Origin of the sequence: Staphylococcus sp. FSL W8-1270 (assembly GCF_038007165.1) — a bacterium.
Lineage (GTDB): Bacteria > Bacillota > Bacilli > Staphylococcales > Staphylococcaceae > Staphylococcus > Staphylococcus hominis.
The window spans coordinates 576,714-805,849 of record NZ_JBBOWQ010000001.1; the positions used below are offsets into that span (position 1 = coordinate 576,714).

General features: G+C 32.1%; 270 protein-coding genes, 6 tRNA genes, 3 rRNA genes and 4 pseudogenes (2 of these 283 cut by a window edge). 234 read left to right on the forward strand and 49 right to left on the reverse strand.

Going from position 1 to position 229,136, the window contains the following annotated elements:
• From NSU06_RS02595 to NSU06_RS02605, 3 genes are all read left to right on the forward strand, one after another.
• Positions 1-128, forward strand: the end of a protein-coding gene (locus NSU06_RS02595) for a MarR family winged helix-turn-helix transcriptional regulator (protein WP_049415279.1). Its footprint begins 334 nt before the window's first position; only the last 128 of its 462 coding nucleotides appear in the window; its start codon lies beyond the left edge, outside the window; it ends in the stop codon at positions 126-128.
• A gap of 99 nt (positions 129-227) precedes the next feature.
• A complete protein-coding gene (locus NSU06_RS02600; RefSeq protein ID WP_019834778.1) occupies positions 228-1,592 on the forward strand; it encodes a zinc ribbon domain-containing protein in 1,365 nt (454 codons plus the stop codon).
• A gap of 20 nt (positions 1,593-1,612) precedes the next feature.
• Positions 1,613-2,818 carry a multidrug effflux MFS transporter gene (locus tag NSU06_RS02605; RefSeq protein ID WP_017174923.1) on the forward strand — a complete coding sequence of 402 codons (1,206 nt, stop codon included), beginning with the start codon at positions 1,613-1,615 and terminating at the stop codon, positions 2,816-2,818.
• Between the two features lie 53 nt (positions 2,819-2,871).
• On the opposite strand, the gene NSU06_RS02610 is transcribed toward NSU06_RS02605, so the two are convergent.
• On the reverse strand, positions 2,872-3,423 hold the full coding sequence (locus NSU06_RS02610; protein WP_019834779.1) for a TetR/AcrR family transcriptional regulator C-terminal domain-containing protein: 552 nt from the start codon (positions 3,421-3,423) through the stop codon (positions 2,872-2,874).
• A 120-nt stretch (positions 3,424-3,543) separates the two neighbouring features.
• Here NSU06_RS02610 and NSU06_RS02615 point away from each other — a divergent pair, with 120 nt between their 5' ends.
• Complete coding sequence (locus tag NSU06_RS02615; protein ID WP_048682185.1) at positions 3,544-4,191, forward strand: HlyD family secretion protein; 648 nt, start codon at positions 3,544-3,546, stop codon at positions 4,189-4,191.
• A gap of 12 nt (positions 4,192-4,203) precedes the next feature.
• Positions 4,204-6,297 carry a DHA2 family efflux MFS transporter permease subunit gene (locus NSU06_RS02620; protein ID WP_049382596.1) on the forward strand — a complete coding sequence of 698 codons (2,094 nt, stop codon included), beginning with the start codon at positions 4,204-4,206 and terminating at the stop codon, positions 6,295-6,297.
• A 78-nt stretch (positions 6,298-6,375) separates the two neighbouring features.
• On the opposite strand, the gene NSU06_RS02625 is transcribed toward NSU06_RS02620, so the two are convergent.
• Positions 6,376-7,011 (reverse strand): hypothetical protein, encoded by a 636-nt coding sequence (locus NSU06_RS02625; protein ID WP_061544285.1) that lies wholly within the window; start codon positions 7,009-7,011, stop codon positions 6,376-6,378.
• Between the two features lie 194 nt (positions 7,012-7,205).
• Here NSU06_RS02625 and NSU06_RS02630 point away from each other — a divergent pair, with 194 nt between their 5' ends.
• Positions 7,206-8,105: an alpha/beta hydrolase fold domain-containing protein gene (locus NSU06_RS02630; RefSeq protein WP_048682300.1), complete on the forward strand. Its 900-nt coding sequence runs from the start codon at positions 7,206-7,208 to the stop codon at positions 8,103-8,105.
• 51 nt (positions 8,106-8,156) lie between these two features.
• Here the strand turns inward: NSU06_RS02630 and NSU06_RS02635 are convergent, their stop codons facing one another.
• Both NSU06_RS02635 and NSU06_RS02640 read right to left on the reverse strand, forming a co-directional pair.
• Positions 8,157-8,573, reverse strand: a complete 417-nt coding sequence (locus NSU06_RS02635; protein WP_017174917.1) for a hypothetical protein — start codon at positions 8,571-8,573, stop codon at positions 8,157-8,159.
• Positions 8,573-9,052, reverse strand: a complete 480-nt coding sequence (locus tag NSU06_RS02640) for a thioesterase family protein (RefSeq protein ID WP_017174916.1) — start codon at positions 9,050-9,052, stop codon at positions 8,573-8,575. The genes NSU06_RS02635 and NSU06_RS02640 overlap by 1 nt, the downstream gene beginning before the upstream one ends.
• Positions 9,053-9,173: 121 nt before the next feature.
• On the opposite strand from NSU06_RS02640, the gene corA reads away from it, so the two are divergent.
• Both corA and fni read left to right on the forward strand, forming a co-directional pair.
• Positions 9,174-10,121, forward strand: coding sequence for a magnesium/cobalt transporter CorA (gene corA / locus NSU06_RS02645; RefSeq protein ID WP_019834784.1), 948 nt, complete (start codon positions 9,174-9,176; stop codon positions 10,119-10,121).
• 34 nt (positions 10,122-10,155) lie between these two features.
• A complete protein-coding gene (fni, locus tag NSU06_RS02650; protein WP_019834785.1) occupies positions 10,156-11,205 on the forward strand; it encodes a type 2 isopentenyl-diphosphate Delta-isomerase in 1,050 nt (349 codons plus the stop codon).
• 61 nt (positions 11,206-11,266) lie between these two features.
• Here the strand turns inward: fni and NSU06_RS02655 are convergent, their stop codons facing one another.
• A complete protein-coding gene (locus NSU06_RS02655) occupies positions 11,267-11,875 on the reverse strand; it encodes a DNA-3-methyladenine glycosylase (RefSeq protein ID WP_017174913.1) in 609 nt (202 codons plus the stop codon).
• 294 nt (positions 11,876-12,169) lie between these two features.
• Here NSU06_RS02655 and NSU06_RS02660 point away from each other — a divergent pair, with 294 nt between their 5' ends.
• Both NSU06_RS02660 and NSU06_RS02665 read left to right on the forward strand, forming a co-directional pair.
• Positions 12,170-12,496 carry a YnfA family protein gene (locus NSU06_RS02660; RefSeq protein WP_017174912.1) on the forward strand — a complete coding sequence of 109 codons (327 nt, stop codon included), beginning with the start codon at positions 12,170-12,172 and terminating at the stop codon, positions 12,494-12,496.
• A gap of 29 nt (positions 12,497-12,525) precedes the next feature.
• Positions 12,526-13,536, forward strand: coding sequence for an aldose epimerase family protein (locus NSU06_RS02665; protein WP_017174911.1), 1,011 nt, complete (start codon positions 12,526-12,528; stop codon positions 13,534-13,536).
• Between the two features lie 55 nt (positions 13,537-13,591).
• On the opposite strand, the gene NSU06_RS02670 is transcribed toward NSU06_RS02665, so the two are convergent.
• Entirely contained in the window at positions 13,592-14,248 is a 657-nt protein-coding gene (locus NSU06_RS02670; RefSeq protein ID WP_017174910.1) for an MOSC domain-containing protein, read from the reverse strand.
• Between the two features lie 160 nt (positions 14,249-14,408).
• On the opposite strand from NSU06_RS02670, the gene NSU06_RS02675 reads away from it, so the two are divergent.
• On the forward strand, positions 14,409-15,098 hold the full coding sequence (locus tag NSU06_RS02675) for a ribose 5-phosphate isomerase A (RefSeq protein WP_048762126.1): 690 nt from the start codon (positions 14,409-14,411) through the stop codon (positions 15,096-15,098).
• A 271-nt stretch (positions 15,099-15,369) separates the two neighbouring features.
• Here NSU06_RS02675 and NSU06_RS02680 read toward each other — a convergent pair.
• Positions 15,370-16,198, reverse strand: a pseudogene (locus NSU06_RS02680) (lysostaphin resistance A-like protein); the annotation flags it as partial.
• Positions 16,199-16,454: 256 nt separating this feature from the next.
• Here NSU06_RS02680 and hutG point away from each other — a divergent pair.
• From hutG to NSU06_RS02710, 6 genes are all read left to right on the forward strand, one after another.
• Positions 16,455-17,390 (forward strand): formimidoylglutamase, encoded by a 936-nt coding sequence (hutG, locus tag NSU06_RS02685; RefSeq protein ID WP_019835632.1) that lies wholly within the window; start codon positions 16,455-16,457, stop codon positions 17,388-17,390.
• Between the two features lie 156 nt (positions 17,391-17,546).
• Positions 17,547-18,665: an amidohydrolase gene (locus NSU06_RS02690; RefSeq protein ID WP_019835631.1), complete on the forward strand. Its 1,119-nt coding sequence runs from the start codon at positions 17,547-17,549 to the stop codon at positions 18,663-18,665.
• A gap of 87 nt (positions 18,666-18,752) precedes the next feature.
• A complete protein-coding gene (locus NSU06_RS02695; protein ID WP_340779292.1) occupies positions 18,753-19,634 on the forward strand; it encodes an SDR family oxidoreductase in 882 nt (293 codons plus the stop codon).
• A 77-nt stretch (positions 19,635-19,711) separates the two neighbouring features.
• Positions 19,712-20,323, forward strand: coding sequence for a flavin reductase family protein (locus NSU06_RS02700; protein ID WP_017174904.1), 612 nt, complete (start codon positions 19,712-19,714; stop codon positions 20,321-20,323).
• Positions 20,324-20,419: 96 nt separating this feature from the next.
• Positions 20,420-21,712 carry a Na+/H+ antiporter NhaC family protein gene (locus NSU06_RS02705; protein ID WP_017174903.1) on the forward strand — a complete coding sequence of 431 codons (1,293 nt, stop codon included), beginning with the start codon at positions 20,420-20,422 and terminating at the stop codon, positions 21,710-21,712.
• A gap of 121 nt (positions 21,713-21,833) precedes the next feature.
• Entirely contained in the window at positions 21,834-22,352 is a 519-nt protein-coding gene (locus NSU06_RS02710; RefSeq protein ID WP_002448616.1) for an SRPBCC family protein, read from the forward strand.
• A gap of 57 nt (positions 22,353-22,409) precedes the next feature.
• On the opposite strand, the gene NSU06_RS02715 is transcribed toward NSU06_RS02710, so the two are convergent.
• The gene (locus NSU06_RS02715) at positions 22,410-23,171 is read right to left on the reverse strand and encodes a MurR/RpiR family transcriptional regulator (RefSeq protein WP_048679170.1); all 762 of its coding nucleotides are present in this window, start codon (positions 23,169-23,171) and stop codon (positions 22,410-22,412) included.
• 201 nt (positions 23,172-23,372) lie between these two features.
• On the opposite strand from NSU06_RS02715, the gene NSU06_RS02720 reads away from it, so the two are divergent.
• Positions 23,373-24,974, forward strand: coding sequence for an alpha-glucoside-specific PTS transporter subunit IIBC (locus NSU06_RS02720; RefSeq protein WP_017174901.1), 1,602 nt, complete (start codon positions 23,373-23,375; stop codon positions 24,972-24,974).
• A 45-nt stretch (positions 24,975-25,019) separates the two neighbouring features.
• Here the strand turns inward: NSU06_RS02720 and NSU06_RS02725 are convergent, their stop codons facing one another.
• Positions 25,020-25,550, reverse strand: a complete 531-nt coding sequence (locus NSU06_RS02725; protein WP_017174900.1) for a hypothetical protein — start codon at positions 25,548-25,550, stop codon at positions 25,020-25,022.
• A 284-nt stretch (positions 25,551-25,834) separates the two neighbouring features.
• Here NSU06_RS02725 and NSU06_RS02730 point away from each other — a divergent pair, with 284 nt between their 5' ends.
• The 3 genes from NSU06_RS02730 to NSU06_RS02740 are packed head-to-tail and all read left to right on the forward strand — an operon-like array spanning position 25,835 to position 27,640.
• Positions 25,835-26,749: a bile acid:sodium symporter family protein gene (locus NSU06_RS02730; protein WP_017174899.1), complete on the forward strand. Its 915-nt coding sequence runs from the start codon at positions 25,835-25,837 to the stop codon at positions 26,747-26,749.
• A 49-nt stretch (positions 26,750-26,798) separates the two neighbouring features.
• Positions 26,799-27,443, forward strand: coding sequence for an HAD-IA family hydrolase (locus NSU06_RS02735; protein ID WP_340779295.1), 645 nt, complete (start codon positions 26,799-26,801; stop codon positions 27,441-27,443).
• A gap of 5 nt (positions 27,444-27,448) precedes the next feature.
• Entirely contained in the window at positions 27,449-27,640 is a 192-nt protein-coding gene (locus NSU06_RS02740; RefSeq protein ID WP_079335366.1) for a hypothetical protein, read from the forward strand.
• A gap of 56 nt (positions 27,641-27,696) precedes the next feature.
• Here the strand turns inward: NSU06_RS02740 and NSU06_RS02745 are convergent, their stop codons facing one another.
• Positions 27,697-27,885 carry a hypothetical protein gene (locus NSU06_RS02745; protein WP_002448560.1) on the reverse strand — a complete coding sequence of 63 codons (189 nt, stop codon included), beginning with the start codon at positions 27,883-27,885 and terminating at the stop codon, positions 27,697-27,699.
• A gap of 6 nt (positions 27,886-27,891) precedes the next feature.
• Positions 27,892-28,236, reverse strand: coding sequence for a hypothetical protein (locus NSU06_RS02750; RefSeq protein ID WP_048762120.1), 345 nt, complete (start codon positions 28,234-28,236; stop codon positions 27,892-27,894).
• A gap of 326 nt (positions 28,237-28,562) precedes the next feature.
• Between NSU06_RS02750 and NSU06_RS02755 the strand changes: the two genes are divergently transcribed.
• Positions 28,563-29,951: an amino acid permease gene (locus NSU06_RS02755; protein ID WP_019835274.1), complete on the forward strand. Its 1,389-nt coding sequence runs from the start codon at positions 28,563-28,565 to the stop codon at positions 29,949-29,951.
• A 215-nt stretch (positions 29,952-30,166) separates the two neighbouring features.
• On the opposite strand, the gene NSU06_RS02760 is transcribed toward NSU06_RS02755, so the two are convergent.
• The 3 genes from NSU06_RS02760 to NSU06_RS02770 all read right to left on the reverse strand — a co-directional run bounded on the left by NSU06_RS02760 (position 30,167) and on the right by NSU06_RS02770 (position 32,517).
• Positions 30,167-31,039, reverse strand: a complete 873-nt coding sequence (locus tag NSU06_RS02760; RefSeq protein WP_017174895.1) for a MurR/RpiR family transcriptional regulator — start codon at positions 31,037-31,039, stop codon at positions 30,167-30,169.
• A gap of 323 nt (positions 31,040-31,362) precedes the next feature.
• Complete coding sequence (locus NSU06_RS02765; RefSeq protein WP_079335361.1) at positions 31,363-31,716, reverse strand: hypothetical protein; 354 nt, start codon at positions 31,714-31,716, stop codon at positions 31,363-31,365.
• A 105-nt stretch (positions 31,717-31,821) separates the two neighbouring features.
• Positions 31,822-32,517, reverse strand: coding sequence for a helix-turn-helix transcriptional regulator (locus tag NSU06_RS02770; protein WP_017174893.1), 696 nt, complete (start codon positions 32,515-32,517; stop codon positions 31,822-31,824).
• Between the two features lie 368 nt (positions 32,518-32,885).
• On the opposite strand from NSU06_RS02770, the gene NSU06_RS02775 reads away from it, so the two are divergent.
• The 7 genes from NSU06_RS02775 (at position 32,886) to NSU06_RS02805 (ending at position 40,750) form a co-directional block, all read left to right on the forward strand.
• A complete protein-coding gene (locus NSU06_RS02775; RefSeq protein WP_048762118.1) occupies positions 32,886-33,665 on the forward strand; it encodes an inositol monophosphatase family protein in 780 nt (259 codons plus the stop codon).
• 115 nt (positions 33,666-33,780) lie between these two features.
• Complete coding sequence (locus NSU06_RS02780) at positions 33,781-34,728, forward strand: LCP family protein (RefSeq protein WP_048762117.1); 948 nt, start codon at positions 33,781-33,783, stop codon at positions 34,726-34,728.
• Positions 34,729-34,982: 254 nt separating this feature from the next.
• Positions 34,983-37,934, forward strand: a complete 2,952-nt coding sequence (gene fdhF / locus NSU06_RS02785; RefSeq protein WP_048762116.1) for a formate dehydrogenase subunit alpha — start codon at positions 34,983-34,985, stop codon at positions 37,932-37,934.
• A 1-nt stretch (position 37,935) separates the two neighbouring features.
• A complete protein-coding gene (locus NSU06_RS02790; protein WP_048762114.1) occupies positions 37,936-38,403 on the forward strand; it encodes a DUF1641 domain-containing protein in 468 nt (155 codons plus the stop codon).
• 165 nt (positions 38,404-38,568) lie between these two features.
• Entirely contained in the window at positions 38,569-38,790 is a 222-nt protein-coding gene (locus NSU06_RS02795; RefSeq protein WP_017174888.1) for a hypothetical protein, read from the forward strand.
• Between the two features lie 23 nt (positions 38,791-38,813).
• Positions 38,814-39,605 carry an N-acetylglucosaminidase gene (locus tag NSU06_RS02800; protein ID WP_048762113.1) on the forward strand — a complete coding sequence of 264 codons (792 nt, stop codon included), beginning with the start codon at positions 38,814-38,816 and terminating at the stop codon, positions 39,603-39,605.
• A gap of 20 nt (positions 39,606-39,625) precedes the next feature.
• Positions 39,626-40,750 (forward strand): FAD-dependent monooxygenase, encoded by a 1,125-nt coding sequence (locus NSU06_RS02805; protein ID WP_017174886.1) that lies wholly within the window; start codon positions 39,626-39,628, stop codon positions 40,748-40,750.
• 56 nt (positions 40,751-40,806) lie between these two features.
• Here the strand turns inward: NSU06_RS02805 and NSU06_RS02810 are convergent, their stop codons facing one another.
• The 4 genes and pseudogenes from NSU06_RS02810 to NSU06_RS02825 all read right to left on the reverse strand — a co-directional run.
• Positions 40,807-41,766, reverse strand: coding sequence for a 2-hydroxyacid dehydrogenase family protein (locus NSU06_RS02810; protein ID WP_017174885.1), 960 nt, complete (start codon positions 41,764-41,766; stop codon positions 40,807-40,809).
• Positions 41,767-41,845: 79 nt separating this feature from the next.
• A complete protein-coding gene (locus tag NSU06_RS02815) occupies positions 41,846-42,160 on the reverse strand; it encodes a DMT family transporter (RefSeq protein WP_017174884.1) in 315 nt (104 codons plus the stop codon).
• Position 42,161: 1 nt separating this feature from the next.
• On the reverse strand, positions 42,162-42,491 hold the full coding sequence (locus NSU06_RS02820; RefSeq protein ID WP_048681895.1) for a DMT family transporter: 330 nt from the start codon (positions 42,489-42,491) through the stop codon (positions 42,162-42,164).
• Positions 42,492-42,695: 204 nt separating this feature from the next.
• Positions 42,696-42,851, reverse strand: a pseudogene (locus tag NSU06_RS02825) (CHAP domain-containing protein); the annotation flags it as partial.
• 541 nt (positions 42,852-43,392) lie between these two features.
• On the opposite strand from NSU06_RS02825, the gene NSU06_RS02830 reads away from it, so the two are divergent.
• Together NSU06_RS02830 and nhaC are read left to right on the forward strand one after the other, a co-directional pair.
• A complete protein-coding gene (locus NSU06_RS02830) occupies positions 43,393-44,463 on the forward strand; it encodes an NAD/NADP-dependent octopine/nopaline dehydrogenase family protein (protein WP_002448510.1) in 1,071 nt (356 codons plus the stop codon).
• 56 nt (positions 44,464-44,519) lie between these two features.
• The gene (nhaC, locus tag NSU06_RS02835; RefSeq protein WP_048680488.1) at positions 44,520-45,905 is read left to right on the forward strand and encodes a Na+/H+ antiporter NhaC; all 1,386 of its coding nucleotides are present in this window, start codon (positions 44,520-44,522) and stop codon (positions 45,903-45,905) included.
• A gap of 302 nt (positions 45,906-46,207) precedes the next feature.
• Here the strand turns inward: nhaC and NSU06_RS02840 are convergent, their stop codons facing one another.
• Positions 46,208-46,990 carry a CHAP domain-containing protein gene (locus NSU06_RS02840; RefSeq protein ID WP_049420000.1) on the reverse strand — a complete coding sequence of 261 codons (783 nt, stop codon included), beginning with the start codon at positions 46,988-46,990 and terminating at the stop codon, positions 46,208-46,210.
• Positions 46,991-47,608: 618 nt separating this feature from the next.
• Between NSU06_RS02840 and NSU06_RS02845 the strand changes: the two genes are divergently transcribed.
• From NSU06_RS02845 to NSU06_RS02875, 7 genes are all read left to right on the forward strand, one after another.
• Entirely contained in the window at positions 47,609-48,463 is an 855-nt protein-coding gene (locus NSU06_RS02845; protein ID WP_049379338.1) for a helix-turn-helix transcriptional regulator, read from the forward strand.
• Between the two features lie 177 nt (positions 48,464-48,640).
• Positions 48,641-49,369, forward strand: coding sequence for a transcriptional regulator, SarA/Rot family (locus tag NSU06_RS02850; RefSeq protein ID WP_017174878.1), 729 nt, complete (start codon positions 48,641-48,643; stop codon positions 49,367-49,369).
• 281 nt (positions 49,370-49,650) lie between these two features.
• Positions 49,651-49,995, forward strand: coding sequence for a transcriptional regulator, SarA/Rot family (locus NSU06_RS02855; RefSeq protein ID WP_017174877.1), 345 nt, complete (start codon positions 49,651-49,653; stop codon positions 49,993-49,995).
• A gap of 145 nt (positions 49,996-50,140) precedes the next feature.
• Positions 50,141-51,286: an acyl-CoA dehydrogenase family protein gene (locus NSU06_RS02860; RefSeq protein WP_145473226.1), complete on the forward strand. Its 1,146-nt coding sequence runs from the start codon at positions 50,141-50,143 to the stop codon at positions 51,284-51,286.
• Positions 51,287-51,376: 90 nt separating this feature from the next.
• Complete coding sequence (locus tag NSU06_RS02865) at positions 51,377-52,318, forward strand: nucleoside hydrolase (RefSeq protein WP_145423980.1); 942 nt, start codon at positions 51,377-51,379, stop codon at positions 52,316-52,318.
• A gap of 74 nt (positions 52,319-52,392) precedes the next feature.
• Entirely contained in the window at positions 52,393-52,938 is a 546-nt protein-coding gene (locus tag NSU06_RS02870; RefSeq protein WP_017174874.1) for a biotin transporter BioY, read from the forward strand.
• 35 nt (positions 52,939-52,973) lie between these two features.
• A complete protein-coding gene (locus NSU06_RS02875; RefSeq protein ID WP_017174873.1) occupies positions 52,974-53,738 on the forward strand; it encodes a GNAT family N-acetyltransferase in 765 nt (254 codons plus the stop codon).
• Positions 53,739-53,776: 38 nt separating this feature from the next.
• Here the strand turns inward: NSU06_RS02875 and fdhD are convergent, their stop codons facing one another.
• On the reverse strand, positions 53,777-54,571 hold the full coding sequence (gene fdhD / locus NSU06_RS02880; protein ID WP_017174872.1) for a formate dehydrogenase accessory sulfurtransferase FdhD: 795 nt from the start codon (positions 54,569-54,571) through the stop codon (positions 53,777-53,779).
• Positions 54,572-54,758: 187 nt separating this feature from the next.
• On the opposite strand from fdhD, the gene modA reads away from it, so the two are divergent.
• From modA to NSU06_RS02905, 5 genes are all read left to right on the forward strand, one after another.
• Positions 54,759-55,550, forward strand: a complete 792-nt coding sequence (gene modA / locus NSU06_RS02885; protein WP_167805738.1) for a molybdate ABC transporter substrate-binding protein — start codon at positions 54,759-54,761, stop codon at positions 55,548-55,550.
• An 11-nt stretch (positions 55,551-55,561) separates the two neighbouring features.
• Positions 55,562-56,233, forward strand: coding sequence for a molybdate ABC transporter permease subunit (modB, locus tag NSU06_RS02890; RefSeq protein ID WP_017174870.1), 672 nt, complete (start codon positions 55,562-55,564; stop codon positions 56,231-56,233).
• Complete coding sequence (locus NSU06_RS02895) at positions 56,234-56,839, forward strand: ATP-binding cassette domain-containing protein (protein WP_150885427.1); 606 nt, start codon at positions 56,234-56,236, stop codon at positions 56,837-56,839.
• A gap of 101 nt (positions 56,840-56,940) precedes the next feature.
• Positions 56,941-57,945, forward strand: a complete 1,005-nt coding sequence (locus NSU06_RS02900) for a ThiF family adenylyltransferase (protein ID WP_017174868.1) — start codon at positions 56,941-56,943, stop codon at positions 57,943-57,945.
• Positions 57,946-57,958: 13 nt separating this feature from the next.
• A complete protein-coding gene (locus NSU06_RS02905) occupies positions 57,959-58,465 on the forward strand; it encodes a MogA/MoaB family molybdenum cofactor biosynthesis protein (RefSeq protein WP_340779316.1) in 507 nt (168 codons plus the stop codon).
• Positions 58,466-58,552: 87 nt separating this feature from the next.
• On the opposite strand, the gene moaC is transcribed toward NSU06_RS02905, so the two are convergent.
• Entirely contained in the window at positions 58,553-59,047 is a 495-nt protein-coding gene (moaC, locus tag NSU06_RS02910) for a cyclic pyranopterin monophosphate synthase MoaC (RefSeq protein WP_017174866.1), read from the reverse strand.
• A gap of 142 nt (positions 59,048-59,189) precedes the next feature.
• On the opposite strand from moaC, the gene NSU06_RS02915 reads away from it, so the two are divergent.
• The 7 genes from NSU06_RS02915 to NSU06_RS02945 all read left to right on the forward strand — a co-directional run bounded on the left by NSU06_RS02915 (position 59,190) and on the right by NSU06_RS02945 (position 63,835).
• Positions 59,190-60,449: a molybdopterin molybdotransferase MoeA gene (locus NSU06_RS02915; protein ID WP_017174865.1), complete on the forward strand. Its 1,260-nt coding sequence runs from the start codon at positions 59,190-59,192 to the stop codon at positions 60,447-60,449.
• On the forward strand, positions 60,446-60,937 hold the full coding sequence (mobB, locus tag NSU06_RS02920; protein WP_017174864.1) for a molybdopterin-guanine dinucleotide biosynthesis protein B: 492 nt from the start codon (positions 60,446-60,448) through the stop codon (positions 60,935-60,937). Before NSU06_RS02915 ends, mobB begins: the two co-directional genes overlap by 4 nt.
• Positions 60,924-61,373: a molybdenum cofactor biosynthesis protein MoaE gene (locus tag NSU06_RS02925; protein ID WP_048762097.1), complete on the forward strand. Its 450-nt coding sequence runs from the start codon at positions 60,924-60,926 to the stop codon at positions 61,371-61,373. Before mobB ends, NSU06_RS02925 begins: the two co-directional genes overlap by 14 nt.
• Complete coding sequence (gene moaD / locus NSU06_RS02930) at positions 61,374-61,607, forward strand: molybdopterin converting factor subunit 1 (RefSeq protein ID WP_017174862.1); 234 nt, start codon at positions 61,374-61,376, stop codon at positions 61,605-61,607.
• A gap of 2 nt (positions 61,608-61,609) precedes the next feature.
• Positions 61,610-62,215 (forward strand): molybdenum cofactor guanylyltransferase MobA, encoded by a 606-nt coding sequence (gene mobA, locus NSU06_RS02935; protein ID WP_017174861.1) that lies wholly within the window; start codon positions 61,610-61,612, stop codon positions 62,213-62,215.
• A gap of 14 nt (positions 62,216-62,229) precedes the next feature.
• Positions 62,230-63,252, forward strand: coding sequence for a GTP 3',8-cyclase MoaA (gene moaA / locus NSU06_RS02940; protein ID WP_017174860.1), 1,023 nt, complete (start codon positions 62,230-62,232; stop codon positions 63,250-63,252).
• A 232-nt stretch (positions 63,253-63,484) separates the two neighbouring features.
• Positions 63,485-63,835, forward strand: a complete 351-nt coding sequence (locus NSU06_RS02945; protein WP_017174859.1) for a SarA family transcriptional regulator — start codon at positions 63,485-63,487, stop codon at positions 63,833-63,835.
• A gap of 74 nt (positions 63,836-63,909) precedes the next feature.
• On the opposite strand, the gene NSU06_RS02950 is transcribed toward NSU06_RS02945, so the two are convergent.
• Together NSU06_RS02950 and NSU06_RS02955 are read right to left on the reverse strand one after the other, a co-directional pair.
• Positions 63,910-65,115: an MFS transporter gene (locus NSU06_RS02950; RefSeq protein ID WP_048762095.1), complete on the reverse strand. Its 1,206-nt coding sequence runs from the start codon at positions 65,113-65,115 to the stop codon at positions 63,910-63,912.
• Positions 65,102-65,545 carry a MarR family winged helix-turn-helix transcriptional regulator gene (locus NSU06_RS02955; RefSeq protein WP_048682439.1) on the reverse strand — a complete coding sequence of 148 codons (444 nt, stop codon included), beginning with the start codon at positions 65,543-65,545 and terminating at the stop codon, positions 65,102-65,104. The genes NSU06_RS02950 and NSU06_RS02955 overlap by 14 nt, the downstream gene beginning before the upstream one ends.
• A gap of 170 nt (positions 65,546-65,715) precedes the next feature.
• On the opposite strand from NSU06_RS02955, the gene NSU06_RS02960 reads away from it, so the two are divergent.
• The 3 genes from NSU06_RS02960 (at position 65,716) to NSU06_RS02970 (ending at position 71,443) form a co-directional block, all read left to right on the forward strand.
• Entirely contained in the window at positions 65,716-66,486 is a 771-nt protein-coding gene (locus NSU06_RS02960; protein ID WP_019834797.1) for a VOC family protein, read from the forward strand.
• A 414-nt stretch (positions 66,487-66,900) separates the two neighbouring features.
• On the forward strand, positions 66,901-68,163 hold the full coding sequence (locus tag NSU06_RS02965) for a lipid II:glycine glycyltransferase FemX (RefSeq protein ID WP_049415605.1): 1,263 nt from the start codon (positions 66,901-66,903) through the stop codon (positions 68,161-68,163).
• Positions 68,164-68,269: 106 nt separating this feature from the next.
• Positions 68,270-71,443: an efflux RND transporter permease subunit gene (locus tag NSU06_RS02970; RefSeq protein WP_070436303.1), complete on the forward strand. Its 3,174-nt coding sequence runs from the start codon at positions 68,270-68,272 to the stop codon at positions 71,441-71,443.
• 67 nt (positions 71,444-71,510) lie between these two features.
• Here the strand turns inward: NSU06_RS02970 and mspA are convergent, their stop codons facing one another.
• Entirely contained in the window at positions 71,511-71,828 is a 318-nt protein-coding gene (gene mspA, locus NSU06_RS02975; protein WP_017174853.1) for a membrane stabilizing protein MspA, read from the reverse strand.
• A gap of 72 nt (positions 71,829-71,900) precedes the next feature.
• On the reverse strand, positions 71,901-72,068 hold the full coding sequence (locus NSU06_RS02980) for an SE1832 family protein (protein WP_017174852.1): 168 nt from the start codon (positions 72,066-72,068) through the stop codon (positions 71,901-71,903).
• Positions 72,069-72,200: 132 nt separating this feature from the next.
• On the opposite strand from NSU06_RS02980, the gene NSU06_RS02985 reads away from it, so the two are divergent.
• On the forward strand, positions 72,201-73,109 hold the full coding sequence (locus NSU06_RS02985; RefSeq protein WP_017174851.1) for an AEC family transporter: 909 nt from the start codon (positions 72,201-72,203) through the stop codon (positions 73,107-73,109).
• Between the two features lie 66 nt (positions 73,110-73,175).
• Here NSU06_RS02985 and NSU06_RS02990 read toward each other — a convergent pair whose 3' ends face one another.
• Positions 73,176-73,967: a glucose 1-dehydrogenase gene (locus NSU06_RS02990; protein WP_019834801.1), complete on the reverse strand. Its 792-nt coding sequence runs from the start codon at positions 73,965-73,967 to the stop codon at positions 73,176-73,178.
• 21 nt (positions 73,968-73,988) lie between these two features.
• Complete coding sequence (locus NSU06_RS02995) at positions 73,989-74,852, reverse strand: GRP family sugar transporter (protein WP_017174849.1); 864 nt, start codon at positions 74,850-74,852, stop codon at positions 73,989-73,991.
• A 286-nt stretch (positions 74,853-75,138) separates the two neighbouring features.
• On the opposite strand from NSU06_RS02995, the gene NSU06_RS03000 reads away from it, so the two are divergent.
• Positions 75,139-77,274 carry a DNA topoisomerase III gene (locus tag NSU06_RS03000; protein ID WP_150885425.1) on the forward strand — a complete coding sequence of 712 codons (2,136 nt, stop codon included), beginning with the start codon at positions 75,139-75,141 and terminating at the stop codon, positions 77,272-77,274.
• 112 nt (positions 77,275-77,386) lie between these two features.
• Positions 77,387-78,721, forward strand: coding sequence for an NCS2 family permease (locus NSU06_RS03005; RefSeq protein ID WP_002448576.1), 1,335 nt, complete (start codon positions 77,387-77,389; stop codon positions 78,719-78,721).
• A gap of 57 nt (positions 78,722-78,778) precedes the next feature.
• Here the strand turns inward: NSU06_RS03005 and NSU06_RS03010 are convergent, their stop codons facing one another.
• Positions 78,779-79,171, reverse strand: coding sequence for a hypothetical protein (locus NSU06_RS03010; protein WP_017174846.1), 393 nt, complete (start codon positions 79,169-79,171; stop codon positions 78,779-78,781).
• 385 nt (positions 79,172-79,556) lie between these two features.
• Between NSU06_RS03010 and rpsJ the strand changes: the two genes are divergently transcribed.
• The 35 genes from rpsJ to rpsI (NSU06_RS03185) all read left to right on the forward strand — a co-directional run bounded on the left by rpsJ (position 79,557) and on the right by rpsI (NSU06_RS03185) (position 98,192).
• Positions 79,557-79,865, forward strand: a complete 309-nt coding sequence (rpsJ, locus tag NSU06_RS03015; RefSeq protein WP_001118667.1) for a 30S ribosomal protein S10 — start codon at positions 79,557-79,559, stop codon at positions 79,863-79,865.
• Positions 79,866-79,892: 27 nt separating this feature from the next.
• Positions 79,893-80,555, forward strand: coding sequence for a 50S ribosomal protein L3 (rplC, locus tag NSU06_RS03020; RefSeq protein WP_002448523.1), 663 nt, complete (start codon positions 79,893-79,895; stop codon positions 80,553-80,555).
• 27 nt (positions 80,556-80,582) lie between these two features.
• Positions 80,583-81,206: a 50S ribosomal protein L4 gene (rplD, locus tag NSU06_RS03025; protein ID WP_002448327.1), complete on the forward strand. Its 624-nt coding sequence runs from the start codon at positions 80,583-80,585 to the stop codon at positions 81,204-81,206.
• A complete protein-coding gene (gene rplW / locus NSU06_RS03030; protein WP_002448403.1) occupies positions 81,206-81,481 on the forward strand; it encodes a 50S ribosomal protein L23 in 276 nt (91 codons plus the stop codon). Before rplD ends, rplW begins: the two co-directional genes overlap by 1 nt.
• 36 nt (positions 81,482-81,517) lie before the next feature.
• Positions 81,518-82,351 (forward strand): 50S ribosomal protein L2, encoded by an 834-nt coding sequence (gene rplB, locus NSU06_RS03035; protein ID WP_002448473.1) that lies wholly within the window; start codon positions 81,518-81,520, stop codon positions 82,349-82,351.
• Between the two features lie 64 nt (positions 82,352-82,415).
• Positions 82,416-82,694, forward strand: a complete 279-nt coding sequence (rpsS, locus tag NSU06_RS03040) for a 30S ribosomal protein S19 (protein ID WP_002448348.1) — start codon at positions 82,416-82,418, stop codon at positions 82,692-82,694.
• Positions 82,695-82,724: 30 nt separating this feature from the next.
• Positions 82,725-83,078, forward strand: coding sequence for a 50S ribosomal protein L22 (gene rplV, locus NSU06_RS03045; RefSeq protein WP_001829734.1), 354 nt, complete (start codon positions 82,725-82,727; stop codon positions 83,076-83,078).
• Between the two features lie 23 nt (positions 83,079-83,101).
• Positions 83,102-83,755 carry a 30S ribosomal protein S3 gene (gene rpsC, locus NSU06_RS03050; RefSeq protein ID WP_017174845.1) on the forward strand — a complete coding sequence of 218 codons (654 nt, stop codon included), beginning with the start codon at positions 83,102-83,104 and terminating at the stop codon, positions 83,753-83,755.
• Between the two features lie 2 nt (positions 83,756-83,757).
• Entirely contained in the window at positions 83,758-84,192 is a 435-nt protein-coding gene (gene rplP, locus NSU06_RS03055; RefSeq protein WP_002448374.1) for a 50S ribosomal protein L16, read from the forward strand.
• Entirely contained in the window at positions 84,182-84,391 is a 210-nt protein-coding gene (gene rpmC, locus NSU06_RS03060) for a 50S ribosomal protein L29 (RefSeq protein ID WP_000644737.1), read from the forward strand. Before rplP ends, rpmC begins: the two co-directional genes overlap by 11 nt.
• A 26-nt stretch (positions 84,392-84,417) precedes the next feature.
• A complete protein-coding gene (gene rpsQ / locus NSU06_RS03065; RefSeq protein WP_002448443.1) occupies positions 84,418-84,681 on the forward strand; it encodes a 30S ribosomal protein S17 in 264 nt (87 codons plus the stop codon).
• A 31-nt stretch (positions 84,682-84,712) separates the two neighbouring features.
• Entirely contained in the window at positions 84,713-85,081 is a 369-nt protein-coding gene (gene rplN / locus NSU06_RS03070) for a 50S ribosomal protein L14 (RefSeq protein ID WP_002432661.1), read from the forward strand.
• A gap of 35 nt (positions 85,082-85,116) precedes the next feature.
• Complete coding sequence (gene rplX / locus NSU06_RS03075) at positions 85,117-85,434, forward strand: 50S ribosomal protein L24 (RefSeq protein ID WP_002448459.1); 318 nt, start codon at positions 85,117-85,119, stop codon at positions 85,432-85,434.
• 25 nt (positions 85,435-85,459) lie between these two features.
• On the forward strand, positions 85,460-85,999 hold the full coding sequence (rplE, locus tag NSU06_RS03080; RefSeq protein ID WP_002448593.1) for a 50S ribosomal protein L5: 540 nt from the start codon (positions 85,460-85,462) through the stop codon (positions 85,997-85,999).
• Between the two features lie 22 nt (positions 86,000-86,021).
• Complete coding sequence (locus NSU06_RS03085; RefSeq protein ID WP_001140799.1) at positions 86,022-86,207, forward strand: type Z 30S ribosomal protein S14; 186 nt, start codon at positions 86,022-86,024, stop codon at positions 86,205-86,207.
• 31 nt (positions 86,208-86,238) lie between these two features.
• The gene (gene rpsH, locus NSU06_RS03090; protein ID WP_002448514.1) at positions 86,239-86,637 is read left to right on the forward strand and encodes a 30S ribosomal protein S8; all 399 of its coding nucleotides are present in this window, start codon (positions 86,239-86,241) and stop codon (positions 86,635-86,637) included.
• A gap of 24 nt (positions 86,638-86,661) precedes the next feature.
• On the forward strand, positions 86,662-87,198 hold the full coding sequence (gene rplF / locus NSU06_RS03095; RefSeq protein ID WP_002448579.1) for a 50S ribosomal protein L6: 537 nt from the start codon (positions 86,662-86,664) through the stop codon (positions 87,196-87,198).
• Positions 87,199-87,229: 31 nt separating this feature from the next.
• Complete coding sequence (gene rplR, locus NSU06_RS03100) at positions 87,230-87,592, forward strand: 50S ribosomal protein L18 (protein WP_017174843.1); 363 nt, start codon at positions 87,230-87,232, stop codon at positions 87,590-87,592.
• A gap of 20 nt (positions 87,593-87,612) precedes the next feature.
• Complete coding sequence (rpsE, locus tag NSU06_RS03105) at positions 87,613-88,113, forward strand: 30S ribosomal protein S5 (RefSeq protein WP_002448405.1); 501 nt, start codon at positions 87,613-87,615, stop codon at positions 88,111-88,113.
• A gap of 16 nt (positions 88,114-88,129) precedes the next feature.
• Entirely contained in the window at positions 88,130-88,309 is a 180-nt protein-coding gene (gene rpmD, locus NSU06_RS03110) for a 50S ribosomal protein L30 (RefSeq protein ID WP_001096576.1), read from the forward strand.
• A gap of 19 nt (positions 88,310-88,328) precedes the next feature.
• Positions 88,329-88,769, forward strand: a complete 441-nt coding sequence (rplO, locus tag NSU06_RS03115; RefSeq protein WP_017174842.1) for a 50S ribosomal protein L15 — start codon at positions 88,329-88,331, stop codon at positions 88,767-88,769.
• Positions 88,769-90,061: a preprotein translocase subunit SecY gene (gene secY / locus NSU06_RS03120; protein WP_017174841.1), complete on the forward strand. Its 1,293-nt coding sequence runs from the start codon at positions 88,769-88,771 to the stop codon at positions 90,059-90,061. The genes rplO and secY overlap by 1 nt, the downstream gene beginning before the upstream one ends.
• Positions 90,062-90,079: 18 nt before the next feature.
• Positions 90,080-90,730 (forward strand): adenylate kinase, encoded by a 651-nt coding sequence (locus NSU06_RS03125; protein ID WP_002448556.1) that lies wholly within the window; start codon positions 90,080-90,082, stop codon positions 90,728-90,730.
• 199 nt (positions 90,731-90,929) lie between these two features.
• Positions 90,930-91,148, forward strand: a complete 219-nt coding sequence (gene infA, locus NSU06_RS03130; RefSeq protein WP_001829792.1) for a translation initiation factor IF-1 — start codon at positions 90,930-90,932, stop codon at positions 91,146-91,148.
• A 31-nt stretch (positions 91,149-91,179) separates the two neighbouring features.
• Positions 91,180-91,293: a 50S ribosomal protein L36 gene (gene rpmJ / locus NSU06_RS03135; protein WP_001829709.1), complete on the forward strand. Its 114-nt coding sequence runs from the start codon at positions 91,180-91,182 to the stop codon at positions 91,291-91,293.
• Positions 91,294-91,315: 22 nt separating this feature from the next.
• Positions 91,316-91,681, forward strand: a complete 366-nt coding sequence (gene rpsM, locus NSU06_RS03140; RefSeq protein ID WP_002448629.1) for a 30S ribosomal protein S13 — start codon at positions 91,316-91,318, stop codon at positions 91,679-91,681.
• Positions 91,682-91,704: 23 nt separating this feature from the next.
• Positions 91,705-92,094 carry a 30S ribosomal protein S11 gene (gene rpsK / locus NSU06_RS03145; protein ID WP_000101625.1) on the forward strand — a complete coding sequence of 130 codons (390 nt, stop codon included), beginning with the start codon at positions 91,705-91,707 and terminating at the stop codon, positions 92,092-92,094.
• A gap of 82 nt (positions 92,095-92,176) precedes the next feature.
• Positions 92,177-93,121, forward strand: a complete 945-nt coding sequence (locus tag NSU06_RS03150) for a DNA-directed RNA polymerase subunit alpha (protein ID WP_002448356.1) — start codon at positions 92,177-92,179, stop codon at positions 93,119-93,121.
• A gap of 21 nt (positions 93,122-93,142) precedes the next feature.
• Positions 93,143-93,514, forward strand: a complete 372-nt coding sequence (gene rplQ / locus NSU06_RS03155; protein ID WP_002448491.1) for a 50S ribosomal protein L17 — start codon at positions 93,143-93,145, stop codon at positions 93,512-93,514.
• Positions 93,515-93,815: 301 nt separating this feature from the next.
• On the forward strand, positions 93,816-94,628 hold the full coding sequence (locus tag NSU06_RS03160) for an energy-coupling factor transporter ATPase (protein WP_049379213.1): 813 nt from the start codon (positions 93,816-93,818) through the stop codon (positions 94,626-94,628).
• Positions 94,625-95,488 (forward strand): energy-coupling factor transporter ATPase, encoded by an 864-nt coding sequence (locus tag NSU06_RS03165; protein ID WP_019835776.1) that lies wholly within the window; start codon positions 94,625-94,627, stop codon positions 95,486-95,488. Before NSU06_RS03160 ends, NSU06_RS03165 begins: the two co-directional genes overlap by 4 nt.
• The gene (locus NSU06_RS03170; RefSeq protein WP_017174837.1) at positions 95,478-96,284 is read left to right on the forward strand and encodes an energy-coupling factor transporter transmembrane component T family protein; all 807 of its coding nucleotides are present in this window, start codon (positions 95,478-95,480) and stop codon (positions 96,282-96,284) included. The genes NSU06_RS03165 and NSU06_RS03170 overlap by 11 nt, the downstream gene beginning before the upstream one ends.
• Positions 96,285-96,288: 4 nt before the next feature.
• Complete coding sequence (gene truA / locus NSU06_RS03175; RefSeq protein WP_070508210.1) at positions 96,289-97,092, forward strand: tRNA pseudouridine(38-40) synthase TruA; 804 nt, start codon at positions 96,289-96,291, stop codon at positions 97,090-97,092.
• Positions 97,093-97,342: 250 nt separating this feature from the next.
• Positions 97,343-97,780 (forward strand): 50S ribosomal protein L13, encoded by a 438-nt coding sequence (gene rplM / locus NSU06_RS03180; RefSeq protein ID WP_002448612.1) that lies wholly within the window; start codon positions 97,343-97,345, stop codon positions 97,778-97,780.
• A 19-nt stretch (positions 97,781-97,799) separates the two neighbouring features.
• Positions 97,800-98,192: a 30S ribosomal protein S9 gene (gene rpsI / locus NSU06_RS03185; protein ID WP_002448344.1), complete on the forward strand. Its 393-nt coding sequence runs from the start codon at positions 97,800-97,802 to the stop codon at positions 98,190-98,192.
• Between the two features lie 318 nt (positions 98,193-98,510).
• Here rpsI (NSU06_RS03185) and NSU06_RS03190 read toward each other — a convergent pair whose 3' ends face one another.
• Together NSU06_RS03190 and NSU06_RS03195 are read right to left on the reverse strand one after the other, a co-directional pair.
• On the reverse strand, positions 98,511-99,170 hold the full coding sequence (locus NSU06_RS03190; RefSeq protein ID WP_285332184.1) for a site-specific integrase: 660 nt from the start codon (positions 99,168-99,170) through the stop codon (positions 98,511-98,513).
• A gap of 18 nt (positions 99,171-99,188) precedes the next feature.
• Entirely contained in the window at positions 99,189-99,599 is a 411-nt protein-coding gene (locus tag NSU06_RS03195) for an N-terminal phage integrase SAM-like domain-containing protein (protein WP_150885578.1), read from the reverse strand.
• 188 nt (positions 99,600-99,787) lie between these two features.
• On the opposite strand from NSU06_RS03195, the gene NSU06_RS03200 reads away from it, so the two are divergent.
• The 9 genes from NSU06_RS03200 (at position 99,788) to rpsI (NSU06_RS11565) (ending at position 106,841) form a co-directional block, all read left to right on the forward strand.
• Complete coding sequence (locus tag NSU06_RS03200; RefSeq protein WP_150885580.1) at positions 99,788-100,009, forward strand: DUF7695 domain-containing protein; 222 nt, start codon at positions 99,788-99,790, stop codon at positions 100,007-100,009.
• A gap of 93 nt (positions 100,010-100,102) precedes the next feature.
• Positions 100,103-100,264 carry a hypothetical protein gene (locus tag NSU06_RS03205; RefSeq protein WP_191962578.1) on the forward strand — a complete coding sequence of 54 codons (162 nt, stop codon included), beginning with the start codon at positions 100,103-100,105 and terminating at the stop codon, positions 100,262-100,264.
• A gap of 45 nt (positions 100,265-100,309) precedes the next feature.
• Positions 100,310-100,693, forward strand: a complete 384-nt coding sequence (locus tag NSU06_RS03210; protein ID WP_048678881.1) for a hypothetical protein — start codon at positions 100,310-100,312, stop codon at positions 100,691-100,693.
• 113 nt (positions 100,694-100,806) lie between these two features.
• On the forward strand, positions 100,807-103,377 hold the full coding sequence (locus tag NSU06_RS03215; protein WP_048678878.1) for a hypothetical protein: 2,571 nt from the start codon (positions 100,807-100,809) through the stop codon (positions 103,375-103,377).
• A 47-nt stretch (positions 103,378-103,424) separates the two neighbouring features.
• Positions 103,425-104,465, forward strand: coding sequence for a hypothetical protein (locus NSU06_RS03220; RefSeq protein ID WP_150885582.1), 1,041 nt, complete (start codon positions 103,425-103,427; stop codon positions 104,463-104,465).
• Positions 104,455-105,900, forward strand: coding sequence for a hypothetical protein (locus tag NSU06_RS03225; protein WP_048683266.1), 1,446 nt, complete (start codon positions 104,455-104,457; stop codon positions 105,898-105,900). The genes NSU06_RS03220 and NSU06_RS03225 overlap by 11 nt, the downstream gene beginning before the upstream one ends.
• Before the next feature lie 14 nt (positions 105,901-105,914).
• Positions 105,915-106,106, forward strand: coding sequence for a hypothetical protein (locus NSU06_RS03230; protein WP_150885586.1), 192 nt, complete (start codon positions 105,915-105,917; stop codon positions 106,104-106,106).
• Positions 106,107-106,166: 60 nt separating this feature from the next.
• A complete protein-coding gene (locus NSU06_RS03235) occupies positions 106,167-106,619 on the forward strand; it encodes a hypothetical protein (protein ID WP_150885588.1) in 453 nt (150 codons plus the stop codon).
• A 138-nt stretch (positions 106,620-106,757) separates the two neighbouring features.
• Positions 106,758-106,841 (forward strand): 30S ribosomal protein S9, encoded by an 84-nt coding sequence (rpsI, locus tag NSU06_RS11565; protein WP_206170740.1) that lies wholly within the window; start codon positions 106,758-106,760, stop codon positions 106,839-106,841.
• A gap of 160 nt (positions 106,842-107,001) precedes the next feature.
• On the opposite strand, the gene NSU06_RS03240 is transcribed toward rpsI (NSU06_RS11565), so the two are convergent.
• Positions 107,002-107,736: an NAD-dependent protein deacylase gene (locus tag NSU06_RS03240; protein WP_340779342.1), complete on the reverse strand. Its 735-nt coding sequence runs from the start codon at positions 107,734-107,736 to the stop codon at positions 107,002-107,004.
• Positions 107,737-107,941: 205 nt separating this feature from the next.
• Between NSU06_RS03240 and NSU06_RS03245 the strand changes: the two genes are divergently transcribed.
• The 7 genes and pseudogenes from NSU06_RS03245 to NSU06_RS03275 form a co-directional block, all read left to right on the forward strand.
• Complete coding sequence (locus NSU06_RS03245; RefSeq protein WP_019835773.1) at positions 107,942-108,697, forward strand: DeoR/GlpR family DNA-binding transcription regulator; 756 nt, start codon at positions 107,942-107,944, stop codon at positions 108,695-108,697.
• Between the two features lie 232 nt (positions 108,698-108,929).
• Positions 108,930-109,358: a galactose-6-phosphate isomerase subunit LacA gene (lacA, locus tag NSU06_RS03250; RefSeq protein WP_002448540.1), complete on the forward strand. Its 429-nt coding sequence runs from the start codon at positions 108,930-108,932 to the stop codon at positions 109,356-109,358.
• A gap of 15 nt (positions 109,359-109,373) precedes the next feature.
• Positions 109,374-109,889: a galactose-6-phosphate isomerase subunit LacB gene (lacB, locus tag NSU06_RS03255; protein ID WP_002448324.1), complete on the forward strand. Its 516-nt coding sequence runs from the start codon at positions 109,374-109,376 to the stop codon at positions 109,887-109,889.
• Between the two features lie 12 nt (positions 109,890-109,901).
• Positions 109,902-110,834: a tagatose-6-phosphate kinase gene (locus tag NSU06_RS03260; protein ID WP_049420252.1), complete on the forward strand. Its 933-nt coding sequence runs from the start codon at positions 109,902-109,904 to the stop codon at positions 110,832-110,834.
• A 3-nt stretch (positions 110,835-110,837) separates the two neighbouring features.
• On the forward strand, positions 110,838-111,815 hold the full coding sequence (lacD, locus tag NSU06_RS03265) for a tagatose-bisphosphate aldolase (RefSeq protein ID WP_049420254.1): 978 nt from the start codon (positions 110,838-110,840) through the stop codon (positions 111,813-111,815).
• 19 nt (positions 111,816-111,834) lie between these two features.
• Positions 111,835-112,149, forward strand: coding sequence for a PTS lactose/cellobiose transporter subunit IIA (locus NSU06_RS03270; protein ID WP_002448512.1), 315 nt, complete (start codon positions 111,835-111,837; stop codon positions 112,147-112,149).
• 5 nt (positions 112,150-112,154) lie between these two features.
• Positions 112,155-113,051, forward strand: a pseudogene (locus tag NSU06_RS03275) (PTS transporter subunit EIIC); the annotation flags it as partial.
• 3 nt (positions 113,052-113,054) lie between these two features.
• On the opposite strand, the gene NSU06_RS03280 reads toward NSU06_RS03275, so the two are convergent.
• Genes NSU06_RS03280 through NSU06_RS03295 form a run of 4 tightly spaced genes read right to left on the reverse strand, consistent with a single transcriptional unit; the run spans position 113,055 to position 116,015 of the window.
• Complete coding sequence (locus NSU06_RS03280) at positions 113,055-114,452, reverse strand: recombinase family protein (protein ID WP_340779344.1); 1,398 nt, start codon at positions 114,450-114,452, stop codon at positions 113,055-113,057.
• A gap of 59 nt (positions 114,453-114,511) precedes the next feature.
• Entirely contained in the window at positions 114,512-115,195 is a 684-nt protein-coding gene (locus NSU06_RS03285) for a hypothetical protein (RefSeq protein ID WP_340779346.1), read from the reverse strand.
• 16 nt (positions 115,196-115,211) lie between these two features.
• Complete coding sequence (locus NSU06_RS03290; RefSeq protein ID WP_340779347.1) at positions 115,212-115,673, reverse strand: ImmA/IrrE family metallo-endopeptidase; 462 nt, start codon at positions 115,671-115,673, stop codon at positions 115,212-115,214.
• Positions 115,674-115,685: 12 nt separating this feature from the next.
• Positions 115,686-116,015: a helix-turn-helix transcriptional regulator gene (locus NSU06_RS03295; protein ID WP_070436622.1), complete on the reverse strand. Its 330-nt coding sequence runs from the start codon at positions 116,013-116,015 to the stop codon at positions 115,686-115,688.
• A gap of 156 nt (positions 116,016-116,171) precedes the next feature.
• Between NSU06_RS03295 and NSU06_RS03300 the strand changes: the two genes are divergently transcribed.
• Together NSU06_RS03300 and NSU06_RS03305 are read left to right on the forward strand one after the other, a co-directional pair.
• Positions 116,172-116,414: a helix-turn-helix transcriptional regulator gene (locus NSU06_RS03300; protein ID WP_070436623.1), complete on the forward strand. Its 243-nt coding sequence runs from the start codon at positions 116,172-116,174 to the stop codon at positions 116,412-116,414.
• Positions 116,411-116,569: a hypothetical protein gene (locus NSU06_RS03305; RefSeq protein ID WP_160312591.1), complete on the forward strand. Its 159-nt coding sequence runs from the start codon at positions 116,411-116,413 to the stop codon at positions 116,567-116,569. The genes NSU06_RS03300 and NSU06_RS03305 overlap by 4 nt, the downstream gene beginning before the upstream one ends.
• Here the strand turns inward: NSU06_RS03305 and NSU06_RS03310 are convergent.
• Positions 116,566-116,775 (reverse strand): hypothetical protein, encoded by a 210-nt coding sequence (locus NSU06_RS03310; RefSeq protein WP_061544610.1) that lies wholly within the window; start codon positions 116,773-116,775, stop codon positions 116,566-116,568. The genes NSU06_RS03305 and NSU06_RS03310 overlap by 4 nt on opposite strands.
• Before the next feature lie 47 nt (positions 116,776-116,822).
• Between NSU06_RS03310 and NSU06_RS03315 the strand changes: the two genes are divergently transcribed.
• The 3 genes from NSU06_RS03315 (at position 116,823) to NSU06_RS03325 (ending at position 118,058) form a co-directional block, all read left to right on the forward strand.
• On the forward strand, positions 116,823-117,539 hold the full coding sequence (locus NSU06_RS03315; protein WP_340779355.1) for a BRO-N domain-containing protein: 717 nt from the start codon (positions 116,823-116,825) through the stop codon (positions 117,537-117,539).
• 100 nt (positions 117,540-117,639) lie between these two features.
• Positions 117,640-117,858, forward strand: coding sequence for a type II toxin-antitoxin system antitoxin TscA (gene tscA / locus NSU06_RS03320; RefSeq protein WP_340779357.1), 219 nt, complete (start codon positions 117,640-117,642; stop codon positions 117,856-117,858).
• A 38-nt stretch (positions 117,859-117,896) separates the two neighbouring features.
• On the forward strand, positions 117,897-118,058 hold the full coding sequence (locus NSU06_RS03325) for a hypothetical protein (RefSeq protein WP_172457915.1): 162 nt from the start codon (positions 117,897-117,899) through the stop codon (positions 118,056-118,058).
• Here the strand turns inward: NSU06_RS03325 and NSU06_RS03330 are convergent.
• Positions 118,039-118,242, reverse strand: coding sequence for a hypothetical protein (locus NSU06_RS03330; protein ID WP_103288113.1), 204 nt, complete (start codon positions 118,240-118,242; stop codon positions 118,039-118,041). The two genes, NSU06_RS03325 and NSU06_RS03330, sit on opposite strands and share 20 nt — an antisense overlap.
• Before the next feature lie 56 nt (positions 118,243-118,298).
• Here NSU06_RS03330 and NSU06_RS03335 point away from each other — a divergent pair, with 56 nt between their 5' ends.
• A complete protein-coding gene (locus NSU06_RS03335; RefSeq protein ID WP_186330338.1) occupies positions 118,299-118,445 on the forward strand; it encodes a hypothetical protein in 147 nt (48 codons plus the stop codon).
• Positions 118,446-118,500: 55 nt separating this feature from the next.
• Positions 118,501-118,653 carry a hypothetical protein gene (locus NSU06_RS03340; protein ID WP_311052499.1) on the forward strand — a complete coding sequence of 51 codons (153 nt, stop codon included), beginning with the start codon at positions 118,501-118,503 and terminating at the stop codon, positions 118,651-118,653.
• On the opposite strand, the gene NSU06_RS03345 is transcribed toward NSU06_RS03340, so the two are convergent.
• Entirely contained in the window at positions 118,639-118,845 is a 207-nt protein-coding gene (locus NSU06_RS03345; protein ID WP_048680797.1) for a hypothetical protein, read from the reverse strand. The genes NSU06_RS03340 and NSU06_RS03345 overlap by 15 nt on opposite strands.
• Positions 118,846-118,973: 128 nt before the next feature.
• On the opposite strand from NSU06_RS03345, the gene NSU06_RS03350 reads away from it, so the two are divergent.
• The 58 genes and pseudogenes from NSU06_RS03350 to NSU06_RS11570 all read left to right on the forward strand — a co-directional run bounded on the left by NSU06_RS03350 (position 118,974) and on the right by NSU06_RS11570 (position 158,493).
• Complete coding sequence (locus tag NSU06_RS03350) at positions 118,974-119,159, forward strand: hypothetical protein (RefSeq protein WP_340779368.1); 186 nt, start codon at positions 118,974-118,976, stop codon at positions 119,157-119,159.
• 77 nt (positions 119,160-119,236) lie between these two features.
• Positions 119,237-119,491 (forward strand): hypothetical protein, encoded by a 255-nt coding sequence (locus NSU06_RS03355; RefSeq protein WP_340779369.1) that lies wholly within the window; start codon positions 119,237-119,239, stop codon positions 119,489-119,491.
• Positions 119,451-119,675: a DUF2483 family protein gene (locus NSU06_RS03360; RefSeq protein ID WP_340779371.1), complete on the forward strand. Its 225-nt coding sequence runs from the start codon at positions 119,451-119,453 to the stop codon at positions 119,673-119,675. Before NSU06_RS03355 ends, NSU06_RS03360 begins: the two co-directional genes overlap by 41 nt.
• Positions 119,668-120,456, forward strand: coding sequence for an ATP-binding protein (locus NSU06_RS03365; protein ID WP_186334849.1), 789 nt, complete (start codon positions 119,668-119,670; stop codon positions 120,454-120,456). The genes NSU06_RS03360 and NSU06_RS03365 overlap by 8 nt, the downstream gene beginning before the upstream one ends.
• Before the next feature lie 28 nt (positions 120,457-120,484).
• Positions 120,485-121,012 (forward strand): DUF669 domain-containing protein, encoded by a 528-nt coding sequence (locus tag NSU06_RS03370; protein WP_340779378.1) that lies wholly within the window; start codon positions 120,485-120,487, stop codon positions 121,010-121,012.
• A gap of 14 nt (positions 121,013-121,026) precedes the next feature.
• Positions 121,027-121,701 carry a putative HNHc nuclease gene (locus NSU06_RS03375; RefSeq protein ID WP_340779380.1) on the forward strand — a complete coding sequence of 225 codons (675 nt, stop codon included), beginning with the start codon at positions 121,027-121,029 and terminating at the stop codon, positions 121,699-121,701.
• Positions 121,694-122,464, forward strand: a complete 771-nt coding sequence (locus tag NSU06_RS03380) for an AP2 domain-containing protein (RefSeq protein ID WP_242279046.1) — start codon at positions 121,694-121,696, stop codon at positions 122,462-122,464. Before NSU06_RS03375 ends, NSU06_RS03380 begins: the two co-directional genes overlap by 8 nt.
• Positions 122,457-123,230, forward strand: coding sequence for a conserved phage C-terminal domain-containing protein (locus NSU06_RS03385; RefSeq protein WP_340780039.1), 774 nt, complete (start codon positions 122,457-122,459; stop codon positions 123,228-123,230). The genes NSU06_RS03380 and NSU06_RS03385 overlap by 8 nt, the downstream gene beginning before the upstream one ends.
• Before the next feature lie 12 nt (positions 123,231-123,242).
• Entirely contained in the window at positions 123,243-124,013 is a 771-nt protein-coding gene (locus NSU06_RS03390) for an ATP-binding protein (RefSeq protein ID WP_340779385.1), read from the forward strand.
• The gene (locus NSU06_RS03395) at positions 124,007-124,171 is read left to right on the forward strand and encodes a hypothetical protein (protein ID WP_340779387.1); all 165 of its coding nucleotides are present in this window, start codon (positions 124,007-124,009) and stop codon (positions 124,169-124,171) included. Before NSU06_RS03390 ends, NSU06_RS03395 begins: the two co-directional genes overlap by 7 nt.
• Complete coding sequence (locus NSU06_RS03400) at positions 124,161-124,403, forward strand: hypothetical protein (RefSeq protein WP_340779388.1); 243 nt, start codon at positions 124,161-124,163, stop codon at positions 124,401-124,403. The genes NSU06_RS03395 and NSU06_RS03400 overlap by 11 nt, the downstream gene beginning before the upstream one ends.
• A 10-nt stretch (positions 124,404-124,413) precedes the next feature.
• The gene (locus NSU06_RS03405; protein ID WP_100442486.1) at positions 124,414-124,830 is read left to right on the forward strand and encodes a DUF1064 domain-containing protein; all 417 of its coding nucleotides are present in this window, start codon (positions 124,414-124,416) and stop codon (positions 124,828-124,830) included.
• Positions 124,817-125,236, forward strand: coding sequence for a hypothetical protein (locus NSU06_RS03410; protein ID WP_340779391.1), 420 nt, complete (start codon positions 124,817-124,819; stop codon positions 125,234-125,236). The genes NSU06_RS03405 and NSU06_RS03410 overlap by 14 nt, the downstream gene beginning before the upstream one ends.
• The gene (locus NSU06_RS03415; RefSeq protein ID WP_340779394.1) at positions 125,236-125,409 is read left to right on the forward strand and encodes a hypothetical protein; all 174 of its coding nucleotides are present in this window, start codon (positions 125,236-125,238) and stop codon (positions 125,407-125,409) included. Before NSU06_RS03410 ends, NSU06_RS03415 begins: the two co-directional genes overlap by 1 nt.
• A 4-nt stretch (positions 125,410-125,413) precedes the next feature.
• The gene (locus tag NSU06_RS03420) at positions 125,414-125,605 is read left to right on the forward strand and encodes a hypothetical protein (protein ID WP_048680239.1); all 192 of its coding nucleotides are present in this window, start codon (positions 125,414-125,416) and stop codon (positions 125,603-125,605) included.
• Positions 125,598-125,834 (forward strand): hypothetical protein, encoded by a 237-nt coding sequence (locus NSU06_RS03425; protein WP_340779398.1) that lies wholly within the window; start codon positions 125,598-125,600, stop codon positions 125,832-125,834. The genes NSU06_RS03420 and NSU06_RS03425 overlap by 8 nt, the downstream gene beginning before the upstream one ends.
• Positions 125,835-125,838: 4 nt before the next feature.
• The gene (locus NSU06_RS03430; protein WP_053021993.1) at positions 125,839-126,033 is read left to right on the forward strand and encodes a hypothetical protein; all 195 of its coding nucleotides are present in this window, start codon (positions 125,839-125,841) and stop codon (positions 126,031-126,033) included.
• A 3-nt stretch (positions 126,034-126,036) separates the two neighbouring features.
• Positions 126,037-126,492: a DUF3310 domain-containing protein gene (locus NSU06_RS03435; RefSeq protein ID WP_048680236.1), complete on the forward strand. Its 456-nt coding sequence runs from the start codon at positions 126,037-126,039 to the stop codon at positions 126,490-126,492.
• Complete coding sequence (locus NSU06_RS03440) at positions 126,489-126,953, forward strand: nucleoside 2-deoxyribosyltransferase (protein ID WP_340779402.1); 465 nt, start codon at positions 126,489-126,491, stop codon at positions 126,951-126,953. Before NSU06_RS03435 ends, NSU06_RS03440 begins: the two co-directional genes overlap by 4 nt.
• Entirely contained in the window at positions 126,950-127,135 is a 186-nt protein-coding gene (locus NSU06_RS03445) for a hypothetical protein (RefSeq protein WP_340779404.1), read from the forward strand. The genes NSU06_RS03440 and NSU06_RS03445 overlap by 4 nt, the downstream gene beginning before the upstream one ends.
• Entirely contained in the window at positions 127,123-127,476 is a 354-nt protein-coding gene (locus NSU06_RS03450; RefSeq protein WP_340779406.1) for a thermonuclease family protein, read from the forward strand. Before NSU06_RS03445 ends, NSU06_RS03450 begins: the two co-directional genes overlap by 13 nt.
• A gap of 2 nt (positions 127,477-127,478) precedes the next feature.
• A complete protein-coding gene (locus NSU06_RS03455) occupies positions 127,479-127,763 on the forward strand; it encodes a hypothetical protein (RefSeq protein ID WP_340779408.1) in 285 nt (94 codons plus the stop codon).
• Positions 127,756-128,010 (forward strand): hypothetical protein, encoded by a 255-nt coding sequence (locus NSU06_RS03460; RefSeq protein ID WP_340779411.1) that lies wholly within the window; start codon positions 127,756-127,758, stop codon positions 128,008-128,010. The genes NSU06_RS03455 and NSU06_RS03460 overlap by 8 nt, the downstream gene beginning before the upstream one ends.
• Positions 127,991-128,413, forward strand: coding sequence for a dUTP diphosphatase (gene dut / locus NSU06_RS03465; protein WP_049379163.1), 423 nt, complete (start codon positions 127,991-127,993; stop codon positions 128,411-128,413). The genes NSU06_RS03460 and dut overlap by 20 nt, the downstream gene beginning before the upstream one ends.
• Positions 128,414-128,468: 55 nt before the next feature.
• Entirely contained in the window at positions 128,469-128,888 is a 420-nt protein-coding gene (locus NSU06_RS03470; protein ID WP_340779414.1) for a hypothetical protein, read from the forward strand.
• Between the two features lie 102 nt (positions 128,889-128,990).
• Positions 128,991-129,194: a hypothetical protein gene (locus NSU06_RS03475; protein ID WP_002500231.1), complete on the forward strand. Its 204-nt coding sequence runs from the start codon at positions 128,991-128,993 to the stop codon at positions 129,192-129,194.
• A gap of 12 nt (positions 129,195-129,206) precedes the next feature.
• Positions 129,207-129,389 carry a transcriptional activator RinB gene (gene rinB / locus NSU06_RS03480; protein WP_340779417.1) on the forward strand — a complete coding sequence of 61 codons (183 nt, stop codon included), beginning with the start codon at positions 129,207-129,209 and terminating at the stop codon, positions 129,387-129,389.
• A complete protein-coding gene (locus NSU06_RS03485; RefSeq protein WP_048680212.1) occupies positions 129,389-129,811 on the forward strand; it encodes a hypothetical protein in 423 nt (140 codons plus the stop codon). Before rinB ends, NSU06_RS03485 begins: the two co-directional genes overlap by 1 nt.
• Positions 129,812-129,815: 4 nt before the next feature.
• Complete coding sequence (locus NSU06_RS03490) at positions 129,816-130,004, forward strand: DUF1514 family protein (RefSeq protein WP_340779419.1); 189 nt, start codon at positions 129,816-129,818, stop codon at positions 130,002-130,004.
• Positions 130,005-130,017: 13 nt separating this feature from the next.
• On the forward strand, positions 130,018-130,239 hold the full coding sequence (locus NSU06_RS03495) for a helix-turn-helix domain-containing protein (RefSeq protein WP_048680209.1): 222 nt from the start codon (positions 130,018-130,020) through the stop codon (positions 130,237-130,239).
• A 13-nt stretch (positions 130,240-130,252) separates the two neighbouring features.
• Positions 130,253-130,687, forward strand: a complete 435-nt coding sequence (locus tag NSU06_RS03500; protein WP_053022129.1) for a hypothetical protein — start codon at positions 130,253-130,255, stop codon at positions 130,685-130,687.
• A gap of 123 nt (positions 130,688-130,810) precedes the next feature.
• Positions 130,811-131,137: an HNH endonuclease gene (locus tag NSU06_RS03505; RefSeq protein WP_053022130.1), complete on the forward strand. Its 327-nt coding sequence runs from the start codon at positions 130,811-130,813 to the stop codon at positions 131,135-131,137.
• Positions 131,138-131,361: 224 nt separating this feature from the next.
• Positions 131,362-131,643 (forward strand): hypothetical protein, encoded by a 282-nt coding sequence (locus tag NSU06_RS03510; RefSeq protein ID WP_316611136.1) that lies wholly within the window; start codon positions 131,362-131,364, stop codon positions 131,641-131,643.
• Positions 131,640-133,301 (forward strand): terminase TerL endonuclease subunit, encoded by a 1,662-nt coding sequence (locus tag NSU06_RS03515; RefSeq protein WP_340779428.1) that lies wholly within the window; start codon positions 131,640-131,642, stop codon positions 133,299-133,301. Before NSU06_RS03510 ends, NSU06_RS03515 begins: the two co-directional genes overlap by 4 nt.
• 19 nt (positions 133,302-133,320) lie before the next feature.
• Positions 133,321-134,466, forward strand: coding sequence for a phage portal protein (locus tag NSU06_RS03520; RefSeq protein ID WP_340779430.1), 1,146 nt, complete (start codon positions 133,321-133,323; stop codon positions 134,464-134,466).
• Positions 134,459-135,325, forward strand: coding sequence for a head maturation protease, ClpP-related (locus NSU06_RS03525; protein ID WP_340779432.1), 867 nt, complete (start codon positions 134,459-134,461; stop codon positions 135,323-135,325). The genes NSU06_RS03520 and NSU06_RS03525 overlap by 8 nt, the downstream gene beginning before the upstream one ends.
• Positions 135,326-135,386: 61 nt before the next feature.
• On the forward strand, positions 135,387-136,565 hold the full coding sequence (locus NSU06_RS03530) for a phage major capsid protein (RefSeq protein ID WP_049420324.1): 1,179 nt from the start codon (positions 135,387-135,389) through the stop codon (positions 136,563-136,565).
• 17 nt (positions 136,566-136,582) lie between these two features.
• Positions 136,583-136,879, forward strand: a complete 297-nt coding sequence (locus NSU06_RS03535) for a hypothetical protein (protein ID WP_049420323.1) — start codon at positions 136,583-136,585, stop codon at positions 136,877-136,879.
• Positions 136,869-137,240 (forward strand): head-tail adaptor protein, encoded by a 372-nt coding sequence (locus NSU06_RS03540; RefSeq protein ID WP_017175423.1) that lies wholly within the window; start codon positions 136,869-136,871, stop codon positions 137,238-137,240. The genes NSU06_RS03535 and NSU06_RS03540 overlap by 11 nt, the downstream gene beginning before the upstream one ends.
• Positions 137,230-137,652: an HK97 gp10 family phage protein gene (locus NSU06_RS03545; protein WP_049420322.1), complete on the forward strand. Its 423-nt coding sequence runs from the start codon at positions 137,230-137,232 to the stop codon at positions 137,650-137,652. The genes NSU06_RS03540 and NSU06_RS03545 overlap by 11 nt, the downstream gene beginning before the upstream one ends.
• Positions 137,649-138,065: a hypothetical protein gene (locus NSU06_RS03550; RefSeq protein ID WP_340779439.1), complete on the forward strand. Its 417-nt coding sequence runs from the start codon at positions 137,649-137,651 to the stop codon at positions 138,063-138,065. Before NSU06_RS03545 ends, NSU06_RS03550 begins: the two co-directional genes overlap by 4 nt.
• Entirely contained in the window at positions 138,058-138,672 is a 615-nt protein-coding gene (locus tag NSU06_RS03555; RefSeq protein WP_037540965.1) for a major tail protein, read from the forward strand. Before NSU06_RS03550 ends, NSU06_RS03555 begins: the two co-directional genes overlap by 8 nt.
• Before the next feature lie 13 nt (positions 138,673-138,685).
• Entirely contained in the window at positions 138,686-138,853 is a 168-nt protein-coding gene (locus NSU06_RS03560) for a hypothetical protein (RefSeq protein ID WP_017175427.1), read from the forward strand.
• Positions 138,854-138,916: 63 nt separating this feature from the next.
• Positions 138,917-139,279 carry a phage tail assembly chaperone G gene (gene gpG, locus NSU06_RS03565; protein ID WP_011276043.1) on the forward strand — a complete coding sequence of 121 codons (363 nt, stop codon included), beginning with the start codon at positions 138,917-138,919 and terminating at the stop codon, positions 139,277-139,279.
• A 47-nt stretch (positions 139,280-139,326) separates the two neighbouring features.
• Complete coding sequence (gpGT, locus tag NSU06_RS03570) at positions 139,327-139,482, forward strand: phage tail assembly chaperone GT (RefSeq protein ID WP_017175428.1); 156 nt, start codon at positions 139,327-139,329, stop codon at positions 139,480-139,482.
• 60 nt (positions 139,483-139,542) lie between these two features.
• The gene (locus NSU06_RS03575) at positions 139,543-141,621 is read left to right on the forward strand and encodes a phage tail tape measure protein (RefSeq protein ID WP_340779442.1); all 2,079 of its coding nucleotides are present in this window, start codon (positions 139,543-139,545) and stop codon (positions 141,619-141,621) included.
• A gap of 268 nt (positions 141,622-141,889) precedes the next feature.
• Positions 141,890-145,771 (forward strand): phage tail tape measure protein, encoded by a 3,882-nt coding sequence (locus NSU06_RS03580; RefSeq protein ID WP_340779444.1) that lies wholly within the window; start codon positions 141,890-141,892, stop codon positions 145,769-145,771.
• On the forward strand, positions 145,772-147,262 hold the full coding sequence (locus tag NSU06_RS03585; RefSeq protein ID WP_340779447.1) for a phage distal tail protein: 1,491 nt from the start codon (positions 145,772-145,774) through the stop codon (positions 147,260-147,262). It begins immediately after the preceding gene.
• Positions 147,263-147,277: 15 nt separating this feature from the next.
• Positions 147,278-151,942, forward strand: coding sequence for a phage tail spike protein (locus NSU06_RS03590; protein ID WP_340779450.1), 4,665 nt, complete (start codon positions 147,278-147,280; stop codon positions 151,940-151,942).
• Complete coding sequence (locus tag NSU06_RS03595) at positions 151,920-152,075, forward strand: hypothetical protein (protein ID WP_037540968.1); 156 nt, start codon at positions 151,920-151,922, stop codon at positions 152,073-152,075. The genes NSU06_RS03590 and NSU06_RS03595 overlap by 23 nt, the downstream gene beginning before the upstream one ends.
• Before the next feature lie 43 nt (positions 152,076-152,118).
• The gene (locus tag NSU06_RS03600; RefSeq protein ID WP_061815670.1) at positions 152,119-152,415 is read left to right on the forward strand and encodes a hypothetical protein; all 297 of its coding nucleotides are present in this window, start codon (positions 152,119-152,121) and stop codon (positions 152,413-152,415) included.
• Positions 152,416-152,426: 11 nt separating this feature from the next.
• Positions 152,427-152,846 carry a hypothetical protein gene (locus tag NSU06_RS03605; RefSeq protein ID WP_340779454.1) on the forward strand — a complete coding sequence of 140 codons (420 nt, stop codon included), beginning with the start codon at positions 152,427-152,429 and terminating at the stop codon, positions 152,844-152,846.
• Positions 152,830-153,228: a hypothetical protein gene (locus tag NSU06_RS03610; RefSeq protein WP_064617406.1), complete on the forward strand. Its 399-nt coding sequence runs from the start codon at positions 152,830-152,832 to the stop codon at positions 153,226-153,228. The genes NSU06_RS03605 and NSU06_RS03610 overlap by 17 nt, the downstream gene beginning before the upstream one ends.
• A 57-nt stretch (positions 153,229-153,285) precedes the next feature.
• Positions 153,286-153,585, forward strand: coding sequence for a hypothetical protein (locus NSU06_RS03615; RefSeq protein ID WP_048681864.1), 300 nt, complete (start codon positions 153,286-153,288; stop codon positions 153,583-153,585).
• Positions 153,585-155,297 (forward strand): peptidoglycan recognition protein family protein, encoded by a 1,713-nt coding sequence (locus NSU06_RS03620; RefSeq protein WP_340779457.1) that lies wholly within the window; start codon positions 153,585-153,587, stop codon positions 155,295-155,297. Before NSU06_RS03615 ends, NSU06_RS03620 begins: the two co-directional genes overlap by 1 nt.
• A gap of 591 nt (positions 155,298-155,888) precedes the next feature.
• Positions 155,889-156,773 (forward strand): annotated as a pseudogene (locus NSU06_RS03625) (PTS lactose transporter subunit IIBC); the annotation flags it as partial.
• A gap of 15 nt (positions 156,774-156,788) precedes the next feature.
• The gene (gene lacG, locus NSU06_RS03630; protein WP_131565995.1) at positions 156,789-158,201 is read left to right on the forward strand and encodes a 6-phospho-beta-galactosidase; all 1,413 of its coding nucleotides are present in this window, start codon (positions 156,789-156,791) and stop codon (positions 158,199-158,201) included.
• Positions 158,202-158,358: 157 nt separating this feature from the next.
• The gene (locus tag NSU06_RS11570) at positions 158,359-158,493 is read left to right on the forward strand and encodes an alpha/beta hydrolase (RefSeq protein ID WP_171991291.1); all 135 of its coding nucleotides are present in this window, start codon (positions 158,359-158,361) and stop codon (positions 158,491-158,493) included.
• 278 nt (positions 158,494-158,771) lie between these two features.
• On the opposite strand, the gene NSU06_RS03635 is transcribed toward NSU06_RS11570, so the two are convergent.
• Positions 158,772-159,773 carry an LLM class flavin-dependent oxidoreductase gene (locus tag NSU06_RS03635; RefSeq protein ID WP_048762040.1) on the reverse strand — a complete coding sequence of 334 codons (1,002 nt, stop codon included), beginning with the start codon at positions 159,771-159,773 and terminating at the stop codon, positions 158,772-158,774.
• A 139-nt stretch (positions 159,774-159,912) separates the two neighbouring features.
• On the opposite strand from NSU06_RS03635, the gene NSU06_RS03640 reads away from it, so the two are divergent.
• The 6 genes from NSU06_RS03640 to NSU06_RS03665 all read left to right on the forward strand — a co-directional run bounded on the left by NSU06_RS03640 (position 159,913) and on the right by NSU06_RS03665 (position 165,286).
• Entirely contained in the window at positions 159,913-160,920 is a 1,008-nt protein-coding gene (locus NSU06_RS03640; RefSeq protein ID WP_048762038.1) for an NADP-dependent oxidoreductase, read from the forward strand.
• Between the two features lie 32 nt (positions 160,921-160,952).
• Positions 160,953-161,966: a zinc-binding alcohol dehydrogenase family protein gene (locus tag NSU06_RS03645; RefSeq protein ID WP_017175378.1), complete on the forward strand. Its 1,014-nt coding sequence runs from the start codon at positions 160,953-160,955 to the stop codon at positions 161,964-161,966.
• Positions 161,967-162,129: 163 nt separating this feature from the next.
• On the forward strand, positions 162,130-163,692 hold the full coding sequence (locus tag NSU06_RS03650; protein WP_017175377.1) for a BCCT family transporter: 1,563 nt from the start codon (positions 162,130-162,132) through the stop codon (positions 163,690-163,692).
• A 181-nt stretch (positions 163,693-163,873) separates the two neighbouring features.
• Positions 163,874-164,410, forward strand: a complete 537-nt coding sequence (gene amaP / locus NSU06_RS03655) for an alkaline shock response membrane anchor protein AmaP (RefSeq protein WP_002448415.1) — start codon at positions 163,874-163,876, stop codon at positions 164,408-164,410.
• Between the two features lie 12 nt (positions 164,411-164,422).
• Positions 164,423-164,659, forward strand: coding sequence for a DUF2273 domain-containing protein (locus tag NSU06_RS03660; RefSeq protein ID WP_002448488.1), 237 nt, complete (start codon positions 164,423-164,425; stop codon positions 164,657-164,659).
• A gap of 78 nt (positions 164,660-164,737) precedes the next feature.
• The gene (locus tag NSU06_RS03665; RefSeq protein ID WP_002448598.1) at positions 164,738-165,286 is read left to right on the forward strand and encodes an Asp23/Gls24 family envelope stress response protein; all 549 of its coding nucleotides are present in this window, start codon (positions 164,738-164,740) and stop codon (positions 165,284-165,286) included.
• A 110-nt stretch (positions 165,287-165,396) separates the two neighbouring features.
• Here NSU06_RS03665 and NSU06_RS03670 read toward each other — a convergent pair whose 3' ends face one another.
• Positions 165,397-167,340: an IucA/IucC family protein gene (locus NSU06_RS03670; RefSeq protein WP_048762037.1), complete on the reverse strand. Its 1,944-nt coding sequence runs from the start codon at positions 167,338-167,340 to the stop codon at positions 165,397-165,399.
• 213 nt (positions 167,341-167,553) lie between these two features.
• Between NSU06_RS03670 and NSU06_RS03675 the strand changes: the two genes are divergently transcribed.
• From NSU06_RS03675 to NSU06_RS03700, 6 genes are all read left to right on the forward strand, one after another.
• Complete coding sequence (locus NSU06_RS03675; RefSeq protein ID WP_340779459.1) at positions 167,554-169,311, forward strand: IucA/IucC family protein; 1,758 nt, start codon at positions 167,554-167,556, stop codon at positions 169,309-169,311.
• Positions 169,312-170,373, forward strand: coding sequence for an alanine racemase (locus NSU06_RS03680; RefSeq protein WP_019835198.1), 1,062 nt, complete (start codon positions 169,312-169,314; stop codon positions 170,371-170,373).
• Positions 170,374-170,570: 197 nt separating this feature from the next.
• A complete protein-coding gene (locus NSU06_RS03685) occupies positions 170,571-171,569 on the forward strand; it encodes an ABC transporter substrate-binding protein (protein ID WP_017175373.1) in 999 nt (332 codons plus the stop codon).
• A 12-nt stretch (positions 171,570-171,581) separates the two neighbouring features.
• On the forward strand, positions 171,582-172,613 hold the full coding sequence (locus NSU06_RS03690; RefSeq protein ID WP_017175372.1) for a FecCD family ABC transporter permease: 1,032 nt from the start codon (positions 171,582-171,584) through the stop codon (positions 172,611-172,613).
• Entirely contained in the window at positions 172,610-173,575 is a 966-nt protein-coding gene (locus tag NSU06_RS03695) for a FecCD family ABC transporter permease (protein ID WP_017175371.1), read from the forward strand. Before NSU06_RS03690 ends, NSU06_RS03695 begins: the two co-directional genes overlap by 4 nt.
• A gap of 285 nt (positions 173,576-173,860) precedes the next feature.
• Positions 173,861-175,177, forward strand: coding sequence for a YjiH family protein (locus NSU06_RS03700; RefSeq protein WP_019835202.1), 1,317 nt, complete (start codon positions 173,861-173,863; stop codon positions 175,175-175,177).
• 57 nt (positions 175,178-175,234) lie between these two features.
• On the opposite strand, the gene NSU06_RS03705 is transcribed toward NSU06_RS03700, so the two are convergent.
• A complete protein-coding gene (locus tag NSU06_RS03705) occupies positions 175,235-175,549 on the reverse strand; it encodes a heme oxygenase (protein ID WP_048680627.1) in 315 nt (104 codons plus the stop codon).
• A 176-nt stretch (positions 175,550-175,725) separates the two neighbouring features.
• Between NSU06_RS03705 and NSU06_RS03710 the strand changes: the two genes are divergently transcribed.
• From NSU06_RS03710 to NSU06_RS03810, 21 genes are all read left to right on the forward strand, one after another.
• Positions 175,726-176,244: a metal-dependent hydrolase gene (locus tag NSU06_RS03710; protein ID WP_017175369.1), complete on the forward strand. Its 519-nt coding sequence runs from the start codon at positions 175,726-175,728 to the stop codon at positions 176,242-176,244.
• Between the two features lie 105 nt (positions 176,245-176,349).
• Positions 176,350-177,537 carry a UTP--glucose-1-phosphate uridylyltransferase gene (locus tag NSU06_RS03715; RefSeq protein WP_019835205.1) on the forward strand — a complete coding sequence of 396 codons (1,188 nt, stop codon included), beginning with the start codon at positions 176,350-176,352 and terminating at the stop codon, positions 177,535-177,537.
• A 16-nt stretch (positions 177,538-177,553) separates the two neighbouring features.
• Positions 177,554-178,237 carry a PAQR family membrane homeostasis protein TrhA gene (trhA, locus tag NSU06_RS03720; RefSeq protein ID WP_019835206.1) on the forward strand — a complete coding sequence of 228 codons (684 nt, stop codon included), beginning with the start codon at positions 177,554-177,556 and terminating at the stop codon, positions 178,235-178,237.
• 187 nt (positions 178,238-178,424) lie between these two features.
• Positions 178,425-179,765: a multidrug efflux MFS transporter SdrM gene (gene sdrM, locus NSU06_RS03725; protein WP_048762031.1), complete on the forward strand. Its 1,341-nt coding sequence runs from the start codon at positions 178,425-178,427 to the stop codon at positions 179,763-179,765.
• Positions 179,766-179,839: 74 nt separating this feature from the next.
• On the forward strand, positions 179,840-180,307 hold the full coding sequence (locus tag NSU06_RS03730) for a SepA family multidrug efflux transporter (protein ID WP_017175365.1): 468 nt from the start codon (positions 179,840-179,842) through the stop codon (positions 180,305-180,307).
• 91 nt (positions 180,308-180,398) lie between these two features.
• Positions 180,399-181,463: an Mrp/NBP35 family ATP-binding protein gene (locus NSU06_RS03735; RefSeq protein ID WP_048762029.1), complete on the forward strand. Its 1,065-nt coding sequence runs from the start codon at positions 180,399-180,401 to the stop codon at positions 181,461-181,463.
• 452 nt (positions 181,464-181,915) lie between these two features.
• Positions 181,916-183,466: ribosomal RNA gene (locus NSU06_RS03740) — 16S ribosomal RNA — on the forward strand.
• A 300-nt stretch (positions 183,467-183,766) separates the two neighbouring features.
• A 23S ribosomal RNA gene (locus NSU06_RS03745) occupies positions 183,767-186,688 on the forward strand.
• A 67-nt stretch (positions 186,689-186,755) separates the two neighbouring features.
• Positions 186,756-186,870: ribosomal RNA gene (rrf, locus tag NSU06_RS03750) — 5S ribosomal RNA — on the forward strand.
• Together the 16S, 23S and 5S rRNA genes with 6 tRNA genes alongside form the textbook arrangement of a ribosomal RNA operon.
• A gap of 11 nt (positions 186,871-186,881) precedes the next feature.
• Positions 186,882-186,956: transfer RNA gene (locus NSU06_RS03755), tRNA-Asn, on the forward strand.
• 1 nt (position 186,957) lies between these two features.
• A tRNA-Glu gene (locus NSU06_RS03760) sits at positions 186,958-187,029 on the forward strand.
• A gap of 7 nt (positions 187,030-187,036) precedes the next feature.
• Positions 187,037-187,112: transfer RNA gene (locus NSU06_RS03765), tRNA-Val, on the forward strand.
• 10 nt (positions 187,113-187,122) lie between these two features.
• A tRNA-Tyr gene (locus tag NSU06_RS03770) sits at positions 187,123-187,206 on the forward strand.
• A gap of 6 nt (positions 187,207-187,212) precedes the next feature.
• Positions 187,213-187,287, forward strand: a tRNA-Gln gene (locus NSU06_RS03775).
• A 3-nt stretch (positions 187,288-187,290) separates the two neighbouring features.
• A tRNA-Lys gene (locus tag NSU06_RS03780) sits at positions 187,291-187,363 on the forward strand.
• A 151-nt stretch (positions 187,364-187,514) separates the two neighbouring features.
• Positions 187,515-188,321 carry a diadenylate cyclase CdaA gene (cdaA, locus tag NSU06_RS03785; protein WP_017176078.1) on the forward strand — a complete coding sequence of 269 codons (807 nt, stop codon included), beginning with the start codon at positions 187,515-187,517 and terminating at the stop codon, positions 188,319-188,321.
• Between the two features lies 1 nt (position 188,322).
• Positions 188,323-189,255, forward strand: a complete 933-nt coding sequence (locus tag NSU06_RS03790; protein WP_017176079.1) for a CdaR family protein — start codon at positions 188,323-188,325, stop codon at positions 189,253-189,255.
• A 28-nt stretch (positions 189,256-189,283) separates the two neighbouring features.
• Complete coding sequence (gene glmM, locus NSU06_RS03795; protein ID WP_017176080.1) at positions 189,284-190,636, forward strand: phosphoglucosamine mutase; 1,353 nt, start codon at positions 189,284-189,286, stop codon at positions 190,634-190,636.
• A gap of 540 nt (positions 190,637-191,176) precedes the next feature.
• A complete protein-coding gene (glmS, locus tag NSU06_RS03800; RefSeq protein ID WP_017176081.1) occupies positions 191,177-192,982 on the forward strand; it encodes a glutamine--fructose-6-phosphate transaminase (isomerizing) in 1,806 nt (601 codons plus the stop codon).
• 20 nt (positions 192,983-193,002) lie between these two features.
• The gene (locus NSU06_RS03805) at positions 193,003-193,863 is read left to right on the forward strand and encodes an ABC transporter ATP-binding protein (protein ID WP_017176082.1); all 861 of its coding nucleotides are present in this window, start codon (positions 193,003-193,005) and stop codon (positions 193,861-193,863) included.
• 62 nt (positions 193,864-193,925) lie between these two features.
• On the forward strand, positions 193,926-194,786 hold the full coding sequence (locus NSU06_RS03810; protein WP_017176083.1) for a Cof-type HAD-IIB family hydrolase: 861 nt from the start codon (positions 193,926-193,928) through the stop codon (positions 194,784-194,786).
• Between the two features lie 57 nt (positions 194,787-194,843).
• Here the strand turns inward: NSU06_RS03810 and NSU06_RS03815 are convergent, their stop codons facing one another.
• A complete protein-coding gene (locus tag NSU06_RS03815) occupies positions 194,844-195,896 on the reverse strand; it encodes a lytic regulatory protein (protein WP_017176084.1) in 1,053 nt (350 codons plus the stop codon).
• Positions 195,897-196,024: 128 nt separating this feature from the next.
• Between NSU06_RS03815 and NSU06_RS03820 the strand changes: the two genes are divergently transcribed.
• Positions 196,025-196,759: a metallophosphoesterase family protein gene (locus tag NSU06_RS03820; RefSeq protein WP_002448650.1), complete on the forward strand. Its 735-nt coding sequence runs from the start codon at positions 196,025-196,027 to the stop codon at positions 196,757-196,759.
• Between the two features lie 84 nt (positions 196,760-196,843).
• Here the strand turns inward: NSU06_RS03820 and czrB are convergent, their stop codons facing one another.
• From czrB to NSU06_RS03835, 3 genes are read right to left on the reverse strand one after another with little or no spacing between them, the layout of a single operon-like run.
• Positions 196,844-197,797: a CDF family zinc efflux transporter CzrB gene (gene czrB / locus NSU06_RS03825; protein WP_017176085.1), complete on the reverse strand. Its 954-nt coding sequence runs from the start codon at positions 197,795-197,797 to the stop codon at positions 196,844-196,846.
• Positions 197,790-197,927, reverse strand: coding sequence for a hypothetical protein (locus NSU06_RS03830; RefSeq protein WP_017176086.1), 138 nt, complete (start codon positions 197,925-197,927; stop codon positions 197,790-197,792). Before NSU06_RS03830 ends, czrB begins: the two co-directional genes overlap by 8 nt.
• Positions 197,928-197,930: 3 nt before the next feature.
• Positions 197,931-198,257 carry an ArsR/SmtB family transcription factor gene (locus NSU06_RS03835; RefSeq protein WP_002448641.1) on the reverse strand — a complete coding sequence of 109 codons (327 nt, stop codon included), beginning with the start codon at positions 198,255-198,257 and terminating at the stop codon, positions 197,931-197,933.
• A gap of 155 nt (positions 198,258-198,412) precedes the next feature.
• Here NSU06_RS03835 and NSU06_RS03840 point away from each other — a divergent pair, with 155 nt between their 5' ends.
• The 5 genes from NSU06_RS03840 (at position 198,413) to NSU06_RS03860 (ending at position 203,312) form a co-directional block, all read left to right on the forward strand.
• Entirely contained in the window at positions 198,413-199,069 is a 657-nt protein-coding gene (locus NSU06_RS03840; protein WP_002448697.1) for an NAD(P)-binding oxidoreductase, read from the forward strand.
• Positions 199,070-199,410: 341 nt separating this feature from the next.
• On the forward strand, positions 199,411-200,343 hold the full coding sequence (locus NSU06_RS03845) for a type I phosphomannose isomerase catalytic subunit (protein ID WP_017176087.1): 933 nt from the start codon (positions 199,411-199,413) through the stop codon (positions 200,341-200,343).
• A gap of 398 nt (positions 200,344-200,741) precedes the next feature.
• Complete coding sequence (locus tag NSU06_RS03850) at positions 200,742-202,115, forward strand: EVE domain-containing protein (protein WP_049382646.1); 1,374 nt, start codon at positions 200,742-200,744, stop codon at positions 202,113-202,115.
• Positions 202,116-202,265: 150 nt separating this feature from the next.
• Complete coding sequence (locus NSU06_RS03855) at positions 202,266-202,661, forward strand: thiol-disulfide oxidoreductase DCC family protein (RefSeq protein WP_019835530.1); 396 nt, start codon at positions 202,266-202,268, stop codon at positions 202,659-202,661.
• 210 nt (positions 202,662-202,871) lie between these two features.
• Positions 202,872-203,312: a Dps family protein gene (locus NSU06_RS03860; RefSeq protein ID WP_017176090.1), complete on the forward strand. Its 441-nt coding sequence runs from the start codon at positions 202,872-202,874 to the stop codon at positions 203,310-203,312.
• A gap of 85 nt (positions 203,313-203,397) precedes the next feature.
• Here the strand turns inward: NSU06_RS03860 and deoD are convergent, their stop codons facing one another.
• Positions 203,398-204,108, reverse strand: coding sequence for a purine-nucleoside phosphorylase (gene deoD, locus NSU06_RS03865; protein WP_017176091.1), 711 nt, complete (start codon positions 204,106-204,108; stop codon positions 203,398-203,400).
• 146 nt (positions 204,109-204,254) lie between these two features.
• On the opposite strand from deoD, the gene deoC reads away from it, so the two are divergent.
• The 4 genes from deoC (at position 204,255) to NSU06_RS03885 (ending at position 207,829) form a co-directional block, all read left to right on the forward strand.
• Positions 204,255-204,917, forward strand: a complete 663-nt coding sequence (gene deoC / locus NSU06_RS03870; RefSeq protein WP_017176092.1) for a deoxyribose-phosphate aldolase — start codon at positions 204,255-204,257, stop codon at positions 204,915-204,917.
• 61 nt (positions 204,918-204,978) lie between these two features.
• Complete coding sequence (locus NSU06_RS03875; RefSeq protein ID WP_017176093.1) at positions 204,979-206,280, forward strand: pyrimidine-nucleoside phosphorylase; 1,302 nt, start codon at positions 204,979-204,981, stop codon at positions 206,278-206,280.
• 11 nt (positions 206,281-206,291) lie between these two features.
• Complete coding sequence (gene deoB / locus NSU06_RS03880; protein ID WP_019835529.1) at positions 206,292-207,476, forward strand: phosphopentomutase; 1,185 nt, start codon at positions 206,292-206,294, stop codon at positions 207,474-207,476.
• A 2-nt stretch (positions 207,477-207,478) separates the two neighbouring features.
• Positions 207,479-207,829 carry a DoxX family protein gene (locus NSU06_RS03885; protein ID WP_017176095.1) on the forward strand — a complete coding sequence of 117 codons (351 nt, stop codon included), beginning with the start codon at positions 207,479-207,481 and terminating at the stop codon, positions 207,827-207,829.
• Positions 207,830-207,895: 66 nt separating this feature from the next.
• Here the strand turns inward: NSU06_RS03885 and NSU06_RS03890 are convergent, their stop codons facing one another.
• Complete coding sequence (locus NSU06_RS03890) at positions 207,896-208,366, reverse strand: S-ribosylhomocysteine lyase (RefSeq protein WP_049419941.1); 471 nt, start codon at positions 208,364-208,366, stop codon at positions 207,896-207,898.
• A gap of 259 nt (positions 208,367-208,625) precedes the next feature.
• Here NSU06_RS03890 and NSU06_RS03895 point away from each other — a divergent pair, with 259 nt between their 5' ends.
• The 3 genes from NSU06_RS03895 to NSU06_RS03905 all read left to right on the forward strand — a co-directional run bounded on the left by NSU06_RS03895 (position 208,626) and on the right by NSU06_RS03905 (position 211,772).
• Positions 208,626-209,801 carry a M20 family metallopeptidase gene (locus NSU06_RS03895; protein WP_017175111.1) on the forward strand — a complete coding sequence of 392 codons (1,176 nt, stop codon included), beginning with the start codon at positions 208,626-208,628 and terminating at the stop codon, positions 209,799-209,801.
• A gap of 4 nt (positions 209,802-209,805) precedes the next feature.
• Positions 209,806-211,002 (forward strand): L-aspartate--L-methionine ligase LdmS, encoded by a 1,197-nt coding sequence (gene ldmS, locus NSU06_RS03900; protein WP_037541099.1) that lies wholly within the window; start codon positions 209,806-209,808, stop codon positions 211,000-211,002.
• A 104-nt stretch (positions 211,003-211,106) separates the two neighbouring features.
• The gene (locus NSU06_RS03905; protein ID WP_017175113.1) at positions 211,107-211,772 is read left to right on the forward strand and encodes a DUF2750 domain-containing protein; all 666 of its coding nucleotides are present in this window, start codon (positions 211,107-211,109) and stop codon (positions 211,770-211,772) included.
• A gap of 69 nt (positions 211,773-211,841) precedes the next feature.
• Here NSU06_RS03905 and coaW read toward each other — a convergent pair whose 3' ends face one another.
• Positions 211,842-212,642, reverse strand: coding sequence for a type II pantothenate kinase (coaW, locus tag NSU06_RS03910; RefSeq protein WP_017175114.1), 801 nt, complete (start codon positions 212,640-212,642; stop codon positions 211,842-211,844).
• A gap of 180 nt (positions 212,643-212,822) precedes the next feature.
• Between coaW and NSU06_RS03915 the strand changes: the two genes are divergently transcribed.
• The 3 genes from NSU06_RS03915 (at position 212,823) to NSU06_RS03925 (ending at position 216,128) form a co-directional block, all read left to right on the forward strand.
• Entirely contained in the window at positions 212,823-213,683 is an 861-nt protein-coding gene (locus NSU06_RS03915) for a GNAT family N-acetyltransferase (protein WP_049414157.1), read from the forward strand.
• Positions 213,684-213,792: 109 nt separating this feature from the next.
• Positions 213,793-214,323, forward strand: a complete 531-nt coding sequence (rpoE, locus tag NSU06_RS03920; RefSeq protein WP_049414159.1) for a DNA-directed RNA polymerase subunit delta — start codon at positions 213,793-213,795, stop codon at positions 214,321-214,323.
• A gap of 197 nt (positions 214,324-214,520) precedes the next feature.
• Positions 214,521-216,128 carry a CTP synthase gene (locus NSU06_RS03925; protein ID WP_019835603.1) on the forward strand — a complete coding sequence of 536 codons (1,608 nt, stop codon included), beginning with the start codon at positions 214,521-214,523 and terminating at the stop codon, positions 216,126-216,128.
• Between the two features lie 116 nt (positions 216,129-216,244).
• Here the strand turns inward: NSU06_RS03925 and NSU06_RS03930 are convergent, their stop codons facing one another.
• Positions 216,245-216,766, reverse strand: a complete 522-nt coding sequence (locus tag NSU06_RS03930; RefSeq protein WP_019835604.1) for a DUF2529 domain-containing protein — start codon at positions 216,764-216,766, stop codon at positions 216,245-216,247.
• A 161-nt stretch (positions 216,767-216,927) separates the two neighbouring features.
• Between NSU06_RS03930 and fdaB the strand changes: the two genes are divergently transcribed.
• From fdaB to glyA, 13 genes are all read left to right on the forward strand, one after another.
• Positions 216,928-217,785, forward strand: coding sequence for a class IIb fructose-bisphosphate aldolase FdaB (gene fdaB, locus NSU06_RS03935; protein WP_002448638.1), 858 nt, complete (start codon positions 216,928-216,930; stop codon positions 217,783-217,785).
• A gap of 392 nt (positions 217,786-218,177) precedes the next feature.
• Entirely contained in the window at positions 218,178-219,449 is a 1,272-nt protein-coding gene (locus tag NSU06_RS03940; protein WP_019835606.1) for a UDP-N-acetylglucosamine 1-carboxyvinyltransferase, read from the forward strand.
• A gap of 87 nt (positions 219,450-219,536) precedes the next feature.
• Positions 219,537-219,872: a winged helix-turn-helix transcriptional regulator gene (locus NSU06_RS03945; RefSeq protein ID WP_002488141.1), complete on the forward strand. Its 336-nt coding sequence runs from the start codon at positions 219,537-219,539 to the stop codon at positions 219,870-219,872.
• A gap of 109 nt (positions 219,873-219,981) precedes the next feature.
• Positions 219,982-221,409: an aldehyde dehydrogenase family protein gene (locus tag NSU06_RS03950; protein WP_017175119.1), complete on the forward strand. Its 1,428-nt coding sequence runs from the start codon at positions 219,982-219,984 to the stop codon at positions 221,407-221,409.
• Positions 221,410-221,648: 239 nt separating this feature from the next.
• Positions 221,649-222,965, forward strand: a complete 1,317-nt coding sequence (gene rho, locus NSU06_RS03955) for a transcription termination factor Rho (RefSeq protein WP_017175120.1) — start codon at positions 221,649-221,651, stop codon at positions 222,963-222,965.
• Positions 222,966-223,080: 115 nt separating this feature from the next.
• On the forward strand, positions 223,081-223,338 hold the full coding sequence (locus NSU06_RS03960) for a type B 50S ribosomal protein L31 (RefSeq protein WP_002448672.1): 258 nt from the start codon (positions 223,081-223,083) through the stop codon (positions 223,336-223,338).
• A 174-nt stretch (positions 223,339-223,512) separates the two neighbouring features.
• The gene (locus tag NSU06_RS03965) at positions 223,513-224,112 is read left to right on the forward strand and encodes a thymidine kinase (protein ID WP_017175121.1); all 600 of its coding nucleotides are present in this window, start codon (positions 223,513-223,515) and stop codon (positions 224,110-224,112) included.
• On the forward strand, positions 224,112-225,188 hold the full coding sequence (prfA, locus tag NSU06_RS03970) for a peptide chain release factor 1 (protein ID WP_019835608.1): 1,077 nt from the start codon (positions 224,112-224,114) through the stop codon (positions 225,186-225,188). The genes NSU06_RS03965 and prfA overlap by 1 nt, the downstream gene beginning before the upstream one ends.
• Positions 225,175-226,011, forward strand: a complete 837-nt coding sequence (gene prmC, locus NSU06_RS03975; RefSeq protein WP_017175123.1) for a peptide chain release factor N(5)-glutamine methyltransferase — start codon at positions 225,175-225,177, stop codon at positions 226,009-226,011. Before prfA ends, prmC begins: the two co-directional genes overlap by 14 nt.
• A gap of 84 nt (positions 226,012-226,095) precedes the next feature.
• Positions 226,096-227,136, forward strand: a complete 1,041-nt coding sequence (locus tag NSU06_RS03980; RefSeq protein ID WP_019835609.1) for an L-threonylcarbamoyladenylate synthase — start codon at positions 226,096-226,098, stop codon at positions 227,134-227,136.
• Entirely contained in the window at positions 227,133-227,549 is a 417-nt protein-coding gene (locus NSU06_RS03985) for a low molecular weight protein arginine phosphatase (RefSeq protein ID WP_150885397.1), read from the forward strand. Before NSU06_RS03980 ends, NSU06_RS03985 begins: the two co-directional genes overlap by 4 nt.
• A 109-nt stretch (positions 227,550-227,658) precedes the next feature.
• Positions 227,659-228,183, forward strand: a complete 525-nt coding sequence (locus NSU06_RS03990; RefSeq protein ID WP_019835610.1) for a TIGR01440 family protein — start codon at positions 227,659-227,661, stop codon at positions 228,181-228,183.
• 24 nt (positions 228,184-228,207) lie between these two features.
• Positions 228,208-229,136, forward strand: partial view of a serine hydroxymethyltransferase gene (gene glyA, locus NSU06_RS03995; RefSeq protein ID WP_017175127.1) — the 5' portion only. Its footprint extends 310 nt past the window's final position; the window shows 929 of its 1,239 coding nt (coding positions 1-929); its start codon is at positions 228,208-228,210; its stop codon lies beyond the right edge, outside the window.

Sequence of the window (229,136 nt, forward strand, 5' to 3'; positions counted from 1 at the left end):
ACGAAATTATAAGTCAAATTGTGAATGATATGGTTAAAGACTTATCTAGTAGTGATATAGAAAAAGCTCTGAGTGTGCTTTATATTATAGATGAACGTGTGAAGCAGTTTAATGCTAAGGTAAAATAAACGTTAATCGGAAGTTATCTCCACAAGAAAAAAGGGTTATAATATTTGTGTGAAAAATATAAATGACATTGCATCTTATGAGAGGAAGTTGATGAGAAAATGAAACAATGTCCTTATTGTGGACAAGAATTAAATAAAAGTGATAAGCAATGTTCTAATTGTGGAAATATGATACCAAAAGAAAAAAATAAAGCAACATCGTCCTCTCAATCAGAACAATCTAATTTAAAATTTAAAAAGTTTATTCCGTGGGTCATTATAGCTTTCATTGTTGTTTTAATTGGTATTGTTTTCATACTATTAAGAAATTTCAATTCCCCCGAAGCTCAAACTAAAATTCTTGTAAACGCGATTGATAACAATGACGCTCAAAAAGTAGCGACATTAATTAGTACTAAAGATGTTCCTGTAGATGATGAAGAAGCAAGTGTTTATATTCAATATATTAAAGATGAAGTTGGAATGATGAAATTTATTCACGATGTCAAACACACAACAGATAAATTAAATAAAAGTAATCATGATTCTGCCTATATACAAACAAAAACAGATAAAAATGTATTAAAAATTAGTAAAAATGGAACGCGTTTTTTAATCTTTAATAACATGAGTTATAGACCACCTACAAAAACGGTTATTGTTAAGCCGAAAATAGATACAAAATATAAATTTAAAGCTGGTGGAAAACGTAGAGTCATTCATGCAAAGGCGAATCAAGCAACTTCTATTGGCAAATACATTCCAGGTGTTTATGCTATCGATGCTGAAAAAGACACGGAATATGGTCATTTTACAGGTCAAATGAAATTTGATTTTAGATATGCTAAAGGAAATACTGTGGATGTTAATGAGAACTTTAACGAAGCTGCACTTAAAGTTAAATTAAAGGGTAAAAGTGACTTAGATAAAAACACATTAAAAGTAACTATTAATGATAAAGAAATGAAATATGATGCATCAAAAATATATGGTCCATATCCTCAAAATAAAGACATTAGTGTTTCAGCTACAGGTATGGTTAAAGACAAAACATTTACGTCTACAAGTAAAACAATAAAAGCAAAAGATTTAGGAAACATTAATAGTGCCATACTGGACTTTGATGAAGATAAAATTTCTGATTATGTTTCAAAGAAAACTGAAGAAGAAAGTATACTTAGAGTTACGTTAGAACCATTTTTTAATCAATATGCTTATGCTCTAAATAATGCTATTAATCAACAAAATTTTGATATAATAAGTCCATTTCTAAAAAATAAGTCTGATGCATATATAGATATAAAAAATCATTTAAGTGATTCAAAGCATTTTGAGTTCTCACAGTTGTTAAGTGCAACTCAAAGTGGAGATATTATTAAAGCTAAAGTACAACAAATTAATCAACGCGGAGAAATAGAATATGTCACTTATGAAATAGAAGAAAATAAAGATAATGGAATATTACAAATTATAAACATTAAATAGATACTAAGGAGAATATTTAAATGGAACAAAGACATAACCAAGATAAGCATTCCTTGTTATTTATTATTATTCTAGGTATGTTGACTGCTATAGGACCTTTAGCGATTGATATGTTCTTACCCGGTTTACCTGAATTGAAAAATGATTTCAACACTACGACAGCTCATGCTCAATTAACACTATCGTTTTTTATGATTGGTCTTGGAATTGGTAATTTATTTGTAGGACCGATTTCCGATAGTTTGGGGCGTAAAAAACCTTTAATTATCGTTATGACCATTTTTACTCTTGCAAGTCTCGGAATCATATTTGTTCATAACATATGGCTTATGATTATCTTAAGACTTTTACAAGGTATTACTGGGGGAGGCGCGGCAGTTATTTCAAGAGCCATTGCAAGTGATTTATATAAAGGTAATGAATTAACTAAATTCCTATCTTTATTAATGCTAGTTAATGGTGTTGCTCCGGTTATTGCGCCTGCGCTTGGAGGTATCATTTTAAGTGTAGCAGTTTGGAGAGTCATATTTGTTATATTAACTATCTTCGGTATATTAATGGTAATGGGGAGTCTAACAAAAATACCAGAATCGTTAAGTTTAGAGTATAGAGATAGCAGTGGTATCAAAGTGATATTTCAGAATTTTAAAAGCTTATTAGGTACACCACGATTTGTGCTACCCATGCTCATACAAGGTGTTTCATTTATTTTATTATTTAGTTATATTTCTGCTTCACCGTTTTTAGTTCAAAAAATTTATGGTGTCTCTCCACTGCATTTTAGTTGGATGTTTGCTGGAATAGGAATAACATTAATCGTCTCTAGTCAATTAACAGGAAAATTAGTAGATTATATTCATACGCAAACACTTTTAAGGTTATTGACATGTATCCAAATTATTGGTGTATGTATTGTTTCGTTAACGCTCATCCAACATGGATCATTCATTTTTTTAGTGATTGGTTTTATAACATTAGTAGCTCCAGTTACAGGTGTAGCTACTTTAGGGTTTTCTATTGCGATGGAGGAAAGTACCACTGGTAATGGTAGTGCTTCAAGTTTATTAGGACTTGTGCAATTTTTATTTGGAGGTATTGTTACACCTTTGGTAAATGTAAAAGGAGAATATAACAGTATGCCTTATCTAACAATCATTATTAGTGCAATTGTAATCCTTGTTATTTTACACCTTATTAATTTTAAAGTGTTTAAAACAAAAAGATAAATAAAAAGGAGCAAAACAGAGTTTAATTTGATTCTGTCTTGCTCCCTTCTTTATTATCTCTGTAACTTAATTGTATTGGATAATAAAGAATTTGCTACTTCTTTAGGACTTTCTTGGCAACCGCTTCTTAGCCAATAAAGAATTACTCCAATTTGACCGCTAATGGTATAAGAAATAAAAAGTCCTCTATTTTGAATTAAGGTTTCATTTTCAACTAAAATCTTATCGTAATATTTCTTTGTAATATCTAAGTAGTCCATAACTAAACTTCTATTTGGATTTGAGATAAAAATAGCGTGAAAAAAAGATTTCTTTCTATATATATATTTAAGAATAATATGAAAGAATTTAAATACTTTTTCAGGCTCTTTTTTTATATTGTGAAAATTATTAGAAAGTGCTTTTAATAATTTTTCATACTTATTTAGATGGTAACTTTGGATTGTAGACAATAAGTCATATTTATCCTGAAAATTATCATAAAATGTTGAACGATTAATTTTACTTTGTGCACATATCATTTTAATTGAAATTTGTTCGAAGGGATAATCTTCTAGCAAATCGATCATACTTATTATAATTTTATATTTCGCTTTTAATTTCATGCATGTCACCTAAATTTAAAAAATAACCGACAATTTTTTAAGTTTTGTTGGTGTTTTTTTTATTGATATGTCTTTATAATATATAAAGTGATTTTTAAAAGCAAATAGGAGGAAAGTTCAATGAAGAAAATGGTGTTAATCAATATCATTACTATCGTTGCTTTAGTTATTATCGGAGTAGTTGGATTTTATTTCTATCATAATGCAACTAGCTATGTAACAACTGATAATGCTAAAGTTGACGGTAATCAAATTAAAATTGCGAGTCCAGCATCTGGACAAATTAAATCTTTTGACGCAAAACAAGGCGATCAATTGAAAAAAGGTGACACAGTCGCAGAAGTAACTGCTCAAGGTCAAGATGGTCAAACTCAAGATCAAAAAATTAAAATGCCACAAGATGGTACAATTGCTAAAACTGATGGAATGGAAGGCTCTATCGCTCAAGCAGGTTCACCAATTGCTTATGCATATAATTTAGATGATTTATACATTACAGCTAATATCGATGAAAATGATTTAAGCAGCATTGAAAAAGGCGATAAAGTTGATGTAACAATCGATGGTCAAGATTCTAAAATCGATGGTAAAATTAAAGAAATCGGAAAAGCAACTGCAAATAGTTTCTCATTAATGCCATCATCAAACAGTGACGGTAACTATACTAAAGTTTCACAAGTGATTCCTGTGAAAATTTCTTTAGACTCACAACCATCTAAAAATGTTGTTCCTGGAATGAACGCTGAAGTTAAAATTCATAAAGACTAAGGGGGTCATAAAATGACAGTGACCTTCATTATTGGATATATCGTTGCAGCGGTCATTTTAGTTGGTTTAATTAATTTATTCGTGTTGAAATCACGTCATAAATCTAAATTAAATCAATCAAAGGGACAACAAGTAAATGAAGAATCTAAGAGTCAAAATAATCCATCTAAATTTAAAATGAGTGACTTAGAACAAAATAACGATGCAAAGAATGCATCCTCTCCTCAGATCAGTGAAGAGAAAAAGCGTTACTTTAATAATGACCAATCTCATTATAAGGAAGGTAACGATATCAATAATGATAAAAGAAAAAATCATTTTGAAGAAGAACAAGAGCAACAAGATTCATCTTCAGAACAAATTCATCCTGAGCAAAAACAAACGTCACATTCCTTACATTACTCAGACGATGAACAACGCAATACGCATTCTGAAGATACAGTAAATCATAATGATAGAGATGTTAATAATCAACATCTTTCCAAAGATTCTATTTATGAACCTATTAATCCTGATTCACAAGAAGGACGTGTGAACGAACGTATAAAAAATCAAAACCAAGATTTTGTCTTCGGTAAAGGGATTACAAGAGGCAAAATTTTAGCTGCTATGTTGTTTGGTATGTTTATCGCAATTTTAAACCAAACATTACTTAATGTAGCTTTACCTAGAATTAATACAGAATTCAATATTTCTGCTTCAACTGGACAATGGTTGATGACAGGATTCATGTTAGTAAACGGTATTTTAATACCAATAAGTGCGTTCTTATTTAATAAATATTCATATCGTAAGCTATTTTTAATAGCGCTTGTATTATTTACAATTGGCTCATTAGTTTGTGGTATTTCAACTAACTTCCCAATTATGATGGGAGGACGTGTTTTACAAGCGATTGGTGCAGGTATATTAATGCCATTAGGATCTAATGTAATTGTTACCATTTTCCCACCTGAAAAACGTGGTGTGGCAATGGGAACAATGGGTATCGCAATGATTCTTGCTCCAGCGATTGGGCCATCATTATCTGGTTACATCGTCCAAAATTATGATTGGAATATCATGTTCTATATGATGTTTATCTTAGGACTACTTGCTTTCTTATTTGGATTAGCATGGTTCAAAATTTATCAAAAAACAATCAATCCAAAAGCAGACTATCGTGGTATCGTATATAGTACAATTGGATTTGGTGCTTTATTATATGGTTTTAGTGAAGCTGGTAACAAAGGATGGGGTTCAACTGAAATCGTTATAATGTTTATCATTGGTGTTGTGTTCATCATCTTATTTGCTATTCGTGAATTAACAATGAAAGCACCAATGCTTAATTTAGAAGTGCTAAAATCACCAACATACACACTTACTACTATTATAAACATGGTAGTAATGATGAGTTTATTCGGAGGTATGATTTTATTACCATTATATCTTCAAAATTTACGTGGTTTCTCAGCATTAGATTCTGGTTTACTATTATTACCAGGTTCATTATTAATGGGGGTATTAGGACCTGTTGCTGGTAAATTACTTGATACAATTGGTCTTAAACCACTTGCTTTATTCGGTATTGCAGTGATGACTTACGGAACGTATGAATTAACAAAACTGAATATGGATACTTCTTATCTTCATATTATGAGTATTTATGTAATACGTTCAATAGGTATGGCATTTGTTATGATGCCGTTAATGACTGCAGCTATCAATGCTTTACCACCTCGTTTAATTTCTCATGGTAATGCGTTCTTAAATACGATGAGACAATTAGCTGGTTCAATTGGTACTGCGATTCTCGTTACTGTAATGACAACTCAATCTACAAATCATCTGAATGCATTTGCAACTGAATTAGATAAAACTAATCCAGTCATTCAAGATCATGTACGTGAAATGGCCGCACAATATGGGGGTCAACAAGGCGCATTACAAGTTATCTTGACTTATGTAAATAAATTAGCCTCAATCGAAGGGATCAATGATGCGTTTTGGATTGCTACAGCATTAAGTGTCTTAGCATTCGTTTTAAGTTTATTCTTAAAAGGTAAAAAAGGTGCTGAAGCTGAACATGACAGATTGATGAGTAAAGAAAGTAATAAATTTTAATAAATAAAAAAGGTATTGGACATATAAAACGTTCAATACCTTTTTTTATTTTATTAAATATAAAATGAGATGACATGTCTATTTGATTCTAGGATGACGATTTCTAAAGAAAAAGCTTATAAATAATAACGCTAAACTACTTGAAAGTAAGATCAGTGCATTGTGAATAGCATCTGCTTCAGTAATAATTTGATTTGGTGGTAAATCTAAGAAAAAGGAATGCAAGTTCTGAGAGATTTGCTTTCCTAACATTTGAATTGTATAACTAAAGGAAAAAGCAATCATTAACGCAACAGCGATAATGATGAAATTAATCACTTTTAAAATCGTTCTATTAAATACAATGGTTAAAATTGAAATAATCATGCTGCCAATACATAAAACGAAAAATATATTAAAAGCTAGAATAAATTTATCGATTACACCTTGTAAGTTAGCGACTTCACTAATATTAATATTGAGTGGTCCAATCTGAGTAGTTGTATTTTGAAAATTTTTAATCTCAGAGAAATCAATCGCTTGATTTGCAAGAACAAAATTTAGAATAGGCTGTTTATACATGCTATAACAAGTAATCCCTACAAGTATAAGAATGATGATATGTATAATTAAACTTATCCACGAATTTTTCTTTTTACCATAATAAGCTTGTTGGTTAACACGGACATATGGGGGGCGATTTGTTTGATATCTATTAGGATTTTGATTTTGCATTATTATTACTCCTTTGCCGTCATTCATTTGTTTTCTATAGTTGACTCATTTATACTGAATTTAATATGCAATAGGCAATTATATGAACTAGATTGCTCATTTTTAATCATATAAATAGTATTATATCGTTTTTTTAAGCTTTCTGTAATAAAGTTTGATTAATTTTATAAATTTATAAGGTAGGTAAAAATTTTATGAAAACACGCATGGTAAATAGAATTGTTAATAAATATTTACTACATAATCGCTCAATTCAGTTTAAGAGTGAAGACGAGTTTAACTCGTTTATGGAGCGTAGAAAAGATATTAATAGAGCGAAACATAAGCAACCTCCAACTTTAAATGTGAAAGCAAATCTTGATAAATTATCTTTAGGAGATATGCAAGTGTTTAGATTTAATTTTCGTCACGAAACTAAAAAGAAAATTTTGTATATTCATGGTGGGTATAACACGTTACAACCTTCTCCATTCCATTGGAGATTAATGGATAAACTTGCACTCAACACTTTATATGAGGTCGTTTTACCGATATATCCTAAAGCACCAGAGTTTCATCTTAAAGATACATTTAAAGCAATTAATAATGTATATGAATCGTTATTAAGTGAAGTTAATAATGAAAACATTGTTATTATGGGTGATGGAACTGGTGGAGCACTTGCACTTAGTTATGTACAACAATTAGTAGAAAATGACAAACCTTTACCATACAAAATATGTTTAATTTCTCCGATGCTTGATGCAACAATGACAAATCCTCAAATTACTGAATATTTGGTTGAAAAAGATCGCTTTGTTAATATTCAAGGGCTTCAAAACATAATGAATGTGTGGAGTGATAAAGAACCATTATCAAATTCTTTAATTTCGCCGATATATGGAATAAAACAAGGATTGCCACCAATTATAATGTTTGGTGGTGGTAAGGAAATTTATTATCCAGATATGCAACGTTTGGCATATGAATTGGAAACGCATCATCAATCTATACAATTTTTTGAGTATCCAAAAATGTTTCATGACTTTGCGTTATTCCCAATTCATGAATCTCATAAGGTGATTAAACAAATTAATAAGGCAATTCATGAATAATGATAAGGACTAAAGTAGAATCGAGTTAGATTTTACTTTAGTCCTATATTTTTATATTGAATATTTATTGACTTGCGATAATAATTCACTAATTATATCATGTTGGCCTTTACAATGATAATAAGTATCGAGAGATTGTGCCAATCTTAAGTTTTCTTTGGGTTCATAAGTTGTAGTATGTAACTCTATTACATTTAAAAGTTGTTTTTCAACGTCTTGCGAATATCTTTTTAGATTAGCTATTAAATCATTTTCATCCGTAGTCGTTTTAATTTCTCTATCTAATGCTTCTATCGCTTGTTTTTGTCCTTGGTAAAAACTAATATTAAATGTTCGTTGAATGAGCTCTCGACTAGGTCCATTCATAAATAGTGAACGGTTTTCATTTAATTCAATTAAATGTATTTTAAGTGTATCACTAAGGTCAAATAGTGTGTTTTCTAAGATTTCAGAAATAGTGTCTGTCATTATGCCTCTCCTTTCTTTGGAATGCCAATTTGATGTCCTAATGATTTAGGCCAGCGCTTATCATATTGAGAATCATAGTATATTTGGATATTAGATTTATAGTGTGCGGGGAAAGAAGCAGGTCGGCGTGTTGAACGATTAATACCCATCATCATTATTTCGCTTGTTGCAGCTAAAGTTTCATCATTTTTAAATAATTCTAAAAAGAAGTGAACACGTTTTTCATCATAATTATAAATACGAACACGAACTGAAAATGATTCTTCGAAGTGTAATTCCTTTAAATAGGTTGTATGTTCTTCGACTGTAAATGTTGTATAATTAAGCGCTTCTCTTTCTTTCAATGATAAACCATTATAATGATTAAATTCACTAATAACTTCACTGAAAACTGAATTATATTCTGCATCGTGCATATGTTGGTTAAAATCAACTTGAGAAGATACTACACTTTTATGAATAATAAATGGATAGTTCATAATATTTTATCCCTTCTTTAAAATTTTATAAAAATACTTTACTAACATAAAATAACACATACACAATATTTAATTCATGGTAGAATGATAACCGTATGGTTAAATAGGAGGAAACAGAAAGATGACCATGATAATTCGATATCAAACTAAGGACGAACCACTAACTCAAGTTGAACAAATCAGTTATGTACCTAATAATGCTACTATTGTGTGGTTGGATTTTGAAGATGCAACATCCAAAGAAAATGATTTTTTGATTGAAAACTATAATTTTAACTATTTAGAATTAGAAGATGCCATTAAAGGGGTACCACGAGTTAAATATAAATCTTATGATGATTACCAATACATGGTATTTCATAGTATGCATAAAGATAATTTTACTCCTATAGCATTGAACGTATTTCTAGACGGAAAAACATTAATTACTTATCATCAACATCATTTTGAATCATTAATGGAAGTTGTCAAGATGAATGCGCGTAAACATGATCCAGATTTAGATTGTGCTGATATCGTTATACATATCCTTGATATGATGGTAGATAAATATTTTGATTTTGTTTATACCATTGAAGATGAGGTATACAACTTTGAAGATGCACATGTAGATGATACACATAGTAAAAAAGTAATGGATAATGTCTTTCAATTACGTTCTAATCTTATAAAAATAAAACGTGTATTATTCCCAATGCAGGAACTTGTGAATACAATTAAGACTGAAGGTAACTTAATTGTAGATTATAAACATTCAATGTATATTCAACATATTGATGATCATATTATTAAACAAAATAATATTATTAGAACCTCTCAAGAAATGACAAATGAAATTCGAGAAAATTTTGAATCTTATTCTTCTTTTAGAATGAATAGTATTATGCAAGTATTGACACTCGTGTCAGTTATATTTTCTCCTTTAACATTTATAGTAGGCGTATATGGAATGAACTTTGAATATATGCCAGAGTTAAAATGGCATTATGGTTATTTTATTTGTTTAACTATAATGTTACTCATTTCAATTGCATTAATTCTCTTCTTTAAAAAGAAAAAGTGGTTTTAATATAGAACATAGTTTAAGGAAAGTAGGTTGTTACATGAGTGATATCCAAAGAGAGCAAAGAAAAAATGAACATGTAGAAATTGCAATGGCACAACAAGATGTCCCTCAATCAGATTTTGACCGTATGAGGTTTGTACATCATTCAATTCCAAATATCAATGTGAATCAAGTGGATTTAACGAGTCATACTTCAAATTTTGATATGACATTTCCCTTGTACATTAATGCAATGACAGGTGGAAGTGATTGGACTAAGACAATTAATGAAAAGTTAGCAGTCGTTGCTAGAGAAACAGGCTTAGCTATGGCTGTAGGATCTACACATGCAGCTTTAAGAAATCCTAAGATGGCTGAATCATTTAGTATTGTACGTAAAACAAACCCTGAGGGCATTATATTTAGTAATGTAGGCGCAGATGTACCAGTAGATAAAGCTGTTAAAGCAGTTGAATTATTAGACGCACAAGCTTTACAAGTACATGTGAACGCACCACAAGAATTAGTGATGCCAGAAGGGAATAGAGAGTTTTCGACATGGTTAGAAAATGTGGAAGCAATTGTTCAACGCGTGAGTGTACCTGTTATCATTAAAGAAGTAGGATTTGGCATGAGTAAAGAATTACTACAATCTTTAGTAAATATAGGCGTGACGTATGTAGATGTGAGTGGAAAGGGTGGCACTAATTTTGTCACGATAGAAAATGAGCGTCGTTCAAATAAAGACATGGATTACCTTTCAAATTGGGGCCAATCGACTGTAGAATCACTACTTGAAAGTATAAGTTATCAAGATAAACTAAATGTATTTGCAAGTGGTGGATTACGCACACCTTTAGATGCAATTAAAAGTTTAGCTTTAGGTGCAAAAGCTGTTGGCATGTCACGTCCATTTTTAAATCAAGTTGAACATGCTGGTATCACTAGTACCATTGAATATGTAGAATCATTTATAGACCATATGAAATCTATTATGACAATGTTAGATGCTAAAGATATTAATGATTTAAAACAAAGTAAAATTGTTTTTGATAGTAAGTTAATGTCTTGGATAGAACAAAGACATTTAAAAGTTGAACGTGGATAATATTAATCGCTTTTGAAGAAGGATGACCTTTTCAAAAGCGATTTTTTTATTGAATGAGGTGTTACTTCCATGTTTCTTCTGGTAATAGACAATCAGATTTTCTCATTCTAGAGACATATGGATTTCCTTTAACAGTATATCTTAAGTGTTTTTCTGTCCATTCACCTTTATTTGGGATACCTATACGTGCACTTTCTTCAATCTCTCTAGGAAATTTTCTATTCTTTACATCAATAGATAAACGACATTGATTAATTGTTGAACCATCTATTGCTCTAGGAATATTAAATGCTTTAGTCCACTTTCCTGGCCCATTTGTAAGTTCGAAACCAGATTTATTTCGGTTGATTTTCATAGTTTCGATACCATCTTCAGGTTCAACTGCACGTATTAAGACACCTTCTGGGATACCTTCTTCACGTGTTACTAAATTAATAAGTAAATGCGTATGCATAACATGGCCATATATGGTTCCACCACGTTGATATAAAGAAGTGACTTTAGGCGTTTGTTTCCCACCAAATCCATGTGCTGCTTTATCTTTAAAACCTAAATAAGCTTCTGTTTCGACAATATAGCCACTATAAGTTTGTGTTTGATCTTGATAACTAATTTTAACGCCTAATAAAGATTTAGCCGTTTCAATTGTTGGTTTATTTACAAAGTCCAATATAAATACCTCTTTCTTTAAATGAATCATTTGGATGCTTGTCTAAATTTTTTAATAATTTTATTATAGTGGAAAATGTTAGAGTTAGAAAATATTAAATGCATTGATAGAGAATGAAAAAACATTTAATAGATAGCGTTTACATTTTTAAATTTATATAAAACCTATGGAATATTAATTAAAAAAGTGTAACAATATGTATTGATGATAAAGTCAAAGTTTAAAAGTAATAGATGAAATTTAAAGCAGTTTGCTACAATGAAACTAACTTTTCAAAAGTTGGTGAATAAAGAAATGATATATTCAATATTTATTTTTGTATTATCAGGTCTCTGTGAAATTGGTGGAGGCTATCTAATTTGGTTGTGGTTAAGGGAAGGACAATCAAGTTGGTTAGGGTGGATTGGTGGACTAGTGCTTGTCTTATATGGTGTGATTGCTACATTTCAAGTGTTTCCAACCTTTGGACGTGTCTATGCGGCATATGGCGGAGTGTTTATTATAATGAGTATCATATGGTCATTTGTATTTGATAAACAAATTCCAGATAAGTATGATGTCTTAGGTGCTGTTGTATGCATTATTGGCGTATTAATAATGATTTTACCAAATAGAGCCTGATCAAACGTGTTGAGAGGGAGACGTAAGTAATGATAGTTGAAGTAGAGAAACAAAATCATGGTATAGATTTAATTAAAATAGATAATGACGATACGTATATTGTATTTACAAACTATGGAGCACGAATTGTGTGTTGGAAATATCATGATAATAATATTGTGTTAGGTAATAAAGTAGAAGCGGATGAATTTTACCCTGAAAATCCATATAAATTTGGAGCTACTATTGGACGATATGCAGGACGTATTGAAAATGCTTCTTTTAATTTGAACAATAAATATTATCAATTGGAAGAAAATGAAATGACTAATCAACTTCACGGCGGTAGTAATGGTTTAGACAGACGGTTGTTTGATTATGAAATACAAAATAATATAACAAATATTAAAGTTATATTTAAACTTCAGATACAATCAAAAGAGGATGGTTATCCTGGAGATATGATGATTAAGGTTATACATACATATGATGTTGAACATCGCTGGACGATTGAATATGAAGCAACATCAAATGAAGATACATTATTCAATCCTACAAATCATGTGTACTTTAATCTAAATAGAGATAATAATGTCATTGATAATCACTCTATAATAAGTGAACAATTAAAAATGTATCCTATTGATCAGAACCATCTTATTTCCAGTCAACAGCCTATTGATTTATTAGAACGATTTAATCATCGACCTATTCAATTTCAAGATATTTTTAATTCTGAAGATAAACAAATTAAAGAACAAATATATTTTAATAAAGGTCTCGATCACCCATTTGATATTGGTCATCATCGTCTTATCGTTGAAAATAACGAGTTTGCGTTAGATGTAGAAACAACAATGACTAATATAGTAATTTTTACTTTTAATGATACATCAGAATGGAAGAGTGATTTTAATATTTATAAACCTCATTCAGGTGTAGCGCTAGAAACACAATACTTACCTAATGATATTAATAATGAAGGCAATAAAGCTAAGTCAATTCTAAAAGCTAATGTTCCATTTTATGCGAAGACAATATATCATATTTCAGAAAAATAACTTTATTTTTATTCAGAAACATACCACTATGACATTAAGTGATAGTGGTATGTTTCTATTTATTCATTGCTTTTTCTTTTAATAATTTCAATTTTTCAATACGTTTAGGAGATAAGTAAGGATTATTAATAGCTTTATTTAAACGATCTATATTTTCACGGTCATTATAATAAATATCATTCAAATTTTGAACAGATAAGCGTGTAGGAGATTCAGCAGTTTTAAGGAGTAATAAATGATCTTGTTGCTGCACATAACCTTCTTTTAAAACACGCATATAAAATCCTGTTTTACCTGAGGAAGACATCCGCTTAACTAAATGTTTAATACCATACTTTCTTTGAATCTTCCAGCAAGGTTCACGTATTTCAGAAACTTCTACAATTGCCTCTCCTAATTGATATTGATTTCCAAAATACACATCATTTTCATCAAGGTCAACGAGAGTTAAATTTTCACCAAACATTGCATAATCAGGTAGTATATTAATATCATCTTTATACATTGCATAATTTTTCTTACTAAAACAACAAACAGCTTTGTGTGGACCACCATGGTCCTTATAAGCTTGTTCATCCTCACTGAACCCTGTATAAGATAACCACATTTTTCCAGAAAACATTGTTTTATTTAAAGCAGAATGCATTGGACGTTTTTGATCATAGTTTAAAGTTTCAATTTTACCAGTTGAAATAGCATATACGGGAATCATGTTATGGTCTCCTTTTTTATCATATCTGTTATTTTACTATATTTTTAAAAAGTATAAAAATATCTTTTGATAAATTAAATGAATGTAAAATAGACCTAGGTATTTTAAAAAGGCTAGTGTAAAATAATAAATGAGTATATGAAAAGGAGTTATAGTACCGATGAAGGATGCGAAAGAACTCAAATTAATGACGACAGATGATGCAGTAGCTCAAATCCAAGATAATATGATTCTTGGAATTGGAACAGGAAGTACAATTGAACTATTGATTCCTAAGATTGCAGAGCGTATTCAACAAGATAATTTAAATGTTACAGGTGTATGTACATCTAATAAAAGTGAATTTCTTGCTAAACAATATAATATTAATGTGGTTGATATTAATGATATTACTTATATAGATTTAGCTATTGATGGTGCAGATGAAATTGATTCAGATTTAAACCTTATTAAGGGAGGCGGTGGTGCCTTATTCAGAGAGAAAGTCATTGATGAAATGGCAAGACAATTTATAGTTTTAGCAGACGAAAGTAAAATAGTAAATTACTTAGGTGAAACTTTCAAATTACCTATTGAAGTTGATAAATTTAACTGGTTACTGATATCTAAAAAAATTGAAGCATATAATGATATCTCAGTCGAACGAAGAATGAATGAGGATATACCATTTATTACAGATAATGGGAATTATATTTTAGACTGTGAATTAAAAAGTAAGATAGATCCTTATCAATTACATGAATTTTTAATTCATCTCACAGGTGTGCTAGAAACAGGTTATTTTTTAGATATGACAACACAAGCGATTATTGGCACTCAAGAAGGAATTAAAGTAATTAATAAGAAGTAAAAAAGAGAGGAACATGTTTAAGTTCCTCTCTTTTCTTTTTATTTATTAGATTTATGGATATCATTGATTTCTTCTTTTACATTATCCACTACAGATGAGCGTCTATCTTCTGTATATTTAGAAGATGATTTTAAATGATGATCACCGTCTTGGACTTCAGATTCATTAGTCTGTGTATGAGTCACATTATTTTCTTGTAACGATTGATGTGACGTTTCTTTTTTATCCAATTCACTATTAGATATCTTATTTGAATCATCTGTGTCATCATTTACATGGTCTAAATAATTATTAGGTTCTACTTCATCTAATGATTGGTTTGTTGTTTTATATAAGATAAAGCGAATGACTAAACTTAAAAGAATGAAAATAATACCAACAATTGTAGTACTTAAAGCAATGACTTTCATAGAGAATAAGTCGCCAGTTTCTTCGCTAAATAAGAATACTTGAGCAAATGTCATTGCAGCATGGAATAACATTGCAATATAAATCGTACGACCTTTAGTTGCTCTAATTAATTCACCGACAATCATTGAAAACATAAATGTATATAAGAAGTGATAACCTGCATATTGCATTCCATATGTCGTGTTAATAGTCCAAATAGAATACATTAAACCTACAATGATTGAAGCAAAAAATGTATTGACTTTACTTTCAACAATATTTTGTAAATATGAACGGAATCCAAATTCAGCAAAGAAAGCCATGAAAATATGACCAATCATAATTGTAAATACAGATACTGATAAATCATTGGCTTGTAATAAAATAAAACTATCAGCAAATCTATTGAAACTCATCATTCCAATAATAAAAATAATGAGCGGCAAAATTAACGCAAGTATTATACGTTCAATAACTCTAATATCAATAGAGAAATTCAAACCAGCTAGTTGAGTACGCTTATTTTTAAATGCAATAATACAAATTATTGCAGCAATAAATGGCGCTAAATTATTAATACTAAACACAAAACGTTTAATACCAATAGATGCTTGAAAGTCTCGCAGGATTAAAGACAATGCCATTGTAACAACGAAAAATACAAAAATTGTTAAAGCCCATTGAAATCCTGAAATACGTTTCGTCTTCATGTATGTAACCTCCATTAGGGTAACCATATATATTCTTTTCTTAATATTATACATATTACAAGGGGATAAATAAATTGTCCATTTTAAATATCATTAAAATGTAATAGTATTGAATTATTTTTAAATTTTTGAAACTAATATTTAATGTCTGAATCATAAATTAAAGGGTAAATAATTTAATAAAAATGGGTATTGATTGTATAAAATATGTTATATGATTAAGATAACCTTAAATAATTAGGAGGCATCTAATATTATGTACAGTGAAAGCAATCCAAAACTATGGAAAGGAAGAGTAGATAGTCAAAATGATCCTAAGCAGTTTAAGCATTTTCAGACCGTCACATTTGCTAATTTAGAAAAAATAGAAAATCGTTTTGATAAAGTTGGTGTAGGTTTGTTAGGCTATGCCGTTGATAAAGGGATTGAACTGAATGAAGGAAGAATTGGTGCTAAAAAAGGACCAGACGAAATAAAAAAAGCGTTTGCCCAATTACCTGATTTAAGTGAATGTGAATCTCTTGTTGATTATGGAAATGTAGAATATACAAAAGGTTCTCTAAGTGAAGTTCAAGAAGAAATGGGACATTTGGCTGCTCGAGTTATTCAACAGCATCACCAATCTTTTTTTATTGGTGGAGGACATGATATCGCATACGCACAATACCTAGCAACGAGACACACTTATCCTGATGCTTCTATTGGCATTATTAATATCGATTCACATTTTGAGACGCGTGCTGATGTACAATCTAATTCTGGTACAATGTTCAGACAAATTTTAGAAAAAGATGATAATGTTGATTACTTAGTTTTAGGCTTATCTCAAGGTAGAAATACACGTTCTCTATATGAATATGCTGAAGAAAAAGGAATTATCTATGTATATGCAGATGAAATTTTAAATGATTTGTCTCCAACCATTAAAGATAAGATTGAACGTTTTATTCATCAGCATGAAACGATTATGTTTACAATTAGTATGGACGCCATCGATAGTGCATTTGCACCTGGAGTAAGTGAACCTACTGTCCTCGGATTGAATCCTCATTCTGTATTTAATATAGGTAAACGCGTTATATTAAGTGGAAAGACATCTTCTATTAGTATTGCTGAAGTCAATCCAAATTATGATATTGATCATCGTACTGCTCAACTTGCAGCGAATTTTATTCACCATTTTATAGAGTAGTTATTTTAAAAATTGAAATGAACTTTTAGATAAGAGTAGTCCACCATTCTAAGTAATGGATATCTACTCTTATTTAGTTATAAGAAAAGTTTGATAATTATGATACTATAGACTATACAACATTTTATTGGACTTAGAGAAAGGGAAGTGACATTGATGACAAGTTTTAACGACGTTGTAAAATGGAGACGCATGTTTCATCAATATCCTGAGTTATCAAAATACGAATATAAAACGACGCAACGTATAAAAGATATATTAACTTCATACAATATTAAAATGATTGACATTCCAATGGAAACGGGCCTAGTAGCAGAAATAGGACAAGGAGAAAAATGTATTGCTGTTCGTACTGATATTGATGCGTTACCTATTCAGGAGCAAGTTAGTCAAGACTTTACTTCTACTAATGATGGAGTGATGCATGCTTGTGGACATGATATTCACATGGCTAGTATCTTAGCTATTGCTACCAAGTTAAAAGAAGAAGAAGAACAATTAAATGGAAGAGTAAGGTTTTTATTTCAACCAGCTGAAGAGCTTGGGTATGGTGCTAAAGCCATGGCTAAAACCAATGCATTAGATGATGTACAAGCGATTGTTGGATTTCACAATTATCCAACATTAGATATTGGAGAATTTGCAATTAAATCTGGTCCTATTACGTCTGCTGTAGATCGTTTTGAATTTAAAATTCATGGCAAGGGAGCTCATGCTGCCAAGCCAGAGCAAGGCAATGACCCTGTAATGGCGTTAGGGCAATTAATTACAAGTTTGCAAACAATTATTAGTCGTAATTTATCTGCCTTTGATAGTGCTGTCATTACAATAGGAGAAGTGTCTTCAGGTAATACTTGGAATGTTATTGCAGATAATGCTTATGTTCAAGGCACGGTACGTTCATTCAAACCTGAAGTACAAGATTATATTGAACAACGTATGCATGATATTGCTAAAGGATTAGAACAATTATTTAATATAGAGATTGAATTAATTTATACACGTTTACCAGGCGCAGTTATTAATGACGTAGAGCTTACAAAACATGCTAAAGAAGCGGCAAAAAAAGTAGGATACACAGTAATTGATTTAGAACATCCATATACAATTGGAGAAGATTTTTCTGGTTTATTAGAGCATCATCCAGGTGTGTTTGCATTTATTGGATCGAATAGCGAATATGATTTACATCATCCAAAATACAATCCAGATGAACGTATTTTAGAAAAAACACCTGATTATTTTATAGAACTGATTTATCAATTATTAGCATAATATTTATTAGAAAATTTTAGAATTATGATTTAATTACTACTTAACGTGATAAACCAATGTTGAGTAATTAAATAGGAGATGATTTTAATGGGTGCACAAGATCCAAGAACTAAATTTAAAGATTCTGATTATAAAAAACAAGAACAAGAAACACCAGGTTATCAATATAAAATGTCACCTAAACCAGATTGTGGTGAAGAATCATATGAAGGTCATGGTCGTTTACAAGATTATAAAATGTTGGTAACTGGTGGCGATTCAGGTATTGGACGTGCAGCAGCAATTGCTTATGCTAAAGAAGGCGCTGATGTAGTTCTTAACTACTTACCAAGTGAAGAACAAGATGCACAAGAAGTTAAAGAAGTCATCGAAAAAACTGGAAGAAAAGCAGTACTTATCCCTGGAGATGTGAGAAATGAGCAGTTTAACTATGATTTAGTAGAACAAGCTTATAATGAATTAGGTGGCTTAGACAACATTACTCTTGTTGCGGGTCATCAACAGTATCATGATGATATTCATGGATTTACAACTGAACAATTTGCTGAAACATTTGAAACAAATGTGTATCCAATTTTTTGGACTGCTCAAGCAGCAACTAAATATTTAAAACCAGGTGCTTCAATTACAACGACATCTTCAGTACAAGGGTATAAACCAGCTGCAATTTTACATGATTATGCCGCTTCTCAAGCAGCAATTATTTCATTAACAAAAAGTCTTTCTGAAGAATTTGGAGATAAAGGTATTAGAGTGAATAGTGTAGCGCCAAGACCATTTTGGTCACCTTTACAAATCAGTGGTGGACAACCTCAATCAGCAATACCAGAATTTGGCCAAGCTACTCCACTAGGCCGTGCAGGTCAACCTGTTGAATGTGTGGGACCATATGTATTATTTGCTTCAGAAGATGGTAGTTATTTAACTGGTCAAGTTCATAGCGTTACTGGTGGTATTCAAATCGACTAATTTAGTTAAACGTTAAGTATACTGGCGAGAGATTTTTAGAAATCTCTCGCTTTTTATTTTATAAAGGAGAATTAAAAATGAAAGGGATTAATCCAAATCAATTATCAGATATTCAAAATTATAAATTATTAAGTGGTTCAGTTATACCTAGACCTATTGCGTTTGTAACATCGGAAGATGAAAAAGGTAATTTAAACGGTGCACCATTTAGCTTTTTCAATGTAGTGAATAATAAGCCACCTATGATAGCAATTGCAGCACAAAGAAGTAATGGTAAGCGTAAAGATACTGCTATAAATATTGAAAAAACAAAAGAATTTGTTGTGCATATTACAGATGAATTCAATATTGAAGATATCAATGAGACGGCTGCACCTTTAAAATACGAAGACAATGAATTAGAACGCACATCATTGACTCTTATCAGTTCATCTATTATACAGACGCCTGCTGTGAAAGAAGCTAATATTCGTTTTGAATGTAAATTAGATCAAATGATTCAATTAGGTACTAAAAATGATGGTGCGGATTTAATTATAGGAGAAGTTGTTATGTATCATATAAATGAAGATGTCTATTTTGAGGATAGTAAAATTGATTTTAATCAACTTAAACCCGTAGCACGTTTAGCGGGAAATAATTATTCTAAACTCGGAGACACATTTACAATTAAACGTCCAGAATCATAATAATATGAATTTTACATGTAATTGTATTGACGATGATATATGAATCTTGTACCTTTAAATATAAATTCAATTAGTATTAAGGAAAGTAGGTTAAATATGGAAGAAGGGAATAAAGGGCATGCATGGGCACTACTACCTCTTGTGCTATTTATTGCATTATTTTTAGGAATAGGAATCGCTACTGGAGATTTTAGTAATATGCCTTTAAATGTTGCGATAACGATTACTGTGATTGTAGCATTAATGATGAATAGAAAAGAAAAATTTTCAAAAAAGATTGAAATATTTACCCAAGGAGCAGGGCATTCAAATATTGTCCTAATGGTTTTCATCTTTATCTTAGCAGGTGCATTTTCAACTACTGCTGAAAAAATGGGTGGTGTTACGTCTACAGTTAATTTAGGACTATCACTCATACCACAAAATTTTATTATTGTAGGATTGTTTATAATTTGTATGTTTGTCTCTATCTCTATGGGAACCTCAGTTGGAACTATCGCAGCACTTGCACCTGTAGGATTTGGATTTTCTCAGGCAACTGATATTTCAGCTATGTTAGCGATGGGAACAGTAGTAGGCGGTGCGATGTTTGGTGATAATTTATCAATGATATCAGATACCACAATAGCAGCAGTACGTACTCAAAAAACAAAAATGAGCGATAAGTTTAAAGTTAATTTTTGGATTGTTTTACCAGGTGCAATTCTAACAATTATCATTTTATTTTTCTTAACAAATGGTGTACATATTGATCATTCTAAGCAATATGATTATAACTTAGTGAAAGTCATTCCTTATATTTTAGTGCTTGTTTTAGCCGTCATTGGTGTGAATGTTATCGTAGTTTTAATTAGTGGTACTATCCTTTCTGGAATCATTGGTCTTATTGATGGTTCTTTCAATTGGAAAGGTTTATTAACTGCTATATCAAAAGGAATTATTGGAATGGAAGATATTGCAATTATAGCTTTACTTATTGGTGGGCTTGTTGGTCTTATTCAACATAATGGCGGTGTAGAATGGTTGCTTAATTTTGTGAAATCGAAAGTGAAATCGAAACGTGGTGCTGAATTTGGTATCGCTAGTCTTGTGAGTGTAGCGGATATCGCTACAGCAAATAACACAATTTCAATTATTATGTCAGGACCATTGGCTAAAAATATTGCCGACGAGTATGAAGTAGATCCTCGTAAATCAGCAAGTCTTCTTGATATTTTTGCTGGATGTTTTCAAGGTCTGTTACCCTATAGCCCTCAACTTATTGCAGCAGCGGGTGTCGCTGGAATATCTCCTTTTAGTATGTTGCCATATTGTATTTATTCAATTTTATTAGGCATTTGTGGAATTCTAGCAATTGTATTTAGATTTCCACGTCTTAAGACGAAATAAATGATATATAACAAGTTAAAATCATCTAAATTTATATTTTTTTTAATTTCTGATAGTTGAAATTTTGGTAGTATTTATAAATGCGTTAAAATATAACTAAGAGTGAAAGTAGGTGAGATGAGTGGCAAAATATAATGTAGAAAATGAACAAGTTGAGATTCATATTGAGCGTTTATTTAAATATTCTCCAGAATTGGTTTATAGTGCTTGGACAGATATAAACTTATTAAAGCAATGGTTTATGACCTCCCAACGAACAAATAAATTATTTGATGCAGATATTCATGAAGGTGGACAATATCGAATAGTAGATGCTCGTAATGGTAAACAAAATGTAATTCAAGGTAAATATGAAGAATTAGTATCCGATGAATACATCAAAATGACTATTGGAATGCCAGAATTAAGCGATAGTCAAGATGTTATTGAAGTAGAATTTGAAGAGCGTGAATCAGGCGGTACGCAAATGTTCTTTTACTATCAATCTATAGTAGAAAAAGAACGTCGTTTAACGGCTTTAGAATATAAACATAAAAAGAAAGAATATCATGATTCTACTGCACATGGTTTAGAATTAATGTTTGATCGAATGAATGAAGTTTTAGATCAATATGTAGAGGACAATGATATGTTACTTTAATTAAAATGAAAAGACCTATTGAGTAAAAGTCAGTTATTACTTAATAGGTCTTTTTATTTATTGTAATTCACCGTTTTCTTTTCGCTCATTATATTTTCTTAGTAGCGTTTCAAAAAAGATATGATAATTAATAAAGCTAGAATAATCTATATCATTGTATAAATAAAATGTATGGCTAGAAACGTAAACATTATAATTTGCCTTTTGTGCTAATGTATTGTCTTTCATGGTTGTAACAGAAATAAAATAACGTTGGCGCAATTGAAGTAAATTAGTAATCTCAGTTAATTGGTGAGTTTCTCCAGATAAAGAAATCACAAAAAATAAGTCATCTTCATTAGAGTAGTTAAGTACCATTTTAATCTCATGTTCATCATGCAATACAATTACATTTTTATGCATAGTTAATAAGATACGTTGTGCTTCTTCAGCTACATTTTTCTGAGCTCGTCCAGTACCATATAAGTATACATTGGTAGCTTTATCAATTTTTTCAGTAATAAGGTTAAAATTTACCCTTTCTAGGTAAGTAAATGTTGTTTCAATTTCTTGTTTAAATTGTTTGATTGAATCGGTAGGAACTTCATGTAAAGATTGACTTTCAAATTTTAAATAAGATTTAAAATCACTATAGCCATCAAAGCCTAATTTACGTGTGAAACGATGAATAGTTGCGTTTGATGCATGTGTATATTGTGATAGTTCTTGTATTTTTAAAGTTTTACATTGTTCTATATGTGTATTAACAAAATGAGCTATATGAAGATCATTGTCATTTAATTTATCAAAGTTAGTATTAACTCTCTCATCTAATAACATATAAACACCTCAAGTTATAATATTGAAAATTTTTTCATCTATAGAAAATATAAACTGATTATACAAAAATATTTCAAAATGAGTCAATATCATTGTATATATGAAAGCGTTTACTATAATAGAATTAAGATATTAAGAAAGCGCTTAAAAAAGTGCAATATCATATGATTAACTATGATATTTAGATTTGGGGGTCAGCATATGAACGCAATAAAACGTTTTGGGAGCGCAATGATAGTTCCAGTATTAATGTTTGCATTCTTCGGGATTATATTGGGGTTTGCAACACTATTTAAAAACCCAACAATAATGGGTGGTTTGGCAGACAGTCACACATTTTGGTTTAAATTTTGGTCAGTCATTGAATCTGGTGGTTGGGTTATCTTTAATCACATGGAAATTGTATTTGTAGTAGGTTTACCAATTTCACTTGCTAAAAAAGCACCAGGTCACGCAGCATTAGCAGCTTTAATGGGTTACTTAATGTTTAATACATTTATCAATACCATTTTAACGCAATGGCCACATACGTTTGGTGCAAACTTACAAAAAGGTGTTGAAAATGTTACAGGTTTAAAAGCAATTGCAGGTATTCCAACATTAGATACTAATATTTTAGGTGGTATCATTATTTCAGCTATTGTAACTTGGATACATAATAGATATTACAGTAAGAAATTACCTGAAATGCTTGGTGTTTTCCAAGGTTTAACATTTGTAGTCACTATTTCATTCTTTGTTATGTTACCTGTAGCAGCCATTACATGTGTAGTGTGGCCAACGATTCAAAGCGGAATTGAATCATTACAACACTTCATTATTGCTTCTGGTTATATAGGCGTATGGTTATACCATTTCTTAGAACGTGTATTAATACCTACTGGACTTCACCATTTTGTTTATGCACCAATTGAAGTAGGTCCAGTTGTAGCAAAAGATGGTTTAAAAGCAGAATGGTTTAGACATTTAAATCAATTTGCCGAAAGTAGCAAACCATTAAAAGATCAATTCCATTATGGTTTCATGCTTCAAGGTAATGGTAAAGTATTTGGCGCAATTGGTATTGCTTTAGCAATGTATTCTACAACACCTAAAGAAAATCGTAAAAAAGTAGCTGCATTATTGATACCTGCTACATTAACTGCTGTTGTAGTTGGTATTACAGAACCATTAGAATTTACATTTTTATTTATTGCACCATTCTTATTTGTTATTCATGCATTATTAGCTGCAACAATGGATACAATCATGTATGGTTTTGGAGTAGTTGGTAATATGGGTGGAGGACTACTTGACTTTATTGCAACAAACTGGATTCCACTTGGACAAAATCACTGGATGACTTATGTAGCTCAAGTTATTATTGGTTTAATTTTCTCAGCAATTTACTTCTTTGTATTTAGATATCTTATTTTAAAATTTGATATTCCATTACCAGGACGTCGTGCTGAAGAAGAAGTGAAACTATTTTCTAAAAAAGATTATAAAGAGAAAAAAGGTGAAGATAGTACAGACACTTCAGGTTTTGAGCCTAGTAATGAATATGAAGAAAAAGCATATTATTATTTAGAAGGTTTAGGTGGAAAAGAAAATATTAAAGATGTGACAAATTGTACAACACGTTTACGCTTAACTGTTAATGACGAATCAAAAGTAGAAGATACTGCATATTTTACACATCAACAAATGTCACATGGACTTGTAAAAAGTGGTAAGAATGTACAAGTAGTTGTAGGGATGACCGTACCACAAGTACGAGAAGCATTTGAACACTTAGTATTTGATGAAAATGACAAAAAATAAGATACTAAAAGGGTCGAAACATTTTGTTTCGACCCTTTAACTATTCTAAGAAATACGTGCATTATGTAATGCGCGAGCTTTATATGTGGCTGATAAAATATCAATATTTCGACAAGCAATAAACTGAATGAGTTTCGAGAATATTTCTGGTTTACAACATACGCTAGCATAATTATTGTTTAATGTATAAGTTAAATCATATTGATTAGAGAAATATGTCATTATATCAATAACTTTATCTTTAATAAAAGCATCTTGTAATCCATCTATACATAAATTAAAGCGTTTAGAAGAAGAATAATATTGTCCAGAATCCAATAAGATGTGTGTATTTCTAGAAGAAAGAATTTGGTAAATAGAAATTTGGTAAAAACTTAAAAAACTAATGAAATAGGGTAATTGTTGTTTAGGCAAGCTGATTTCAAGGGCTGGAGTATTGTTATATTTAATAATGTTGTATTGAAATGATTCGCAAAATTGAACATTTCTGCAAATTTTCATTAATTGTCTTTTAGTCGATCTTGATTGCAAACCTACAATATTTAGAATGTAAGTTTCAAATTTATCTATCCACATGCAAGAACCTCCCAATTCTTAATAATATGTAGTCTTCATGTCATTATCATTCTTAAAATGAAACACGTCGTTCCCATATACAGTCTGATTGTATCACTCTTTATTATGATTATCACTACGACTTTTGAATGAATTTTAATTTAATATTTTTGTAATATATTCGTAACTCTATTTAAAAAAGAAAAAATAAAGACATACATATTTTAAATATTCTGAAAATTCATTGTTTTACTTTTTCTCCTGTGATACTCTTATTTCATTATTTAAAATAAGAGGGTGACATCATGTTAAGTAAAGTAAGTGAATTTGCAACTAAGACATTTTTATTATGGATGTTTATTGCTGCTATTATAGGTTTTATATTTCCAACTCAACTAGCGACGATGGGTCAATTCGTCCCATGGCTATTAGGAATTGTGATGTTAGGCATGGGAATGACAATTAAACCTAGTGACTTTAAATTAGTTTTTAAAGAGCCGAGGTCTGTTATTATCGGAGTGATCTTACAATTCACTATTATGCCTACCTTGGCCTATACTATTGCTAAAATATTTAATTTACCAGCTGAGTTAGCAATTGGAGTGATTTTAGTTGGATGTTGTCCTGGCGGAACATCAAGTAATGTCATGAGTTATCTAGCTAATGCTAATGTCGCGTTATCTGTAGCGATTACAAGTGTATCTACTTTATTAGCACCATTTGTAACACCGGCTTTAATTTATTTATTTGCTCATGAGTGGTTACATGTATCATTTTTAAGTATGTTATGGTCGGTCATTCAAGTTGTTTTATTACCAATAATCATAGGATTCCTTTTACAACTTGCTTCCAAAAAAGTAACTCGGGAAGCTACTAAAATTTTACCAATTATTTCTGTAGTAGCGATTTCATTGATTTTAGCGGCTGTTGTTGGAGGGAGTAAATCACAAATTCTTAAAACTGGATTCCTTATTTTTATTGTAGTCATTTTACATAATGTAGTGGGCTATTTATTAGGTTATGTTTTAGCGCATGTATTCAAACTTGATAGAAGAGACAAAAAGGCCGTTTCTATTGAAGTTGGAATGCAAAATTCAGGTTTAGCTGTGTCTTTGGCAACTGTACATTTTAGTCCACTAGCAGCAGTGCCAGGAGCTGTATTCAGTTTTGTTCATAATATTTCTGGACCTATTCTTGCCAAATATTGGTCTAAACGTTAATGTAATATGTTAAACTTACCTATAATATTAAGTTTAAAGGAGAAATATCATGTATAAAGCAATAGTATTCGATTTTGATGGTACAATTGTCGATACTGAACAACATTTATTTAATATTATTAATAAGCATTTAATTAGTCATAAAGCAACACCAATTACACTCGATTTTTACCGTGAAAATATTGGTGGAGAAGCAAAGGATTTACACGAATATTTGGAACAGACGATTGGAAAAGATAATAAAGAAATTATTTATAAAGAACACCATCAAACAAGTAATCTATTAGAAATTAATCCTACGATTAAACAATTAATGAAATACTTGAAGCAACGTCATATTCCTATGGCAATTGCGACAAGTAGTTATAAAAAGGATATTTTTCCAGTATTTAAGAGTTTAGGTTTAGATGAATATATAAATATTATTGTTGGGAGAGAAAGTGTAGAATATGTAAAACCAGATCCAGAACTTTATTTGACTGCGGTTCAGCAGCTTAATTATTCTCCAACTCATTGTTTAGCTATTGAAGACTCTGTAAATGGTGCTACAGCTGCTTTTCGCGCTGGATTAGATGTTATAGTAAATACAAATGATATGACTCAAAAACAAGATTTCTCAACTATTCCATATATTGGTAAAGATTTAAATGGCGAAGAAATTATAAATCGTTTTTTTGAAAAGGGTCATGTGTGAATGACATGTCGTGGCAATTAATCATCTTCTTTTTAGCTGGACCCATTATTATCGGAATAGGAAATCTTGTTTTAGGTCCAATATTTAATAAACGTATTCATTTTAGAGTTCGTATACGTTCATTCATGATAGGATCAATGATATATCTTATACTTGCTTTTATAGCGTATTTCTTTTTGTTACAAGGCAAATTATAAAGTGATTGACCAATATAAGAATAAAAAAGGAACCTTTTTCTAAGGTTCCTTTTTTATTAAATAATTATTTTTAGAATAATTGTAAAGACTAATAAAACAATTAAAATCGCATCAATACCTACCATTACGGTAAATCTAGTGCTTTTAGATCCTTGAGATTTAGCTTGTTTCATTGCATTATAATTTGGTATGAGACTTAAAAATAATAAAACAATAATTAATATTATACCAATAGTGACTGACATATATATTTATTCTCCTTTTCTTTTTTCAATCCATTCCCATATAAATCCCGCAATAATACCTACACAGATTCCTGTTAAAACACCGAACTTTGGAGAAGATAATAATGTTCCTATAATTAAAAAGATTATAACAGCGATAGATAAAGTAATACTAAATTTTATTTTACGTTGATCAGAATTAAAGATTGAAAATACAATTAAGTATAGTAAGAAAAATACTAAAGTTGCTAAAAGCGTTCGTAGTATAAGCAAACTTACCATGTGTTGTTGTTCACTAAAAAAGTTCAGTAAAAAGAACACAATAGCAAAAATAATAGATACCTTCATATCCTTTTTTAATACATGCTGCATAAGGTTAAACTCCTTTAAGTCTATATAAGCAGTATAGCATACTGCTAAAGTATCAATTAAATATATTAATTTAGTAATATGATTCTCAACTAAAAATAACCCAATAACACAAATATTAGATTATTCATTTTTGCAAAAAGTAAAAAAATTTAAGTAAATTGACGAAACCGCTTTCGACAGAATTTAAAAAATATATTTTATTTTCTGAAAATTATAGTATAATAACTTCAATAAGGTAAAGGATATGTCGACTAAGAAAACGTAATAAATATTTTCTAAAGGTTAAAAGTATCGCACCTTAGTCCAAATAGAGATGGGGTATTTTTATGGATAATAATGAATTACATAGGGGACTGAGTGCACGTCAAATTAGAATGATTGCGCTGGGTGGGACAATCGGTGTAGGTTTATTTATGGGGGCAACAAGTACAATTAAATGGACTGGACCATCAGTTATTTTTGCGTATTTAATCGCAGGGATATTCTTATTTTTAATAATGAGAGCAATGGGAGAAATGATTTATTTAAATCCAACAACAGGTTCATTTGCAACATTTGCTAGTGAATACATACATCCAGCTGCTGGCTATATGACAGCGTGGAGTAATATATTCCAATGGATTGTCGTTGGGATGAGTGAAGTCATTGCCGTAGGTGAGTATATGAATTATTGGTTCCCTCATTTACCACAATGGATACCAGGCGTGATTGCAGTAGTATTATTATTAATAGCAAACTTAGCTTCAGTTAAAGCGTTTGGAGAATTTGAGTTTTGGTTTGCAATGATAAAAGTGGTAACAATTGTATTAATGATTATTGCTGGATTAGGATTGATTTTCTTTGGAATTGGTAATGGAGGACACCCTATCGGTATTTCTAACTTATGGAAACATGGTGGATTTATGCCAAATGGATTAGTTGGTTTCTTCTTTGCACTTTCAATCGTTATTGGTTCTTATCAAGGGGTTGAGCTAATTGGTATTACTGCAGGTGAAACAAAGAATCCTCAAAAGAATATTAAAAGTGCTGTAAATGGTGTTATATGGCGTATATTAATTTTTTACATAGGTGCTATTTTTGTTATTGTTTCAATATACCCTTGGAATCAATTAGAAAGTATTGGTAGTCCTTTTGTAGCTACATTCTCTAAAATTGGTATTACATTTGCCGCAGGTTTAATCAACTTTGTTGTATTAACTGCTGCATTATCAGGATGTAACTCTGGTATTTTTAGTGCAAGTCGTATGATATATACACTTGCTCAAAAAGGGCAAATGCCTAAAATCTTTACACGTGTAATGAAAAATGGTGTGCCATTTTATCCTGTATTAACTATTGCAATTGGTATTTTAATTGGAGCATTATTAAATGTTATTTTACCTTTATTTATAAAAGGCGCTGATAGTATTTTCGTGTATGTTTATAGTGCATCTATTTTACCAGGTATGATTCCATGGTTTATGATTTTAATCAGTCATATTCGTTTCAGAAAATTACATCCAGAACAGGTTGAAAATCATCCATTTAAAATGCCAGGAGGCACAATTTCTAGTGTTATGACAATTATCTTTTTACTCATTGTTTTAATTGGTATGTTATTTAATAAAGACACAGTTATTTCAGTGGTTATAGGTATTATTGTCTTAGCAGGGGTTACAGTGTATTACTTTATTCGCGGTCATCACAAAAATGATGCTATAAAAAGAGTAAAATAACGATAAAAATATATAATAAAAAATCTGAGACGTGCATAAACGTCTCAGATTTTTTAACGTTTGGATAGTAAATCCCTAAATTAAACATAGACTAATATCAAGTTTTTTTAATTGTAGACCGAGACCCCAACATAAAGTCATTCAAAAAGAACGTCGACGCCCAACATAAGTTGGGAATGAAGTGGAACAATGAGTTTTATCCCACTCCTTTTTTATTAATGTTTAAATTCAATTTTTGATAAATACTTGTGGTAATTATCTAATGAAATCTTTGACTGTGTCATATAGTCTAAAGAAGCGTGATAATTACGTGCTATAAAGCGGTAAAATATAATATCAATCGTATATAATTGTGCAAATAATGCAGTTGTCGCACTCATACACAGTTCGTTTTTATAATCTTCATTATACGTTAAAACTAAATCAGAATCTTTTGCAATTGAATTATTGTTAGAACTTGTAATTGTAATCATTGAAAGGTTAAAATCTTTAACGACTTTTACCATTGCTTGTAGTTCGCTCTGTTCACCACTATGGGTAATAAAAACGACACAATCATTTTTATTATGTGTAGACAACATTGTAGTTAGTAAATGTGTATCTTGAACTAATTGAATATTGAGACCAATACGGGATAATTTCTGATAAAATTCAAGCGCACACACGTATGAACTCCCATAACCATATAGAAAAATGGTATGTGCCTGTTTAAATGTTTCGCAAATAGCGTCAATAGTTTGGTGATCTATAAAATGATTACTTTGTTTTAACGACGCTTTAGTTTGAAAATATAATTTTTGTTTTAAGCTTTCTACTGATTCATTTTCTACTAACTTGATATTATACGGTGTGACTTGTTTAGGAAACCATTGCTTAATTTCATCGCGTATAGCTTTAAAATTTTGATTAATTAATTTTTGACTATAACGATTCATAGTAGACACACTAATATTAAGCTCATCTGCAATCGCTTCATTAGACATTGAAACTAATTTATGTGGAGAATTTAATATGAAACGTGAAAGTTTCTGTTCACTTTTAGAAGACGAAGCGTAGACTTCATCTATCCTACTTAAAATATTTGTCATCCAATCACCTAATTTATTAAAAGTTTTTCTTTCATCATAAATAGATAGATGAAAATGAAAACATCTCTATCTAGGCATGTGAATACATCATATATTACATCTAAATTCCCACAAATATCGATAAATAACTGTAAAGTGATTAAGTTAAGTAAAGGTTTACGTAACAGGATTACCGAAATAATGTGATATTCTCCCACCAATATGACATTATTTCGTGAATTAAAAAACAGTATGCAGTTTTTACTTAATATTAATCAAGCATTATTATACATACTATAAATTACAATGACAATTTACCTACTAAACTTATCGAAAAAATAAGGTTATTGATAATTATTAATTTGATTATAAACTTTATAAATATGATTTTGACGTTCTTGCAAATCGACGATTAAATTTCCATTTTTAAAATTTTGAAGAGGGATTTGTTTTAAATGAGTCATCAATTCATTGTATTTTTCGAAGCAATACGTTTGTGAATCAGAACAATGAGATGAAATACTATTTATTTGATTATGTTTAAAATGCGCACGACAATGATTAATAAAATTATTGTAATCTTTAATTCCCAAAGATAAATGTGCTATGTCCATAAAATAATAATATTTAGCTTTTTCTAGTAAAATTAATAATTGAATTAAAATGTGTTGATCGTATATTAAGGTTTTATAATGCATGGTATACTCATCCTTTAAAAGAGGGTGTTAAGGATATTTGGTATGTAAGCATTTAGTATTTGAGAATGAAAGTGAGAATACACGAAAATTTCTTCAATACTCACTTTATTCATTGTTTTTAGGTTGTAGAAATTCCTTATAGTTATGAATAGTAATATCGTATGTTTGAATTTTTTTTTCAAATGAATAAGAAATATCAACAATATTCAATATTGATAATTCACGAGTTCTACCGAATCCAATTTCATAAACAATAGCAAACCATTGACCGTTACGGCACAGTAAGCCGATGAATATCACATTTTCTGCAGTAATTTCATTATTTTCTGAAAAGTCAACAAGCATAACATGTCTTTCGTTACTATAAATTAAAATATCTGAAAACAAATGTGGTAATGTTAGAGAATGTGTATCTTCTAATTTAATATTATTGGAGATATGTTTCAGTATTTTTAGCATTTGTGTATTAGGTGTTTTTAAACATTGGTTCATAATTGAATGAATGTCTTGAGTGTAAGGTAATGTAGAGTGAGATTGACTTTCTTGCAAAGTTAAAAATAGTGCAATAAGTTCGGATTCATTTAATTTAAGATGAAAATAATGATCAGTATTTTGAATTTCATATCCACCGCGTCTTCCTTTATGAGCGTATATATGAACTCCTTTAGATTCTAAATCATCAATATCTCTAGTAATTGTACGGGTAGAGACATTAAATTGTTTTGCTAAATCAGACGCATTGATTTTATGTCCTTGTTGAATTAATGAAATAATTTGATTTTGTCTTTCCATTTTATTCAATATACTCACCACCTATGAACATTACATATTACATTAATTATAACATAAGACTGAGATTCAAGACATTTTTAGTAATAAGTTGATTGGAAGTGTAATAATAAACTATTTTTATTTAGAAAACGCTTACAATCATTAGATAATTATGCTAATATAGTATTTGTAACAGGGTAGAACGATTTCAAACAAAGGGGTAGGGGCTGTATAACAGATAGCTCAAGGTGAATCGTTCGGGTTACATCGAAACATCTTCAATATTTATTACTTACTTTCCTTTCTATTTTGTCGGCTAGCAAATGACTAGCCGATTTTTTATTTAAAAAAAATAATATGTTATATGATAAGATGAATAAAAACGTTGAGGTGACATCATGCAAAAACAACAACTTCAATTTATAGATAAGCATATTACGGATTGGTTCCAACATTTAGATGGTATTATTCCTAATTTAATTAAAAACATGGTTACAGAAACAAAAGAAAATCGATTCGATTTAGTTACAAATGTAGATAAACAAATACAAAATGATTTCGAGGCCTATCTGGAAAAGTATTTTCCTACACATCAGTTATTAGCTGAAGAAAAAAATAATGAGGGTATTGAACCTTATCAGGGACACCTTTGGATTATGGACCCTATTGATGGAACAGCCAATTTAGTGAAACAACAAGAAGATTATTGTATTATTTTAGCTTACTTTGAAAATGGACAACCTAAATTATCTTATATTTATGACTACGCTCATAAAATAATATATAAAGCAATTGAAGGTAAGGGGGCCTTCATGAATAATGTCAAACTTGAGTCTCCAGAAGTATTATCGCTTAAAGATACTATTGTTTCATTTGGTTCAGAATACGTGAATGAAAAATTAAGTAAAGCTTTGTATCAATCGTCTTTTAGTGTGAGATATATAGGAGCTTGCGGATTAGATTCAGTGCGAGTGATAAAAGGACAATTTGGAGCACATTTTAATACTAATCCTAAACCTTGGGATATCGCAGCACAGTTTTTATTCGCCAGAGAATTAGGATTAGTGATGACACAGATGGATGGACAACATCTTGATTTCGCTAAAGGTGGCCCCTTTATTATTAGTAATAAAGGGTGCTACGAGGAGATATTAGCTATTATTAATGATAAACACTAATCCTTCTCTTCTTAGTTATTTAATATATTTCCTACTAAAGTTGTATAGTAAATTAAATCATTTAATATATAATAATGGAGATATATTTTAATATAAGTAGAATAGGAGGAGGAAGATGCAACGTCCTGATAGAAAAAAACGTTCCTCTAGTAAAATAATGAAATGGATTATTAGTATACTTGTTGTGTTAGCTGTCGTTACTGTAGCCGTTATCGCGACAACGATATTGATAACAGGTAATAAAATTCATAACCCGCTTCATCGTCAACAATCTGAATTGCGTTCTCATAATGTTAATTTAAAAAATGGAGATCCATTTACAATTGCCTTATTTGGTGTTGACTCTAATGCACAACGTAAAAGCACAAATGATGGTGAACGTAGTGATACAATAATGATTTTATCAGTGAATCCAAAGAAAAAAACGACTGAGCTTGTAAGTATTCCACGTGATACTCAAGCAGAAATCGTAGGAAGAGGTACAACTGAAAAAATTAATCATGCTTACGCTTATGGGGGGCCTACCATGGCTGTTAAATCATTAGAAAAACTAATGAATGTGCCAATAGACCACTACGCTACTATTGATATGGATGGATTACACGACATGATTGATTCGGTAGGCGGTGTTAACATAGTAAGTAATGATACATTTACAGTTCAAGGTACAACATTTACTAAAGGGCAATCTACTCATGTTGATGGAGATACAGCCATGGCATTTATTAGAAGTCGTAAAGAAACAGGTGCAGGTGGTGATTTTGGACGTCAAGAACGTCAACAACTAGTTTTACAAGCTATGGCAAATAAAATGGTTAGTTCTTCAGTGATTACACATTTGCCATCATTAATTACTCAAATTCAAAAGAACGTCACAACTGATTTAACATTAGGAGACTTAAATGAAATTAGAAGTCATTATAAAGAGGCTAATGATACAGTTAATCGTCATCAGCTAGAAGGGACAGGTAGTATTCAAAATGATGGATTATGGTATTTTATTCCTAATGAAAGTTCAAAAGTGCAAATGACAGAGGTATTAAATAATAATTTGAAAAAATAAAAAAAATATATAGCAATTAAAAAATCTGAGACTAATTTATAGGTCTCAGATTTTTTATTTAAAGATATAAAAATTTAAAAGTATATTCTTTATTTAAAAGAATAAAGAAAGGTCAATAGATATGATTGAAAGCCTTAACATTATATGATTTTAGTTATACAATAATATTAATTCTGTATTGAATATGGGGAAATAATACAGAATCTTAATGAAATTGGTTGTTTATGGAATATAAATATAAGGTGGGGAAAGCAATGCAAGAACATTTAGTTTTAACCCTAGATGATGTGGATTACCTTGTAGAACCTGGAACAAATTTACTTGAATTTATTAAATCTCGTGATACTTTCGTTCCTTCAATTTGCTATAACGAATCCATGGGTCCAATTCAAACCTGTGATACTTGCATGGTTGAAATTGATGGTAAAGTTGAACGAGCGTGTAGTACAGTAGTTGACCGTCCGATGTCAGTCAATACTCAAAATAAACGAGTGAAAGCTAGCCAAAAAGAAGCATTAGATAGAATTTTAGAAAAACATATGCTGTATTGTACAGTATGTGATTATAATAACGGTGATTGTGAGATTCACAATGCAATGGATGCATGGGGATTACAAGAACAATCATATGAATATAAAACAAAGCCTTATGAGAAAGATTATGGTCCTTTCTATCGTTATGACCCAGACCAATGTATCCTATGTGGTAGATGTGTAGAAGCATGTCAAGATGTGGAAGTTAACGAAACACTTTCTATAGATTGGGATCGTGAGCACCCACGTGTGATTTGGGATAATGATGTTCCAATAAATGAATCGTCTTGTGTATCATGTGGTCAATGTGCGACAGTGTGTCCATGTAATGCAATGATGGAAGTCAATATGGAGGGCAATGCGGGATATTTAACTGATACAGAACCGGGTTCATTAGCATCTATGATTGATTTAACTAAAAAAGCTGAACCAGGTGATGGATTGTTATTTGCTGTGTCGGATTCTGAAGCAGAGATGCGTAAAGAAAGAATTAACAAAACTAAAACAGTATGTACATATTGTGGTGTAGGATGTTCATTTGATGTATGGACAAAAGATAGAGAAATCTTAAAAGTTCAACCATCACACGACTCTCCAGCAAATAAAATCTCTACTTGTGTAAAAGGCAAATTCTCGTGGGGACACATTAATTCGGATCAACGTTTAACTAAACCTTTAGTACGTAAAAATGGTGAATTTCATGAGGTTGAATGGGAAGAAGCCCTCGATGTTATAGAAAAGAACTTTAAGCGCATTAAAAATGAATATGGTGGCGATCACCTAGCATTTATCGCCTCTTCAAAAGGTACAAACGAAGAGTCATACTTAATGCAAAAACTTTCTCGCCAAGTATTTGGTTCAAATAATATTGATAATTGTTCGAGATATTGTCAAGCACCTGCTACAAAAGGATTATTTAGAACGGTAGGACATGGCGGGGACTCAGGTTCTATTGATGACTTGGAAAAAGCAACTATGACGGTACTTATTGGTACAAATACAGCAGAAGCACATCCAGTTATTGCTTCAAGAATTAAACGTGCACAGAAATTGTTTGGACAAAGAATGCATGTCTTTGATATTCGTAAACATGAAATGGCTGAACGTGCAGATGAATTTTATCAACCTAAACCTGGTACAGACTTAGTATGGTTGAGCGCTGTGACAAAATATATTATCGATCATCATTTACATGATATTGAATTTATTAAAGAGTGGGTTGACAATTTTGATGAGTATTATGAATCATTAACTCCATTTTCATTAGAATATACTGAAGAGGTTACAGGAATTTCAAAAACGCGATTAATTAGTTTTGCGGAAGAATGCGCAAAAGCAGAATCTGTAGCTATTTGTTGGGCAATGGGTGTCACACAACAAGATATTGGTAGTGATACAAGTACAGCAATTTCAAATCTTCTTCTTGTAACAGGTAACTATAGAAGACCTGGCACAGGGGCTTATCCATTACGTGGCCACAATAATGTTCAAGGTGCAAGTGATATGGGAAGTATGCCGGACCAATTTCCAGGTTATCAAATGATACACAATGATGAAATTAGATCGAAATTTGAGAAAGAGTATGGTGTTACATTGAATCCAACGCCTGGTCGAGATAATCATCAAATGATGGATGGTATTCATGAAGGACAAATTCATTCACTATATTTGTATGGTGAAGATACTGGAATTGTAGATTCAAATATTAACTATGTACAATCTGCATTAGAAAAAGTTGAATTTTTGGTAGTTCAAGATGAATTTTTAACATTTACAGCAACGTATGCAGATGTTGTGTTACCAGCTAGTCCTTCATTAGAAAAAGATGGCACATATACAAATACAGAGCGTAGAATCCAACGTATTAATCAAGCACTATCACCTTTAGGTGACTCAAAACCTGACTGGGTAATTTTCCAATTGATTGCTAAAAGAATGGGCTTTGATTGGAATTATAGTCATCCTTCAGAAATCATGGACGAAATTGCACGCTTAACACCGTCTTATTCAGGTGTTAGCTATGAAAGATTAGAAGGTTTTAACAGTTTACAATGGCCTGTAGCACCAGATGGTACAGATCAACCTACATTATATCTTGATGGCTTTAATTTCGATAATAAACGTGCAAAATTATTTGAATTAACATTTGATAATTTCTTTAAAGAAGATGAAGTATATGATTTACATGTAAATAATGGTCGCGTACTAGAACATTTCCATGAAGGAAATATGACATATCAAACAGAAATGATTAAATATAAAATGCCTCACGCATTTGTAGAAATTTCACCTGAATTAGCCAAAGATCGCGATATCCATGAGGGTGCAGAAGTAAAACTTATTTCTGATACAGGAGAAGCTACTTTAGTTGCTACAATTACTGATAGAGTTAAAGGAAAAGAAATATATATTCCTTTAAATAATGATGCTATGAGTAATGGTGATATAGGTGCTATAAATAAATTAACTAATAGTGACGTGGATTATGCTACACACACACCATCTTATAAACGTACACATTGTCGTTTAGAGGTTATAACTAGAAAAGGTAAATCTCCTTTAAATCCAACGAATTTCCGTGTAGATAAACATCGTCATCCGCAATATAGTGTCCAAGTTCAGAAAAAATGGAAACGTAAGGATTATATTTTCCCAGGAAATGTGGTGGATTAATATGGCTGAAAGAATAACTAAAATTAATCGTCTTGAAAAATCAAAAGAACAACTTAAGTTGGAAAGTTTGAATGAAGTTACAAATGCAATTGTTGAAAATAAGGATAGTATTTTAAAAGCTATTCGTATTATTAAAAATTTAGATGATGCAAAACTCTTAGATGCTATTAACGGTGGTATTAAAGGTCGTCAAGTTATTATAAATAAATTCGCTACGGAATTAAATAAAGATATGTATACTGGACTCATTACAAATTTAGCTCCAATGGTATTTATGCTTGGGAATTTAGAAGTTAAAGAACTAAGTCAATTTTTAAATAAACTTAATAGTGGCTTACAAGTAGCTAATCAAGCAAGTCCAAATGCCAAAACGACAATACGAAGCTTAATGAGTGTATTAAAAGATGATGATATGAATCGTAGCTTAACGTACATGATAAATTTACTTAAAGGTATGTCTAGAGAATAAATTGAATATATACGACTCCTTAATATAAGAACGAAATGACTTATGTTGAGGAGTTTTTTTAGAAATGAATTTGTAAAATATAGTATACATCCATTATGATAAAGTAGAGTGTATAAATTAAAGTGTAAGGAGAGAGGACTTATTCATCCAAATATTATTAAAATAATGACTATTATTTCTAATATTTTTGTTGTATTAGGAATTATATTTTTAATTATGATGAAATTAATGTTAGCGATAGCAATGTTTGCCGTTTCATTGGCAATTAGTCTTGTTATTTTTAATGTATTATTTCGAGATCGTACGGGCATGAAAATTATTATTAATATTTCGTTTGCCATCGTCATTATTGCTATTATAGTTGCATACAGTATGTTATCTAAATAAGACAATTAGAGGAATTTCAATTTATGAAATATAGAAATAGTAATCAGTTACGTTTATCTATTATACTTTTTATTATTGTTCTCATCATATTGATTGTATTACTTTGTATCAATCATAAGGATATACTACGTAATGATCGAAGATACAGTTTTCAAGAGGCCCTTCAAAAGCAAACCCAATCGAACCAATTAAATACCATTGATAAAAATAATCAGTTTGTTCTAGCGAATAATAATGAAGTGAAAAGAGCAATGAGTATTTCTAAAAAAGACAATGATTTAAAATATATGGATCTATCTAAAACGGTTCCAATGAATGAAGATGAGGTAAAACATATACTTAAAAATAAAGGTATTTTAACAGATCAGGCTCAAACATTTTTAAAAGCCCAAGATAAGTATCAAGTGAATATTATATATTTAATGAATCATGCAATCATAGAAACAGCAAATGGTCAATCCGAACTGGCTAATGGTATTAAAGAGAATAATCATAAATACTATAATTTTTTTGGAATTGGTGCATTTGATCAAGATGCCATTGCTACTGGTCATAGTTATGCTAAAGAACATAATTGGACAACACCAAGTAAAGCAATTATGGGCGGTGCAGCTTTTATTCGTCATCAATATTTTGAAAACGAACAAATTACGCTTTATCAAATGAGATGGAATCCTAAAAATCCAGGGTCTCATCAATATGCGAGTGATATTGAGTGGGCAGATAAAATTGCAGATAATATGAAAAAAGATTATGAACGTTTGGGTATAAAAAAAGATAAGATACGTAGGAATTACTATATATCTAATAAATAGAGATATTGAGGTGTAATAGAATGAAAGTTGCAGTGATAGGTGCTGGTATCGGAGGTTTAACGGTTGCAGCACTTTTACAAGAACAAGGGCATGATGTCAAAGTCTTTGAGAGAAAGACTGATATTAAAGAAGTAGGTGCAGGTATTGGTATCGGTGATAACGTTTTAAAAAAACTCGGTAATCATGATTTAGCTAAAGGTATCAAAAATGCCGGACAAAATTTAAAATCATTAAATATCTATAGCGATAAAGGTGATTTGCTTACATCTGCTAAGTTGAAAGAGGGAACATTAAATGTGACATTATCTCGTCAGTCATTAATAGAGTTAATATCTTCATATGTAAAACCTAATACTGTATTTACTGATTATGAAGTGACTAAAGTGGATGTTCAATCTGAACTGCCAATGCTTCATTTCTCAAAACATGCAAGTCAGACGTTTGATTTATGTATTGGAGCGGATGGTATTCATTCAATCGTTAGAAAAGCATTATTCCCAGACTCTAAAGTGATTTATCAAGGTTATACATGCTTTAGAGGAATGATAGATGAAGCGGACATAATGAATCAATATACAGCAGATGAATATTGGGGAAGACGTGGACGCGTGGGCATTGTGCCTCTAATTAATAATCAAGCCTATTGGTTTATTACAATTAATGCAAATGAAAAAGATCCTAAATATGTATCATTTGAAAAACCACATTTGCAGGCTTATTTTAATCATTATCCTAATCAAGTGAGGGCATTGTTAGATAAACAAAGTGAAACAGGTATTATTAAAAACGATTTATATGATTTAAAACCTTTAACTTCATTTGTACATCGTCGTACAGTCTTATTAGGAGATGCTGCCCATGCAATGACGCCAAACATGGGTCAGGGCGCAGGACAAGCAATGGAAGATGCTATCGTTTTAGCTAATTGTATCGCTTCTTATGACTTAGAAAAAGCATTACAGCGATATAATAAATTACGTGTAAAACATACTAAAAAAGTAATAAAACGTTCTCGAAAAGTCGGAAATATCGCTCAAAAAGATAATAAACTAGTTGTTGCATTGCGCAATGCTATCATGAAACGTATGCCAAAACGATTTTTTAGTGGTCAAACTAAATTTTTATATAAAACAAAAGACAAATAAGGAGTTATCATAGAATTCACTATGGATTCTATGATAACTCCTTATTTTATTTAACCTTATTTTTTATTAACAACAAATTGCGGTTCTTCACCATTCAATTTTTTAATTGTATCATTAGCTACAATTTTAGACATCATTTCACGAGCTTCGAACGTAGCATTACCAATGTGTGGCGTAATGACTACGTTATCTAAAGATTTCAAGCCTTCAGTAATATCTGGCTCAAATTCATACACATCGAGAGCTGCACCTTCAATATCTTTATGCTTCAATGCATCAACAAGTGCTTGTTCATTAACGATTGGTCCACGCCCTGCATTGACTAAATAAGCAGTAGATTTCATTTTTTTAAATTGTTCTGAATCAATCATGTGGTGTATATCTGGATTGTAAGCAGCATTGATTGTAATAAAATCAGAGTGTTCTAATAATGTATCTAAATCAACGTATTTAGCACCAATTTCACGTTCTTTTTCCTTTTTTTGGTGAGGACCTGTATAAAGGATATCCATATCAAATCCTTTTGCACGTTTAGCTACTGCACTACCAATTTCTCCAAATCCGATAATACCAAGTGTTTTGCCTGAGACTTCACGGCCTCTAAAGAATAATGGCGCCCAACCATCAAATCCTTTTGTACGAGAAAGTTTGTCACCTTCAACAATACGACGAGCAATTGCTAATACTAAGCCGAATGTTAATTCAGCAGTTGCAGCTGTAGATGCTTTTGGTGTATTTGTAACATCAATGTTTTTTTCACGTGCATAATCTACATCTACATTATTAAATCCAGCGCCATAATTGGCAATAATTTTAAGATTTTCACCACTGTCAATTACTTCTTTATCTACATTAGTGGATAAAATACTAATTAAAGCAGAAGCATCTTTGACACCTTTTTTTAATGTTTCTTTATCGATGATACCTTCACCTTCATACATGTCTACTTCAAAATGTTCTTTGAGTAGATTTAAACCAGCTTCTGGAATTTTACCAGCTATATATACTTTTTCCATCCATCTCACTCCTTTGTATTCTTTCAAATTAAGTATAATGGAAGAAAGATAGGGACACAAAGAATTTATATGAATAAAGTTACTGTATTATTTTTAAAGCAATTACGGATATTAAGATTAAACCAATACAAAATATACGAATAAATTTTTTTGATTCATTATAGAAAATCATACCTACAATGGTACCTCCAGCAGTCCCGATCCCTGTCCATATTGCATAGGCAGTTCCCATCGAAATCGTCTGCATAGATAGTTTTAAAGTACTAAAACTAAATATAAAAGTAAGCGCACCTAGTAGAATATATATTTTTTTATGTGTACGATTCAGTTCATTTAAGAAAACAACACCTAAAATCTCAAAGCATCCTGCAACTAAAAGGTATAACCACGCCATTTTATAGACCTCCTTCAGATTGGTCATCAGTAGAAAGCTTTAATCCGATAATACCTATAATTAATAAAATAATAAATAATAATTTCATAAGTGAAATGACGTGATTAATAAATAACATATCAACGATAACTGTTCCTGCAGCGCCTATACCAACAAAGACAGCATAAACAGTACCTACTGGAAGTTGTTTTGTCGCAGAAAGCATTAAATAAAAACTTAAAGCAATAAATAATAAAGTGATGAGCCAAGTAAACGTATTATGAGCGTAATTTAAACACGTAACCCAAACAACTTCTATCAATCCAGATAAAATGACCTTTAACCATTGCATTATATCCATTACTCCTTATAATATTTTTGATAAGTAAAAATATTTTCTCAAACAATTATGAGTTATGCAATTTTAGAAAATAAAAAAGTGAGAAAGAATTCATTATGAATTCATTTTCTCACTTTTAAATTAATGAAAATATAATCTTAAAGGTTATCTTAAACGGTAATATATTTATATTCAAGTTATATCAATCTTAGATATTTACGATAAATGAATATAATTATAAGCACTTACTTCGCTTGCTGAAATTGTACGTGTATCAGTCACGTATGCGCCACCTGTGTAATTCATTTCTGAAATTGTAATTGATCCATCACTATTTACACTTTCTACATAAGCCACATGTCCTAAACTTCCTGCTGTCAGTGTTGATAATGTAATTCATTTTTTCATAAATAAAGTCCTCCCAAATACTATTCAACAATAGGATAATTTTAGCGATATGTTGAATATGTTTTAACATTAACTTGTCGCTATTAACGATAAGTCATACTTTATCAGATAAAAACATGTAGTAGGGCATTGTTACTTTACCGTAAATAAAATTCAAAATTCTTGCACAACTATGTAATAAAAATCTGTTTAATATTTCTTGCAAACTGCACGTTTGCTATACATTTTCTAATTTTTTGAAAATATTAATAGAATTTATATTACAGCACCTTGTAATAAACTTATTTTATATAAAGATATATACATAAAGGATAAGCGGTTACATTTATGGAGATTTATGTGATATCATACTACTAATAGTGTTTGTAAAAATTTAAATTAGGCTATAGAATAAAATAATACTATTTTGAAGATGCAGTATTTATATCTGCATCTTTATTTATTGATAATAATTTTTTTAGATGACTATTAAAAATTCTAAATAGAGAAATGAGGAATGATAACTATGAAAATTGCAATAGTAGGATCAGGAAATGGTGCGGTTACAGCTGCAGTAGATATGGTCAATCAAGGACATGAAGTCAAATTATATTGTCGAAATTCATCAATTCACAAATTTGATAGAGCGTTAGAAAAAGGTGGATTTGATTTTAATAATGAAGGTCATGAAACGTTTGTACCTTTTACAAATATTAGTGATGATATTGAATATGTATTAAAAGATGCAGAAGTGATACAAGTAGTGATTCCTTCATCTTACATTGAATATTATGCAAAAGTGATGTCTCATTATATAACGGCGGAACAAATTATTTTCTTTAATATCGCAGCAGCTATGGGATCAATTCGATTTATGAATGTATTAGAAGAACGTCATATTAATATTCAACCTAAATATGCAGAAGCTAATACCCTTACTTACGGAACACGTGTAGATTTTGAAGAGGCTCGAGTGGATTTATCTCTTAATGTAAGAAAAGTCTTTTTCTCAACGTACAATAAGAGAGAGTTAAATGAATGTTTTGATAAAGTGAGCCAATTGTATCCACAATTAGTAAAAGAAGAAAGTTTGTGGAAAACGAATCTAGAAAATGGAAATCCTGAAGTTCATCCAGCTCCTACACTATTAAATGTAGGTCGTATAGATTATGCAGATACATTTGCATTATATAAAGAAGGTATCACAAAACACACAGTGCGACTTTTACATGCTGTAGAATTAGAACGTCTAACTTTAGGGCGTAAATTAGGTTTTGAATTATTAACTGCTAAAGAAGCGCGTATTCAACGAGGTTATCTAGAACGTAAAGACGAGGATGAACCGCTAAATCGTTTATTTAATACAAGTCCTGTATTTTCACAAATTCCAGGACCGAACTCTGTAGAAAATCGTTATCTTACTGAAGATATCGCATATGGACTTGTATTATGGTCAAGTTTAGGACGTGAAATTGGTGTAGATACACCGAATATTGATGCGATAATTACGATTGCCTCGACTATTCTCGAACGTGATTTCTTTAATGAAGGGCTAACAGTAGAAGAACTTGGTTTAGATAAATTAGGATTAAAATAAGTATAATGTTTGGTATAGAAAAGAGGTCTTAAGAAAAAAGAAAAAGGAGCAGATATATGAAAAGAAAACCCACATTTCTAGAAGCAATATCTACAATTATTGTCATGGTAATAGTTGTTACAATTGGATTTATTAAATTCAATATCCCTATTCAAGTATTGTTACTTATCGCCTCAACCTACGCTGCTTTTATTGCTATGCGTGTTGGTTTAAAATGGAAGGATTTGGAAGAAGGAATTACACATCGATTGACAACAGCTATGCCTGCTATTTTCATTATTTTGGCTGTAGGTATTATTGTAGGTAGCTGGATGTACGCAGGTACTGTACCTGCATTAATCTACTATGGACTTAAGTTTTTGAATCCTAGTTATTTTCTAATTTCAGCATTTATCATTTCGGCTATATGTAGTTTAGCAACCGGAACAGCTTGGGGGTCTGCGTCTACAGCTGGGATTGCCTTAATATCTATTGGAAGTCAACTTGGTATAAATCAAGGAATGGCAGCAGGTGCAATTATTGCAGGTGCAGTATTTGGAGATAAAATGTCACCTTTATCAGATACAACCAATCTTGCTGCACTCGTAACAAAAGTAAACATTTTTTCTCATATTAGAGCAATGATGTGGACAACCATTCCAGCATCAATCATTGGACTTATCGTATGGTTTTTTGCAGGATTAAATTCCCAAGGTAATGTAAATACTAAGCAAATAAAAGTACTTTTAAATGAACTATCTAGTATTTATAATATTAATTTTTTTGTATGGATTCCTTTAATTGTGATTATCATTTGTTTAATATTTAAAATTTCAACTGTTCCATCTATGCTTGTTTCAGCGTTGAGTGCTATTTTGATAGGTAAGTTTAATAATGGATTTAAATTTGTAGATGGTTTTAAAGCAACGTTTGATGGTTTTACATCATCTATGACTGGGCATTCTCATGTTACCGAAAATGCAAAAACATTGATTGAACAAGGTGGAATGATGAGTATGACACAAATCATTGTGACCATTTTTTGTGGTTATGCATTTGCAGGTATTGTAGAGAAATCTGGTTGTTTAGATGTAATGTTACAAACTGTTGCAAAAGGTGTTAAATCTGTTGGTACCCTCGTTCTTATTACTGTGCTATCGTCCCTAATGTTGGTGTTTGCTGCTGGTGTGGCGTCAATTGTTATTATTATGGTTGGGGTACTTATGAAAGACATGTTTGAAGATATGAATTTAGATAGAAGTAATTTATCTCGTACATTAGAAGATTCCAGTACTATGGTTCTACCATTAATTCCTTGGGGAACATCTGGTATTTACTATGCGCAACAATTAGGAGTTTCAGTTGATCAATTCTTTATTTGGGCAGTACCATGTTATTTATGTTCTATATTAGCAATTATTTATGGATTTACTGGCATTGGAATACGTAAAAAAATAAATTAAATGATTAATTCGATGTTTAATTCCCTTACAATATGGAAATAACAAATTAGGATTAAAGTATTAATGAGAAACATAGTAGCGATGTTATTTAAAAAAATACATTCATTTTAGATATCCTAAAAAATGAATTAAAAGTGGATTTAATTTTTGTGGCGAGAATTCAATCCATAATAACGAATTTGATTAATATGATAACTTAAAGCGTTCTAAACACTAAAGTTTCGAACGCTTTTTGTATGTATGCATAAAAAAAGATTTAGAATTCATATTGAATTCTAAATCTTTTTTCTTTATCAATTTAATTAATGAATGAAATTATATGAAGCAGCTTCACTTGAAGAAAGTGTACGAGATGTTACTACACCTACACCATGTCCATAATTCATTTCAGATACTGTGATTGAACCATTACTATTTACACTTTCAACATATGCTACGTGACCGTAAGCACCAGCAGTAGATTGCATAATTGCACCTGCAGATGGACGGTTATTTACTGTGTAACCAGCAGATGCTGCAGCATTTGCCCAGTTATTTGCGTTACCCCAAGTTGAACCGATTTTACCACCTACACGGTCATATACATAATATGTACATTGGCCAGAAGTATAGTAGTTTCTACCTGAGCTAACAGAGTTAGAAATTGAAACACCTGTTGATGACGGTGCAGTTACAGTAGTTACTTTTACATTACTATTAGAAGTAGAAGCAGAAGCTGAACCTAAACCACCAGTTTGTTGATTATTTGTTGTGTAAGATTGTGTTGGATTACTAGCAACTTGATTTGAGTTATTAGTATGATAGTTGTTATAACTATATGTTGAATTTGTATTAGAATAATTATTATATGTATTGTAGTTATAATTATAATTATAGTTAGAATGATTTAAACGATCTGGGCTCCAGTTACCTTTCCAAGTGTAATGGTAGTTACCTTGTTGATCGATAGTGTAAGAGTAGCTATATGAAGTAGGATCGTTTGGATTATATCCTTGTTCAGCTGCATGAGCTTCGTGTCCTTGTCCGGCGATAGCAATTGCGGCAACTCCTGCAGTAGCGATTGTAGCTGTAGCGATTTTTTTCATTATAAATTTCCTCCTGAGAATTAAATTAATATTATTTTATATTTAATAGTCATTTGTTAACTTAGTCTTTAAATCATTTTACTTAACGACAAGAAATACTTTATCAAAAAAATTACAATTTGTGGGGAATGTTAATGATTTGTAATTTTTCGATAATATAAAAGCTTGTAAATTTAATTATTAGTAATATTTTTTAATATAAAAAAAGCTATTATGACAGTGTTTACAGAAGAATATGAAAAAAATACTCATTTTCTTGTAATCTTTTTGTAAAATAATAGAAAAATAATTTATAACAAAATAATTTAGCCTATTGAATGATTCCTTGATTAAACAAATACTAAAAAATCATTTTATATGTCCTCTTTATACATAAATAAAGTAAGTTTATATTGAAAAACAATAAAATCATACTATAAGATAATAAAGTGATAAAATAAGTCAAAATATTGCTACTGCTAATACCGAAATAAAACATAAAATTGTATATGAAGATAGATCTCCGATACGCATACACAAGTATCGAAGCGATAATTCAATAGAATTAAGTGGTGAATAAAGGGGAGAAATGTCATCGCTTATATCTAGTCTTTATATTACAAACGAGAGGAAAGACGTATGATAGATAATTTTTCGGTAAAGCTTTTAAAAAATACGAGAATAGTAAAACAAAAAGAATCCAATATCAAACTTATATATTGGTTAAAGGGTTCTGGAAAAATAAATTTAGACTTAGATACATATAATATGAAAAAAAGAGATCTCGTATTTATTATGTTAAATGATTTATATTCGATAGAAGGCGAAACGAACTCTGTTATTGCAATAATTGAAATTTCATTCACAGATTATTTAAGATTTGCAGACGATTATATCAGACAAAAAGGATATAAATTTTCTTCTATTGAACGAAAACAATTAGAATCATTTATTATTAATCTTCTTGAATTTGAAAGTCGAAAACCTCGACTTCCACACATAAGGGATAAATTAGTTAAACATTTATGTGTAGAATTAGGTTATATTCAAAGAAAACATCGTCAAAACTATAAACTAGACAATCCACTTGTAGATGAAGTTCATGAATATATTATTGAACATCATCATGAAAAGATTAATAAACAAGCATTAGCGAATTCACTTGATATGTCTAACAAAGAGTTAAGTCAAGTGATTAAATTTCATACACCTTATCATAATATTGCTCAATATATTAATGATATTCGTTTGAAATTATGTTTACTTGATATTTTAGATAGCAGTGAATTTATTCAAGATATTGCTTATAAACATGGATTTAATCATTTTCCGAGATTTATTGCATTATTTAGTAAGAAATATGGGATGACTCCAGGTCAAGCACGAAAAAAACAATTTGCTCCAATATATAAGACTACCGAAACGGTTGAAATATCTTTAGATTATGAAGCACAGTTACTTATAGCTGAGGCCAAAAGTAACTATCATACCTAAAATAGGATTAAGTCCAATAATAAGTAAAAAGATAAAGTATTTAGACCTTTACTCATACTTAATATGAAGTAAGTATATGTATGATATAGAGATAAACTTAAAACACTTTAAAATTGTATCGCAATACTAAAGTCTGTCTTCTAGAATTGTTGTATAAATTGCGAGGTGGCGACTATCATGACAAAAAATGATATGGATGTACTATTATTTTATCTTTTATTTTATAAAGCAGTCGATGAACTTTTAAAATATTCTAAAAACTTAAATATTGAACACTTAAATGTACTATATGCTATTATTGATTATCATAAAACGAGCCATCAAGGTATGGATATTGAAACACTAATGAAAAAAACGTATTTATCTAAACGAACTTTACTTTATCTTGTGAGCCATTTGTATCACGAAAATTGGATTTTTAAATCTTATGATGCAAATGATCAACGAAGATTAAGAATCTTGCCTGTAGAAATGTATGAAAGAAAAATGAATCATTTATTATTAGAAATTGGAGAATTACTTGAAAATAACTATCTTAAAACATCAATCAAGAATATGAATTATTGCAAGTTAACATATCTAATTACTATTTATAAAGTTTTAAGTAAGATTGAAAAAAATATTAAGCACTATCAGTTAAGTTTAAATGATTTGCTTGTTTTAGGCATTATTTGGTTGAATCAAAATGATATCTCGTTGAAATCGATAAACTATTTTTCGCGTTGTCAGTCTATAAATATAAATTTAGTAATTAAACGATTACAACAAAGTGGTTATATTTTGAAAAAAAGAGATGATCTAGATGAACGTAGAGTATGTATAAAGTTAAATATGTCAAAAAAGAAAGAAATTCATGATATCTTGAGTCATTGTAGTAAAATGATAAAAAAGGAATTAACATTATAATTTGTTTCAAAAAATAGAAATAACTAGTGATGTAAGAAAGGCTTATTCTCATACATTACTAGTTATTTTAGGTGTATAACGCATGAAATAATTATGTATAATTTAATTTGGCAAATGAGATTTTAATATATAATATCATTTTAATTTCATAAAAATATTGAAATATTATACTTAAATGTTATAAAATAATTTTTATAGCATAAGAAATGTTTAGTGTTGTAGTAGTTAGTATACATGAACCTTGTAGCAACTAGATGTACATCAGAGGAGTGGTTTAGAATATGGGACAAATTAAAGACATCAATGATTTAGTTAACGCAACATTTCAAGTGAAAAAGTTTTTTAAAGACACTAAGAAAAAATATAATCTGAATTATGAAGAAATTTATATTTTAAATTATATTGTTAAAAGTAAAAAAGATGAAATTACTTCAAAAGAAATTGCAACGTATTCAGAATTCAAACCTTATTACTTAACTAAAGCATTACAAAAATTAAAAGATTTACAATTATTATCAAAAAAACGTAGTATACAAGATGAAAGAACAGTTATTGTTTATGTAACAAAAGAGCAACGCGGGAGAATTAATGCTTTAATTGCTGAATTAGAGAAATATATACAATAGAATGATGATGGGGTAAATGAGTGAGACAGAATGTCTGTCCACTCTTTTTTAATTCTATTATACTATGTGAATGAGATGCTTTATATTATTAAAACCGAGTGTTAAACTATGATTAAATATATCAAATATCGAATAGGTGATAGTCATGTTAGATTCATTTTTAATAAGTAGTGATATTCAAAGAAAATGGATTGAAAAATTTAAAACAATTGAAGATACATTTAAACAAAGAGCAGCAAAAGAAGATATTGAGTCTAAATTCCCATTTGACAATATAAAATGGCTTGTAGAGGAAGGTTATAGTGTGTTAACTTTACCTAAATCATATGGTGGAGAAGGTGCAACCATAGAAGATATGGTCGTTTTACAATCGTATCTTGGAGCCATAGATGGCGCTACAGCACTATCTATAGGCTGGCATCTAAGCGTTGTAGGGCAATTATATCAACAGCATATGTGGAGTCAAACTATGCTTGATCAATTTGCAAAAGAAGTAAAAAATGGCGCACTTGTAAATAGAGCAGTAAGTGAAGCGGATACTGGTAGTCCTACTCGTGGTGGAAGACCTGCTACGCATGCAATAAAAACTAAAGACGGATATAAATTAAATGGTGTGAAAACATTTACTTCTATGAGTAAAGCATTGACACATTATATTGTTGCTGCATTTGTAGAAGATATTCAAGAAGTAGGCTTCTTTTTAATTCCTAGAGAGAGTAAAGGTTTAGAAATTGCAGATAATTGGAATATGTTAGGGATGCGTGCAACGGAAAGTCATGATTTAGTATTAAATGATGTTATAGTTCCATTTGAAAACTTTGTAGAAACGAAACATAAACCGCAACCCAATGGATGGATTTTACATATACCAAGTGTATATTTAGGTATTGCCCAAGCAGCGAGAGATTATGCTATTGAGTTTGCCAAAACGCATTCCCCTAATAGTATTGATGGAACAATTGCTACGCTACCTACTGTACAACAAAATGTTGGAAAAATGGAATCACTCTTATTATCTGCTCGTCATTTTTTATGGAGTACAGCTAGAGGTTACAATCAATATAATGAAACACTTAATATTTGGAATGAAACATCTGCAAGTAAAATTTTAGTCATGAATCAAGGATTAGAAGTAGTGGATCTTGCTATGCGAATAGTAGGGGCGAAAAGTTTAGAAATGGATCGTCCATTACAACGCTATTATCGTAATATGCGTGCGGGCCTACATAATCCTCCTATGGAAGATGCAGCATATATGAATATTGCAAAATCTATACTTGATTTAATGTAGAATGAATTTTTTATGTATAATATGTTTAAAGAAAGCTATGATTACGTATAATGTAGTCATAGCTTTTTTACATATTTTTGGAGGGATTTAATGACTAAAATATATTTTAATCATGATGGCGGCGTTGATGATTTAATATCACTATTCTTATTACTACAAATGGATAATGTTGAATTAGTAGGTGTAAGTACAATCGGTGCAGATTGTTATTTAGAACCTTCTCTAAGTGCTTCATGTAAAATTATAAATCGTTTTTCAAATTTATCTATTGATGTAGCTCCTTCATATGAAAGAGGAGTTAACCCTTTTCCGAAAGACTGGAGAATGCATGCCTTTTTTATGGATGCGCTTCCTATTTTAAATGAGAAATGGATTGATAAACGTTCTGTAACGAGTACATTTGAAGCTTATGAGGATATTATTAATGTATTAAATAATAGTAAAGAAAAGGTGACTTTATTGTTTACTGGTCCGTTAACCGATTTAGCCAAAGCAATCAAACATGATAAAGCAATAGTAAACAATATTGAAAAGTTAGTTTGGATGGGAGGAACATTTTTAGAAAAGGGAAATGTAGAAGAACCCGAACATGATGGCACAGCTGAATGGAATGCTTTTTGGGATCCTGAAGCTGTTAAAACAATATTTGATACGTCTATCAAGATAGAAATGGTAGCGTTAGAAAGCACTAATCAAGTACCATTGACGCCAGCTATTCGTCAAATGTGGGCAAATCAACGTCAGTTTATAGGAGTTGATTTTTTAGGAATCAGTTATGCAGCTGTACCTCCTCTTACTCATTTTGTCACAAACTCTACTTATTTTTTATGGGATGTATTGACGACTGCTCAAATTGGTAAAGAAAGCTTAACAGATTCTATAGAACTTAAAGTAGATGTATATACAAAAGGACCAAGTCAAGGACGTACATATAAGAGTGATGATGGACGTATAGTGCGTGTCGTTAATCATGTCAATCATGACGAATTCTTCAACTATATCACGTTTTTAGCTAAAAAAGTATCTCATTAACTTCAAATGTAAACTTTTTATATAAAACAGTTTACATAAGTGGTATAATTTTCTTCATAAAAGGAGGAAATCAAATGAGTACAAAAAATTTAGTATATACAGCTTTAATGACAGCGGTTATTTGTATTTTAGGCCTAGTACCCGGAATACCATTACCATTTATGCCTGTACCAATTGTATTACAAAATATAGGTATCTTTTTAGCAGGAGTTATATTAGGACGTAAATATGGCGCACTCAGTGTTATTATCTTCTTATTATTAGCAGCCACAGGTTTACCATTATTATCAGGTGGACGTGGCGGAATAGGTGTGTTTGCAGGTCCTTCAGCAGGATTTTTATTCTTATATCCAGTAGTGGCATATCTTATAGGTTTAGTAAGAGATCGTTTTAAAAATCATATTAATTTCTTTACATTATTTATTGGTATGCTTGTATTTGGTGTTTTATTATTAGATATTGTAGGAACAATCATTATGGGGTTCATTATACATATGCCTATAAGTAAAGCATTCTTATTGTCATTTACATTTGTTCCAGGAGATATCATTAAAGCGATTATTGCAAGCTTGATTGGTACAACATTACTTAACCATTCACGTTTTAAGAATTTGATATAATAGTACAAAATATACATAGTAAGGTGATGGTTGCTATGACACACATAACAATGAAGCAGATTAAAGAAAATGGAAAAATATACTTAGAAAATGAGTTGAATATTATATATTTAACACCTTCTGATCCAATTACATATCACATGAATAAGTGGCAGTACAAAACGTTACCTTCAATTAATCAGTGGTATGCAGATATGGAGAAACAACGAATTTTGCATAAAAAACAACATTCTTCTCATTTATCTTTTACATTTCCAGAAAACCAATTACTTCATTCTACATGGTTAGAAGCGATACGCAATGAAGGATTTCAATTAAAACTACTTGAATTGTATGCGATAGACAGTGCTACATTAAAACAATTTGAGAGCAATATTCAGGTAGATATTGAACCTGTAACTTCATTTAATATGGAAGATTATCTAAGTGTTTACAATGAATTTTCAAAACCGTATGGCGAAGCGTTTGTTAAAGAAAGTGAAGAACGAACGAGAGAAGCAATATTAAATCAAATAGATGACGTCACTCGTATAGTTGCATATTATCTTCATAAACCTGTGGGGATTTTGGATGTTATAGTTACAGATGAAACTGTTGAAATTGATGGGTTCGGCGTTTTAGAAGACTATCGTCATAAAGGAATAGGTACTACGATGCAGTCCTATGTAGGCCATTTAGCCGGTTCTCGACCAGTCATATTAGTGGCAGATGGCGATGATACAGCAAAAGACATGTATATAAAGCAAGGCTATATTTTTCAAAGCTTTCAATATCAGATAGTTAAAGAAGATGCGATATAAATAAAAGTAGGGAGTGAAAAATGAATTTATAATAAATTCTATTTCACTCCTTTTATACGTTCTGGATGACTATAAATGTTAAAAGAATCACCTCTAATAAAACCAATAGCAGTAATATTTAAGTCATGTGCCAGTGTTATTGCCAATGTGGTAGGTGCAGATTTCGATAATATAACACCGACACCGATTTTAGCTGCTTTTAGTAAAATTTCAGATGATATGCGTCCACTAAAAATAAGTACTTTATTTCTAACAGGAATTTGATGAGTAAGACAAAAACCGTAAAGTTTATCTAAGGCATTATGTCTACCTATATCTTGACGATGTTCAAAAAATGCCTCACCATCACTAATTGCTGCGTTATGCAAGCCACCTGTTTGTTTAAATAAGGTACTTGCACTTTGTAAACCTGTCATCATATTTAAAATTTGTCTTGGAGTGAGAATGATATTAGACATAGACGTTTTAGCAATTGCTGCATCATTTTGAAAATAAAATTCTCGACTTTTTCCACAACATGAAGCAACCATGCGCTTTGTAGAATACTCAAAACGGTCGCTTAATGACTTAGTTAATTCTACATGAGCAAACCCTTTACTATCATCAATTTGTAAATGTTTAATTTCTTCTTTTTTATAAATGGCTCCTTCAGATGCTAAAAATCCTATGACTAACTCTTCTAAATGTGTCGGACTGCAGATTACTGTAGCAAATTCTTTTCCATTTACCATAATCGTTAATGGAAATTCGGTTACATAGCTGTCTTCAGTTTCGATGAGTTGCTCATCTTCATACCTAATAATTGGTTGATTTTGAACGGCATCTTTATCCATGAATGTCTCCCCTTTGGTTATAACTACTTTATACTGTATCATTATATTCACAAAAAGTATTTCAATATTGAATGATTATATAAAACTTTATATTTTAAAATTTAGAAATAAATATAAAATACGGTAAAACTGTTCAAAAGATATAAAAAGCGTATAATATTTGATTGAATAGGGGGCATAAAAATAAATGACTGTAAAACGATTATTAGCGGTGTTAGGGACTTTCATTATCATTATAGCAGGTTGTTCAAATTCAAAAGATAATGACAATAGCAAGCAATCTTCAAAGTCAAATAATAGTGATAATCCTAAAACTGAATTGAAAGTTTCAGCAGCAGCAAGTTTAAGTGATGTAAGTAAAGCATTAAAGAAAGAGTTTGAAAAAACACATAAAAATGTAAATGTAACATTTAATTATGGTGGATCAGGGGCAGTAAGACAACAAATTGAAAAAGGTGCGCCAACTGATGTCTTTATGTCTGCAAATACGAAAGATGTAGATATGTTGAAAAAACATAATCAAGCTCATAATACATATAAATACGCACATAATCAGTTGGTATTGATTGGTGATAAAAACAGTGATCAAGCTTCAGTAAAAGATTTAAAAGACAACGAAAAATTAGCTATTGGTGAAGTGAAAACTGTACCAGCAGGTAAATATGCGAAACAATATTTAGATGATCAACATTTATATAGTGATGTAAAAGATAAAATTGTATATGCCAAAGACGTTAAACAAGTATTAAATTACGTTGAAAAAGGTAATGCTCAAATGGGATTTGTATATGAGACCGATTTATATACGAATAATGAAAGAACAGATAAAGTAAATGAGATTAAAAAAGCGGATTTGAAAAGACCTATCACTTATGAAGCGGGAGCAACATCAAATAACAAATTTGCTAAAGAATGGATAGAATTTTTAAAATCTAAAAAAGCGAAAGATATTTTAAAAGAATATCACTTTAAAGTATAGGGGGATGACATATGCCTGATTTAACACCTCTATGGATTTCTATTAAAGTAGGATTTATCAGTACGATAATTGTCTCTATATTAGGAATTTTTATTTGTAGAACGTTATATAAAAGAAAAGGGCATGCAACTCAATTTCTTGAAAGCTTAATATTATTACCTATTGTTTTACCACCGACAGTACTAGGGTTTATACTTATTATTGTTTTTTCACCTAGAACATTTGTGGGCCAATTCTTTCAAAATGTACTTCACTTACCCGTAGTATTTACAATGACAGGTGCAGTAATTGCATCTGTCATTGTTAGTTTTCCACTGATGTACCAACATACTATTCAAGGATTTCGAAGTATTAATCCTAAAATGTTAAATACTGCACGAACAATGGGAGCAAGTGAACGTAAAATCTTCTATCGTTTAATTCTACCATTATCTAAACGCTCAATTATTGCGGGTATTATGATGAGTTTTGCGAGAGCTATTGGAGAATTTGGTGCAACATTGATGGTTGCAGGATATATTCCAAATAAAACCAATACTCTGCCACTTGAAATCTATTTTTTAGTAGAACAAGGAAAAGAGAATCAGGCATGGTTATGGGTACTTGTACTCGTTGCATTTTCTATTACAGTCATTAGTATGTTGAATTTTGCGAATCGTGATAAAGTTCAGGAGGTAGACTAGATGTTACAAGTTAAATTACAACATCAGTTAAAGCAAACGTTGATTCATATTAACATTGAAGATACAAAAGCTAAAATATATGCAATACAAGGTCCCTCCGGTATTGGAAAAACGACAATATTAAATATCATTGCGGGATTAAGACAACCAGATGAGGCTTATATCAATATTGATAATCATCTATTAGTAGATACTGAAAACCATATTAATGTAAAGATTCAACAACGCCAAATTGGCTATTTATTTCAAGATTATCAACTTTTTCCTAACATGACGGTTCTTCAGAATATTACATTTATGACTAAACAGTCTAAACATATTGATGAGCTTATTCAACGTTTAAATATTAGCCATTTAATAAATCAATTTCCGCCGACACTGTCTGGTGGGGAAGCCCAACGTGTAGCACTCGCGCGAACTTTAAGCACGAAACCCAATTTAATTTTACTTGATGAACCTTTTTCAAGTTTAGATGATATTTCTAGAGATGAAGGCATCCATCTAGTTAAGCAAATTTATGAGGAATGGTGTATACCTATTATTTTTGTAACGCACTCTAATTATGAAGCAGAAGTATTAGCAGATGAAATTATTCAAATTAAATAAATAGGAGTAGGATATCGAAGTTTAGAACGTTTTAGATTTCTGTCCTACTCCTATTTCGTTATAATAAAAAGAAGAGAGAATGTTGAGAGAGGTTTCAAATAATGACTCAAGAACGTTATTCAAGACAAATTTTATTTAAAGATATTGGAGAACATGGACAACAAACCATTAATCAGAAACATGTATTGATTGTTGGAATGGGCGCTTTGGGTACCCATGTAGCTGAAGGACTTGTTCGTGCTGGTATTCAAGAGTTGACTATTGTGGATAGAGACTATATTGAATATAGTAATTTACAAAGACAGACATTGTTTACAGAAAGTGATGCAGATCGTATGTTGCCAAAAGTGGTTGCTGCACAAGATCACTTAAGACATATTCGTTCTGATATAAAAATGAATATTTATATTGAACATGTAGATGCTCAATTTTTAGAGCAATATGCAACGAGTGTAGATTTGATTATTGATGCAACGGATAATTTTGAAACAAGACAATTAATCAATGATTTTTCCTATAGATATCGCATTCCTTGGATTTATGGTGGAGTAGTTCAAAGTACCTATGTAGAAACTGCATTTATTCCAGGTCAAACCCCTTGCTTTAATTGTTTAATGCCTCAGTTACCAGTTATAAATCTGACATGTGATACTGTCGGTGTGATTCAGCCAGCCGTAACGATGACCACAAGTTTTCAATTACGGGATGCTTTAAAGATATTGATTGGTAAACAGATTCCCACAAAGCTGACATATGGAGATATTTGGGAGAATACACATTGTTCTTTTGGTTATAGTAAAATGCGTCGTGATGATTGCCCAACTTGTGGTAAGAATGCTAGCTTTCCATATTTATATGCTCATTCGACTTCATATGCAACTTTGTGTGGTAGAGATACAGTTCAATATGAAAATAAAGACATTACAAAAAAAGTATTAGTTGATTTTCTTACAGCACTCGATATTCGTTACCATGAAAACCAATATATGTTAGTATTTGAATTTAAAAAACATAGAATTGTATATTTTGAGGGTGGGCGAATGTTGATTCATGGTACAACTAAGAAATCTGAAGCAATACATTTAATCAATCAACTATTTGGATAAGGAGAGAATGATGATGCATCAGCATGATAACAAAGAAGTTAAAAAAATAATTCAATGTGCAGTGTTAACAATTTCTGATACACGAAATAAAGAAACAGATAAAGGCGGTCAATTAGTTCAAAAGTGTTTGAAAGAACTGAATATAGAAGTGACAGAAGAACACTATCATATCATTAAAGATGACAAGGAAGACATCCAATCTCAAATTGACGAATGGTTAGCATCAGATATTGATGTCATTATAACGACTGGAGGCACTGGTATAGCACAACGTGATGTGACTATAGAAGCTGTAAAACCACTTTTAGATAAAGAAATTGAAGGATTCGGCGAACTTTTTAGATATTTAAGTTATACGGAAGATGTAGGAACAAAAGCGCTTCTCTCAAGAGCATTAGCGGGAACAGTTATGAGTAAATTAATCTTTACGTTGCCGGGATCAACTGGGGCAGTAAAGTTAGCAATGACTAAACTCATTATTCCGGAATTAAATCATATGGTTTATGAACTCCATAAATAAAATAGTCATAAAAAGCATTGTAAATCATAGGTTTCCCTAATTGAAAATGCTGCTTATGACTATCATAATAGAAGAAAATCATAAAGATTAATCTAATTGACGGTGATAATCTCCAGATTTACCTCCAGATTTTGATTCAAGGTATGTGTCACCAATGATCATTCCTTTATCAGCTGCTTTTGTCATATCATATACTGTGAGAGCTGTAACTGAAGCAGCTGTTAAAGCTTCCATTTCAACACCAGTCTTACCTGTAGTAGAAACCGTAGCAGTAATGCTTAATTGATAGTGGCGTGGTGTGTTTGCTTGATTCCAAGAGAATTCAATATCTATTCCAGTTAAGGGCAATGGATGACACATAGGAATAATAGTCGATGTATTTTTAGCAGCCATTATACCTGCAATTTGAGCAGTATTAAGTACATTACCCTTTTTATTTGTATTGTCTATAATTTGACGGTAAATCGTCTCATTCACTGTGATGCTTGAATGCGCTTTAGCGATACGTTTTGTAATACTTTTATTAGAAACATCAACCATTTTTGCATTACCTTGATGATTGATATGTGTAAAATTTGACATAAATAGCCTCCTATAGAAATATCTAAAAAATCATAACATATAAATAAAGTTATAAACATTTATTTTTAATGAGTACATCATTATCTTACTGAGTTTATAAAATAGTATAGCATGAATTTATCGTGTAATTGGAGTTGATAAAATGGTAGTTGAAAAAAGAAAACCAATACCTATTAAAGAAGCAATTGAACGTATTGTAAAACAAGATATATATACTCAACAAAATAATATATCATTAGAGGACAGTTTAGGATATGTCTTAGCAGAAGACATTGTAGCAACTTATGATATACCACGTTTCAATAAATCGCCGTATGATGGTTTTGCTATAAGAAGTGAAGATTCGGCTGGTGCCTTTTCAAAAAATCGTAAAACGTTTAAAGTGATAGATCATATTGGTGCAGGCACAGTATCTCATAAAACAGTTGGAGAAAATGAAGCAGTTCGTATTATGACAGGCGCTCAAATTCCTGAGGGTGCAGATGCAGTAGTGATGTTTGAACAAACTGTGGAAAATGGAGATACATTTACGATTAGAAAACCTTTTGAAGAGAATGAAAATGTGTCGCTAAAAGGAGAAGAAACTAAAACAGGAGATATCGTTTTAAAAAAAGGACAAGTCATTAATCCTGGAGCTATTGCAGTACTAGCGACCTATGGTTATACAGAAGTGCCTGTATTTTTAAAACCAAGTATTGCAGTTATTGCTACTGGAAGCGAATTATTGAATGTAGACGAAGAATTACAACCAGGAAAAATTAGAAATTCTAATGGTCCGATGATACAAGCGTTAGCTGATAAAATGAGATTAACGATAGAGCCTTATAGTATACAACAAGATGACTTAGAAAGTAGTATTCAAGTCATCACTAAAGCAATGAAAGATCATGATATTGTCATTACTACTGGAGGCGTTTCGGTAGGAGATTATGACTTTTTACCAAAGATATACAAAGCAATTCAAGCAGAAGTGTTATTTAATAAAATTGCGATGCGTCCTGGAAGTGTGACAACTGTGGCAGTTGCAAATAAGACGTATTTATTTGGTTTATCAGGGAATCCATCGGCTTGTTTTACTGGTTTTGAATTATTTGTTAAACCAGCAGTGCAACATATGATGCAAGCCAAAGCAGTTTACCCTCAAGTTGTGAAAGCAACATTAATGGAAGATTTTGCGAAAGCCAATCCATTTACAAGATTTATTCGAGCAACTGCATCTTTTACTCATAATTGTGCGACTGTGGTTCCATCCGGATTTAATAAATCGGGTGCTGTGGTAGCAATAGCACATAGTAATGCAATGATTATGTTGCCAGGGGGTACAAGAGGATTTAAAGCCGGCCATACGGTAGATGTTATTTTAACTGAATCGAATGTTTTCGAAGAGGAACTATCATTATGATTTTACAAATAGTTGGTTTTAAAGATTCGGGTAAAACAACGTTGTTACAACAATCTATTACATTTTTAAAATCTCAAGGCTATCACATTGTGACGATTAAACATCACGGACATGAAAAAGATGATATTACACTTCAATCATCTAATGTGGATCATATGAAACATTTTGAAGCTGGTGCAGATCAGAGTATTGTTCAAGGATCTGCTTATCAACAAACAGTAACACGTAGAAATCAGCCGTCGCTTGAACAACTGATAAAAGAAAGTGTAACTATTAGTTATGACGTTATTTTAGTTGAAGGGTTTAAAAATGAGGATTATGACAAAATAGTGGTATATAAAACCCAAGAAGAATTAGAAGAACTGAGACTTCTTACACATGTTCAATATTTTTATAATTATAATAATGAGAATGCTTTAAAAAACTATGAGCAATGGTTACTAAAATGGATGAAACGAAAGGATGAACATAAAAATGAAACAATTTGAAATCGTGACGAATCCAATTGAGCCCGAACAATATAGAACATTTACTTTAAATGAACATCAAGGAGCTGTTGTTGTATTTACAGGTCATGTTCGCGAATGGACTAAAGGGGTGAAAACAGAATATCTTGAGTATGAAGCTTATGTTCCAATGGCTCAAAAAAAACTAAAACAAATTGGAGAAGAAATTACACAGCGTTGGCCAGGAACGATAACAACGATTGTACATCGTATTGGTCCCCTACAAATCTCTGATATTGCAGTATTGATTGCTGTCTCTTCGCCACATCGTAAAGATGCCTATCGTGCAAATGAGTATGCGATTGAAAGAATTAAAGAAGTTGTGCCAATTTGGAAAAAAGAAATTTGGGAAGACGGTGCAGAATGGCAAGGACATCAAAGAGGAGATTATAGTCAAGCAACTAAAGGAGAGGCTTAAATGAGAGTATTATATTTTGCAGAAATAAAAGAAATATTAGAAATGAATTCAGAAGACATTGATTTAATAGAAGATATTACAGTAGAAACGTTTAAAGAATTATTATTTGAACGTCACCCATCCATTCGTGATAAAAAATTTCAAGTAGCTGTAAATGAAGAATTTGTTCAACTTAATGATATTGTAAAGCAAGATGATGTTGTTGCGTTAATACCTCCAGTTAGTGGTGGTTAAATATGAAAGCAATTATTCTAGCTGGGGGACACTCTAAACGTTTTGGTAGTCCTAAAGCATTTGCTTGTATTCACGGGGAAATGTTCTATAAACGAATTATTAACACATTAACAGAAACGAATTTATTTGACGATATTATTATAAGTACAAACAAACAACTTAAGAATGAATTTGAGTATAAACATATTATGGTAGATGAAGAAACACATGCAGATAAAGGCCCGTTATCAGGAATCTACACAGTTATGAAACATTATAATAATGAAGAATTATTTTTTGTGGTCTCTGTAGATACTCCTATGATTACTAAAGAAGCAATAAGTCAACTATATCAATTTACAATTTCACAGCGTATGGAACATCAAGCCGATATTATAGCTTATTCAGACGATGATAAACCTATACCGACCATTGCTTTTTATAGTCGAGGAGTCATTTCGAATATTGAAAAAGCACTCAATTCTAATGATTATAGTTTACAGCATGTATATAAAAATGTGATAACATGTTTTCTAGATACTAAAGAGGTTCAGCCTTTAAAAAATTGGTCTAAAAATATTAATTATCAAGATGATTTGAATACTTTACTTCATCAGATTAATGATTAAAGGGGGACACGTTAATGACGATCCAAATTAAAGATAAATTAGGACGTCCTATAAGAGATCTACGAATTTCTGTAACAGATCGTTGTAATTTCAGATGTGATTATTGTATGCCAAAAGAAATATTTGGTGATGATTTTGTTTTTTTACCTAAAGAGGAATTACTTACATTTGATGAAATTACAACAATTGCCAAAGTTTATGCTGAATTAGGCGTGAAAAAATTAAGAATTACTGGTGGAGAACCTTTATTACGACGTGATTTATATAAATTAATTGAAAAACTTAATCATATTGAAGGTATTGAAGATATTGGTATGACCACTAATGGTTTACTTTTAAAAAAACATGGTCAAAAGTTGTATGATGCAGGATTGCGTAGAATTAATGTAAGTTTAGATGCAATTGATGATGAAGTATTTCAAGCAATCAATAACCGTAACATTAAAGCTTCTACCATCTTGCAACAAATTGATTATGCAATATCTATTGGATTTCATGTAAAAGTAAATGTAGTGATACAAAAAGGAATTAATGATGATCAAATCCTACCTATGATTGAATATTTTAAAGATAAACATATTCAAATAAGATTCATTGAATTTATGGATGTAGGTAATGATAATGGTTGGAATTTTAGTAAAGTTGTTACGAAAGAAGAAATGCTATCTACTATTGAAGAAGAGTTTGATATAGAACCTCTTCCACCTAAATATTTTGGTGAAGTTGCCACATATTATAGACATAAAGATAATGGTGCACAGTTTGGTCTAATCACAAGTGTTTCAGCTTCATTTTGTTCTACTTGTACAAGAGCAAGATTATCATCTGATGGGAAATTTTATGGATGTTTATTTAGTGTGATTGATGGTTTTGATATTAAATCATTATTGCGTAGTGGTGCTACACATCAAAAATTAAAAGACACGCTCATTTCATTATGGCAAGCACGTGATGATCGTTATTCAGATGAACGAACAGAACAAACAGTAAGAAATCGACAACGAAAGAAAATTAATATGAATTATATTGGTGGTTAATCTATACAGAAGCAAGTGATAATCATATGTGATATCACTTACTTCTGTATTTTAATTTGATAGTATTTTTAATTAATTTTAATAATTTCAAAGTAATTTATATTAATCACTAAACAGATATAAATTAATATTTGTAATAGATTAAATTGTGCATATGTTATATAATTAAATTAAGCAATTTTATTATATTATGTATTTATACAACTTAGAATCAACTTTGGAGGCATGTACTATGAATAATAAAGTGACTCGCTTTATTGAAGCGGAAAGAGAACTTAGTCAATTGAAGCATTGGTTGAAAATGACGTATAAAATTTCTATTGAGGAATTTGTTGTTTTATTTAAAGTGTATGAAGGTAAAAAAATTAGCGGAAAAGAGTTACGCGATACATTACATTTTGAAATGTTATGGGATACAAGTAAAATTGACGTCATCATCCGCAAAATTTACAAGAAAGAATTAATTTCTAAATTACGTTCTGAAACAGATGAACGACAAGTATTTTATTTCTTTAATGCGTCGCAACAAAAAGTATTAGATAAAATGAAAAATGAAATTGAAGCTATTAGTATTGCAAATTAATTAAATAAAAAGAGCACCTCTAATATTCTATAACGAATCATAGGGGTGCTTCTTTTTATATATTAAATGAAAGATTAATACGTATTACCATTCACTTTTCTACCATGAACAATTAAATAAAGTACCGTACATAAAGCGGCTACAATAGCCATAATGAAATAAACTTGAGTATACGTGATTGAACCTGTAAATAATCCAAGCAACGATGGACCAAAACCAATACCAATATCTAATCCAATAAAGTAAGTTGAAGTTGCAATTCCATATTTACTTGAAGGTGACACTTTAATTGCAATGGCTTGCATAGAAGAAGAGAGATTTCCATAGCCAATACCTAAGAACACGCCAGCAAGTAATAATACCCAACCATTATAGCTAAATACTAATAAAACAAATGTGATAATTAAGGCAAGAAATGCTGGATAAACCACAACATTTTCATTTTTTGCATCAATCATCCTACCAGCAATAGGTCGAGTGATTAATGAAGCGACCGCATAGAAAATAAAGAAATAACTAGATGCTTCTAACAAATGACGTTGCTCAGCAAAAGATTTTAAGAATGTTAGGATTGAAGCATAGTTCAACCCGATAATCATCATCACAATTGCTACTGGTACAGCTTCTTTAGCAATGAAATTATGAATGTTGAAACCAGAAGCTTGGGCTACTTTTCTATCAATTGCATTTTTAGTAGGATTAAAGTCAATTTTAATAAAGACTGAAACAATTAAACTTGCAATTCCTAGTATAAGACAGATAAGAAATAGTAAATTAATTGAGAATGATTTCAATAATAAAATTCCAAAGAAAGGACCAATGGCTGATCCAAGAACAAGACTTAGTGAAAATAAGCTAATGCCTTCACTTTTACGTTCTACAGGGGTAACATGTGCAGCAATTGTACCTGTAGCTGTCGTTGCGATAGCTGTAGCAATTCCATTTAGGAGTCGTACTAACATCAAGATGGTTATCGATCCTGGGATAAAATAAAGTAACTGAGTAATGATTAGAAAAATTAAACCAGCAATTAAAATCTTTTTAGGACCAAAACGATTGACATACTTTCCCGTTCCAAAACGTCCTATCAATGATCCGATAATAAATAGTCCTACAACAAGTCCAGATAAGCTGTCCGACACATGATAGGATGTTTTAGAATAATCAGCGATGATAACTAATAATAAGTACATACACAAATAAACAAAGAAGTTAATCATAAAATTGATCGTAAAACTTTTAGTAAAAATAGGTTGTTTAGTAGTACTAGTCTGATTCATGAGGATCCCCCTTCAATAATGTGTTATGTAATTTTTTCATAATTGCTATGACGTGATCCAAATCATCATTAGATATATTAGATTGATGGATTAAATCTTCTTGAATAGGTGTAATACAAGCATTAATGTTCTCAAATAATTGCTGTCCTTTTTCAGATAAACTTAATAGCTTTTCACGTTTGTCAGTACCTGGAGTAACCAAAAGTAAATCTTTTTCAAATAGTACTTTAATAATTTTACGCGCAGTTGGTTTTTCAATAAAACGACGTTTAGATATTTGAACTAAAGTCGTTTGGTCATATGTAGCAATATCTTTAAGCACTAACCACTGACCTGTATGTAGACCAAACTGATCTAATATAGATTGAGTACGTTTAATATAAGGACGATAAATACCAATAAAACTATTAAAAAATTCATTTGTGAGCATTTTGAATTATCTCCCTCAAAAATAGTTAGCAAGGCTAACTAATTGATGACGAAAAATATTATACGCCGATTTCATTCATTTTTCAACACTAAATATAAGTTATAGAGTAAAGTATAGTGAAATTTGTTAAAATACAATTAAGTTTAAATTAGTAAAGGGGATATTGATAAATGAAGTTGAAATTTGATCATATGATTCATTACGTCGATCAATTAAAAGGATTTAAATATCCAGGTGAGTTATTAAAAATTCATTCTGGAGGCAAGCATCATCAATATGGCACTTTCAATCGTTTAACTTATATAAATGGAAATTACATCGAACTCTTAGATGTTGAAGATGTCGAAAAGTTAAAGAAAGAAGCTAAAACTGAAGAGGGTAGAGTCGCTTTTGCAACGAAAATTGTTCAAGATGATTTTAAGCAAGGATTTAAAACAATGGCATTTAGAACGGAAGATATAGAGAGGGTAAAACAATCTTTAAACGAACGTCATATTGATACGATTGGTCCTATACATATGGACAGAGAAGATAAAAAGGGTGAAAAGATAAGATGGAAGTTACTCTATATCGCTGATCCCGACTATATGGTTAGGCCACCTTTTTTTATTGAGTGGAATAAAAATAAAGTCGATCATATGCAAAATTTAGACTCATTTTTTCAGAAACAATTTAAAATTGATAAAATTATTATAGATAGTTCTAAACGCTCTAAAACCTTAACTAAGTGGCAAAGCTGGTTTAATATGGACATTATAGAAGAAAATGAGAACTACACTGACTTAAAATTAGAGGGGGATACTATCGTTTATCGGATTCAAGATGCGGCTCAATCTGGATACAATACCATTGTTTTTAAAGATAATGAAACTACGACTCCTTATTCAATTATTATTAAAGGAGCCAAATATCGTTTCGAACCGAATGAAGGAACTAATTAAATAGATAGGTATAAGTACTATGTGCGATAAAAGCAATATGAATAAAAACTAGTACTAGAGAGATTAAGCTTAATATTAAAGAAAAACGATTTGTTTTTAATAATATAAATAAAATGGTAAGTACAAGTGATAAAGCGACAAACATCACTCTCAGACTAAAAAAATTTATAGTTAAAGGATGAGCCATTGTATAAATTATTGCAATAGCATTACATACAATAAATATAAGTAAAATTATATTTCTCAATTTTAAAAACCTCTTTAATAAAAAATAGTAGTGTTTTTCATTCATTAAGTATAACAAAAAGAATAGCTTTTTGAAGAAAATTCAACTTCTATTATGAGTTTGTCGACACTCTCAAATCTACAATGTATAATGATAAGTAATGCAAAGATAAAGGAGTTTTATATAGCATGGAAAAGATGAATATCACAAATCAGGAACATGACGAATTTGTAAAAACTCATCCGAATGGTGATTTATTGCAACTGACAAAGTGGGCAGAGACAAAGCGCTTAACTGGATGGTATTCAAAACGTGTGGCAGTAGGTGAAAATGGTGAAATTAAAGGTGTAGGACAGTTATTATTTAAAAAGATACCGAAGTTACCATTTACATTATGTTATGTATCACGTGGATTCGTAGCCGATTATAATAATAGAGATGTACTGAGAGCACTTTTAAATGAAACAAAAAAAATCGCTAAAGAAGAAAAAGCGTATGCGATTAAGATTGATCCAGATGTTGAAGTAGAACATGGCACAGAAGCACTTAAAAATTTAAGAATGCTTGGATTTAAACATAAAGGGTTTAAAGAAGGATTATCAAAAGACTATATTCAACCTCGTATGACAATGATTACACCTATTGATAAGACGGATGATGAAATTATTCAAAACTTTGAACGTCGTAATCGTTCTAAAGTTAGATTGGCGCTTAAACGAGGTACTAAAGTTGAACACTCAAATCGTGAAGGGCTTAAAACATTTGCGAAATTAATGCAAATTACGGGTGAACGTGATGGCTTCTTAACACGTGATATTAGCTATTTTGAGAATATTTATGACTCATTACATGAAGATGGGGATGCAGAATTATTCTTAGTGAAATTAGAGCCACAACAAGTGCTTGATGAAACGAATAAAGATCTAGAAGCTCAAGAAGCAGAAAAAGCTAAACTAGAAGCGAAGTCAGAAGCACGTCCAAATGATAAAAAAACAGCTAACAAATTAAATGATGTAAAAAATAAGATTTCTAAGACAACTGAATTAAAAGAAGATTTAGAAAGATTAAATCAAGAACATCCAGAAGGCGTATATTTATCAGGCGCATTACTTATGTTTGCAGGTAAAAAATCATATTACTTATATGGAGCTTCTTCAAATGATTATCGTGATTTCTTACCGAACCATCATATGCAATATGAAATGATGAAATACGCAAGAGATCATGGTGCAACAACGTATGACTTTGGTGGCACAGATAATAATCCATCAAAAGATTCTGAACACTATGGATTATGGGCTTTTAAACGTGTATGGGGCACTTATTTAAGTGAAAAAATTGGTGAGTTTGATTATGTCTTAAATCAACCGTTATATCAATTAATCGAACAAGTTAAACCAAGACTTACAAAAGCCAAAATTAAACTCTCTCGCAAATTAAAACGTAAATAATTAATTTACAGTATTGTAGATACAGTATTTAGTCTGAACGATTCTATGAAGAAACGTTCAGATTTTTTTACCAATATTAATAACTTATTATAGGAGAAATAACTAAATGATTAAAAAGATGCTTCAATTTTCATTAGGTAATAAGTTTGCTATTTTCTTAATGGTTCTTTTAGTTATTATAGGTGGCATATATTCAAGTGCTAAACTTAAATTAGAATTATTACCTGATGTTGAAAACCCAATTATTTCTGTCCAAACGACGATGCCAGGCGCTACACCTCAAACGACACAAGATGAAATTAGCTCGAAAATTGATAAACAAGTCAGATCACTCGCTTATGTAAAAAGTGTAGAAACACAATCGATATCTAATGCTTCAATTGTGAAAGTTGAATATAACAACGGAACTGACATGGATAAAGCTGAAGAAGTACTGAAAAAAGAAATAGACAAAATCGATTTTAAGGATGGAGTAAGTGAACCAGAATTAATACGTAATTCCATCGATGCTTTTCCTATTGTAGCTTACTCATTTACAAATGAAAGTAATGACTTAAGAACTACTACAAAGGAAATTAATGAACAATTAATACCTAAACTTCAAACTGTTGATGGTGTTCAAAGTGCACAACTGAATGGACAAACTACCCGTCAAGTTACTTTAAAATTTAAACAAAAGGAATTGGATAAAGTAAGGTTATCTGCGGAGGATGTTGAAAATTACATTAAGACAGCGACAAGAGAAACACCACTCGGTTTATTCCAATTTGAAAATAATGAAAAATCCCTTGTTGTGGATGGTCAATTTAAATCAGTCAGTGCATTAAAAGATTTAAAAATCCCGCTTTCTATAGCAGGCCAAGGACAATCAAGTGATTCTAACGATAATAGTATTAGTAGTACTGGCCAAGAGGGTAGTCAATCATCTAGTGCAAGTCAATCGCAAACGAATAGCTCTTTAAAAGGAACAAATGGTCAAATGCCAAGCGTGCCACTTAAAAATTTAGCTAACATCACTGTGGGCGATGAACGAGATTCTATTTCAAAAACAAATGGTAAAGACGCAGTAAACGTACAAGTAATGAAAGCACAAGATGCAAATACAGTTCAAGTGGCTAGAGCAACGCAAAAGAAAATAGACGAGTTTGTTAAGAATAATAGTGATATCAAAGCTACAAAAACAATGGACACAGCTAAACCAATTGAAGATTCATTATATACTATGATTGAAAAAGCGGCATTAGGTACCATCGTCGCAATTATTGTTATTTTATTATTCTTAAGAAATATTAAAACAACAGCGATATCTATCGTTTCAATTCCGTTATCTATTTTGATTGCACTTATTGCACTGAAATTAAGTAATGTATCACTTAATATTTTAACTTTAGGTGCATTGACGATTGCGATTGGTCGGGTCATAGATGATTCTATTGTTGTAGTAGAAAATATCTATCGACGATTATCAGATCCAAGTGAACAATTAAAAGGGAACAATTTAGTTATTAGTGCAACGAGAGAGGTATTTAAACCTATTTTATCTTCTACGATTGTTACAATTATAGTTTTCTTACCGCTAGCTTTTGTTTCCGGCTCAGTAGGTGAAATGTTCCGACCATTTGCGTTAGCTATCACATTTAGTTTACTGGCTTCGCTTCTTGTTTCTATTACTGTTGTGCCAGCCCTTGCCTCAACATTCTTTAAAAATGGAATAAACATAAAGGGCAATGTTAATGAAGAAAATAAATTAGGAGGGATTAGTAAGGGATATAAACGAGTACTTGGTTGGTCGCTTAATCATAAATGGCTTGTTCTTATTATTAGTATTGTTATATTAATTGCGAGTATAGGAATTGGTGCAGCTAAATTAGGAACAAGTTATATTTCTACAGGGGAAGATAAGTTTTTAGCGTTAACTTATACACCTAAACCAGGAGAAACTGAAGAAGCAGTACTTAAACATGCTGAAAAAGCTCAAAAATACCTTCAAAGTAAAGATAAAGTTAAAACAGTTCAATTTTCTGTAGGGGGACCTTCTCCAGCAGATCCAACGGGAAGTACGAATAGCATGGCTATTATGGTGGAATATGATTCGGATACGCCGCACTTTGAGGAAGAACCAGATAAAGTGGTTACACATCTTTCTAAAATGAAAAACCCAGGTAAATGGAAAAATCAAGACTTAGGTACAGGAGCTGGAAACAATTCAGTGGACGTAACTGTTAAAGGACCTTCTACTGATGCAATTAGAAGTACAGTAACTAAAGTTGAAAATAAAATGAAATCCATTAAAGGTGTAGCAGATGTCAATTCAGATTTATCACAAACCTATGATCAATATGAAATCAAAGTAGATCAAAATAAAGCAACAGATAAAGGTATTTCAGCTGCACAATTAGCATTGAATTTAAATGAGAACTTACCAGAAAAAACAATTACAACTGTTAAAGAAAATGGTAATAATATAGATGTAAAAGTAAAACAGAATAAACAAACAAATTGGTCTCAAAATAAACTAGAAAACATCGACTTACATGCACCAAGTGGAGAAACTGTTAAATTAAAAGATATTGCACGTCTAAACAAAACAACAACACCAAGTAAACTTGTTCAAGAAGATGGCGATTATGCTACAACAATTTCAGGTAAAATTACCGCTTCTGATGTTGGTGGAACTTCTAGTAAAGTGATGCGTGAAATCAATACAATTGATAAACCTAATAACGTTAAGTTTAATGTTGGTGGTGCAACAGATGATATTAATACAGCTATGAGCCAACTCGCTTTTGCAATGCTTATTGCTATTGTTATTGTGTATCTTGTGTTGGTTATCACATTCAAAGGTGGTTTAGCACCATTTACAATTCTATTCTCATTACCATTTACAGCTATTGGTATAGTATTTGCATTATTGATTACCGGAGAAACCATTTCAGTACCAAGTTTAATTGGTATGTTGATGTTAATTGGTATTGTTGTTACAAACGCAATTGTATTAATTGATAGAGTGATTTCAAATGAACAACAAGGTATGTTAATGAAAGAAGCTTTAATTGAAGCGGGTGGAACCCGAATTAGACCTATTTTGATGACTGCAGTTGCAACAATCGGTGCATTATTACCATTATTATTTGGGCAAAATAGTTCAATTCTAATTTCTAAAGGAATGGCCGCTACAGTCATAGGTGGATTAGTATCATCAACACTACTAACCTTAATCGTAGTGCCAGTTATCTATGAAATACTCTTTACTTTAAAAAACAAACTTACACGTAAATAAAGATAAATTTAGGATAAGTCAAAAAAAGCAATTGAGACGTATGCACATACGTTCAATTGCTTTTTTATTAATACATAGTAAAAGTTAAAATAATATATATTACAAAAATAATAATAGATATAATATTTAAAATTGAAACACCTTTATAATCGTTTTTAAGTGCTTTAAAAGCTGTAACTTCTACATTTCCTACAAGAAGAAGCAATACAACAAATACCCACCAATTTTCACTAGGAAATTGGATCGTAGTGATAGCTACTACAAATAATAATAATATTCCCATAATAATACGTAAAATATGTACGAACATTGATTTCATTTTAAAAATACTGATATAACTCACAATAAGATACAATATGGGTAATAAAATTAAGTATATTTTCACTTGATGACATCCTTTCTATTACGACTAATATCATAGCATTCATGAACTTTAATGCCTAGATATATTGAAAAATTATTTCTGACGTAATTTTGAACGTATATCTGAAATTTCTTTTTCAATTTCTTCTAATTGTTTTACTAAAGGATCAATCTGTTGATTTAGTGATTCTTTTTTCTCTAAATCATTTTGTAAACGAATATAATCGTATTTAAGCTCAGCTAATTGTGATTCTAAGTCCATGTCTAGTCGAACTCCTTATTTATTAATATGATTAGTAATGATTATAGCATGAAACAAGTAACTTCTAAAAATACTGTTAATTGTGTTAGAGTAATTAGTTGTAATGGAATATTAGGGAAGAAGGGATGAATTGTGACTGAGCAATTTATAATAATTATTTTGTTAATTGCATTAGGTTACTTACTTAAACGTATTAATTTTATTAAATCTGCAGATAGTCAAGTATTGTCTACGCTTGTATTGAATGTCACATTACCTTCTTTAGTTATTGTCAATTTAAATAGTGCGAATCTTGATTTATCATTTTCTATTTTACCAATTATGATGCTCATCTATGGCATATTAGCCAAAGTAATTATGGTTGCATTATTTAGAAAATATGATAATCATGTCAAGGGTTCAGTAGGTATGATGGCAGCGTCATTAAACATTGGTTTATTTGCTTATCCACTTGTAGAAACAATTTGGCCTAAAAATGGTATGATTTATTTTGGTATGGCCGATATCGGTGGGGCAATTATTATGTTTGGAGTCACTTACTTTGTAGGTAGTTATTACAGTGAAGGAAGCGATCAATTTAATTTCAAATTTTTAGGGAAAAAGTTAATTTCTTCAGTACCACTCGTTACTTATATTGTAATGTTTATACTTAATATGGCTAATATTCATTTACCAAAAGCTTCAATTGACTTTTTTACCATTATTTCTAAAGCAAACATGCCACTATCAATGATTTTACTTGGAATTATGTTGAGCTTCAGAATTGAAAAACAATTTTTACCAATTGCAGTGAAATATTTAATTGTCCATTACGGACTTGGATGTATTGCTGGTTTATTAGTCCACTTTTTCTTACCAACATCGGATGATATGATTAAAACAACGTTATTAATTACATGGTTACTTCCTGTGGGTGTGGCAATTATTCCATATTCAATTCAGTTTAAATATAAAACATTGCCATTAGTTGGAATGGTTACTAATATTTCTATTGTGATAAGTATTATTATTATATATATTTATCAAGCTATCTTTGTATAAAAACTATATATATGAAAAAAGCAAGCGATTTTTAATCATCGCTTGCTTTTTTACTTTATAGTATGATCACCCTTTTCCACCCATAAATGCAGGATAGTTCATCATACCACCATCAACATATAATGTTGTTCCATGAACATAACTAGCTAAATTAGAAGCTAAGAACAATGCACCGTTTGCTACATCTTTTGCATCACCGATTTCTCTAGCTGGAATCATTTCTAATGTTTCGGCACGTGTTTTTGGATCAGAGAATTTTTCTTTTGTATGCTCAGTCACAACGGCACCTGGAGAGATATTATTAATACGAATGCCATGTTGGGCATATTCCATTGACATTGTTTCCATCATTAACTTAAGACCGCCTTTACTTGCAGCATAGTTAACGTAATTTGGCCAAGGAATGGTATCATGCACGCTTGAAGTATTAATAATAATACCTTTCTTATCTTCTTTTAAAAATTGTTTTACCGCTTCACGTGAACCAATAAATGCACCAGTTAAGTTAATATCAAGAACTTTTTGCCATTCAGCCATAGACATTTCATGACTTGGAGTGGCTTTTTCAAAACCAGCATTATTAATCATGATATCAATTGTTCCAAATTCTTTAACAGCCGTTTCTACTAATCGTTTCACATCTTCTTCGACTGAAACATCGGCTTGCACCGTAATTGAGTCACCGCCAGATTTTTTGATTGTTTCTTGAAGGGCATCAAGTTCTTTCATATGACTTTCTGATCTATAATTTAAGACTACTTTCGCTTTTTCTTTACCAAAAACTTCCGCCATTGCTTTTCCTATGCCACTGCCAGAGCCAGTAATAACAACAACTTTATTTTCTAATTCAGAAAACATTGTATGACCTCCTCAATATACTTATTTTAAGTTTCCTAATATAATTGCTGCGATGATAATCAACGCAATACCTGACCAAATCCCAATCATTTGGCGTCGATCTTTTTTCTCACCTAATAAGAATATACCACCAAGAGTAGAAACTATAACTAATAATTGTGATAATGAGAAACTTGTTGCTACACCAACTTTAGGTTGAGAATAGAACATAAATAAGTTACCTATTCCCCAAACAATCCCTGGAATAATATTAAGTGTGGTAGATTTAATATTTGTTTCATGTCTCATTGAAAGTAAAAATCCACCAATAGCCATACCAACTGATTGGAAGAATAAGGCATCAGTACCATTTACGCCAAATATATTCCCGATTACTACATAACCTACATAACCTAATGTACCTACAACTAGAATCACCATTGCTTTACTAAAATTAGGATCTTTTGTAGAACGCTCATTTTTTCCTTTTAGTGATGTAAGGGCAATCCCTGTTACTAATAAAACCATTGCAATAAGTCCTAAAGTAACTTGTAATCCAGTACTCCATTCACCTAAAAAGATAGCACTAAATAAAGTTGTACCTACTAATTGTAAACCAGTAGAAATAGGCATTGTTTTAGATACGCCGACAAGGTTAACAGATTGTAATTGAGTTCCTTGACCGAATGCCCACATTGCACCAGAAATTAACCCTACAATGATGACAGTAGGGTTATCAAATTGTGCATGACCTGTAAGAAGTAAGATTAAACCAATAACCAATGTACCTAACGTTGTACCTCTAATTTGATTGTATGGACCTCCTCCTACAAATACATTGATTAATACGAGACTTCCCCAAAATAATGCAGGTAATAAGGCGATTAATATGTTAATAATCTGCATTTATTACTCACTCTCCTTTTCAAAAATAAGTGCTTTCCTTTCCATAACACTTGGTGAATATTTTATATTATTTGTGATTGATATAAAACGCAATTGCTCATTTTTTTATAAAATATAAAAGACTAATATTATAAAAATGTATAGCCTAAGTATTTTAGTAAGCTGAATTTAATATAGGGGTTTTACTTTAAATTAATAAGTTGAGATGGAAAGTAACACTATTGCTATACATGTTACAATATTAAACGTATGAAAATAAAAAGTAAGAATGCGAAAGGAAATTTGAATGAAATCATTAATTCTAGCGGAAAAACCCTCAGTAGCGAGAGATATTGCAGAAGCACTAAATATTAAAGAAAAACATAATGGATATATTGCAAATCATTGCTATATAGTGACATGGGCTTTAGGTCATTTAGTAACAAATGCGCAACCAGAACATTATGATAAAACATATAAAGAATGGAAATTAGAAGATTTACCTATATTACCTAAGCAAATGCATACTGTGGTCATAGGTAAGACAAGTAAACAATTTAAAATTGTAAAATCTTTAATATTAAATAAAGATGTGAAAGACATTATTATTGCTACAGATGCTGGACGTGAAGGAGAACTAGTAGCACGTCTCATCTTAGATAAAGTAAAAAATAAAAAGCCAATTAAACGTTTATGGATTAGTTCGGTGACTAAAAAAGCAATACAACAAGGCTTTAAACATTTAAAAGATGGACGTGAATATAATCACTTGTATCAAGCAGCTCTTGCACGAAGTGAAGCGGACTGGATAGTGGGTATTAATGCTACTAGAGCACTGACAACTAAATATGATGCTCAACTTTCATTAGGAAGAGTACAAACACCAACGATTCAACTGGTTTATCATCGACAACAAGAAATTAATCATTTTAAACCTCAAAAGTATTACACACTTTCTTTAAATGTAAATGACGCTATATTTGATATTCAAACGAATCAAAGATTTACTAATAAAGAAGAAATACAAAAATTATCTAAAAAAATAGAAGGACAATCAGGTCAGATTGAAGATGTTTCAATTAAGCAAAAAAAATCTTACGCAAAACCTTTATATAATTTAACTGATTTACAACAAGCATCATACCAGCGATTTAAAATGGGACCCAAAGAAACTTTAAATACCTTACAGAGTCTTTATGAACGTCATAAACTATTAACATATCCAAGAACAGATTCTAACTACTTGTCTAACGATATGACAGATACCATACAAGAACGTCTCCAAGCCTTATTAGCGACTGATTATAAATCACATGCTCGTCAGTTATTGACTAAGTCATTTACAACTAAGATGCATATTTTTAATAATCAAAAAGTGTCAGACCATCATGCGATTATCCCAACTGAAATTAGACCCAACTTTGATACATTAACTAACAGAGAAACAAAACTATATTTAATGGTTGCACAACGATTTTTAGAAACATTAATGGATCCTTATCAGTATGAAGCGACACAGGTTATTTTAAAAGTAGGAGAATATCAATTTAAACATGCCAAAAACGTCACACGTAAATTAGGATTTAAAGCACTTAGTAACAATGATTCAACTGCTAATAAGACTATCACTTTTAGCAAGGATGAGACCTATCATGTACAACAAGTCAAAGTAAGCGAACATGAAACAACACCTCCTGAATATTTCAATGAAGGTAGCTTACTTAAGGCGATGGAAAACCCACAAAATTATATTCAATTGAATGACAAAAAGTACGCTAATACCCTTCATAAGACGGGAGGAATTGGAACAGTAGCGACGCGTGCAGATATTATTGAAAAACTATTCAATATTAATGCAATAGAATCAAAAGATGGAAAATTAAAAGTGACATCTAAAGGAAAACAAATATTAGAGCTTTCTCCTAAAGCGCTGACTTCTCCTTTAATGACTGCAGAATGGGAAGAAAAATTACTTTCTATTGAGAAAGGTAAATATAACGCTAAACAATTTATTAATGAGATGAAAGATTTTACTAAAGAAATTGTTGGGCAAATCAAACATAGTGATCAAAAATATAAACATGATAATTTAACTTCTACTGAATGTCCCAATTGCGGTAAATTTATGATAAAAGTAAAAACTAAAAACGGTCAAATGCTAGTGTGTCAAGACCCTAGCTGTCACACTAAAAAGAATATTCAACGTAAAACGAATGCACGTTGTCCTAACTGTAAAAAGAAAATGACATTGTTTGGAAGAGGAAAAGAAGCGGTCTACCGATGTGTATGCGGTCATACTGAAACCCAAGCACAAATGGATCAACGATTGAAAAATAAAAATAATGGTAAAGTTTCTAAAAAAGATATGAAAAAATATATGAATAATCATGATGAATTGGATAATAATCCTTTTAAAGATGCATTAAAGAACTTAAAATTTTAACTAAAATCGAACTTATAATGAAATAAGTCGATAAAAGTTCGCTTTTAGTATTGTTTTTTTAAGTAAGTAATATTAAACTATTAAAGTATTTCAAAAAAAGGAGTTTAAAGCTGTGAAAAAATACTTCCAATTCGACGAGTATGGTACTAACTACAAAAGAGAAATCATCGGTGGTATCACAACTTTCTTATCAATGGCTTATATATTAGCCGTGAATCCTCAAGTCTTAAGTTTAGCAGGTGTTAAAGGTATATCTGGTGATATGAAAATGGATCAAGGTGCCATTTTTGTAGCGACAGCATTAGCAGCCTTTGTAGGATCTTTATTCATGGGACTGATTGCAAGATATCCGATTGCGCTTGCCCCAGGGATGGGGTTAAATGCGTTCTTTGCATTTACAGTTGTTTTAACAATGGGAATTCCTTGGCAAATCGGTTTAACAGGTGTGCTGTTTTCAGGTATATTCTTTGCGATATTAACAGCAACTGGATTGAGGGAAATAATTATTAATGCAATACCCTATGAAATGAAAATGGCGGTTTCGGCAGGTATAGGGCTATTTATTACTTTTGTAGGTTTACAAAGTGCAGGTATTATTGTAAAAAATGATTCAACGCTTGTAACATTAGGTCATTTAACTAAACCATCAGTACTTTTAGCTATATTTGGGATTGCTATAACAATCATTTTATATGCTAGAAAGGTTCCAGGTTCAATCTTTATTGGTATGATTATAACTGCAATTGTAGGGATGATTACGGGTCAAATTCATACACCATCAGGTATTGTAGGTAAAATTCCAAGTATTACACCTACATTTGGAGCAGCTTTTGAAGCATTTAAAGATCCAGGCCAATTATTTACAATCCAATTTCTTATTGTTATTTTAACGTTCTTCTTTATTGATTTCTTTGATACTGCAGGTACTTTAGTAGCAGTAGCAACCCAAGCAGGTATAATGAAAGACAATAAATTACCAAGGGCTGGAAGAGCATTATTTGCAGACTCGCTTGCTACAATTGTTGGAGCTATTTTTGGTACAACAACAACAACCTCTTATATTGAATCTACTTCTGGTGTTGCAGTAGGAGCACGTACAGGTTTTGCAAGTATCATAACTGGTTTTTGTTTCTTATTAGCATTATTCTTTAGTCCGCTAATCGAAGTCGTTACAAGTGCAGTAACAACACCAGCGTTAGTTGTAGTTGGTATTTTAATGGCGGCAAACTTTGCTGAAATTAATTGGAAAAAATTTGAAGTAGCAGTACCAGCATTCATTACAATCATTATGATGCCTTTATCATATTCAATTGCTACAGGTATTGCATGTGGGTTTATCTTCTATCCAATAACAATGTTAATTACTAAAAAACATAAAGAAGTTCATCCTATCATGTATGTATTAATGGTATTATTTATTTTATACTTCGTGTTTGTACACGGTTAGACATAAAAAGACACATTTAATTTTTGAATTAAATGTGTCTTTTTAATATTGAAATTATTAATTATTTTTATCATCTTTTTTGTATTGTGTATAAATAACTTTAGAATCTTTATTAGGAATGTAAGTTGGGGCGTTGAGTACAACAAATATAAAGAATACCATTAAGAAAAATAGTATCCAATGCGTAAACATACCAATAATAGGTAGAAAAGCAACAAATGATCCAATTAATCCAATAAATGGAATCATTGCCATTGGCTTAATTGTGTTTTGAGAATCTACTAATAGAATGATTCCTAAAATAAGATAAAGTAAAGCATTTAATAATAAAGGTTGCCAACCAAACCCAAGAATAACTGAGCCTCCTAAAAAAGGAATACCATAGAAAAATTCACTAGCTATTAAGAAGATACTAATAATTGCTAAAGTAAGTTTCACATTTCTTTTCATTTATATTATATTCACCTCCGATAAAGTTCATGAATTTTAAAATAAATTAGCATTAAAAATGTATAGCTATAATTTCAAAATTCATTACTCTCTATATCTATTATAAAGGTTTATAGAAAAAAGGGAAAAAATTTACTCAAAATGGTTGAACTACATAAAAATTTCCAGTACAATACTTAAGTATGTGTTAGACGTAAATAAAAAAAGTTAAAGAAAAACCTTGATTTATCAGTGTTTTTCTTGTAACATATTTAATGTTGGACTTGAAGAAAGCGATGAAGCGAAAGGTTACTGACACACCCGGCCGCTTTGCCATGGCGTTGTGTGAGATAGTTTTCGTGGAGAAGTCTATCACTTCAATGTAGACGAACAAGGAGGGAAAATTATGGCAAAACAAAAAATCAGAATCAGATTAAAAGCTTATGATCACCGTGTAATTGATCAATCAGCAGAAAAGATTGTTGAAACTGCTAAACGTTCTGGTGCAGATGTATCTGGACCAATTCCGTTACCAACAGAAAAATCTGTTTATACAATTATTCGTGCGGTGCACAAGTATAAAGATTCTCGTGAACAATTCGAACAACGTACACACAAACGTTTAATCGACATTGTTAACCCAACACCAAAAACAGTTGATGCTTTAATGGGCTTAAACTTACCATCTGGTGTAGACATCGAAATTAAATTATAATAGATCAATTTAGGAGGTGGACTTTCGATGACCAAAGGAATCTTAGGAAGAAAAATTGGGATGACACAAGTATTCGGAGAAAACGGTGAATTAATCCCTGTTACAGTAGTAGAAGCAAATCAAAACGTAGTATTACAAAAGAAAACTGAAGAAGTTGATGGCTACAATGCTATCCAAGTAGGTTTTGCAGACAAACAAGCATATAAAAAAGATGCTAAATCAAATAAATATGCAAATAAACCAGCTGAAGGTCACGCTAAAAAAGCTGGCGCAGCACCTAAGCGCTTCATTCGTGAATTCAGAAACGTTAATGTTGATGAATACGAAGTAGGTCAAGAAGTCACAGTAGATACTTTTGAAGCTGGAGACATTATTGATGTTACAGGAACTTCAAAAGGTAAAGGTTTCCAAGGTGCAATTAAACGTCATGGTCAAGGTCGTGGACCAATGGCTCACGGTTCTCATTTCCACAGAGCACCAGGTTCAGTAGGTATGGCTTCAGATGCTTCAAGAGTATTTAAAGGTCAAAAAATGCCTGGACGTATGGGCGGTAACACAGTTACAGTTCAAAACTTAGAAGTTGTTCAAGTTGATACTGATAACAATGTTATTTTAGTAAAAGGTAATGTACCTGGACCTAAAAAAGGTTTTGTAGAAATTAAATCTTCAATTAAAAAAGGTAATAAATAATAAGTAGCGAAAGGAGGAAAAAGCATAATGGCTAATTATGATGTATTAAAAGTAGACGGATCAAAATCTGGTTCAGTTGAATTAAGCGATTCAGTTTTCGCAATCGAACCAAACAACAGTGTTCTTTTCGAAGCAATCAATTTACAACGTGCTTCTTTACGTCAAGGTACACACGCAGTGAAAAATCGTTCAGCTGTTCGTGGTGGTGGACGTAAACCATGGAGACAAAAAGGTACAGGACGTGCACGTCAAGGTACAATCCGTGCTCCACAATGGCGTGGTGGTGGTATCGTTTTCGGACCAACTCCAAGAAGCTATTCATACAAAATGCCTAAGAAAATGCGTCGTTTAGCATTACGTTCTGCATTATCTTTCAAAGTTCAAGAAAACAACTTTACAATCGTTGATACTTTTGGTTTTGATGCACCAAAAACAAAAGAATTTAAAAATGTTTTAACTACACTTGAACAACCTAAAAAAGTGTTAGTAGTAACAGAAAACGAAGATGTAAATGTTGAATTATCTGCACGTAATATTCCTGGCGTACAAGTAAGTACTGCTCAAGGATTAAACGTATTAGATATCACTAGCGCTGACAGTGTAATCATTACTGAATCAGCTGCGAAAAAAGTTGAGGAGGTGCTCGGATAATGGAAGCTAGAGATGTTCTTAAGCGCCCCGTAATCACTGAAAAATCTTCTGAAGCAATGGCTGAAGATAAATATACTTTTGACGTAGATACTCGTGCTAACAAAACTCAAGTTAAAATTGCAGTTGAAGAAATTTTCGACGTTAAAGTTGAAAGTGTAAATATCATCAACTACAAACCAAAGAAAAAACGTATGGGCCGTTATCAAGGCTATACAAATAAAAGAAGAAAAGCGATTGTAAAACTTAAAGAAGGTTCAATCGACTTATTCAACTAAAATAAAATAATATTACCATTAAGGAGGTAAGCGACAATGGCTCTTAAAAAATATAAGCCAATTACAAATGGTCGTCGTAATATGACTACGTTAGACTTCGCTGAAATCACGAAGACTACACCTGAAAAGTCATTATTACAACCGCTACCGAAAAAAGCGGGTCGTAACAATCAAGGTAAATTAACAGTTCGTCACCATGGTGGAGGACATAAACGTCAATATCGTGTAATTGACTTCAAACGTAATAAAGACGGAATCACTGCTAAAGTTGATTCAATTCAATATGATCCAAACCGTTCAGCTAACATTGCTTTATTAGTATATGCTGATGGTGAAAAACGTTACATTATTGCACCAAAAGGATTACAAGTAGGCCAAACAGTTGAAAGTGGTGCTGAAGCAGATATCAAAGTTGGTAATGCTTTACCATTACAAAATATTCCAGTTGGTACTGTAATTCATAATATCGAATTAAAACCTGGTAAAGGTGGACAAATTGCTCGTTCAGCAGGTGCAAGTTCACAAGTACTTGGTAAAGAAGGTAAATATGTATTAATCAGATTACGTTCTGGTGAGGTACGTATGATTTTATCTACTTGCCGTGCTACAATCGGTCAAGTTGGTAACTTACAACATGAACTTGTTAACGCTGGTAAAGCTGGTCGTTCAAGATGGAAAGGTATCCGTCCAACAGTTCGTGGTTCTGTAATGAACCCTAACGATCACCCACACGGTGGTGGTGAAGGTCGTGCTCCTATCGGTAGACCATCTCCAATGTCACCATGGGGTAAACCAACGCTTGGTAAGAAAACACGTCGCGGTAAAAAATCATCTGATAAACTTATCGTTCGTGGACGTAAGAGAAAATAATAACAACTTATTTGAGTGTGCGGCTTAACAGCTGCACGCACACAATAAGAAGGGAGGCGCCCAAATGGCTCGTAGTATTAAAAAAGGACCTTTCGTTGATGATCATTTAATGAAAAAAGTAGAAGCTCAAGACGGAAGTGAAAAGAAACAAGTAATCAAAACATGGTCACGTCGTTCTACAATTTTCCCAAATTTCATCGGTCATACTTTTGCAGTATATGATGGTCGTAAACATGTACCTGTTTATGTAACTGAAGATATGGTTGGTCACAAATTAGGTGAATTTGCTCCAACTCGTACATTTAAAGGACATGCAGCTGACGATAAAAAAACTAGTAGATAATAATATATATAAGTAGAGGAGGATATCCTAATGGAAGCAAAAGCGGTTGCTAGAACAATCAGAATCGCACCTCGTAAAGTAAGATTAGTTCTTGACTTAATTAGAGGTAAAAATGCTGGAGAAGCTATTGCTATTTTAAAATTAACTAATAAAGCTTCATCACCAGTAATTGAAAAAGTATTAATGTCCGCTTTAGCAAATGCTGAACATAACTATGACATGAATACAGATGAATTAGTTGTTAAAGAAGCATATGCAAATGAAGGACCAACTTTAAAACGTTTCCGTCCACGTGCACAAGGTCGTGCAAGTGCAATCAACAAACGTACAAGCCACATTACAATCGTCGTAAGTGACGGTAAAGAAGAAGCTAAAGAAGCTTAATAACTATTTAAGGAGGGAATACTGTGGGTCAAAAAATTAATCCTATCGGACTTCGTGTTGGAGTTATCCGTGATTGGGAAGCTAAATGGTACGCTGAAAAAGATTTCGCTTCTTTATTACACGAAGATTTAAGAATCCGTAAATTCATTGATAACGAATTAAAAGAAGCGTCAGTTTCTCACGTTGACATTGAACGTGCTGCTAACCGTATTAACATCGCAATCCACACTGGTAAACCTGGTATGGTAATTGGTAAAGGCGGTTCAGAAATTGAAAAACTTCGTAATAAATTAAATAACTTAACTGATAAAAAAGTACACATCAACGTTGTGGAAATTAAAAAAGTTGATATGGATGCTCGTTTAGTAGCAGAAAATATCGCACGTCAATTAGAAAATCGTGCTTCATTCCGTCGTGTACAAAAACAAGCTATTACAAGAGCTATGAAACTTGGTGCAAAAGGTATCAAAACTCAAGTATCAGGTCGTTTAGGCGGAGCTGACATTGCTCGTGCTGAACAATATTCAGAAGGAACTGTTCCACTTCATACTTTACGTGCTGACATTGATTATGCACATGCTGAAGCAGACACTACTTATGGTAAATTAGGTGTTAAAGTATGGATTTATCGTGGTGAAGTTCTTCCTACTAAGAATACTAGTGAAGGAGGAAAATAATAATGTTACTACCAAAACGTGTTAAATATCGTCGTCAACATCGTCCAAAAACAACTGGTCGTTCTAAAGGCGGTAACTTTGTAACATTTGGTGAGTATGGTTTACAAGCTACAACAACTTCTTGGATCACATCTCGTCAAATCGAATCTGCTCGTATCGCTATGACACGTTACATGAAACGTGGCGGGAAAGTTTGGATTAAAATCTTCCCACATACGCCTTACACTAAAAAACCTTTAGAAGTACGTATGGGTGCTGGTAAAGGTGCTGTTGAAGGCTGGATCGCAGTTGTAAAACCAGGTCGTATTTTATTTGAAATCGCTGGTGTATCTGAAGATGTAGCTCGTGAAGCATTACGTTTAGCAAGTCACAAACTTCCAGTAAAAACTAAGTTTGTAAAACGTGAAGAATTGGGTGGTGAAACAAATGAAAGCTAAGGAAATTAGAGACTTAACCACTTCAGAAATCGAAGAACAAATCAAATCTTCAAAAGAAGAGCTTTTTAACCTACGCTTTCAGTTAGCTACAGGTCAATTAGAAGAAACTGCACGTATTCGTACAGTTAGAAAAACAATTGCACGTCTAAAAACTGTTGCTCGTGAAAGAGAAATTGAACAAAGTAAAGCTAATCAATAAAGTATAAGAAAGAGGAGGTTACAAAAGTGAGTGAAAGAAACGATCGTAAAGTTTATGTAGGTAAAGTTGTTTCTGATAAAATGGACAAAACAATTACTGTACTTGTTGAAACTTACAAAACACACAAATTATACGGTAAACGAGTAAAATACTCTAAAAAATATAAAACTCATGATGAAAACAATTCAGCTAAATTAGGAGATATTGTTAGAATTCAAGAAACTCGTCCTTTATCAGCATCAAAACGTTTCCGTTTAGTAGAAATTGTTGAAGAATCAGTAATTATTTAATACAAGATTAGAGATAAGGGAGGTTTAACTAATGATCCAACAAGAAACGCGTTTAAAAGTAGCAGACAACTCTGGTGCTCGTGAAGTACTTACAATCAAAGTATTAGGTGGATCTGGTCGCAAAACAGCGAACATTGGCGATATCATCGTATGTACTGTTAAAAATGCAACACCAGGTGGCGTTGTTAAAAAAGGCGACGTTGTGAAAGCTGTTGTTGTTAGAACTAAATCAGGCGTACGTCGTAACGATGGTTCTTATATCAAATTTGATGAAAATGCATGTGTCATTATTCGTGATGACAAAGGCCCACGTGGTACTCGTATCTTTGGTCCTGTTGCTCGTGAATTACGTGAAGGTAACTTCATGAAAATCGTATCATTAGCACCAGAAGTACTATAATTTATTAAAACCATAATATTTAAGGAGGTGCCCACATGCATATCAAAAAAGGTGACAACGTTAAAGTTATCGCAGGTAAAGATAAAGGTAAAGAAGGTAAAGTAATCGCTACTGAACCTAAAAAAGACCGCGTCGTTGTGGAAGGTGTTAACGTTATTAAAAAACACCAAAAACCAACTCAATTAAATCCTGAAGGTGGAATCTTAGAAACAGAGGCAGCAATCCATGTTTCTAACGTACAATTATTAGATCCTAAAACAAATGAACCAACTCGTGTTGGTTACAAATTTGTAGATGGTAAAAAAGTTCGTATCGCTAAAAAATCTGGCGAAGAAATCAAATCTAATAATTAATAACTAGTTGAAAGGAGGATCCACTTTGAACCGTTTAAAAGAAAGATATAATACTGAAGTTACTCAAAACTTAGTTAAAAAATTCAACTATAGTTCAGTAATGGAAGTACCAAAAATCGAAAAAATCGTTGTAAATATGGGTGTTGGTGATGCAGTTCAAAACTCTAAAGTGTTAGATAATGCTGTTGAAGAGTTAGAATTAATCACTGGACAAAAACCATTAATCACTAAAGCAAAAAAATCAGTTGCAACATTCCGTTTACGTGAAGGTATGCCAATCGGTGCAAAAGTAACACTTCGCGGAGAAAGAATGTATGAATTCTTAGATAAATTAATCGCAGTTTCATTACCTCGTGTACGTGACTTCCAAGGTGTTTCTAAAACAGCTTTCGATGGTCGTGGTAACTACACTTTAGGAATTAAAGAACAATTAATTTTCCCAGAAATCGATTATGATAAAGTAAGTAAAGTAAGAGGAATGGATATTGTTATCGTAACAACTGCTAACACTGACGAGGAAGCTCGTGAATTGTTAACAAACTTCGGTATGCCATTTCGTAAATAATCTCTAAAAGGAGGCTAATTAAGTGGCTAAAACTTCTATGGTTGCTAAGCAACAGAAAAAACAAAAATATGCAGTACGTGAATATACTCGTTGTGAACGCTGTGGTCGTCCACATTCTGTATATCGTAAATTTAAATTATGCCGTATTTGTTTCCGTGAATTAGCTTATAAAGGCCAAATTCCTGGCGTACGTAAAGCTAGCTGGTAAGATAAAAGAGTTTGAAAGGAGGCAACAATAAATGACTATGACAGATCCAATCGCAGATATGCTTACTCGTGTAAGAAACGCAAACATGGTGCGTCACGAGAAATTAGAATTACCTGCATCAAATATTAAAAAACAAATTGCTGAAATCTTAAAAAATGAAGGTTTCATTAAAAACGTAGAATACGTTGAAGATGATAAACAAGGTGTTATTCGTTTATTCTTAAAATATGGTCAAAATAATGAACGTGTTATCACAGGATTAAAACGTATCTCAAAACCAGGTTTACGTGTATATGCTAAAGCGAACGAAGTGCCTAAAGTATTAAATGGTTTAGGTATCGCATTAGTTTCAACTTCTGAAGGTGTTATCACTGATAAAGAAGCTAGAAAACGTAACGTTGGTGGAGAAATCATCGCATACGTTTGGTAATAATAAATAAGGAGGTGCCATAACATGAGTCGTGTTGGTAAGAAAATTATTGACATCCCTAGTGACGTTACAGTAACTTTTGACGGACAAACAGCTACTGTAAAAGGTCCTAAAGGTGAATTAACTAGAACTTTTGATGAAAGAATGACTTTTAAACAAGATGAAAACACTCTAGAAGTTGTAAGACCTACTGATTCTAAAGAAGATAGAACAGTTCACGGTACAACTCGTGCGTTATTAAATAATATGGTACAAGGTGTTTCTCAAGGTTTTGTTAAAACTCTTGAACTTGTTGGTGTAGGTTACCGTGCTCAAATGCAAGGTAATGACTTAGTATTAAACGTTGGTTACTCTCATCCTGTTGAAATTAAAGCTGAAGATGGCATTACTTTCGCAGTAGAGAAAAATACAACTGTTACAGTATCTGGTGTATCTAAAGAACAAGTTGGAGCTATCGCTTCTAATATTCGTTCAGTAAGACCTCCAGAACCTTATAAAGGAAAAGGTATCCGTTACCAAGGTGAATATGTTCGCCGTAAAGAAGGTAAAACTGGTAAATAATAGATAACTCTCTAAAGAAAGGAGTAATACAATGATCAGTAAAATTGATAAAAACAAAGTGCGTTTGAAAAGACATGCTCGTGTGCGTACTAAATTATCAGGTACAGCTGAAAAACCACGTTTAAATGTATACCGTTCAAACAAACATATTTATGCACAAATTATTGATGATGTTAAAGGTGAAACTTTAGTACAAGCTTCATCTCAAGATAAAGATATCGCTAGTGATTCTACTTCTAAAGTTGATTTATCAACTAAAGTTGGTGAAGTAATCGCTAAAAAAGCTTCAGATAAAGGTATCAAAGAAATCGTATTTGATCGTGGTGGCTATTTATATCATGGTCGCGTTAAAGCGTTAGCTGAAGCTGCGAGAGAAAACGGATTAGAATTTTAATTTAAAGGAGGGACAAATACATGGCTCGTAGAGAAGAAGAAACGAAAGAATTTGAAGAACGCGTTGTTACAATTAATCGTGTTGCTAAAGTTGTTAAAGGTGGACGTCGTTTCCGTTTCACTGCATTAGTAGTAGTAGGAGATAAAAATGGTCGTGTAGGTTTCGGTACTGGTAAAGCTCAAGAGGTACCAGAAGCTATTAAAAAAGCTGTAGAAGCAGCTAAAAAAGATTTAGTAGTAGTTCCACGTGTAGAAGGAACAACTCCTCACACTATCACTGGCCGTTATGGTTCTGGTAGCGTATTTATGAAACCAGCTGCACCTGGTACAGGAGTTATCGCTGGTGGTCCAGTACGTGCCGTATTAGAATTAGCAGGTATCACTGATATCTTAAGTAAATCATTAGGTTCAAATACACCTATCAACATGGTACGTGCGACATTAAATGGTTTACAAAACCTTAAAAACGCTGAAGATGTTGCGAAATTACGTGGCAAATCAGTAGAAGAATTATATAATTAAGGAGGGAAAATAAATAATGGCTAAATTACAAATTACCCTCACTCGTAGTGTTATTGGTCGTCCTGAAACACAACGTAAAACTGTTGAAGCGTTAGGTCTTAAAAAGACTAATAGTTCAGTAGTTGTTGAAGATAACCCTGCAATTCGTGGGCAAATCAACAAAGTTAAACACTTATTAACAGTTGAAGAAAAATAATTAAGGAGGTGCCTAAATAATGAAATTACATGAGTTAAAATCAGCTGAAGGTTCACGTCGTGTACGTAATCGTGTAGGTCGTGGTGCTGGTACAGGTAATGGTAAAACTAGTGGTCGCGGTCAAAAAGGTCAAAAAGCACGTTCAGGTGGTAGCGTAAGACCAGGATTTGAAGGTGGACAATTACCTTTATTCCGTCGTTTACCAAAACGAGGTTTCACTAACATTAATCGTAAAGAATATGCTATTGTTAACTTAGACCAACTTAATCAATTTGAAGATGGTACTGAAGTAACTCCAGCTTTATTAGTTGAAACTGGTGTGGTTAAGAATGAAAAATCTGGTATTAAAGTACTAGGTAATGGTTCACTTGATAAAAAATTGACAGTGAAAGCTCACAAATTCTCAGCTTCAGCGGTTGAAGCTATCGATGCTAAAGGTGGAGCACACGAGGTGATCTAATGTTTCAAACGTTTATGAGCTTCTTTAAAACTAAAGAAGTTCGAAACAAGATTTTCTTCACATTAGCAATGTTAGTAATATTCAAAATAGGAACTTATATTCCGGCTCCTGGAGTTAATCCTGAGCCTTTTGAACAGCAAGGTTCTGATCAAGGTGTCGCTGCTCTTCTTAATACGTTTGGTGGCGGAGCCTTAAAGAACTTTTCTATCTTTGCTATGGGTATAATGCCGTACATCACTGCTTCTATCGTAATGCAATTATTACAAATGGACATTGTCCCTAAATTTACTGAATGGGCTAAACAAGGTGAAGTAGGTAAAAGAAAGCTTAGCAATGTAACACGTTATTTCGCTATCATATTGGCATTTATACAGTCAATTGGTATGGCATTTCAATTTAATAACTATTTAGGCGGTAAATTGATTATTCATCAATCTGTCATGAGTTATTTATTGATTGCTGTAGTTTTAACAACTGGAACTGCATTTTTAATTTGGCTTGGTGATCAAATTACACAATTTGGTGTAGGTAATGGTATTTCAATCATTATCTTTGCAGGTATTTTATCAACGTTGCCATCATCAATTATCCAATTTGTGCAACAAGCATTTGTTGGTAATGACGATACAACGTTAGCATGGTTAAAAGTCATCGGTTTAATTGTTGGATTAATTTTATTAACAATTGGAGCGATTTATGTATTGGAAGCGAAACGTAAAATTCCAATTCAGTATGCTAAAAAACAATCTGCACAACGTTTAGGATCACAAGCAACATATCTACCTTTAAAAGTAAACTCTGCAGGGGTTATTCCAGTCATCTTTGCGATGGCATTCTTCTTATTGCCAAGAACATTAACATTGTTCTTCCCTAAAGCTGATTGGGCGCAAAGTATTGCAGAATATGCTAACCCTTCAAACACTTATGGTATGATTGTTTATGTTATATTAATTATTGCATTTGCATATTTCTATGCCTTTGTTCAAGTTAATCCTGAAAAAATGGCTGACAACTTGAAAAAACAAGGTAGTTATGTACCAGGAATTAGACCTGGGGAACAAACAAAAAAATATATTACTAAAGTACTTTATCGCTTAACTTTTGTAGGCTCTATTTTCTTAGCAGTTATTGCTATTCTTCCAATTATAGCGACAAAATTTATGAATTTACCTCAATCAATTCAAATTGGTGGTACAAGTTTATTAATCGTTATTGGTGTAGCAATTGAAACTATGAAATCACTTGAAGCACAAGTGAGTCAAAAAGAATATAAAGGCTTTGGTGGTAGATAATTTGTAGGAGGGCAATTTATGAATATCATTTTAATGGGTTTACCTGGAGCTGGTAAAGGTACTCAAGCGAGTGAAATTGTTAAGAAATTCCCAATACCACATATATCTACTGGTGACATGTTCAGAAAAGCGATTAAAGATGAAACTGATTTAGGAAAAGAAGCTAAATCATACATGGATCGTGGAGAATTAGTCCCTGATGAAGTTACTGTAGGTATCGTTAAAGAAAGAATTTCTGAAGACGATGCAAAAAAAGGTTTCTTATTAGATGGATTCCCTAGAACAATTGAGCAAGCTGAGGCATTAAACAACATTATGTCTGAGCTTGACAGAAATATTGATGCTGTTATCAATATTGAAGTTCCTGAGGAAGAACTAATGAATCGTCTTACAGGTCGTCGTATCTGTGAGAAATGTGGTACAACTTATCATCTTGTATTTAATCCTCCAAAGGTTGATGGTGTTTGTGATATCGATGGTGGAAAACTTTATCAACGTAAAGATGATAATCCAGAAACAGTATCTAATCGTTTAAGCGTTAATGTTAAACAATCTAAGCCAATTTTAGAGTATTACGATGAAAAAGGCGTATTGAAAAACATTGATGGTGCGAAAGATATTGACGAAGTAACCAAAGATGTCATTGATATCTTAGATCAATTAAAATAGGTCAACTAATGTGCGATCTAGATTTATGTGAACTTTGATTAGGTTTCTCTGGCAAGAATTTATTTTTTGAGTGTCGTATGACGATCATAATTCCCGCATTTTGTTAAACTTATAATAACTATTCACTATATTAGATTCGTATCGTTGAAGTTGTCTATTGACGATTACCTTACTATTGTAAAAAGGGGGAAGTTAATCAATGGCGAAACAAGATGTAATAGAATTAGAAGGTACAGTACTTGATACTTTACCAAATGCTATGTTTAAAGTAGAATTAGAAAATGGTCATGAAATTTTAGCACATGTAAGTGGTAAAATTAGAATGAATTATATTCGTATTCTACCTGGCGACAAAGTAACAGTAGAAATGTCTCCGTATGATTTATCACGCGGTAGAATTACGTATCGTTATAAATAATCGTCACTCCATAATATAGGGAGGTATAAAAATGAAAGTAAGACCATCAGTAAAACCTATTTGCGAAAAATGTAAAGTCATTAAACGTAAAGGTAAAGTTATGGTAATTTGTGACAATCCTAAGCACAAACAAAGACAAGGTTAATAAAAGAGAGGTGTAAAAATATATGGCACGTATTGCAGGAGTAGATATTCCACGTGAAAAACGCGTAGTTATTTCATTAACTTACGTATATGGTATCGGTACTTCAACAGCTAAAAAAATTGTTGAAGAAGCTAACGTATCAGCTGATACACGTGTAAAAGATTTAACAGATGACGAATTAGGTCGTATTCGTGAAGTAGTTGACGGTTATAAAGTAGAAGGTGACTTACGCCGTGAACAAAACTTAAACATTAAACGTTTAATGGAAATTTCATCATACCGTGGTATTCGCCACCGTCGTGGTTTACCAGTTCGTGGTCAAAAAACTAAAAACAATGCTCGTACTCGTAAAGGCCCAGTTAAAACTGTAGCTAATAAGAAAAAATAATAGGTAAAGGAGGCAAAATATAAATGGCACGTAAACAAGTATCTCGTAAACGTAGAGTTAAAAAGAATATTGAAAATGGTGTAGCACACATCCGTTCAACATTCAACAATACAATCGTAACTATCACTGATGAATTTGGTAATGCTTTATCTTGGTCATCAGCTGGTGCATTAGGTTTCAAAGGATCAAAAAAATCAACACCATTCGCTGCTCAAATGGCATCTGAAACTGCTTCAAAATCAGCAATGGAACATGGTTTGAAAACTGTTGAAGTAACAGTAAAAGGACCTGGACCAGGTCGTGAATCAGCTATTCGTGCATTACAATCAGCTGGTTTAGAAGTAACAGCAATCAGAGACGTTACTCCAGTACCTCACAACGGTTGTCGTCCACCAAAACGTCGTCGCGTATAATTTTTATTGATTGTTATTGTTACAAATCACTGAGCGAAACAATTTTAAAATTAATTCGACGTTATTAAGGAGGATTTTGTAAATGATAGAAATTGAAAAACCTAGAATTGAGACAATTGAAATTAGTGAAGATGCTAAATTCGGTAAGTTCGTTGTTGAACCACTTGAACGTGGCTACGGTACTACACTAGGAAACTCCTTACGTCGTATCCTACTATCTTCATTACCAGGTGCAGCCGTTAAGTACATCGAAATTGAAGGTGTTTTACACGAATTTTCAGCTATAGACAATGTTGTTGAAGATGTTTCTACAATTATTATGAACATCAAAAAATTAGCATTAAAAATCTATTCTGAAGAAGATAAAACATTAGAAATTGATGTGAGAGATGAAGGCGAAGTAACAGCAAGTGATATTACTCACGATAGTGATGTTGAAGTTCTAAACCCAGAACTTAAAATTGCAACAGTGTCTAAAGGTGGACATTTAAAAATTCGTCTTGTTGCTAATAAGGGTAGAGGTTACGCATTAGCAGAACAAAATAATACTAGTGATTTACCAATTGGTGTAATTCCTGTAGATTCACTATATTCACCTGTTGAACGTGTAAACTATACAGTTGAAAATACACGTGTAGGTCAAAGTAGTGATTTTGATAAATTAACTTTAGATGTTTGGACTAATGGTTCAATTACTCCACAAGAGTCTGTTTCATTAGCTGCTAAAATTATGACTGAACATTTAAATATTTTCGTTGGTCTTACAGATGAAGCGCAAAATGCTGAAATCATGATTGAAAAAGAAGAAGATCAAAAAGAAAAAGTACTTGAAATGTCTATCGAAGAATTAGACTTATCAGTACGTTCATACAACTGTTTAAAACGTGCAGGCATCAATTCTGTTCAAGAATTAGCGGACAAGTCTGAAGCTGATATGATGAAAGTGCGTAATTTAGGTCGTAAATCTCTTGAAGAAGTTAAATATAAATTAGAAGATTTAGGATTAGGTTTAAGAAAAGAAGATTAATAAGTTAAAGGAGGTTAACTCATGGGTTACAGAAAATTAGGTCGTACTTCTGATCAACGTAAAGCTATGTTACGTGACTTAGCTACATCACTTATCGTAAGTGAGCGTATTGAAACTACAGAAGCTCGTGCAAAAGAAGTTCGTAGTGTTGTTGAGAAATTAATCACTTTAGGTAAAAAAGGTGACTTAGCATCTCGTCGTAATGCTGCTAAAACATTACGTAATGTTGAAATCTTAAATGAAGATGAAACTACACAAACTGCACTTCAAAAATTATTTGGTGAAATTGCTGAACGTTATGCAGAACGTCAAGGTGGATACACTCGTATTCTTAAAGTAGGTCCTCGTCGTGGTGACGGTGCTGAATCAGTTATCATCGAATTAGTAGATTAATTTTATATATAAATACACTAACTACTTGTATTTAAAGCAAATGAGTGCAACGATAATGTTTGCCACATACAAATATTGTCTAGCTCAGAGTACCCCATCAACTAAATACTAATATAAAGCGTGAACTCAACTAAAATGTGATGGGGTGCGCGCTTTTTTAATTTTAATGAATCTATAATGATTAAAAAGAGTCGTGCTTTTGAGGCATGACTCTTTTTATATATAAAAGACGTTTACTCATGTACATCTAGTTTTTATTCATGTAAACTAATGTAGTAACTATTAATAAAGGAGGAAGGCTGTGAAAACTGATAATAACAATATCATCGAACTTAAACATGTACATTTTCAATATCAAAAAGATGCGGCCTTCACTTTAGAAGATGTGTCATTTAATATACCAAAACATCAATGGACATCCATTGTAGGACATAATGGTTCGGGGAAATCTACAATTGCAAAACTTATAGTTGGAATAGAACAAGCAACTGAAGGAGAAATTTTTTATAACAATCATTTAGTTACGCCTGATTATTTAAGAGAGGTTAGACGCCATATTGGTATTGTCTTTCAAAATCCAGAAAATCAATTTGTAGGTTCAATTGTGGAATATGATGTAGCTTTTGGACTCGAGAATCACGCAGTATCTCATGACAAAATGAAAGCAATCGTCATTCAATCTTTAGATAATGTAGATATGAAAGAATATATGGAATATGAACCACATTCTTTATCGGGAGGCCAAAAGCAACGCGTGGCTATTGCAGGAGTCTTAGCACTAAGTCCAGATGTCATCATTCTTGATGAAGCAACCTCTATGTTAGATCCCCAAGGTAAACAGTCTTTACTTTCATTAATTAAACAAGTTAAACAAGAGAAAAATTTAACGATTATTTCTATTACTCATGATTTAAGTGAAGCGTTAGAAAGTGATCATGTCGTCATTATGAATAAAGGCAAAGTTTACAAAGAAGGCAAGCCAAATTTTATTTTTTTAAATACACAGTATTTAGTAGAGATTGGCTTAGATTTACCATTTGCAATGAAAATGAATCAAAAGCTAGGCTTTAAAGATGAATTCACTACATATGAAGGGCTGGTTGATAAATTATGACCATTCAATTTAATCATGTTTCATATATTTATCAAAAAGGCACTCCTTATGAATATCAAGCCTTAAATGATATCAATCTCAAAATTGAGCAAGGTAAATACTATGCGATTGTTGGTCAAACAGGAAGTGGTAAATCCACACTCATTCAACATTTTAATGGGCTATTAAAACCAACAAAAGGTAGTATTACTTTTGATAATAAGGAGATTACTCATAAAACAAAAGACAAGCATCTACGAGAATTAAGACAACAAGTAGGTTTGGTTTTTCAATTTCCTGAATCACAATTGTTTGAAGATAGTGTGGAAAGAGAAGTGGCATTTGGTCCTAAAAATTTTAAGATGAATGTGGAACAAGTTAAGTCATATGCGTATCAGTTACTCTTAGATTTAGGTTTTGATCATCATATTATGGAACAATCGCCATTTGAAATGTCAGGTGGTCAGATGCGTAAAATTGCATTAGTTTCTATCCTTGCAATGAAACCGAATATAATTATTCTTGATGAGCCTACTGCTGGACTTGACCCAAAAAGTCGTCAGCAAGTGATGGAATTAATAAAATCAATTCAAGTCAATCATCATAAAACAGTCATATTAGTGTCACACGATATGAATGATGTGGCGCGATATGCAGAAGAAATCATTGTAATGAGACAAGGGAAAGTAATAGAACAGTGCTCTCCTAAATCATTATTCAGACAACACGAAAAACTGAAAGATTGGCATATTGCATTGCCTGATGTAGTACAACTGCAATATGATGTTGAAGATAAATATCAAACCATGTTTAATGATATTGCCTTAAATGAAGATGAGTTTGTAACATTGTATCAGGAGTGGCAAGAACATGAAAAATAAACTTATTATAGGACGTTATTTACCTAATAACTCTGTGATACATCGTCTTGATCCTAGAGCAAAGTTGATTTTTGTATTTGTATTTATTATTTTTATCTTTTTTGCTCATTCTTTTGCTACATTTGCTTGGATAATATTATTAATTCTATGTTTTATGAAAATGGCTAAAATTCAATTTTGGTTTTTAATTAAAGGATTAACACCGATATTTTTCTTCTTAATCTTTACGTTTTTAATGCACATCTTCTTTACTCACGGTGGGACTACGCTATTAGAAATAGGTTTTATTAAAATTGATAGTACAGGGGTATTAGAAGGTATTTTTATTTCTTTAAGATTAATAACAATTGTTATGGTTGCAACAATTATGACATTATCAACAAGTCCAATTGACTTGACTGATGCTTTTGAAAAGTTAATGGCCCCATTGAAACTATTTAAAATTCCTGTGCATCAATTAAGTATGATTATGTCAATTGCTTTAAGGTTTATTCCAACATTGATGGATGAATTAGATAAAATTATTCTTGCTCAAAAATCAAGAGGTTCTGAAATCAGTTCGGGTAGTTTAATGACAAGAATTAAAGCTTTCATTCCATTAATGATACCGCTATTTATTTCTGCCTTTCAAAGAGCTGATGAATTAGCAATTGCAATGGAAGTTAGAGGATATGATGCTAATGTACAACGTACAAGTTATCGTAAGTTGTCATGGCATAAGAGAGATACTTTGAGTCTATTCAGTCTGATACCTATTGGAATGATATTATTTGTATTAAAATATATGGGAGTGTAAGACATTGCGCATACTAGTAAATATTGCGTATCAAGGACATGGATTTCTTGGTTTTCAAATTCAACAACAAGGTAGAACTGTTCAACAACAATTTGAAAAAATTTTAAAACGTATGCATCGTCGACATGTACGTATACATCCATCAAGTCGCACAGATCGTGGTGTGCATGCTTATGAACAGTATTTTCATTTTGATACAGAATTGAATATTGAGCCTAAACAATGGAAATATGCGATGAATAGTGCGTTACCTGAGGATATTTACGTGAATAGTGTGAAACAAGTAGATGACACGTTTCATTGTCGTTATGATTGTGTAGGTAAGAGATATCGCTATAAAGTGTATCAAGCAGAACATCGCAATCCATTTGAAAGTGGTCTTAAGACATTTATAAAAGATGACTTAGATTTAGATAAGATGAATGAAGCGGCTAAACACTTTATTGGAACTCATGATTTTACTGGATTTTGTTCACAAAAGACTGAAGTTGAAAGTAAAGAACGTACACTATACCAAAGTGAAGTTGTAAAAACGGACGAAGGTTTTGACTATATCGTCACAGGTTCTGGTTTCTTATATAATATGGTGCGTGTCCTTGTAGCTTTTTTAATAGAAGTAGGTAAAGGGAAGCGACAACCTAACGAAGTTCCTGAACTGCTTAAAGCTAAAAATAGAGATAATGTGCCTTTTACAGCACCCGCTGAAGGATTATATCTTGAAAAGATATATTTAGATCCAGAAGCACTTAAAAATGACTTTGGTGAGGATGTAAAAATACATTACAAAAAATCATTACAAAATGACTAATATGCATTGACAAATGGGCTTATAAAATATAAGATAGTTAACGGTATTGTTTTATATCATCCCACGATAAGCCCCGGAAACTTATTGTGTTACAAGATATATAAGCAGATTAGACAGGAATAAAATAAATGAACATTACGCTTTGAAATCGTAACAGAATGACCTAGATTGCAGGCCTCGTTCGTAGGTTCGACTGCGATGAGTACCTGTAATCTAAGACGAAGCATTTATTTTTAGGAGGATAATTATTATGCGTCAAACATTTATGGCAAATGAATCAAACATTGAGCGCAAATGGTATGTTATCGATGCTGAAGGCCAAACATTAGGTCGTTTATCATCAGAAGTAGCATCTATCTTACGCGGTAAAAATAAAGTAACTTATACACCACACGTTGATACTGGTGACTATGTAATCATCATCAACGCTGAAAAAATCGAATTAACTGGTAAAAAAGAACAAGATAAAGTTTACTACCGTCACTCAAATCACCCAGGTGGTATTAAATCAGTGACTGCTGGTGAATTAAAACGTAACAACCCTGCTCGTTTACTTGAAACTTCTATCAAAGGAATGTTACCAAGTTCACGTTTAGGTGAAAAACAAGGTAAAAAATTATTTGTATACAGTGGCGCTGAACACCCACACGCTGCACAACAACCAGAAAACTACGAATTACGTGGTTAATTAGAAGGAGGAAATTACATTGGCACAAGTTGAATATAGAGGCACAGGCCGTCGTAAAAACTCAGTAGCACGTGTACGTTTAGTACCAGGTGAAGGTAATATCACTGTTAACGATCGTGACGTACGCGAATACTTACCATTCGAATCATTAATCTTAGACTTAAACCAACCATTCGATGTTACAGAAACTAAAGGTAACTATGATGTATTAGTTAACGTATACGGTGGTGGTTTCACTGGACAAGCTCAAGCTATCCGTCATGGTATCGCTCGTGCATTATTAGAAGCTGATCCAGAATACAGAGGTTCTTTAAAACGCGCAGGTTTATTAACTCGTGACCCACGTATGAAAGAACGTAAAAAACCAGGTCTTAAAAAAGCACGTCGTTCTCCACAATTCTCAAAACGTTAATATCGGTGTTATATCAACGTTTACAGCACTTCTCGAAAATACTCGAGAGGTGCTTTTTTATATGTTTTTTGCATAGATGTTACCCTTTAAAATACCCCTCGAATTATTTTCGTCTATTTTTCTTCTTCAAATTAGATTTATTAATTGCTAATTTAGTAAACCTTTTATGACGATCATTTCTTTTAAATATCATCAGTTCCATATTTACTTCTCTTTTAACTTTCTTAAAAATAGGTACTTTTTCAGGATTTTTTCAAGATAATCTTCTATATATTTTTGTATAGCAGTTTGACCCATAAAAATACCTCCTCATATTATTTAAAAATCAATATATTTATGAAAATTTTCAGCTAACTTTTCTTTAGATGATTGAGTAATATGAGTATAGATATCCATTGTTGTCTTAATATCACTATGTCCTAATCTTGATTGTACATCCTTCAGTTTTGCACCAGATTCAAATAATAGCGATGCATGAGTATGTCTGAAGCCATGAACGTGTATCTTATGTAAATCCTTATGACGATTAAAGAATGCTTCTAATTTGTCGTTAGGAGTAGATACATGCATGTACTTCATTTGATTAAGTCTAGTATGATAAGTTGCAAAAATAGGCTGATTTTTGTCCTCAGCTACCTTAAAACCATATTCTTTATATTGATTTACTTGTTCACGTTTCCATTCTTTTAATAATTGAATTGTAATTTCGTCAATATCTAACCATCTATATGACTCTCTTGTCTTTGGTGGTTGAAGAATATGTTTATTATTAATTTTAGCTAATGTCTTTTGTACATATAAATCTTTTGATTTGAAGTTAATATCAGACCAGTGCAAAGCTAATACCTCACCTTTACGCATACCTGTAAAAGCAAGTAGACGAAATAGACAAGTAGCTTGTAATTTGTTTTCTTGATCTAGGTAGTGCATAAATAATTTTAGTTTTTCTTTAGTGAGAAAATTTCTTTCCTTTTCTATGAATGCTTTATGCTCTTTTCAACTAGGTAAAGTAATGTATTCCATAGGATTACTATCAATTAACTCTAGCTTCATAGCATAGTTGAAAACAAGTCTTGCTTGTATAACATAGTCATTAAAAGCCTTCATTTCATTCGTCCATTCATTGACTACAGTTTGACAATATACAAGAGAAATCTCTTTGATAGGCATTCTTCCAAACTTCGACAAGATACGTTTATTAAACTTACTTTCTTTACTAGCTAGTGTAGTACCTCTTATTTCATTCTTATGGTTTTCTAACCATAACAAATAAACATCCTTATAAGTATATTTGTTGATTGACTGTATGGCTTTTTCTAAGCCCATTAATTGTAACTTTCGCAGCTCTATTTGAGCTTCTCTCAACGATTCATAACTTCTGCTAGTTCTTTTCGTTTTCCCTGTCACTTTATCTACACCAAGATATACGTTAAATTTTTAGCGAATTTCTTCACTTTTTAATGTTACTTTTTTAATATTTGTCATTTTAACCCTTCCTTATTTGCTGGCCGGCAGTAAACGGTCAGTATAAATCACAAAATAAATGATAAAATAGTATTGATAATAATTTTTCAACTATTACTGAGGTCAAAAGTATGCAAAAGATAAGTAGAAGTATTGCACATTGTAAAATTTGTGATGATGTAATTGAATCAAAGTATACCCATGATTATGTACGATGCAAGTGTGGAGCGATTTTTTTAGATGGTGGTAAAGAGTATCAAAGGTACGGGTGGTGGCCAGAGAAAGTTCAAGGAAAAAGTAGGGATGAAATAATTGATTTTAGTTTTTCAGAGTATGAGGAAGGAGAATGGTAAAATCAAAATTCTTTTAACTTTAAAAAGAATTCGACAAACATGATTCTTAAAGGAAAAACTATTAATGACTTCACACAAGAACAGAGAGATAAAATGACAGCCGATCAAAGAAGAGAACTAAGGGGTAATACAAGATTAAAAATTAAACAAAATGGTTATTACGCGAATGTCAGGAAGTTGCGTAAAGACAATTCACTTCAAGAATATGATAAAAAGGATTATTTTTTCGGTAAATCAATAGGAATACTTGAATAGTAGATATATAAGTTATGATTAACTAATAAAATAAGGTGTGATGATATGCTTGAAGTTGACAAAGAAAAAATTCAAAAAATGCTTGAAAGTGATGTGACTTCGGATGAAATAGTCGAATACTCAGGAATAGGGTATACTACTGGGAGAGAATTAAAAGATGGAATTACAAATATTGATGAAGCATCATTTAGAACTCAAGTTAAGTTAATATATGGATATGAAATAGCATTTGAAGGGTATGTGCCTGAAGAAAAGAGTCTAGAAAAAAGAATCTCAAATGTTGAAGCTGCTATAAATATTAATAAGATAGATGGCATAATGTTATCAGATAAATATATTGAAAACATGTATGATATGGCACATGGAAGAATTAAAAGATCTGAATTTTCGGAGTATGTTTTGCAAAGCACTAGAAGTAAATTAGATTAAAAGTAAAAGTCAGCAAATGCTGGCTTTTTATTTTTGCGCATGAAGATTATTAACAGAATAAAAGATATATGGGATAATAAAAATAATATACAAAATAAAACGAGGTACTTTATATGAGTAAGATAACTAAAAAAGACAATCAAGAATTCAAAAGATCTCTTAAAAACTTTAAAAATGAATCAGATATAGAAAATGCATACAAAAGAATATTCCAAAAAAGATATATAGATGGAAATCCAAATGCTACATTACATAATGCATATGGTAGTGATGGATTTTTGAGATCAGGGGACTTAGTTTTAGCGTTGAGAATGTTAATGGAGTTTAAACAAAATTTAGACTTATTAAAAGTTTCATCTAGAGCAAGGATCATAGCTCAAGTAATTTATTATTTAAAACAGTTTGAGTTAAATGGCGAAGAGCTACCAAACGTAATTTTTAGTGGCGATGAAGATGAAATGTTTGTAGTATATGCCCCTGTACTATATGACTATTTAAAAAAGGATTTAGATTGGAGTATTGCACCAAGTGACGCTTGGATTAAAAATATAGATTTAATGAATCAATTAAACAATGATCCTAATTTATCTACTTTTGTATTTAATATTAATACAAAGAATTTTGATATTAATGATGTATTAGATGCTATAGATAGTTTAGTAAATAATGATGGAGTAATGTACAAAATTAAAGTAACAGAAAAAAATATAAGGATTGTTTTTGATGAATTTGTAAGATTTATATTTTCGCGTGACAGAAAAGTTAAAGTTGGAATTAACCCAGAAAAACAACCACATTTGCTCGTATCAATCTTTATAAATTCAATAATAGGTAATCCAAATATTTATCCTGTACCAACAAAAAGAAACGTACTACAACTTCCCGATAAAAGTGAAATTTCTATCGATACCAACGCTTATGGCGCATTTTTTTCAAGGTATGAAAGAAAATATACATTATCTGAACAAGATCATATTAAATCAATAGCAGATCAACTAATAGAAGAGACATCAAGACGCTTTGCTGGAGATTTCTGGACACCAACTATTTGGGCAAATAGAGCTAATGATATTATTTCTGAAGTAATAGGAGATAATTGGAGAAATGACTATGTTGTATGGGATCCTGCATGTGGAACGAAAAACTTAACTAGGGATTATTTGTTTGACAATCTTTATTGCTCAACGCTTTATCAAGAAGAATTAGATATTTCGAATGATTATAATCAAAATTCAAAAAGTTTTCAGTTTGATTTTCTTAATGATGATATAAATATCAATCCGGAAAGTAATCCTTATGAAATCAAAATGCCTATAGAATTATTTGAGTCATTAAAGCAAAATAAACCTTTTATCTTCTTTGCGAATCCACCATATGCGACAGCAAACAATGCAGGAGCTAAAGGAACGTCGAAGAAAAGTGTTGCAATAACTGAAATCAACAAATTAATGAAATCAAATGGTTTGGGTAAGGCATCTCAACAACTTTATGCACAATTTTATTATAGAGTAATAAAATTAGTTGAGGATTTTAATCTTACAAATGTTCATATAGCTTTCTTTAGTAAATCTCAATTTATGAACGGTGGAGATTATTGGACTCATTTCAATAACAAATTATTCAGTAACTTTAAGTTTCAAAAAGGTATTTTGTTTAATGCTGGTGAGTTCTCAGATGTAAGTAATGATTGGGCAATTACATTTAGTGTATATAAGAAAAGAGATGTTATGAAAAATGATTATTCTAAGCTGTTTCCGATGTCAGTAGAGCATTTAGAAATAGATGGGATAGTACAAGATAGAATTAAAGTGATTGAAGAGATAGAGCAAGATAAATTTTTGTCAGAGTGGGTAAGAAAAAATACTGAAATTAAAAGAGAAAATATGAATGAACCATACCCACGTTTTTCATCCGCATTTAATATAAATGAATCTATGAACTTTAGGGGAAGATTATTACAGGGATCAATAGGTTACATGGTATCTGTTGCAAATAATGTATATAAATCGCAAAGAGATGTATTTATACTTAGTGGTTGTGCTTATATGGGAAATGGAATTTCGATAACTAAAGAAAACTTTAATAGTATAGCCATCACTTTTGCCACAAGAAAAGCAGTGAGACATGACTGGATAAATGATATGGATAATTTTAAAGCCCCAGATTTTAGAGAAATAACAGATATAGAAAAGGATGAATTTATATCTGACTGCATAATATATAGCCTGTTTAATATAAATGCAAGTTATCAAACTTCTCAAAGGGACATAATTTATAATAATCAATCATTTGATTTGAATAATGAAATGTTTTTCATGGGTATGGAAGACATAAAAAAATTAGCTGAAGATAACTATAATTATGATATAGAAAGTCAGCTTAGATTTGAAAAAGGAGAAAGATATGTTTATTCATTAATTAAGACAATGAATATAAGTAAGGAAGCTACTTTAGTATATGATCAAGCAGTGGAACTTTTAAAAGTTTCATTTAAGTATCGCAATTTAGCAAATGAAGATCATCCAGAATGGCATGTTAACAATTGGGATGCTGGTTTCTATCAAGTATTTAAATTAATTAATGAGTATAAAATTGAAGGATTTGATGAGTTCAAAAATTCATATAATGATTTAGAAAGAAAAATTGAGAATAAGGTATATGAATTAAAAATGCTACAAGAGTAGTAAAAGTAAAGTATTATAAATAAAATATTAAATGTATTGAGGTAATTATGGATCATAACGCATCATCATCTATATTTGGATGGCATTTTCAAATTAATAGCGCTATTGTATATTTTATTAAATATATAAAAGATATTAAAAGTATAAGAATCGAAGGAAAAGATGAAGATATTGAATTGTTACTATTTAATGAAAAGAAAATATTAATTCAAGCTAAATCGTATTCTAAGTTAGGGAAAGATAGTAAAGCATTAAAAAAATTAGAAACAGGTTTAAATACACTATTTTTGGGAGCTCAAAAAAATGAAATAGATAAGTTAATTTATACAACTAATTTTCCGAATCCAATTGGAGGTACAAGTTCTCAGCATCATATTTTTATGGGTGATGGAATTATTGAAAGAACATTCAATGAAATCCCTGCTAATTATAAGAAAAAAGTAGTAGAGATTATAGAAAAGCTTTCAGAAAAATATAATAAAAAATATAATACTGATATTTTAAATATATCAGTAATAAATTTTGATGGAGAAGATTATGAAACTAGATACAGAACTATCTTACGCATAATTAGAGAATTTCTAAGTAATATTTCTGTAAATCCATTTTACTCAAAAAAATTGTTAGAAATTTGGCAAAGTGAATTTTTGTTTAATGCTACCACAAGTAACGTTTCTATTGATCTTACCAAGAATCAAGTTATCTGGCCAATAATAGTCATGAACTCTCAACTATTAGAAGATGATAAAAACTTTGAAAAGCTTATTGATGAGTTTCAAATGGATGAAGAGGAAATAGAGATAGTACTATATAAATATACTACTTTTATTGATAAACAATCAGAAAAATTTTCTTTTGTGATGAAAGTAAATAGTGATTATGAAATTTATAGAAAAAATAAAATAGGTAATGAAAGAGGGATAAAATCATTTATTAATGATAAATGGACTGACTATATTTATTTAGTAAATACAGATAAAATAGAAGAAGAAGTAAAACAAATAATAGTTAAAATTATTTTATTTAAAATTCTGAATTTAAAAACAATGGTTAAAAAACTTAAAAAGGAGGTAAAACTTGAAATTTAATACTCTTTATCTAGATTATGAGGGAATGAAAAGGCAATTCGATTTTTCATCAAATAATAATCTAGTTTATAGTAAGAAAAATAGTGTAGGAAAGTCTACTTTACTAAGAATACTTTTATTTAGCCTAGGTTATGCAATTCCAGGAACAAAAGGAATAAAATTTGAAAAATTAAAAACAATTTTATTTTTGGAGATAGGTAATAGAAAAATAACGTTGATAAGAAATAATAATAATCTCGAATTGATAGAAAATGATATTTCTCACCATTTTTTGTTACCCGATGAAGATATATATCTATTACAGGTTATTTTTAATTCAGAAAATAAAAATGTTTTAGAGAACATATTGGGTAGTATATATTTGGATCAAGAAAAAGGTTGGACGCTTTTAAATAAAGGATTCGTCATCGGAAGGATATACTTTAATTTATATGAATTAGTTGGAGGATTAGCTGAAAGAAATATTGAAGAATTACAAAAAGAACTAAACGTTCTAAAACAAGAAAAGTCGAAATATATTGCAATGAGAAGTATATATTTCTATCAAACATCAGTGATTGAAGAAAAAAGTAATTTAGAAATGGACTATATTGACAAAATAGAAAATGATATTTTGTTATTAGAATTAGAAAAAAAACAATTAATGAAAGATCTAAATGAAATCGAAAGAGCGATTGAAGATAACGAGAGTTTTTTAAAATTTATAGAAAAAATGAAAATAGCTGTAGAAATTGAGGGGAAAAGTGAACTAGTTACAAAAGATAATATTGTGGGATTTGAAGAATCTCAATTGTATATTTATACCAGAAAAAAATTAATAGAAATAAAAATAAAAAAAATAGAATCAAAGATTTCTAAATTGAGGAACAATCTTTCAAAAGAATATAGCTTATTAAATCTAGAAACCGAACTTCAAAAATTTGATAGTAGAATAATGAATATTAATCTAGATTTTAATTTGATTGAAAAATTAATAAAAGAAATTGAGACAAAAGAAAAATACAAAAGAGAAGTACTAAGGAAAAAAATAATTGTAAATAATAATATTATAAGTGAACTTTATGAATCAATTGTTGATTATGCGGAAAGGCTAGGTATTGAGCAATATTTGGATTTAAGATCTGATTTTATTTTTACAAATAATTTAAAGAGATATTCGGGTGCTGTTTTACATAAACTAGTATTTGCATTTAAATTATCTTATATAAAATCTATTCAAAAATATTTGGGGATTAGTTTGCCAATATTACTGGACTCTCCATCTGGAAGAGAGGTAGACAAACAAAATATTGAAGAAATATTTAAGATTTTAAAAGAAGACTTTAATGAAAATCAAATCATATTAGCATCGATCTTTGATAATTATAAGTTAGATGAAATCAATGTTATTGAAATAAAAAGCGGAATCTTTAAAGATAATGAATATATTATATGAATGTAGGTGTAAACATGTTCGATAAACTAAATGAAGTTCAATTCCATATAGAAAATATGTTGGATGTAAAGAAAGGAATAGTTGAAAATCCTTTCTTTGAGTTAGCACAAGATGGATCTAATGTACTTAGAGTTTTAAATAACATGAGTAAAATAGCCGCTCAAAAAAAGTTTATGTATTTTTTACAAGGATTTAACCCGGAATAAATACCATCAGAAGAAAAATTAAAAAAGTTAAAGGAATATGTAAATAATGAAGAGAAAGCTGTGTTTATCTCGGACACTTTATCAAAAATTTTACTGTCTAAATCTACATATGCAAACATGTTATTAGGTTATTTGTTGAATTATATCATCGAAAACAATGAAGATTTAGATATAGATTATTTGATTATAGTTGATGCACTTCATAACTTTTATGATAAAGATATCATTAATTTTAAAAAAATATACAGTATCAATTCAAGAATTTTTACTACTACAAGACTTCGAAAAGAAATTGGAAATAACAATGATTATTTTAGTGCGATACAAACTATTGAAAAACTTAATTTTTTGAGGCTAATTATTAAAGAAGTAGAGATTGAGACTAACCTAAATTATGATAATGATAATCTTGAATTCAGTGGTATAGATGTTGATCAAAACGAATTTTATAGAAAAAATAATGCGGGTGAATTACTTTATAGTACTATTAAGAAAGTAAAAATACTTAATTAAATTTTTGAAAATAACATTGTAATTAAGTACCGCCGGCCAGCAGTCTATTTAGTTACCCCTGAGTGATATTTGATGCAATTCTATACAATTGAAAAAACAGAAATCCTTTAGTATCAAGGTATAAGACAGTCTATACAACTGTACGAAACCCTAAAGTTTTTTGAACGTAAAAAACCAGGTCTTAAAAAAGCACGTCGTTCTCCACAATTCTCAAAACGTTAATATTGGAATTGTTGCAAACTTGTTTGCTTACAAGTTCAATATGCAAATTGCGTCAGCAATTTGTGTTCAATTAAAATGTTTAAAGCACTTCTCAAAGTTGAGAAGTGCTTTTTTATATAAAAAGGCTAGTAGTTCTAAAAAACACTAGCCACATGTATATCTATTTATTTTTCATAACTTCTTCAACCACTTCTGTCATGTCATTATGAATAACTAAACTTGCTTGTCTATCATACGGTGTAGCGTCTCTATTAATAATTACAAGATTGTCTCCTGTAAAGTTAGAAATAAAGCCAGCAGCAGGTTGTACGACCAAGGATGAACCTAACACAATGACAGTATCTGCTTTTTGGATTTTATCTAATGCTCTAAAGACAGTAGGCTGATCGAGCATTTCACCGTATAATACGATATCAGGGCGAATGACATCACCGCAGTTCTCACAATATCTTAATTTGTGTTCTATAACATATGATTTCGTATATTCTTTTCCACAATTGATGCAATAAAAGCGATTCAGTGTACCATGAATTTCATCAATATGTTCACTTCCAGCATCTTCATGTAACCCATCGATATTTTGGGTAATCACACCTAAAGATTTGCCTTCTTTTTCTAACTCTGCAATCCATTCATGGACGATATTAGGTTTTTTATCTGCTACTAGTAGTCGTTTATGATAAAAGTCGATAAAGCTTTCTTTATTATCATTTAAATGATCAATACTTAATAAATATTCAGGTGAATAACCCTCTTTTGAAATTTCATCAAATAATCCACCCATGGAGCGGAAATCAGGTATACCACTTGCAACTGATACACCCGCACCAGTAAAAAATACAATTTTGTTTGATTTATCAACAATTTCTTTTAATTTTTCAATTTTATTTCTCAATCTGAGCACCTCGTTTATAATAATGACTAATATAACTTTTTTAAAATGAATTTTATACTATTATTACAACATATTTTTACCTTTATTTTCTAGTTTTAAAACAAGTAATAGTATAGAATGAAATTGCGCTTAAAATCTTTATGAGATATATGTGTTCATTTTATATGGACATGTTTAATAAAATAAGTTGGATGTGAGAATTTGAATGAATAAATACGATCGTTTAGAAGAAATTACTAAACTCGTAAATCAAAAAGGAACAGTTAGGACAAATGAAATCGTTGAAGATCTTAATGTATCTGACATGACAGTACGTCGTGATTTAGCTGAACTAGAAGAAAAAGGATTACTAACTAAAATACATGGCGGTGCACGTAGTAATTCAGCTTTTCAAATTAAAGAAAAGTCTCATCAAGAAAAGCACACAGAGAATATTGAAGAAAAACGTGCTGTCGCAAGGAAAGCTGTTAACTTAATTGAAGAAAACGATACGATTTTTTTGGGACCTGGAACAACAATCGAGTTACTGGCTCAATTAATAGATCGAGAATCATTAACAGTGATTACGAATTGTTTTCCAGTATTTCAAATATTATTTGAAAAGCGTTCGCTAAATTTTAAAGTTTACTTATTAGGTGGAGAAATGAGAGAACTTACTGAATCATTTGTAGGTGAAATGACGAATACGCTCCTTAAAACAAAACGATTTAGTAAAATGTTTTTTAGTTGTAATGGAATAAAAGATGCAGATGTGCTCACTTCTACAATTGACGAAGCGTATACACAACAACTTGCACTTCATCGTTCACTTGAAAAGTACTTATTAATTGATACTTCAAAAATTGGAAAAGAAGATTTTACCCAATTATGTCATTTAGAAGATTTAACAGCAGTTGTTGTAGATAAAAATGATGAAGATAATGTACAAAAATTAAAAGCTTATACAGAAGTGATACATTAATTGAATGATACCAAGATTGTTTATTTAAACAATCTTGGTATTTTTTTAGATAATTGAACGCAATTAAACATAAAAATAAAACATTTTGTTTAAAGAAACGAAAATTCAAACAATATTCGAACATTTATTGTTGATTATTTGTTTATTTATGTTTATAATTTAGGTGTAAAGATTTGAAAGCGCTTTTTCAAACACATGTGTTTAATTATCTTATTTTCAAAGGAGAATCATTATGACAATTTTTATTGGTTCAGATGTCGCTGGTCAACGTCTTAAAGATGTTGTAAAAACATTTTTAAAAGAAAATAACCATGATGTAGTAGATGTAACAGAAGGAAAAGAATTAGACTTTGTTGATTCAACATTAGCAGTTGTACACGAAGTACAAAAGAACGATGATAATTTAGGAATTGCAGTGGATGCTTATGGTGCAGGTAGTTTTATTGTTGCTACAAAAGTAAAAGGAATGATTGCTGCTGAAGTATCAGATGAACGTTCAGCATATATGACACGTAGTCACAACAATGCACGCATGATTACAATGGGTGCTGAAATTGTAGGCGATACATTAGCTAAAAATATTGCTAAAGAATTTGTAAATGGACACTATGATGGCGGACGTCACCAAATCCGTGTAGATATGTTAAATAAAATGTGCTAATTGGAGGAATAAATAATGAAAATTGCTATAGGTTGCGATCACATTGTAACTGATACAAAAATGGAAGTTTCACAACACTTAAAAGCTCAAGGACACGAAGTTATTGATGTAGGTACGTATGATTTTACACGTACACATTATCCTATCTTCGGTAAAAAAGTAGGAGAAAAAGTTGCTAGTGGAGAAGCAGATTTAGGCGTATGTATTTGTGGTACTGGCGTTGGTATTAGTAATGCAGCAAACAAAGTCCCAGGTGTAAGAACAGCATTAGTACGTGATATGACATCAGCACTTTATTCAAAAGAAGAATTGAATGCTAATGTTGTTAGTTTCGGCGGTAAAGTAGCAGGTGAATTATTTATTTTCGATATCGTTGATGCATTTATTAAAGCGGAATACAAACCTACTGAAGAAAATAAAAAATTAATTGCTAAAATTAATCATTTAGAAGCACATAACGATAATCAAGCTAATCCTCACTTCTTTGATGAATTCTTAGAAAAATGGGACAAAGGTGAATATCACGATTAAGGAAGATGTGAAATGATTCTAACATTAACTTTAAATCCTTCAGTTGATATCTCTTACCCATTAGAACAGTTTCATCTAGATACTGTGAATAGAGTTAAAAAGACGAGTAAAACTGCTGGAGGAAAAGGATTAAATGTAACACGTGTATTATCAGAATTTGGCGAAAATGTGTTAGCAAGTGGCTTTTTAGGTGGCGCATTAGGTCAATTTATTGAAGAACAATTAATGGATGCTCAAATTGAACAGTCTTTCTTCAAAATAAAAGGAGAAACGCGAAATTGTATCGCTATTCTACATGAAGGACAACAAACTGAAATACTCGAACAAGGACCAACTATTGACAAGAGAGAAGCAGACAGCTATAAAGCACATCTTTTAGAACTATTTAAAAAAGCCAATGTTATAGCGATGTCTGGAAGTTTACCTAAAGGTCTTAATACCAATTACTACGCTGATATTGTGAAATTAGCAAATGAACAAGGGCTACTCACGATTTTAGATAGTTCTGGTCAATCATTAATGGATGTATTGTTGAGCGAAAGTAAGCCTTCAGTGATAAAACCTAATATTGATGAATTATCTCAATTATTACACACTACTGTCACTACAGATATCGATAGTTTAAAAGAAGCGGTTACTCAACCCATCTTCAAAGGTATTGAATGGATTATTGTTTCTTTAGGTGGCGATGGCGCTTTCGCTAAACATCATCAAACATTTTATAAAGTAAATATCCCAAAAATAGAAGTCGTTAATCCTGTAGGGTCTGGTGATTCTACAGTGGCAGGTATTGCATCAGGTCTTGTTCATCAACAATCCGATGAAGATTTACTGAAAAAAGCGAATGCATTTGGAATGTTAAATGCAATGGAGCATCAAACAGGTCATATCAATGTAGATAAATTTAAAGAACTATTCAAACAAATTGAAGTTATAGAGGTGTAATTCATGACAAAATCACAACAAAAACTAGCATCAATCGAACAATTAAGTAATCAAGATGGGATTATTTCAGCTTTAGCATTTGATCAACGTGGGGCATTAAAAAGAATGATGGCTGAACATCAAACAGAACCTCCTACAGTTGAACAAATCGAACAATTAAAAGTACTTGTATCAGAAGAGTTAACACAATATGCATCTTCTATTCTTTTAGATCCTGAATATGGCTTACCTGCTTCTGATGCACGTAATAAAGAGTGTGGTTTATTACTTGCATATGAAAAAACTGGATATGACGTGAATGCAAAAGGTCGTTTACCAGATTGCTTAGTAGAATGGTCTGCTAAACGTTTAAAAGAACAGGGTGCCAATGCAGTTAAATTCTTACTTTATTATGATGTAGATGATTCAGAAGAGATTAACATTCAAAAGAAAGCTTATATTGAACGAATTGGTTCAGAATGTGTTGCTGAAGACATTCCATTTTTCTTAGAAGTGTTAACTTATGATGATAATATTCCAGATAATAAAAGTGCTGAATTTGCAAAAGTAAAACCTCGTAAAGTAAATGAAGCAATGAAGTTATTCTCAGAAGAGCGATTCAATGTTGATGTGCTTAAAGTTGAAGTACCCGTAAATATGAATTTTGTCGAAGGATTTACAGAGGGTGAAGTTGTATACACAAAAGAAGAAGCAGCACAACATTTCCGTGATCAAGAAGCAGCGACACATTTACCTTATATTTATTTAAGTGCTGGTGTATCAGCTAAATTATTCCAAGACACATTAACATTTGCACATGATGCAGGTGCACATTTCAATGGTGTGTTATGTGGACGTGCGACATGGTCTGGTGCAGTTAAAGTTTATATTGAACAAGGAGAACAAGCTGCAAGAGAATGGTTACGTACAACTGGTTATAAAAACATTGATGATTTAAATAAAGTACTAAAAACAACTGCAACATCTTGGAAAGCAAAATAACTTAGGGGAGGTTATTCATATGAACAGAGAAGAAGTACAATTACTTGGTTTTGAAATTGTCGCATATGCTGGAGATGCACGTTCAAAATTATTAGAGGCATTAAACGCTGCTAATGAAGGTGATTTTGATAAAGCTGAACAACTTACGGAGGAAGCAAATGAATGTATTGCAAATGCACATAAAGCTCAAACAAACTTATTAGCTCAAGAAGCGCAAGGTGATGACATTGCATTTAGTATTACAATGATTCATGGTCAAGACCATTTAATGACAACGTTATTATTAAAAGATTTAATGAAGCATTTAATTGAATTATACAAAAAAGGGAGCTGACCCCTATGAATAAGTTAATAGCATGGATAGAAAAAGGAAAGCCGTTCTTTGAAAAAATATCTCGTAATATTTATTTAAGAGCGATTCGTGATGGATTTATTGCAGCAATTCCAATTATCTTGTTCTCAAGTATATTTATTTTAATCACATATGTACCTAACGTGTTTGGCTTTACTTGGAGTAAAACGATGGAAGGTATATTGATGAAACCATATAACTATACCATGGGAATAGTTGGTTTGATTGTAGCTGGAACAACAGCGAAGTCTTTAACCGATTCCTACAACAGGAAATTAGATAAAACCAATCAAATTAACTTTATTTCTACAATGATGGCTGCGATGAGTGGATTTTTATTCTTAGCAGCAGATCCTATTAAAGAGGGTGGATTTTTAAGTGCATTTATGGGCACAAAAGGATTATTAACAGCCTTTATTTCAGCCTTTATTACCGTAATTGTTTATAATTTCTTTATTAAAAGAAATATTACAATAAAAATGCCTAAAGAAGTACCACCAAATATTTCTCAGGTATTTAAAGATATCTTCCCGTTGTCAGCGGTTATTATCATTATTTATGCATTAGATTTATTATCAAGAACATTTATTCATACAAATGTAGCGAACGCCGTATTAAAAATCTTTGAACCATTATTTACTGCGGCAGATGGCTGGATTGGTGTCACACTTATCTTCGGTGCTTTCGCATTCTTCTGGTTTGTAGGTATACATGGTCCATCTATTGTTGAACCAGCAATCGCTGCAATTACTTATGCAAATCTTGAAACAAACTTAAATTTGATTCAAGCAGGAGAACATGCAGATAAAATTATTACACCTGGTACACAAATGTTCGTTGCAACTATGGGGGGTACCGGTGCTACCTACCCTGTAACACTACTACCATTAAAATTTAAAAGTAATCTCCCTTATATCAAGCGTATTTACCTTACCATTCTCATTATACTTTCTAGGGACAAAGTCAAATGCAATCTCTTTAACTGTACTCAAGATTAACTCCTCTTTTTGCTCTACATTTAACTTACTCCAACCTTTAATTAAAATGTTATCAATCATATTTAATTGTTCATTCGTAACTGTTTGTGTACTTTCCATTTCTGTACCAGCACGTTCAACCTTATCAAGTATCTCTTTAGTTTCGTCCATTAAACTAAAATACTCATCATCTTCAATATAACCTAATGACCATGATCGTGTAAGTTTCTCACGTTGTTTCATAATCTTATCTATGTCGTAGTCTAATTCAGGTGTACTTTCTTCTACAATATCCACCTTAAACTTATTCATGTCATATGTTTTGAGCAACTCTATGAACTTATCTTCTACTTCACTTTCATTGAATGAAATAGTTTGAACATTTTTGTCTTTTGAACACGTATCACATTTATAACGTCTTACTTCGTAAGAATATCCTTTTTTATCAGTTATCTTACCAGCGTATAGATGTAGCTTATTATGGCACTGGGGACACGTTAAAACGCCTCTAAAGATAGCATGATGTTTTACCTTACTTCTATGTGTTTTGTTCTCTATAACGTCTATAATTCGCTTATAATCACTTTCTGATAGCACCGGCTCATGCGTATTCTCAATATACATATCTCCATACTTAGTATGGCCACGTAAGACTGGGTTTTTCATCAATCTAATAATAGAAGTCCTATTCCATTTCTTAATCTTAGGTACGTTGACCTTTTTCACATTCATCTGTCTAGCAATTTCATTACCCGATACACCATGTTTAAATTGCTCAACAAGATAATCAATTACCCACTTATGCTCATTAGGTACAAGTTTTCCATCTACATTGTCATAGCAAAAAGGGGCTTCTCTAATATAGTTACCTTCTCTTACTGCTGCACGACTACCAAACAATGCACGTTCACGTATTGTAGCACGTTCCCACTCAGCCATAGCACCTACCATAGTGATAAATAACTTGCCAATGGCAGTAGTGGTATCAAACACTTCAGTAGCACTCTTGAACGCTACGTTATACTTCTCAAACGTTTCTAGCATCTCAAGTAAGTCTTTAACATTACGTGTTAATCTATCCAATTTATAAACCAACACTAGATCATAATATTCTAGGTTATCCATAATACGTTTTAATGCTGGTCTATTCATCGAGCCACCACTTACACCAGCGTCAGTAAACACTTTGAATTCGCTCCAATTCTGTACTTCACAAAAGGCTTTTAACTTTCGTTCTTGCTCATGGATAGAATAACCTTCCGTTGCTTGCTCATAGGAACTCACTCTTGTGTAGATTGCCACTTTCATCAAATCACCTCAAAAAAAAGTAAAAAAATAATAAGGGTAGATGGACTACCCTAAAATTATTAATAACCTGCTTCTTCATATTCTTGATCAACTAATTCATTGTATTCATCAACTAATGTATTATATTGAGATTGAGGAACGCTTGAATTTACTCTTGATTTATTTCCAGGACGATTTTCCATAGTATTATATTCATCAACTATGTCATTATATTCAGAAGCAGTTACAAGATCATCTGTGGAATCGTGTTCGATATTGTCTACTGAAGTGCTAGGTTCAGATTTAAATTTATCTTGTGCGCCTTCTTCGTATAACGCGTTAATTCTTCCTTGCAGTTGAGAATATTCTTTTTCTGTAACGCCTCTATCAACATGGTCCATAGTTTCACCGTCTGTTAAAGAATTATACTCATCAACTAATTCATTATATTGTTGTGCGGTATAAGGATATTCATTTTCTTCATCAGATTGTTCGTTTTGATTTGTATTGCTATAATCATCATCTTGGTTAGAAGAATTTTGTTCATTTGTAGCGGTTTCTTGTGTATTTTGTTCTTCATTAGAATTATCTTTGTTTTCTTGAGATTTCTTCCCTTCTTTAGATTTATCATCTTTTTTATTTTCTGATTTCTTTTCGGTTTTATTTTCTGATTTAGTATCAGAATTGTCATCAGATGTATCGTTACTACCACATGCGCCTAATATTAAGGCACTACTAAAAATTAAAGCTAAAAACTTTTTCATATGTATTTCTCCTTTACTATATATCTTTATATTCAAACACTCGTAATGGCTCAAACTGAATAACATATTTACCATATCGAGTGGAATAACCATATTTTTGTTTATAATGTTCAATACTTTGTAGGACAAAACTCTCTGTAACTTCAAAAAAATTAGCAAGTTCATATAAATTATGTATGCCTTGCAAAAATGCTTTTACAATATCTTTGAGAGGGACTAACTTTTCGTAGGCTAACCTACGTGCATAACCTTCGAATTTTCTATGATTAAAATTACTTTGATCAACTATGTTTCCATATGTAAGTTCGTTATGAGCAAGTTCCTCTGCAAGTGTTTCAAGTTTGGAAGTGATAGGCAGATTACGATTAATTAAAATCATATCCCCGAGCCATAAACCAGATAATCTTTTAGGTAAGTTATCACATTCAATGACTTCAATATAGTCATGTTCAATTAACATATCCTCATATTTCCCCACATAAAACACCCTTTATTTTCTTTTACTTCTTATGTATTCAGCGTAATCAAGAATTTCTTGCCATTCTTCATCTGTTAAATCACCATCAAGATGTGCTGCTAAATGATTAGGTTTTTCTTGTTGTTCATTTTTAGGAAAGAAATCATCAATGCTGCAATTTAAGATATGTGAAAGGTCGAATAAAACATCTTGATTAGCTTTTCTTAGACCTTTTTCGTATCTACTAATTGCTTGTCTACTAACATCTAATTTATCGGCTAATCCCTGTTGAGTTAAACCTTTTCTTTCTCTAAGGCTTTTAATTTGATTTCCAATGTAAAGTGCTAGTTCTTCTTGGTTCATTTTAAATTTCCTCCGTTGTTTTGTTAAATTTATTATACATTATATGTCACCAATTTGGTAGCTTTATTTTGCAAAAATATATTTTTTTTAGCACTTTTCTATTTACATGTCACCGTATTGGTGCTAAGATTGATTTTGTAAGTGAGGTGATTACTTATGCAATATAAATTATATGCCTTGCGTAAAGGTGACTTTACTCAAGAAGAAATGGCTAAAATTCTAAATATTAGTCGTAACTCTTACATCAATAAAGAGAAAAGTAAAACACCATTCACTTCAGATGAAATGTTTATTATTTCAAATTTATTAGGTAAGAGTATGGAAGAAATTTTTTTACCACGTTGTCACCAATTAGGTGACAAAAGCACCAAAATTAATTTTAAGGAGGAACTAAAATGAATGAATTACAAAAAATAAATGAAGAAGTAGTAATAGAAGAATTAAAAACGTTGAAAGTAGTTTTAGAAAAAACAAAGCAACAACCAACTCCACAACAGATTGAGGCTGTTGCGAAACTGGTTGAAGCTGTACGTGCTACAGCATTTAATTACTAGCGTGTAACATTACTTACTTGATTTTCATCTTTGCAAAGAATTGCATTCGTAACATTGTTCAAATTTATAAATTGATTTTTGTTTGCAAAGATAGTTGATTCATCAATGATTTCAGAATGAGTTACAGTAGTATGTCTGCCATCAACATATTTAATCACTACAGCATAATTATCATTTAATGAATCATTTATTGATTTAGCTTTCATATTATCACCTCCTTAAAAGGAGTATAGCAGAAAGGAGCATAAACATTATGCAAGATTTACAAACATTTAATTTTGAAGATTTACCAGTAAGAAAATTAGAAGTAGATGGAGAAGCTTATTTCTTAGGAAAAGATGTAGCGGAAATATTAGGTTACTCAAATAGTCGTGATGCATTAGCAAAGCATGTAGACATTGAAGATAAGCTAACGTCGCAAGTTGCGACGGCAGGTCAAAACAGAAACATGGTAATCATCAACGAATCTGGTTTATACAGCTTAATCTTTGACGCTGCTAAACAAAGTAAAAACGAAAGTATCAGAAAGAAAGCTAAACGCTTTAAACGTTGGGTAACCGAAGACGTTCTACCACAACTTAGACGCACAGGAACTTATTCAATTAATCCAACCATTCAAGAATTAGCAAATAATCCAGAATTAATAAAAATGTTGGTTGAACAAATTGCAAGATTAAATGATTCAACAACTAATCAAAGCAAAGATTTAGATTATTTAAAACAAGCAGTTACAGGCGAATATGTAACGCCACAAGATATTGTTGCAATTAAATATGCGATTACAAACAAAGCAGAGAAATTTGTAGAAGGATTAGGAGTTCAACTTTCACTTGATGATGTAATGACTGTAGATGTTTACGAGTTAGCTAAAGAAAACAAACGTCAAGAGCAACAGAAGAATTATCACATCGGTAAAGCTAAGAGTAGATTACTCGTATTAACTAAAAAAACATCTAGGTATGAAAGGTAACGCACCTAACAATCACATCAAACGTAAAGATGTAGACTTAGCTATTCAATTTATTAAAGATGTTAGACCATCAGCAATCGAAATTTAAGGAGGTAACAAAATGACACAAGAACAAAAAGAATTACTAACTTATATTCATTACACTTTAGAAATGAATGTTAACGATAAATCGAAAACATACGATCACTCTATCGAAGAAGCTGGAAAAGTAACAACGTTAGAAGTAGATAGAGAACAACATTTAGAAGAAATCATGCGTTGGGCATTACAAGAATTAGAAAAACATTTCGAATTAATTCCTGAACCAGAAATTGATTAGTGCCAACAATCGAACAAGCAAATTAAGGAGGAAACAGAATGTTCAAACGCAAAAAGAAAAACAGAATTGAATTAAAAGTCAACATAACAAACCGCAATGAACTAGATGAATTGCTGGAGACAATTCAAAAAGACATTGCAGTTTTAAAAGATGATTTTGATAAATTAGATCAATTTAAACTTACTTTCGATTTAGAGTAATTTCGACCCCACACTTCGGACAATTAGCTTTATAATTTCTGAATTTGAATGTCACTTTTTTATCACATGCTGGACATTTCATTTTCTTATCAAATTTAGCTAATTGTTTATCCAAAGCTTTTCGAAAATCTTTATCAAATTGTTTTTTATCAAAATCAATAGAAACATTTGACTTTTTAGCCATAGATAACACCTCCCTTCGATAAGGGATAACTACATTATACAGAAAGAGGAATAACAATGAACTTTTTATACAAAGTAGCATTAGTTTTTGTAACAACGACTATATTATGGAAAATTTCAAAAATAGAAAAATATTCAAAACCTATTCAAATAGAATTTTCAGGTGTTTCTAGCGATTTAAGAGCAAGCAAATTTAGAGGATAGAAACAAGTAGAAAAATAAATAGTGTTTAAAAAACATAAGTAAAGGAGGCATAACCATGCTAAAGAAACTAAAAATAGCACTCCTAATCGTCATCTTGGCGGAGGAGATTAGAAGTGCTAGGAAACCAAATATCGAATTAAATGCAAAACAGCTAGCTAAAATAGTGAACGATGAAAACGCGAAGAATGCTGAATTATTTATTTTCTAATAAATCTAGTTTTTCTAAAAGTTGGATAAGCATTTCATCATTAGCTTCTCTAACAGCACGAGTTCGATAACCAGATAATATTAGTGCGCTTTTACTATTTGTTTCTTTCGAGAAAATTTCTAGTAGTTCTTTAGCACGTTCATTACGTTGGTTGAAAAACTCTTGTAATTCATACGGTTTGATTTTACTCATATTCACACCTCCTTAGAGGTGATTATACACGAAAGGAATGATCGATATGTCAGAAGAAATGTATAACTACTTTTTAAACTTCATGTACAAAGCTGGTGCATTACAAAAAGTAATTGAGGAGGAAGAACGTGAGAAAGCTAAGAATAAGTGATGAAGATAAAAGCATTTATATCGCTGGAACAATGGCATTAGCACTATTCACTTTTCTAACACTATGTGGAGTGTTCATAGCACAAGCATTAGGTGTAGGAGTGATTGCTGGAGTGGTAACTCACATATTCTTCAACGAATACTACTACAAAATAAAAGACTGAATGCTATCGGCAAATAGCAAACAGTCGAACACTAATTAAATAAAATTCAACTCAATCATACAACGGGAGGATAAATCGTGCAAGAACTAAATATAGATGAGAAGAACGCAATCGAACTTTCAATGCTTGCTATCGAAAATAGAACGCTTAAAAAACGTATAGCGTCAAAAGATGAAATCATAGATGACTTAATGAAAGATATCCGATACTGGTCAACAATGTACCAATCAGCAAGCACTAGAGCAGATAAGAACGCACAAGATATAGCTAGATGTACGGAGGTGCATGAACGTGAAAGAAACAGTCACTTATATAATCAAGCGAAAAGATAACGACTTATATGTAACCAACATGCCTAGTCATAACTTCCCAGCAATTAAATACTCAACTGAATTCAGAGATGCAAAAGAATTTAACGGAGTAGATAAAAGTTCGATAGATATGACAGAACACAAAGCCATCAAACATACGCACATAGAACAAGATAAATATGAGGAGGTAGAACTTGATGAGTGAAGAAAAACAGGAAGCTCAAGAAAAAGTAAGCATACTCAAAAAGTTAAAGATAAATAATATCGCTGAGAAGAACAAAAGGAAATTTTATAAGTTCGCAGTTTACGGAAAAATCGGCTCAGGCAAAACAACATTTGCTACAAGAGATAAAGATGCTTTCGTCATTGACATTAACGAAGGTGGAACAACGGTTACTGATGAAGGATCAGATGTAGAAATCGAGAACTATCAACACTTTGTTTACGTTGTGAATTACCTACCTCAAATCTTACAAGAGATGAGAGAGAACGGACAAGAAATCAATGTTGTGGTTATTGAAACTATTCAAAAACTTAGAGATATGACATTGAATGATGTGATGAAAAACAAGTCTAAAAAGCCAACATTTAACGATTGGGGAGAAGTTGCTGAACGAATTGTCAGTATGTACAGATTGATTGGACGACTTCAAGAAGAATACAAATTTCACTTTGTCATTACAGGTCATGAAGGTATCAACAAAGACAAAGATGATGAGGGCAGCACCATCAACCCTACTATCACTATTGAAGCGCAAGAACAAATTAAAAAAGCTATCACATCTCAAAGTGATGTATTAGCTAGAGCAATGATTGAAGAATTTGATGATAACGGAGAAAAGAAAGCTAGATATATTTTAAACGCTGAACCTTCTAATACGTTTGAAACAAAGATTAGACATTCACCTTCAATCACGATTAACGATAAGAAATTTGTAAACCCAAGTATCAGTCAAGTAGTAGAAGCAATTAGAAACGGAAACTAAAAATTAATTAAAAGGACGGTAATCAATTATGAACTTCAATTTAAATTTACAAAACGCTCAAAAATTAGGTAACTATATGCAACCAGGTCAATATAGTGTGAAAGTAAAAAACTTCGAAAGTAAAAACTCTAAAAATGGACACCCTCAATTTGTTATCACATTCACTCACAGAGAAGAAGGAGACTTCACTCATTACGCTAACGCTGATATGGAAAATGAGTTTGCTAGAAACTGGATCTATACATTCTTAGATGACTTAGGTGTACAAGGTAATAACGGAATGTTCAATTTCACAGAAAAAGATGTTATCGGCAAACCTATCAATATTGAATTAGAACGTAAATACAATGACTACACAGATAAATGGAACACTTCATTAAAACGTGTTTGGAAGTTTGATGGCACACCAGTATTTGAAAAATATGAAATTAAAGATAATCAAAAGAACAATAACAACGAGCAACAAACAAGTAAACCTAGTTTGAACAGTCCGAATAATCCATTCGCAAACGCTAATGGTCCAATTGATATTAGTGATGAAGACCTTCCATTCTAATTGGAGTGATTTAAGTGCAGCAAATTGTTAAGTATCAACGAAATAGCAAAGGTTTATACGATGTGGTTATTACCAACGTTGAGATACCTGAACAAGCTATTGATTTATTGAACTTAGGCAAGCCTATTAATGTTGATTGTTCAGTGATAGATCCAAATTCTATCACTGGCAAACAACGTAGGTTGATATTCGCATTATGTAACGATATAGAAGCACATACGGGACAGCCTAGAGATTATATGAGGCAAATGTTCCAAGACTACGTGAAGTTCTTATATGGATATGAACAACGAATTTCATTAGCTGATTGTACAAGAACGATTGCTAAACAAATTATAGATGTGATGTTCGAGTGGATATTCACTAATGGAATACCACTTAACTACAAAACAAGCGAAATGATGAAAGAAGATAAAAATTATCTCTATTGGGCAACTATTACAAGACATTGTGTCATATGTGGTCAGCCTAATTCAGACCTAGCACACCTAGAAGCAGTAGGTAGAGGAATGAATAGGAATAAGATAAATCACTATGATAAACACGTTTTAGCACTATGTCGTAAACATCATACGACGCAGCACCAAATGGGGATGGAAAGTTTTAACAATTATTATCAACTACAAAACAGTTGGATAAAAGTTGACAGTAAATTAAATGCCATGCTGAAAGGAGAGAAAAATGGTTAAATCAATATTTTTACAAGATGGCGAAGAAATATTCGTAGATGATGAAGATTACGAAAGAGTAAATCAGCATATATGGTTTAAAGATTATAGTGATAACACAAGAATGATTGGAACTGTTTTAGCAAATAGAAAAAGAATTAGCTTGACGAATTTTATAAAAGAGAAATCATTTCAAAAAGAAAAAAATAATAATTTCACAAAAGATAACTTGTCAAATAAAGGAAATCATTCTAGATGGTCAAGACCAAGTTATAAAAGTATTTCTAAATATAAGGGTGTTACTTGGAGAAAAAATCGAAAAAAATGGGTTGCTTTTATAAAAGTAGATGAAAAATCAAAGTATTTAGGTAGTTATAAGTCTGAAGATGAAGCAGCTATCGCATATAACAATGCTGTTATGGAGTATTGGGGTGGCAATGGTTATCTAAATAAGATAGGGAAAGATGATAGAACTCACAGAGATTACACCACATATAAAGATCGTCAAAAAAGAAGAAATAACAGAACTGAATATTACGGGATATTTCTTAACAAAAATAAAATCGGTGCAAGGATAAATTATCGTAAAAATGAATTTTTTATAGGCAATTTTAATGATAAAGAACAAGCTGCCCTAGCTTTCAATAAGTGTTCTGTATTTTTATTCGGTGAAGAGACTAAACTAAACAACGTTTCTATGACAGATGAACTCAAAGAATTTATATCTAACTGGGATATACCAGACAAGATCAAAGCACTGAAAGAAGGTGCTAACGATGAATAATCTATTAATTGATGATTATCCGATACTTGTACTTCCTAAGTTAGCTACTGAAATAGGTTTGAATGAAGCAATTGTATTACAGCAAATGCACTACTGGTTGAAGAAAAGTAATCATAACTACGATGGTAGACGCTGGATATACAACAGTTACAAAGAATGGGAACAACATTTCCCATTCTGGAGTAACGCAACAATCAGACGTACTATCTCAAGTTTAGAGAAACAAGAACTATTATTCGTAGGTAATTACAACAAGGCTGGTTTTGACAACACAAAATGGTATTCAATTGATTATTTCAAACTTGAGGGAGTGAGCAAACGACTTGCTCAAAATGAGCAAACGACTTGCTCAAAACGAGCAGATGCAGTTGCTCAAAATGAGCAGACCAATACCAGAGATTACACAGAGATTACAACAGAGACTACTAACAATAATATAATGTCGGGCAACCCGACTTCGTCTCGAATACCTTATAAAGAAATTGTTGATTACCTCAATGAGAAAACTGGTAAAAACTTCAAGCATAAAACAGCTAAAACAAGAAAGTTCATTGAAGCAAGATGGAACCAAGATTTTAGGTTAGATGACTTCAAAAAGGTAATCGACATCAAAACTGATGAATGGTTGAACACAGATAGCGATAAATATCTCCGACCTGAAACGTTATTTGGTACTAAATTCGAAAGTTATCTAAATCAAAAAACTCAACCTAGTGGCATGGATCAACTAAACAGAATGAAGTATGACGAAAGTTATTGGGACTAGGAGTGATAAGTAATGCAATCATTAGGAAGTTTAGCAAGAAATATCAAGCCTAATCGAAACATTGTAGAAGAAGAACATAACCTTAAATGTGAAAGATGTGGTAACACCTACGACTATTACAAATTCAGTAATGGACAAGAGTTCAGACATGGTTGTGATTGCTCAATGATTGCTGCTGGTAAAGAAGCTGAGCAACAGAGAAAGCAGAAGTATCTCAATCGTATCTTTAACCAATCTAATGTGAACGCATCTTTACGTGATGCAACTGTTAATAGTTACCAACCACAGAATGAACATCAAGTAAAAGCTAAAAATACAGCGATTGAGTACGTTAAAACATTTTCCCTAGATGAACCTAAGTCATTAATACTACAAGGCTCATATGGTACTGGAAAAAGCCACCTAGCGTATGCCATAGCAAAGGCAATTAAGCAACAAGGGTATTCGGTAGCATTCATGCACATTCCAATGTTAATGGAACGCATTAAAGCAACATACAATCGTAATGCTACTGAAACGACAGATGAACTTGTACAGCTACTAAGCAACATAGATTTACTTGTACTTGATGATGTAGGTGTAGAAAACACTGAACACACATTAAATAAACTATTTTCAATTGTAGATAACAGAGTAGGTAAGAACAATATCTTTACTACTAACTTTAGTGACAAAGAATTAAATCAAAACATGAACTGGCAACGGATCAATTCACGTATGAAACAAAATGCAAGAACGGTTCGAGTGCTGGGAGATGATTTCAGAGGACGTGACGCATGGTGACGGTAGACAACATTAAGCAAATACTTGAGTGTAACGATATATATGCTCAGAAAATGGTTGATTGGTCAAATGGTGATGAAGAAGCATTAATTTTCCTTATGAATTGTAAATTGGAAGAACGTCGAATTAGAGAGTCTGTGGTTGAATATGGGACTTAGAGAAAATCAACCTAACGCCTACGACCTGTTTGAAAGTGACGGTTGGAAAGTATTGAGAGTGCTACCTAGAGACGATGGCACTTTCTACTTAACCAACTTAGGTGGAATGGCAGATAAATATTTTAAACCATCTGTCACAAAAGAAGAACTAGCAGAGATGAAACGTAAGCATAAATTATTTAAGCGAGAAGAACTAAAGCAACAAACAACAATAGATGATTTCTTATTCTAGGAGTGACAACGTGAGTAAATACAATGCCAAAAAAATTCAATATAAAGGTGTCGTGTTCGATAGCAAAGTCGAATGCGACTACTACCAATATTTAGAACGTAACTTAGGTAATGGATATGATCGTATCGAGTTGCAACCTAGATATGAGTTAATACCTAAATTCGATAAGCAACGTAAAACGGAATATATCGCAGACTTTGCACTATTCAAAGATGATGTGCTAGTCGAAGTGATAGATGTAAAAGGAATGCCAACAGAAGTAGCGAAGTTGAAAGCGAAAATGTTTAGACATAAATATCCAAAAATCAAACTTACATGGATATGCAAAGCACCTAAATATACAGGGCTTGAGTGGATAACATATGAAGAACTAATTAAAGTACGCAGGAAGCGTAAGAAGGAGAAGATGAAGAATGGTAAAGATTAAACGAAAAGTAAAAATGACATTACCAGAATTAATTGAGTGGGGATTTAAACAAAAGGAATTGCTGCCATTTTTTTATGGAAGTAGAGAAGGGTCATTTGTGCAATTCACACCTGATGGTTGGGTGAATATTACTGGAATAGAATCGACAGACACTTTCACAGTAGAAGTTGAAGAAGAACTTACTGAAAATACAGTTTTACCATCAGTGGTAGTAGTTAGAACTCAATATTTTCCTAACAACGGACATTCAGTCAATGTAGCTAAAATCAATTCTAAGTCTATAAAACAAGTCATTGAGAACCAACCTAATAATTCTAAGTTTGAATATCATTCAATTTATTTGATGGAAAGTGAAAGAATAGGACAACTCATCTGGAAAGATGGCGAATTGGTAGGTGATGAGTAATGGCAACAGTCAAAGCTGAAGTAGTTATCAGAGGCACGATTGAATTACCAGCAACTAAAGAAACTGACGAAGAAATGGATAGAGTAGTCGAACAAGCGAAGAAAAGTCCAGAAAAAATTTTCGATGATATCGACATTAAAGATGTAGATTTTCGTTATGAGCATTGGAAGTGATCGTATGAGAAACGTTGTAAAAGTACATGGTAAGAAACGTTACCTCATGGTAATTCAAGGCAAAATGCACTACATTCCTTTAGATAAACTCGAGTATGCACTTGAACACGGTATTACAAAAGGAGCAATCAGAAACAGATTGAATTATGGTTGGACGATAGAAAGAGCAGTTACGGAGGGGATAATTGATGATTAACGAAAACAGACTAGCAGAGAAAGAACAACATGGAGCATTGTCAGAACAAGAATATAAAACGTTAATGGAGTTAAGAGCAGCACACGAAAGAGCATTGAAACGTAAAAGACGTGAGCAACGTATCGCAAGAGCAAGACGTTCAGAAGAATTAGTCGCTAAACACAGAGTGAGTAGTAAGTGGTTTAGATACTTAGCAGAGAACGATATATTTCCAAAGGTAAGGGGATAAGCGAATGGTAGAAAACGTTACAATCGAACAATTAGAAGTTGGAGATAATATTTGGTTTAGACGACCAGAAAGTTATTCAACAACAGGGATAGTCAGAGAATTACATTTTAACGGTGGTAAACCTTATGCAGTTGTAGAAGTAGGAAAACACACTTTTAATATTAGTAATCATTATGAAATTGCAAAAGTGGAGGAATAGAGAATGATAATTAGTGAATTAATGAGAAATGATGTAATCAGAATATATACTCGCGATAAACTTCGTAGTTTTTTAGCGATTGTTGATGAATCTGGTGCAACTAATCAAAAGTATGGAATTTACTTTTGGGCAAAAGTTGAAACAGAAGCAGGCAGAAAAATTGAGATAGATGATACTTGGGACTTCGTGAAAGTGAACGAGCCTTTCACTCGTAAGATTAATTTAAATCAGAAAGAACAAGACAGTAATATACCCAATCATTATAAAGGTAGTGAAAATATAGATGTTATTGACTTCTTATATCAACAATTACCATTTGAACAATTCAAAGGCTTTATGAAAGGTAACATGATTAAATATCCAGTTCGTGCAGGTCGAAAAGATGATGAACTAGCAGATATAAAAAAAGCTAGAGATTATGCAGATAGATTGATTGAAAAAATGGAGGCCGAACAATGATCTATTTAGGTGGTGACATGCTAAGTATAGGACAACAAATGCGTCGTGAGTGGGAGAAACAAGAATTACAGCGATTAGGCTTTAAAGTCTATGCACCACACGACGATAAGGATATCAACGATAAAGCGAATGCTAACCAAGATAAACTAGCAGAACGTATTGTGTTCAATGACACGTTAGGCATGGAAACAAGCGATGTCATGATATTTGATTACTTACCACATGCACAGGGAACAATTTGCGAAATGGGTTACGCACAGCATCTTAAAAAAGCAAGTAAGAAGAATATTAAGATTTTTGTCCAATGTACTGACATTAGACAAGGCACAGGACATATTTCAGATGAGCAGGATAGAGCAGAGTTCAGTATCAATCAATATGTGTATGGCGTGATTATGGATGTCACTGACGGTAGAGGTATTCAAACGTTTGATGAGATATGCGAGGAGTTAATCTCATGATACTTAGCAACACAATTAACCAACGCTATCGCTATGCTACACAAGGCAAGACACCTACACAAATACAGCGGAGGTTACGTGAGTTAGATGTCAAAGGCTTTGTGGTTAGGGTAGCAGGAAGTAGAGTGACGATGAAAGTTAGTGAGTGTGACATAAAAAGGAACAGGGAGTGTTTACGATAGACATCAACAATCTCTACACCTACAAAGCAACATGCACCAATGTTGTGGACGGGGATACGATAGATATATTACTCGATTATGGCTTTGATACCTACGCTAAACGTCGTGTACGTTTGCTAGGTGTCGATACGCCAGAAAGAGGACAGGATAAGTTTAAAGAGGCAACAGCGTTCACTAGAGAATGTGTAGAACATAAAGATATCTACGTTCAGACGTACAAGAGCGATGTGTTTGGTAGGTATCTTGCAAATGTATGGTACGAGGACGGGACACGTAGTTTGAATGATGATCTAAGGGACTCAGGGCTATTGAAAGAGAAATCGAAATGGAATGAGGGATAGGAATGGCAGAAGTTAAGTTATCTATAGAAGAATATCACAATGTTGTTAAGAGTTTGTACACTTTAATAGAAAAACTCTATGAGATGACAAAGAAATGTAATGATTATAAAAAACAACGTGATGAACTTATCAGTGATATGGCAGAAGTGAAAAGGAAGGCAGAAGCGTTTGATGAGATAAAAGAGTTGGTTAGTTGGTTTGAAGAAAATGACCGCTATGAGTTCGAGGGGCAAGTAGGAAAAATAATAAAAATCATTAAAGATTTGGAGTGTGGTAGTGATGAGTGAAGAAACTATATACCTAGATGAAAATGACTTACTCAGCTTATTGAATGGTGGTAGTTTTCATACATTGGTCGGCGAACAAAAAGTAGTTATTAAGCAGTCGCCACTTAAACCACCAGTAGCACCTGCGTTGAATTACAGATATCAAATAGTTGATACAAAAGCAGAAAGTGAACGTTTTTCAAGAATGATACAACATTCAATTAATTCAAATATTGGAGGAACAATAAATGACAATTTTACCAATTAAAAAACTAAGTGAGAAAGCAATTTTACCAACAAGAGCAAATCCAACAGATAGTGGATTAGATTTATATGTAGCAGAAGATACAACAATTTTAGCGCACAGTACAAAAGTAGTACCAACACACATTGCGATTGATTTAGCGTATGGATATGAAGCGCAAGTGAGACCACGTTCAGGTAAATCAAAAGATACAAAATTACGTGTAGCGTTAGGTACAATCGATCACACTTATAACAAAGAAATTGGAATTATCACAGATAATATCGGTGATGAGGCAATCGTAGTTAAAGCAGGCACACGCTTAGCGCAGTTGGTTGTTACACCAGTGATGTTACCAGAGCCAACGGAGGTACAAGAGTTTGATGAAGTGTCGGAAAGAGGAGCGTATGGAAGCACAGGAGAGTAAGGATATAGTAGCAGAGATTAAAAGAATACTTCGCAAAGAGTAAGGAGTAGAGAATATGTTAAAGAATACATTAAAAGTTACATTCATGGATAATGAATTTAAAAATTTCCATAATATCGAAAAAATAGACCTAAATTTTAACAGTGATGTATATCGGCTAATTCGTAGAGATAATAGAAAAATTTATTTATCAAAAAATGAAATTTATTCTTTTGTCGCTGGTGTGAATGTAGAAGTAGATACATTTAATTATGAAAGAGGTGTGAAAAAATTGAAAAACTTCGAACAACCGACAATAAAAATATTAAAAAGATTATTTGACGGAAAAGATGAAACTAATATTCATATATCTCATCTGAACCTAGTAGATTATGAAGTTATTGAAATGATAACTAATTATAAACTTTCAGAAACTCATACAAGAAACCGACATTTTAGAGATGTAGTGACTTTGAAGTTTAAAAAGAAAGAGTAAAGAGGTGCTGGGGAAGTGAAACAATTCCTAATCAGAGAATTCACAGATAGCACAGGGGAATAAAGAAGATATTTATCAACGTGTAAAGGAAGTGCTTAGAAGATGAAATATAATACTGAACAAATACGAGAAGAAATAAGAAAATATTTTGATGGTAACGAAGAAGTAAAGAGGAAAATGGAAGATAATTATATTCATCATTCAAAAAAAATCAATGCAATTTACAACATGGTGCCACCTGATGAAGAAGAAGCTAGAAAAGAATATCGAGATACAATGGCAAGAATGAAAGATGAATTTTTATAGGAGTGAATAAGTGTGACTATAAAATTAATTAAATTCATTTATTTAGCTAGTATGCTTGCACTTGGAATGTATTTAACGAAAAAAGCAATTGTCATTTTAGAAAGCGAAGATGATATTGATACTGCACCGAATGATTATGCATTAGAAACGGATCAATTTGATTTAAACAGAATTAAAGTAGAGGTGAGTGAGTAGTGTTCGAAAGAATAAAACAACCAATAATGTTTGCTAAACAAAAAGAAAAATGGGTTGCAGTTTTAGACGAACCTGAAAACAGAAAGTTATTTGAAGAAAAGTATTCGAACAATAACGGTGAATGGGAAATTTTCTATAAACCTCATGACGAGTTTTATAAAAGTTTAAAAATAGAAATAGAAAAAGAGAAAAAAGAAGTACAAGCAACAAGGGAAAAAGAAATCAAAAATCCAGATATAAATGAAGATATTAAACGTATAAACAGTAAAGAAAGTTTGGTTGATTATTTACTAAAAGAATACTATAACAGTTCCAAAATAATCATAGATGAGTTTTCAACTGATGCCGAAATATCAGAAACAAAACTCAAAGCTAATTATAATGAGTTATTAAAACTTAAAGATAAATATATTGGAGGTTAAAGATATGTGGACAGCATTAACCATTATACTCGGCATATTGCTACTCATTGCGATAGGTAACAACACAGTCTTACGTCAGGAGTTAGACGCACAGAGATATACGAATGTGTATCTGTTTACTAAGTACGTGAGAGATTGCGATATTGAAGATGTGGAGTTTGAAATAGAAAGAGCAAAGAAACAGTTTAAGTAATGGAGGTAATGTAATGACATTCGGAGAAAATCTAAAAGCGATTAGAAAAAGAATGAAACTTACTCAACAAGAGATGGCAGATAGAATGGATATAAGCCAATCATATTTGTCAGATATGGAGAATAGTAGAAAGTGTCTGAATGTGAATACTGCATTACTAACTGCTAAGAGATTAGGAATATCTGTGAATGAATTAGTTAACGATGATATAGACGTAACTGAATATAATAACTAATGGAGGTAATCACTTGTACACACGAGATGAAGTAAAAGGAATGATTAATGATTATAAGTGGATGCGTAATATTATAGAGTCGCAAGTCTATGACGCAGACAGTACATCTATTGCGCAATATGGTATCGAGTCTGTAATGCCTAAAGCCAAAGGTGGTACAGGTGATAAGGTATTAGTTAAAGTACTTAATAGGAATAGAGAGTACCGACGTAATGTAAAGATACTTAATAAGATAGAGTTCATTGATAAGTATGAAGAATATATAACAGATGATAGGAACTATCACATATTACAAATGCTTAAACTAAACATGCAACACAAGACTATCAAAGACTTAATGGAAATCAATAGTGACTCTAAGTTCTATGCATGTATCAACGAGATAGTTAATGTGTACATGGATGCACAACAAGGACACTACGATAAAGAGAAGACATCGAAGAGATAGAAGACATCGAAGGTAATGTGCATTAATGATATATATAACTTTATAATATAGCTATACGAATTGAATAAATACTCGAAGGCACATCACATAGGTGGTGTGTCTTTTTGTTTGGAGTTAATGAAGATGAGTAAAGCATATGCAGACTATATAGAACAACGTACAAAGAATAAAGGTTTCTACTCTAATGCGAAGTGGCGTAAGACAAGACTAAAGGTATTAGCACGCGATCATTTTGAATGTGTCATGTGTAATGCAGAAGGTAGATTGACAATTAATCAGAAACAATCTCTAGAAGTTGACCATATTAAAGAGTTAGAAATAAGACCAGATTTAGCATATGAACTTTCTAATCTAAGAACACTGTGTAAATTCCATCACAACAAACGTCATGGAAGATTTGAACATAATCCAAACAGTCGTAAAAACAAATTCAATGATGAACAATGGTAAATCCCCCCGTCTGAATAAATCGCTTGATGAAAGGCTTCGCGGAAACCGGCGCTTGGGTCAACTCCGCAGATTTATTCATCAAAAAGATACGTAAGGGGGTTAGACATTTCGAAAAAATAAAAAAATGAGCAAAGGGGGGGAGGGGCTTGAAAAAGGATGAATACCTCAAAGATAAATTAACACCTAGTCAAATTGAACGAATTAACGCTTCCGAAGATTACTTAATGGAGCAGATAGATGCAGACAATGATATAGAAGTTGAAAAAGTTGAACGCTACGCCAACTTACTTAGATTATTTTACGCGTTAGATGTTTATATCGAACAGTCTGGGCCAATTACAGTAGTGAAAAACGCTTCACAAGAGTATATCAAACCTAATCCAGCTATCGCAGAAAAGAATAAAGTAAATGGATCGTTGCTAGCACTTGAGAAATCATTCCATTTAGAAAGAAAAGCCGAAGAAAGACGCAGACAAGAACAAGCGAAAGGACCTGATTTAACATGAAGATACCCGAACATGTTACAGACTATATAAAAAAATATAAATCAGGCAACGTTATCTTTAACAAAGAGCGCATTAGACTTGTATCTTTTTTAGAAGATAATATCTTACAACGTGATGACCTTTATTTTGACGATCAAAAAATAGAAGATTACATCAAATTTAGTGAGAAATGGTTTTTTAAACTACAAGACTTCCAAAAATTCATTTCATGTTTTGTGTTCTTATATGAAAAAGATACTAAAACACCTTACTTTTCAGAGTTTTTTATTTCAATGGCTCGTGGTGGTGGCAAGAATGGTTATATCAGCACGTTAGCAGCGTTCTTTATGACACCATTACACGGTATCCCTAAATATAATATGTCAGTAGTAGCTAATAGTGAGAAACAGGCTCTAGTAAGTTTTAGAGAAATTTATGAAATGATAGAAAGTAACAACTTATATATTACAGGAGAACGACCTAATAACCCTTTTTATTTAAGTAAGGTGTATGTGGAAGGAACAAGCACCAAATCACAATTCTTATTTGATACTTCTAATGAGAAAACAAAAGATGGCGCTCGTGAAGGTTGTATTTTCTTTGATGAAGTACATGCTTATGAAAAAGATACAATTATTAACATTAAACGAAGTGGACTAGGTAAAGTAGCACATCCTCGCACTTTCTACATAGGCACAGATGGGTATGTAAGAGAAGGTTTTTTAGATAGATTAAAAGAAAGAGCAGACAATGTTTTAAAAGGTATTAATCCAGAAGATAGATTATTCCCTTTTATTTGCAAAATTGATGATAAAGAAGAAATAGATAAACCGGAACTTTGGGAAAAGGCGAATCCAATGTTTGAAAATCCTAAAAGTGAATATGGCGCTCAATTATTTAAAGAAGTGCATCAACAGTATTTAGGACTTCAATTTAATCCATCTAATCGACCGGAATTTATGACTAAACGAATGAATATGCCTGAAACCGATACTCAAAGTGTTGTAGCACCGTGGGATGACATAATGGCTACAAATCGACCTATACCTCCACTTGAAAATAATGAATGTATTGGTGGACTTGACTATGCAAGTTTAAAAGACTTTGCAGCAGTCGGTTTATTGTTTAGATCTGGTGATGATTATATTTGGAAAACTCATTCATTCGCTAGAAAAGAATTCCTTGATAAATACAAATTAAAGCCACCTATTCATGAATGGGAGAAAAAAGGCTTGCTTACTATTGTAGATGAGCCAACGATAAATCCTAAACATATCATTGATTGGTTTATTGAAGCGCAAAAGAATTACGGATTACAAAAAGTTGTAGCAGATAACTTCCGAATGGACTTGCTTAGACCTCTATTTGAGGATGCAGGTATCGAATATGAAGTAATTAAAAATACACGCGCTATTCAGTCCTTACTTGCACCAAGAGTTGAAGATATGTTTGCACAACATCATATCATCTTTGGTGATAACCCTTTAATGCGTTGGTACACGCAAAACGTTGCCGTCAAAATACGCAAAGACGGCAATAAAGAGTACGAAAAGAAAGAGCCAATAAGACGTAAAACTGACGGTTTCCAAGCTTTTATACATGCATTGTATAGAGCAGATGATTTAAAAGATTCTAATTTGGAAGAAGAAATCAATCTGTTAAGAAGCTTGAGATTTTAAAGAAAGGAGGAAGTAAGCTATGGGACTGTTCGATAAGTTATTCCGAAAGAATAAAGAGATTTCATGGATGTATGACTTAGAGCTTTTACAAGATACAAGTTCTAAAGCCTATATCAAAAGAATGGCTTTAAATGTAGTCGTTGAGTATGTAGCGAGAACAATTGCTCATTCTGAATTTAGAGTAAAAGAAAGCGATCATGTTATTAAAGATGATATATATTATCTATTGAACATTCGACCTAATCCTAATCAAAACTCTACACAGTTTTGGCAGAAATTCATTTATAAACTTCTTGTTGATAATGAAGCGTTAATCATTAAATCAGATGATGATTATCTGTATGTGGCAGATGAATTTGAACATGAAACAGAATTAGGACTATTACCACATCGTTTTAATTCGGTTATGGTGAATGATTATAAATATAATCGCTACTTTTCAATGGATGATGTGATTTATTTAGAATATGCCAATGAAAAACTAGATAAATTCTCGTTAGGACTATTTGAAGATTATGGTGAAGTATTTGGCCGTATGTTAAATATGCAACTCAAGAAAAATCAAATACGAGGTATTTTGAACGTTGGAACAACTAAGTTAGATGTTAAAGGAATTCAAGATTATATCGATATGATTTTTAATACTTTTGAGAAGAATCAAGTTGCGATTGTACCTTTAACTGAAGGTTTAAATTACGAAGAACATTCAACGAATAACTCTAGTGCGAATGGCTCAGATTTTAAAGAATTACGACAAGCAATAGAAGATATTCTCATCTATATTGCACGTATCATAGGTGTATCACCTTCTCTTATATTAGGGGAAAATGCAGACCTAGAAAAAGCGATTGAAGCAACTAATAAGTTCTGTTTTAAACCATTAACCAAGAAATTAGAGTGTGAGTTAAATGCTAAGCTATTCTTCAAAGATGAGTACTTAAAAGAAAACAAACGTATTGAAATTGTCGGTATAGATAAGAAAAACCCAATCGAATTAGCAGAAGCGATTGATAAGCTACGTTCTTCTGGTACTTATACTGGTAATCAAATTCGTGTCATGCTTGGCGATGAACCAGGAGATGATGAACACCTAGATGAATACGTATTAACTAAAAACTATGAATCAGTTTCATCAACAGAAGGGGGTGAGACTGATAATGAGTAATCCGATTGTGAGAAATGTCACGCCAGTTTTTAGAAACGAAACTAAGAATAACAAGCACATTTTAACATTGTCAGGCACTATTGCTAACTTATCTTTTCTTGACGACACTATCAGCGCTAAAGCTGTGAAAGATTCGCTTGATAATGTTAAAGAAGATATTGTTATTCGTTTAAATTCTGGCGGTGGTGATGTGTTTGAAGGGATAGAAATTTATAATTACTTAAAGTCCTTATCGAATCACATTACAGTTGAAGTCACTGCATTAGCTGCAAGTGCTGCATCATTAGTTGCAATGGCAGGAGATAAGATTATCATCCGAACAGGTGCAAATATGATGGTACACGAGGCTTCTACAATGGCTTTTGGTAATAAATCAGACATTCAGAAAACATTGAATGCTTTAACTGCAATTGATACATCTATTGTTGATATATATCACGATAGAACAGGTTTAGATCGTGATGAGATTGATAATCTGATCGCTAATGAAACGTGGTTAACTGCAGATGAAGCAATCAATAAAGGTTTTGCAGATGAGAAATCATCTCGTAAATCTGTTGAGAAGCAGAAAGAAGGTGTAGAAAACTTGAAAGACTCTAAGTATGTAGCAAGACTTAAAGAGCAAAGAAGCATTCTTAATGCAATGATTAATGAAGCAGAAGAAGGAACTCCAAATGAACCTTCGAGTGATGAGTCAAATGAACAACGTATTGCAGATTTAGAAAATGAAGTTAAAAACATTAAGTCACACCTAGATAAATTAGAAAAAGGCGATGACGAAGGTAATGAAGGCGAAGGCCAAGGCGGAGGCACTAATCCACCGCCAAAAGAAAATAAATTTTCAAGATTCGCATTTTAAGTAGCTATTAACAATTGATGTTAATAGTTATTTTTTATGCATAAATTTAAGGAGGAATATTATGGCTATTAAAGTCGGAGAAAAATTAAAGAACTATCAAGACCATAAAGCGCATTTTGCTGAATTAGTTCGCAATGGTGCAAGTGATGAAGAGCAATCAAAAGCATTTGGAGAAATGTTTGATGCATTATCAAATGATTTACAAGAAGAAATTTCAGCAGAAGTGAATAATCGTGTAGTAGATAACGGTATCTTAGCAAAACGCTCACAAGATCCATTAACTTCAGAAGAACGTAAATTCTTTAATGAAATTAATACAGAAGTTGGTTATAAAGAAGAAAAATTATTACCTGAAACAGTCATTGAACGTGTGTTTGATGATTTACAATCAGAACATCCATTACTTTCAAAAATCAACATTCAAAACGCAGGTTTAGTAACACGTATCATTAAAGCAGAACCAACTGGTCAAGCAGTTTGGGGTAAAATCTTTGGTGAAATCAAAGGTCAATTAGATGCAGCGTTTGATGAAGAAGAATTCAAACAATCTAAATTAACTTGTTTCGTAGTTATCCCTGATGATTTAAAAATGTTTGGGCCTAACTGGGTAGAACGTTTTGTTCGTACTCAAATTGAAGAAGCTATTTCAGTTGCTTTAGAAGCTGCTTTCTTAACTGGTGAAGGTGCATCTAAAGACCAACCAGTAGGTTTAATGAAAGATATTCAAGAAAACGGCGGTGTAGTTGATAAAACTTCTTCTGGTACTTTAACTTTTGCTGATGCAGATACAACTGTGAATGAATTAAAAGATGTATTAAAAGGCTTATCTGTTAAAGAAAACGGTAAAGAGGTAAACATTGACGGTAAAGTTGTATTAGTAGTTAATCCACAAGACTCATGGGATGTACAAGCACGTTACACTTATTTAACTGCTAACGGTGGTTTTGTAACTGTATTACCTTATAACGTACAAATCGTATCATCTGAATTTGTTCCAACAAATAAATTAGTTGCTTTTGTAACTGATCGTTATGACGCAGTACGTGGTGGTGGTTTAACAGTTAAGAAATTTAACGAAACGTTAGCTTTAGAAGATTGTATCTTATACACTGCTAAAACGTTTGCTTATGGTCAACCAGCTGACAATAATGCATCACGCGTGTATAACTTAGAATTATCTACTGCAGTTCGTACTTCAACTCCTGCAGGTGGAACTACAGATAGTACTGCACAAGCCTAAGAAAGTAGTTGATACTAATGCCAAGCGTTAAGATATCAGATGAAATTTTAGATGAATTTAAAGAATACACTAAGATTTCTCATGATACGGAAGATGAACACTTATTACGTGTTTTAAATATGTCTTATGAGAACTTAGAAACACGTTTTGGCGTATTTGATATTAATAGTAATTTAAACGGTAAAAACTTAGTTTTTGCACGCGCTCGATACGATTATGAAGATTTATTAGAGTTCTTTAACGACAATTATCAAGATGATTTGTTACACTTTGGCTTTTTGACATTAAGAGAGCGTGATGCAAATGAAAAGTAAATTTAAAAAACCGTTTATTACAACAAAAAAGTTAAATACGCGTGTTCATTTTTATGAATATCAAGAGAATGAAGGTCCAGAAGCAGGTGTAAAACGTAAAAGAGTTTTATATCATTGTTGGGCATATGTTCCACAATGGAAAATGACTGAATTACAACAAGCAATTGCAAATGGTACAGAACATGATGTGAAGATATTTATACGTGAAACTCACGGACAATATATACCAAATGAAAAGCATTACGTTGCAATAGATTCGCCATATATTCATCAAGATTTGAATATTAAATTAGTACAACCCGATGTAGAGAACGAACAATTTTTAATGTTAACTGCAGGGGTGGTATCTAATGGCGAGTAATAATTTTAGTGGTATTCGTGCAGAAGGTTTAAATCAATTACAAAAAGATTTGGAAAAGAGATTCAGTCGACAAAGAATGAACAAAATCATAGATAAGGCGTTGATTAAGGCGGGCAACATTGTATTAGACGCTATCAAAAGTAATATACGTTACTTTAGAGATACTGGCGCAGAATATGAAGAAGCTAAGTTATCAGCGCCTTATTGGGACAAAGGCGTTCGTTCAGTACGTGTATATTGGGAAGGACCACATCACAGATATTCTATTGTCCATTTAAACGAGAAAGGCTTTCACGCTAGAAATGGTAAGTTTATTCGGCCTAAAGGTTTCGGGGCGATAGACAAAGCTTTACGTACAGCTGAGAAAGAGTTTTATAAAACGGTCCAGAAAGAAGTGGAGAAATTACTATGATTGATATATTAAATAAAATATACAGCGTCCTAAAAGATGACGAAAAACTAATGAAAATACTAGATATCAAGAATGTAAAGTTCAATGACTATCCTGACGTTAAAGACATCACAAAGCCTTATGTCGTATTAGATGATTTTGATGATCCTATTCCCGAAGTACATTATGACGGAGAACGTGCAGCATATAGTTATATTGTTCAAGTTGATGTATTTGTGAAAGCTAGTACAGATTACAATGCACGATTAAGAAGAAACGAAATATCACAACGTATTAGTGATTTGCTCTGGAAAGAATTGAAAGCGGGGCAAGTAAGTAATTTAGGAAATGAATATAACAAAGAGTTTGCTTTGTATCGCTCAACAAGACGATATGAAGCAATTTTTTATGAGGAGGAAAATTTAAATGGTTAAATATGCTAAAACGCCAAAATCATTTATTAACATTAAAGATTTAGGTTTCGCTTTATTAGAAACAGATGAATTAGACGGTACTATCAAATATTCAAACGTAACACAAACTCGTGGTTTACAAGAAATTTCAGTAGAAACTGGTGGAGAAATTGTTAATGCTTACGCTGACGGTTCAATCATTGAATCAGGTACTACTGATGGTGAAGGTAAAATTTCAATGACAATGCATGCTTTCCCACAAGAAATTCGTGAGTTAATCTTCAATGAGATTTATAACGAAACTGGAGTATATTCTGAAGAACGTGGTAAACAAAACAACTATGTAGCAGTATGGTTTAAACGTGAACGACGTGATGGATCTTATCAACAAGTTGGTTTAACTAAAGTTATGTTTGCTGATCCAAACTTAGAAGGTAAAACTGCCGAAGAAGATTGGGAGTTCAGTTCAGAAGAATCAGAAGGTACTGCAATGCACCGTATCGCTGACGGTAAACGTAAAATTTTATTCGATAGTTCTCGTGAAGGTGCTGATGTTGATTCATTCTTCCAAGAATTATTAAATGGTGCTTATGACAGTAAAACAGAAGTAGACACTGCTTCTGCATAAGGAGTGTTAATTCATGGTTCAATATAAAGTTTTAAAAGATGCTAACGACCTTAAAACTGGTAAGGAATACCGTAAAGATGAGGTTGTGGAAGAAAAGGTAAAAGTAGTCGACGACTTTGAAAAACGTTTGAAGAAAAAAGGTTATGAGTTACCATTCTTCGAACGTGTTGAAGATAAATAAATTAATCTTTAGGACTGCATTTAGCAGTCCTTTTATTTCGAAATAAAAAGGAGTTTTTTAGACATGTCAAACAAATTAAAACGTAACTACATTCGTTTAGTAGAAAACCCAGAAGCAGAAGAAATTAAACTTGAAACATACTTAACACCACATTTTATTCCATTAGATGTTTTATATGAATCAGTGGATATTATGGCTGAATTAGAGAAAGCAGAAAATGGAGAAGTTGAATTATCATTCAAAGAACAATTAGATAAATTAATTGATGTAGTAGTTAAAATTTATGGTAAACAATTTACTGCAAAAGATATTAGAAATCGTCTACATGCGCCTGACGCACTTGAAACGTTACAAAAACAAGTACAATTCATTGCTAATGGCCAACAAGACGAGGAAACAAAAAAGTTTATTCAGAGCATCAGCTAAACAAATTAAAAAAAGAAGATTTAACTTACAATGGCATGTTGAAGAATTTGGATAAAGTTGTAAAAGATATGGTGGAAAATGGTACACCAGCAAACCAAGTTCTTGAAATGCCATTTTATTATATACTTCAAATTTTAGATGAACGTCATCTAAATACTGTTGATACTGATGAAAAAGCCGATGCGCTATTCTCTGCATTGTAGCCTTAGTCATTGGTACTAAGGCTATTTTTTTATACCTAAATAAGGAAGGAGGGACAGTAAGTGGCTGAATCAAGATTTAAAGGTTTATCAATCTTAATGAATATGCGTGACGTTGGTATTGAACGTACAATGAAACAAATACGAGCGCAATTCAAAACATTAGATTCAGAAATGCGTAGATCTAATGCTAATTTCAAGCACTCAGAGAAAAACATGCAGTCTTATGCCACAAGAACGAAAGAATTAACTAAAGCGATTGATGTAACTGAAAACTCTATGAAAGATATTTCTAATCAGTTAAAGAAAATGACTTTAGAAGAACAACGTTCTAGTGTTGAAGCCGAAAAGTTACGTCAAGAATACAGTAAGCAACATAGAGCATTACAAATGTATCAACGACAATTGAATTCAACTGAACAAGAGATGAAACAATTCGGTACAACGACTAAACAAACAATTTTCTCAATGAAAAAGATTAATGACGTTCTAGGTACAATGAAACGTCAACTTAACATTGCAAATATGGCGTTTCAAAGTACAGAAAAATCTACAAGTAGTTATAAAAACTATTTAAATCAATTAAACACAGTTATTCAAAAACATCAAAATACAATTAGAGTATTAGAAGGTCGCTATCAAAAGGTTGCTAGAGAACAAGGTGTTATGAGTAAAGAAGCGTTAGAGTTAAAAGAGAAAATCTTACAGGAAAAAGCAACTTTAGGGCAACTAGACAATCAATATAAGAAAACGACTATGGAAGCTAAACGATTTGCTTTTGAACAAAAAACTTTAACTGCTTCGATGTCTGAAATTCGACAAAAAATGTCGCAGGTAGCACAATCTTTAATAATTAGTGCTAATAAATTTAAAATGAGTGGACAAACTGCTCAAGCATATAAAGCGCGCATTTCTGAATTAAACAATGGAATGAAACAACAGCAACTTATTGTTCAAAATTTATCTAGACAGTATGACTTTGCTAAAAAGCAATACGGTGCAACTAGCCAAGAAGCGCAACAGCTTAACGTAAAGTTATCTGAAGAACGTTTGAAATTAAAAGAGTTAAATACTCAATTAAATCAAACAACACAAGCACATAATCGTCTAGAAATGGAACAAAAACAAGGCATTTCTTCTATGACTCAAATTAGAGCGAAGATGTCACAGTTTAACGATACGTTATCTCTATCAAGAAGTAATCTTGCTCGTGCAGGAGAAAGTGTAAAAGCCTATGGTAATCATTTAAACACACTTAAAACTAACATGTCAGAGCAACGTGTAGTGTTAAGAGAATTAATCGCACAATACAACCATGTAGCCACTGCACAAGGACGCGACAGTCAAGAAGCTAGAGAATTATCTAGTGCTATCACTCAACAAAAAATCAAGATGAATGAACTTGAGAGTGAACTAGACCAAACAACACAAAGTTATAAGCAATTAGAAACAGAACAACGAAACGCGCAACGTTTAGCATCTAGTGGCTTTGGTAGAAGTATTCAAAGTGTTAATAAGTATAAAGATTCTATTAGAAATGTAGGCTCTACTATGAGAAGTGTAGGATCTACTTCAATGCTTTATATGACTATGCCAGCGGTTGCAGGTATGGGAACAGCTATTAAATCTTCTATTGATTGGGAACAAGCTTTAGCAGGTGTTGCTAAAACGACTAATATGAGTGGTAGCGAATTAAATAAAATGGGCAATGAGATTACTAAAATGAGTAATACAATGCCATTCGCTGCAACAGAAATAGCAGGAGTAGCAGAAGCAGCAGGACAATTAGGTATCAAAAAACAAGATATCACATCATTCACTAAAACAATGATGAATTTAGGTGTAGCTACAAACCTTACTGCTGATGAAGCTGCAACAGAATTTGCAAGATTTGCTAATGCTGCAAATATGCCAATCAAAGATGTAGATAGATTAGGTTCAACAGTTGTTGCTTTAGGTAATAGTACAGCCACAACCGAAAAAGAAATTGTTGAAATGGCACAACGTTTAGCTGGTGCAGGCGCACAAGCAGGTTTTAGTTCTGATGAAATTATGTCAGTTAGTGCAGCGATGTCATCAGTAGGAATCGAGGCAGAAGCCGGTGAACAATACCGCCGGACTACAAAGAAATTTGTAGCTTAAAAATGGGCAAAATCGGTAAAAACTAAAGGTAATTTGATAATGTGTCTTTTTATTATACCTATTATCCAAGTCAATACCGAGGTAAGTTAGAAATTAAAGATTTTTAACAACCGTAACGCATAGAGTGTGAAACTAATAATAGAATATAATCACTCCACGAGTGTCCATCTCCTAACATTTAGTTGAGGATGAAAATGTATGCTGAACTTATAGGAAACTATAAGAACTAAAGGATAAAAAGCCTTTAGGGTAACAAATGGGTACTGCCATGACACAGATTTGGAATAAGATGACAAAAGCTGTTGCCGAAGGTGGCGACACTTTAGATAGCTTCGCTAAAACTGCAGGCGTTAGTGGTAAAGAATTTGCACAAATTTGGGAGAATAACCCTAGTAAAGCATTATCAATGTTTGTTAAAGGGTTAGGCGACACTGAAGGTGGAGCAAAAGGTGTATTAAAAGCCTTAGATGATGTAGGTATCAAAGGGATAAGAGAAGCCGATACAATTAGACGTATGGCTAATAATCATCAAGTTCTAGATAAAGCGCTCAAAACAGGCTCAGAAGGTTGGAAAGAAAATAGTGCTTTGACTGATGAAGCTAACATCCGTTATGAAACAATGGGTAGTAAGTTGAAAATGTTAAAAAACACTTTCATCAACTTTGCTAGAACAATTGGAGATGCAGTTGCACCTATCGTTTCATTCTTAGCAGATAAGTTGACCGGACTATTCGAACACTTACAAGGGACAAGTAATGCTACTAAGATAGCAATCGCAGCATTCACTTTATTAGGTGCTGCCATACCTCCACTTATTGTTGTAACTGGTGTATTAGCACATAGTATCGTAGGTATCTCAGAAGCTATGACGTTACTTAATGCTACTAAAGGCGGGGCTAAGTTCTTTAGCCTATTTAATGGTGGTATTAAAGGTCTTTTACCTAATATCGGACAATTATTAACTAAGATACCTCTACTTGGAAGCGCATTTACTTTATTAACTGGTCCAGTAGGAATAGTCATAGGAGTAATTACTGCTTTAACTGCAGGTATCGTTTATCTATGGAAAACAAATGACACATTTCGTAATTTTGTAATAAATGCATGGAATTCGATCAAGAATACTGCGACTTCTGTATTTGGATTTTTAAAGGTTTTTATACCAGGTTCGTTTAAATTTATTAAAGATATGTCAATTAAATTTTTAGTATCTTTAAAAAATGGTTTTGTCACAATAGTAAAAAGTATAGTCAATGCAGGAAAAAGAAATTTCAATATTTTGAAGGCATTTTTATCTTTTTTATGGTCGTCTATAAAAAATAATACGCTAAAAACTTGGTTGTTAATCAAAGTTGGAGTATTGAATATCATTCGTGGTTTGACTAACGGGGCTAAGAAAATCATCGGTTCACTAAAGATTTTTATAACTAAAACCTTTAATTTAATTAAAACGATATCATTAAGAATTTGGCTATCTATAAAAAACGGTACGATTAACGCCATGCGTTCAATGTATAATGGTACCAAAAAAATAATTGCCAATTTGAAAAACTTTATGATTAGAAGTTGGCAATTTATCAAAAATAAAGTTGTTGCATTTGCTAAATCTCTAGCTAGCGGAGTAAAGAAAAACTTCAGTAATTTATACAATTTTTCTCGTAATATTTTTGGCAAGCTGAAAAATTTTGCTATAAATATTTGGAAAAACATACGAAACAAAGTCGTTTCTTACGCCAAATCTTTATATAGTGGCGTGAAAAGAATTTTTAGTAATTTATACAACTTTTCGAAAAATATTTTTGGGAAATTGAAAAATTTTTTATCAAATATTTGGAAGAGTATTAGAAATAACACTGTAAAATTTGCTAAGTCTTTATATAGTGGTGTAAGAAATACGTTTAGTAAATTATTTAATTTTACGCGTTCTATTTTTAGCAAATTAAGAAATTGGATGTCATCTACTTGGCGAAAAATCAGAAACTCAACTGTTGATTTTGCTCGTAGTTTATACAACGGAGTAAAACGAAGTTTTTCAAATTTATATAACGGAACAAGAAATATTTTTTCTAAAACGAAAAATTTCATGTCAAATACTTGGCGAAGTATCAAAAATAATACAGTGAATATGGCAAAAATTTTATGGAGTAGTGTTCGTAGAACGTTTAATAATATGTCTAGCGGACTCAAAAATATTATTGGGCGAATCAAGGGCCATATCACTGGTATGGTTGGCGCAGTTAAAAATGGATTAAATAAATTAATTGATGGTGTGAACTGGGTAGCTGGCAAATTAGATATGGATAAATTACCAAAAATCAAATTGTCTACAGGTACAGAAAGCACACATACCCAAAATTATGTAACTAATGGCAAGTTAAATCGAAACACATTAGCAACTGTAGGGGATAAAGGTCCAGGTAACGGTCCAGGTGGTTTTAGACACGAAACAGTCATTCCACCTAACGGTAAAGCTTTCATCACGCCAGCTACAGATACAACAATTCCACTTGCTAAAGGAACTCGTATCTTAAATGGCGCACAAACGCATACTATGTTGAGTAACAATATGGTCCCTAAATTCAGTATAGGTACTAAGTTAAAAGACTTTGCAATGAATACCTTTGATAGCGGTAAAAAAGCTATTAAAGGTGGTATAGATAAAGTAAAAGATGCTGGTGGTACTGTAAAAAATACAGTGAAAAATACTGCTGCAAAAGGAATAGCTAAAGGTATAGAAGTTACTGAAAAAGCAAAAGATGTTGGCAGTGCTGTAATTAAAGGTATAGGAGATGTGTTTGATTACATCGGTCATCCAGGTAAATTAGTAAACAAAATTTTCGAAAAAGTAGGATTTAATTTCGATTTTCTTAAAGGTGCTGAATTACCTTACATGTTAATGCAAGGTGCTTATAAAAAGCTTAAAAATGGTGTTAAATCTTTATTCGACGGTTGGCTAAACGATGCAGGCGGTGGAGATGGTTCGTCATTTACTGGCTATCATATTAATACAGGATATTATCCTAATGGTGGCGCGCCTGGCTATGGATTTGCTGGGGGACATCATTATGGTATTGACTTTGGTACTCCATATGGTACTACCATTAATTCTACAAATGATGGTAATTTAAAAGAAATTCACAACTTTGGTGGTGGACTTGTAGCGCGTCTTTTAACAGGTCAGTTCACTTTATTTTTCATGCATTTATCTAAAATTTTAAAACATGGAAAAGTAAAAGCGGGAGAACCTATTGCTAAAACTGGTAACAGTGGTAACTGGACTACTGGACCTCACTTACATTTCCAAGTCGAAAAAGGTCGCCACGATACAATTACAAACGCGAATACAGTTAATCCACTTAAATGGCTTAAAGGACATGCAAAAAGTGGTGGAAGCGCGCCTAAAGCAGGTATTAAATGGGCGCCTCAAATTAAACAAGCTTTACGTATGAACGGTTTACCAACGTCATCAGCATATGTTAATGCATGGGCTAGACAAATAGATAGTGAAAGTAGTGGTAATCCTAGAGCTGTACAAGGTGGATATGTCGATGCTAATACTGGTGGTAATGAAGCAAAAGGTCTAGTACAAGTTGCAAGAAATACATTTAATTCAATGAAGTTTCCTGGACATGGTAACGTATTTAATCCGTTAGACAACTTACTAGCCGGTATTCATTGGGCTAAGTATAAATACGGTAAAAATATGTTAAGTGTTATTGGACACGGACATGGTTACGCCACAGGCGGTTTAATCAAAAATGCAGGTTGGTACAACATTGCAGAAGGTGGTTATCCTGAGTGGATAATTCCAACTGATCCATCTAGACGCAATGATGCTATGAAGATGTTGGCACTTGCTGCACAAGATATTGATAAAAAAAGTAGTACAAGAGGTAATAAACGACCTAATTCGTTACCTAAACCAAATAGTGGTAATGATAATGATGTTTTACTTCAAATGTTACAAGCACAACAACAACAAATCGCTTTATTAACTCAAATTGTAACAAGTAATCAAACGATTGCTGATAAAGACTTTAGTCCAACGATTGATAAATACACACACGAACAACAAGTTTTTAATTCTATTGATAAATACAATAGACAAAAACAAAGAAAATCAAGATTTAAACCAGGGGAGGTCACATAATTGATTGATACTATAAAAGTTAATAATAAAACACTTCCATGGTTAGTAGTTGAAAGAGGGTTTAAAATACCCTCTTTTAATTTTGGTATTGAAACTGAAGAAGTATTAGGTAGAAGTGGAAGTGTAGTTAAACAAAGACAACTTAAAGAATATAAATTCGAACTTCCATTAATTATTAGAAATGATTATCTTTCATCAGGTGGCGTAAAAACGCATGATGAAGTGTTAAATGATTTAGTTAAGCTGTTTGATTATGACCATGCTGTACCTTTACAATTCAAATCACAAAAATGGTATTGGAACGCTTATTTTGAAGGGCCGATTGAGTTAGAAAAGTATAGCAAAACTTTTTGGCAGTTCAGTATTAATGTTGTTCTAGCTGATCCATATAAATACGCAGTAGAAGGTACTAAAAACACAGCTATTTCAGACCAAGTATCAGTAGTAAGTACAGGAACAGCCGACAGTCCTATCATTGTACAAGCAACAGCATTAAAGAATGCGAGTTATTTCTCTATCACGAAGAATGATGAAGATTATTTCATGATAGGTGATGATGATTTAGATAAAAAGGTTGAAGATTATACACCAACTTTATTTAATGATGAGATGCGTTCTTTCTTCGGTTGGACTAAAGTCACTAACGGTACTATTAACGACAACGTTACTGGGGGAACAGTTGGTGGTTCTATGGCAATGAGTTCTTCAAAAGACGCTTTTATGCTTGATGAAAGTAGTATTACAGGTACGAGTGGATGGAATGGTGCAGAATATAAGCACTCATTTGGTAAAAGCACTCAAGATTTTAGTTCAACAGTTAAAATACATGTTAATCAAGGTAAAAAAGGTGCAACACATGCGACACAGTATATATATGACACAGATAACCGTGTGATTGCTTCTATTGGTTATAGCAACCCTAGAGCAACGCAAAACATTGGAACAATCTATGTAACGCTATTCGACCAAAACGGTAATCAAAAGAAGATATACAGTTATACAAACGCACCTAAGTTTTACACATGGAAACATATAGTAATTTATATGCGTTTAAAACGTATTGGAGATAAGTTTTATATAAAAACATGGAAATATGATGAAGTAGAATATCCTAAGCGAATTACTCCAGTAGATGTGACCGAAAAAGTATTTGTGGATGCAGGAAACTTCTATCAACGACCTATATCGGCAGTGAGTATCTACATTGCTAAAAATGGTAGTAACTATCATATGCCTACAACAATTTTAGGTAGTTATAATCATGAGATTTTACCTAAACCACCTAAAGCAAGAGATTTGATCATTAAAAAAGGTGACTTAATTAATATCAATATGGAAGAAAAAACAGTAACGATTAACGAAGAACCTGCACTTGATTTAAAAACATTCGGTAGTGACTTTTTCAACATAAATAAAGGTATGAATGAATGTATGATTTATCCTGAAAACACATATGACACGACAGTATATTGGCAAGATAGATTTTTATAGATTGGAGGTTAGATAGTGAAGAATGTAGGAATACATGTACTTGACTTTAATGACAACATTATTGATTTTATTAGTCAAAGCGATGGTGCATTGATTAATGCTGAAATGAGTATGAATGTAGAAGAAAAAACAGAAACCTTTGATTTTACGATTGAAAATACTCGAGCAGAGAAATTAAGAGAGCGTAATCGTATTATTGCTCAAGATAATAACGGTACATTCAGAGAATTTATTATCATCCACATTGCAGATAACTTCGACGGTACAACTGAAATCGAATGTAACGCAAGTTACCTAGAAGATTTGAAAACAGCAAAACCAATTAAACCTAGTAAATTTGAAGCACATACAACAACGCAAGCATTACTTAAAACACTTGCTGATACAGGTTGGGAAGTGTCTGATGATACTGAATACGGTGGCAATAGAACAACATCATGGACTTCTCACACTAATTCGTTTGATTTAATTTACATGCTTTGTACTACTTACGATATGGTCCCTAGTTTTTATATTGAATTAGGCGCACATACTGTTGAACATCGTTATGTATCAATTACTAAACCTAAAAACTTATTCAAAGGTAAGGAAATTACTAAAGGTAAAGACTTAACAGGTATGACAAGAACGATTGATCTATCTGAAGTGAAAACTGCTTTACTTGCAGTTGGTCCTGAAAAAGAAGATGGCTCAAGAATTGAAACTGTTGTAGTAGATGATGAAGCACAAGAGATTTTTGGACTTCCTAATCGTTATATTTGGGATGTATATGAGCCTGAAAGTAATGATGAGAACATGACACTTAAACGATTAACCACACTTGCTAAAACAGAACTTAACAAACGTAATCAAGCAGCGATTAGCTATGAAGTATCTTCAACTGATATCCATAAATATTATAACGATGTAACAGTACATCTAAGAGATATTGTAAGAGTGAAAGATAGAGATTTCAGACCACCTTTATATATAGAGGCTGAAGTTATAGGTATTAAGTACAACTGGTTAGCAGATGAAAGTGAATTTACCTTTGGCAATGTCATTGAATACGAAGAAACAAAGCTAAGAGAGTTCTTTACTAGAAAACTTGATGAAATTACTAAAAAACTGAATGACAATATTTCTAATGTAAACACAATCGTGAGTGACGTTGTAGCTGGGGAAATGGAATATTATGAACGTAAGATATTCAAAGGTGCAGAGCCACCAGAAAACCCACAGAATGATACATTATGGTATGACACGTCTAATCCTGATGTTGCAGTGTTACGTAGATATTGGAACGGAGAATGGATAACTCAAACAGCTGATGATGTAGAAAAAATCGGTGGACTTAGACGTGAGCAAGTAATGTATCGAGATTTAAATAATAGTTTCATCAATTTAACTATTCAACATAGCAAGTTACAAAATGATGTGTACGATGTGTTAAATAATGAGTATCTTGTTGATGATGATTTGAAATCAAACTTAAACCAAGCATTGTCAGATGTAGATAGTGTGTATCAAAATATCAAGACTAATTTAGATAGCATGGATGAAGATACAGCTACAATAGGTAAGTTGGTTGACACCCAAACTTTATTTACAGCGTATCGAGAAAAGCTACAAACATTATATAAATATGTTACTGACGCTAAAATTTTTATTGATAAACGCTTGAAGTTACTTCAATCACAATATACTGATGAGAAATTCAATGAAGCTATGCAAAATGTTGCAACTGGAATCGGAGGCACATGGAATGCTGAAACAGGTCAATTACTTGCAGATATTCCAAGTCAACAAGAATTAGAAGACGCGTTGAAAGCCTACATCAACGGTCAAGACGAAGCACTGAAGCAGCTTATTGACGGTGAAGTTAATAGCAAGATAATACAAACTAAGGATGAATTAAGCAGCAACATTAGTGAAGTGAGTGCTAAAGTAGACGGCATTCAAGTCGGTGGAAGGAACTTAGTTTTAAAAAGTGATGTACCTTATTCTAACTCTAACTATTTAATCGCTGATTATACGTTATCTAAACCAATGGAAGTAGGTAAGACATATACAGTCACAGTTAAAGGGAAAGTAGAAAATTCCAACGGTGGTTTAGCAATTTTACGTGATAACGGTAGATACTTTATAACATCGAATGCAGATAAAATTTCAGATGAATTATATAAAGTGACATTTGAAGCAAACAAAGACACATTTATCACAGATAATATTAGATTATATAACTATCCGATAGATACCCGAGTGAGATCAAACATCGAGTGGGTAAAGTTAGAAGAGGGTAATATACCAACCGACTGGACACCTGCGCCAGAAGATATTCAAAAGGCAGCACAAGTTTATACGGATGAAATGCTAGAACCAATCACATCAACACAGATACAGCAATCATCGGATATTAAACAACTTAAAGATGGTTTTACATTAAAAGCTGATAAGAAAGATATTACCACATTATATGATGATAGTATTGCTCCGTTAGAAAGACAAGTTAATAACAATTCCTCTGAGTTAAAAATACAATCGGATAAAATTGATAGTAAAGTATCAAATGAACAATATACTGCAGATGTGGACGCCATCATTTCTAAATTGAATAGTGCGGAATCACAACGTATACAATTATCTAATCAAATAGCCGATAAAGTAAGTCTAATCGAATATAAAAACGGTATAGATTCAGTTAAATCTACTAATCGAAATTATTTACAGTCATATTATTCGGCTACACAAAATAGTACATCTGGTATAACAAAAGGACCTTATTACGTAGAATTAAACGCGTATCAAAGAATTAATTTTTATTTTTACGATAGAAATAACGGTGGTAACCCGTCTTTAAAACAAAACACTGATTATATTTTAAAGGTACATGAGAGTAGTCCGGATATAAAAATAGGTATTTTTTATAAAAGAGGATCTTATACTATTGCTGGTTACACTACTGATAAAGTTATACGTTTTAATACAGGTAATAGAGAAGATATTTTAATTATCGCTATTTCCCAATCTAATGACCAATATATAGGTAAAATCAGTTTATACGAAGGGACAAAAGAACTTGATTGGTCACCTGCACCAGAAGATATAGAATTATTAGGTTTAACCGCTGAAAATAATGCTAAATCATATATAGATGACTATAAAAATGAAAACGAAACAAAACTGAAACTCATGAATACTGAAATAAATCAAAACGGACAAGCTATCCAATTAAAAGCTAGTCAACAAGATTTCAACGCTAGTCGTAAAACTTTATCTCAAGTCATTTCAGAAATATCAGCCACAACTAAGGGGATAAATTTAAGTTACGATGAAAACGGTAATATTCAATCTTACACTATGGGTAGGAACGGCATTCAACTTAGAGGCGATAAGGTAGATATTACAGTCAATAAAGACTTCAACGTTATGGCAAGTAGAGTGGATGATAAGGTTGGCAAAGGTGAGATTATCAACCGTTTAAATTTAAGTCCAGAAGGCTTAGATATCAACGTTAATAACATTGGTCTTCGTGGTGGAGATAGTGTTGACTATATAGATATTAGAAATAATTCTATCCTGTCGTATGGTTCTTTCACACGTACTTGGGCAAACGAAACTGATACCGCTAATTTAAGACTAGGTATTCAAGGCGGTACTGTAAAAGTACAAAATAGAACGACTGGATATAACTTATACTTAACCGAAAAAGGTTTATCTACCATGCTTGCTGGTGCAGGTGACGAAACAGCAGGTACATTAGAATTCCACTCTAAAAAATATAATGATACTTCTCGTGGTGTACGACTACATTCCACTTATGGTGCAGTAGCCTTAGAAAGTGATTACAGTCGTATTATTTTAAATGCGAACTTAACTGTAAATATCGAAAGTAACTACGGTATTTATTTCAGACCATATCGTGATAACCGAACTGGAAACAATGAATTTGCTATGTATGTAAAACAAAACGATAGTGGTGCATACACAGATGGTGTTATTAAATACGGTAACGTTTCAAGTGATACTTCTCAATACGGTTCAGGCTTGAGATTTAGTAAAAGTTCGGTTAATAGTACAATCTATGCAACAAACAAAGACGGTGATATTGGGACTGGTCACTTCTTTGCAGATAAATTATATGGAGATTTAACCGCTAAAGGAAGTAATGGTTATATTTTAGTAGACGATGCATTGCGTATAACCGATAAAAAAGGTTACAACAATGGTGATGTGAGATACAAAGACTTGCAATGTTTAGATGTACAAGCTAACTCTATAAGGGTTAATACTGCTAAAGACTTTTATATTGGTGTGTCTACTGGTGAATTGCGAGTGACAAATAACTTACGGTATAACGGTGGAGATACAGGGTATAAAGACATTCGCTTTGCTAACTGGCACGCTATGTCATCTGAAAAATTCAAATATGACATAAAAGAGTGGAATTATAGTGTATTAGATGCGTTTAGAAATGACTTGAGATTGTATTCATACAAGTTAAATTCAGAAAAAGAAACAAACTATGCACGTAATCATCACGGAATTATTATTGAACGAGAAATACCTATTGAATGGCGACATGGAGATGGTTTTGACGGTAATGAGGTCATGTTTTGGAATACTAAAGCTATTCAAGAATTAATTAAAAAAGTAGATAAATTGGAGGAACAATTAAATGAACAATCAATTACAAGCTAATCCAAGTTATGTTATCGAGGAGTTAGTTACTCAAAACGCTAAACTTTCACAAGAAAATGCAATGTTAAGAGCAGTAATTAGAGAGCAAGAAGAACAACAAAATAATGAACAAACAAGTGCTGAAGGAGAGTAACCTTTAGCACTCTTTTTATACCAAATTTTAGGAGGAATTTATCATGGCAAATGAAATCGTAAAAAACACAGAAAGTTACATCTTAGTACAAGTGAATGAAAAAGGAGAAGAAGCAGCTTTATCTAATGACTTTAGAGGACAGTTCTACCCTACTACTAATGTAAATACCGCGACTAAATTTGATGATTTAAATAAAATTAAAGCACTTGCTAGTCGTTTAAACAGCTTAAACGAACTAAATTATGAATTTGGTATTATTCCAGAAAAAGTAACTGTTAAACCAGTAAAGCTAACAACTTTATTAGAGTACGTGGGAGAAACTGAAACTAACGCAGAATAGGAGTTTTGAATATGAAAGAAAATTCATTTAACTACAAAGTGTTAGCTATCTTTATCTTTGGTTTTGGCTTACTTATGTTTGAAAGAGGTTTCTTTTGGACTAAGGAACAAAATACAGTATTAAGTGATAGTGATTTCTATCTAACGCTCCATCAAGTTATGCCTATTTGGTTATGGGGTGTTTTAGGAATGCTTTTCAGTTTGTTTATCATTCTTGCACCTATCTTTTTACCTAAACAACAAGTGAATAATAAATTTAACTTCTTACTTATTTTTGGTGGTAGTGGGAATGCAATTTATTATTTCTTACTCACTTCTGCAAGTATCTTTAATGCGATTAATTGGTTAAGTCCAGTACAGTTTGCAACCTTAGCAATGATTAATGCATTAATCGCTTATTATGGGGGTACAGACTTTGCAGGAAAAAGATGAACGTTTCGTATTAAGAGAAGAGTGGATAGATAACACGAGTAAAATTCATCGAAAAATAGATGAGAATGATAAACGACACACTAGTGAATTGAAAGACTTGAATAATAAGGTAGATAAACAAATCATCTATCAAAAACAAGCGTTTGAAAGTCAAGAACGTTCAGAAAAGCATTTAGAGAAATTGAACGAAACAATGAAGAAATTCGGTGAAGATTTCACTGATGTTAAGTATCAAGTTAAAGATCATAGCAAACAACTTGAAACGTTTAGTGAAGTCATTAAAGAAAAACAAGGTTACAACGTAAAAATTATAGTTGCAATTATCAGTGGTATTGCTTCGGTACTAGTCGGAGCATTAGGTTTTGCAGCTGCATTCTTTTAAACAATCTAAGTCGGCACTTATGTGTCGGCTTTTTATTTTGAATAAGGAGTGGAAGAAATGGAAAGTATTATCGCATTTGCAACAGTGATTTCAGTTATCACAATCGCATTAACACAATTAGTTAAGCAAGCTGGCGTACCTAAAAATATTGTACCTTTAATTGCTATTGGTATTGGTATCGTTTTAGGTGGTATTACAGCCTTTATTCCTGAAATTGTTACCGAATTATCAATTGGTGGTCGATTGCTTGCTGGTTTGATTAGTGGACTAATGGCTACTGGTATTTGGGAAACAGTTCGACCACGTACAGGTTCAACTAAAGACAAAAATAATAAAATTGGTGGAGGTCGTGCATAATGGCAGAAAAATGGAATGGCGTTCCCGTTAAATATGATTTTTTACCGATTGGAACACGTAGAAGCGGGCAACCTTTAACAAGTAAGAAACCTTTATTTGCAGTAGCACACGATACTGGAAACCCTCACACAACAGCACAAACAAATGTGAATTATTATAGAAATACTTATATGGAAAGTTGGGCTACCGTTGCGAGCGCTCATATCTTCGTTGACGATAAAGAGTGCATTGTATGTATTCCAGTAACAGAAAAAGCATGGCACGTAGTATATAATACACCTACCGACAACCAATGGTATGGTGCAGACGCTAATGATGTAGCATTTGGAGTGGAAGGTAGTTACTTCCCAGGCAATATTGAACGTTCACGTAAGTCGTTAGATAACATGGCACGAGTACTTGCTTATTTATGTAATTATTGGGGCATTGATTACAAAACAGAAGTGCCAGGCCACCAAGACATTCAAGCAGATAAAATTGATCCTGGTAACTTATTAGAGGCTTGTGGATATTCACGTAACGTAAAAAATTTAGATAAACAAATCGCTAAATACATCAATGGCGTTAAAAAACCAGCGCCGAGCAAGAAATTATCAAAAAAAACAAGCAAGAAACCGACACCTTCGCCACAAAGTGTGGTTAAGTATAAGCAAGCAATTGAATACATGCACAGCTTGAAAGGACAATATATCGACTTTGATAAAGAGTGGGCTTATCAATGTGTAGATGTCGTTGTAGACTTCATCTATCATGTAACAGGCGGCGTACGTTTCATTGGTAACGCTAAAGAGTTACACACTAAAAACGCCATGCCGAAAGGTTGGAAAGTGGTTAAAAATACAAGAGATTACGTGCCGCCTATTTGTGCAATTCCAATTTATACGTCAGGAATTTACAAAAAGTGGGGACATACTGGTTTAGTTTGGGACAATAGCGGCGGTACAAAATCATTTACAATCTTAGAACAAAACTTCGATAGTAAAGCCAATTCGCCAGCTAAATTACGTGAAGATGATTACACAGGCTTAACACATTTCATTGTGCCAGACTTCGCAGACGATAGCGTTGATTTAACTGATATTAAAGAAGTACAAAAACCTCAACGTAAATCTAAAAGTTCAATCAAGTTAGAGAAAAAGCCACCGCTAAACTTAACATGGAGTAATCAACCATACTTCAAAGCGGTTGCAGATAGCGAGGGCGTTAGAATTTGTAGACCTAACCATAATAACGTAATGGTTGTTACGAGTGAAGAATACAATCCGGGCGACGTGTTCTACATTTATGAAATTCGTAATGGTTGGGCTAGAGTTTACAGTCCTAGCAATGACGGTTATGTATGGTATGAACGCTTAATCGTTAAAGATATCTACAAAACAGCAGGTGGTAAGAATTTTGCAAAAAAAGATGATAAACAAGCAGTAGCGCAACGTAATATTCTTGCAGATACAACAGGAATAAAAGTGAATAGTATTCCACCATTAAACATGAAAAAGTCATCTAAAGCTAAATTCAGAGCGCGTGTCGATTATCATGGTGCAGCGTTAGTTAAATTTAGAGGTATAGAGTGGTACGTGACAAACAATACTTATAGAGCAGGATATGATCAGTTCTATATCTTTGAAATTAAAAATGGTTGGTGTCGTGTCTATTCTAGAAATAATAACGGATGGATATGGCATGAACGTTTGAGAATTGTAGAAGTGTATTAATATGATATAATCAACTTGGGATAATATCCTATACGTTTACAAATTTCATTATGTTTTACGGAGGGACAAGTTTAGTGCTTGTCCCTCTTTTTTTATGTTATAATAAGTATATGAAATGGTCATTCCTGAAATGTACTCAGATTAATCTTCATGCTTTGCATGGAGGTTTTTTTGTGGCTGACATCAATGTCAGTCGCAAATATGTTATAATCAAACAGAAATTGCGGTACACATCTGAGGAGTGTAGCTGAGTATAACTGTTGCGACGGTTATCTCTTTATATGTTATAATATAAACATAGTTTAACGCTAAACGATCTAGCCATAATTCTATTCGGGTTATGGCTTTTTATGTTATAATTAACTCACAAGGGTTTCACACCCAGTTAAAAACTTAATGATCTTTTGGAACAACTCACTTGAGCATGTTCCCTTCTAAGCTACCTAACATGTCACTGGGTAGCTTTTTATGTTATAATAAAAATACCCAGTTTATGATAATTAGACGAATATCAGATTTAACTTAAATGAGTAAATCGTTCAGACCACGTTCTTATGAGCGTGGTGTTTTTTTATACATAAAAATAGTGTTACAAGCACTACATTAGTCGTACCATTTATGTTTATGTGGTTAACTAAATCAAAAAGAAATAAAGCCATTGGTAGAGCATCGGTTGTACCAACCTTCTTTGGAGTAAATGAACCAATTTTATTTGGTGCACCACTCGTATTAAATCCAGTATTTTTCATACCATTTATTTTTGCACCAATAGTAAACGTATGGATCTTTAAATTCTTTGTTGATGTACTTAAAATGAATAGTTTTAGCATCTTCTTACCATGGACGACACCAGGGCCTCTTGGTATTGTGATGGGTACAGGCTTTGCTTTTTGGTCATTTGTGTTAGCGATTGTATTAATCGTAGTTGACGTTATGATTTATTATCCATTTTTAAAAGTATATGATGAACAAATTCTTGAAGAAGAACGAGGCAATAAAGAAGTAAATAATGAATTAAAAGAAAAAGTATCAGCAAACTTTGATACGAAAAAAGCAGATGCAATTTTAGCAACTGCTGGTGCAAATGAAGCGACAACAACTGAACCAGCACCTTCCGATGAGGAAGTATCGGCTAAAGAGTCATCAAATTCAATTAACGAACAAACTAACGTTTTAGTCTTATGTGCCGGTGGCGGTACAAGTGGATTACTTGCAAATGCGTTAAACAAGGCTGCTGAAGAATATCAGGTACCTGTAAAAGCGGCAGCTGGTGGTTATGGTGCACATATGGATATTATGAAAGACTATCAATTAATTATTTTAGCGCCTCAAGTTGCTTCTAACTATGAAGATATAAAACAAGATACAGATCGATTAGGTATTAAATTAGCAAAAACTCAAGGTGTTGAATACATTAACTTAACTCGTGATGGCAAAGCAGCATTAGACTTCGTTCAACAACAATTTGAAAAATAATTAGGAGATGAAAGTATAATGAAAAAATTACCAGAAGATTTTATTTTCGGTGGTGCAACAGCAGCTTATCAAGCAGAAGGTGCGACTCAAACAGACGGAAAAGGTCGTGTAGCCTGGGACACTTATCTAGAAGAAAACTATTGGTATACAGCTGAACCTGCAAGTGACTTTTATCATAAATATCCAGTTGATTTAGAATTAAGTGAAAAATTTGGTGTTAATGGTATCCGTATATCTATCGCGTGGTCAAGAATTTTTCCAACAGGTTATGGAGAAGTTAATCAAAAAGGTGTAGAATTCTATCACAATTTATTTAAAGAGTGTCATAAACGACACGTTGAACCGTTTGTTACATTACATCATTTTGATACTCCAGAAACACTTCACAGTGATGGAGATTTCTTAAACCGTAAAACGATTGATTATTTTGTAGACTATGCAAAATTCTGCTTTGAAGAATTTACTGAAGTCAACTATTGGACTACTTTTAATGAAATTGGTCCTATTGGTGATGGCCAGTATTTAGTCGGTAAATTCCCACCAGGAATTAAATATGATTTTGCAAAAGTATTCCAATCTCATCATAATATGATGGTCGCACATGCAAAAGCAGTTAAATTATTTAAAGATAATGGATATAATGGGGAAATTGGAGTAGTTCATGCATTACCAACTAAGTATCCATATGATCCTTCAAATCCGAAAGATGTAAGAGCAGCAGAACTTGAAGATATTATTCATAATAAATTTATCTTAGATGCAACATATTTGGGAAAATATTCTCGTGAAACTATGGAAGGTGTACAACATATTCTTTCTGTCAATGGCGGTAAATTAGATATTACCGATGAAGATTATGCTACATTAGATGCTGCAAAAGATTTAAATGACTTCTTAGGTATCAATTACTATATGAGTGATTGGATGAGAGGATATGAAGGAGAATCAGAAATTACACACAATGCTACTGGAGATAAAGGTGGCTCTAAGTATCAACTTAAAGGTGTAGGACAACGTGAATTTGACATAGATGTTCCTCGTACTGATTGGGATTGGATGATTTATCCACAAGGTCTTTATGATCAAATTATGCGTGTTATAAAAGATTATCCTAACTATCACAAAATTTATGTTACTGAAAACGGACTTGGTTATAAAGATGAATTCGACGAAGAACGTAAGACAGTTGATGATGATGCACGTATCGACTATGTTAAAAAACATCTTGAAGTCATTGCTGATGCGATACGTGATGGTGCCAATGTAAAAGGTTATTTCTTATGGTCACTTATGGATGTGTTCTCATGGTCTAATGGTTATGAAAAACGTTATGGTCTATTCTACGTTGATTTTGACACACAAGAACGTTATCCGAAAAAAAGTGCATATTGGTATAAAGCATTAGCTGAATCTAAAGAAATTAAGTAATTTTATAAATTTGACAGGACAGAAATTTTCATTTCTGTCCTGTTTCTTATTTTATTGAGATACTAGTATTAAAAAATAAGGAGTATAATTTTCTCGTATATTCTATGGAGTATTTATCTTTCACGTATTTTAAGAAAAATGATGATAATCATCTGCTATTTCCGACACTAAAAAAGAAGTCAATATTGCTAGAACATATAATGGCATTCTTAATTTAAATGAAAAGGTGAATGAAATTCAAGTTGATCAAAATGGCAAACCAAACAAAATGAGTGAAGATGATAAAAAGTGACTTGGATTAAAAACTATTTATAAAGGTAAACAAATAGAAGATTTAAACATTTATGAAGATAATTAAAATGGTATGCATTTTGACGTTAAAGTATCTAATAGCTCGTCTCGGCCATTAAAATCTTTGTTAGAAGCAAGTCCAAAAACGTATAAAAATTCTTAATATATAGAATCAACGACTCAACATAGCCAACTTCATGAAAATAAAGATGTTGCAAATAAAAACATTAAAGTTTATGAAACAAATAAAAATTAGGAGCGTTCATAATACTGACTCTCCTAATTATCTAGACAAGCATGAGCTATAAGTTCAATTAATTTAGTACGATGAGTATGTCCGTATACATTAGGAAGAATCATGATTTCATCGACTTCTAATTCGTTTTGTAATTGTATTAACTGCTGAGCTACTTCATGTGGTAAGCCACTAATCATTCGACGTTTATTTTTTTCTATTTTTTCTCGATCTCTTTCAGAATAATGACGTTGCTGTGCTGTTTCAATAGAAGGATATACTTTAGGTTGTTTAAGATAATTAATACGTATTAACCACAAATTTAATGTATCTACTAATTGCTTAATCGTTAATTCATTTTCTGCCGTAACGACAAAAGTAGCTAAAATAATATAGGGTGAATGCGAATGACCATGATACTCTGTAAAACGCGATTTATAATGTTGAATGACATGTGTTAAATTTGCGTGCGATTGACCCATATGAGCAATCACAAAAGGTAAGCCTTTTTTTGCGGCAAGCTCAGCACTTTGTTCACTCATTCCTAAAATAAACATCTCAGGTGAATGCTCTGTGTATGGAGTGGCTTCTAAAGTTTTGAAACGATGTGAATGAATAGTGTCATTCGTAAAGTATTTGTTCAAATCATCTATTTGTTGAGATAGTTTGGGTTTTTGAGTTTTAAATTCATTTAGCGCTTCGTTTACATTTTTGAAGCTAGGAGATCGCCCAATTCCCATATCAATTCGGCCAGGATGTTTGACTTCCATAATTTTAAATTGTTCTGCAACTTTGTAAGCACTATAATGGGGGAGCATCACACCGCCACTTCCAATATGAATAGAGTGTGTATGTTCAAGTAACATAGCCATTACGATTTCAGGAGCGCTTGATACAACAGAAGGAACTTGATGATGTTCTGCTACCCAATAACGTGCATAACCAAGTTTCTCTGATAGTTGAGCAAGTTCAATTGAATGATTTAAAGCTTCTTGTGGTGTATCACCTTCAAAGAGTGGTACATAGTCTAAGATACTTAATTTCAAGTTTAAGACCTCACTTTGCTTGGTATAATAAAGTATTAAGTGTTATCATACTAGACATTATAAAGTGAAAGCAGTTGAATTGCGATAAAATTGTTTGTGATATGACACTGTTTTTGAATACTGAAAGGAGTCTTTTATAATGAATAATGAGCAAGTTTTATTAGCAAAATATCCTGAAGGTATCCCCCAAGATGATACATTTAAATATGAAAATATTGACATAGTTGATCCGAAAGAAAATGAAATTCAAATTGAATCTTTATATATATCTGTCGATCCATATATGCGTGGAAGAATGACTCAAGCTGATTCTTATGTGGAGCCTTTTAAAATTGGCGAACCTATTCAAAGTCACATTGTAGGCAAAATTATTAAATCAAATTCTGAAAAATTTAATGAAGATGACATTATTGTAGGTATGTTACCATGGAAGCGTATTAATACAGTAAATGAAGAGAATGTAAGTAAAATATCTAATACAGATGTACCACTTTATTTATATTTAAGTACGTTAGGTATGACAGGTCAAACAGCTTATCACGGTTTATTAGAGATTGGTCAACCAAAAGAAGGCGACACTGTAGTAGTTTCAGCAGCTTCTGGTGCAGTAGGTGCTGTGGTTGGTCAAATTGCTAAAATCAAAGGTGCTACAGTAGTAGGTATAGCTGGTGGAGATAAAAAAGTGAATTATCTAACAGAAGAATTGGGTTTTGATGCAGGCATTGATTATAAAAAGGATGATTTTGCAGAAGCATTAGCAAAAGCCGTACCGAATGGCGTAGATGTTTATTTTGAAAATGTAGGTGGCACAATAGCCGATGAAGTTATGAAACATCTCAACCGTCATGCACGTATTCCTGTTTGCGGTACGATTTCTAATTATAATAATACTGAACAAGAAAAAGGTCCACGTGTACAAAGCACATTAATTAAACATCAAGCACTGATGCGTGGTTTCTTGGTAGCGGAATTTTCCGATGACTTTGAACATGCAAGTAAAGAACTGGCAACGTGGATACAAGAAGGAAAAATTAAAACAAAAGTATCTATAGAAGAAGGATTTGAATATTTACCAAAAGCGTTCAGAAACTTATTTACAGGTGAAAACTTTGGCAAACAGATCGTTAAAGTGTCAGAGAATGTATAATTTAAAATTCAGTAAAAGGTAGGTATATACTTATGAAAGCTATAGGATTTAAACAACCATTTAAATTAGAAGAAGGAAATGTATTTGAACCATTTGAATTAGATATGCCCCAGCCATCTTCTAGAGAGTTGCTTGTTAAAATACAAAGTATAAGTGTAAATCCGGTTGATACAAAACAACGCCTTACTGAAGTTAAAAATTCTCCGAGAATTTTAGGTTTTGATGCAGTAGGGACGGTTCAAAAAACTGGAATAGAGGTTACAATGTTTAAGGAAGGCGATATTGTATTTTATTCTGGTGCGCCTAATCAACATGGTTCAAATCAGGAATATCAACTTATTGATGAACGATTAGTCGCAAAAGCACCTAAAAATCTTTCGGCAGAACAAGCTGCTAGTCTTCCGTTAACTGGTATTACAGCGTCAGAAACTTTATTTGATGTGTTTAAAATTTCAGAGAATCCAAATCAAAATAAAGGGAAAACATTACTTATTATCAATGGCGCAGGTGGTGTTGGAAGCATTACGACTCAAATTGCTAAGGCATATGGTCTAAAAGTCATTACAACTGCGTCACGTCAAGAAACAATCGATTGGTCAAAAAAGATGGGTGCAGATATCGTACTCAATCATAAAGAAGATTTAAAATCTCAATTAGAACAACAGCACATTGAAGCGGTAGATTTCGTATTTTGCACGTTTGATACAGACATGTATTATGAAACAATGATAGATATAGTGAAACCAAGAGGACATGTTGCTACGATTGTAGCTTTTAAAGGATCACAAGATTTAAATTTATTAAAAACAAAAAGTGTTTCCTTTACACATGAATTTATGTTTACAAGACCTATTTTTCAAACAGAAGACATGATTAAACATCATTATTATTTAGAGGATATTGCTAAAAAAATTGAGAATGGTACGTATCAAAATACAACGACAAAAGTCATCAATGGCTTAACAGCAGAACATTTATATGAAGCACATCAAATATTAGAATCCAATTCCATGATAGGAAAACTTGTTATAAATGTAGAAGAATAGAGAATGATTTAACACCTCTTAGTGTCTATAAATAAGACATTAAGAGGCGTTTTTATTATTTTATAATATATCAATTTGATTAATTATAAAAATTCCAATATATCGTTAGATATAACATGAATAGGGTATAGAATTTCTAACTATCAGAAAGGAGAATAATATAATGCGAAAAAAATCTATAAGCATTGTATTTTGGATTGCATTAGCTATCTGTACATTATTTGTAGTGTATGGAGCGATATTACCTAAGCAATTAGAAGCAATCACGCAAAATATTACATCGTTTATTGCAGTTAATTTTTCTTGGTATTATCTTTTACTAGTTTTAATTATATTTTTTATTTGCGTATACTTATTATTTTCAAGATATGCATCCATTACGTTAGGTGTGGAAGGAGAAGAGCCAGAATTTTCATTACTTTCTTGGTTTGCTATGTTGTTCAGTGCAGGAATGGGAATAGGATTAGTGTTTTGGACTACAGCTGAGCCAGTTAGTCATGCCTATAAAGCAACGCCTATACATAAAATTGGTACACAAGCAGCAATTAATGATGCGTTCCAGTTTGCTTTCTTCCATTGGGGAATTCATGCGTGGGCAGTGTATAGCATTGTTGCATTAGTTTTTGCTTATTTTAATTTTCATAAAGGGTATCCAGGTTTAGTAAGCGCAACGCTTGTTCCAATTTTTGGAGAAAAAAGAATGAGAGGACCAATCGGAAGTGCTATAGATGTTTTAGCTGTTATTGCAACGGTTACAGGTGTAGCAGCTACCTTAGGTTTTGGTGCTTTACAAATTAATGAAGGTCTTCACTACTTGTTTAAAGTACCGAGTCATTTCGGCACACAAGTCATCATTATTATTATTGCAACTATTTTATTTAGTTGGTCTGCATGGTCCGGAATTGATAAGGGAATAAAAACTTTAAGTAATATTAATATGATTTTAGCTTTTATTGTATTAATAGGATTATTTCTAGTAGGACCTACTTTATATATTTTAAATACATTTACTAACGGATTAGGAAATTATATTTTTAATTTCTTTAGTATGAGTTTGCGTATTCCAATGGATGGTGGCGCAAAATTTCAATGGGTACAAAATTGGACTATATTTTACTGGGCATGGTGGGTGTCTTGGGCACCATTTGTAGGAATATTCATTGCACGTGTATCACGTGGTAGAACAATTAAAGAATTTATTTTAGGAGTATTATTTGCTCCAGCTCTTGTATCTTTCTTTTTCTTTGCAGTGTTCGGAGGAGCAGCAGTGTATCTTCAGCATAGTGGAATTGCTAATATTGCTAAAGAAGCAGCAGAAACTGCAACATTTGCCACTTTAGAGCATTTTCCATTGGGATTTGTATTAAGTATTGTTACTTTAATCGTTGTTATGATTTTCTTTGTAACTTCTGCAGATTCGGCTACTTATGTACTTGGAATGTTAAGTAGTAAAGGAGATATTAATCCTAACTCTTTCGTTAAAGTAAGTTGGGGTATTATTATGGCCTTATTTGCGATGATAATGATTTACACCGGAGGAACACAAGCAATTCAGAACTTATTAATTATTGCAGCACTCCCATTTTCCGTAGTTATTATTCTTATGATATGGTCTTTATTTAAAACGTTGAGTTCAGATCATCCGCGGGTATCAAAGAAAGATGTTTTAATGAAAAAAGATAATTTAAAATACAAAAAAACGAATAATATAAAAAAACGAAAATAATTATGAAAAACAGGTTTTTATTGTGTTAAATTTGGGAATATTTAATCTAGAAGGTAAACTTTAATAAATTTAAAAAAATTAAATAAAAAATTTTAATGTTAACGTTTTAAAAAATTTTTAAAGGGTACTTAAATTTTATAATTAAATAATTTCAACAATGACTAAGGAGGTGTGTTTAGAGGTGCATAGATTTAAAAACTTTATCCTTGGCCTATTAATAGTTGCGATTGTTGGTTTCTTATTGTTTATGTACATAGATGATAGTCGTATTAAGCGTTATCAAGACTATTTCTTACAATTCAATTGGTTCCAACCACTATTAATTGGTTTATCTGCTTTACTCGTATTAATTGGTATTATATTGGTATTTAGCATCTTTAAACCAACATATAGAAAACCAGGTCTTTATAAAGATTATAATGATGGACATATTTATGTATCACGTAAAGCAGTCGAAAAGTCTGCATACGATACATTAACTAAATACGATGAAATCAGACAACCAAACGTGGTTACTAAACTTTACAATAAGAAAAACAATTCTTACATTGATATTAAAGCTGATTTCTTAGTACCTAATGATGTGCAAGTAAAATCATTAACTGAAAGCATTAGATCTGACATTAAACATAATGTTGAGCATTTTACTGAAATGCCTGTTAGAAAATTAGAAATTAATGTTAGAGATCAAAAATCTGCCGGACAACGCGTACTATAAGGGAGGGATAACATGGCTGATAATAATCAAAATAGTCAAGATTCTACTCAACAAATTATCGACTTCCTAAAGTCGTATAAATGGCGAATTATAGGTTTCTTTGCATTCTTAATTATTGCAATCTTATTCCTGACTTTAGGGTTCTGGAAAACAATTTTAATTATTGTTTTATGTTTAATCGGAATTGGCGTTGGGTATATGAAAGACCGTACACAAGATTTCATGAACTTCTTAAATCGATGGAGTTAACATTCATTATTTAAGAATTCATATAAATTAAAAAATTAAGTATTAAAAATTAAATTTTATTTAAAAAGGAGAATTCACATGGCTGTAGATAATAACAAAGCTAAACAAGCGTATAATAACCAAACTGGAGTAAATGAAAAAGAAAGAGAAGAACGTCAAGAACAAGCACAACAATACAGAGAAGAACGTCAAAATAATCAACAACATTTTGAAAATAAATTAACGTTCTCTGATGAAGTTATCGAAAAAATTGCTGGTATCGCTGCTCGTGAAGTAAGAGGTATCTTAGATATGAAAGGCGGATTCACTGACAGTATTTCTAGTGCATTCTCAAGCGGTAACAACGTAACACAAGGTGTTTCTGTTGAAGTTGGTGAAAAACAAGCGGCTGTAGACTTAAAAGTCATCTTAGAATATGGTGAATCAGCTCCAAAAATCTTCCGTAAAGTAACTGACTTAGTTAAAGAACAAGTTAAATACATTACTGGTTTAGATGTTGTTGAAGTTAACATGCAAGTTGACGACGTAATGACTAAAAAAGAATGGGCACAAAAAAACCAAAAAAATAACAACAACAATAACAATAATAACAACAACAATAATTTCGAAAGATCAGATTTACAATAATCTTATTGAAAAAAGACCTTGGAATGTTCCAAGGTCTTTTTATAGTTAATATCATTTTTTAACAAGAGACGGAATAACATTCAAATTGAATGTTATTCTGCTTCTTAATTTTAATGTAGTGGATTATTAACTTTAATATAAGTGTAATGATGTGCTTCATCTTCTAAACGCATAGTGGTTACACATTTATAATCAATTGTTGCAGCAAATAAAGTATGAGTAATCTTTTGCATACGTTCTGTATCAACATCAGTCAACTTAGCTAATATATCTTGAATAGTATGACTGATATGATGCCACGTTATTTTTTCAAAATTTATATTTTCTACTTTTTCAGTAATTGTTAATATTAATTCAGCTAGATGATTTTGAACAGTTGAATAGAATACTTTATTAAAAACAGAGGTAGTAGATTGAGTAAGAATTCTAGATTTCTTATGGAAATGTGATGTTTTATACCCCATTTTGTTTAATTGAGTTTCATCAATACGTAATCCTTCGAAATCTCGAATATAGATTTTACTTAAACTACCATCTTGATTAAATGTAGCAATAGAATTTTGTAAATGTGCCTCTAGTGCGATTCCATATTTTACATATAGTGGAATAACTAGTCCTAATAATTGAGTCGCATAATCTTGAATCCATGCATAAGCCGCTTTTTCAAATGTCTTAAATTGATGTGTATGTTGATATCGTTTTATTAAGCTTTCAATCGGCGGTTCAGTATTGTTTGGATAATAAGCAACAAGACTAGACGGTATGACAGGTATTGTATCTTCTTCGATTAATGTATAAATATTTTCTCTAAATAATGTTCCCAGTTGTTCACTACGTTCAGTTTGGATTGTTGAATGATCTTTAGAATTATAAAAATGAATGCCAGCAATTTCATCTAAGGTTTCTATGCGATAAGGTTGAAAATCAGTGTCGTTTTTTAAAATATCATTCACAATTTTAGTAACTAAAGGTCCATTATGCGTTGTTTGTTCAGAAAGCGTACGTATTTCCCCAGTAATATGAACATTTGTAGAAAGTTTAATATGCGGGAATAGTTTAGGATATTTTGGCATTAATGTTCTGAATGATAAGCCAGCATAATAAGGTAAGGTCATATCAATAGGAATAATAAGTTGTTCATCTAGTTCTTGTTGATATTGACTAAGTAAAATATGTTCGAATTGCCAAGGATGGACAACCATTAAATGATAATCTTCAATTCTTATATCATTATATTTATTTAAAAGGTGAGTAAATAATTTATGAAAAGATTGTTGAAGCATATCATTATAGGTTGAAGATAAGGATTGAACATTTGCTATACTATTATGTATGAATACACATTTTAACTGGATTTCTTGACCGTATTCTGAACTATAATGAATATTCTCTTTAGCACTCATCCCTTTACGAAGCTTTGCGCCTGGATGAAGGGGATGACCTTCTATAACTGATTGTTCCGAACGTAAATAACTATCGTCACTTTTTGCAATTAATTCCCATAAAGGCTCGTAGTTTGAATGCATATGTTTAGCTTGATAACTTAGTGCCAGAATCATATTAGCAGCACTATTATTTAAATCTTCTCTAAATTGTTCACTAGCAGCGTTATCAAGTTTTGGCGCTTCAGCTAAAATTAAATCTAGAATATCATTTGGATGTTGGATTCTTTCATATTCATGATTATGATGTTTTAAGATATAAAAGGGGCCTTCCACATCTATCCGGTCGAAGGCATATCTCCCTTTTATTTGACTGTAAATATCGATATTTGATTTTGGAAAATGAATACATAATACGTCTTTATCTTTAGAAAACATAGATACGGTTAATTTGTTAGGCCTAATAATCTGACTATTATCTTTAGCGTGTATTAAGTTTTCACGATATAAAGATGTAATAAGACGTTGAGAAATTTTATCTCTACCTATTAAAATATATTGTTTAAAATGATCGATTAAATCAGGATAAAATTCATTTAAATATGTATAAACATCATATTCTTCATTAGTAAGTTGTAAGTTATGATTATTAATGGTTGTATTTTTATTCATATAACACCTCATCCACATTCTACAAAATTATAAATAGTTTGTATAATATCTAACTCTAAAATTAAACCTTTTTAAAAGATAGTTTAAATTTAAGACACAATATTTTAATAAATTCTAAGTTCATGTAATTGCTAGTAACCTTAATTAAATTTATAATTATTAAACTAGTTAAACTTAATTATGAAAACGAATGATAAGGCGGAGGATTTAAAAATGTTAAACGAGTGGAAGCATGCAGATCGAAATATGCAATATAGAGTAGTAAATGCTCTAATAAAGGAAAATATATGGACTCATTCAACTACCATTTTTAAAGAAAATCATTATGTAACGATTGAGTTTGAACAAGTGCTTCTAAACGTTCATTATAAATACGAAAGTGCATTATCTCGATATGAATTTGATGGGCCGATAATATATATAAATCATCAACATAAAGAATCAGTGGATAGTCTAGAAAAACTATTAGACATACTAGTAACAGACTTTCATATTGATATCCCATTCCATTTAAAAAGTGAACTTATTCATAGCAGAGATAGTTTCATTGAAGTATATAAAGCATTCGATACACGTCATGAGTATCTTCAAAGACATGATAAATATATAAATGCCTCAGAACGTTTAAATTTTTTTACTTGGCTAGAAAAGTTGAAAAAAGATAATGATATAGATGACGTACTATATTCTGAAAGCTTAATATTTGAAGGTCATCCTACACATCCACTTACTAAAACAAAATTACCTTTATCAATGGAAGAAGTGAGAACCTATTCGCCAGAATTTGAAAAGATTATTAATTTGAAAGTGATGCTAATACATAATGAGTATGTAAATGTTACAACCATTCTTGATCATTCTCAGTTCATTTTAAATGAGGTTATTCCTGAATATATTGACGAATTACATACATTCATGAATGATAGAGAACGTTTGCTTAAAGACTATAAAGTCATTTTAGTTCACCCATGGCAATATGAACATACTATTCGTAATAAATATAAGGAGTGGCTACAAGATTATATTTTGATATCTACTCCATTTCAGGTTCCATCTAAAGCAACATCTTCTTTTAGAACAATGTCGCTAATCAATCATCCTTATCATGTGAAATTACCAGTCAATGTTCAAGCTACTAGTGCAGTTAGAACAGTGTCCCCAGAAACAACAATTGATGGACCCAAATTAAGTCAAGCATTACATCGTGAATTAAATCAGTATACACAATTAGATGTTGCACTTGAGCCCTATGGTTTATTTGCTAAAACAGACAGTGACGATGCTAGACAACTTGCTTGTATTATTCGTGAAAAACCTTTTACAAAAGATGATGGTATTTTATTAGTTACAGGTGCATTAGTAAATAAAAATGTAGTAGATAATGAAATCACAGTAGATAGTTACCTTAAATGGATTAATGATGACATTAATCAACATACCATTCATCAGTTTATGCGAAATTATACTCGTCAACTGGTAACACCTTTATTAGCTTTAATACAAGATTATGGTATAGCTTTAGAAGCACATATGCAAAATACACTAGTGCATTTAGGACCAAAGTATCAAATACAATTTATAGTGCGAGATCTCGGTGGCTCTCGAATAGATATTAAAACACTAAGTCAAAAATTAAAGCATATAGAAGTGGAAAATAAAAGTTTACTTGCAGACTCAATTGAAGAAGTCATTATGAAATTTCAACACGCAGTCGTTCAAAATCAACTAGCAGAATTAATTTTTCATTTTAAAAAGTATGAATTTATAAAAGAAGAAGAACTTTTTAATATAATTCAAGAAGAAATAGAAGTAGCAATTAATGATACTAAGCCTCATGCAGATACATTAAGAAAAGTTTTATTTGGACCTACAATTACAGTAAAAGCATTGTTGAAAATGAGAATGAAAAAGAAAGTGAAAAAATATCTGAATATTAGTTTAGATAATCCAATAAAAAGAGAGGTGAATTAAGTGTCTCGTATTGTAATCAATTTATCAAAGATTGAATATAATGCACATGTATTAAAAATGTTGTTTGACAGCAAAAATATAGCCATGATACCTGTGATAAAAAGTATTGCTGGAGATGAACATATCATTAAACGATTAATGAAAGTAGGATTTAACTACTTTGCAGAATCTCGACTAGAAAATATTCCTCAGCAATTTACAAAAGATTGTCAATTTTTACTTTTGAGATCTCCTTTAAAGCATCAGTATGAAGATTTGATTAAAAAGAGTTACGTAAGTATTCAAACAGAAATGGCAACAATACATCAGTTAAATCATATTGCAAATGAAATGAGTCATCAACATCAAGTTATATTGATGGTCGATTGGAAAGATCAACGTGAAGGTGTATTACCTTATGATATAGTTGAATATATTCATGAAATAAAACTAATGAATAATATAAAACTTTTAGGTCTTGCATTTAATTTCATGTGTTTTAAGTCTAAAGCTCCAACATTAAATGATATTGACGAAATAAATCAATTTGTTCATCATGTACAATACGAAACAGGAGTATCATTTGAAGTTATTTCTGGAGGTAACTCAAGTATGCTTCCATTATTAAAACAATATGATTTAGGATGTATTAATGAGTTGAGAATAGGAGAAACATTATTTCGTGGTGTGGATACAACTACTAATCAAAATATACCTGAGTTATTTCAAAATGCAATATTACTTGAAGCGGAAATTATTGAAATTAAACCTAGGTATACGAAGACAAAAGAAAGTTACTTACAAGCTATTGTAGATGTGGGATATATTGATACTGTGATTGAAAAAATAAAACCACTCAATCATCGAATAGAAATTATGGGTGCTTCAAGTGATCATTTAATGATAGATTTAAAAGAAGAAATTAACTATAAAGTAGGAGATTGCATACCATTTTCATTAGAATACGAAGCGCTATCACAACTAATGTATCATCAGAGAATGGAAAAATATTATAGTGAAGAACAAGCTATTTCTCAACGTATTAACAATTTGAAGCAATCAAAATATATCAACAACAAATAACGCATTATATAGAATCTGAGACATCAATAGTGTCTCAGATTTCTTTATGCGTTGGCGTTGGCAGTCAACGTTTTCGTGATGGGCCAACGAATTCAAAATAAATTCTGTGCCAATCTTTATTTTTATATTTTATTGACAATGATAATCGTTATCAATAAAATGAAGATATACCTCAATACATATTAAGGAGTGTCATCATGAAAAGAACAACAATTTTTGGAATTATTTCAATATTACTGATTTTAGTATTAACAACTGCATGTGGAAAGGTAAGTAACAATGGTTCAAATTCATCTAATCAAATTTCGTCATCTAAAGATATTATTGAGATTAAACATGATTTAGGAACAACTAAAGTACCTAAAGATGCTAAGAGAGTAGTAGCTTTAGAATTTTCATTTGTTGATGCATTAGTAGCTTTGGATGTTAAGCCTGTAGGAATAGCAGACGATAATAAAAAGAATAGAATAATTAAACCGTTAAGAGATAAAATTGGAAATTATACATCTGTTGGTACGCGTAAACAACCAAATTTAGAAGAAATAAGTAAATTAAAACCTGATTTAATTATTGCTGACAGTAATCGACATAAAGGAATTTATAAGGAATTAAGTAAAATTGCTCCAACAATAGAATTAAAAAGCTTCGACGGCGACTATAATGAAAATATCGGAGCGTTTAAAGTTATAGCTAAATCTCTTAATAAAGAGAAACAGGGTAAAAAACGTTTAGACGAACATAAGAAAAAAATAGCTCAATATAAACAAGAGATTCAATTTGATAAAAATGAAAAAGTACTTCCAGCTGTAGCTTCTAAGTCTGGGTTACTAGCGCATCCAAGTGAATCTTATGTGGGACAGTTATTAGGTGAATTAGGTTTTAAAGAAGCATTAAATAAAGATGTGACGAAAGGATTAAGTAAATATTTACAAGGACCTTATTTACAACTCAATTCAGAAACATTATCTGAAATCAATCCAGAACGCATGTTTATTATGACAAATGGTGCAAGTTCTAATGAACCTTCTTATCAAGAATTGAAAAAAGATCCTATTTGGAACAAACTTGATGCAGTTAAAAATCATAAAATAGATGTGGTTGATCGTGATACATGGGCCCGCGCACGTGGTTTAATCTCTTCAGAAGAAATGGCTAAAGAAATCGTAGAAATCTCAAAAAAAGATAGAAATAAATAGGATGGATTGACAATGACTATACAAAAAAGTAATCGTCTTTCTGCTAATAAAAGATCAATCAAGAAGCGTATGACACTCACCTTTTCAGTGAGTGTTTGCCTTCTTGTTATTTTTGTTTATCTTAATTTAGCCACTGGAACTTTAAATATTCAAACTAAAGATATGTATCATTACTTTTTTACTTCAATTGAAAACAAGCAGACGTTTATCATTCAAAGTGTTAGAATGCCAAGGATGATTGTTGCCATACTTGTGGGAGGTGCCTTAGCTCTGGCTGGTTTACTCATGCAATCTATAACTAGAAATCCATTAGCATCTCCGCAAATATTTGGGGTAAATGCGGGTGCTTCATTTATTATCGTATTAGTGACAGTATTAATGCCTACGATGGGAAACTATGCAACCTATTTAGCGTTTATTGGGGCATTTATTGGTGGGTTAACTGTGTATTTATTATCTGGTTCTACGAAAAAAATAACACCAGTGAAATTAGCTTTAGCAGGAATGGCAGTACATTTGTTTTTTAGTAGTCTTACACAAGGTATTATTTTACTTAATGAAGATTCTAATTCTACTGTTATGTTTTGGTTAGTTGGCTCTTTAAATGGAATGAAATGGAAAGATGTAATGATAATTTGTCCTTGGATTCTTATGGGACTTATCATACTAATTGCATTTGCAAGACAACTTACAATAATGGAATTAGGTGATACACTAGCCAAAAGTTTAGGTCAAAAAACTGAAGTGATAAGAATCATTATCGGATTACTTGTTATTATATTTGCTGGGACATCTGTCTCTATTGTAGGACCTATTGGATTTATAGGATTAATCGTGCCACATATAGTAAAACGTTATGCACCGCATAATTACTTCATTTTAATTCCGTTAACATTTATAGTTGGCGCAAATTTATTGTTATTATCTGATACATTGAGTCGTTTAATTACATATCCCTATGAATCACCAGTTGGAATTGTTACTTCATTTATAGGAGCATTTTATTTCTTATTTATTACTTTAAGGAGAGTGAAACGAATATGACACACCACTCATTAGCTATTCGTTATGCACTTGTCGTTACGATATTAATCATAAGTATATTTATTAGCTTATGCGTCGGCGCAACAATGTATAATCCCGTTAAAGTAATAAATAGTTTATTGATACAAGATGATTTTATTCTAAATGAATATCGTATACCTAGAACACTTTTAGGATTAATAGTAGGAAGTAGTTTAGCTATTTCAGGAACAATCATACAAGGGGTAGTAAAAAATCCTCTCGCTTCTCCAGATGTTATTGGAATGACTAAAGGTGCAAGTTTAGCAGCGATTATAATTATTATGGTTTTTCCCAATGCTCCTTTAATCATTTTACCTATGGGTTCATTTGTTGGTGCATTAATAATCAGTTTAATTTTATCTTTTTTAATATCTCAATTTAATATTAAAGGATCTACCTTGGCATTAATTGGCTTAGCAATTGGTGCTATATGTACAGCAATTGTACAATTTTTACTAATACGAAATCCCATGGATGCAAATAATGCGCTTATATGGTTAACAGGTAGTCTTTATGGTCATACGATAGAAAATGTATATTCAATTTTACCTTGGTTTATTATTACGATTCCAATCGTCATTGCTTTAAGTCATCAACTCGATATCTTAAACCTAGGAGATTCAATAGCGATAGCATTAGGTACACGAATAAAACGTATTAAAATGATACTGTTGATTTTATCAGTGATGTTAGCAGGATCATCTATTTCAATAGTTGGAGGAATCAGTTTTCTTGGATTGATTGCGCCACACATAGCTCGAAAAATCGTCGGATATCGTCATGTTCACGTCGTAATGATGTCTGGTTTAATTGGAGCAATCCTCATTTTATTTAGTGATGGATTAGCAAGAGGTATTCATCCGCCACTTGATATACCAGTAGGCGTAGTTATTGCCATTGTTGGTGTTCCATACTTTTTATTGTTACTTAGAAGAATTTAAATATTAAAGAGTGAGATCGTATTCACAGTGAATACGATCTCACATTTTTTGTGAAATTTTAAACTTTTGTATATTGCAAGTTATTTGAAAATAAGATATAGTAAAGTACATATTGTTTATAAAAATACATATAAAGTTATATTTATATAATTAATAGGCGTTAATTTCGATGAAAATACAAAACAAATGAATAAATACAATTACCTATACAAATAGAAAGAAGGGTGAATATTGGAGAATTATAACAAACAGGAGAAAATAAAAGGAAGAATAAAATTTATATCGATGTCAATCATTGGTATTATTTTATTTTTAATACCCATTCCAATTGTACAAGATGGGGAGAAACAAACAACATTACCAGTGGCATTTTTGGCAAATTGGTTAAAAGATTTATTAGGACCTGCAATGTCAATTCTCATTATGACAATCATTACGTTATCGACTATTTTGACTATTTTATTTTCAACAATTTTAAAGGATAAAGTAAAACCAGGTGGTCTTATCGCGAATGCATTTCAAGTTGGCCCAGTGTGGATGATACTAAGAGTACTTGCAGTTGTATTTGCCTGGATGACTTATTTTAAAATTGGAAGTAAAGTGATATATTCAGAAGATACGGGTGGATTAGTATTTAATGACTTATTACCTACATTAGTAGCAGTATTTCTTTTTGCTGCCTTATTTTTACCTTTATTAATGGAATACGGTTTATTAGAATTTTTAGGACCATTGTTTAGACCAATCATGAGACCATTATTTACTTTACCAGGACGATCAGCAGTTGATAATTTAGCCTCATTTATAGGAGATGGAACAGTAGGCGTGCTTATTACAAGTCGTCAATATGAAAAAGGTATTTATTCAAAAAGAGAATCAATAGTAATTTCTACAACTTTTAGTGTTGTATCGATCACATTTGCTATTGTTATTGCTCAAACTATTGGATTACAACAAAAGTTTTTTGTATTTTATTTAACAGTAATTGTTTCTTGCTTAGTTGCAGCGATGATCATGCCAAGAATATGGCCACTAAATCAAATTCCAGATGATTTTACGAAAGAAGTATCTGAAAGTACACGACTTGAAAAACTTCCAGAAGGAAAAACTGCATTAGCTCACGGTTTTGATGAAGCTACAATTGTAGGGCTAAAAGCGCCAGGAGTTAAAGAATTTTTTAAAACGGGAATTAAAACGGTGATTGATATGTGGTTTGTTATTTTACCAGTAGTTATGAGTATAGGGACTATTGCTACGATAATAGCAAATTATACGCCAGTATTTGAAATCATAGGAAAGCCATTTATTCCTATATTACAATTACTTCAAATTCCTGAAGCTGCAAAAGCATCTGAAACTTTACTTATTGGTTTTGCAGATATGTTTTTACCTTCTATCTTAATAGCGACGGTACACAGTGAATTGACACGATTTGTGATTGGTGCTTTAAGTATATCTCAATTAATTTATCTATCTGAAGTGGGCGGTGTGATTTTAGGTTCTAAAATTCCAGTCAGTCTCGGAAAGTTATTTATGATATTTTTAATTAGAACTGCAATCACATTACCAATTATTGCTTTAATGGCACATTTATTACTATAAAAAAGAAGCAGGGTAAGGATTGATGAATGCAATTCCAATTCCTTCCTGCTTCTTTTTCTATTCTAAAGTTGATAGTACGTTTGCTTTTACAATTTCACTTGTTACTACTGGTGAATCTTCTGTTGAAGATTTTCCAGTATTTTTATGTGCTTCTTTAAACGCATCACTTTGGGTCCAAGCTTTGAAGTTTTCTTCATTGTCCCACCATGTATTAACATACATATCTTCAGTATCATTAGTATTATCAATTTGCCAAACTTCAATTTTTCTGAAACCGTCTAATTGTTCAATCTTACCACCTTTAGTGAAACGTGGTGCCATTTTTTCAGCAAATCCTTTTTTTACAGTAATTCGATTTGTAACAACAAACATAGTCAGACCTCCTTGGGTATTTATTTTAATAATATACAAATTCAAAGATATATCAAATAAAACATATGTAATAAATAAGAAAAATAAACATTTAAAGAAAGGTATCTATATACCGAAAATATGTTCGTATTTTAAGACTATTTATGTTAATATATTTTTAATAAAGGAGAAGATAAATGACAGGAAAAACGCATGTAGCTGCTGGTTTGCTTGTAGGAGCAATAACAGTTGACCATTATCATACAGATCTATTTTCTACTGTAACAGTAATTTGTTTAGCAATAGCAGGAAGTTTACTTCCAGATATTTGTCATACAAGAAGTAAGATTGGAAGACAATTTAAAATTCTTAGTTTGCTCGTTAGTACTATCTTTGGGCATCGAACATTTACGCATTCATTGTTATTCTTAGGTATGATAGGTTTTTTACTTATTTTAATTCAAACTCCGACTTATTATTTAGTTACTATTATCGGTGCAATGGCTTCTCATGTTATACTAGATATGTTGACACCTAGAGGGGTAAAGTTACTTTATCCAATACCTTTAGCGATTAAGTTTCCTTTTACTTTCAAAACTGGTGGTTTTTTAGATGCATCCTTATCAACAGCTTTTAGTATTGGAGCAATATACATAATATTTCAAGAGTTTATAAATGAAATTTTGAAATATGTGAGCCATTCATTGTCCGGATGATATCAATGAATATGATGGATTATCTTTCTTGTCTTAATATCAAATTTATAATTAATATGATAAATATATTTGAATGACACGAACTATCTATAAGGAGAGTTATAAATGCTAGATCAAAGTAAATTAGAAAAATACAATCAAGAACATTTAATTGAATATGAGAAAATGATGAGTAGTAATGAAAAAGAGCAATTAGATGAAAAAGTGAACTCATTAGATTTAGAATTTATTCAAGAACTTTATCAAAGTTTATATGTTAATCGTAAAACAATTACAGATGTTACTGCAGTTTCTGAAGTTGATTATAAAATTAAGGAAGCATTCACTGAACAAGATCGTGAATATTATGAACATAAAGGAATAGAAGCAATAAGAAATGGAGAATTTGCTGTTGTTCTTATGGCTGGTGGTCAAGGCACACGTTTAGGTTATAAGGGACCTAAAGGTTCTTTTGAAATTGAAGGTGTAAGCTTATTTGAACTTCAAGCAAGACAACTATTGCATCTAAAAAATGAAACAGGACATTGTATTAATTGGTATATTATGACTAGTGATATTAATCATGAGGAAACATTACGTTACTTTGAAAACCATGATTATTTTGGTTATAACCCAGAACGTATTCACTTTTTTAAACAAGACAACATTGTGGCTCTAAGTGAAAATGGTAGACTGATTTTTAATGAAAAAGGCTATATTATGGAAACACCTAATGGTAATGGTGGGATATTTAAATCGCTAGAGCATAAAGGTTATTTAGATAAAATGGAGAAAGATGGCGTAAAGTTCATTTTCTTAAATAATATTGACAATGTGTTAGTAAAAGTTCTTGATCCAGTATTTGTAGGATTTACAGTAGTAAATGATAAAGATATCACATCTAAATCTATTCAACCTAAAAAGGGTGAAAGTGTTGGACGATTAGTTAGTAAAGATAATAAAGATACTGTACTTGAATATTCAGAACTTGATGAAAATGTAGCGAATACATTTGATAATGCAAATATTGGCATTCACGCATTTAAGTTATCATTTATAAATCAAGCGGTAAATAATGATTTACCATATCATTTAGCCATTAAAAAATTGAAACAACTGGATGATGACTTTGGTTTGATTGAAAAAACATCTTTAAAATTTGAACTATTTTATTTTGATATTTTCCGATATGCGAATAGTTTTATTACATTACAAGTTCCAAGAAAAGAAGAATTTTCACCCTTGAAAAATAAAGAGGGAAAAGACAGTGTAGAAACTGCAACTGATGATTTAAAACGAATGAATGTAATTTAAAGGATGGTGGAATACGATGTCTAAATCATCTCAGCATACAAAAGATAATGTAATTGAATCATTTAAAGACATCATTCCACTATCTTTTGGTGAGGAAATTGGTAATGCAACCTCACATGGTGTTGCTGCACTAATGACTTTATTTTTACTGCCTTATGCAGCAGTACATAGTTATAATGAGTATGGAACACTAAGTTCTATTAGTGTCTCTATCTTTGTTATTAGTATTTTCATGATGTTTATTTCCTCTACTGTATATCATTCAATGAAAAATAATACATCGCATAAATATATATTAAGAATTATTGACCACAGTATGATATATGTAGCAATTTCTGGAACGTATACACCAGTCTTACTAACAGTTGTTGGAGGTTGGTTAGGATGGCTGGTCTTTTTGTTATTATGGGGAACAACAATATGGGGTATTCTATATAAGTCAATTTCAACTCATGTAAATTCCAAATTAAGCTTAATTGTTTACTTAGTTATGGGATGGGTTGGTATTATATTTTTACCTGTGATTATTATTAGAACATCTTGGTTATTTATTTTATTTATCGTATTAGGTGGTCTTTCTTATACTATTGGAGCATGGTTTTATGCACAAAAAAACCGTCCATATTTTCATATGATATGGCATATTTTTATCGTTATTGCATCACTCTTTCATTTTATAGGAATCGTATATTTTATGTAGACCTAGTTGAAAGGTTATATCATTGAGAATAACTTAGTTTATTAAGTGCTTATTTAGAAACAGGACTATGAATTCAAAAAGAATTCTATCCTGTTTTTTCTTTTTTTAATAATACATTAAAATTGTTTATGAATATAATTAAGGATATTCTATATTATGAACTTTTTAAATATATAGGAGGGCAAAGATGAAATTAAAATCAATAGGTATTGTAGTGACTTTGGTTTTAACAATGTTTATGGCAGCAATTGAAAGTTCAATTATTTCACTAGCATTGCCTACCATTCGTAAAGATTTGAATGCTGGTACAGCAGTGCCATTAGTCTTTACCGTTTATTTTATAGCACTTGTAGTAGCAAATCCTATTGTGGGTGAACTTCTCACAAGATTTAAGATTCTATATATAGCTGTAGTCGGCATACTATTATTTGGTATTGGAAGTTTTATGTCAGGCATGAGTGAGACGTTTATAATGTTAATTATTTCAAGAGCCATCCAGGGACTTGGCGCAGGAGTTATGATGTCTTTGACTCAAATTGTACCAAAACTAGCATTTGAAATTCCGCTTCGTTACAAAATAATGGGCATCGTTGGAAGTGTCTGGGGAATTTCAAGTATTCTTGGACCATTATTAGGTGGTGGAATATTAGAAGTTGCAACATGGCATTGGTTATTTTATATCAACATACCAATTGCATTGATAGCTATTGTTTTAGCTTTTCTTACTTTTCATTTTCCAGAAGAAGCGGAAGTACAACATATACACTTTGATGTAAAAGGATTATCTTTGTTTTATATTTTTATTGGACTTCTTATGTTTAGTTTATTAAATAAAACAGGTGTTACTTTTAATATTATTGCATTAATACTAGCAATAGTTATATTATTCGTTTTATTCAAATATGAAAATAAAACAGATATGCCTTTTTTACCAATAAGTGAATTTAATAAATCAATTTCACTGGTATTTATAACTGATTTACTTATAGCAATATGTCTAATGGGGTATAACTTATATATACCTGTTTATTTACAAGATTATTTAAAATTATCTCCACTACAAAGTGGATTAGTGATATTTCCACTTTCTGTTGCATGGTTAGCTTTAAACTTCAACTTAGCTAAAGTAGAATCAAAATTTTCAAGAAAAAAACTATATATAGGAGCTTTCATATCATTAATTTTAAGTAATATGATTTTAGTATTTGGACTTCATATTCCTCTTATTATTGCGGGAGCTGTGATTCTTGCAGGATTGAGTTTTGGCTTTGTTTATACTAAAGACAGTGTGATTGTTCAAGAAGAAACAAGTCCTAAATATATGAAAAAAATGATGTCATTCTATGCATTAACTAAAAATTTAGGATCATCTATAGGATCTACATTGATGGGGTCATTATATGCACTTCAATTTGGTTTATTAGGAGGTAACTTCTATAATATATTAACTGTAAGCACAATTGTTGCGCTTATATTAATTTTAATGTGGGTATTTTTATTTGAAGAGAATAAAGAAGGTATAAAATAATAATTTTAAGTTACTATATATAAATGATAAAGTGGCATTATAAAGTATGGATGAAAAGAGGAGGAAAGAGAGAAATGAAATTTTCTAATCAAAAATTTAATGGTATCTTTCCGACTCTTCTTATTCTTCTTATTTTTATTCTATCAGGTTGTATATTTTTAATATTTTTAGGATTTGGGTTATTTGGATTAAGTCGAATTCTTATTTTTTTAAAATTAGGATTCTTTACATACAATAAGGATTTATTCAGCAATTTAGTATATTACGGTAGCTATATAGTATTTGGATACTTTTTGCTATTTGCTATTGAGCATTTAATGGATTATTTTAGAAAGCAATTACCTAATAATCCATATTTTAATGGAACACTATTTCATTTAATTTCATATGTGATTACGACTATTCTATTCTATTTTGTTATTCATATTCATTACGTATATATTAAAATTGAATTTTGGGTTATTGCATTAATTATTGGAATACTATATTTATGTAAAATGATTTTTTATCCAGATAGCGAAGACTTGAATGATAAGAAGTAAACATAAGCTATAAATTCTTGATAAATTCAACACAGATTATAAGTAAATTTGTTAAAATGTAAATATAAAGAAACTTAAGGGGGATAATGAGTTGTTAACGGTAGAACAAGTAAAAAAAATAGTGGGAGACTTAAAAGACCCAATTATTAATGTGCCTTTAAAAGAAACAAAGGGAATTGTAGAAGTAAAAATAAAAGAAGAAATTCAACATGTAAGTGTTAAAGTTGCTATGGCTCAATTAGGAGGACAACCACAGCTTGATTTGCAAATGTCAGTGGTTAAAGCTTTAAAAGAAAACGGAGCAAATACAGTGGGCATTCGTTTTGAGGAACTACCTGCTGAAGTTGTGGAAAAATATACAGGAAAAGAAAAAGAGAAACCTAAGACAATTGAGGGATTATTATCACAGAATAATCCAGTGGAGTTTATTGCAATTGCTTCTGGTAAAGGTGGAGTAGGGAAATCAACTATAGCCGTAAACTTAGCAGTAGCATTAGCGAGAGAGGGTAAAAGAGTAGGTCTCATAGATGCTGACATTTATGGTTTTAGTGTTCCAGATATGATGGGGATAGATGAAAAGCCTGGTGTTCAAGGAAAAGAGATTATTCCTGTAGAACGTCATGGTGTTAAAGTGATTTCAATGGCATTTTTCGTTGAAGAAAATGCACCAGTTATTTGGCGTGGTCCTATGTTAGGAAAAATGTTGACGAATTTCTTTGTTGAAGTTAAATGGGGAGAGTTAGATTACTTATTACTTGATTTACCTCCTGGAACAGGGGATGTAGCTCTTGACGTTCATTCAATGTTACCAAGTAGTAAAGAAATAATAGTAACTACACCACATCCAACAGCAGCATTTGTAGCAGCAAGAGCTGGAGCTATGGCTAAGCATACAGAGCATTCTATTTTAGGTGTTATTGAAAATATGAGTTATTTCGAAAGTAAAGAAACTGGAAAAAAAGAGTATGTATTTGGTAAAGGTGGAGGACGTAAACTTGCGGACGAGCTCAATACCCAATTGTTAGGCGAACTACCTCTTGAACAACCTTCTTGGAATCCTAATGACTTTTCACCATCTATTTATCAAGAAGAAGATCGATTAGGAAAAATCTATAAAACAATTGCGCAAAAAGTAATTGCTGCAACAATAAAATAATAAATAAACATTAGTGTAAAAGTGCTCGAAAAAAATATCATTTCGAGCGCTTTTTCTATTGCAAAATATAAAAATTCTGATAGAATATCTTTTTGTGAGCAAGTTAGAAGAATTGCTTAAAACAAAAATAAAATTATTAAAATAATTTGTTGACACTAAATGAATTGTTTGATAAGATATAAAAGTCGTTTTCAAGAAGTGTTAATACATTTTAAAAAATGTAAATTCGGTGTAAAATTTACCATTGCAAAATCTTGAAAAACGATATAAAATATTAAAAGTAATCGAAATTAGTTATTGACTTTCGAAATTGAAGTTGATATAATTTAATAGATTATATTTTAAATGAACATTGAAAACTGAATGACAATATGTCAACGTTAATTCCAATAAAGTAACTTAAATGTTACAAACACTATTTAGTATTATGAGCTAATCAAACATCATAAATTTTTATGGAGAGTTTGATCCTGGCTCAGGATGAACGCTGGCGGCGTGCCTAATACATGCAAGTCGAGCGAACAGACGAGGAGCTTGCTCCTTTGACGTTAGCGGCGGACGGGTGAGTAACACGTAGGTAACCTACCTATAAGACTGGGATAACTTCGGGAAACCGGAGCTAATACCGGATAATATTTCGAACCGCATGGTTCGATAGTGAAAGATGGCTTTGCTATCACTTATAGATGGACCTGCGCCGTATTAGCTAGTTGGTAAGGTAACGGCTTACCAAGGCAACGATACGTAGCCGACCTGAGAGGGTGATCGGCCACACTGGAACTGAGACACGGTCCAGACTCCTACGGGAGGCAGCAGTAGGGAATCTTCCGCAATGGGCGAAAGCCTGACGGAGCAACGCCGCGTGAGTGATGAAGGTCTTCGGATCGTAAAACTCTGTTATTAGGGAAGAACAAACGTGTAAGTAACTGTGCACGTCTTGACGGTACCTAATCAGAAAGCCACGGCTAACTACGTGCCAGCAGCCGCGGTAATACGTAGGTGGCAAGCGTTATCCGGAATTATTGGGCGTAAAGCGCGCGTAGGCGGTTTTTTAAGTCTGATGTGAAAGCCCACGGCTCAACCGTGGAGGGTCATTGGAAACTGGAAAACTTGAGTGCAGAAGAGGAAAGTGGAATTCCATGTGTAGCGGTGAAATGCGCAGAGATATGGAGGAACACCAGTGGCGAAGGCGACTTTCTGGTCTGTAACTGACGCTGATGTGCGAAAGCGTGGGGATCAAACAGGATTAGATACCCTGGTAGTCCACGCCGTAAACGATGAGTGCTAAGTGTTAGGGGGTTTCCGCCCCTTAGTGCTGCAGCTAACGCATTAAGCACTCCGCCTGGGGAGTACGACCGCAAGGTTGAAACTCAAAGGAATTGACGGGGACCCGCACAAGCGGTGGAGCATGTGGTTTAATTCGAAGCAACGCGAAGAACCTTACCAAATCTTGACATCCTTTGACCCTTCTAGAGATAGAAGTTTCCCCTTCGGGGGACAAAGTGACAGGTGGTGCATGGTTGTCGTCAGCTCGTGTCGTGAGATGTTGGGTTAAGTCCCGCAACGAGCGCAACCCTTAAGCTTAGTTGCCATCATTAAGTTGGGCACTCTAAGTTGACTGCCGGTGACAAACCGGAGGAAGGTGGGGATGACGTCAAATCATCATGCCCCTTATGATTTGGGCTACACACGTGCTACAATGGACAATACAAAGGGCAGCGAAACCGCGAGGTCAAGCAAATCCCATAAAGTTGTTCTCAGTTCGGATTGTAGTCTGCAACTCGACTACATGAAGCTGGAATCGCTAGTAATCGTAGATCAGCATGCTACGGTGAATACGTTCCCGGGTCTTGTACACACCGCCCGTCACACCACGAGAGTTTGTAACACCCGAAGCCGGTGGAGTAACCATTTGGAGCTAGCCGTCGAAGGTGGGACAAATGATTGGGGTGAAGTCGTAACAAGGTAGCCGTATCGGAAGGTGCGGCTGGATCACCTCCTTTCTAAGGATATATTCGGAACATCTCGTAGAGATGATACGGAATAACGTGACATATTGTATTCAGTTTTGAATGTTTATGTTAAAACATTCATATTTAATTAAATATTGCATTTACTATTATATTTTGTTATAATACTTAGATGTGATTATTAATTAATGACATTGTACATTGAAAACTAGATAAGTAAGTAAATAGATTTTACCAAGCAAAACCGAGTGAATAGAGTTTTAAATAAGCTTGAATTCATAAAAAATAATCGCTAGTGTTCGAAAGAACACTCACAGATTAATAACTATATTAGATTAAGTTATTAAGGGCGCACGGTGGATGCCTTGGCACTAGAAGCCGATGAAGGACGTTACTAACGACGATATGCTTTGGGTAGCTGTAAGTAAGCGTTGATCCAGAGATTTCCGAATGGGGGAACCCAGCACAAGTTATGTTGTGTTATCGACAAGTGAATTCATAGCTTGTCAGAAGGCAGACCCGGAGAACTGAAACATCTTAGTACCCGGAGGAAGAGAAAGAAAATTCGATTCCCTGAGTAGCGGCGAGCGAAACGGGAAGAGCCCAAACCAATAAGCTTGCTTATTGGGGTTGTAGGACACTCTATACGGAGTTACAAAGGAATATATTAAACGAATCATCTGGAAAGTTGAATCAAAGAAGGTAATAATCCTGTAGTTGAAAATATATTCTCTCTTGAGTGGATCCTGAGTACGACGGAGCACGTGAAATTCCGTCGGAATCTGGGAGGACCATCTCCTAAGGCTAAATACTCTCTAGTGACCGATAGTGAACCAGTACCGTGAGGGAAAGGTGAAAAGTACCCCGGAAGGGGAGTGAAAGAGAACTTGAAACCGTGTGCTTACAAGTAGTCAGAGCCCGTTAATGGGTGATGGCGTGCCTTTTGTAGAATGAACCGGCGAGTTACGATCTGATGCAAGGTTAAGCAGAAAATGTGGAGCCGTAGCGAAAGCGAGTCTGAATAGGGCGTATAGTATTTGGTCGTAGACCCGAAACCAGGTGATCTACCCATGGTCAGGTTGAAGTTCAGGTAACACTGAATGGAGGACCGAACCGACTTACGTTGAAAAGTGAGCGGATGAACTGTGGGTAGCGGAGAAATTCCAATCGAACTTGGAGATAGCTGGTTCTCTCCGAAATAGCTTTAGGGCTAGCCTCAAGTGATGATTATTGGAGGTAGAGCACTGTTTGGACGAGGGGCCCCTCTCGGGTTACCGAATTCAGACAAACTCCGAATGCCAATTAATTTAACTTGGGAGTCAGAACATGGGTGATAAGGTCCGTGTTCGAAAGGGAAACAGCCCAGACCACCAGCTAAGGTCCCAAAATATATGTTAAGTGGAAAAGGATGTGGCGTTGCCCAGACAACTAGGATGTTGGCTTAGAAGCAGCCATCATTTAAAGAGTGCGTAATAGCTCACTAGTCGAGTGACACTGCGCCGAAAATGTACCGGGGCTAAACATATTACCGAAGCTGTGGATTGTCCTTTGGACAATGGTAGGAGAGCGTTCTAAGGGCGTTGAAGCATGATCGCAAGGACATGTGGAGCGCTTAGAAGTGAGAATGCCGGTGTGAGTAGCGAAAGACGGGTGAGAATCCCGTCCACCGATTGACTAAGGTTTCCAGAGGAAGGCTCGTCCGCTCTGGGTTAGTCGGGTCCTAAGCTGAGGCCGACAGGCGTAGGCGATGGATAACAGGTTGATATTCCTGTACCACCTATAATCGTTTTAATCGATGGGGGGACGCAGTAGGATAGGCGAAGCGTACGATTGGATTGTACGTCTAAGCAGTGAGATTGAGTGTTAGGCAAATCCGGCACTCTTAAGATTGAGCTGTGATGGGGAGAGGAAATTGTTTCCTCGAGTCGTTGATTTCACACTGCCGAGAAAAGCCTCTAGATAGAGATTAGGTGCCCGTACCGCAAACCGACACAGGTAGTCAAGATGAGAATTCTAAGGTGAGCGAGCGAACTCTCGTTAAGGAACTCGGCAAAATGACCCCGTAACTTCGGGAGAAGGGGTGCTCTTTAGGGTGCAAGCCCAGAAGAGCCGCAGTGAATAGGCCCAAGCGACTGTTTATCAAAAACACAGGTCTCTGCTAAACCGTAAGGTGATGTATAGGGGCTGACGCCTGCCCGGTGCTGGAAGGTTAAGAGGAGTGGTTAGCTTCTGCGAAGCTACGAATCGAAGCCCCAGTAAACGGCGGCCGTAACTATAACGGTCCTAAGGTAGCGAAATTCCTTGTCGGGTAAGTTCCGACCCGCACGAAAGGCGTAACGATTTGGGCACTGTCTCAACGAGAGACTCGGTGAAATCATAGTACCTGTGAAGATGCAGGTTACCCGCGACAGGACGGAAAGACCCCGTGGAGCTTTACTGTAGCCTGATATTGAAATTCGGCACAGCTTGTACAGGATAGGTAGGAGCCTTTGAAACGTGAGCGCTAGCTTACGTGGAGGCGTTGGTGGGATACTACCCTAGCTGTGTTGGCTTTCTAACCCGCACCACTTATCGTGGTGGGAGACAGTGTCAGGCGGGCAGTTTGACTGGGGCGGTCGCCTCCTAAAAGGTAACGGAGGCGCTCAAAGGTTCCCTCAGAATGGTTGGAAATCATTCATAGAGTGTAAAGGCATAAGGGAGCTTGACTGCGAGACCTACAAGTCGAGCAGGGTCGAAAGACGGACTTAGTGATCCGGTGGTTCCGCATGGAAGGGCCATCGCTCAACGGATAAAAGCTACCCCGGGGATAACAGGCTTATCTCCCCCAAGAGTTCACATCGACGGGGAGGTTTGGCACCTCGATGTCGGCTCATCGCATCCTGGGGCTGTAGTCGGTCCCAAGGGTTGGGCTGTTCGCCCATTAAAGCGGTACGCGAGCTGGGTTCAGAACGTCGTGAGACAGTTCGGTCCCTATCCGTCGTGGGCGTAGGAAATTTGAGAGGAGCTGTCCTTAGTACGAGAGGACCGGGATGGACATACCTCTGGTGTACCAGTTGTCGTGCCAACGGCATAGCTGGGTAGCTATGTATGGACGGGATAAGTGCTGAAAGCATCTAAGCATGAAGCCCCCCTCAAGATGAGATTTCCCAACTTCGGTTATAAGATCCCTCAGAGATGATGAGGTTAATAGGTTCGAGGTGGAAGCGTGGTGACACGTGGAGCTGACGAATACTAATCGATCGAAGACTTAATCAATTTTTTCAAGTTTTGCGACGCAAATCTTTACTTACTATCTAGTTTTGAATGTATAATCATTCATTTGTCTGGTGACAATGGCAAGGAGGTCACACCTGTTCCCATGCCGAACACAGAAGTTAAGCTCCTTAGCGCCGATGGTAGTTGGACTGACGTTCCGCTAGAGTAGGACGTTGCCAGGCATATATATTATTCCGCAGTAGCTCAGTGGTAGAGCTATCGGCTGTTAACCGATCGGTCGTAGGTTCGAATCCTACCTGCGGAGCCATGGCTCCTTGGTCAAGCGGTTAAGACACCGCCCTTTCACGGCGGTAACACGGGTTCGAGTCCCGTAGGAGTCATTTATTTGGAGAATTAGCTCAGCTGGGAGAGCATCTGCCTTACAAGCAGAGGGTCGGCGGTTCGAACCCGTCATTCTCCACCATTTAAATATCGGAGGGGTAGCGAAGTGGCTAAACGCGGCGGACTGTAAATCCGCTCCTTCGGGTTCGGCAGTTCGAATCTGCCCCCCTCCACCATCTTATTGGGCTATAGCCAAGCGGTAAGGCAACGGACTTTGACTCCGTCACGCGCTGGTTCGAATCCAGCTAGCCCAGCCATAAGAGCCATTAGCTCAGTTGGTAGAGCATCTGACTTTTAATCAGAGGGTCAGAGGTTCGAATCCTCTATGGCTCACTTTAAGCACTCCTTAATGGGGTGCTTTTTTATTATCCATTTTTAGTAGTGATTTTCATGAAAAATTTATAAGTATGACTTTCATAGTATGACAGTTACACCTTTCATTGGTATAATTATGAGTATGAAAGTTATAGACGGAGGAGAGATTATGGATTTTTCCAACTTTTTTAATAATCTTAGTACTTTGAAGATTATTACAAGTATATTAGATATACTTATTGTCTGGTATGTCCTTTATCTTCTCATTACTGTATTTAAAGGAACTAAAGCAATTCAATTGCTTAAAGGTATATTATTTATAGTTATTGGACAACAAGTAAGTAAACTTCTCAATTTAACTGCTACCTCAAAGTTATTTGATATTGTGATTCAATGGGGCGTTTTAGCTTTAATTGTGATATTCCAACCAGAAATTAGACGAGCACTTGAGCAATTAGGGCGAGGGAGCCTATTTAAACGCTATACTAATACTTACAGTCATGATGAAGAAAAATTAATCCAATCTGTATCAAAGGCTGTTCAGTATATGGCTAAAAGACGAATTGGAGCATTAATTGTTTTTGAAAAGGAAACTGGATTGCAAGACTATATTGAAACTGGTATATCAATGAATTCTGCAATATCTCAAGAATTATTGATAAATGTTTTTATACCTAATACACCATTACATGATGGGGCTATGATTATTCAAAACACTAAAATTGCTAGTGCTGCATGTTATTTACCACTTTCAGATAGTAATAAAATTTCTAAAAGTTTAGGTACAAGACATAGGGCAGCCGTAGGAATTTCTGAAGTTTCGGACTCATTTACTGTGGTAGTATCTGAAGAAACCGGTTCAATATCAGTTACTTTCGATGGTAAATTAAGACGTGATGTTTCTGATGAAGTATTCGAAGAGTTATTAGCTGAACATTGGTTTGGAACTCGCGCTCAAAAGAAGGGTGTGAAATAGCATGTTAGAAAGTAAGTGGGGATTAAGATTTTTTGCCTTAATATTAGCGATCTTTTTTTATCTTTCTGTTAATAATGTGTTTGGCAATATTTTTAACAATGATAATCTAGCTCAGAATTCTTCTAAAACAATTGAAGATGTACCTGTAGAAATTCTTTATAATACCAAAAATTTACATGTTACTAAATCACCAGATACTGTTGATGTTACTATTTCAGGACCACAATCAAAGTTATTGAAAATAGAAAGTTCAGACGATATCAAGGTCACAGTTAATTTATCTAATGCTAAATCTGGAAATTATAAAGAAGATTATATTGTTAAAGGATTAAGTAACGATATTAGTTATAATGTTAAACCTAAACACGCTTATATCACCTTGGAGGATAAAGATACTAAAACAATGCATGTTCAGCCTGATATTTCACAAAACAATGTAGATTCAAATTATAAAGTAAGTGAAACTTCTTTGAATAAAGACACTGTTCAAGTTACTGGTGGTAAAAAGCAATTAGACAAAATTGCATATTTAAAAGCGACATTTAAAAATGCGACTAATATCAGTGAGAATACTACTGATGTAGCTGAAATTACTGCATTTGACAAGCAATTGAATAAATTAAACGTTCAAATCAAGCCTAATAATATTAAAATGTCAGTGAAACTTGAACCTTACAGTAAAAAAGTAAAAATTAAAACCGTTAAAAAGGGTTCATTACCTGATGATGAAAGTTTAGATAGCATTAAACTAAATGAGAATGAAGTAGAAATTTATGGTAATAAAGATGATTTGAAGGATATTAATGACATAGAAGCCGATGTCAATTTAGATGATATCACTGAATCGACTGATAAAACACTTCAACTCAAGATACCTAAACAGGTTAAGAAATCTGAATTTAATGAAGTCACAGCACATGTCAATTTAAAATAGTAAACTAGATAATAAAGGAGTAATGAAAATGGGAAAATATTTTGGAACAGATGGTGTAAGGGGAGTAGCTAATAAAGAATTAACACCTGAATTAGCGTTTAAACTAGGTCGCTATGGTGGTTATGTATTAGCACATAATGAAGGAGAGAAACATCCTAGAGTTTTAGTTGGTAGAGATACTCGTGTGTCTGGTGAAATGTTAGAATCAGCTTTAATCGCTGGATTAGCATCAATAGGTGCAGAAGTAATGAGATTAGGAGTTATTTCTACTCCAGGTGTTGCATATTTAACACGTGAAATGGGAGCACAATTAGGAGTAATGATTTCTGCATCTCATAATCCTGTAGCTGATAATGGTATTAAGTTCTTTGGTGCTGATGGTTTTAAACTTTCAGATAAGCAGGAAGAAGAAATTGAACAATTATTAGATCAAGAACAACCTGACTTACCACGTCCAGCAGGCAAAGACATTATGCATTTTTCAGATTATTATGAAGGTGCACAAAAATACTTAAGTTATCTTAAATCTACAATTGATATAAATTTAGATGGACTTAAAATTACTTTAGATGGGGCGAATGGATCAACTTCTTCACTTGCGCCTTTCTTATTTGGTGATTTAGAGGCAACGACAGTTACAATTGGTTGTAATCCAGATGGATACAATATTAATGATGAATGTGGGTCTACTCATCCTGAACATTTAGCTGAAAAAGTTGTAGAAACTGAAAGTGATTTTGGTTTAGCTTTTGATGGAGATGGAGATCGTTTAATTGCTGTTGATGAAAAGGGTAACATCATTGATGGTGACCAAATTATGTTTATTATTGGTCAAGAAATGCATAAAAATCATGAATTAAATAATAATATGATTGTATCTACTGTAATGAGTAACTTAGGATTTTATAAAGCTCTTGAAACAGAAGGCATTCAATCAAATAAAACAAAAGTTGGAGATAGATATGTCGTTGAAGAAATGAGACGAGGCCATTATAATTTAGGCGGAGAACAATCTGGACATATAGTAATGATGGACTATAACACGACTGGTGATGGACTACTAACTGGAGTACAACTTGCTGCTATTATTAAATCAAGTGGTAAAACTTTAAGTGAGTTAGCAGCACAAATGAAAAAGTATCCACAATCATTAATTAATGTAAAAGTAACAGATAAACATCATGTATCTGAAAATGAAGATGTTAAAGCTGTTATGAATGAAGTTGAGAATGAAATGAATGGTGAAGGAAGAATATTAGTTAGACCTTCAGGAACTGAACCATTAGTAAGAGTAATGGTTGAGGCAGCAACAAATGAAGATGCTGAACGTTATGCTCAAACAATTGCTGATAAAGTAAAAGAAAAAATGGGATTAAATTAATAGTACCATTTAAAAACAAGAATACACTCTCTTTAAAGTTAAAGCCGTAGAACTGAAAACTTTAAAGAGAGTATTTTTTTAGCAAAAAATATAAATTAAATATCAAATTATAACTATAAGTTTATGAATTAAATATAATAATATTTGCAAATAATTATTAGAAAAGGGTAAAATAGAGAGTATTGGAAGAAAGGAGGATAGATGTAATAAAAATAAAATAAAGCGCCTGGACAAATAATTAAAATGTTAACCATTTAGTATTAATTAAGAGAATGCTAATAGACATATTAATTATATTGTAGACGAGGAGAATAGTTATCGATATAATCGGCGGATGCTATTCCGGATGTGGCACATTCGTTAGCTTATTATTTAAAACATATAGGTAACTAGATGTACAAATATAATAAGAACGCCAAATAGAAAACATAGAAATATGATGTTTAGAATCCAATACAATAAAACGAGCAATGTCTAATTAAAAAATTTTATATAACAGATAAAATTATCATATGACTATGTAATGGAGGAAAAAGAAATATGTGCGGAATTGTTGGATATATTGGCTTTGATAATGCCAAAGAATTATTACTATCTGGTTTAGAAAAATTAGAGTATAGAGGATATGATTCAGCAGGAATTGCTGTTGTCAATGATGAAGGGACTACTGTATTTAAGGAAAAAGGTCGTATTGCAGAATTAAGAAAAGTAGCAGATAGCAATGACATTGATGGTCACATTGGTATTGGTCATACTCGATGGGCTACTCATGGGGTACCTAGTCATATTAATTCACATCCTCATCAATCAAATAATGGACGTTTCACTTTAGTGCATAATGGTGTAATTGAAAATTATGAAGAACTAAAAAGCGAATACTTATCAGATGTAACGTTTAAATCAGAAACTGATACAGAAGTTATCGTTCAATTAGTAGAATATTTTTCAAATAAAGGTTTAGAAACTGAAGAAGCATTCACTAAAGCAGTATCTTTATTAGATGGATCGTATGCTTTAGGTATGTTAGATTCTGAGGATGAAGACACTATTTATGTAGCTAAAAATAAATCACCTTTACTTGTTGGTATTGGTGACGACTTTAATGTTATTGCTTCAGATGCATTAGCAATGATTAAAGTTACAAATCAATATAAAGAAATTCACGATCATGAAATTGTTATTGTTAAAAAAGAAAGTGTAACAATTAAAGATAAAGATGGAAATATTCAAGATCGCCCAACGTATACTGCTCAAATAGATGCATCAGATGCTGAAAAAGGTATTTATGATCACTATATGTTAAAAGAAATTAATGAACAGCCAGCAGTAATGCGTCGTATTATTCAAGAATACGAAGATGAAAATGGAGATTTAAATATTGATTCTGAAATTATTAAAGATGTATCGAATGCAGATCGCATTTATATTATTGCTGCAGGAACAAGTTATCATGCTGGTTTAGTTGGTAAAGAATACCTTGAAAAACTATCTGGAGTGCCAACTGAAGTTCATGTGGCATCAGAATTTGTTTATAACATGCCATTATTATCTGAAAAACCTTTATTTATTTATATCTCTCAATCAGGAGAAACAGCTGATAGCCGTGCAGTATTGGTTGAAACAAATAAATTAGGCCATAAGTCTTTAACAATTACAAATGTAGCAGGTTCAACGTTATCTCGTGAAGCTGATCATACGTTATTATTACACGCAGGACCTGAAATTGCTGTTGCATCAACTAAAGCTTATACAGCTCAAATTGCTGTATTATCAATTCTTTCTCAAGTTGTAGCTAAAGCACATGGACGCAATAACGGTATTGACTTATTAAGAGAATTAGCAAAAGTAACAACTGCAATTGAAACGATTGTAGATGATGCACCAGTAATGGAAAAAATTACTAAAGAATTCTTAGAAACGACTAGAAATGCTTTCTTTATTGGTCGTGCGATGGATTACAATGTAAGTTTAGAAGGAGCATTAAAACTTAAAGAAATTTCATATATTCAAGCTGAAGGATTTGCTGGTGGAGAGTTAAAACACGGTACTATTGCTTTAATTGAAGATGATACGCCAGTCATTGCGTTAGCTACGCAAGAAAATGTGAATTTATCAATTCGTGGTAATGTTAAAGAAGTAGTAGCACGTGGCGCTAAACCTTGTATTATTTCAATGGAAGGTTTAGAAAAAGATGGAGACACATATGTGATTCCTCACGTACACGAATTATTAACGCCTTTAGTATCAGTAGTAGCGCTACAATTAATCGCATATTATGCAGCTTTACACAGAGGATTAGATGTTGACAAACCTCGTAACTTAGCTAAATCAGTTACAGTTGAATAATTCAAAAAGCTGGGACATGGATGACATGTCTCAGTTTTTTATTTGATTTGTTAAATAATCAGAATCATCATACAATTATTTTAAGTAGAGGTGATCATTTGATAAATTTAAAACATATCTATAAAAAGAAACACGGAAAAACAATCATTAATGATTTAAATTGGCATATTGAAGCGGGAGATAATTGGATTCTTTATGGGTTGAATGGTGCAGGAAAAACAACACTATTAAATATCATGAATTCTTATGAAAGTGTATCTCAGGGTGAAATAGAATTGTTTGAAATGATACCAGGTAAAAAAGGATATTCTGCAGAAAACGTTCGTCAACATATTGGATTTGTTTCGCATAGTTTATTAGAAAAATTTCAAGACGGTGAGAAAGTGATTGATGTCGTATTAAGTGGCATATTTAAATCTATCGGTCTATATAAAGAATATTCTGATGAACATACTAAAGAAGCAGAAAAATTATTAAATTTAGTAGGAATGTTATCATATAAAGATCAATATTTAGGATATCTCTCAACAGGACAAAAACAAAAAGTAATGATTGCTCGCGCGCTTATACATCAACCTGATGTACTTATTCTTGATGAACCAGCATCAGGATTAGACTTTTTGGCTAGAGAACAGTTATTATATTTATTAGAAAATTTAAATAAGACATACGCTCATTTGACGATGATTTACGTGACTCATGTCATAGAGGAAATTATTCCATTATTTAGTAAGATATTTTTATTAAAAGAGGGTAGTTGTTTTGGTAAAGGAATAACAAAAGATATTTTAACTGATTCGATGATGTCTAAATTTTTTAATAACCAAATTGAAGTTATTCAATATAGAAATCGATATCATCTTTATATAAAACATAATTGAGTTTGCACTTTGGTTAAATAAATGTCACAATTTTAAGAAAGAGTTAGATGGAGGGTATCACGATGGCATTAGAAAATATTAAAGCAATATTCTTAGATATGGATGGAACACTATTGCATGAAGATAATAAAGCGACTGTAAAAACAAAAGAAGTAATTGATCAGTTAAGAGAAAAAAATTATAAGGTATTTCTAGCAACAGGACGTTCTTATTCTGAAATTCATAGTCTAGTACCAAAAGGTTTTAAAGTAGATGGTATGATTAGTTCTAATGGAACAAGAGGCGATATTGAAGATACAATTTTATTTAAACATAGTTTGACAATAGATAGTGTAAAAAAAATCGTGCAACTAGCTCAACAACAACACATTTATTATGAAGTTTTTCCTTTTGAAGGAGATAGAATTTCATTAATTGAAGATCAATCATGGATGGAAGATATGATTGATAGTGAACATCCACAAAATGAAGTGAGTGAAAGTGAATGGAAATCACGTCGAGATGCCATGAATGGTAAAATTAATTGGAGAAAAGATATTCCAAATGACGACTATTCTAAAATTTATCTATTCAACAAAAAGTTAAATAAAATTAAAACGTTTAGAGATGAATTAATACAAAATAAAGTGTTATTAAATATTAGCGTATCTAATTCTTCAAGGTTTAATGCTGAGACGATGGCTTATCAAGTGGATAAAGGCACTGGAATTAAAGAAATGATAGATCATTTCGATATTAAACAAGAAGAAACACTTGTTATTGGTGATAGCGATAATGACAGAGCAATGTTTGAATTTGGAGGATACACTGTTTCAATGAAAAATGCACGTCCAGAAATTCAGTCTATTACTGATGATACTACACAATATACAAATGAAGAGGATGGCGCGGCTTTATATTTAGAACAACATTTTTTAAATTAAAATAAGGTAAGAAAGTAGGAGAAACCTGCTTTCTTACCTTTTGTGTTAAATAGTGATTTATTTATCGTTATTCAAATTTTTTTGATGATTTAAGTCTTCTTTAATATGATTTTTTGTCTCATTAAAAGATGAAGGGTCGTTTTTTAACGCTTCTTTTTTATGATTTTTTTCTTTTCGTTTACTTTTTTTCTTTTCTTTTACAGGTCTATTCACATTCTCACCGCGACGTAAGAAATATTGAACAATACCCATTAGAATTATAAAATATAGAATTAAACGTACAATAATAATAAGCGTTTGAGCAATAATTAAAATCACTTGTGCTACATTTTGGGACATATTTCCGGTTAATACAGTTAATATTGTACCAAGTGGTTGTGTAATGATAATAATGAGTAGGTTAATTAATAAGATAGCTAAAAAGAATTTGAACCAAGTTTTACGTCCATTTTTAATGCCTTTAAAGCCGTCTTTAAAATGACCTATAGCACTTAAGTCATTTTTACGTGCAAATGATACAGTATAATTAATCATTAATATAAAGAAGAACCAATATACGATTGAAAGAATGAATCCCATAATGATAATTAAGATAATTTGTACAGTAAGTAAAATGCCAATAGCGTGATCAGATGTACTTACTGACTGTTGAATAGATGTGAATAATGGTGTTAATGCTTTATTAAATAAAAAGTTTAATCCTAATGTGATTAAATATAATACAGCATAAACAATAATAGTAATAAAAGCTAAAAGAAGACCTTTAACATATTTTCCTTTTTTAAAAGCAAAAAATAAATCAGAAAATTGAACAGCTTCTTTTTCAATGGCTTTAGCCATAATATTAAAAGCCCCCGCAAGTAATTGATAACCTGCAAGTATAAAGAATAATAATCCTAAGACTAGGACGAGTATTATCATAGATAATGACGCGCCAGCTGACTGTTGAAATTGTGCTGCTAGTTGCATCTGCATAAAGTTTTGAACGAAGAAAGTTCTAGCAATCACAAATGCCACAAATACAATAATAAAACTTACTAAACTAAATAGTATTGTTTTTATGAGTTGTGACTTAGCATTTTTAAATGCTAAACTATGAAATTTAAACAAAATAAGCACTCCTTTACGTTAATATAATACACAATATCAGAATTTGTGATTTTTTTAAATTAATATCTAACAATATTATGTTTTAAGTGTTAAAATATGCTAATGATTTAATAATGAAAGGAGACTTTATGGTGAAATTTGCAATTTTAACCGACGTTCATGGTAATTTTGATGCCTTACAAACTGTTTTAGATGATATTGATAATAGAGAAGATATCGATCAAATCTTTAACTTAGGTGATAATATTGGAATTGGCCATGAAACCAATAAAGTATTAGATATGATTTTCGATCGAGATGATATGGAAATTATTGCTGGTAATCACGATGAAGCCATTATGTCAATTGTTAATGGTACACCGTATCCAGAAGATTTAAAAAATAAATTTTATGAACACCATCAATGGATTGAAAGTCGAATGGATGAAGATTACTATGATGTATTAAATACACTACCAAGATATTTAGAAAAAACAATTTGTGGGAAAAAATGTTTATTTATACATTATGAAATTGAAAATCAAAGATTAGAAGAGGGGATTGATAAACAACCATTTGAACCTATTGTAGATAATCAAAAAGAAGAGATAGTTAAATTATTTGAAGATAAGGATGCGGATTTTATAGCTTTTGGACATAATCATCAATTACACTTGTATGATGATAATAACAAAACCTATTTCAATCCTGGTTCAGTAGGACTTAATAATGGTAAATATGCCGTATATGGAATCGTCACAATTAACGAAAATGAGTTTAGTGTTGAAAGAGTAAAATTACCGTATGATAATGAAGAATTTCTTCAAGGATTTGATGAAAAACATGTACCAGGCAAACAATTTATTTTCGATTATTTTATATAAGTAAAAAAAGTCGAGCAGAAACTAATATGAATTCTGTTCGACTTTTTACTTATATTGTAAACTGCGGACATTGTTTGTGTAGTCTTAATGATGAGCGTGCTCTTTATGTAATCCAGAGCATAGTACTGAAGTATCGTGATCATGTTGGGCTGTTTCTAATTGAATTGTCATATGTTGTATATTTAAGTGAAGTAATTCATGTTCTATTTTTTTAAGAAGTCCTTCACAGTCCTGAACAGACATAGTTTCAGAGACGACTGCATGACAACTTAACGCATTCATATCATTTGAAATAGTCCAAACGTGATAATCATGGACATTATAAATTTCATTATGATTTATAATTGTACTAATGATTTTATCTAAATTGACGTCACTTGGTGTACCTTCCATTAAAATATTAAGTGACGAACGTGAAATACCGATTGCACTTTTCAATATAATAATGGAAACTAGAATGCTTGCGATAGGATCAGCAATTGTAAAGTTAAATACGTATATAAGAATAGATGCTATAATGGCACCTAATGAACCAAGTAAGTCTCCTAAAACGTGAATAAAAGCACCGCGCATATTTAAGTTATGTGACGTATCACCGCTTTTAAACATGATTATTGCAACGATAATATTCACTATAAGTCCAATCACACTAATAATAAACATTTCAGTGGATTGCACTTTAATAGGATTGAAAAATCTTCTAATCGCTTCGATGATAATGACGCCACTAATAATTAATAAAGTTATACCATTAAATAAGGCAGCTAAGACTTCAAAACGCTTGTAACCGAATGTTTTAGTTGAAGTAGCATTTTTCTCTGCATAAATAAATGCGATTAAAGCAACTCCTAGTGAAACAGTATCGCTAAACATATGAAGTCCATCTGATAATAGCGCAAGACTATTAGCGATAAATCCTCCTAAAATTTCAACAATCATAAATAAGCCTATAATAATAAAAGAAATTGTTAATATCTTTTTGTTATTGGTATGGACATGATTATGAGTATGGTTATGATGGTGTGTGTGATTAGACATTTATTATTCCTCCTAAAATTTCAACAATCATAAATAAGCCTATAATAATAAAAGAAATTGTTAATACCTTTTTGTTATTGGTATGGACATGATTATGAGTATGGTTATGATGGTGTGTGTGATTAGACATTTATTATTCACCTCTTTGATGATGAGCATGTTGAATGGCTTGTTTTAATAAAGTAGAAACATGTTGATCGTCTATAGAATAAATCATGGATTGTCCATGACGTGACGATTTAACGAGGCCTGCTTGTTTTAAACTCTTTAATTGATGCGATACATTTGATTGAGTTAATTTTAATGTATGCGTAATATGCCCAACACTAGCTTCACCTTTATATAACAATTCTAAAATACGTAAACGGTTATAATCGCTTAACGCTTTAAATGTCTCAGTTAAACGGTTAAGCATGTATTCATCTATAAATATATCTCTATCTTTATTTGTATTGGACATCACATGAGACCTCCTCTTTAATATATTAATATATATTCATATATTAATATATAGTGTCCTTGTCTAAGTGTCAATGATATATAGTAAATAAGTTTAAAAATGATACTAAGTGGTATTAATAAACTATGAAATGAATTGAAGGAGGAAATAAGTTTATGAGTATATTAGTTATTGGTGCTAATGGTGGCGTAGGTTCTAAATTGGTTAACCAATTAAAAGAAGATCAAGTTGATTTTACAGCCGGTGTTCGTAAAGAAGAACAAGAAAGTGCGTTAAAAGATCAAGGTGTTAATGCCATTTTAATAGATGTAGAAAAAGATAGTATTGATGATTTAACTGAGAAATTCAAAGGCTTTGATAAAGTTATTTTCTCAGTTGGTTCAGGTGGTAGCACAGGTGCTGATAAAACAATCATTGTTGATTTAGATGGTGCAGTGAAAACGATTGAAGCAAGTAAAAAAGCAAATGTTAAACATTATGTAATGGTTTCTACTTACGATTCACGTCGTGAAGCATTTGATGCAAGTGGAGATTTAAAACCTTATACAATTGCAAAACACTATGCAGATAATCATTTAAGAAATTCTGGACTAACTTATACAATCGTTCATCCAGGTGGTTTAGAAGATAAATCAGGTACTGGTGAAATTAAAGCTGACTTGTATTTTGATGAAGGAAGTACAATTCCACGCGAAGATGTGGCTTCTGTATTAAAACACGTAGCGACTTCTGAAAATAAATTTGAAAATAAAGAATTTCAAATTCTTTCAGGGCATCAATCTATTCAAGAAGCATTATCTCGTTTTGAGTAGTTAAGTTAGATAATTAATTACAAATGAAAAGTTCTGTGTTAGAGTAGGACAGTGAGTTTTAAAACTTGCTGTTCTATTCTTTTTTATTAATATATATAATTTCTATTAAATTAATAATGAAATTGATATAATAAACATATGAGTGAAAATTTTTGTTTAACGATAGAAGCGAAACAGCTTTCATATAGAATTAGTTATCTGATATATTAAAAGCTTAAATAGATAGTAATTTAAAGATAAAGTGGGTCATCAATTGTTCTAATTATACATAATCATTTAAATACGATATTTCACTTTAAAATAAAGAGAGAAGCAATAACCGTGTTTTAGGAGGTGCAATCATGCCATTATTTTTAAAGCCTATTTTCTTTGAAAAAATATGGGGCGGTAATAAGTTAAATCAATTTAATTACGACATACCAAGTGAACAAACTGGAGAATGCTGGGGTATTTCTGCACATCCGAATGGAAAAAATATGATTGAAAATGGTCAGTATGCTGGTCAAACATTAGATCAAGTATGGAATGATCATAGAGAATTATTTGGAGACTTTCCAAGTAAAGATTTCCCTTTATTATGTAAAATAGTGGATGCAAGACATCCTCTATCTATTCACGTTCATCCTGACGACTCGTATGCATATGAATTTGAAAATGGTCAATATGGTAAGTCTGAATGTTGGTATATTATTGATGCAGAAGAAGACGCTGAAATTATACTCGGTACTTCTGCTGATTCAAAAGAAACATTTGAGAATAAGATAAAAGAAGACGCGGTGTTGGATGCAGTAGAAAGAATCAAAGTTAAACCAGGTGAGTTTTATTTTATACCAGCTGGAATGCTTCATTCTATAGGTTCTGGCGTTTTAGTATATGAAACAATGCAATCATCTGATATTTCATATAGAGTATATGATTATGAACGTAATCGAACTGATGGATCATCATTAGAAGTTAGCAAAGCATTAGACGTGATTCAATTTACTGCAAATGCACCTACTATAGTACCTGAAACTACAATTGTAGAAAATCATAAACGTAGCCAAATTGTATCTAATGACTTTTTTACAATGGTTAAATGGGAAATAAGTGGAACGCTTAATTATATGAAGCCTCGTGAATTTTGTCTTATTTCTGTATTAGAAGGTCGTGGACAAGTGATTACAGATGGTGAAATCTTTAAGCTAGAAAAGGGATCTAATTTTATTTTAACTTCTGAAGATTTAGATAGCGTATTTGAAGGAGAGTTCACTCTAATTATAAGTTATATTTAGTTAATCAATTTAATTTATAAGCAGACGTGTTGGAATAATTTCTATATCTAGCATGATTTTCTTGTGTGATAGCTGAATCTAGAAGTTTTTTATCTTCCGCTTCCTGTTAATCGGAAATCTAATAATGTTTAAATAATGAGATAGTATATTTTAATAGTGAAATGGAATTTTGTGAGGATTCATATGATTCTATTTCACTTTTTTGAATTTAAAAAGTGATTTAATAATACGTCAACTCTATTAAAAAAATATGATAAAATAAAAAAAACGAAATCTTATAGACTATTCATATATTTAAATTTAAGCGATCTAAAAATGACTAATAGGTGCTAAAATTAATATTAATATATACATGAATAAAGATGCTAAATTTAAAATAAGTAAGAAGGAGATTCTAGATGGCAGAAGAAGTAAATTACTTTTGGTTAAATTGTGGATATACAAGATGGAACCATAATGAACCATTAGTTGGACAAACAACTTTATTTGAGTCTGGAGCACAGTTCAATCCTACTCAGGGTTTTCGAGCGTTCAAAAAAGCTAAAATTGGCGATCAAGTGATTTTTTATCAAGTACAAACAGATACTGGATTATTAGGAATTGGGGAAATTATTAGTGTTCAAACAGGAGCACAAAATAAAATTAGAGTTGAATTTAAATTTAATGAAGAGTTAAAGCCTTTAACTACTGACTATTTAAAACGTAGTGAAGTGCTAGATTATCGAATGAATAATATGCGAGAAACGTTAATAAATCAACTCACAAAAGAGGAGTTTCAATTAATCGTTGAGTTAGGAAAAGGTAACATTCAATTACCTCGATATTTCTTTTTATCTGAAACTGAAAAATTTGAACCTGATACCCATTATACGATTTTTACACATACTTATAATGGAATTAAACGGAATGGTTATCATTTTTATAACCAATTAGAAGTAGGGGATAATTTAATATTTTATGATAAGAATAGTAATCAATCGGTCGTAGGAATTGGTGAAGTATCTCGTCATATTCATGAAAAACCTCCAATTCCTGGTCGTACTAATAGTACTGCAATTGAGATTTATTATGAAAAGAATATCACTCCTGTTACATTAGGAGCACTAAATAAACATCCTAAATTAAAGAACTTATACTTTTTACAAGAAAATGCTAAGCAAGCAATAGCAAGTATGAGTCAAGCACAATACGATGCTATTATAGACATGAGTGAAAATGATGGGATTAGAACACCATTTGAGACTATTAAAAAACCAGGATTCAATACGGATCATGATGAGACCATTAAACCTTTTATTTTACTCGTTGTAGATAAACGTGAAGAAGGTTTGAAAGCAGCCAATAATCTTTTACAAAAAACGAATGCTAATCCAGTTATTACTAGTGGTCACCCTGACTTTAGTGAAGATATGTTATATGGCAAATATCTACCTAATGAGACAGGTGCTTTATATTATAGAGAAGGTTTTATTACACAACTTATGCCTAAAAATGACAAAAGTTACTTAGTGATTGATAACTTTAATAGACTTGATCCAGATATATTTCAAACTTATATTAATGTTTTAGAAGGGTACGAAGTTACATTACCTAGATATAATAAAGACGGTAACATGATTACTTGGTCTCGTGAAAAAAATTCTTTTTATCATTTTAATCCTAATTGGCATATTATTGGCGTAACATACGAAAAGTTAGAAGATATCAAAAATAAATATTCACAACAATTTTTAAAATATACACGTATTGTAAAAGTGAACCATGATGCATAATGTCAAACAAGTTAGATAAAAACAGCATAATGTATAATTAGTTAAAGTGGATATAGAATTTGAAATAAATTCTATATCCACTTTTTCTGTGTTTAATGAGTCCTTGTAAAAGGAATATATTAAATAGGTTAAAAAGGAAGGTGACGGAACATGCCAATCGTTTATTACGATGGAAATTGTGTGTATTGTTATAATTATTGTATTTGGCTAATACAACATGGTTTACCTAAAAATTATGAGTTTGCGACTTTAAAAGGAGAGGCGGGACAACATTTATTTAAACAACATCCCGAAGCTAAAAATAAAAATAGTGTGATACTACAAGAAGGAGATCGTTTATATTACGAGACTACTGCAGTAGCAAAATTAATCACAACATTAAGTAGTAAAAAATGGTTAGGCATACTACTTAGAGTAATGCCATTACCAATAAGAAATTTAGGTTATCGACTGTTTGCTAATAATAGAGATAAAATGTGGAAAACACATTGGCATAAACCAAACGCATATGAAAAATCATTCTTTATTGATGATGATAGACAATAAATGAGAAAACTATTTTTTAATTGATAATATCTATATATTTTGATTATATATTATAAAGCTTTTGATAATGATTCTATATATTTATTCATAAGTATTAATGTTTTTTAATTGCGTGTGTAAAATGACTTTACAGATTATAATTATTATAATATAATTATGATTGTAAAAGAGAGACTTGACTGTATAAAAGTACAAAAAAGGAGAGATTCGATGACTCAACAAGATGTAGTAAAAGAATTAAATCAACAAGTAGCAAACTGGACAGTAGCATATACAAAATTACACAACTTCCATTGGTATGTTAAAGGTCCTAATTTCTTCTCATTACATGAAAAATTTGAAGAATTATACAATGAAGCTAGTCAATATGTAGACGATTTAGCAGAACGTATTTTAGCAATTGGAGGTAACCCAGTAGCAACATTAAAAGAAAGTTTAGAACTTTCAATTGTAAAAGAAGCAGAAACACATTACACTGCTGAAGAAATGGTTAAAGCTTTCTCTGAAGATTTAACTCAAATTTCTAAACAACTTGGAAAAGCAATTGAAGTTGCAGGAGAAGCAGGAGACGATGTTTCAGAAGATATGTTTATTGGCATGCAAACATCAGTAGATAAACATAATTGGATGTTTAAATCTTATTTAGTTTAAATATTCTATTTTAAAAAGAGCCATTGTGGACGATAAAACGTCTACAATGGCTCTTTTAACTTTTAATATTAACATTGATAAGTGATTATTCAGCGATTTCTAAAGCAATTTCCATCATTTGAGTAAATGATGTTTGACGTTCTTCAGCTGATGTAGCTTCATCTCTTAAGATATGATCACTTACAGTAAAAATACCTAATGCTTTTTTACCAGCATGAATTGCATTTAAATATAAGCCAGCTGATTCCATTTCAATACCTAAGATACCCATGTTCTTCCAACTATCGTTAAAATGTTTATCGGCATTATAAAACGTATCTGATGATAAAATATTTCCAACATGTGTAACTGCTCCGATATCATCAGCAACTTGTTTAGCTTTAGTAATTAACTCAAAATCTGCAATTGGAGCAAAGTGACCAGGAATATTAAATTGATCTACATAATTTGAATTAGTTGAAGCAGCTTGAGCAATAATGACATCATATAAATTCACATTCTCTTGTAATGCACCACATGAACCAATTCGAATAATTGTATCAACATCAAAGAAATTATAAAGCTCATACGAATAAATTCCAATACTTGGAATACCCATACCTGAACCCATTACTGAGATTTCTTTACCTTTATATGTGCCAGTGTATCCAAACATATTACGTACTTCATTAAATTGCTCAACATTTTCTAAAAAGTTATCAGCAATATATTTTGCACGTAATGGATCCCCAGGCATTAATACTGTTTTAGCAATTTTAGTTCCATTAGGTTGAATATGAGGTGTACCGTTTGTCATGAATATCTTCTCCTTAACATTTTTATTCAAAATAAAGATAACATTTGTTTAAAATTTTTGCGAATTTTTGTACTATATAAATGAGAGAAACATATAAATTATGTTAATACAGTTGGCTTTCGAGCAATACATTGGAGGAAATTTTTATGGAATATTCAAAATATATTGATCATACACTTTTAAAACCGGAATCAACACGTCAACAGATTGATAAAATTATTTCTGAAGCTAAGGCGTATCATTTTAAATCGATTTGCGTTAATCCAACCCACGTTAAGTATGCTTCTGAACAGCTTGTGAATTCTGATGTGCTTGTATGTACAGTGATTGGGTTCCCACTTGGAGCTACAACAACCGCTACAAAGATTTTTGAAACAGAAGATGCGATTAAAAATGGCGCGTCAGAAATTGATATGGTTATCAATATAGGCGCACTTAAAGATGGAAGATATGAAGACGTTCAAAAAGATATCGAAGGCGTAGTTGGCGCAGCTAATGGAAAAATAGTGAAAGTTATTATTGAAACTGTTCTTTTAACAGACGATGAAAAAGTGAAAGCAAGTGAACTAGCAAAAGCTGCTGGTGCAGATTTCGTTAAAACATCAACTGGCTTTGCTGGGGGAGGCGCTACACCAGAAGATGTGAAATTAATGAAAGACACTGTGGGAGACGAATTAGAGGTTAAAGCTTCAGGTGGCGTACGTAATTTAGAAGATTTCAATAAAATGATTGACGCAGGCGCTACACGTATAGGTGCGAGTGCTGGTGTCCAAATTATTCAAGGTTTAGAGTCAGATTCTGATTATTAATCATGCAGTTGATGTAACAGCATACAGATACAACAGCTTATTTTGAGAGGAGTTCAGAATGATGAGAATGATAGATATTATTGAAAAGAAACGCGATGGAAAATCATTATCTAAAGAGGAAATTGAATTCTTTATCAAAGGCTACACGGAAGGAGATATCCCAGATTATCAAGCCTCAAGTTTAGCTATGGCGATTTTCTTCCAAGATATGAATGAAGAAGAACGTGCAGCTTTAACTATGGCAATGGTTAATTCAGGTGATGTTATTGATTTATCAAAAGTCAATGGTATTAAAGTAGATAAACACTCAACTGGTGGCGTTGGAGATACGACGACATTAGTGTTGGCACCATTAGTAGCTGCAGTGGGAGTGCCAGTTGCCAAAATGAGTGGCCGTGGTTTAGGACATACGGGTGGTACGATTGATAAATTAGAATCTATTGATGGGTTTCATGTTGAAATCTCTGAAGCGGACTTCATTAAACTTGTTAATGAAGATCAAGTTGCAGTGATTGGACAAACAGGCAATTTAACACCTGCAGATAAGAAACTATACGCATTAAGAGATGTTACAGGAACAGTTAACTCTATTCCTCTAATCGCATCATCTATCATGAGTAAGAAAATTGCCGCGGGTGCTGATGCAATCGTCCTAGATGTTAAAACTGGAAATGGTGCATTCATGAAAACATTAGAAGATGCCGAGGCTTTAGCACATGCTATGGTTAGCATAGGAAATAATGTTGGTAGAAATACAATGGCTATTATTTCAGATATGAGCCAACCACTTGGTCGTGCGATTGGGAATGCTTTAGAATTAAAAGAAGCGATTGATACATTAAATGGTCAAGGACCTGAAGATTTAACTGAATTAGTATTAACGCTTGGTTCACAAATGGTCGTACTTGCTGAAAGAGCAAGTACACTTGAAGAGGCGCGTCAATTGCTCAATGAAGCCATTGAAAATGGCTCAGCATTAGATAAATTCAAAACATTTTTAGAAAATCAAGGTGGCGATGCTTCAGTTGTCGATTCACCGGAGTTATTACCGACTGCCGAATATCAAATTGATTATAAAGCAAAATCAAGTGGTGTAGTTTCAGAGCTTATTGCTAATGAAATTGGCGTTGCTTCAATGATGTTAGGTGCGGGAAGACAAACGAAAGAAGATGACATAGATTTAAGTGTTGGCATTGTGTTGAATAAGAAAGTAGGAGACAACGTCAATGAAGGAGAGTCTTTATTAACGATTCACAGTAATCGTGAAAATGTTGATGATGTAATTAAGAAACTTGACGAAAGTATCGAAATTAAAGCGCAAGCAAAAACACCAACATTAATTCATAAAATAATTACAGAGTAGGAGTGTTAAATATGACGACACCATTTAAAAGAGTACATTTAATTGTCATGGATTCAGTAGGTATTGGTGAAGCACCTGATGCTGCAGCTTTTAATGATGAAGGTTCACACACATTAAAACACACGTTAGAAGGTTTTAACCAATCATTACCTAATTTAGAAAAATTAGGATTAGGTAATATTGAAGATTTGCCAGTAGTCAATAAAGTTGAACAACCAGGTGCTTTTTATACTAAATTAAGTGAAGCTTCTGTTGGAAAAGATACGATGACAGGACATTGGGAAATTATGGGACTAAATATCATGCAACCATTTAAAGTTTATCCAAATGGATTTCCTGACGAATTAATTCAAGAGATTGAAGAAATGACAGGTCGAAAAGTTGTAGCAAATAAACCTGCTTCAGGTACTGCAATTATTGATGAATTAGGCGAACATCAAATGAAAACAGGGGATTTAATTGTTTATACTAGTGCAGACCCAGTACTTCAAATTGCTGCACATGAAGATATTATCCCACTTGAAGAATTGTATGATATTTGCGAAAAGGTTCGTGAATTAACTAAGGATCCTAAGTACTTAATTGGCCGTGTTATTGCACGTCCATATGTTGGTGAACCAGGAAACTTTACTCGTACATCTAATCGTCATGATTATGCTTTAAAACCATTTGGTAAAACTGTTATGAATACATTAAAAGATAGTGATTATGATGTTATTGCTATTGGTAAAATCAATGACATCTATGATGGCGAAGGTGTAACTGAAGCCATTCGTACAAAAAATAATATGGATGGAATGGATAAGTTAATAGAAGTTGTCAAAAAAGACTTTAATGGATTAAGTTTCTTAAATCTTGTTGATTTTGATGCTTTATATGGTCATCGTCGTGATAAAGAAGGTTATGCACAAGCCATTAAAGATTTTGACGAACGCTTACCAGAATTAATTGATAATTTACAAGAAGATGATTTAGTGATTATTACTGCTGATCATGGTAATGATCCAATTGCAGAGGGAACAGATCATACTAGAGAATATATTCCAGTGCTTATGTTTAGCCCTAAAATAGATGCATACCATGAATTATCAGGAGATACAACATTTAGTTCTATTGGTGCAACAATTGCAGATAATTTCAATGTTGAATTGCCAAAATACGGAAAAAGTTATTTAAAAGAAATGGGAGTTGAATAATTATGAAAATAATGAGATATTTGTTAGGTTTAGCATTTGGAACAGCAGGAATACTACATTTTACAAAGGAACGTCAATTTAGATCGATTGTACCGGAGTATTTACCATTACGAAAAACAGCAGTTTTAGTGACAGGCGTATTTGAAATGTTCTTTGGAGTTATGTTATTAGCTAAAAAACCTGCGGATTGGTTGAAAAAAGGTATTAATGCATTTTTACTTGCGGTTTTTCCAGGAAACATTTACATGGCAAGAAAGCAATTACCATTAGGAAATAAATCTATTCCTAAGTGGGCATTATACTTAAGATTACCACTTCAATTCATTTTAATAGCTATTGTAAAAAAATTATAATAAAACTTAAATAAACAATACCCTACCTAAAGCATTTAGGTAGGGTATTGTTTATTTAATTATTAATTATTTGCCTTCACCAAAAATGTCGTCCCATTGATTACGCTTATCTAAGAATTCTTTTGCGAGTGCTTTAGCACCTTCAAGAGAATGACTAGCAGCCCAACCGCATTGAACTTCATTGCAAGCAGGAACTTCTGTAGCTTCTAACACATCATTTAAAGTTTTTTCAATAATATTTAATACATCTTCATAATCATCGTGATCAATAAATGAAACATAAAAACCAGTTTGACAACCCATAGGACTTAAATCTACAACTTTATCAGAATGATTTCTAATATTTTCAGCCATTAAATGTTCTAATGAATGTAGCGCTGGCATATCCATATGCGCTTTATTTGGTTGTTTAAAACGTAAATCATATTTTTTGATAACGTCTCCATTAATCCCTTCCATTGTGCCTGCTAAGCGAATATATGGTGCAACTACTTTTGTATGGTCAAGATTAAAACTTTCAACGTTCATTTTAGTCATATTTATTTCCTCCTATAAATACATTGCTTGAATAATATGATTGTAACAAGAGTGCTAATCATTTACAATTTTCTTAATCAAGTAATTCAAATGCTTATTGTAAGAAAATTTTGTAAATTCAAATGAATGTGATGACAATCTATAGTAAATCCGATAAAATAAGTAATAATTAAATTTAAAGATACATCAAGAAATGGATTGACTTGATGTCTAAATAAATATGGATATTAATATTCGTGTATAAAAGGAGTATAGATTGATGAGTAGTAAACAAGAGATATTAGACTATATAGAGAATAAAAAGTACGATTATGTCGAAATAAGCCATCGTATACACGAGCGTCCTGAGTTAGGCAATGAAGAGATATTTGCATCAAGAACATTGATTGATCAATTAAGAGCAAATGATTTTGAGATAGAAACGGATATTGCCGGACATGCTACTGGGTTCATTGCAACTTACCAGTCTGAAAAAGAAGGACCAACTATAGGATATTTAGCTGAATATGATGCTTTACCTGGTTTAGGTCATGCATGTGGCCACAATATCATTGGGACAGCAAGTGTATTAGCAGGAATAGCACTTAAACAAGTCATCGATCATGTTGGTGGAAAAGTAGTTGTATTAGGATGTCCTGCCGAAGAAGGTGGAGAAAATGGAAGTGCAAAAGCTTCATATGTAAAAGCCGGTGTGATTGATGATATTGACATTGCACTTATGATTCATCCTGGAAATGAAACATATCCAACGATAAATACATTAGCCGTTGATGTGCTTGATATTAAATTTTATGGTAAAAGCGCCCACGCTTCAGAAAATGCGGATGAGGCTTTAAATGCATTAGATGCGATGATTTCTTATTTCAATGGTGTAGCTCAATTACGTCAACATATTAAGAAAAGTCATCGTGTACACGGTGTAATTTTAGATGGAGGTAAAGCTGCTAATATTATACCTGATTATACACATGCGAGATTTTATACACGTGCCACTACTAGAAAAGAACTTGATATTTTAACAGAACGTGTTAATCAAATTGCAAGAGGTGCAGCCATCCAAACGGGTTGTGACTATGAATTTGGTCCTATTCAAAATGGTGTAAATGAATTTATAAAAACACCTAAACTAGACGAATTATTTGAAAAATACGCCATAGAAGTTGGCGAAGAAGTAAGTTATGATGATTTTGGTTTTGGTTCGACAGATACAGGAAATGTTAGTCATATAGTTCCTACGATTCATCCACATGTTAAAATTGGTTCAAGAAATTTAGTAGGTCATACACACCGTTTTAGAGAAGCAGCTGCAAGTGTTCATGGTGATCAAGCTTTGATTCGAGGCGCAAAAATTATTGCTCTTATGGGACTAGAATTAATTGAAAATAAAAAACTATTTGATGAGGTTGTAGAGCAACATTCTCAAATAAAGGGGTAAATAAATGAAAAATGAATATAGTGTTCCAAAGTTAACGTTAAGTGATTTGTATAATGAAAATATTGTATATAATTCAAGGCCTTCTTATGCATTGAATCCTTGGCTCACAACAGAAGAGCATCAGTCTAATTTTTTGACTGGTCGTGAAATGATTATCGCTAAGGATATGCCGATTGTTGTACACGAAGCGAGTATTACAGATAAGTTACAACAACTATTTGATTTTATTGGTAAAAAAATACCAAAGCATCTTTATACATTTAGAGATCGTGAAACGTATGAACGCTTGTTACAAGAGATTATCAATAAAGAAGGGAAAAAAATATATTTTCAATATATCGAAAACAATGACATAGTAGATGACGAAGCGTATGCCATTGATAAAGACGTTTTTGTAGCTTTAAATAATAAATCACGTATTCCTGAATGGACAAATCATAAATATTTACCAGACCGTGAAATTGTGTCAATTAGAGATTTCAAAGGTCGTATCAAAGATTGGGATTATCCTTTTGTAATTAAGCCAGGAGATGAATTACCAACTGCAGGTGGTTATGGCGTAATGATTTGCTATAACGACGAAGACTTAGAAAAAGCAACTCAACGAATATTTGAAGCGGCCCATGCTACCGATAATTTAATCATTGAACAAAAAATAGAAGCAGTTAAAAATTATTGTGTCCAATTTGCATATTCTAAAGAAATAGGTATCACCTATCTAGGTACTGCCCATCAAATTACTGATAAATATGGTCTATACGCAGGAAATGAAAATGTGCATGATGTTCCAGAAAAAGTGATTCAAGCTGGTCGTGAAATTATGCAAAATGGAGTGAACTTAGGCTTTATTGGTGTGGCAGGATTTGATTTATTATTAGATGAAAATGATAATGTATTTGCTATAGATTTGAATTTTAGACAAAATGGTTCGACAAGCATGCTACTATTACAAGATGAATTAAATCCTAACTATCAAAAATTTTATAGTTATTTTTCAAGAGGAGATAATACTCGTTTCTTCAATGTTATTTTAAAATATGTTAAACAAGGCGTGCTTTATCCTCTTTCGTATTATGACGGTGATTGGTTTGGTAAAGATGAAGTGAATTCTCGCTTTGGATGTATATGGAATGCTGATTCTAAAGAAGAAGTTGAACAATTAGAACAAGCATTTATTAGTGAACTTGATGATACTAATTAAGTTAGAGTATAGGTTAAATTAATTATAAAAAAAAATATGGATGTTTGACGTTAATTTTAATATAATTTAACATTTAATTAGTATATTAAGAGAGAGGGTTTGTAATGGAATATAAGCATAATGACTATTTCAAAGAGATATTAATTAATGAAGTCATTATTTTGGCTAGTAAAAATAAAAAATTAATTCGTATTCATCATGAAGATGGTGATTACACAGGAATGTGGACGAATGAAGACATCGCAAAAGAGTATTTAAATCACTCAGACATTCAATTTGATCGACTATTAAATATTGATATTGATACGTTCGTTACGTATGATATGGATGAATTGTTTGATGAAAGTGATAAAATTTTAATCAATACTTCAAGTAAAGAAGAGGGACATATTGTCAAAGTTGTAGACATGATGAATGAACTCATGTCTGAATTAGACAAAATTCGTCTTAAAGAATTTGCAAAAGATATTTCAAAAGAAAATCATGTTTTTGGCTTAACACGTAAAGGGGAAAAAAGATTTATTCTTATTAGTGATAAAGAAAATCAAAAACCTAATATTATGCCTGTATGGAGTATTAAAAATCGGGCACGAAAAGTTCGTGATAAAGATTTTGAAGAATGTGATTTAATCGAAATTGAAGGTAGTGTATTTAGTGAATGGCTTGATAAATTAAGAGATAATGATCAAGCTGTCGCAGTAGACTTAAAACCTGGAGTCGTAGGCACCATTGTTTCTCCACAAAAAGTATCTAATGAATTATCATTTTAAATCAAATCCCAATAGGTTTCTTTTTTAAGAAATCTATTGGGATTTTTATGTTAATGTTTTTAGTTTGAATTAGCTTAAATGAAGGACACCGATTGCACCTGAAAATGCACCATTTTCAATATAAAAAGGATGACATCCTCGTAAAACAGTATAATCCTCAATAACTTTTCGTAGTAAGGGATTATTATTAAAAGAAGACCCAATATAAACAACATTTTTTGTTTGACATTCACGAGCTACTGTAATCGCCATCGTTGTAATCACTTCGCCAACGACACCCACGACAGATGCTAATTTATCTGAGTTAGTAAAATGTTCATTCATATTATTTAGTACATTGCCAAAGTTTGCAGCAGTGAGTTCACCAGGAATAGGCGGTTCAGAATCTTTATATATATGTTTAACTTTTAAATCGATAATATCTCTATTTCCAGATTGAGCGAGATTTGTAAGTGTTTCATAATCAGATATTTCAGTCAATAAATAACCTAAACCTCGAATCATTCCGCCACCCGTACCAATTCCGCCTACACGTTCTTGATGGTGACCATTATAATAGTGTAAAGATGTACCAGTACCTATGTTTGCAAATATGTATTGATTAATATGATGGCCTTGCTCCTTAAGTAAAATACCTAATCCCTTTGAAGCAGCATCAAATTCAACAAATATTTGGGATGATTGTTTGATGTTTTCAGCAATAACGCCTGCGTTACCACCTGTTAAATTGATTTTTTCGAATTCATTTTGGTTTAACCATTGAATGACTTTATTTATATCTGTTGTTAATTCAGTTGACAATGTACGGTGTGTATCATCTTCCATTGCTATTTTAATTAATGTACCGCCGGCATCGATACCTACTCTCATTTTTTTCACCTCTAAAATTAATATATGACATGTTAATACTATAATAATTTTGACGAATTGCAATTATTTTACAATATTATAAAATAAATAGTAAATATTAGAGTAAATAGATTATTTTATAAGATTTAAAGGTTATATATGATATTATTAAAACAACTTTGAGATATAGGGGTTAATTTTATGAGTATAGTAAAGCAATTTGAAAATATTACAATTCAGGAATTTGAAGAACAATATCGCGATGATGTCTTAAACTTTGAATTAAGCGAACGACAACAAATTTATTCATCATTACCTAAATCTGTATTAGAAGATGCTTTAAAAGATGAAAATCGAGTAGCTAATATTGCCATTAATGAAAATGGAGATGTAGTAGGATTCTTCATACTTCATCAGTATTATCAACATGAAGGATATGATACACCTGAGCATGTCGTTTATGTTCGATCATTGTCTATTAATGAAAAATTTCAAGGACAAGGCTATGGTACAACTATGATGATGTATTTACCTCAATATGTTCAACTATTATTTCCAGATTTCAATCATTTATATTTAGTTGTTGATACTGAAAATGAAGGGGCATGGAATGTATATGAACGTGCTGGATTCATGCATACTGCTACTAAAGAAGAAGGACCCATCGGTAAAGAACGTTTATACTATTTAGATTTGGATTCTAAACATGTATCGTCATTGAAATTAGTTGAGAATAAAAATTCAAATATTGCAATGTATCAAATTATTGATTTATTAAAAGATGATCAAAAAGTTGGATTTATTGCACTCGAACATCTAGATACTCATCTAAACATCGCTGCAATAGAAGTCTATAAAGATCAAAGAAAAGAGGGGATTGCTGGGAGTGCTTTAAGACAACTTCCTACATATGTACGTAAACATTTTAAAGAAATAAGAAGTATAGGTATTACATTATTTGGGGAAAATAATGAACTTAAGCCATTATGTATTAGTAGCGGCTTTGTTGAGACAGATCAATCAGATGACTTAGTTATTTTCAAAAAATATATTAATTACTAATTGAATAGCAATTGCGAAATCATAAAATGTCATTTATAATTTATCTTTGTTACTATTAATAAAAGCAATGTAAAGATAATAAAATCCTTTGAAAGGAAGTTTAGTTATAATGAAAATTCAAGATTATACTAAAGAAATGGTTGATGAAAAATCATTTATCGATATGGCTTATACTTTATTACACGATAAAGGGTCAACAATGAATCTCTATGATATTATTGACGAATTTAAAAGTCTCGGTAATTATGAATATGATGAAATTGAAAATCGTATTGTACAATTTTATACTGACTTAAATACAGATGGACGTTTCTTAAATGTTGGTGAAAATCAATGGGGATTACGTGATTGGTATTCAGTAGATGATATTGAAGAAAAAATTGCACCAACAATTCAAAAATTTGATATTCTTGATGACGATGATGAAGAAGATGAAAATCTTAAGTTACTTGGTGAGGATGAAATGGATGATGATGATGATATTCCAGCTCAAACGGATGACCAAGAAACATTAGATAATGCTGATGATGATGAAGAAGATATTGACGGTTCAGATATCGTTATTGAAGAAGATGAAGATGATGACATCGCTGAAGGTGAAGAAGAAGCATTTGAAGACGCAGAAGATTTTAATGACTAAATATTAGTTTTAATTGACTTTTGAATGAAAAATGTTAAAATTTTATTCGGGCTCCTTTAATTAGGACACGTGTATAAATGTTATACGCTCCCCTTACAAATTTGTGAGAGGGAGCGATTTTTTTATTTTTAGGAAATGTTTAAATTTTGTAGAGATAGAGTAAGGAAGCAACCCTTAATAAATTAGGAGGTCAGACAATGACAAAATTTATCTTTGTAACCGGCGGAGTAGTTTCATCTTTAGGTAAAGGTATTACAGCCGCTTCTCTAGGAAGATTGTTAAAAGACAGAGGACTTAAAGTAACAATTCAAAAATTTGATCCATATTTAAATGTTGATCCTGGTACAATGAGTCCTTATCAACATGGAGAGGTATTTGTTACAGATGATGGCGCTGAAACTGACTTGGACTTAGGACATTATGAACGTTTTATAGATATCAATTTAAATAAATATTCGAATGTCACTGCAGGTAAAGTATATTCACATGTGCTAAAAAAAGAACGTCGTGGAGATTATTTAGGTGGAACAGTTCAAGTGATTCCACACATTACAAATGAAATTAAAGAACGCTTATTATTAGCTGGAGAAAGTACAAATGCGGATGTGGTCATTACCGAAATAGGCGGTACAACAGGTGATATTGAATCTCTTCCATTTATTGAAGCTATTCGCCAAATTAGAAGTGACCTTGGCCGTGAGAATGTTATGTATGTTCATTGTACATTACTTCCATACATTAAAGCAGCTGGAGAAATGAAAACTAAACCAACACAACATAGTGTAAAAGAATTACGTGGTTTAGGTATTCAACCTGATTTAATTGTTGTTCGAACAGAATATGAAATGACTCAAGATTTAAAAGATAAAATTGCTTTATTCTGTGATATAGATAAAGAAAGTGTTATTGAATGTAGAGATGCATCGTCATTATATGAAATCCCATTACAATTAAGTGCTCAAAATATGGACGATATTGTAATTAAACGCTTAGATTTAGATGCTAAATACGATACACAATTAGATGAATGGCAATATTTATTAGATACCGTTAATTCATTAGATGGTACGATTACTATTGGCTTAGTTGGTAAATATGTAAGTTTACAAGATGCATACTTGTCAGTGGTGGAATCACTAAAACATGCAGGTTATCCATTGAAAAAAGATGTTGTAGTAAAATGGATTGATTCAAGTGAAGTGACAGACGAAAATGTAGAGAGTTATTTAAGTGATGTTGATGGAATTTTAGTTCCTGGTGGCTTTGGTTTTAGAGCAAGTGAAGGTAAAATTTCAGCTATCAAATATGCAAGGGAAAATAATATACCTTATTTTGGTATTTGCTTAGGAATGCAATTAGCAACTGTCGAATTTGCAAGAAATGTTGTAGGACTTAAAGATGCTCATTCAGCAGAACTTGATCCAAATACACCATATCCAATTATTGATTTGTTACCTGAACAAAAAGATATCGAAGATTTAGGTGGCACATTACGTTTAGGTCTTTATCCATGTACTATTAAAGATCATACTTTGGCACATGACATTTATAATGAAACAAATATTGAAGAGCGTCATCGTCATCGTTATGAATTTAATAATGCTTATAGAGAACAATTAGAAGATAAAGGAATGGTCTTTTCTGGTACTAGTCCAGATGGTCGTTTAGTGGAAATGGTAGAAATTCCAGAAAATGATTTCTTCATTGCTTGTCAATTCCATCCGGAATTCTTATCTAGACCTAATAGACCACAGCCAATTTTCAAAGCTTTTGTAGAAGCTGCTTATAAACACCAACAAAATTAAAATATCAAAATAGAAGCGGAATAGACTTTAAAAGTAGTCTATTCCGCTTCATTTATATCAATTTATATAGAAGATAAAGGTTGTACATGTTAGGCGCTAATGATTATAAAGTTAATTTATAATTCCAAGTCTCTAGTCATTTCAATCATTTGTGTATATATATCATAGTAAATGTAATTAAACGCCATTGTATGAGGTTGTACAATTTTATCGTAATCCTCAGTATATACAATCGGACGCGGAGTTGATAAGTTTACAAAATGCATAAGATGTTCAGGGAAATCTTCTTGTTTAGGACGATTGCATACTAATACAAAATCAATATCTTTGTCTATTAATTGTTGAACATCTTGAGCAACCTCCTTAGTATAAAAAGGAGAGAATAAAAATACACGATCAGTTGTGTCTAAATCATTTAAACTGTTTAATTCACTCAATTTTTTACTAGAATTTAATTTTTCATCACTTTCTAATATAAAAGTTTCAAAAAATTTTAAATCTCCATAACCATTAATATATACATATCCTTCTCCACCAATAGCTTGGATTAAACATTGAGCAGCCATTTGTATGTCTAACGCTTGGTCTTCTAAACGATTAAATATACCCGTTAATTGTGTTTGTAGTATCTTTGACATGATTATCCTCCATTTCATTAGTATTGTAATGAAATATAATATTTTATGCAATGAAGCTTCAAAAGTTATCAATTATTTTTAAATTAAGCATGCAATAAAAAATATTATCTGCTATAATAATTTTTGAAAATTTATGTAATTGGATACAAGGAGGAACTTTCATGCCATTAGTTTCAATGAAAGAAATGTTAATCGATGCGAAAGAAAATGGTTATGCGGTTGGTCAATACAACTTAAATAACTTAGAATTTACACAAGCTATTTTAGAAGCTTCTCAAGAAGAGAACGCGCCAGTGATCTTAGGTGTTTCCGAAGGTGCTGCACGTTATATGAGTGGTTTTTATACAGTAGTTAAAATGGTAGAAGGTTTAATGCATGATTTAAACATTACTATACCAGTAGCTATCCACCTAGATCATGGTTCAAGTTTTGAAAAATGTAAAGAAGCTATTGATGCTGGATTTACTTCAGTAATGATTGATGCTTCACATAGTCCATTTGAAGAAAATATTGAAATTACTTCTAAAGTAGTAGAATATGCACATCAACATGGCGTGTCAGTTGAAGCTGAATTAGGAACAGTGGGTGGACAAGAAGATGATGTTGTAGGCGGTATCATCTATGCTGATCCTAAAGAATGTCAAGAATTAGTCGAAAGAACTGGTATTGATACTTTAGCACCAGCATTAGGTTCAGTACATGGTCCTTATAAAGGCGAACCTAAATTAGGCTTCAAAGAAATGGAAGAAATTGGTGCATCAACTGGATTACCACTTGTTTTACATGGTGGTACAGGTATTCCAACTAAAGATATTCAAAAAGCAATCCCTTATGGTACTGCAAAAATTAATGTAAATACTGAAAATCAAATTGCTTCAGCTAAAGCTGTTAGAGATGTATTGAACAATGATAAAGAAGTTTACGATCCTCGCAAATACTTAGGTCCAGCACGTGAAGCTATTAAAGAAACAGTAAAAGGCAAAATTAGAGAGTTTGGTACGTCTAATCGCGCTAAATAAAATAATTATTATTAAAGGTTAAGGCAACCTGAACTGTCAGCAAAGTGTTCGCTTTGTTGACAGTTTTTTTATTTTATACAAAAATTTTACGATATATTATTAAAGTATTTGTATAAAGTTAGTCATGCTGAATGTTAATCAATTACTGACTCATGATTTATAAAAAATAAATTATCTCTTTTTAAAATTTATGAAAAAACAGAATTAAATAATTGTTTAAATTGATTTATAATAGTGTTATCAATCCGTTATATGAAATATTAGATTTTTGGATATTAATATTATAATTGCTAAGTTTTTTTAAAAGTTAGTATTTTACAAATAAATAATATATAATTTATAATGCGAATTATGTATAATTTTACAAAAGGCGAATAAAGGAGAAAAAATAAATGAGTCAAGAAGTAATTAAAATCCGAGGTGGTCAACCACTAAAGGGTGAAGTTACAATTAGTGGTGCAAAAAATAGTGCCGTAGCTATTATTCCAGCTACTCTATTAGCGCAAGGACAAGTGAAAATTGACGGTTTACCGCAAATCTCAGATGTTGAAACACTAGTGAGTTTATTAGAAGATTTAAATATTAAAACAAATCTTAATGGTAAAACATTAGAAGTTGATACAACAGACATTAAAAATGCACCGTTACCAAATAACAAAGTTGAATCTTTACGTGCTTCTTATTACATGATGGGAGCCATGTTAGGTCGCTTTAAAAAATGTGTGATTGGTTTACCAGGTGGTTGTCCATTGGGCCCACGTCCAATTGATCAACACATTAAAGGATTTAAAGCTTTAGGTGCTGAAATTGATGAATCAAGTGATACATCAATGAAAATAGAAGCAAAAGAATTGCACGGAGCCAACATCTTTTTAGATATGGTAAGTGTTGGTGCAACCATCAACATTATGCTTGCAGCTGTTCATGCAAAAGGGCAAACAACGATTGAAAATGCTGCCAAAGAACCAGAAGTAGTAGATGTAGCAAACTTTTTAAATAGCTTAGGCGCAAATATCAAAGGCGCCGGTACGAGTACTCTAAAAATCAGTGGTGTTGAAGAGTTACATGGAGCTGAATATCAAGTGATTCCTGATAGAATTGAAGCGGGAACGTATATGTGTATTGCCGCTGCTTGTGGTGACGAAGTAACAATTAAAAATATTGTACCTAAACATTTAGAAGCGCTCACAGTTAAACTAAATGAATTAGGTGTTGATATTGATATCGATGATGATAAAGAACAAATAGTAATTAAAGGTAAATCATCATATAAAAATGTAGATATTAAAACATTAGTATATCCTGGATTTGCTACTGACTTACAACAACCTATTACGCCTTTATTATTTATGACAGATGGTCCATCTTTCGTTACAGAAACGATATATCCAGCTCGTTTCCGCCATGTAGAAGAGCTCAAAAATATGGGAGCTAGTATTGAAGCAGATACGTCTACTGGTACTGCAACAATTAAACCTTCTAAACTTCAAGGTGCCAAAGTATATGCGAGTGATCTACGTGCAGGAGCTTGCTTGATTATTGCTGGATTACTAGCAGAAGGTGTTACAACAATTTATAATGTTAAACATATTTATAGAGGATATACAGATATCGTTAAACATCTTAAAGATTTAGGTGCGGATATTTGGACTGAACAAGTTTAATTATTTTTGATATACTTAAATATATTAATTGCTGAAGTATATTAAATACCTGCAATGTTTAAGAAGTTTTGAATAGAGGTGAAGACAATGGAAATCTGTCCATATCTCGAAGAAACCTTTAAAATTGTTGGTAGAAGTTGGAACGGTTTAATCATTAATTACCTATCTCGATGCGCTGATTATACTGCACACTTTTCCGATATGAAAAGGGATTTAAAAACAATTACTCCACGTGCATTAAGTATTAAGCTTACAGAATTAGGTGAGTGGGAATTAGTAGACAAAAAAGTCATTTCTACACGTCCTGTTTCTATCGTTTATGAGTTAACCGATAAAGGAAAAGCACTTGCTGAGGCTTTAAGACCAATTGAAGCATGGGCTAGAGATTACGTCACATTAGAACATAACGATTCAGTTAAATAATATAGTTAAAAGGTTGGAGTTTATATAAACTTTAACCTTTTAATTATGTTTAAATAACATCAAATCGGATATATATTAGACATACACATTCTTAAGGAGTGAATCATTGATGAGAAATTATACTCAACAATATATTAATGGTGAATGGATTGATAGTGAAAGTAACGAAACAATTGATGTAATTAATCCAGCAACAGAAGAAGTTATTGGAAAAGTTGCAAAAGGTAATGAAAAAGACGTAGAAAAAGCGGTTCAAGCTGCTCATGACGTATATTTAGAATTTCGCCATAGTTCAGTTGAAGAAAGAAAACAACTACTAGATAGAATAGTAGAAGAATATAAAAATAGAAAACAAGATATTATTGAAGCAATTACTGCAGAGTTAGGTGCTCCACTAACTGTTTCAGAAAATGTTCATTATCAAATGGGTTTACAACACTTTTCAGAAGCACGTAGAGCTTTAGATTCATTTGAATTTGAAGAACGTCGTGGAGATGATTTGGTAACTAAAGAAGCGATTGGCGTTTCTGGATTAGTTACACCATGGAATTTCCCAACTAATCAAACATCTCTTAAATTAGCAGCAGCATTTGCTGCAGGTAGTCCAGTTGTGTTAAAACCTTCTGAAGAAACACCATTTGCTGCAATAATTTTAGCTGAAATCTTTGAAAAAGCAGGCGTTCCTAAAGGTGTATTTAACTTAGTTAATGGTGATGGTGAAGGTGTAGGTAATCCATTAAGCGAACATCCTAAAGTTAGAATGATGTCATTCACTGGTTCTGGAGCTACAGGTTCTAAAATTATGGAAAAAGCAGCTAAAGATATCAAAAAAGTATCTCTTGAATTAGGTGGCAAATCACCATATATCGTACTTGACGATGTAGATATTAAAGAAGCTGCAAAAGCTACAACTGGAAAGGTTGTTAATAATACTGGTCAAGTATGTACTGCAGGAACAAGAATCTTAGTTCCAGAAAGTATTAAACAAGAATTCTTAACTGCCTTAAAAGAAGAGTTTAGTAATGTTAAAGTTGGCGATCCACTTGATAAAAATACTCAAGTAGGACCAATCATTAGTAAAAAACAATTCGACACAGTACAATCTTATATTGATAAAGGTATTGAAGAAGGCGCTGAATTATTATATGGCGGTCCAGGTAAACCAGAAGGATTAGATACAGGTTATTTTGCTAGACCAACTATTTTTGTAAATGTTAAAAATGATATGACTATTGCACAAGAAGAAATTTTTGGTCCAGTTGTTTCAGTAATCACATATAATGATTTAGACGAAGCAATCGAAATTGCTAATGATACTAAATATGGTTTAGCAGGATATGTAATTGGTAAAGATAAAGAAACACTTCAAAAAGTAGCACGTTCAATTGAGGCAGGTAGAATTCAAATTAATGAATCTCCAAACGAACCTTATTTACCATTTGGTGGTTATAAACAATCTGGTATCGGTCGTGAATGGGGCGACTACGGAATTGAAGAGTTCTTAGAAGTAAAATCAATTGCTGGTTATTTTAAATAATTAAGTATAATGAAATATTTTAATATAAATACAGTTCATGGAATTGTTTTAGTTCCATGAGCTGTTTTATTTTTTGAAATTTAATAAAATCATTTTGTAATTAAATTAAAAATTTGCTATATTAATTCTAGTATTTAAGATGCTAACGTTTAAAACATTTAAGTTATAATCATTTAGATGATTTGACAATGCTAGTAGCTAGATGATTTTTATAAAAATATAAGAAATGGGTGCAATTTATGCCTGAAAGAGAACGAACATCACCACAATATGAATCTTTTCATGAATTGTATAAAAATTATACGACAAAAGAACTTACGCAAAAAGCAAAATCATTAAAACTAACTAATTATAGTAAATTGAATAAAAGTGAGCTTGTCTTGGCAATTATGGAAGCTCAAATGGAAAAAGATGGAAATTACTATATGGAGGGTGTTTTAGATGATATACAACCTGATGGATATGGTTTCTTAAGAACCGTTAATTATTCTAAAGGTGAAAAAGATATATATATATCAGCGAGTCAAATTAGACGTTTTGAAATTAAACGAGGCGATAAAGTAACTGGAAAAGTACGAAAGCCTAAAGACAATGAAAAATACTATGGACTTCTACAAGTTGACTTTGTTAATGATGAAAATGCAGAAGTTGTAAAAAAACGTCCTCATTTCCAAGCACTTACTCCGTTATACCCAGAGGAAAGAATTATTCTTGAAACAGAGCCTCAAAACTATTCTACTCGAATTATGGATTTAGTTACTCCAATTGGTTTAGGTCAACGTGGTCTTATTGTTGCTCCTCCTAAAGCTGGTAAAACGTCATTACTTAAAGAAATTGCAAATGCAATTAGTACAAATAAACCAGATGCTAAATTATTTATATTATTAGTAGGTGAACGACCTGAAGAGGTAACTGATATAGAGCGTTCAGTAGAGTCAGCAGAAGTAGTACATTCCACTTTTGATGAACCTCCTCAACACCACGTTAAGGTAGCAGAGTTATTACTAGAAAGAGCAAAACGTCTTGTAGAGATAGGACAAGATGTCATTATCTTGATGGACTCTATTACGCGTTTAGCAAGAGCATATAATCTTGTTATCCCGCCTAGTGGTAGAACATTGTCAGGTGGTTTGGATCCAGCATCCTTACATAAGCCTAAAGCATTTTTCGGTGCTGCGCGTAATATTGAAGCAGGTGGTAGCCTAACTATTTTAGCAACAGCTTTAGTAGATACAGGTTCACGTATGGATGATATGATTTATGAAGAGTTCAAAGGTACAGGTAATATGGAACTTCATCTTGATCGTAAATTATCCGAACGTCGAATATTCCCAGCTATTGATATTGGACGTAGTTCTACACGTAAAGAAGAATTATTAATTAGCAAGTCCGAATTAGACTCATTATGGCAACTTAGAAATATGTTTACTGATTCTACCGATTTTACAGAGCGTTTTATAAGAAAATTAAAACGTTCAGAAAATAACAAAGAATTTTTTGAACAATTGCAAAAGGCAGCCGCTGAAAGTACAAAAACAGGAAAACCAATTATCTAAAATATATGATTGAGGGTTGCGTTTTCCTTCAATAACTATTATAATTACACAGTATTGGGTAAAAACTCACAAATAACTCTGTTCCAGATGGTTCAGGGCAAAGGAGCTGAAAAAAATGAAACAAGGAATTCATCCTGATTACCACAAAGTCATCTTTTTAGATACAACAACTAACTTTAAATTCTTAAGTGGTTCTACTAAAACTTCTTCAGAAACAATGGAATGGGAAGATGGTAACGAATACCCAGTTATTCGCTTAGATGTATCATCTGATTCACATCCATTCTACACAGGACGTCAAAAATTCGCTGCTGCGGATGGTCGTGTGGAACGTTTCAACAAAAAGTTTGGTCTCAAATCAAACAACAATTAATTTTGAACTTAAAATGCCTGCCTAATCTATTATGTATAGAATTAAGCAGGTATTTTTTTATTTCTAAACTATTTTATTCATTTGTTCAATGATAACCCAGTAATAAACTCATTTATAATAAACGAAAATATGATATAATTAAGCGATTATGTTTTGAAAAAGGTGGAACTTATAATGTATGAAACTTACCATTCTGGTTGGATTGAATGCATTACTGGAAGTATGTTTAGTGGTAAATCGGAAGAATTAATTCGTCGATTAAGAAGAGGAATTTATGCTAAACAAAAAGTAATCGTATTTAAACCGGCTATTGATGACCGGTATCATAAAGAAAAAGTTGTATCACATGATGGTAATGAACTAGAAGCCATTAATATTTCAACAGCTAGAGAAATACTATTACAAAATTTATCTCAATTTGATGTCATAGGGATAGATGAAATTCAATTTTTTGATAATGAAATTGTACATATAGTAGAAAAGCTAGCTGAAGAGGGTCATAGAGTTGTAGTAGCAGGTTTAGACATGGACTTTAGAGGTGAACCTTTTGACCCCATGCCTCAAATTATGGCTGTAAGTGAACAAGTGACCAAATTACAAGCCGTTTGTGCAGTATGTGGTTCGTCATCAAGTCGGACGCAACGTTTAATCGATGGACAACCAGCAAGAATTGATGACCCAATTATATTAGTAGGAGCAAATGAAAGTTATGAGCCAAGATGCAGAGCACATCATATTGTAGCACCTAGCATCAATGACAAGGAGGAAATATAGTGTTTGATCAATTAGATATTGTTGAAGAAAGATATGAACAGTTAAATGAAATGTTAAGTGATCCAGAAATCGTCAACGATCCAGATAAATTACGAAAATATTCTAAAGAGCAAGCTGATTTACAGAAAACAGTAGATGTTTATAGAGATTACAAAAGTAAAAAAGAAGAAGTAGCAGAAATAGATGAAATGCTAACTGAAACAGATGATAAAGAAGAAATTGAAATGTTAAAAGAAGAAGCATCTGGATTAAAAAGTGAACTTCCTGAATTAGAAGAACAACTTAAATTCTTGTTAATTCCTAAAGATCCAAACGATGAAAAAGACGTTATTGTCGAAATTAGAGCAGCAGCTGGTGGAGATGAAGCAGCTATTTTCGCAGGCGATTTATTAAGAATGTATACAAAATATGCGGAATCTCAAAATTTTAAAACTGAAATTGTTGAAGCGGCAGAAAGTGATCATGGTGGATATAAAGAAATCAGTTTTTCAGTTTCAGGTAATGGTGCCTATAGTAAGTTGAAATTTGAAAATGGTGCTCATCGTGTACAACGTGTGCCCGAAACAGAATCTGGAGGACGTATTCATACATCTACAGCGACTGTAGCTGTATTACCTGAAGTTGAAGATGTAGAAATTGAAGTGCGTAATGAAGACTTGAAAATTGATACGTATCGTTCAAGTGGTGCTGGTGGTCAACACGTTAATACTACAGACTCTGCTGTGCGTATTACGCATATTCCAACCGGTATTATTGCAACGTCTTCAGAAAAATCACAAATTCAAAACCGTGAAAAAGCATTAAAAGTATTAAAAGCACGATTATATGATATGAAATTACAAGAAGAACAGCAAAAGTATGCAGCTCAACGTAAATCAGCTGTAGGGACAGGAGATCGTTCTGAACGTGTACGAACTTATAATTATCCTCAAAGTCGTGTGACAGATCATCGAATTGGTTTAACTTTACAAAAGCTCGACCAAATTATGGAAGGTAAATTGGATGAAATTATTGATGCATTAACACTTTCTGAGCAAACTGAAAAACTGAAAGAACTAAATAATGGCGAGCTTTAAAGATACCTTACAAGAAGCGATTGAATTAACAAAAGAAAAAGGATTTGAGCAATCTAGAGCGGAATGGCTGATGTTAGACTTATTTAAATGGTCTAGGACTGATTATTTAATGCATATGTATGATGAGATGTCTCAAGCTGAAGAAGCAAAATTTTCACTTGCATTAGACCGTATGTTATTAGGAGAGCCTATTCAATATATTGTTGGTTTTCAATCATTTTATGGATATCAATTACAAGTAAATTCTCAATGTCTTATTCCACGTCCAGAAACAGAAGAAGTTATGCTTCATTTTTTAGAGCATTGTAAAGATGGAAGTACAATTGCTGATATAGGAACAGGCAGTGGAGCGATTGCAATTGTACTTAAAAAACTAAATCCAACCTTAAATGTAATAGCCACAGATCTTATTGAAGATACTCTAGAGGTAGCATCTGATAATGCACATCAATTAAAAGCGGATATCAGATTTCTAAAAGGTAACGCCCTTAAACCACTTATTAAAGAAAATATTAAATTAGATGGCTTAATTTCAAACCCTCCTTATATTGATCAAACTGAGATGAAAGATATGGAAGATACGGTAGTAAAGTATGAACCTCATATCGCGTTATTTGCTGAGGATGAAGGGTATGAAATTTATGAGATGATTCTAGATGATTTACCAAAAGTACTTAATAAAGGGGCTTATGTAACTTTTGAAATTGGATATAATCAAGGAGAAATATTAAAAGCACGTATTATAAATAAATATCCGCATGTGAATGTAAATCTCTTGAAAGATATTAACGGATTAAATAGAATGATTTCATTTAAGTGGTAATAGTGGAGTGGGAAAGAAATGTATTATTTTCTAACCCACTTCTTTTTCTTTAATAATTTCACATATGTGAAAGGTGTGATCAAAGTGAAAACAAATATATGGAATATGAAAGATTATAGTCAAGATCCCCACACGTTTTCTCAATTAGCAGAAATAAAAACTATTTATGAAAATGGTGGCCTAATTGCGATACCTACTGAAACAGTGTACGGTTTAGGTGCCAATGCTAAAAATGAACAGGCAGTAGAAAACATTTATAAAGCCAAAGGACGCCCGTCTGATAACCCACTGATTGTTCATATTTACAAGCAATCACAAATGGATGCATTTGTATCAACTATCCCTAAGGAAGCTAAGAAATTAATGAATGCATTTTGGCCTGGCCCAATCTCGTTTATTCTTCCTTTAAAACAAGGATATTTATGTGAGAAAGTGACAGGTGGTCTTAATTCTATTGCTGTAAGAATGCCAAGTCATCCAATTGGAAGAGCAATATTAGAATATGTTGATTTACCAATCGCAGCACCCAGTGCAAATATAAGTGGAAGACCTTCTCCAACGACATTTCAACATGTTTATAATGATTTAAATGGAAAAATAGATGGTATTGTGAATGGCGATCAAAGTGAAGAAGGCTTGGAGAGTACAGTTTTAGATTGTACCCAATTTCCTTTTAGAATAGCAAGACCAGGATCAATTACTCAAACAATGCTTAATCAGGTGGTACCTCACAGCGTCATTCAATATGATTATAATCAATTAGAACGTCCCATAGCACCAGGTATGAAATATAAACACTATGCACCTAAAACACCTGTATATATGTTAACTGAATTGACACAACCTATTTCTGAGTTAAATGAATCAGGGTTAGCATTTGTTTTACCTTCTAGTATGAAAAAGTATGTACCTAAAGATGGTATATTTATCTCTCTTTGTGAAAATCAAAGAGATGTTAAAGGGGCTAATCATAACTTATATAAAATTTTACATGACATTGATGATGATGAACGAATAAAAAAAGCATTTATTTATACTTTTGATAATATTGAAGGTTCTGAAGCAGTTATGAATCGTATGCTAAAAGCAACGGGAAATCAAATAGTTAAAGGAAGAGAATTATGAAGATAATATTTGTATGTACTGGAAATACTTGTAGAAGTCCTATTGCTGAAAGTATAGCTACAGCGCTTCTACCTAACTATTCTATTCAATCACGTGGATTATTTGCAATGAATGGACAATCCATTACTCCTGAAGCATTAGAAGTTATTTTAGAAAATAATTTACCAGAACCCTCTGTATCTCAAATATTCAGTCAAGATGACTTAAAAAGTGATTTAATTTTAACGATGACCAATAGTCATAAACGACAGTTAATCAGTCAATTTGGGACAGAATATCCTATTTATACATTATGTGAGTATGTATCAGAAACAGGTGAAATAGATGATCCATTTGGCGGTAGCATAGATACCTATCGTCACACATTTAATCAATTATATTCTCTTATTAGCAAATTGAAACACGAAGAATAAAGAGAAATATTACGCTAATAGTATAAGTTGAGTAATAAATAAGTTATAATAAAGAAGTATAGCTTGTCAGCTATGCTTCTTTTTATCTTTGCAAGTGAGGTGAAATAATATGCAAGAACTTACAACTTTACTGGATGAATTGAAAACTCAATCGTTTTTCAAAAAAGATGAGATTTGTGTGATAGGATGTTCAACTTCTGAAGTAATTGGGGAAAAAATTGGGTCAGTTGGTTCAATGGAAGTTGCTGAAACTATTTTTAATGAATTGGAACGTATAAAACGTGAAACGGGCGTTTCATTTGCGTTTCAAGGTTGTGAACATATTAATAGGGCGATTACAATTGAGCGTGAAGATTATAATCCATTTACTATGGAAGAAGTAACTGTTGTACCAGATGTTCATGCAGGAGGAAGTCTTGCTACATATGCCTATCAACATATGAAAGATCCAATAGTCATTGAATATATAAAAGTGCCTAAAGGTATTGATATTGGTCAAACGCTTATTGGAATGCACATTAATCATGTTTGTGTTCCGTTGAGAACAAGCGTTAAAAAAGTTGGTGAAGCTACAGTTACAATCGCTACTTCAAGACCAAAAAAAATTGGTGGAGAAAGAGCTAAATATGAATAAGTTCTAAAGGAAGAAGGGGAATATATGTCTTATATTAAAGAACAAGATCACATTATTTATGAAGCGATTCAAAATGAATACAACCGTCAAAACAATAATATTGAGCTCATTGCTTCAGAGAACTTCGTTTCAGAAGCGGTAATGGAAGCGCAAGGATCTGTAATGACAAATAAATATGCAGAAGGCTATCCAGGTCGTCGTTACTATGGTGGTTGTGAATATGTTGATGTTACGGAAACAATAGCTATTGAACGTATCAAAGCTTTATTCGGAGCTGAACATGCAAATGTACAACCCCATTCAGGTTCTCAAGCTAATATGGCAGTGTATTTAGTTGCTTTAGAGATGGGAGATACTGTGCTTGGAATGAATTTAAGTCATGGTGGTCATTTAACTCACGGTGCTTCAGTTAATTTTAGTGGTAAGTTTTATAACTTTATCGATTATGGCGTGGATAAAGAAACTGAAAGAATTAATTATGATGAAATTCGTGAATTGGCACAGAAACATAAGCCTAAATTAATTGTAGCTGGTACGTCAGCGTATTCTAGACAATTAGATTTTAAGAAATTTAAAGAAATTGCTGATGAAGTTGGTGCTAAATTAATGGTTGATATGGCACACATTGCAGGTTTAGTAGCAACTGGATTACATCCTAATCCTGTAGAATATGCTGACTTTGTTACCAGTACAACTCATAAAACGTTGAGAGGACCACGTGGAGGCCTGATTCTTTGCAAGGAAAAGTATAAAAAAGAGATAGATAAGACAATATTTCCTGGAATTCAAGGTGGACCACTAGAACATGTGATTGCTGCAAAAGCTGTTGCTTTTGGAGAAGCTTTAGAACCAGATTTCAAAGTGTATCAAGAACAAGTCATTAAAAATGCTAAAACTTTAGCTGAAACACTTCAAAATGAAGGATTTAGAATTGTTTCAGGAGGTACAGATAA

What these genes read in the sequence shown, in the direction of transcription:
- NSU06_RS03690 (WP_017175372.1), top strand. Translation starts at nt 171,582, where the DNA reads ATGACTATACAAAAAAGTAATCGTCTTTCTGCTAATAAAAGATCAATC.
- NSU06_RS03810 (WP_017176083.1), top strand. Translation starts at nt 193,926, where the DNA reads ATGGCATTAGAAAATATTAAAGCAATATTCTTAGATATGGATGGAACA.
- rpmC (WP_000644737.1), top strand. Translation starts at nt 84,182, where the DNA reads ATGAAAGCTAAGGAAATTAGAGACTTAACCACTTCAGAAATCGAAGAA.
- NSU06_RS02630 (WP_048682300.1), top strand. Translation starts at nt 7,206, where the DNA reads ATGAAAACACGCATGGTAAATAGAATTGTTAATAAATATTTACTACAT.
- NSU06_RS02875 (WP_017174873.1), top strand. Translation starts at nt 52,974, where the DNA reads ATGACACACATAACAATGAAGCAGATTAAAGAAAATGGAAAAATATAC.
- NSU06_RS02865 (WP_145423980.1), top strand. Translation starts at nt 51,377, where the DNA reads ATGACTAAAATATATTTTAATCATGATGGCGGCGTTGATGATTTAATA.
- NSU06_RS03245 (WP_019835773.1), top strand. Translation starts at nt 107,942, where the DNA reads ATGAATAAATACGATCGTTTAGAAGAAATTACTAAACTCGTAAATCAA.
- NSU06_RS03675 (WP_340779459.1), top strand. Translation starts at nt 167,554, where the DNA reads ATGTTAAACGAGTGGAAGCATGCAGATCGAAATATGCAATATAGAGTA.
- prmC (WP_017175123.1), top strand. Translation starts at nt 225,175, where the DNA reads ATGGCGAGCTTTAAAGATACCTTACAAGAAGCGATTGAATTAACAAAA.
- NSU06_RS03490 (WP_340779419.1), top strand. Translation starts at nt 129,816, where the DNA reads ATGTGGACAGCATTAACCATTATACTCGGCATATTGCTACTCATTGCG.
- NSU06_RS03540 (WP_017175423.1), top strand. Translation starts at nt 136,869, where the DNA reads ATGAAAAGTAAATTTAAAAAACCGTTTATTACAACAAAAAAGTTAAAT.
- rplX (WP_002448459.1), top strand. Translation starts at nt 85,117, where the DNA reads ATGCATATCAAAAAAGGTGACAACGTTAAAGTTATCGCAGGTAAAGAT.
- NSU06_RS03150 (WP_002448356.1), top strand. Translation starts at nt 92,177, where the DNA reads ATGATAGAAATTGAAAAACCTAGAATTGAGACAATTGAAATTAGTGAA.
- NSU06_RS03310 (WP_061544610.1), bottom strand. Translation starts at nt 116,775, where the DNA reads ATGAAAGCTAAATCAATAAATGATTCATTAAATGATAATTATGCTGTA.
- NSU06_RS03660 (WP_002448488.1), top strand. Translation starts at nt 164,423, where the DNA reads ATGGCTGATAATAATCAAAATAGTCAAGATTCTACTCAACAAATTATC.
- rplP (WP_002448374.1), top strand. Translation starts at nt 83,758, where the DNA reads ATGTTACTACCAAAACGTGTTAAATATCGTCGTCAACATCGTCCAAAA.
- NSU06_RS02700 (WP_017174904.1), top strand. Translation starts at nt 19,712, where the DNA reads ATGAAAGGGATTAATCCAAATCAATTATCAGATATTCAAAATTATAAA.
- rplQ (WP_002448491.1), top strand. Translation starts at nt 93,143, where the DNA reads ATGGGTTACAGAAAATTAGGTCGTACTTCTGATCAACGTAAAGCTATG.
- tscA (WP_340779357.1), top strand. Translation starts at nt 117,640, where the DNA reads ATGACACAAGAACAAAAAGAATTACTAACTTATATTCATTACACTTTA.
- sdrM (WP_048762031.1), top strand. Translation starts at nt 178,425, where the DNA reads ATGAAATTAAAATCAATAGGTATTGTAGTGACTTTGGTTTTAACAATG.
- NSU06_RS02795 (WP_017174888.1), top strand. Translation starts at nt 38,569, where the DNA reads ATGACTATTATTTCTAATATTTTTGTTGTATTAGGAATTATATTTTTA.
- NSU06_RS02960 (WP_019834797.1), top strand. Translation starts at nt 65,716, where the DNA reads ATGAAGTTGAAATTTGATCATATGATTCATTACGTCGATCAATTAAAA.
- lacA (WP_002448540.1), top strand. Translation starts at nt 108,930, where the DNA reads ATGACAATTTTTATTGGTTCAGATGTCGCTGGTCAACGTCTTAAAGAT.
- NSU06_RS02870 (WP_017174874.1), top strand. Translation starts at nt 52,393, where the DNA reads ATGAGTACAAAAAATTTAGTATATACAGCTTTAATGACAGCGGTTATT.
- NSU06_RS03425 (WP_340779398.1), top strand. Translation starts at nt 125,598, where the DNA reads ATGATTAACGAAAACAGACTAGCAGAGAAAGAACAACATGGAGCATTG.
- NSU06_RS03840 (WP_002448697.1), top strand. Translation starts at nt 198,413, where the DNA reads ATGAGTATATTAGTTATTGGTGCTAATGGTGGCGTAGGTTCTAAATTG.
- NSU06_RS03295 (WP_070436622.1), bottom strand. Translation starts at nt 116,015, where the DNA reads ATGAACCAAGAAGAACTAGCACTTTACATTGGAAATCAAATTAAAAGC.
- rpsM (WP_002448629.1), top strand. Translation starts at nt 91,316, where the DNA reads ATGGCACGTATTGCAGGAGTAGATATTCCACGTGAAAAACGCGTAGTT.
- NSU06_RS03895 (WP_017175111.1), top strand. Translation starts at nt 208,626, where the DNA reads ATGAGTAGTAAACAAGAGATATTAGACTATATAGAGAATAAAAAGTAC.
- NSU06_RS03370 (WP_340779378.1), top strand. Translation starts at nt 120,485, where the DNA reads ATGAACTTCAATTTAAATTTACAAAACGCTCAAAAATTAGGTAACTAT.
- NSU06_RS02925 (WP_048762097.1), top strand. Translation starts at nt 60,924, where the DNA reads ATGAAACAATTTGAAATCGTGACGAATCCAATTGAGCCCGAACAATAT.
- NSU06_RS02695 (WP_340779292.1), top strand. Translation starts at nt 18,753, where the DNA reads ATGGGTGCACAAGATCCAAGAACTAAATTTAAAGATTCTGATTATAAA.
- rplD (WP_002448327.1), top strand. Translation starts at nt 80,583, where the DNA reads ATGGCTAATTATGATGTATTAAAAGTAGACGGATCAAAATCTGGTTCA.
- NSU06_RS02625 (WP_061544285.1), bottom strand. Translation starts at nt 7,011, where the DNA reads ATGCAAAATCAAAATCCTAATAGATATCAAACAAATCGCCCCCCATAT.
- NSU06_RS03830 (WP_017176086.1), bottom strand. Translation starts at nt 197,927, where the DNA reads ATGTCTAATCACACACACCATCATAACCATACTCATAATCATGTCCAT.
- NSU06_RS03340 (WP_311052499.1), top strand. Translation starts at nt 118,501, where the DNA reads ATGCTAAAGAAACTAAAAATAGCACTCCTAATCGTCATCTTGGCGGAG.
- NSU06_RS03730 (WP_017175365.1), top strand. Translation starts at nt 179,840, where the DNA reads ATGAAATTTTCTAATCAAAAATTTAATGGTATCTTTCCGACTCTTCTT.
- NSU06_RS03695 (WP_017175371.1), top strand. Translation starts at nt 172,610, where the DNA reads ATGACACACCACTCATTAGCTATTCGTTATGCACTTGTCGTTACGATA.
- NSU06_RS02720 (WP_017174901.1), top strand. Translation starts at nt 23,373, where the DNA reads ATGAACGCAATAAAACGTTTTGGGAGCGCAATGATAGTTCCAGTATTA.
- NSU06_RS02995 (WP_017174849.1), bottom strand. Translation starts at nt 74,852, where the DNA reads ATGCAGATTATTAACATATTAATCGCCTTATTACCTGCATTATTTTGG.
- NSU06_RS03605 (WP_340779454.1), top strand. Translation starts at nt 152,427, where the DNA reads ATGAAAGAAAATTCATTTAACTACAAAGTGTTAGCTATCTTTATCTTT.
- NSU06_RS03455 (WP_340779408.1), top strand. Translation starts at nt 127,479, where the DNA reads ATGGCAGAAGTTAAGTTATCTATAGAAGAATATCACAATGTTGTTAAG.
- NSU06_RS02800 (WP_048762113.1), top strand. Translation starts at nt 38,814, where the DNA reads ATGAAATATAGAAATAGTAATCAGTTACGTTTATCTATTATACTTTTT.
- NSU06_RS03960 (WP_002448672.1), top strand. Translation starts at nt 223,081, where the DNA reads ATGAAACAAGGAATTCATCCTGATTACCACAAAGTCATCTTTTTAGAT.
- NSU06_RS03950 (WP_017175119.1), top strand. Translation starts at nt 219,982, where the DNA reads ATGAGAAATTATACTCAACAATATATTAATGGTGAATGGATTGATAGT.
- fdhF (WP_048762116.1), top strand. Translation starts at nt 34,983, where the DNA reads ATGCAAGAACATTTAGTTTTAACCCTAGATGATGTGGATTACCTTGTA.
- NSU06_RS03965 (WP_017175121.1), top strand. Translation starts at nt 223,513, where the DNA reads ATGTATGAAACTTACCATTCTGGTTGGATTGAATGCATTACTGGAAGT.
- NSU06_RS03200 (WP_150885580.1), top strand. Translation starts at nt 99,788, where the DNA reads ATGCAAAAGATAAGTAGAAGTATTGCACATTGTAAAATTTGTGATGAT.
- NSU06_RS03470 (WP_340779414.1), top strand. Translation starts at nt 128,469, where the DNA reads ATGTTAAAGAATACATTAAAAGTTACATTCATGGATAATGAATTTAAA.
- rpmJ (WP_001829709.1), top strand. Translation starts at nt 91,180, where the DNA reads ATGAAAGTAAGACCATCAGTAAAACCTATTTGCGAAAAATGTAAAGTC.
- rpsH (WP_002448514.1), top strand. Translation starts at nt 86,239, where the DNA reads ATGACTATGACAGATCCAATCGCAGATATGCTTACTCGTGTAAGAAAC.
- NSU06_RS03230 (WP_150885586.1), top strand. Translation starts at nt 105,915, where the DNA reads ATGTTCGATAAACTAAATGAAGTTCAATTCCATATAGAAAATATGTTG.
- NSU06_RS03390 (WP_340779385.1), top strand. Translation starts at nt 123,243, where the DNA reads ATGCAATCATTAGGAAGTTTAGCAAGAAATATCAAGCCTAATCGAAAC.
- NSU06_RS03165 (WP_019835776.1), top strand. Translation starts at nt 94,625, where the DNA reads ATGACCATTCAATTTAATCATGTTTCATATATTTATCAAAAAGGCACT.
- NSU06_RS02765 (WP_079335361.1), bottom strand. Translation starts at nt 31,716, where the DNA reads ATGCATTATAAAACCTTAATATACGATCAACACATTTTAATTCAATTA.
- NSU06_RS03520 (WP_340779430.1), top strand. Translation starts at nt 133,321, where the DNA reads ATGGGACTGTTCGATAAGTTATTCCGAAAGAATAAAGAGATTTCATGG.
- dut (WP_049379163.1), top strand. Translation starts at nt 127,991, where the DNA reads ATGACAATTTTACCAATTAAAAAACTAAGTGAGAAAGCAATTTTACCA.
- NSU06_RS03560 (WP_017175427.1), top strand. Translation starts at nt 138,686, where the DNA reads ATGGTTCAATATAAAGTTTTAAAAGATGCTAACGACCTTAAAACTGGT.
- NSU06_RS03885 (WP_017176095.1), top strand. Translation starts at nt 207,479, where the DNA reads ATGAAAATAATGAGATATTTGTTAGGTTTAGCATTTGGAACAGCAGGA.
- NSU06_RS03715 (WP_019835205.1), top strand. Translation starts at nt 176,350, where the DNA reads ATGCTAGATCAAAGTAAATTAGAAAAATACAATCAAGAACATTTAATT.
- NSU06_RS03890 (WP_049419941.1), bottom strand. Translation starts at nt 208,366, where the DNA reads ATGACTAAAATGAACGTTGAAAGTTTTAATCTTGACCATACAAAAGTA.
- NSU06_RS03620 (WP_340779457.1), top strand. Translation starts at nt 153,585, where the DNA reads ATGGCAGAAAAATGGAATGGCGTTCCCGTTAAATATGATTTTTTACCG.
- rplO (WP_017174842.1), top strand. Translation starts at nt 88,329, where the DNA reads ATGAAATTACATGAGTTAAAATCAGCTGAAGGTTCACGTCGTGTACGT.
- NSU06_RS03805 (WP_017176082.1), top strand. Translation starts at nt 193,003, where the DNA reads ATGACATGTCTCAGTTTTTTATTTGATTTGTTAAATAATCAGAATCAT.
- NSU06_RS03700 (WP_019835202.1), top strand. Translation starts at nt 173,861, where the DNA reads ATGTCAATCATTGGTATTATTTTATTTTTAATACCCATTCCAATTGTA.
- NSU06_RS03205 (WP_191962578.1), top strand. Translation starts at nt 100,103, where the DNA reads ATGACAGCCGATCAAAGAAGAGAACTAAGGGGTAATACAAGATTAAAA.
- NSU06_RS03395 (WP_340779387.1), top strand. Translation starts at nt 124,007, where the DNA reads ATGGTGACGGTAGACAACATTAAGCAAATACTTGAGTGTAACGATATA.
- NSU06_RS02805 (WP_017174886.1), top strand. Translation starts at nt 39,626, where the DNA reads ATGAAAGTTGCAGTGATAGGTGCTGGTATCGGAGGTTTAACGGTTGCA.
- NSU06_RS02780 (WP_048762117.1), top strand. Translation starts at nt 33,781, where the DNA reads ATGCAACGTCCTGATAGAAAAAAACGTTCCTCTAGTAAAATAATGAAA.
- NSU06_RS02670 (WP_017174910.1), bottom strand. Translation starts at nt 14,248, where the DNA reads ATGATTCCCGTATATGCTATTTCAACTGGTAAAATTGAAACTTTAAAC.
- NSU06_RS03580 (WP_340779444.1), top strand. Translation starts at nt 141,890, where the DNA reads ATGACACAGATTTGGAATAAGATGACAAAAGCTGTTGCCGAAGGTGGC.
- NSU06_RS02790 (WP_048762114.1), top strand. Translation starts at nt 37,936, where the DNA reads ATGGCTGAAAGAATAACTAAAATTAATCGTCTTGAAAAATCAAAAGAA.
- NSU06_RS02845 (WP_049379338.1), top strand. Translation starts at nt 47,609, where the DNA reads ATGATAGATAATTTTTCGGTAAAGCTTTTAAAAAATACGAGAATAGTA.
- hutG (WP_019835632.1), top strand. Translation starts at nt 16,455, where the DNA reads ATGTACAGTGAAAGCAATCCAAAACTATGGAAAGGAAGAGTAGATAGT.
- NSU06_RS02705 (WP_017174903.1), top strand. Translation starts at nt 20,420, where the DNA reads ATGGAAGAAGGGAATAAAGGGCATGCATGGGCACTACTACCTCTTGTG.
- rpsJ (WP_001118667.1), top strand. Translation starts at nt 79,557, where the DNA reads ATGGCAAAACAAAAAATCAGAATCAGATTAAAAGCTTATGATCACCGT.
- NSU06_RS03445 (WP_340779404.1), top strand. Translation starts at nt 126,950, where the DNA reads ATGATACTTAGCAACACAATTAACCAACGCTATCGCTATGCTACACAA.
- rplV (WP_001829734.1), top strand. Translation starts at nt 82,725, where the DNA reads ATGGAAGCAAAAGCGGTTGCTAGAACAATCAGAATCGCACCTCGTAAA.
- NSU06_RS02895 (WP_150885427.1), top strand. Translation starts at nt 56,234, where the DNA reads ATGTTACAAGTTAAATTACAACATCAGTTAAAGCAAACGTTGATTCAT.
- NSU06_RS02840 (WP_049420000.1), bottom strand. Translation starts at nt 46,990, where the DNA reads ATGAAAAAAATCGCTACAGCTACAATCGCTACTGCAGGAGTTGCCGCA.
- NSU06_RS03670 (WP_048762037.1), bottom strand. Translation starts at nt 167,340, where the DNA reads ATGAATAAAAATACAACCATTAATAATCATAACTTACAACTTACTAAT.
- NSU06_RS02860 (WP_145473226.1), top strand. Translation starts at nt 50,141, where the DNA reads ATGTTAGATTCATTTTTAATAAGTAGTGATATTCAAAGAAAATGGATT.
- NSU06_RS03925 (WP_019835603.1), top strand. Translation starts at nt 214,521, where the DNA reads ATGACAAAATTTATCTTTGTAACCGGCGGAGTAGTTTCATCTTTAGGT.
- NSU06_RS03380 (WP_242279046.1), top strand. Translation starts at nt 121,694, where the DNA reads ATGGTTAAATCAATATTTTTACAAGATGGCGAAGAAATATTCGTAGAT.
- NSU06_RS03305 (WP_160312591.1), top strand. Translation starts at nt 116,411, where the DNA reads ATGAATGAATTACAAAAAATAAATGAAGAAGTAGTAATAGAAGAATTA.
- NSU06_RS02990 (WP_019834801.1), bottom strand. Translation starts at nt 73,967, where the DNA reads ATGTTTTCTGAATTAGAAAATAAAGTTGTTGTTATTACTGGCTCTGGC.
- rplF (WP_002448579.1), top strand. Translation starts at nt 86,662, where the DNA reads ATGAGTCGTGTTGGTAAGAAAATTATTGACATCCCTAGTGACGTTACA.
- NSU06_RS03410 (WP_340779391.1), top strand. Translation starts at nt 124,817, where the DNA reads ATGGTAAAGATTAAACGAAAAGTAAAAATGACATTACCAGAATTAATT.
- NSU06_RS02605 (WP_017174923.1), top strand. Translation starts at nt 1,613, where the DNA reads ATGGAACAAAGACATAACCAAGATAAGCATTCCTTGTTATTTATTATT.
- NSU06_RS03685 (WP_017175373.1), top strand. Translation starts at nt 170,571, where the DNA reads ATGAAAAGAACAACAATTTTTGGAATTATTTCAATATTACTGATTTTA.
- modB (WP_017174870.1), top strand. Translation starts at nt 55,562, where the DNA reads ATGCCTGATTTAACACCTCTATGGATTTCTATTAAAGTAGGATTTATC.
- rpmD (WP_001096576.1), top strand. Translation starts at nt 88,130, where the DNA reads ATGGCTAAATTACAAATTACCCTCACTCGTAGTGTTATTGGTCGTCCT.
- NSU06_RS02735 (WP_340779295.1), top strand. Translation starts at nt 26,799, where the DNA reads ATGTATAAAGCAATAGTATTCGATTTTGATGGTACAATTGTCGATACT.
- rplC (WP_002448523.1), top strand. Translation starts at nt 79,893, where the DNA reads ATGACCAAAGGAATCTTAGGAAGAAAAATTGGGATGACACAAGTATTC.
- NSU06_RS03645 (WP_017175378.1), top strand. Translation starts at nt 160,953, where the DNA reads ATGAAAGCTATAGGATTTAAACAACCATTTAAATTAGAAGAAGGAAAT.
- coaW (WP_017175114.1), bottom strand. Translation starts at nt 212,642, where the DNA reads ATGAGAGTAGGTATCGATGCCGGCGGTACATTAATTAAAATAGCAATG.
- NSU06_RS03440 (WP_340779402.1), top strand. Translation starts at nt 126,489, where the DNA reads ATGATCTATTTAGGTGGTGACATGCTAAGTATAGGACAACAAATGCGT.
- NSU06_RS03345 (WP_048680797.1), bottom strand. Translation starts at nt 118,845, where the DNA reads ATGAGTAAAATCAAACCGTATGAATTACAAGAGTTTTTCAACCAACGT.
- rplR (WP_017174843.1), top strand. Translation starts at nt 87,230, where the DNA reads ATGATCAGTAAAATTGATAAAAACAAAGTGCGTTTGAAAAGACATGCT.
- fdhD (WP_017174872.1), bottom strand. Translation starts at nt 54,571, where the DNA reads ATGGATAAAGATGCCGTTCAAAATCAACCAATTATTAGGTATGAAGAT.
- NSU06_RS03170 (WP_017174837.1), top strand. Translation starts at nt 95,478, where the DNA reads ATGAAAAATAAACTTATTATAGGACGTTATTTACCTAATAACTCTGTG.
- NSU06_RS03260 (WP_049420252.1), top strand. Translation starts at nt 109,902, where the DNA reads ATGATTCTAACATTAACTTTAAATCCTTCAGTTGATATCTCTTACCCA.
- NSU06_RS03335 (WP_186330338.1), top strand. Translation starts at nt 118,299, where the DNA reads ATGAACTTTTTATACAAAGTAGCATTAGTTTTTGTAACAACGACTATA.
- NSU06_RS02760 (WP_017174895.1), bottom strand. Translation starts at nt 31,039, where the DNA reads ATGACAAATATTTTAAGTAGGATAGATGAAGTCTACGCTTCGTCTTCT.
- gpG (WP_011276043.1), top strand. Translation starts at nt 138,917, where the DNA reads ATGTCAAACAAATTAAAACGTAACTACATTCGTTTAGTAGAAAACCCA.
- NSU06_RS03215 (WP_048678878.1), top strand. Translation starts at nt 100,807, where the DNA reads ATGAGTAAGATAACTAAAAAAGACAATCAAGAATTCAAAAGATCTCTT.
- NSU06_RS03510 (WP_316611136.1), top strand. Translation starts at nt 131,362, where the DNA reads ATGGAGCAGATAGATGCAGACAATGATATAGAAGTTGAAAAAGTTGAA.
- NSU06_RS03875 (WP_017176093.1), top strand. Translation starts at nt 204,979, where the DNA reads ATGAGAATGATAGATATTATTGAAAAGAAACGCGATGGAAAATCATTA.
- rpsE (WP_002448405.1), top strand. Translation starts at nt 87,613, where the DNA reads ATGGCTCGTAGAGAAGAAGAAACGAAAGAATTTGAAGAACGCGTTGTT.
- rplW (WP_002448403.1), top strand. Translation starts at nt 81,206, where the DNA reads ATGGAAGCTAGAGATGTTCTTAAGCGCCCCGTAATCACTGAAAAATCT.
- moaC (WP_017174866.1), bottom strand. Translation starts at nt 59,047, where the DNA reads ATGTCAAATTTTACACATATCAATCATCAAGGTAATGCAAAAATGGTT.
- NSU06_RS03555 (WP_037540965.1), top strand. Translation starts at nt 138,058, where the DNA reads ATGGTTAAATATGCTAAAACGCCAAAATCATTTATTAACATTAAAGAT.
- NSU06_RS03430 (WP_053021993.1), top strand. Translation starts at nt 125,839, where the DNA reads ATGGTAGAAAACGTTACAATCGAACAATTAGAAGTTGGAGATAATATT.
- NSU06_RS02730 (WP_017174899.1), top strand. Translation starts at nt 25,835, where the DNA reads ATGTTAAGTAAAGTAAGTGAATTTGCAACTAAGACATTTTTATTATGG.
- NSU06_RS02980 (WP_017174852.1), bottom strand. Translation starts at nt 72,068, where the DNA reads ATGGACTTAGAATCACAATTAGCTGAGCTTAAATACGATTATATTCGT.
- rplB (WP_002448473.1), top strand. Translation starts at nt 81,518, where the DNA reads ATGGCTCTTAAAAAATATAAGCCAATTACAAATGGTCGTCGTAATATG.
- NSU06_RS02830 (WP_002448510.1), top strand. Translation starts at nt 43,393, where the DNA reads ATGAAAATTGCAATAGTAGGATCAGGAAATGGTGCGGTTACAGCTGCA.
- NSU06_RS02965 (WP_049415605.1), top strand. Translation starts at nt 66,901, where the DNA reads ATGGAAAAGATGAATATCACAAATCAGGAACATGACGAATTTGTAAAA.
- rpsS (WP_002448348.1), top strand. Translation starts at nt 82,416, where the DNA reads ATGGCTCGTAGTATTAAAAAAGGACCTTTCGTTGATGATCATTTAATG.
- NSU06_RS03705 (WP_048680627.1), bottom strand. Translation starts at nt 175,549, where the DNA reads ATGTTTGTTGTTACAAATCGAATTACTGTAAAAAAAGGATTTGCTGAA.
- NSU06_RS02855 (WP_017174877.1), top strand. Translation starts at nt 49,651, where the DNA reads ATGGGACAAATTAAAGACATCAATGATTTAGTTAACGCAACATTTCAA.
- NSU06_RS02635 (WP_017174917.1), bottom strand. Translation starts at nt 8,573, where the DNA reads ATGACAGACACTATTTCTGAAATCTTAGAAAACACACTATTTGACCTT.
- NSU06_RS03475 (WP_002500231.1), top strand. Translation starts at nt 128,991, where the DNA reads ATGAAATATAATACTGAACAAATACGAGAAGAAATAAGAAAATATTTT.
- NSU06_RS03330 (WP_103288113.1), bottom strand. Translation starts at nt 118,242, where the DNA reads ATGGCTAAAAAGTCAAATGTTTCTATTGATTTTGATAAAAAACAATTT.
- NSU06_RS02850 (WP_017174878.1), top strand. Translation starts at nt 48,641, where the DNA reads ATGACAAAAAATGATATGGATGTACTATTATTTTATCTTTTATTTTAT.
- lacB (WP_002448324.1), top strand. Translation starts at nt 109,374, where the DNA reads ATGAAAATTGCTATAGGTTGCGATCACATTGTAACTGATACAAAAATG.
- NSU06_RS03270 (WP_002448512.1), top strand. Translation starts at nt 111,835, where the DNA reads ATGAACAGAGAAGAAGTACAATTACTTGGTTTTGAAATTGTCGCATAT.
- infA (WP_001829792.1), top strand. Translation starts at nt 90,930, where the DNA reads ATGGCGAAACAAGATGTAATAGAATTAGAAGGTACAGTACTTGATACT.
- secY (WP_017174841.1), top strand. Translation starts at nt 88,769, where the DNA reads ATGTTTCAAACGTTTATGAGCTTCTTTAAAACTAAAGAAGTTCGAAAC.
- NSU06_RS02820 (WP_048681895.1), bottom strand. Translation starts at nt 42,491, where the DNA reads ATGCAATGGTTAAAGGTCATTTTATCTGGATTGATAGAAGTTGTTTGG.
- NSU06_RS03385 (WP_340780039.1), top strand. Translation starts at nt 122,457, where the DNA reads ATGAATAATCTATTAATTGATGATTATCCGATACTTGTACTTCCTAAG.
- NSU06_RS02600 (WP_019834778.1), top strand. Translation starts at nt 228, where the DNA reads ATGAAACAATGTCCTTATTGTGGACAAGAATTAAATAAAAGTGATAAG.
- moaD (WP_017174862.1), top strand. Translation starts at nt 61,374, where the DNA reads ATGAGAGTATTATATTTTGCAGAAATAAAAGAAATATTAGAAATGAAT.
- mobB (WP_017174864.1), top strand. Translation starts at nt 60,446, where the DNA reads ATGATTTTACAAATAGTTGGTTTTAAAGATTCGGGTAAAACAACGTTG.
- NSU06_RS03300 (WP_070436623.1), top strand. Translation starts at nt 116,172, where the DNA reads ATGCAATATAAATTATATGCCTTGCGTAAAGGTGACTTTACTCAAGAA.
- NSU06_RS03915 (WP_049414157.1), top strand. Translation starts at nt 212,823, where the DNA reads ATGAGTATAGTAAAGCAATTTGAAAATATTACAATTCAGGAATTTGAA.
- NSU06_RS03415 (WP_340779394.1), top strand. Translation starts at nt 125,236, where the DNA reads ATGGCAACAGTCAAAGCTGAAGTAGTTATCAGAGGCACGATTGAATTA.
- NSU06_RS03940 (WP_019835606.1), top strand. Translation starts at nt 218,178, where the DNA reads ATGAGTCAAGAAGTAATTAAAATCCGAGGTGGTCAACCACTAAAGGGT.
- rpsK (WP_000101625.1), top strand. Translation starts at nt 91,705, where the DNA reads ATGGCACGTAAACAAGTATCTCGTAAACGTAGAGTTAAAAAGAATATT.
- NSU06_RS03905 (WP_017175113.1), top strand. Translation starts at nt 211,107, where the DNA reads ATGGAATATAAGCATAATGACTATTTCAAAGAGATATTAATTAATGAA.
- NSU06_RS02750 (WP_048762120.1), bottom strand. Translation starts at nt 28,236, where the DNA reads ATGCAGCATGTATTAAAAAAGGATATGAAGGTATCTATTATTTTTGCT.
- glmM (WP_017176080.1), top strand. Translation starts at nt 189,284, where the DNA reads ATGGGAAAATATTTTGGAACAGATGGTGTAAGGGGAGTAGCTAATAAA.
- NSU06_RS02675 (WP_048762126.1), top strand. Translation starts at nt 14,409, where the DNA reads ATGAAGGATGCGAAAGAACTCAAATTAATGACGACAGATGATGCAGTA.
- NSU06_RS02905 (WP_340779316.1), top strand. Translation starts at nt 57,959, where the DNA reads ATGCATCAGCATGATAACAAAGAAGTTAAAAAAATAATTCAATGTGCA.
- NSU06_RS03280 (WP_340779344.1), bottom strand. Translation starts at nt 114,452, where the DNA reads ATGAAAGTGGCAATCTACACAAGAGTGAGTTCCTATGAGCAAGCAACG.
- NSU06_RS03535 (WP_049420323.1), top strand. Translation starts at nt 136,583, where the DNA reads ATGCCAAGCGTTAAGATATCAGATGAAATTTTAGATGAATTTAAAGAA.
- NSU06_RS02620 (WP_049382596.1), top strand. Translation starts at nt 4,204, where the DNA reads ATGACAGTGACCTTCATTATTGGATATATCGTTGCAGCGGTCATTTTA.
- NSU06_RS03525 (WP_340779432.1), top strand. Translation starts at nt 134,459, where the DNA reads ATGAGTAATCCGATTGTGAGAAATGTCACGCCAGTTTTTAGAAACGAA.
- rplN (WP_002432661.1), top strand. Translation starts at nt 84,713, where the DNA reads ATGATCCAACAAGAAACGCGTTTAAAAGTAGCAGACAACTCTGGTGCT.
- NSU06_RS02755 (WP_019835274.1), top strand. Translation starts at nt 28,563, where the DNA reads ATGGATAATAATGAATTACATAGGGGACTGAGTGCACGTCAAATTAGA.
- NSU06_RS03495 (WP_048680209.1), top strand. Translation starts at nt 130,018, where the DNA reads ATGACATTCGGAGAAAATCTAAAAGCGATTAGAAAAAGAATGAAACTT.
- NSU06_RS03930 (WP_019835604.1), bottom strand. Translation starts at nt 216,766, where the DNA reads ATGTCAAAGATACTACAAACACAATTAACGGGTATATTTAATCGTTTA.
- NSU06_RS03550 (WP_340779439.1), top strand. Translation starts at nt 137,649, where the DNA reads ATGATTGATATATTAAATAAAATATACAGCGTCCTAAAAGATGACGAA.
- NSU06_RS02950 (WP_048762095.1), bottom strand. Translation starts at nt 65,115, where the DNA reads ATGAATCAGACTAGTACTACTAAACAACCTATTTTTACTAAAAGTTTT.
- NSU06_RS02955 (WP_048682439.1), bottom strand. Translation starts at nt 65,545, where the DNA reads ATGCTCACAAATGAATTTTTTAATAGTTTTATTGGTATTTATCGTCCT.
- NSU06_RS03125 (WP_002448556.1), top strand. Translation starts at nt 90,080, where the DNA reads ATGAATATCATTTTAATGGGTTTACCTGGAGCTGGTAAAGGTACTCAA.
- NSU06_RS02810 (WP_017174885.1), bottom strand. Translation starts at nt 41,766, where the DNA reads ATGGAAAAAGTATATATAGCTGGTAAAATTCCAGAAGCTGGTTTAAAT.
- NSU06_RS03010 (WP_017174846.1), bottom strand. Translation starts at nt 79,171, where the DNA reads ATGAAAAGAAATGTGAAACTTACTTTAGCAATTATTAGTATCTTCTTA.
- NSU06_RS02640 (WP_017174916.1), bottom strand. Translation starts at nt 9,052, where the DNA reads ATGAACTATCCATTTATTATTCATAAAAGTGTAGTATCTTCTCAAGTT.
- NSU06_RS02610 (WP_019834779.1), bottom strand. Translation starts at nt 3,423, where the DNA reads ATGAAATTAAAAGCGAAATATAAAATTATAATAAGTATGATCGATTTG.
- moaA (WP_017174860.1), top strand. Translation starts at nt 62,230, where the DNA reads ATGACGATCCAAATTAAAGATAAATTAGGACGTCCTATAAGAGATCTA.
- NSU06_RS03615 (WP_048681864.1), top strand. Translation starts at nt 153,286, where the DNA reads ATGGAAAGTATTATCGCATTTGCAACAGTGATTTCAGTTATCACAATC.
- NSU06_RS02665 (WP_017174911.1), top strand. Translation starts at nt 12,526, where the DNA reads ATGATAGTTGAAGTAGAGAAACAAAATCATGGTATAGATTTAATTAAA.
- NSU06_RS03835 (WP_002448641.1), bottom strand. Translation starts at nt 198,257, where the DNA reads ATGTCCAATACAAATAAAGATAGAGATATATTTATAGATGAATACATG.
- rho (WP_017175120.1), top strand. Translation starts at nt 221,649, where the DNA reads ATGCCTGAAAGAGAACGAACATCACCACAATATGAATCTTTTCATGAA.
- NSU06_RS03945 (WP_002488141.1), top strand. Translation starts at nt 219,537, where the DNA reads ATGGAAATCTGTCCATATCTCGAAGAAACCTTTAAAATTGTTGGTAGA.
- NSU06_RS03665 (WP_002448598.1), top strand. Translation starts at nt 164,738, where the DNA reads ATGGCTGTAGATAATAACAAAGCTAAACAAGCGTATAATAACCAAACT.
- NSU06_RS02775 (WP_048762118.1), top strand. Translation starts at nt 32,886, where the DNA reads ATGCAAAAACAACAACTTCAATTTATAGATAAGCATATTACGGATTGG.
- deoD (WP_017176091.1), bottom strand. Translation starts at nt 204,108, where the DNA reads ATGACAAACGGTACACCTCATATTCAACCTAATGGAACTAAAATTGCT.
- NSU06_RS03595 (WP_037540968.1), top strand. Translation starts at nt 151,920, where the DNA reads ATGAACAATCAATTACAAGCTAATCCAAGTTATGTTATCGAGGAGTTA.
- NSU06_RS03210 (WP_048678881.1), top strand. Translation starts at nt 100,310, where the DNA reads ATGCTTGAAGTTGACAAAGAAAAAATTCAAAAAATGCTTGAAAGTGAT.
- NSU06_RS02715 (WP_048679170.1), bottom strand. Translation starts at nt 23,171, where the DNA reads ATGTTATTAGATGAGAGAGTTAATACTAACTTTGATAAATTAAATGAC.
- trhA (WP_019835206.1), top strand. Translation starts at nt 177,554, where the DNA reads ATGTCTAAATCATCTCAGCATACAAAAGATAATGTAATTGAATCATTT.
- rpoE (WP_049414159.1), top strand. Translation starts at nt 213,793, where the DNA reads ATGAAAATTCAAGATTATACTAAAGAAATGGTTGATGAAAAATCATTT.
- corA (WP_019834784.1), top strand. Translation starts at nt 9,174, where the DNA reads ATGACCATGATAATTCGATATCAAACTAAGGACGAACCACTAACTCAA.
- cdaA (WP_017176078.1), top strand. Translation starts at nt 187,515, where the DNA reads ATGGATTTTTCCAACTTTTTTAATAATCTTAGTACTTTGAAGATTATT.
- NSU06_RS02915 (WP_017174865.1), top strand. Translation starts at nt 59,190, where the DNA reads ATGGTAGTTGAAAAAAGAAAACCAATACCTATTAAAGAAGCAATTGAA.
- fni (WP_019834785.1), top strand. Translation starts at nt 10,156, where the DNA reads ATGAGTGATATCCAAAGAGAGCAAAGAAAAAATGAACATGTAGAAATT.
- NSU06_RS03990 (WP_019835610.1), top strand. Translation starts at nt 227,659, where the DNA reads ATGCAAGAACTTACAACTTTACTGGATGAATTGAAAACTCAATCGTTT.
- NSU06_RS02690 (WP_019835631.1), top strand. Translation starts at nt 17,547, where the DNA reads ATGACAAGTTTTAACGACGTTGTAAAATGGAGACGCATGTTTCATCAA.
- modA (WP_167805738.1), top strand. Translation starts at nt 54,759, where the DNA reads ATGACTGTAAAACGATTATTAGCGGTGTTAGGGACTTTCATTATCATT.
- NSU06_RS02970 (WP_070436303.1), top strand. Translation starts at nt 68,270, where the DNA reads ATGATTAAAAAGATGCTTCAATTTTCATTAGGTAATAAGTTTGCTATT.
- NSU06_RS03515 (WP_340779428.1), top strand. Translation starts at nt 131,640, where the DNA reads ATGAAGATACCCGAACATGTTACAGACTATATAAAAAAATATAAATCA.
- fdaB (WP_002448638.1), top strand. Translation starts at nt 216,928, where the DNA reads ATGCCATTAGTTTCAATGAAAGAAATGTTAATCGATGCGAAAGAAAAT.
- NSU06_RS03545 (WP_049420322.1), top strand. Translation starts at nt 137,230, where the DNA reads ATGGCGAGTAATAATTTTAGTGGTATTCGTGCAGAAGGTTTAAATCAA.
- NSU06_RS03860 (WP_017176090.1), top strand. Translation starts at nt 202,872, where the DNA reads ATGACTCAACAAGATGTAGTAAAAGAATTAAATCAACAAGTAGCAAAC.
- NSU06_RS03600 (WP_061815670.1), top strand. Translation starts at nt 152,119, where the DNA reads ATGGCAAATGAAATCGTAAAAAACACAGAAAGTTACATCTTAGTACAA.
- NSU06_RS02815 (WP_017174884.1), bottom strand. Translation starts at nt 42,160, where the DNA reads ATGGCGTGGTTATACCTTTTAGTTGCAGGATGCTTTGAGATTTTAGGT.
- NSU06_RS03365 (WP_186334849.1), top strand. Translation starts at nt 119,668, where the DNA reads ATGAGTGAAGAAAAACAGGAAGCTCAAGAAAAAGTAAGCATACTCAAA.
- NSU06_RS03315 (WP_340779355.1), top strand. Translation starts at nt 116,823, where the DNA reads ATGCAAGATTTACAAACATTTAATTTTGAAGATTTACCAGTAAGAAAA.
- nhaC (WP_048680488.1), top strand. Translation starts at nt 44,520, where the DNA reads ATGAAAAGAAAACCCACATTTCTAGAAGCAATATCTACAATTATTGTC.
- ldmS (WP_037541099.1), top strand. Translation starts at nt 209,806, where the DNA reads ATGAAAAATGAATATAGTGTTCCAAAGTTAACGTTAAGTGATTTGTAT.
- NSU06_RS03505 (WP_053022130.1), top strand. Translation starts at nt 130,811, where the DNA reads ATGAGTAAAGCATATGCAGACTATATAGAACAACGTACAAAGAATAAA.
- NSU06_RS03285 (WP_340779346.1), bottom strand. Translation starts at nt 115,195, where the DNA reads ATGAAAAAGTTTTTAGCTTTAATTTTTAGTAGTGCCTTAATATTAGGC.
- NSU06_RS03850 (WP_049382646.1), top strand. Translation starts at nt 200,742, where the DNA reads ATGGCAGAAGAAGTAAATTACTTTTGGTTAAATTGTGGATATACAAGA.
- NSU06_RS03400 (WP_340779388.1), top strand. Translation starts at nt 124,161, where the DNA reads ATGGGACTTAGAGAAAATCAACCTAACGCCTACGACCTGTTTGAAAGT.
- NSU06_RS02725 (WP_017174900.1), bottom strand. Translation starts at nt 25,550, where the DNA reads ATGTGGATAGATAAATTTGAAACTTACATTCTAAATATTGTAGGTTTG.
- deoC (WP_017176092.1), top strand. Translation starts at nt 204,255, where the DNA reads ATGGAATATTCAAAATATATTGATCATACACTTTTAAAACCGGAATCA.
- NSU06_RS03000 (WP_150885425.1), top strand. Translation starts at nt 75,139, where the DNA reads ATGAAATCATTAATTCTAGCGGAAAAACCCTCAGTAGCGAGAGATATT.
- NSU06_RS03820 (WP_002448650.1), top strand. Translation starts at nt 196,025, where the DNA reads ATGGTGAAATTTGCAATTTTAACCGACGTTCATGGTAATTTTGATGCC.
- lacD (WP_049420254.1), top strand. Translation starts at nt 110,838, where the DNA reads ATGACAAAATCACAACAAAAACTAGCATCAATCGAACAATTAAGTAAT.
- NSU06_RS02660 (WP_017174912.1), top strand. Translation starts at nt 12,170, where the DNA reads ATGATATATTCAATATTTATTTTTGTATTATCAGGTCTCTGTGAAATT.
- NSU06_RS03460 (WP_340779411.1), top strand. Translation starts at nt 127,756, where the DNA reads ATGAGTGAAGAAACTATATACCTAGATGAAAATGACTTACTCAGCTTA.
- rplM (WP_002448612.1), top strand. Translation starts at nt 97,343, where the DNA reads ATGCGTCAAACATTTATGGCAAATGAATCAAACATTGAGCGCAAATGG.
- mobA (WP_017174861.1), top strand. Translation starts at nt 61,610, where the DNA reads ATGAAAGCAATTATTCTAGCTGGGGGACACTCTAAACGTTTTGGTAGT.
- NSU06_RS02740 (WP_079335366.1), top strand. Translation starts at nt 27,449, where the DNA reads ATGTCGTGGCAATTAATCATCTTCTTTTTAGCTGGACCCATTATTATC.
- NSU06_RS03420 (WP_048680239.1), top strand. Translation starts at nt 125,414, where the DNA reads ATGAGAAACGTTGTAAAAGTACATGGTAAGAAACGTTACCTCATGGTA.
- NSU06_RS02900 (WP_017174868.1), top strand. Translation starts at nt 56,941, where the DNA reads ATGACTCAAGAACGTTATTCAAGACAAATTTTATTTAAAGATATTGGA.
- NSU06_RS03325 (WP_172457915.1), top strand. Translation starts at nt 117,897, where the DNA reads ATGTTCAAACGCAAAAAGAAAAACAGAATTGAATTAAAAGTCAACATA.
- NSU06_RS02945 (WP_017174859.1), top strand. Translation starts at nt 63,485, where the DNA reads ATGAATAATAAAGTGACTCGCTTTATTGAAGCGGAAAGAGAACTTAGT.
- NSU06_RS03640 (WP_048762038.1), top strand. Translation starts at nt 159,913, where the DNA reads ATGAATAATGAGCAAGTTTTATTAGCAAAATATCCTGAAGGTATCCCC.
- NSU06_RS03710 (WP_017175369.1), top strand. Translation starts at nt 175,726, where the DNA reads ATGACAGGAAAAACGCATGTAGCTGCTGGTTTGCTTGTAGGAGCAATA.
- czrB (WP_017176085.1), bottom strand. Translation starts at nt 197,797, where the DNA reads ATGTCTAATCACACACACCATCATAACCATACTCATAATCATGTCCAT.
- NSU06_RS03650 (WP_017175377.1), top strand. Translation starts at nt 162,130, where the DNA reads ATGCGAAAAAAATCTATAAGCATTGTATTTTGGATTGCATTAGCTATC.
- NSU06_RS03790 (WP_017176079.1), top strand. Translation starts at nt 188,323, where the DNA reads ATGTTAGAAAGTAAGTGGGGATTAAGATTTTTTGCCTTAATATTAGCG.
- NSU06_RS03985 (WP_150885397.1), top strand. Translation starts at nt 227,133, where the DNA reads ATGAAGATAATATTTGTATGTACTGGAAATACTTGTAGAAGTCCTATT.
- NSU06_RS03845 (WP_017176087.1), top strand. Translation starts at nt 199,411, where the DNA reads ATGCCATTATTTTTAAAGCCTATTTTCTTTGAAAAAATATGGGGCGGT.
- NSU06_RS03435 (WP_048680236.1), top strand. Translation starts at nt 126,037, where the DNA reads ATGATAATTAGTGAATTAATGAGAAATGATGTAATCAGAATATATACT.
- deoB (WP_019835529.1), top strand. Translation starts at nt 206,292, where the DNA reads ATGACGACACCATTTAAAAGAGTACATTTAATTGTCATGGATTCAGTA.
- NSU06_RS03220 (WP_150885582.1), top strand. Translation starts at nt 103,425, where the DNA reads ATGGATCATAACGCATCATCATCTATATTTGGATGGCATTTTCAAATT.
- glmS (WP_017176081.1), top strand. Translation starts at nt 191,177, where the DNA reads ATGTGCGGAATTGTTGGATATATTGGCTTTGATAATGCCAAAGAATTA.
- NSU06_RS02745 (WP_002448560.1), bottom strand. Translation starts at nt 27,885, where the DNA reads ATGTCAGTCACTATTGGTATAATATTAATTATTGTTTTATTATTTTTA.
- NSU06_RS02615 (WP_048682185.1), top strand. Translation starts at nt 3,544, where the DNA reads ATGAAGAAAATGGTGTTAATCAATATCATTACTATCGTTGCTTTAGTT.
- NSU06_RS03855 (WP_019835530.1), top strand. Translation starts at nt 202,266, where the DNA reads ATGCCAATCGTTTATTACGATGGAAATTGTGTGTATTGTTATAATTAT.
- NSU06_RS03530 (WP_049420324.1), top strand. Translation starts at nt 135,387, where the DNA reads ATGGCTATTAAAGTCGGAGAAAAATTAAAGAACTATCAAGACCATAAA.